This window comes from Bradyrhizobium sp. CCBAU 25338 (genome assembly GCF_028128965.1).
Lineage (GTDB): Bacteria > Pseudomonadota > Alphaproteobacteria > Rhizobiales > Xanthobacteraceae > Bradyrhizobium > Bradyrhizobium liaoningense.
Map to the genome: position 1 here is coordinate 1,721 of NZ_LFKY01000001.1, position 230,686 is coordinate 232,406.

Here is a 230,686-nt window from a genome sequence, read left to right on the forward strand (position 1 = left end):
TGTCCATAAGGACAGTTCTCAACAACACGCCTCACTCGGCAAGGCGGCCTTCACCGGACGGATACGAACGAGAGGCCGCGAGTTGAGGCGGTGGCCCAAAGGGAAGCGGGATTGTGTCAGCGACGATCTGGACGCGCCTGGAGGGGCACGACTTTATCCATGTCGCTGTGACCGGAGCGCCGGTTTTGCAGCTTCACCACCTGCTCGAGTTCGAGAGCCTCTATGGCGAGCTCATCTGCCAAGCGTTCGAAAAGTGCGCGCTTTTGCGAGTCGCTCGTTCGCCTGCTCATAAGGACCAAATCCGCGGCGTCGGCACGGAGTTTGTCCAATTTTTCCTTGAGGTCCGCCATGGTATCGGCTCCGTCCTGGACCCACCTCGTCAAGCGATGACGGGATGCAGGTCAACGGCGGAACATGCTATTAGTTCTTCCTTAACCGATTGTTAGGCCGGCATTGATTAGGGCCGAGATGTATGAACGAGCGCCCGCTAGCTTCACCGAGCGCGCGTCTGCGGCTATTCCGCTCAATGCTTCAGTGCGCACGTGGTCACGAGCAGCATGGTCCGGCTGCATTGCCAATCGGATCCCAACATTGGTTCATGGACTCCACGAGGAGTACCGATGGCCATAGTAGTACCAGCCGCCACTAGAACAGCGATGGTCAGCGCGAGCGTTCGATAGGTTGCCAAGTTCCCCTTCATTGCGCTTCCCTCCAGTGGAAGCACCCATGCTACGCGCAGAGATACCTCCCGCTTGTGAACCACTTCACACGGCGTTTATCAAGTCATCACAGTGGCGTGCAGCAAGCCCGCCGCGTGAACCGGCGGCACTTGAGAGGGCTCAGCAGTCCGCTCTCTTACTCACTTTGCCGTAGAGACAGCAAAATTGAACTTCACCCGTTTTGGCCAGGGAAGGGGCCCGCCCGCTNCGTATTCCGCCAGCTTCGAGCCCAACCAACCTTCTCAACTGTACACCACACACGCTTGGAGCTCCCTTGTCAGCGCATCGGCGACCCGCTCCTGATCTTGTTCGCTCATCTGCGCATAAATTGGCAGCAGGATCGAATTGTCCTGCGCGAGCTCGGACTGGTGCAGATCGTGCCGTGGCTTCTCGTTGGCGTACGGCGCTTCCCGATGCGCGCACATAATGCCGCGCCGAGTGGCTATGCCCTGATCAAGCAGGCTCTGCATGACTGCGCGTTGGTCAACGCGGCCCGGCAACCGCACGCAATAGCTCTGCCAGTTGGACTTTGCCCAGCCGGGCTCGGCGGGCAGTCTTAAACCTTCAAAGTTGCCAAGCAGCTCGCCATAGCGAGCCGCGATGGTGCGACGTTGGGACACCAATTGAGCCAGGCGTTCGAGCTGCTTGCGCCCGACCGCGGCCTGGATATCTGTCATCCGGTAGTTGAAGCCGACGACCAGGTAGTCCTCGAAGATCACCTGTGACGATCCGTGCCGCACGGTGTCCGGAACGCTCATGCCGTGCTGTCGCATCAGCCTAAACTTGCGGTCAAGCTCGGGATCGGCGGTAGTGAGCATCCCGCCCTCGCCGGTCGTGATCACCTTGCGGGGGTGAAAGGAGAAGCAGGCGATCTTCCCCCGCGGCTTGCCGATGCGCTCCCAGTCGCCGTTCATCCAGATCTGGCTGCCGGCCGCACAAGCCGCATCTTCGATTAGGACGATGTTATGGCGATCGGCCAGCGCAGCGAGAGCCGCCAGGTCGCAGGGCATGCCCATCTGATGAACGGCAATCACCGCGCGGGTGCGCGGAGTGATCGCTTCAGCCACCCGGTTGGGGTCGATGTTGTAGGTGGCGGGATCGATGTCGACAAAGACAGGCGTTGCGCCGCAATACCGGATGCAATTGGCCGTGGCGATAAAAGAGTGGCTGGCGGTGATGACCTCGTCGCCGGGGCCGATCTCCAGGGCCGCGAGCGCTAGATGCAGGGCGGTCGTGCAGCTGGAAACGGCACAAGCATAGGGCGCACCGACCAGCGCCGCAAAGTCGCGCTCGAAGGCGACCACCTGCGGACCTTGCGAGACCCAACCGGAGAGCACAATAGCGCGCGCCGCCTCGGCCTCTTCCTCAGAGAGCAGCGGTAATGCGATTGGAATCACGGCGTCGTACCTCTCTTACTTGCGAAATGGAAGCGATCCACGCCTGAACTTGGCATTGCATCGATCGCAGACTTGATCTTACGAGACTGAATTTTCAAATGCGGGAAGGATTTCAAGGATTTATTCCGATATTGGATGGCTGATCGCAATTCATGAAATCCACACTTCTTATCGGACCAATCAATCACAATGACATTAGCTCTAACTCATCGTCACATATCTATACGGCTCTGATCCGCGACTTGCCGACACATCAGCTCCGCCGTGCGTGCCGGCTCACTGGTCGGCAGTGCGGATCAGGACCGTGATGCTGTCCCAGCCCTCCGACATGTCGCGAAAAATCATAGCACCGCGCCTGTGTAGTGGGGTCCATCAGGTCGAGCTAGGTGAGGCCACTGGGTCAGCCAGAGGTCGGCACAATAACCAATTCGATCTCCCGACATCGAGAGATGCTCGACGTTCGCGATGCTGTCGAGCCAGATGGTGCGCGCACCCATCATACGTCCGAGCCGCAGCGCCAAATATCCAGGCGCGGCGCCCGTTGAAACCACAATTTCCGGCTTTTCGTTCCAGACTATCCAGGCGATTCTGCGCGCTGCCTTCAACAGTCCTATCTTGGTCCAGCGGTTGGCATCATTGACCAGGTAGAACTTGTGGCCAGGCACCTGCGCGCGATACGACTCATGAACGGTAACGAACGTCACTTCGCAATTCTCGAAGGCCGATCTGATGCGCAATAGCTGAACCCAGTGCCCTCCGCCCGACGAGACCGCGAGCACTTTGGGCCGAGTAGTGCGAGAATGCAGTGTTCTGTCATTCAGCAACGCCTTGCGGTGAAGGATCCTCCCAAGCATCGGTTCGCCTCCTTGAACGCTGCAACGATCGCAAGTCTCACGATGGATCAATTTTTTGGACTTCCACTTAATTAACTGAAATTAATTTGACACATATTTAAAATCAACATTTTTGTCTTTGAACCGATCTAATTTTCAATCTGATAGACGCCTCGGCAGCGAGAAGTGGACCTACCCTCAGAGGGGCGACCAGGCCACGAACGATGAAGATCGCGCCTGATACGAGCGCCGAGACTACAATCTCAACGGAGTGAACCAGCAGATAACGCGGCTCGAGAACTTTCGTCGCGGAGCCAGAAATGGGCTCCACCAGTGGCTGCTCTGCCACGGGCAATCATATTGACGCAGCAATAGATCACTAATCCGAGCCACGAACGGGGCTCTTTGAACAACGCAAGAAGCGTCCGATTATTCGTCTCTCCTTTGTTCACGCACAGCTCAGGATAGCGCTGAGCCAACTCGAACGTTCCCCTGTGGGCACGAGTTCTGACCGCGATCAACTGCCTCACGGTGCGCGGTGGAAACACCGTGGACAGCACATGCGATAATGTCCCCCGCTCTTCTGGTCTGAACTGAAGGCGAACATAGGTGTCGTCGGCAATGATCTCGGGAAATTGGCCGAATCGCCTGCGCCCCGGCTCGGACAACGCGTAGACGCCGGACCCGCCGATGCCCTCGCGCGAAGATGGCAGCCGCGAGCGAACTGCGTAGTATTTGCGGACCAGCCAGGAACAGCCAGTCAGATCGATAGCTGCCGTAGGAGCCACCGCCAAAACGTCTCCTTGCTCCAGGCGTCTTGCCAGCGCCTGGATGGCTTCAACGGTGATAACGATATCTGCGTCAACATAGACCCGCGGAAACACCCCTGAGATCTGATCGCCGAGGTTCAGGGCGTGGGTTTTCCCTGCGATATCGGATTCAACAACCTGGACGGTTGGACCGAAGCGCCGGGCCACGCTCGCCGTATCGTCCGTACACCCGTTACAAACGACAACCACGCGGATCTCGTCCGAAGCCGGGTGGCCGGCCCACTGACTCAACGTCCGTGCAATGACAGAACTCTCGTTATGGGCCGGCACGACGATCGAGATCATGGCTCCAGGTCCGCAGTGATCAGATTGACCTACGTTCTTAAGCTCTGGTCAGCCGGATGGCAGTGCCTCAGCCTCACAGGTGAGGATCTTGCGCAGGCGCGGCGCGGGCTTGGACGGCGCCGACTGCGACTACGCATTTTGCAAGGCCGAATCGGAAAACATGGCCCCGCGCGCCGAGATCCTCTTCGACAGAACAGGCATTGCGATCGGCATCAAGATGCCGCAGCTTCACTCTGACGGACGTTAAGACCACGTTCGGCACGCCACCATTTCACAAGATCTGCCAATCCCTGCTCAAGCGTCGTGGTCGCCCGGAAGCCCAAGAGCCGTTCCGCCTTCCCTATTGATGCCAGCCGGCGCGGCACCGGATTGACCGAACGCTCCGGCGCGAACTCAGGGAGCATACCCTGGCGATTCATAACCGATGCAAGGGCCGTTGCGAGCTGCACCAAGCTCGTCTCCGTGCCGGTGCCTACATTAAACACTTCGTCCGTCACCTTCGCCTTCGCTGCCAGAATATTGGCTCGGGCGATATCGCGCACGTGCACGAAATCCATCGTCTGCTGACCATCACCAAAGATGACGGGCGGTAGGCCAGCCTCCAAGCGCTCCATCCAGCGGATCAGCACCTCGGTGTAGCGTCCATGGATGTCCATGCGGGGGCCATAGACGTTGAAGTAGCGGAATGCCACATAATCGAGGCCGTACATGTCGTTGTACGCGCGCAGCAGGCCTTCATTGAACGCCTTTGCAGCCCCATAAAGTGTCCGGTTGTCGTATGGATTCTGTCGTTCGGTTGTCGGGAACTCCTCCGCCATTCCGTATACCGATGCCGATGACGCGGCGATCACCTTTTCGACGTCCTGCTTGACGCAGAGTTCAAGGAGGTCGAAAGTGGCGTCCACCATGACCTCTTTGGCGAGACGAGGCTCGGTCGCACAGTGTGTGATGCGCAGCGCAGCCTGATGAAACACGATATCGGTCGCTTTGACCAACGCGCCCGTCAGCTTGGCATCGCGTATGTCGCCATGGACTAGCCGCACAGGCCCGCGCCCCAGCGCTCGACGCAGATTCTCCGGCCTTCCTCTCACCATGTTATCGAGAGCGACGATTTCAATACAGCCTTCATCGCACAGCAACTCAACGATGTGCGAGCCGATGAACCCCGCTCCGCCTGTGACCAGAATGCGTTTCCCCTTGAGATCCATCAAGACGCTCTCCTGTTGCTGGGCCTTGCCAAAACGTCTTGCGACGTCAACTCTTCGTCCGTTAACTGCTGGGACGTCAGCAGCTTCTCCGCCTTCGTCAACGCGCAGACGACTTCGGCCACCTGCTCAGCCGATAGCTCCGGATAGATGGGAAGCGAGAGGAACTCCTTCGCGAGCCTTTCCGTGACTGGGAGATCGCCCGGCCCATAGCCAAGATCCGCATACGCTTTCTGCAGGTGCACCGGCACCGGGTAGTGGATCCCCGTGGCAATGCCGGCTTCGTTCAATGTTGCGAGCGCCTCGTCTCGGCGTCGCAGCCTTACCGAATAGACGTGATAGACATGTCGGCTGTACCAAGGCGGCTGAGGACGAGCGAGCGCAAGACTCGACAGCAGCCCATCGTATTGGGCGGCTACTGAACGGCGTGCTTCAGTCCAGGCTTCGATATGATCCATCTTCACGTTCAGCACGGCGCCTTGGATGCCGTCCATTCGGTAATTATATCCAGCGACAACGTGATTGTATTTGGACTCCTGCCCCCAGTCGCGCAGCAATGACACGCGACCCGCGAGTTCAGGTCGATCCGTTACAACTGCTCCGCCCTCGCCAAAGGCACCGAGATTCTTACCGGGATAGAAGCTAAAGCAGCCCATATCGCCAATCGAGCCTGCCCGGCGCCCCTTATATTCCGCGCCATGCGCCTGGGCAGCGTCCTCGATAACAAGAAGACCGTGACGTCGGGCGATCGACATGATTGGATCCATGTCAGCCGTTAATCCGTGAAGATGAACCGGCACAATCGCCTTCGTCCGCGAAGTGATCGCAGCTTCGATAGATGCCGGATTCATCGTCCATGTAACGGGATCAACATCGACGAAAACCGGCTGGGCTCGGGTGTAGAGAATGGCAGCAGTTGTCGCAACGAATGTGAGCGAAACAGTAATCACCTCGTCTCCCGGTCCAACACCGCACGCGAGCAGCGCAAGGTGTAGGGCCGAGGTACCACTGCTCACCGCACGGCAATGCGCAACCCTCGTGTATTCCGCAAAGCGTTTCTCGAACGCGGCCACATCCGGCCCGAGTACAAAGTGTGTACTCTCAACGGCTCGCGCCATCGCCGCATCGATTTCCGGCTTGATCTGCCGATACTGTGCCTTCAAATCCAGAAAAGGTACCAAGGCAAAACCTCTTTACGGAGATTCAATAAAACAGCGATTATTTATATATACTCTCTTTTAATCAGATAAATCATATAACGCAAGCTGATTGGTTTTGTAATTAATCGCAGCACGCACCTGAGAGAGTCGCATTCTCCGCGGCGGATATAGTTCGGGCCGGCACTCCGGCCACAATTGCCCCCGGAGGGACATCCCTCGTGACCACGGCTCCGGCGCCGACGATCGCTCCCGCACCAACCTTCACTCCACATAACAGAGTGGCGTTCGATCCGATCGACGCCCCCTTACCCACGTGAGTGTGTTGCAATGTCCAATCGGAAGCTCCCTGAGGACGACCTTCTGCGGTGGTCGCCCTCGGATACTTGTCGTTCGTAAACATGACGCCATGTCCTACGAAAACTTCGTCGTCGATGGTCACGCCCTCACAGATGAAGCTGTGCGACGAAATCTTGCACCGTGCCCCGACCTTCGCTCCGATCTGTATTTCGACGAAAGCGCCGATCCTCGTCTCGTCACCGATCGCGCAGCCATACAGATTCACCAACTCAGGATGGAAAATCTTCACGTCGCGGCCGAGCTGTACGTCCTTCGTCACAGGCATCGTTCGTCTCCCAGAGAGCACCGCACAAAACACTCTATAGCGCCGGACGCGAAGGCCGCAGCCCGGGCGCGATCCGGATCAGGTTCATCGCGGCATGACGCACCTGATGCAGCAACGGATGCCCGGTGAATACCAATCCGCACCACCAGCAGAATGCAGCGACGACGAGCGACAAGACCAGGCCGGTCAGAGACGCGAGCGCTGCTGCCTCGGTCAACCTGGCACAAGCCCAAACGCCCGATGCAGTTCCGACCGTCACAAGACCGCTCTTCAGCAAGGCGCCCACAAACTCGCTTGGCTTGAAAGCCAGATGTCGCCTAAGAAAATGAATGGCCACAGCCGCCTGGAACGGCAGCGTCACCAGAGCAGACGCCGCGACAGCCTCGACGCCGAAGAACGATGCGCCCAGAATCACCAAAAGCGATGGCGGCAGCGAGATAAAGGAAGACACCAGCGCATCGCGTACGCCGCCAACCGCGAGGAAAACCGGATAGGTCAGGCAAGCTGCGAAGAGCGCCAGATTTGCGATGCAAAGAAAGCGCACCAATGGAACCATATCCAACCAGGTTTCACCGAGCCAGATCAGGATGATCGGCCGCGCCATGATTGCGATAAATGTCAGGAAAGGCCACTGGACGGCCGACAGTAGCTCAACGGCCTCGAGATAAACCGCCTTCAGATCCGCTCCAGCCCTGCGCTGAGCGACAATCGCGGGCATGACGACGGGATTGAGCACTTGCGTCACGAGTCGCTCGAACGCCTGTGTCAGATTGGTGGCGCGGCTGTATAGACCGACTGATCCAAAATCCAGAATGCGGGCAAGAAATAGCTGAGGCGCAAGATTGTAGAAGACGTTGATGAGGCTGACCCCACTAGAGTAGAGGCCAAAGTTGACGATCTCGCTGTACGCAAACAAAGAGGGACGTAGCGCGCTGAGATCCCTGTGGCTCGCCAACAGTACCAGGGCAAGGACAATGCTGCCTGCCAAGCCCCCCCAGATCGGAGCCATGTAGCTAAATCCCGCCATAGCAAGCAAGACAGAGACGAAGGCGGTGACCACTCCAGCTGCGAGATTGGAGACAGTAAGCGCACCGAATTTCATGTCTCGTCGCAACAACGCGGATATCGTCCCGGAGATTGGCGTCACCAGAAAATTCAGTGCGGAGACCTCGATACCTCTCTGAAGGTCATTTTGGCCGAATATCTGCGACAGTGTGTGAGCCAGGACGAACAGAAGAAGCGCAATTGCCACAGAGATACCGAATGTGATCGTAAACGCCGAGCCCACGTCGCGAGGCGACAATTCGCGCTTCTGGATCAGGTAGTTCGGGCCTCCGAACTCCTGAAACGAGGCGGCTATCACTGCGGTCACGGCATTAACGACGGCAAAGACTCCGAATTCTTGCGGCGATAGCAGACGAGAGAGGACCGCAGTCGCCACTATGAACAGCAGCAAGCTGCCATACCGCTCAGTCGCCGAAAACAAGATCGAGCGCTGTACCACACTCATCGCGGAACCACCGCACTGTCGCAGACGGGACTTCCGATCAGCACCATGATTCAAGCCGTGGCCCGAGCTCGTTTCCAGATCTGTTGCGGTGCCTTGAGGACGATCGGCCTGCCCTGCTGTGCGATCGAGCGCGACGCGGCCTCCAGGACCTCGATCACCCGCAACGCAGAGATACCATTTGAGATCGGTTTCGTCCCGTTACACGCACAGTCGATGAAATGCTCGACCTCGGTCTGCAGCGCCTCCTTCGTGGAAATGTGAGGCGCCCACATGTCTCCGGCTCGATATCCGATGCGGAATTCTTTGGCATCTTCAGTTGTGCCGTTGAGGGTTATGCCCTTATCGTAGACCTTGATCTTCTCGGTAGGCTCGAGATCATCGTACACGATCATCTTGTTGCTGCCTCCGACAAACGTCTGGCGCACCTTGATTGGCGACAGCCAATTCACGCTCACATGTGCGACGCAGGGGCTGTCGAAGAACAACGTGATATGCGCCATGTTCTCAGGCGAACCTGCCACATGGCAGGAGCCGGTCGCCGAAACCGCCACGGGCTCTTCTTCCAAGATATAGTGAATGATTGAAATGTCGTGCACCGCCAAGTCCCAGATTACATTGACGTCCCTCTGGAACAGGCCGAGGCTCGAGCGCGTGCTGTCATAGTAGTAGATCTGGCCGAGTTCGTCCTTCAGCAACAACTCCCTGATCTTCTGAATCGCCGGGGTGTACAAGAACGTATGATCGACCATCAGCGTCAGGCCGCGCCGATCGGCCTCATCGATCAAGCGGCGCGCCATGTCGGCGCTCGATGCAAGTGGCTTCTCGACCAGAACGTGCTTTCCCGCCTTGAGCGCCGCGAGGGCCAGTTCATAGTGCGTATGCACGGGCGTTGCGATTACGACCGCATCAACTTCCGGATTCTTGATGATGTCTTCATAGGCGCACGTTGTCGTCAAGTTCGGATAAAGGCGCCTGCTGTCGGCGAGCCTCTGGGGATCCAGATCGCTGACGCAGACGACCCGCGCCGAAGGATTGCTGGCGAAGTTGCGGACAAGGTTCGGCCCCCAGTAACCGTACCCAACGACTCCAATTCCAAGCGAGTTGTTCGACATAATTGCCTCAGTGAGTGACAATCGGGTTGGGTTCGGTTGTATTTATCCGGCTGTCGGCCGGATGACTCAGGCGACAGCCGCGCGACTGGCCGATAGCCCCGCAAGAACTGGGCGTAAGCTCGACATCACGCAGGCATCTCCGCTCACGGTCACGATAGATCGAGCAAGACCTATACGGGCCTTCGAAGGGACTTCGTTGGTGCGCGCGTGAAATAGAAGCTCGACAGTCCAGTAGCTCCATGTCGACTGCCTAAGCCGAAACGTTGACGTTGGTACCTTCGGACCGAACGCCACCCCCTTCGATAAAGGCTCGAAGTGTCCGGATCAGTTGGGGCGACGCTTCACCACCGAGGCGTTCGCTTCCGTTGTGGACATCCAAATGATCCAACTTATCCGCTAATTCGTCTTCGTCGAAGGCGACCTCGATGCGGCCCTGTGCGGCGAACCGTTTTGCCGTTGCGACCTGATGATCGTTTCGGTGTTCGCCCAAGCTCGCACGACGTGGCATGACCAGGATCCTCTTTCCAAGCTCGAGGGCAGTGATAATGGAACCCATGCCGGCGTGCGCGACCACTAGGCTTGAGGCTTCAACGAAGTTTCTGAATTCCGTCGGATCAATGAAGCGCTCGGTACGGATGTGCCTGTACCGTTGGTTCGACGGTCCGATCTGAGCAAAAACATCGTCTCTTGCGCGTGCACCGGCCCAATCGTCGACCGTTCGGACCAGACGATCGAATTGGACCTGGGTACCAACTGTTACGAGAATCATGACACGGATCCTGCATAATGAAGCCGTTTTGGCCGCGTCCTACCCGATCGCTGAGTCTCACGCCGAGATCTCAAGCCGTGACGCATCGGACGCTTCCGTTCGAACGAAAATTATGGTTTTTATAATAACAATAGCCTACTTAATTACACAGACACTATTTAATGCAATCACTATTAAAAGCAAGGATTAATTATAACTTTTAATTGGCCGTTCGTGAATGTGCGGCGAGGGAGGAACGACTGGCAACCGTCTGGCTTCAACGGGTTGTCGGCACCGTCCTGTGGCTGCTCCGATCTGGTCTGAATGTTGCCACTAGCCAGGGATGACCGGTCGGCGACGAAGAGGAACTTGGCGCCAAATGCATATGGCGCCTCAGTACTCCCGAAAGCTTTCATCCAAGCCGCGAAGCAACGGATACAGAAAATAGGAGATCACGGTGCGACGCCCAACCTTCATTTCGGCCGTTACCGCCATGCCCGGAATCAACTGAATGCCCTCCGGCGGCAGCCGAAGGTGCACATCCTGCAAATCGACCAGCACGCGATAATAGAGAGCGGTCGTACGGCGTGCACCTTCGGCCCTCGGGTCCGGTGAGAACGAGTCCTCACTAACGACCCGAACCTCTCCTCTGCCGGTTCCGTACTTCTGGAACGGAAACGCTTCGAACTTGATCCGAGCCGGCTGCCCAACCGTCAACTGGCCGACATCCCTGCCCTCCACGTTGACCTCAGCCTGCAACTGCACGTCGCGGCGAACGAGCACGAACAGCGTTTCCGCTTCGCGGACCACCGACCCCACTGTCCGGTTGGCAATCTCAAGCACAACCGCGTCTGCTGGAGCTTGCAGCACGATCATTTTCCGGCGGAGCTCGGCCTTCTTGAGCTCCTCAGCGGCACCCTCGCGCTTGCTCAGGGTCTCGACGAGCTCCTGATAGGCGGTACGGCGAAACTCCTCGACAAACACTTGTTGATCTGCGCGGACTTTTTCCAAACGATGCGAATTGTCGGCGATGCTGCCCCTAACACGCGACAGATTGCTCTCGACCTCCAGCCGCGCGTCACGGGAGAGCAGGAAATTCAGCTTTGAACCCACTTCCTTGGCCATCAACGAGCTTCGCATAGTTTCGATCAGATGCATGTTGTCCAAGCGCTGTACCAGGACCGCCTCTTCGTTCTGCGCCGTCTTCAGATTAGCCCGCGCGGAAGCGATCTGGGCTTCATAGTTCTGAAACTGGGCGTCATAGGCGCTCTTCCGCTGCAAGAACACTTTCTGCTGCAGCACCTCATCGGCGTTTGCAGGACTCTTGACGATATACTCCGTCCTTTCCAATTCAGAGTGAAGACGCGCAATAGTGGCATCGAAGGCAGCGACGCGGATACGCAGTTGGTCGAGATCCGCTTGCGAAAAGGTCGGATCTAGCGTCGCCAGCAAGTCACCGCGTTTGACTCGATCGCCAGGCTTCACGTGAATCTCCCGAATGACCGACGTTTCCAGCGGCTGCACCACAAGATTGGGATGCATGGTAGTCAGCCTCCCCTGAGCGGTAACGATCATGTCGACCTGGGACACGGATGCCCATGCGATCGCGGCCGCAATCAGCGCAACCACAGCGTAGAGCGTGACATAGGCGACACGCGACGGTATCCGGTGCTCGACCTCGATCGCATCGGACTGGAATTCCGTAACGGCGCGCGGTCGCCGCGCAGCAGGCCCGAATACAGCCCGGCGCCTTCGCGCGATCGGTCTGGCACCTGATCCGTCGGACTTCGTACTTGCGCGATCGTTCTCAATCTTGCTCATGCGACGTGCTTTGTCTGCTGATTCCAGAGATGGCGGTAGATCGTGCACTTGGATAACAAGCGGTCGTGGCGATCCACGTCCGCGACACGGCCACGGTCTATCACCAGGATTTGGTCCGCCTCTGCGAGCATCGAAAGGCGGTGCGAGACGATCACAACGGTCCGCCCTTCAGCGAGACGGCGCAGATTACGCCTGATGATCATCTCGCTCTCGGAGTCGAGCGCACTGGTCGCCTCATCGAGAATCAAGACACGCGGATTGGTGATAAGAGCCCTCGCGATGGCAAGCCGCTGCTTCTGCCCACCGGAGAGGTTCGACGCCTCCTCCTCCAGCATGGTGTCGAATCCGCGCGGCAGCCGTTCGATGAACTCGTCGGCGCCCGCGAGTTGCGCTGCCTTCACGATCTCTTCGAAGGTCGCGTCGCGCTTGACGCAGGCGATATTCTCGCGCACCGTTCCACGAAACAGGAAGTTATCTTGCAAGACTACGCCGATACTCCGGCGCAGGAAAGAGAGATCAAGCTCCCGGGCATCAAATCCGTCAATGCGCAGCAAGCCCTGCTGTATAGGATACATTCCATATATCAGCCTCGTGAGCGTCGTCTTACCAGAGCCGCTCCGGCCGACGATACCGAAGATCGAGCCAGGGGCGATGGAGAAGGAGACCTGATCAAGGGCCGGAGCTCCTTCCGATCCATATTGGAACGTGACACTCTCAAATTCGATCTTGCCGGCGAAATCCGGGCGCAGACCGTCCTTCTTGCCGTCACGCTCGGGCTTCTGGTTCATCACCTCACCGAGCATTTTGACTGCGAGCGCCACTTCCTGATATTCGTGCACCATGGTTACGAGCTGGACGAGCGGTCCAGAGACCCGCCCCGCCAGCATGTTGAAGGCAACAAGCGCTCCGATCGTCATTTCTCCGCTGAAGACGTCGAGCGCACCCAAGGCAATGATCCCGAGCGTCATCATCTTCTCAAGAAATCCCGTGACCGACTGTGCGCCGGCCGAGATCTTTTCAACTCCGAACCGCATCGTTGCTGCCTGCGCGCAACGATCATCCCAAACCCTACCCTGCAAAGGCTCCATCGCCAACGACTTCACGGTGCGCATGCCGTGAACTGTCTCAACGAGGAGCGCCTGCCGTGCGCCTTCGGCTTGATAGAGATCATAGAGCCGTCGCCGAAATGGCCCCATCAGCAGGCAGACGACGATCGCGCTGACGCCGGTGAAAGCTAGAACCACGCATGTCAGCTTGGCGCTGTATAGCGCCAGCACAGGAAGGAAAACAAACAGCGACAGCGCATCCAGCGTGGTTAGGAACAGCCGGCCAGTAAGGAACTCCCGAATCCGCGAAGCCTGCTGCATGTGCTTCACCAGAACGCCGGCCGAAATGTGCTCGAAGAACGTCACGGGCAGCCCGAGAAGGTGCCCGAATGTCTTTGTCGCAACTCGGATATCGACTCTGTTTGTCGCATAGAGCAGAAGGTAACGCCGTATAAATCCGAATACTGCGTCAAATGCCAGCGCGACGATCGCGCCCGCCGTAAGCATGTAGAGCGTCACGAAGCTCTCGTGCACAAGGACCTTATCTATAACAAGCTGAAAGAAGATGGGGAGGGCTAAGCCTAGCGCATAAAGAACGGTGGCGGCGATCACAACGTTACCGAATAGCCGCGACTGACGAAGAAGTTCGGGTACGAACCAGCGCAACCCGAACGTTCGCTCGCTGGTCGAGGACGAACGCTCGCGTTTCGTCAGGATGACGTCCCCGGTCCAGCAAGCGCAAAGCCGGTCCAGATCAAGAATCAGCGGCTCGTTCTTGCGTTCGGCAAGCGGATCAAACACCGCAACCGTCTCGATATCGTCGGCGTCCTTCTCGGAGCCAAGGATAACGATCCAGTTCTCATTTGAGAGGCGGGCAATCGTCGGATATGCTTCTCCCATACGACATAGCGCACCCCGATCGAGACTCGTCGTCTGCGCGCGAAGCCCAGCCTCGCGGGCCATACGCAGCAGCAGGTCGGTCGAAACCGCCTTATGGTCGATGGCATAAGCGTGCTGCAGACGATCCGGAGGCAGGTTGATGCCGTGATGGGCAGCGACTTTAGCAAGACATTCCAGCGCAGTCCGTGCAGCCTGGTTCGGCTCTTCGACGGGCGTCGGAATTGGAGTGTCGACGCCGCCGATTTCAGCTGAAGTTAGTTGAGACATTCGGAGACCGTTGGCTGTTCTTGACCGAGGGACCGCGATCGACGGACACGATATTGCGCGCTGAGTCCGCCGATGCCGCCGGCTGGTTACGCCGAACCGCTCCCGCATCGATCAGTCCCTGAAGAGCTTTCTGCATCACCTCGACAGAGTTCGCGAACGACTCGACCGAGAAAATCAATCTCTGGCACAAGACCTTCTGAGGGGCATTGTTGGCGTCTCGCTCGGTTGGCGATAGACTAAACAAATCGACCCGCACGATCGACCCGCCGATCGTGATCTCGTCGACTCCATCGGTATAGATTTCGGCGTGCATTCTTTGCTCCTATGCTGCGAGTTGCGGCCTGAAGATGACATCCACAGCGTACGTAGATGAGTTGAAGGTGCTGGTCGGGAACAGGCTTCGGTGCCATGCGCGTATACGCCATTGCCGCGGCTGGAAGCGGCGACGGGCCATCAGCGCCCGGCTCGTAGTCAGCGTTGTCAGTCGTGACCACGATGAAGGCGTTCGCAGATCCGCCTGCACCACGAGAAGCCCTGTTGCCGGAGAGATCGTCGCCCTCCGGGTAGCGACTGAACCGAAAAGCCTCGTGCCGCTCAGGCACTGTTTGCGTCGAGCTGCTACCGAAATCGGCGTTCTGCAACGGCATCTCGGCCGACGCCCGGTCATCGGAATCGATTGGCTGCCTGCCCGCCCACCAGCCCGATGTTGTTCCCGGGTAACGACTCGCGTCGGACGCTATTTGAGGATCGTTTGGACCTGGATCGCGCAAATTTCTTGAGCCGGCGCTCAGTTGCACAGAACTGCCGATGCCGCCTCCCAGCCGCTCCCCACGAAGCTGCGGCGACAGCCAACAATTTGAGACACTTGTTTTCCGGCTCGACATGACAAGCCCTCACAATGTCATTCAATTTAAATTATTGTACCTTAAAATATCAAATGAAATCACTTCAAAGTATTATATTTTTCTCACTCTACGATATTTTATTGCAGGGCCACAATCTCCTTCAAATATTGTCCATAGCCGCTTTTCTCCAATGGCCCAGCCAGTCCGATGACTTGGTCGCGACTGATGAAGCCTTGCCTGAAGGCGATTTCCTCTAGACATGCGATCTTCATCCCCTGACGTCGCTCGAGGGTCTGAACGAAGCTCGCGGCATCGACCAGCGACTCGACCGTACCCGTATCGAGCCAAGCGAATCCCCGGCCCATGCGCTCTACGTGGAGAACGCCGGCCGACAGATAGCGCATCTGCAGATCGGTGATCTCGAGTTCTCCGCGCGATGATGGTTCAACGCGCCGGGCATATCGAGCAACACGATTATCAAAGAAATAGAGGCCCGTGATGGCCCAATTGGATGCCGGCTGCTTCGGCTTCTCCTCGATCCGCACCGGACGATCGGCTTCGTCAAAAGTGACGACGCCATATCGTTCCGGATCGCGCACGTGATAGGCGAAGACCGTGGCGCCCTCCTCACGTCCCGCGGCTCGGGCCAGAAGATCGCAAAGACCGTCTCCAAAGAAGATATTGTCCCCTAGCACCATCGCAACTCGATCACTTCCGATGAAATCGGCGCCAACGATAAACGCGTCCGCAAGTCCGGCGGGACGGCTCTGCTCTGCGTAGCTGAGCCGAATACCCCACTGGCTGCCATCCCCCAGCAAGCGCTCGAACTGGCTTCGATCCAAGGGCGTTGTGATGATCAGTATCTCGCGGATCCCCGCTAACATCAGCGTCGACAGAGGATAATAGATCATCGGCTTATCATAGACGGGCAGCAATTGCTTGCTGACCACGCGCGTGATCGGATACAGCCGTGTTCCGGAGCCGCCGGCCAACACTATTCCCTTCAGCATCGTTCTCTCCTTGTCCGGCGAGTTGATCGAGACACATTTCGAGCGAATGTCGCCATGAGCCTAGCTCGACACCGAACACACGTTCGGCCTTGGACGACTCAAGGCAGGAATTCCGCGGCCTGCGGGCGACCGTCGGAAACTCTTCGGATCCGATCGCTTCCAACACCGGGACTTGAACTCCACGACGCGAAAGGCCGTCGAATATCGCCTGCGCAAATTCGTGCCATGTCGTCTCACCGTTGCCGGCCAAATGAAAGATGCCCGCCGTAGCCCTCCGATCGTCTACTATTGACCTCTCCGCAATCTGGAGGATGGCCGCGGCGAGGTCGAAAGCGGACGTTGGATTTCCACGCTGATCCTGTACGACCCTTACAACCGGATTCGTTTCGCACAGCCGCCGCATCGTTCGAACGAAGTTCGTCCCATAAGGACTATAGAGCCATGAACATCTGATCACGGTGGCAAGCGGATGAGCCGCCAATACAGCCGCTTCGCCAGCGAGTTTCGACGCGCCGTATACGTTGATGGGCGCCGGAATGTCGGCTTCGTCGTAGGCCTCCAGCTTCGTGCCGTCGAAGACATAGTCGGTCGAGACGTGAACAAATGGAATGTTCATCTGCCATGCGACGTCTGCCAATGCGGCCGCACCATCTCTGTTGATGCTGAACGCTCTTCTTGCATCGGATTCAGCCTGCTCCACGGCGGTATAAGCGGCAGCGTTGATGATCAAGGACGGCGCGAGCGAGGCGATCGTTTGATCGATCCCCTCGCGCGCTTCCAGATCGAGTTCCTGCCGCCCGAGGGCAACTGCCGGAAGGCCGCGGGCCGCGGCCAGTTCTCGAAGACATCTGGCCAATTGACCGTCTCGACCCGCGATCAGAATGGATCTTTCCGTCATTGCGACCTCAGTGTTGAGTAGCGAGAAGACCTAACCGCGAGCCATCATAGATTCCGGTGCGGGCGCGCTCCCACCATGCCCGGCTATTGAGATACCAGTCGACGGTCTCGACGAGACCTTCCTCGAAGGTCCTTGTGGGCTGCCAGCCGAGCTCGCGGCGAGCTTTTGAGGCATCGATTGCGTACCGACCATCGTGTCCCGGGCGATCGGGGACGTAGCTGATCAGCGATCGTCTGGCAGCGGAAGCTGGACGCAGCCGATCGACCACATCACAAATCTGGGTGACCACATCCAAGTTTGTCCGTTCGCTATCGCCGCCGAAATTGTACTTCTCGCCAGGTTGGCCTTCAGAGAGCAGCTTTATTAATCCCGCTGCGTGATCTTCGACGTGAAGCCAATCGCGCACATTGCTGCCATCGCCGTAGATCGGTAACCGCTTGTGCTCGATCGCGTTGAGAATCGTCAACGGAATGAGCTTTTCAGGAAATTGGTACGGCCCGTAATTATTCGAACAGTTCGATATGATAACCGGAAGACCATAGGTCTTGAACCAGGCTAGTGCGAGGTGATCCGATGCAGCCTTGCTTGCCGAATAGGGCGAGCTCGGGCGATAAGGTGTTTCCTCTCGAAAAAGATCGGCGGGTCCCAGTGAACCGTAAACCTCGTCGGTCGAAACATGGATGAGCCGGAACTGCTTCCGTCGCAGACGTGGCAGCTGGTCATAATACCTCCGGGCCGCCTCCAGCAGAGTATGTGTACCCAACACGTTGGTGCTGATGAAGGCCGCTGAGCCCGTAATCGACCGGTCGACATGGCTCTCGGCCGCAAGATGAATAACTGCACTCGGCTCGTAAGCGCCAAATACGAAATCAACAGCCTCTCGATCGCAGATGTCGTGCCGTTCGAACGCATAGGAACTCAGTGCTTCGATAGGCGCCAACGAGGCCAGGTTGGCCGCGTATGTCAGCTTGTCGAAGTTGACAACCTGAGCGTGATTCCGCAGCACCAACTGCCGACACACCTCCGAACCTATAAAGCCCGCTCCGCCCGTTACCAACACACGCATCTTATGTCTCCCCGCTACTCGAAAACGGAAGAAAGCTGGTCGAGCGTCGGAAGCGTTTGGTCTTTTGTCGATACCAGAGCTTCCGATGTGGTCACCGGCCACGCGATCGCCAATGCAGGATCGGCCCAATAAAGGCCCGCGTCATGACTCGGAGCGTAGACCTGATCGACCTTGTAAAAGACGACGCTTCGGGGCTGAAGCGTGCAGAAGCCGTGAGCAAACCCCTTCGGCACGAACAACTGCTCGTCGCTTTCGCCATCCAGCGTGACGGCGACGTGTTTACCGAAACTGGGCGACGAGCGACGAAGATCAACCACAACATCCAGAATCGAGCCGCTTATCACCCGTATGAGCTTGGCCTGGGCGAAAGGTGGCCGCTGAAAGTGTAAGCCGCGAACCGTCCCCGTCCGATCCGAGCTTGACTGATTATCCTGGACGAAATCCTGGAGAATTCCCCTGTCGGCAAAAGCCGAGCGGCGAAACGTCTCGCAAAAGTAGCCGCGGGCGTCGGCAAACCGGCTAGTCCGAATCAACTTGACATCAGGGATCGCCAAAGATCGTACTTCCAGCATATCGGCCTTCTCCAAGGTAATAGCTTCTCAATCTTCGTAGCTAAAGGTTGCTGGGGTCATCGAAATGTCCTCAAATGTTCTTTCGTCCTCCTGCTGGCGCGACGCGTTTTCGTTCTGGTGCCCGGATCGACTTTCGACTTAGGCGAGGTGGGACACCCTCCGGCACCACGTTGCGCGACGCAGCATCCAGAGATAACCGGGGTCCGAACTACATCAATCGGTCCAAGTGGACCTGCTCAGCCAGTTGGCCCATAGATTGAATTTCTTTTTTTGGTCGCCGAGCACTAAGTCTTTGCCCACTGCATTGCTGGAAACCTTAATCCCTATATCGACTTAGGCTGCCCTACGACAACGATCGCAGCGGCTGCTGCGCTTAGATTTGCAATCAACTAATATCCGAATATTATTTAATTTGGCAATCGCAATTTGATGATGTATATCATTTTTTAAATGTAGCGAATACATTTAATTTGTGCTGTGGAGGCAAGCGACTGCTCCCACACACCCCACCGGTGCCGAGACAAGTACCCGATGCTTCAGAGCAATCCCCAACAAATCGACCGAACACGCCTGCCGTTCAGCCTGCAGGCTCGACCTGACCAGGCCGAAGGCCCGGGAATTGGCGAGCTGATCAAACTCGTTCTCGCGTTCCTGCGGCGTCAATACGTCGTCATCATCGTCACTGTCGCACTCGCGAGCGCGGCTACCCTGCTGTACCTGCGGATGGTTCGACCAACCTACGTTGCACAGGTCCAGATCCTGCTCGCAGGCCCAAGGCCCCAGTTCGTGCAGCAGCAATCTTTCCTCACTGAGCCTCAGATCGATGTTCCCTACATCGAAACCCAACTTCAGCTCGTTCGCTCGAGGGCGACAGCCGTTGCGGCCATCAACCAGTTGAAACTGACCGGCGATCCGGACTTCAAAGCATCCAGTTCATGGCTGCCTTCGGTTCTTCATCGCATTCGAACGAAGGAGGCGCACCCTCCGGAAGAACCGCAATCCGACCCGCCGAACCAACCGTCCGAAGCCGTAATCGCGGCGTTTCTAAATCGGCTCTCTGTAGGACGGATTGGCCTTAGCCACGTCATTGAGGCAAGCTTCACTTCGAGCAACGCGGTGCGAGCGGCCGAAATCGCGAATGCAGTCGCCAGCGCCTACATCAACGAACAGCTCAATGCGAAGTTTGAATCCGGGCGGGTCTCCACAAGTTGGTTGCAGGAACGTTTGCGGAAGTTGAGCGACGATGCGCTGACGGCTGAACGCGCAGTTAGCGCCTTCAAGTCCCAGAACAACATCGTTTCGCCAGGAGGGAGGCCAATCAATGAGCAGCAGATCAACGATCTCAACGCTCGCCAGGTAGCCGCGCGCGCGCAAACCTCGGATGCGGAGGTGAAGCTCAAGCGCTACGAGGACATTCTGCAGAGAACATCGCCTACCTCCGGTGCTCCTGAGGCCATAGGCCCCGAGGTCCTCCAGAGCCAGATAATCAACAATCTTCGACAGCAGTACCTCGAAATGACCCGACGCGAGGCAGACTGGTCGGTGCGTTATGGGCGTGACCATGTCGCGGTTGTCAACCTTCGGGGTCGGATACGGGACATCCGCACTTCCATTCTCGAGGAGGTCAAGAGACTTGCGGAAGTCAGTCGAAACGAATTCGAGGCCTCCCGGCAGCGACAACAGGAGCTCGAAAAACAGTTAGCGCAAGCCGTGTCGCAATCGGGTGTTACGAACTCGGCCGAATTGACTATACGAGATCTGGAAGGCCGAGCGAAAAGCCTCCGCACGCTATACGAGACCTTCCTGCAACACTACATGAGCTCAACGCAGCAGGAGACATTTCCCATTTCGGAAGCACGGGTTATTTTTCCCGCCGTGCCGGCCCAAACCAAGAGCAAGCCAAAAACGATTGTGGTTCTCGCCTTCGGCCTCCTGGGGGGACTTGCGCTTGGCATCGGCCTTGCCTTCATCAGAGACGCGATGGACCGCGTCTTTCGTACGTCTTCGCAGCTGGAAGCAGCATTGGACCTACCGTGCTTGTCGCTGGTGCCCTTGGTAACAGCGCGCAAGCAGCAGAAGCTCATTGCGCGGTCGCAGCAGGCTGATGAAGACTTGAACCAGCGGAAGATATCGACAGTCCCGGAAATTCACCGAGCTGTCGTCGGCATGCCACTGTCTCGATTTACCGAGGCCATTCGTTCGATCAAGCTTGCCATCGATCACAGCCCGACGAAGGCCTCCAATCAGGTGATCGGCATCACCTCGGCACTACCGAATGAGGGCAAGACCACGATTGCAGCATGTCTTGCGCAACTCATCGCGCACAGCGGCAAACGAGTTATCATTGTCGACTGCGATCTCAGGAATCCGTCGCTCTCCGCCAGCGTCGTACCCAAGGCTGCCCACGGCATCATCGAAGTTGCGAACGGCAGCCGCACGCTCGAGGAATCGACCTGGCGGGATCCGAGAACCAATCTCGCCGTTCTGCCAGCCGTACGCCGCGGGTCTCTGATCCACACGAGCGAACTCCTTTCCGCAGAGGCCATACACAGGCTGTTCGATAATCTGAGACAAACCTATGACTACGTTATCGTAGATCTTCCGCCGCTCAGCCCCTTGGTCGATGTACGAGTAACGGCTCCCCTGATCGACTGCTACGTTCTCGCTGTCGAATGGGGGCGCACCAATATCGATGTGGTTAAGCATGCTCTCCATACCGCTCCGACCATTTCCGACTCTCTGATCGGCGCAATTCTCAACAAGACGGATATCAAGGCGATGACCCGATACGACGCTGGCCGGAGGGACTATTATAATGATAGTCACTATGTCCGGTACGGCTTTTCAGACTCCTGAGGGCGGCGCCCGTGACGCGCGGTCCAACTTCGCTGAGCGGATGCGATCGCTTGTTCATGCTGACCATCTGCCGAGCAGTCAGATTCAGTGACGGTGTTGCATGATTGTCGGGCTGCTGATGCTGGCCGTGCCTGTGGTCATCGCCTTGGCATTCGCGATGTCAGGTAACTTGTACGTTCTGGGAATTTTGGCCTCCATCCTTGCGGTCTCAACGCTGGCCGGAGCAATCTTCACCTCCTCCTCCGCGCTTGCTCGCGTTGCGATGTTGCTGCGGCCGCTTCTCACCTTTGCGCTCGTCGCGCCTGCAATTTGGATGGCTGTGCAGGTCGTTCCAATCCCGGTTCGTGGCCTCGGCAACCCGATCTGGGCTACTGCATCGGCTGCTTTGCATGAATCGCTCGCCGACCGGCTTACAGTCGATATACACGGAACCATACAGGCACTCGCACAGTACAGCGCTGTCGTCGCCGCCGCTTTCGTTACCGCTGTCGTCGCCCTTGACAGGCAGCGTGCGCCGCAGGTCCTTTATTTCCTTGTGTCGATTACGACGCTCGTCTCCGCGCTCTCGATCTGGCGGCAAATAAGCGGCTTGGACAATTCTTTGCCCCGCGAAAACGGCTCGACCCCGGCAGTGTTGGGCATCCTTCTCTCCGCCGCCATAGCCATTCGTATGATCGATCGGTTGCGCCAAGGTACCAAGCCGCGACGCTTCGTCCTGGGCTCGAAGACCATCCTTTCGCTCGCACTTCTCTCGCTGTTCGTCTGCCTGATGGCGATCCTTATTCGCGGCAATCTCACCGTTATGGGTGCGGCCTTCCTTGGAGCCGGAACGTTGTTCGCCGTATTCGCGATCCGCAACTGGTTCCATGGACTTTGGGGCACGGCGGGTGTGCTAGCCACCGCGGCGATCCTCGCGACGGCGACAGTCAGCATTTTGCCCGTGAAAAAGGATGCCGACCCGACAGTCGCGCTGTCGACCCAGAACCAGGCGGCAACCGAGCGGATGCTGCTGGACGTCCGTCCGGCAGGATCTGGCGCTGGCGCATACAAGATGCTGTTGCCGATCCATCGAGATATCGGCTTGGACGCACAGCGAGAGCGACCGACGGCCGCCGCTGCAGTTGCTATCGAGATGGGAAGGGCATTCCTGTACGGCCTGCTGATCGCCGCTACGTTGGCTGCCGGCACCCTATTTAGACGCTCTCTTTTGCGGACCCGGGACTATGTATACGCAGCCGTGGGTGCTGGCGCAGCGACTGCGCTGCCAATCCTGGCCTTCGCTGAAGACGGCATTCTCGATCTCGCCGCATCGCTATTGGCCGCCGCTCTTCTTGGGTTGGCCTTTGGTCAAAGCCAATCCAGCACGGTTGGTGAATCCGCAACCTCGACGTCACAAGAGCTTCCAAACCATCGCAATGGCGAAGGCTCGACGGGGCGGGCCGCACGTTCGACCGTTTTCGACAGCATGCGGGTCCGTCTTGCGCTGACAGGTCTCTCATTAGCCCTGATCACCCAATCAATCTGGCTGCTCTCGCACCGGGGGCATTTGGGTGAAGGCTTCTTGACTGCAGCAGCGACTGCTAACGACGCGGGAAGAGAGAAAATCGACGAGACATCGATCGCGACCGGACGCGGAGACAGATGGACACAAGGCAAATTAGCCTACCATGAAGCCGGCAAGAATGCGGTCGCGATCCAGCACAACGAACCTCTCGCATCAGCCTCACAAGGGTTTGCTGCCCCGTTGCGCTACTCGCCGCTGCGCGGGGACCTTTGGCTCTTGCTTGCGGCCGCATCAAAGGAGTATCAATCGCCTACTTACGATGTCGCGGCCTTGCTGAAGTTGTCATACTATACGGCTCCGAATGATCTGGACCTTCTTCCGCTCCGGTTGTCGGTCGCCCTCGGGACGAATTCGGCGATAAGCGAGCCCGAACTGCGCGAGTTGATCAAGCGCGACGTCAAGATTGCCGTTACCAATCGACCTGCTCTCGAGCCGGCCATCGTCGCTGCTTATCAGGCTGCCTCGGTTGACGGGAAAACCTTTGTAGACAGTGTCATGTCCGAGCTCGATCCAAGTTATCTCCAGAATGTCCGGGTGCGGCGCCCCTGAGTCCGGCGCGCCCGGCAATTTCACCGACGGTCGGTGCATGCAACAGCACGTCAACCCGGTCTCGCACAGCGAAGCAAACACCGGCCGAGATCAGGCGACGGCCATCGGCAACAATGCAGAATTATTGACGCTTAAATGTCGCTTCTCGCTTGAAGGAATACAAATTAAATATTAAACTGCTTATTTTTCGGACGCCTCCGCAATGAATTTCGTGAACCGAAATATTGATAATCGTCTCGATGCGGCCCGCGTCAGTCTTGAGCCTGTGTCGCCCGTCGAGCAGAAATGGCCGATCCGCTATGATTCGATCGAATTGCTCGCGCTCTGCGCAGATATTGCGACCATATTGTTTGCCAGCGTCATTTCGGTTTTGTGGGCGCAGGATGGCGTCCTTGCAGGCGACTGGAGCAGCGTCTTTGGTTTGGCGATCGCCGTCTCAGCAGCTTTCGCTTCGTCGTTAAGGGCCCGCGGTCTCTATCGACCAATCGAACTCCTCGTGCTTCGAAGTCAGATCCGCGCCATTTGCGTTGCCTGGACGTCGTTATTCCTTGTGATCTGGGCCGTCGGTGCTTTCAAGGTCGAGTCAGGCTCCTCCAGACACTTCGGGCTTCTCTTTGCTGTGCTCGGCCTGAGCATGCTTCTTGCTCAGCGCAGTGCTATCAGAGCCGTTCTGATAAAGGGCCTGGGTGGCCGAAAATTCGCCAGCACCAACATTGTCCTGATCAGCGATCAACTCCCGTTGCAGCACGCTGGGCTGCCAGAAACCCTGGCAATGCATGGCTTTTGCATCAAGGGGCGCTTCAGCTTGCCGCCCGTTCGGTCGGGTCCCTCCTGTCGAAAGCGGCTCAGTACCCGAGTGATCGATTGCATTCGAAGCTCCCAAATTGACGAAATCGTAGTGGAGGCAAACCCGGAGCGATGGTCCGATCTGCGTGCTTTCGTCGCCGATTTGAGAGTGCTGCCGTTCCCGATCATGTTCGTCCCCGTCGGGGCGGCATCAGAGCTGCTTCGACATCCTGCGCGCAGCCTTGGGGGTGCGGCTTGCGTAGAACTACAGCGCGGCCCACTTACAACGATCGAACGCGCGAGCAAGCGAATGATTGATCTCATCGGCTCGGGACTAGCCCTGGTCGTGTTTGCGCCATTGCTCGCCGCGGTTGCGGTTGTCATCAAATTGGATTCTCCCGGACCCATTTTCTTCAGACAACAACGTTGCGGCTTCAACGGACGGATTATCTCTGTTCGCAAATTTCGAACAATGCATGTGCTCGAGGATGGGCCTGTGATTAATCAGGCTCGGCCCAGCGATCGGCGCGTCACCCGGGTCGGCAAATGGCTACGTCGGACAAGCCTCGATGAACTGCCACAACTGCTGAATGTTCTCGACGGCAGCATGTCGCTAGTGGGTCCACGCCCTCACGCTTTGGCCCACGACGGAGAATTTGATAAGCTCGTGCGCAACTACGCCCTTCGGCGCAGGGTCAGGCCAGGGTTAACCGGGTGGGCTCAAGTCCATGGCTGCCGCGGCCCGACACCCACGGCAGTCATGGTCGAAACACGTGTACAATACGATCTTTGGTACATTGACAATTGGAGCCTTCGGCTCGATCTCGCAATCCTACTGCGAACCCCGGTGGAGGTGCTGCGGGCACGCAACGCCTACTAGCAGCACGTATCGGGCTATGCCGTCGAGCCCATCTAAAACCTGATCAGGCCCGCTGACGAAGTTTCGCCCCACCCTCCCCTATGCGAAAGTCCTCAATCCGCTTGCCAGATTTCATCGCGGCAACCAGCCACCGCGGCCGCTTGCCACGCCCTGACCAGGTCTCTAAAGTCTGGGGATTCCGGTACTTCGGCAGCACTCGCGGATATTTACGTCTCGGCTTCCCGGTGGGAGACAGGTTTGCCGCACCTGAGTCCGCCAAAACAGCCCTCCCGCCCCCGAGAGCAGCCAAGCGCTTCTCCAACTCGTGCTTCTCTGCTTTGATACGGTCAGACAAGATCCCGCTAATTTCCTCGTGCAGCAGCCAGAGATCGTCAAGCGACATGGATTCCAGTTCGAGTTTCTTTGCTGCCATGCTCCACCGAATAGTTGTGACAAACTGATAATGTTCCAATCAACATTAATCAAGTCGAAGAGTTCAAGTTTGCACAAAAATATGGAACCGTGCTGAAATTCGCGCTCACATAACTGCGCCGCGCCTACTAATCAAGCCTAAAAAAAGACGATCCGCACACAATTAACGCGGAGGAGGCACACTTACACGCCCAGGATGTAATATCAACATCTTAAGCGGGTGGAGTGAATGGCCTGCCACGCCGCAGCCCTCGATGAGGATCCACCGCGTATGGAGCCGCCCTTCGCTCGTCGAGACACGCTCTTTGTCGTCCGGCCGCCCCATAAGCGCAAACGGAAATGAATAACTTCGATATCTCTTAGCGCACACCGTCGGAGTTCAATTTGTGCCCTCAGGACCTGGATGTCCGACAGTGCAGCGGAGGGAACGATAAAGCGGCTTACTGAATCTTGAAGACGTTCAAGAGGATACTCGATCAAAGACTATTCCTCCGCGATGCGCCTCTCAAGGCCCTCGAGCGTTTTGAGGCATATTGATAAAATAATCATCGTAATAATCATCAAATACCATATAATGATTTAATTGTTGCGTCAATTTCGATGCTGACTTCAGTCAATTGCGGAGGGTAATGAATGAATGTCCAGTCCGACGAACGGTGACGAGAATGCTATGCGGAGGCAGGATCTCGAAGCCATGGATTTTGAGGAACTTTGGCTTCTCCATGAGGAGCTTACGAAGATTCTTGCTGAAAGGATCACAGCCGAAAAGCGGGAATTAGAAAAGCGTCTTGCCCAACTCAACCGGCCAGATCAACTCACCGAGGTTGAAAGCGGAGCTGCCGAAACGGAGACAGGCCAGCCGCCGCGTCGCAAGTATCCCAAGGTCGTGCCGAAGTATTATAATCCGCTCCAACCGACAGAGACTTGGTCAGGGCGTGGTAAACAGCCACGCTGGTTGGTTACCGCTCTCCAATCGGGGCACACGTTGGAGGAGTTCAGAATCCGCGAGAACGGTGAACCGTCCGCGCGGAATGCTGGTGGTCGAGAGCATCCCTGACGCTGCGCAAATGCGCATATATCGGGTCGCCTTGGTTGTTCAGCTCTAGGGACTCCGAACAGCGCAACAACACTGATCTGGAGCGGGGATCCTATTGAAAAGCTCGTCCCTGGGATCCTGGCGCCCCCTCGAAGGCGATCATGTGACCGTCGCGGACCTTAGACCTTCCCCGCGCGAATCGCAGTCGTCGCCTTCGCAAGATATCCTAAGGTGCTCGCTCTTGGCACTGACCACAATCCACGTGGGGGCGCACTGCTAGTGGTCGCCTGCCTGCGGTAATTTCTGAGGTCCAGAATTGTCATGGCAAGGAAGGGTTTACGTGTAACCGGATAGCGTGCCTGCATCAATTGCCGCATCAACTGCAGACGCGGAATCAGTCGGGACCGCAGTGGGCGCGGGATATCGACGCCGAGCAACTCAGCGAGCGCTAGCAGCTGGGTTTCAAGTGCATTCCTAACTAATCCCCCTGAGATATGGGAGGTCAGTTCATTCCAATCGATACCCCCGGCAGTACAACTCAGATCTCGCAGTTCAAGAAGATGTCGCAAATCGAGGTCGCCGAGCCAGTAGCCCAAATCCTGAAACTGATCGTGGATGATCAACATGAGCGCTCGGCAGGTTGGCGTGGGAACATACGCTCTCGCCCGCCCCAACCTCACTGAGAGACAATCGCTCAGAACATCTTCGGGGTCTCGGTTGACGTATGCAAACTCTGGACCGGGGCGCTGCAGATCGATGTTACCGACGTCTCGCGACCGACTCAGTTCGACATACCATCTCTTGCTTTCGGGAGGCGTTCGCTCATTAATTTGATAGCCAATCGTGCAAAGAGCGGTCAGCGCTCTTTCAGTTTCGTCCGGCATGACCATAATGTCCAGATCACACATCAGCCGGACTCCGCGCCGGTGATCAGACGCGCCAATCAGCGTCGCCGCTCCCTTAAGCAACATTGGCGTCACGTCTTGGTCATTCATTGCAACGACGGCCTCTTCCAATTGGTCGAGCAACCGATCATTTCGCATCACGTTTCGCTGGTAGATTTCGCGGATATACGTGCAGACGTCCACTGGCAACATCGATGCAAATTGATCGACGAAATCAATGAGCGCGGGTGTCGTCAATGTCTGATTTGCGAGCCCGATTAACGACGTCCACTCTACATCGACAGGCGGCAAGCCTCGCAAACAGTTGCAGAGCTTCCTCAGTGCCGCACTATGCCTATCCATTGCACAGCTCCGCCAACAGCTCCCGAGCTTCTACTGCCTCGCAATAGGTCAGCTGATATGACCGTGCACGAGAAACAATCCCCTTCAACGCGAAGAATCCGGCCTGCGACAGCCTTCCGTCGGCGGCAAATGCGCCCGCAATGAGCCGCTTCATCGAATCGAGTTGATTCACGGAGGTCAGTTTCGGCGAGCCGCTCGCGACCCTGTTCAAAAAAATGATCCAGCTGACGGCAAGACTTCCGTTGTGCGCGTTCGAAACTGGAAAATACCGCACCTGGGCGCCATCGGCTCGGCGATGCGTGACGCCGTCCCAGCTATTATGCAATGACGACATCCACCCCCATGATCCTTCCTTGAGGGTGAGAGCAAATGGGAGTCCACAGGCCAAGCCATCCCCCTCGATCAGCGCAACATCATCGCCGGAATATTGAAATCCCGCCTCCACCAAGTGTAGTGTAAGTGTCGACTTGCCGGCTCCCGCTTCGCCACACAACAGCAAGCCAGCCCCATTCTTCTCAAGAGAGGCAGCATGGAGGGCGAAGACCCATCGATCACTTCGGATAAGTCGGTCGGTGAGGTGAGCTTTGATTGTAGGTGCAAGCGCCTCGACTCCGCACCTATGGATGCGCGCGTCAATTCCGCCGAAAATCACTTGATCTTCCAACATCATCGTCTCGATAACGATATCGCCTTTGCCATCCACGTTGTCCGAAGCACAAAATAGCGAAACCAACCGCTGCAAGAGCTCCCAGTTTTCAGCCCGGACACTGATACGCTGCCGCTCTAGCATCGCTGAGAAGGAGCAGTTGGTCGACATCCGCCCATCGACTTCCAGCAGCCCTCGGTCGATCCAGGCGCTTATGGCCTGCTGCACGAACTGGCGCCCAACGGGCTCAATAATGCCCAGCTCACCCAGTTCTTGATATACGGCTGCCAAAGACGCGCCTTGTGCTAATCTGCACCAGATAAAGCCACCTGCTTGGTCCAGCCGAAAGATATTCTGCCCCGACTCACTGAACAGCACCGGCCGTCCATCGAGCAGCGCGAAGACTGCATCGGCTGCCGGTTTAAGCACCGCTTCTGCAGAAGATTTTTCCTGCACGAATTCAGCCAAACGAGCGATCGACCTGGTTACCGTATCGAGTCAGCGGCGACGAGACGCTCGTCCCATTATTCACAGCGCTCGATGAAACAAACAGCCACCTTGGACGCATTTCGAAGGCGAGTGTAGGCCTAATGTTCAGTGCGGGCATACATCACTCCCGGCGCCTTGTTCGAACGAAAATGCCAACCCGATCAGACGGCCAGCTGATTGCCTTCACCTTCTTCGATTGGTGGAATATCCAACACCTCTTCGTGAGCATTTGCCCACGCAGCCACACGATGAGCATCGAGCAGATATCGGTAGACCTCCCGACTGGCGCTCCGCTCTCTTAGAACACGCTCTTTCTCAACGATACTTACGAGTTCCTCGCGCATTTTGGCCAATTGATGCGCAGTACCACCAGAGTTGCGCTTTCTGCAAATTGATTGAGACATCGTTCCCTCCCAACCGAACGCACGAGATGAAATAGCTTACATCATGCACCTAAATTAACAGCCGAATTTAACATTTGAAAGAACAAAAATTTTTCTTTTCGGCTGAACTCTTAGCATTCACCTCAAGACGAAGAAGATTCGGAAAGATGCCGGGGACTCATTGTTCCAGCAAGCACTCAGTCCAACGGCGTCATTTCCAACCAGACGGTCATAAAAATCGTCTATCGCGAATTCAGATCAAACATTGGATTTTGATCTGCAAATTTGCATTCTTAAAATGTGAAGAGCGGAATGCGTAGACGATGCGCTCCCGTGGCAGATGCTCCGGCATCGGCCGGCGGGCTCGCTTGCGGCGCTCGAACGATGGCACCGCAATCTTCTCCGTTGCCATCTGCACCGTGGTCTCAGCTTGCGCCGCGATCGCTCCAGGTCGGCGAGCTGTAGCTCGATCTGGTCTAGCATTACGCCTCGCTCAGAGGACTGTCGAACCGCTCGTGCCGGAGCTTCCTGATCGTGAGCTTGAGCTTCTCGATTAGCAAGGTCCCCGCCTCGACCTCCGCGGCCAAGCGCGCTTGCTCGCTCGGCGCGCACATCGCCTGTAGCTTAGTCACATCGTCGCGAAGAAAATCATCAGCCCCCCATCGCGGAACAGAGAATCACATGACGCGGTCTCTTTTTAATCCCAGCGATCAACCGACCGCCTGCGGTCGCCAGGTACGGCATCTGCCAGCCGATGCCCTCCAGCAGGTAGCCAAGCTGGGCGGGGGCATCACTATGCCATCAGTCGATGACGGCCACAGGAAACGGCCGCGCTCCAGCCCGTTGACGTAAAGCGACATGCCAAGTCCATTTGCCCCTCCTCTCTCGCAACGGCACTGACTGGGGAGGGGGGACGATGACTTGTCTCCTCCTCACCTGCGCGAGGCAATCTGGAGCATTAATTCGCCCCTCGGCGCGAGGCCAGAACCGCAGCACCATCAACTCGGCCAGATCGGTCACGGCCTGTTCAGAGCGGCTTGCCGAAAGGGGCTGAGGGCTTTGTTCGCAAGTAGCCTGACCGGCCTTACGGCGGAGCCGGAGCAATCCTGCGGTGGAGCGCGAGCTTTAATCTTCACGCATGGCGGCTTCACGGTCGCGTGCACGAAGCCATTTTCATCCTCAAAAGAAGCGATGCTGAAACAGCCCGATCCAATGCTGAGACGATAAAATAGGGTCAAATGCGTAGTTCGATTTTCGGCTTCTGCAGCTGTCCTTTTGCGTCGGAGAAGTAACGGCGTGTCGGGAACGCGAGTGAATTTCCGCCGGCTAGCGATCTATTCCTGAGTGTGTCAACTGTCTTACTTATCTCTGACCGCGAGGCGGCGCGTTCCTTGATTTAATTGCTGGATTTATTTAATATATATGTCATTATCGCGACTTCACGAATCTGAGAAGGGACCAACAGGTCCAAATAGTTTCGGTGCAACCTTCAGCACCGCCTGCCTCCGTCAACGCTGTTCAATCCGCGGGTCATCGGCCAAAGGGAAATATGAAAGAGGCAGCAAGCGCGGCCAATCGACTAACGGTCACCGTGCTCAGTGGATTTCTGGGTTCGGGGAAGACGACATTGCTCAACCACGTGCTGAGGAATCGCGAGGGTCTCCGAGTTGCCGTCATCGTCAACGACATGAGTGAGCTAAACATAGACGCGAATCTGGTTCGCAACGGTGGCGCGAACCTATCGCATACGACCGAAACACTCGTGCAACTCAGCAATGGTTGCATATGCTGCACGCTGCGCGACGATCTCCTGCTGGAGGTTAGGCGACTGGCTGAAGAGCGACGCTTCGACTATCTTCTGATTGAAGGGACCGGGATTGCTGAACCTCTTCCTGTCGCGGCAACTTTCTCCTTTCGCGACGAGGCCGGTGCCTCGCTCTCTGATCTTGCGAAGCTCGACACGATGGTTACCATCGTGGACGCCTTGAACCTGCTCGCCAGATACAACAGCCGCGATCTGCTACGCGACCACGGCGAGTTGCGCGATGCCTCCGATGGACGCACGCTCGTCGATCTCCTGGTTGAGCAGATCGAATTTGCTGATGTGGTCGTGATCAACAAGGTGTCAGAAGCCACAGAGGCGACGCGTGCTGAGGTTCGCAAGGTCATTGCCGCGCTTAATCCACGGGCGCGCCAAATTGAGACTGACTTCGGCGAAGTTCCTCTCAACACCATTCTCAACACCGGCCTTTTCAACGAAGCGAAGGCTGCTAGTCATCCTCTCTGGAACAAGGAGCTATACAGTCCCGCTTCCCATGTGCCGGAGACCGAGGAGTACGGCATATCCAGTTTCGTCTACTCGGAAAGACGTCCGTTCGATCCCGTCAGCCTCTTGTCCTTTCTCAATAAGCCCTGGCCGGGCGTCTTACGCGCCAAAGGACATTTCTGGCTTGCTACCCGTCCGGATTGGGTGGGCCTCCTCTCCGTTGCAGGGATGCAACGTCGGTGCGAACCCATGGGGTATTGGTGGGCAACAGTCCCAAGGTCGACGTGGCCAAGCCATCCTCATCTCCAACAACATCTCAATGATCAATGGGACAACACTTGGGGCGATCGTCGTCAGGACCTCGTGTTCATCGGTTCAGGCATGGACGAAATGTACATCCGAGCCTCGCTGGATGCTTGTCTTGCCAATTCGGAGAATGGGTTCGATCCTCAGAGTTGGCGCAATCTCAGCGACCCCTTTCCGCCTTGGCATTATCCTGATCACCCGAACTCGGCGGCGTAACGGCCGTGATGCCTCGCGTCTTTAGCGAGCTATTAATGCTCGACACGACCATGTGACGGGGAAAACTATTGTATTAATATTAAATGCAATTAATATCGCTGTTTTAATTCGACGCGATGACGTCTTGCCGGCGATGCCATGGTCACAGAAATCATTACGAAAAACGGCGCGATCGCAGCCGGGCGGCAGATCGAACAGTGCGGGTTCGCGCTCGTCTCCTGGTTCAGAGCCTCTCCTGTAAGTCCAAAATCGGCTCCACCCCGAACATTGGAGACATTGGAAATGTCGCTTCGACATCCACGCCGCCGTCAAGGTGACCGCCATCGGAATCTGTCACGCATATTCCCCCATCTCGCGAGGATGTCATGAGGTCCTTGTACGAAAATTTCGGCTTGCGCCACATCGCTCTCGGATTGCGGACCTGGCCACGGACTCTGACCCGGAGAGATAGTTGGGCGCCTGATTCAGAGGCCGGAGACGAGTGGCTGTCACCGCACGCTACGCGAAATCCGCTGGAACGTTCGGGCATGAGCGCCTCAGCTACGACTTCGAGCGACGGATTCGCAGGAGTGACCGCAGGACCCCGAGCGCCAACCTCTGCGGTCGCCGACCAGATGATCTCAAATCCCGTCGTCATCCTGGGTCGGATCCCCTCGGCGAGCCTGGCCCCGAGTATCGTCGGATCGTCGACAACCCCAGCGGTCGCGCAGGTTTGTGGTTGCGGCTACTTCATCGCTCCAACGCGATTGCTCGATCAAAATGCAGACCACAGCGGACAGTTGCAGGGCAGCCGGTTATCCGGCGGAGCAGATTTCGTGCTCACCGGTCAGGCCGCTACCATGGGAGCCTCCACCAGTGTTGACCTGTCATTGCAGTACGTTGCGCCGCTTGCCAACTGGAACGTCCTGCCAGGCGGAGGAGAGATCGGTGCCAGGACGTCGACCGGCCAAATCGGAATTCTGTCCGGATCGGTGACAACCGCAAAGGCTCCCCCAGACGGCCAGCAGGCCGCCGCGCCGGAGTCGACCAGTCTTCTCGCGGCCGCAGCGACTTCCACGAATCCGATCGTTCTCGAGAACCAGAAGCCGGGAAACCCGCAAAGCGAATGGGATATCGAAGGCGCCGGCAGTTCGAATATCGAAGGGTTTGCCACCGACATCAGCGTCAATCGGGGAAACCGGGTCGACTTCAAGATCAATACGGATTCATCAGACTACCGGATCGACATCTACCGCCTCGGCTATTATGGCGGCATGGGAGCACGAAAGGTCGGCACCATCCAGCACACGGGCGTGCAGAACCAGCCTGCGCCGATGCGCGACGAGACGACCGGCCTGGTCGATGCTGGCAATTGGTCCGTTTCAGCCTCCTGGGATATTCCGGCCGATGCGGTGTCCGGCGTCTATATCGCAAAGCTCGTGCGCCAGGATGGAACTGCCGGTGCCAACCACATCCCCTTCATCGTCAGAGACGACAGCAGCACCAGCGACGTGGTCTTCCAGACCTCAGACACAACCTGGCAGGCCTATAACGGCTGGGGCGGCGCCAATTTCTATGGCGGCGACGGTCCCGCGACCGGTCAAGGCGCGGGACGCGCCTACGCGGTGAGCTACAACCGGCCGATCGCCACCCGCGGCGACGTCGGGACCTATGCCGGTCCGCAGGACTATTTGTTCGGCGCCGAATATTCCGCGATCTACTGGCTGGAGCAGAATGGTTACGACGTCTCCTACATGGCGGGAGTCGATGTCGATCGTTACGGCAGTCTCCTCCTCAACCACAAGCTCTACCTCGATGTTGGTCACGACGAATATTGGTCGGGACAGCAGCGTGCCAATGTCCAGGCGGCCCGCGATGCCGGCGTGAACCTCGCGTTCTGGAGCGGCAACGAAATGTATTGGCGTACGCGCTGGGGCAACAGCATTAGCAGCGACGCCACCGCCTACCGCACCTTGATCTCCTATAAGGAAACCTGGTCACCTACAGCGTCGATTGATCCAAGCGACGAGTGGACCGGGACGTTCCGTGATCCACGCCTCAGCCCGCCGTCAGTCGGCGGCGGAATCCCGGAAAACGCGCTGATCGGGCAGATGTTCCAGGTCGATGATGTCGGCCAAGGCGACCTCCAGTCGATCACAATTCCCTATGACGACGCCAATCTGCGCTTCTGGCGCAACACAAGCGTTGCCAATCTTCAGCCCGGGCAAACAGCAACGCTGACCAAGAACTATCTCGGCTATGAGTGGGATGAAGCGCCCGACAACGGATTCGATCCAGCCGGCCTGGTCCGGCTCTCCTCGACAACAATTCCGGTCAATACCTATCTGCTTGACTACGGCAACACGACCGGACCTGGCGTCTCAACCCATAACCTGACGCTCTATCGCGCTCCGAGCGGCGCGTTGGTCTTCGGCGCCGGAACGGTCTACTGGTCGTGGGGCCTGAGCGACAATCACGATCTGGCGCCGACGCCAACCGATCCGCGTGTGCAACAGGCGATGATCAACCTGCTGGCCGACATGGGGATTCAACCGGGAACGCTTCAGCCGGGGATGATCGCGGGTACCGCCTCGGCGGACGCGACGGCTCCGACCTCCACCATTAACGCACTGGCAAGTTTCAGCGTCGGAACTGCGGTCACGATTTCCGGCACGGCAGCGGATGCCGGCGGCGGCGTGATCGCTGGCGTGGAGGTCTCGACTGATGGCGGCCTGAGTTGGCAGAACGCGATCGGCGACGAGACGTGGACTTATACCTGGTCGCCGCAGGTTGCTGGGACTTACACCATCAAATCACGCGCGGTGGACGACAGCATCAATCTGGAGACGCCTTCGGCGGGTCGCACAGTGACTGTTACCTCGCCGTCCTACGTCTCGCTATTTCCGGGATCGGCAACCCCCGCGACAGTCAACACCACCGATGCAAGCGCCGTCGAGCTCGGTGTGAAGTTTCAAACGTCGGTCGCCGGCACCGTAAGCGGGATCCGCTTCTACAAGAGCAGCCAGGATACAGGCACCCACACCGGTGAGCTCTGGACCAGCACCGGCACCTTGCTGGCAACCGCCACCTTTACAAATGAAACGGTGAGCGGTTGGCAGAGTGTGACCTTCTCCAGCCCGGTCCCGCTAACGGTAGGCGCCACCTATGTCGCGTCCTATCACACGAATGTGGGCTACTACTCCTCCAGCGTGAACTACTTCACGGGCGATGTAACCAGCGGTCCGCTGACCGCTCCCGCCAGTGGCAACGGCGTCTACACCTACAGCAACAGCACTGCGTTCCCTACCAGCACGTTCCAATCGACAAATTTCTGGGTTGACGTCATGTTCAACCCGTCCACCAGCAATACCGCGCCGGTGGCGGCGAACGATACCGCGACCGTGACGGAAAATACGCCCGCGACGATCACGGCGGCGTCGCTGATCGCCAACGACAGCGACCCCGATGGAGATCCGCTGGCCATAACCGGAGTGAGCGCAGCGACAAACGGCACCGTCGTCCTCAACACTCAGCCCAATCCGCAGAACAACACCATCACATTCACGCCCACCGCCGGCTACACCGGCCCGGCCAGCTTCAGCTACACGATCTCGGACGGGCGCGGTGGCACGGCCACGGCCAGTGCCAGCCTCACGGTGGCACCGCTCGGAACGGGTCCCTTCAGCCTGTTCAGCGCGTCAAATACACCCGCGCAGACCAATCTCAATGACGGATCCCCGCTTGAAGTCGGGATGAAGTTCACGTCCTCGGTGGCCGGCCAGATCACGGCTCTCAAATTCTACCGCAGCGCCAGCGACACTGGTCCCAACGTCCTTGATCTCTGGACGTCGACGGGCGTCCGCCTGGCCACGGCCACCTTCACCAATACGTCAGTCAGCGGCTGGCAGACCGTGGCCCTGCCATCCCCGGTTTCGATCACCGCCAACACGACCTATGTTGCGTCCTATCACACCACCGGCGCTTATGTGGTGACCAACAACTACTTCACCACGGCTGTCACAAGCGGCCCATTGACCGCGCCTTCGACCACGACCGCGGGCGGCAACGGCGTCTATTCCTATGGCGGCACCAGTTCGGCCGGCATCTTCCCGACCAACACCTATAACGCCTCGAACTACTGGGTCGATGTCGTGTTCACGCCGTCCGGCGGCAGCAACCAGTTGCCTGTTGCAAACAACGACAGCGGCTACACCACCACCCAGAACACCGCGCTGACGATTGCGGCAGCCGCATTGCTTGCCAACGATTCCGATCCCGATGGCGGTACTCTCACAGTCACGGGCGTGAGCGGCGCCGTCAATGGCTCGGTCAGCTTCAACAGCCAGACCAATACGGTCACCTTCATGCCGACCACCGGCTATGCCGGTGCGGCTTCCTTCAACTATGCCATCGCCGACGGACAGGGCGGCACCGCAACTGCAACGGTCAGTCTGACGGTAAATACCACGACCAACCAGCCGCCGGTTGCCAACAACGACAGCGGTTACAGCACCACGCAAGACACGGCTCTGACTATTGCCGCGTCTGCCCTGCTTGCGAACGACACCGATCCGAATAGCGATCCGCTGACGGTCACGGGCGTAAGCGGCGGCGTCAACGGCACCGTCAGCTTCAATGCCCAGACCAATCTCGTCACCTTCACACCGACCGCCGGCTACACCGGCGCCGCATCCTTCGGCTATGCCATCTCCGATGGTCGCGGCGGCACCGCGACCGCAACCGCTAACTTGACAGTGACGACGCCGATCGTGAGCCTGTTTTCAAGTTCGGACACGCCGGCCGTTCTGTCGGATCCCGATACGGCCCAGGTCAATCTCGGGGTGCGTTTCACGTCGTCTGCGGCCGGCACCATCAATGGCATCAAGTACTACAAGGGCGCCGGCGACACCGGCACCCATACGGGGTCATTATGGAGCAGCACCGGCACGCTGCTGGCGACCGCTACGTTCACGAACGAAACCAGCAGCGGGTGGCAGACCGTCTTCTTCAGCAATCCGGTTTCGATCACCGCCGGCACGACTTATGTGGCAAGCTACCACAGCAACGGCCACTACACCTCCACGGGCAACTACTTTACCGCCCCGCACGTCAATGGTCCGCTCACAGCGCCCGCCGGCGGCAATGGCGTCTACACTTACGGCGCCGGCAATCTGTTCCCAACCAGCACCTTCGGGGCCACCAACTACTGGGTGGACGTGGTGTACAGTCCCGCGACCGGCGGCGCCAACCAGACCCCCATCGCGGCGAATGATTCCGGGTTCAGCACGACTCAGAACACTCCGATCTCGATCCCAGCCTCGGCCTTGCTTGCCAACGACACCGATCCCGACGGCGATGCCCTGACGATCACGGGGGTGAGCAATGGTGTCGGCGGCGCTGCAAGCTTCGACGCGCAGACCAGCACCATCACTTTCACCCCCGACTCCGGATATACAGGACCGGCGTCGTTCGCCTATGCAATCTCCGACGGTCGCGGTGGGACGGCAAGCGCGTCCGCCTCTCTGAATGTCAACGCGGCATCTGGGAGCATCGTAAGCCTGTTCAGCAACAACCCGACGCCGAGCGTGGTGTCGGTCAATGATCCGAACCCGGTGGAGCTTGGGTTCAAATTCCAGGCGTCCAGCGCCGGCGATGTCACCGGACTGCGCTTCTACAAGGGCCCGTCGAACGTCGGCGCTCATACCGCGAATCTCTGGAGCAGCACCGGCACCCTGCTGGCCACCGCCACCTTCAGCAATGAGACGGCGAGCGGTTGGCAGCAAGTCAACTTCGCCACGCCGGTCGCGCTTACGCCAGGGACGACGTATGTTGCATCCTATCACACGTCAGGAAACTACTCCGCAGATCCCAACCTATTCAGCTCGGCGGTTAGCAACGGACCGCTGACTGCGCCATCCTCGGCTTCGAGCGGAGGCAATGGAGTATATGCATATGGATCAAACAGCCTCTTCCCATCCAACACTTACAACTCAACGAGTTACGGCGTGGATGTTCTATTCCGTCCGCAACTGATTGCGTAGGAGGAGCGGCTGACTGTGCCGCTGCTACCGCGAGAAAGGCATGTCGCAGTCGAGGATCCTGCCGTGGCTGGCTGATTCGGAACGTCGTTATCGACGGACGCTTCCAGGCAATGGCACGCGATCGGCACTTCCACGGCGATCTTAGCGGTCTCCTTGATGCGCTGCTGCTTCGTTTTCGGGAAGCGCCACTCGCCGGCGCGCCGTCCTGTCACCAATCGACCATTGTTGCCGCACGAGGTCTTTAGATGAGGAGCGGCCTTCTCAACGGGAAAATTCGCCGCTCGGCAACATCGGAGCCAATCGCCTAAGCGATCGAGGCATGCGGCGGGCATCAGGCTGGCGCGGTGCGCACTGATCCCGGCCAACGTGATGCTCTAACAGTGTGGGCGCGGATGTCTATGCGTGCGAACTGCCGCTTGTTGCTTGCTGCGCGGGCCCGTTTGCGCGAGGATCTGTGTATTCATCTGCGTGGCCCGGAGCAAGATCGCCGGCTCCAAACACACAAGGCGGATTGGTAGATTATACTAGGTTGATCTAATGGGCACACCAAGGTTCGAACCCGGCGGAATCCAGTTCGTGATGTCGAGTTCGTTCTCGCCGGAAGGGCGCCGAGCGGCTACTTAGGTGTGTGATTCAGCTCCGTTCCAGGAGTTCGAACTGAGCGAGGCCGGAATGCCTTGTCTTGCTCAACGTTGCTCCGCGCGCTCCCATGCCCCAAAGCTTTCAAACAATGAGCCCAAATGTCCGCACTCGGCTTTGGGGCACGAGCGTCGATGAGCCATGACGGCGCCAGGGCCCGGTATTCCCCAAATTGCCAACGCCAAGGCGAGGATTGCGGTTCGACGCTAAGGGCCAGTAAGTGACATCAGCCGAACACCTCATCAGCGCGAGCCAACGGCTAGCATAATTCAAAGCTGATGTGTGTTCGGATCCCTAGATTGATGTGGCCTTGATGGCAAACGGCGGGTTGTATAACGCTGATCTGCAGCGTAGGGTCGCAGATTATACGCTGGGCGAAAGCACTACGTCTAACAGTGCGGACAATTCGACAATCGTTATAGACGCAGGGAATTGCCAATGAATCTCCGAGGAATAGCGACAAGACTCTTCGAGGGTGACATCCGTTACGCGCTAGGCCGATTCAGGACCGTCCGCTTGGCCTACAGTGGCGCAAGACGACTTATGGACCGCCACATTCCGCTGCAACAGAATAGAACGTCAACATTGTTTACCCACCGGGATGTCGGTCAGATTGTTAAGACTATCTCCGAAGACGCGGTGTTCATCGGCCTGAACCTTCCCGCGCATATAGTCAGTGAAATCGACGCCTTTGCACGCACTGAGCCGCTTTACACCAATTTCGATCCTGATGGCCTCCCATTCCGGTATTCGGACGTCATTCGAGGCAAAGCTCCCGACGGGAGGTCCGTGCCAATCGCCGGTATTCGCGATCCGACCCGCTGTCCTGCTGTGCAGGCCGTCGTTGATGATCCCGTACTACGATCCATCGTGCGGACTTATCTGGGACACGAACCGCGTGAAGTGATGACGATCATGAATTGGAGCTTCGCGTCCGACTTCTCGGAGGATGAGCGTCGACGGCTGAGGCATCAAAACGTTCTCGATTACCACTATGATGTCGGCGGGTACAATTTCGTCTACGCAAGCTTCTATATAACCGACACAGATCGCAACTCGGGGGCGCATGTCATGATGAAGCGCTCACACAAACATAAACCCTTACGTATGCTCTTCGGCTCGGCATCTGCAGGCGAGGCGAGTGTACGGAAGCAGTTTGGCATAGAGAACGAAATCATGATCGAAGGCAAAGCCGGCACCGGCTTCGTCCAGGATACATCGTGCTACCACCGCGCCACTCCGCCGAGCCACCGCGACCGACTCATGCTAGCTGTTCGATTTATCAATTGAGCAGGAACGCATGTACGTAAATGCGTCCACAGTGATGATCCGAACCTCGAAAACCAACTGATCGAGCAACTTGCCAGTCAACTGGAGCTCAGCTTTGAGCGTAAGCGCTATAACCCGAGTCGGTTGCTTGGCACGTATCTCTCCGGCGGCGCCCGACTTGTGTGGTCTGCGAGGCTGCCTGAGGATTTGACCTTAAGTCAAGCTTTAAGGTCACGTCGGGAATGCAGATCAATGTCTTGTGCGCCGGGCGGCGGCGATGGACAAGCGACCCGCAGCGCTCACGACCTCCTCCGCTGAGCGAACTATCCCGATGATGGCACGGCGCAACCTATTCGCCTTGGAGCCCTTTTGACACACCGCTCGTCGGCCCCTCCTTCATGGATTGTCTCGCCGGGCACGGGTACGACGTCTTTGCACTCGACGTGCGCGGCTATGGCCCAATCGACCCGCCAGTCCGAAATGGAGGCTCCGCCGGCAGAGTCCGAACCGCTTGTGCGCACCGAGGCCGGCGTGCGTAATCTCGCCAGCGCAGTCGAACACATCCTGAAGCAACGCGACATCGAGCAACTCAATCTGGTTGCCATGTCCTGGGGCGGCTCGGTAGCCAATGCTTACACCGCTGGCAAACGACAAAGTCGTAAAGCTCGCGCTCGTCGCGCCCCTCTGGTGCTGAAGGGCCCGGTTCCGGTCGATGCAAGCGGGCGCCTCGGGAGCTGTCGCAAGGTGCCGTTTATGGACTTTAGAGCGGGCTTGCTTTCCGCGGCGCCACGAGCAGCACGATCAAGCTTGATCCCGGCGGGCGGCTTCCAACTCTGGGCGAACATCTCGCTCGCGACCGACCCGCAGGGCAACTAGCACCCCCCAGGTCATGCGTGCGGTCAACGGTCCGATCCTTAGAAATTTGCGAATACTGGGCCGCCGGCAAGGGCTCTATGATGCCAGTGACATTCGCGTGCCTGTGCTCCTGGTGCACATGGAATGGGGACCAGGACGTCCCAATCACCTCGGTGCAGGGTTTCTTCCTCTCGCTGAAACACGCGCCGTACCGGCGATGGTTCGAGATCGGCGAAGGCACGCACATGGCCGTCTGCAGGCGTTCGATGCGATCAACCTGCTTCTCGCCGAAGACTATAAGTCGCGTGCTCATCGCGTATCTCGTACGAGGACAGCACGACGCAGACATCCCCCTAGGACATCTTTTGCGGCGCGAGCGCCTCGCTGCACCGCGAAACGACTTGCGGCGCAACATTCAAAAATGAGACTGCCAGTCAAGCCGAACGAGACACCGATGCGTGCACCGCATTCGACTTCGGCTAGCTTCCCTCTAAAGCCGCGGCCTTCGAGAGCCGCGGGCGTCGCGCAGGTCGGCGCGGCAACAAAACGACGACACAGGGGAGGAGCACATGTCGAAATGCAGCATGGGACTGCTCGCGTTGAGCAGCCTGTTTCTTTCGGGCGCGGCGATCGCCCAGGAAAAGATCAAGGTGGGCGTCACCGCAACCCTCGAAGGCACTTACACGGTGCTTGGCGAAGATGGGATGCGCGGCCACCAGACGGCACTCAATGTGCTGGGCAAGAAGATCGGCGACAAGGAACTCGAATTCATCGTCGCCTCGACCGACGCAACGCCGGACTCGGCCGTGCGCGCTGTGCGCAAGCTGATCGAGCAGGACAAGGTCCAGATTCTGCTGTCGCCGCTCTCTGGCGACGAGGGGATCGCGGTGAAGAACTTTGCAAAGACCCATCCCGAGCTGACCTTCATCAATGCGGCCTCCGGCGCGCAGGAAACGACCTATGTCGACCCTGCCCCGAACTTCTTCCGCTACAATATGGACGGCGCCCAGTGGCAGGTCGGCCTCGGCAAATACGCCTATGAGGACAAGAAGTACCGCAAGATCGCAACCGTCGGCGAAGACTATTCCTTCATCTACACCCAGGTGTTCGGACTGGTGCTCGAGTTCTGCGGAATGGGCGGGCAAGTCACCAATCGGCAATGGGTGCCGCTGGGAACGAAGGACTTCGCCTCCGTCATCGCCGCCCTGCCCGACGACGTCGACGCCATCTATCTCGGGCTCGGCGGCGCGGATGCCGTCAACTTCCTCAACCAGTATCAGCAGGCCGGCGGCAAGGCGCATCTGATGGGCGGTTCCATCATGATCGACCAGACCATCCTGTCGTCCAAGGGCAACGCCAAGAACGCCCTCATCGGCACCATTGCGGCGAGCGGCCAGGCCGACACCTGGGAGGATCCGGGCTGGCAGAAGTTCGTGAAGGCCTATCAGGATGCCTTCCCGCCCAACAAGCGTTTCCCAAGCCCTTCGCTGCTGGCCACCAACTACTATGATTCAACCATGGCGCTGATCCTCGCGCTGCGCCAAGTCAATGGCGACCTCTCCAACAACCAGGCGAAATTCAAGGAAGCGCTGGCGAAGATCGAGCTCGATGCGCCGAACGGCAAAATCAAGCTCGACTCCAACCGCCAGGCGATTGGCACCAACTTCGTTACCGAGGTCGTCGACGACGGCAAGGGCGCGCTGTTCAGCAAGGTCGTGAAGGTGATTCCGAACGTGAACCAGACGCTCGGCTACGATCCGGCCGTCTTCTCCAAGATCGGACTGCCGAGCCGCACCGTTCCGGAATGTAAGAAGTACTGACGCATCACCTCGGCGGTCCGCAGACGGGGAGCGACTTGCTGACGCGGTCGCTCTCCGCTCTTGCAATCTCGTCGGCGTTGTTGAACGCTGACCGAAAAGAGAACATTCGGGAGGGGAAGGCATGAGCCGTGCGCTCGCCGTCTTCCATGGCCGGTTCGGCCGGGCGACGGTTTACCAGTTGAACCGCCCTTTCAATATCCACGCCCATCGTGAAGGTCATCTGATCTTTCATGTCGGCGGCATGCCCGCATGCATTGATGTCTCCAACGGGCATTTTGATCTCACCGAATCGTCCGTCGTCGCCGTCAATCCGTGGGAGCCGCACAACTTCCTGCCGGCCGATCTCGATGGCGGCGCCATCTTTTTCGTACTCTACGTCAACGCCGAATGGTTTGCGCCCGATGCTTCGGGCAGCGACCGGCTGCGCTTCGGCCGCACCCAGTTCAGGCGTACTCCTGCACTCGACAAGCATATCAGGCGGACCGCCGCGCTCGTGTGCGGCGCACCATCGCTCTCCAGTCTCGATTCCGAGCTGAGGAGGCTGATCGACATCTGCTATGACGAGAGCTGGCAGCAGGCCGAGATCGCGCGCGATCCGCGCGCAAGCGGCTCCGTCACCGACTTTCGCGTGCGCAAATGCATCAAGATGATGTCGGAAAGCCCCGGTGCCGAGATCGAGCTTGACACCATCGCGCGCGAATCCGGCCTATCGCGGCCCCACTTCTACCGATTGTTCCGCGTGCAGACCGGCCTCACGCCGAACCTCTATCTCAATACGCTGATCATGGAACAAGCGCTCGAAGCGCTGGTGGCGAGCGAAACGCCGATCGCCGATATCGGCTTCGATCTCGGCTTCTCCTCGCAAAGTGGATTCACCCGCTTCTTCGCCGCCAATGTGGGGATGGCCCCGACCGATTATCGTCGCGCAGCCAAGGTTTTGCGCGCCTGAGCGCGGGCCACGAAAAGATACTCACGATCAAACGCCGCCGTCGCCGCCCGGGTAGGATGTAGGCAACGCGATCCGAGATGATCGCGACCGACGGGAGCGCACGTCCATGGCAAGGCCTGCAGCCGCTGCAAGGCTGTTCGACCTGCATTCAGTGAACCTTCGGCCTGTGGCCCGGACAACCGGACGGCGCATATGAGCCGCTTTGTCGAACGCCATCCCGCTTGGGCGCTGATCGTGATCATTGCCATAGCCGTCGCGCTCTGGCTGATCTTCGCGATCTGGCCGCCGGGTCTCGAACAGGCCGTCGGCCGCAAGCGCGTCTTCCTCAACGCCGTCTTCAACGGCATCACGCTCGGGGGCCTCTACTTCCTCGTCGCCAGCGGCTTCACGCTGATCTTCGGCCTGATGCGCAATGTCAATCTCGCCCACGGCTCGCTCTATCTGTTCGGCGGCTATGTCGGCTACGCCGTCAGCGCCTCGACCGGGTCCTGGGTCCTCAGCTTCATCGCCGCCTTCATCCTGACCGCCCTCGTCGGTGTCCTGCTTCAGGTCATCGTATTCCGCCGAATGGAGGGACAGGATCTCAGGCAGACCATGGTGACGATCGGGCTTTCGATCGTGTTCGCCGACCTCATGCTGTGGGCCTGCGGCGGCGACTTCTACCAGATCCAGACCCCGAACTGGCTGATCGGGCCGGTGGAGCTGCCACTGATCACCGCGATCAAATCCTCCGGCGAGCCGGTCTATCTCAGATATCCCTCGGTGCGGCTCGTGATCTTCGCGGCGTCCGTGGTCATCGGCGTGGCGATGTGGCTCGCGCTCAACCGCACCCGGATCGGCATGATCATCCGCGCCGGCGTCGACGATCGCGATATTCTGGCTGCGACCGGCGTGCGCATCCAGCTCGTCTTCGTGCTGGTGTTCGCCTTCGGTGCGGGACTTGCCGGCATGGCCGGCGTCGTCGGCGGCACCTTCCAGTCATTGTCGCCGGGAGAAGACATCCGCTTCCTGCTCGCCTCGCTCGTGGTCGTGATCGTCGGCGGCATGGGCTCGATCCCCGGCGCCGCGCTCGGCGCGCTCATCATCGGCCTCGCCGAGCAGCTCGGCTCGGTCTACATCCCGACCTACGCCATCGTCGTGACCTTCCTGATCATGGTGCTGGTGCTGGCCATCCGGCCCCAAGGCCTATTGGCGGGGCGCTGAGATGTCGCTCGCTCACGATGCTCACGTTGCCGTTCGCCCCGCCGCCGTGGCGCAACGCCCGACGCGGACATGGCCGGAAGTCAACAATCCCGCCGCCTGGATCGTCGCGGTCATTCTCCTGATCATGCCGCTGATCGCCAGCGGCTTCTTCCTGATCGAGATCTTCGCCTCCACCTTGATCCTCGGAACGATCGCGCTGAGCCTGATGTTCCTCGCCGGGTACGCCGGCATGGTCAGCCTGATGCAGCTCACCATCGCCGGCTTCTCGGCCTATATGGTCGCGGTGTTCGGCGTCAGCGGCAACGCCAATATCAGCCTGGGCTGGCCCTGGTGGCTCGCGGTGCCGATGGCGCTGGCGCTGGCGACTGCCTTCGGTACCCTCGGCGGCGCGCTCGCGGTGCGCACCGAAGGCATCTACACCATCATGATCACGCTCGCGATCGGCGCGGCCTTCTACTATTTCACCAACCAGAACTGGGCGATCTTCAACGGCCATACCGGCATCAACACCGTCGCGACGCCGCACTTCTGGGGCGTGAACTGGCGCGCAGACATTCCCTTCTACTATATCGTGCTCGCGGTCGCGGCGCTCTGCTATTTCGCGGTCGAGTATCTCTCGCGCGCGCCCTTCGGCCTTGCCCTTCAGGGCGTACGCGACAATCCGCGGCGCATGGCCGCGCTCGGCTTCAACGTCAATGCCCACCGCGTTGCGGCCTATGCTTTCGCCTCCTTCGTGGCCGCGCTCGCCGGCGTCCTCCAGGTCTGGAACTATCGCCAGATCTCGCCGGGCTCGGTCAGCGTCGGCGCCTGCATCGACGTGCTGATCATCGCGGTCGTCGGAGGCATCACGCGCCCGGTCGGCCCCTTCATCGGCGCGCTGATCTTCGTGCTGCTCCGCACCTTCGCGCTCGACTTCCTGGTCCGGCTTGGGCTCGACGGCAACCGCTTCCGCCTGCTGATCGGGCTCGGCTTCCTCGCCATCGTGTTCTGGTCGTCGGATGGCGTCATCGGCCTTTGGCAGCGTTGGCGTCAGAGCCAGCGTCCACGAACGGACCGCCCAGGCGGAGGACGCGACCATGGATAGCGTCGCTCAACGCCTTTCCGCCGTTGGCGCCGGTGCGGCTCTCGAGCTGCGCGGAGTGACCCGGCTTTTCGGCGCCCTAGCGGCGCTGACCGACGTCACCATCACGGTGCGTCCGGGCGAGCGGCGCGCCGTGCTCGGCTCGAACGGCGCCGGCAAGACCACGTTGTTCAACTGCATCACCGGCGATTTCCCGCCCTCCTCCGGCACCATCCGCTTCTTCGGCGAGGACGTCACGCACTTCCCGCCCTATGAACGCATCCGCCGCGGGCTACGACGGACCTATCAGATCTCGGCGCTGTTCCCCGGCCTCACGGTCCAGGACAACGTCTATCTCGCCTGCCGAGGCGTCTCGCGCGGGCGCTTCTCGTTCCTGCGTCCGGGACAGAACGATGCCCTGATGCATGCGGCCGACAATCTCGTGCAGGCCGTGCATCTCTCCGCGGTGAAGGACCAGCGCGTGGCCGAGCTCGCGCACGGTCAGCAGCGTCAGCTCGAGATCGCGCTCGCGCTCGCCGGCGCCCCGCGCTTCGTCCTGTTCGATGAGCCTGCTGCTGGCCTGTCGCCGACCGAGCGGGCCGAGCTGATCGAGATCCTGACCTCGCTGCCGGCGCACATCGGCTACATCATCATCGAGCACGATATGGACGTCGCCCTGCGCGTCGTCGAGAGCGTCACGATGATGCACAACGGCCGCGTCTTCAAGGAGGGCCTGCCGGAGGAGATCCAGTCGGATCCCCAGGTGCAGGAGCTCTATCTCGGAGGCGGCCATGAATGAGGCCCGCCGCAGCAGTGCCGCACTCGAGGTCCGCGGCCTCGACGTCTACTACGGCCACTCGCACGCGCTGCAAGGGGTCGACCTCACGCTGGAAAGCGGCGTGTTCTCCGTCGTCGGCCGCAACGGTATGGGCAAGACCACCCTGTGCAAGGCGATCATGGGCTTAGTGGAGGTAAGCGGCGGCTCGATTCGCGTCCATGGCGAGGACGTCACGCGGAGGCCGCCGGCGCAGATCGCCCGGCTCGGCGTGGGCTATGTGCCGCAGGGCCGGCGGCTGTGGCGCTCGCTTAGCGTCGACGAGCATCTGCGGCTCGCCGGAGGCATGCGCTCCGGCGCCTGGACCGTCGAGCGCATCTACGACACCTTCCCGCGTCTCGGCGAGCGCAAGGATCACGGCGGCGGTCAGCTCTCCGGCGGCGAACAACAGATGCTGGCGATCTCACGCGCGCTGCTCACCAATCCTCATTTGCTGATCATGGACGAGCCGACCGAGGGCCTCGCGCCCGTCATCGTGACTCAAGTCGAGGAGATGCTGCTGCGGCTCGGTGAAGACGGCGACATGTCGGTGCTCGTGATCGAGCAGAATATTGGCGTCGCCACCGCAATCTCGCGCAACGTCGCGATCATGGTCAACGGCCGCATCAACCGCATCATCGACTCCGCGCGCCTTGCCGCGGACCGCGAGCTTCAGCAGCGCCTGCTCGGCGTCGGGCTTCACGCCGATCTCGAGCCCGATGTCGACGTCGCCGCATTGGCCGCCGAATCGAAGCCGACGCCGGCACCACGCCGCGACGGACCGGTTCGCATCTACGTCTCCAACCCGACGCTCCCGACGCGATGGTCGCAACCAGTGCCGATCGCGCGCATCGAAGCCGCGGCGCGTACGCTCTCGACGCAAGTCTCGCGGCTCGACGACACGGCGCGGCGCAAGCGCGAGCCGGTGACGGCCCAGGCCTCGGGCCCGCCTGTCGTGCTGGTCGTCGGCACGCTCGACACCAAGGGCCTCGAGCTGCGCTACATCCGCGACATCATCGCGGAAAGCGGACTGCGCACGCGGCTGGTCGATGTTTCGACCAGCGGCAAGCATTCGTCGTGCGACGTCTCCGCGCAGGAGATCGCGCTGAATCACGGCCGCGGCGGCTCAGCCGTGTTCGGCCCGGATCGCGGCACCGCCGTGACGGCGATGGCCGATGCATTCACCAGTTGGCTGCGGCGCCAGGGCAATGTCGCCGGTGTGATCTCGGCCGGCGGCTCGGGCGCGGCGTCGCTGGTGGCGCCGGCCATGCGCACCCTTCCCGTCGGCGTGCCTAAGCTGATCGTCTCCTCCGTCGCCTCCGGCGATGTCGGGCCCTATGTCGGACCAGCCGACATCACCATGATGTACTCGGTCACCGATGTGCAGGGGCTGAACTCGATCTCGCGGGCGGTGCTGGCCAACGGTGCCAATGCGCTTGCCGGCATGGTGAAGGCGCGGCTCGAGGCGCGCGCCGCAACGGCGCGCGAGCCACGCGGCCTGCCCTCGGTCGGCATCACCATGTTCGGCGTCACCACACCGGCCGTTCAGAAGATCGCGGCGGAGCTGCGCGATGATTTCGAATGTCTCGTGTTCCACGCCACCGGCGTCGGTGGCCGTTCCATGGAGAAGCTCGTCGAGTCCGGTCAACTCGCCGGCGTGATCGACCTCACCACGACCGAGATCTGCGACCTGCTGATGGGCGGCGTGTTTCCGGCGACGGAAGATCGTTTTGGCGCGATTATCCGCAGCCGCCTGCCCTATGTCGGCTCGGTTGGCGCGCTCGACATGGTCAATTTCGGTGCGCCGGACACCATTCCCGAACGATACCGCAGCCGCAAGTTCCACGTTCACAATCCGCAAGTGACGTTGATGCGGACGACCGCCGACGAGAACGAGCGCATGGGCCGCTGGATCGCCGATCGGCTCAACCAGATGGACGGCCCCGTGCGCTTCTTCCTGCCGGAGGGCGGCGTCTCCGCGCTCGATGCGCGAGGCCAGCCGTTCTGGGACCCGGAGGCCGACGCTGCCCTGTTCCGTGCGCTGGAGCGCAACGTGCGGCAGACCGGCAACCGGCAGATCATTCGCGTCCCCAAGAACATCAACGATCCCGACTTCGCCGCCGCCATCGTCGGCGCGTTCCGAACCCTGTTCGGCCGCGCTGGCGCGCGACGGAGACTAGCGAGGTGACCGATGGCCAGATTTGAACGCGCAGCCCTCCTGAAGAAGTTCCGCGACATGGCGAGGCGCGGCGTGCCGATCGTTGGTGGAGGTGCTGGCACCGGGCTGTCGGCTAAATGCGAGGAAGCTGGCGGTGTCGATCTCATCGTCATCTACAATTCCGGCCGCTATCGTATGGCTGGCCGTGGCTCGCTCGCGGGCCTGATGGCCTACGGCGACGCCAATGCCATCGTGCTGGAGATGGCCTGCGAGGTGCTCCCCGTGGTGGGCCAGACCCCGGTGCTCGCGGGCGTCAACGGCACCGATCCATTCCGCGATATGGATGTCTTCCTCGACCAGCTGAAGGCGCTTGGTTTTGCAGGCGTGCAGAACTTCCCGACTGTCGGCCTGATCGACGGCACCTTCCGGGCCAATCTCGAAGAAACCGGCATGTCCTATGCGCTCGAAATCGACATGATCGCGAAGGCACACGACAAGGACATGCTGACCACGCCCTACGTGTTCAGCGAGAAAGAGGCGACCGCCATGGCGATCGCCGGCGCCGACATCATCGTCTGTCACATGGGTCTGACGACCGGCGGCACGATCGGTGCGCAGACGGCACTGAAGCTAAAGGACTGCCCGGCGCAGATTGACACCTGGGCCTCCGCAGCGCTGAGCGTCAATCCGGACATCCTGGTGCTGGCCCATGGCGGTCCGATCGCGGATCCCGCCGACGCCGATTTCATCATGAAGAACACCCGCCATTGCCATGGCTTCTACGGCGCCTCCTCGATGGAGCGACTGCCGGTCGAGCGGGCGCTGACGGAGCAGGTCCGTCAGTTCAAGGCGATCGGCGCGCGGTAACGCCGGAAGGTTCGAGGGAGGGAAAGATGTCAGGGATGTTGGTCGGTGAATTGATCCTCTGGCTGATCGTCGCGATCGTCGTGATCGTGGTTGGCGTCTACATCGTGAACTGGCTCTACCATCGTTCCTCCAAGGAGACGTCGTTCGTCCGGACGGGTTTCCTCGGCGAACGCGTGGTGATCAATGGCGGCGCCTTCGTGCTGCCATTCATCCACGACTACACGCCGGTCAACATGAACGTGCTGCCGATGGGTGTCGTCCGCTCCAGACAGGATGCCGTGATTACCCGCGATCGCATGCGGGTCGACATCGAGGCCGACTTCTACGTCCGGGTGCAGCCGACCCGCGAAGCGGTCTCGATCGCCGCGGCGACGCTCGGCCGCCGCACCATGGCGCCGGAGCAACTTCATGCGCTGCTCGCCGGAAAATTCATCTCCGCGATCCGCTCGGTCGCCTCCGAGATGACCATGGAGGAGATGCACGAGCGGCGCGGCGACTATGTCGCGCGCGTCAAGACCGAAGCGGCGGAAGCCCTCGCCCAGAACGGCCTCGAGCTGGAATCGGTCGCCATCACCGATCTTGACCAGACCGATCTCGAATTCTTCAACCCCTCGAACCGGTTCGACGCCGAAGGTCTGACCCAGCTGATGCAGGACATCGAGGCCAAGCGGAAGCTGCGCAACGACATCGAGCAGGACTCGATGATCAAGATCCGCGCCTGCAATCTGGAGGCCGAGCGGCAGGCGCTGGAGATCGAGCGCGAGAGCGAGACCGCGCGCCTGGAGCAGGAACGCGACATCGAGATGCGCCGCGCGCTCCAGCGCACGGAAGTCGCCCGCGAACGGGCGCTCCGCGAGACCGAGGCCGAACAGGCGCAGATCTCTGCTCGCGAGGCCATCGAGCGCGCCCGCATCGCCAATGACCAGGCGATCGCCGAGGCCCGCATCGCCTCGGAGCGCGAGACCCGCCAGAAGGAGATCGAACGGACCCGCACCATCGAGGAGAAGGAACTGCTGGCGCGCGAGGAGATCGAGAAGACCCGGATCGCCAACCAGCGCGCGATCGACACCACCCGCATTGCCTCCGAGCGCGAGGTGCGCCAGCGCGAGATCGAGCGGATGCGCACGGTCGAGGAAGCCGAGATTGCGGCCCGCGAAGCCATCGAGAAGGCGCGGATTCAGCAGGACCGCGTCGTCACCGATGCGCGGATCGCCAACGAGGAAGAGACGAGGCGCCGCGAGATCGAGCGCACCCGCGCCGTCGACGAAGCCGAAATCGCCGCGCGCGAGGCGACCGAAAAGGCCCGCATTGCCCAGACGATGACCGTCAATGTCGAGCGCATCTCCTCCGACGAGCGTACCCGCGCGCTGGAGATCCAGCAGGTGCGCATCATCCAGGAGGCCGAGATCGAGGCGCAGCGCGCGGTCGAAGCCGCCCGCATCGCCCGAGAGCGAACGCTCGCCGCCGAGCGTATCGCCGCCGAGCAGAACACACGGCAACTGGAAATCGAGCGAAACCAGGCGCTCGACGTCGCCGGCATCGCCGCACGCGAGGCCACCGAGGCGACGCGCATCGCCCAGGAAGAACGTGTCCGTTCGCTGGAGATCGCCCGCAACCGCGCCGTCGAGGAGGCCGATATCGCCTCGCGCGAGGCGATCGAGGCGGCCCGCATTGCCCAGGAGAAGGCGGTTGCGGCCGAACGGATCCAGGCCGAGCGCGCAACCCGCGCACTGGAGATCGAACGGACCGGCGTATTGGAGGCGGCCGAGTTGAAGCGTCGCGACGCGATCGAGCGCCAGCGTATCACGGTCGACCTGGCGCTCGAGGCCGAGCGTATCAATTCCTCGAGGCAACGCGAGGTGCTCAACATCGAGCAGAAGAAGGCGATCGAGATTGCCGACGAGGATCGCGTCATCGCCCTCTCGACCAAGCGCTCGGAACGGATCGATGCCGACCGCCAGGTAAAGCAGGCCGAGATCGTCGCCCGCAAGGAGGTCGAGACCACCGATGTCTCCCGCGAGCAGGCTCTGGAGGCGGCGCGCATCGAGCGGCGACGCGCCATCGAACAGCTCGAGGTCGCCCGCGTCCAGTCGCTGCAGGAAGCCGAAATCGGCGCGCGCGAGGAGGTCGAGCGTGCCCGCATCGCCTCCGACCGCGGTCTCGACGAAGCCCGCATCGGCCGCGAGCGCGAGCTGCGCAAGCTCGAGGTCAATCGCGAGAAGGAGGTCGAGACCGTCCTGATGGAGAAGGCGATTGCGATCCATCTGAAGTCCCTGGAGGAATCTGCGGCCAAGGCGTCGGCCGAGGAAGCGCGCATGCGCGCGACGGAAGCTACCGAGCGCGTCGTCACGGCGCGGGAGAGCGAGATCGCCAAGCGGCGCAAGACCGTCGAAATCCTGCTCGCCGAGAAGCAGGCCGAGGAGACGCGCATCGCGGCCGAAGCCGAGCGCGTGCGCTCGGCGGTCGAGGCCGAGGCGCAGCGGATGCTCAACGAGGCCGAGAACGTGCTCACCGACCAGGCGCGATACTCGCTGTTCCGGCGCAAGCTGCTCGACCGCATCGAGGGCATCGTGCGCGAGAGCGTCAAGCCGATGGAGAAGATCGAGGGCATCCGCATTCTCCAGGTCGATGGCCTCAACGGCCACGGAAATGGCAATGGCGGCCGCAGCGCCACCGACGAGGTGATCGACTCCGCCCTGCGCTACCGGGTTCAGGCGCCGCTGATCGATTCCATCCTGTCGGACATCGGCGTCGAGGGCGGCAGCCTCTCGAAAATGCCGGGCCTGATCCGAGAGGCCCGCGACATGCAGGGCATCAAGGAGTCCGCACGCAAGAGCGGCGGTGCCGGCGACAAGCCGGTGGCCTCGCCGCCTGCGGTCGAAGGTGGCGAACCGCCGGCCGAGCGCGGGCCAAGGAAGAAGAGCTGAGGTCGCGCCATGGCCCGCGTCTACGTCTCCACCGTCGTCAACGCCCGCAACGACCGCGTCTGGGCACGGGTGCGCGATTTCAACGGCTTGCCGAACTGGCACCCGGCCATCGCCGAAAGCCGGATCGAGGGTGGCGAGCCTTCCGACAAGATCGGTTGCGTCAGGGATTTCCGCCTGCGCAACGGCGACCGTATCCGCGAGAAGCTCTTGGGGCTCTCCGACTACGACATGTTCTGCACCTATTCGATCCTGGAATCCCCGATGGGCGTCGAGAACTACGTTGCGACGCTGCGGCTGACGCCCGTCACCGACGGCGACCAGACCTTCATGGAATGGACGGCCGAGTTCGACTGCGCGCCGGAACGCGAGACGGAGCTCGTCAGCAATATCGGCGGCGGCGTGTTTCAGGGCGGCTTCGACGCGCTGAAACGCGTGTTTGGAGGTTAGCCGTGCCCCACATCGTCAAGAGCACGATCCTGAACGCGCCGACAGAGGCGGTGTGGAGCGTGCTGCGCGACTTCAACGGACACGACCGCTGGCATCCTGCGGTCGCGACCTCCGCCATCGAACGCGCGCAGTCGGCCGACAAGATCGGCTGCGTCAGGCGGTTCAAGCTCAAGGACGGCTCGGAGCTGCGCGAACAGTTGCTGGCGCTGTCCGACCTCGAACAGGCCTTCAGCTATTGTCTGCTCGATACGCCGATCCCGATGTTCAACTATGTCGCCCATGTCCGCCTGCTGCCAGTCACCGATGGTGACCGCACCTTCTGGCATTGGGAATCCCGCTTCACCACCAAGCCCGATGACAGGGACCGCATCACCCACATGGTCGCGGAAGACATCTACCAGGCGGGGTTCGAGGCGATCCGCCGCCATTTGAAGGAGGCCGCCTAGCCATGGCTGTGACCGTAAAGACCTTTGCCAGCGCCAGCGAAGCGGCCGGGGCGATATCCTCAGATCGCAGCGCCCGCTATCTCGGCGGCGGTACGCTGGTGATGCGGGCGCTGAACGAGGGCGACGTCTCGATCTCGACGGTCGTTCGCGCCACCGATCAGGGGCTCGCCCGTATCGATGCGTCCGGCCCGCGCATCATGCTGGGGGCCGGCGTCACCTTCGCGCGCATCCTCGCCGAACGCGACCTCGCCTTCCTGCACGCGCCGGCCCGCTCGATCGGAGGCCCTGCCGTGCGCAACATGGGCACGGTCGGCGGCAATCTCTTCGCGCCGAACCCTTACGGCGATTTCACCGTCGCGCTGCTGGCGCTCGACGCCACCGTCGCGGTGCAGGGCGGATTCGGCACCCGCGACATCCCGATTGAAGAGTTTCTGCAGGCGCGCGACCGGCAGGCCGGGACACTGGTGCTGTCGGTCTCCTGCACCCGGCCGGGGAGCACGGACGCCTTTCGTTATCGCAAGATCGCTCGCATCAAGCCCAAGGGCGGCTCGGTCATCACCCTTGCCGCGCATCTGCCGATCAGCGGCGGCCGGATTGCCGGCGCCCGCATCGCGCTGGGATCAATGGCCCCGACGCAGATCCGCGCTCGCGCCGCCGAACGCGCGCTCGAGGGCCGTTCGCTGGATGCCGCGACCATCGCGGCTGCCGCATCCGCAGCGAACGAAGGAACATCGCCATCCGACAATGCGCTCGGCAGCGCCTGGTATCGCCGCGAGATCGTCGGCGTGCATCTGCGCCGTTTGCTGTCGGGACAGGAATAGATCGCCATGTCCAAGATACCTCTGCAATTTCGTCACAACGGCCGCGACGTCGCAATCTTCGTCGATGGCGGCACCAATCTCCTGGTGGCGCTGCGCGAATTGATAGGCGACATGACCCCGAAATTCGGCTGCGGCCAGGGCGGCTGCGGCACTTGCAGCGTGCTGATCGACGGCGAGCTTCACCTCTCCTGCCTGACACTCGCCGAGACGGTCTCGGGTCGCTCGGTCGAGACTCTCGATGGCATGAAACAGGGCCCGAACCTGCATCCGCTCCAGCGCACCTTCGCCGACAATTTTGCCGCCCAGTGCGGCTATTGCACACCGGGCATGCTGATGGCCGCAAAGGCGCTGCTTGACCGCAATCCCTCCCCGAGCCGGGCCGACGTGATCGAGGCGATCTCCGGCAACATCTGCCGCTGCACGGGCTACGAGCCGATCATCAACGCCATCCTCGCCGCCGCCGGCGGCCGGGTCAGCGCCTAGAGGGACGCAACCATGCTGGAACTGCGCAAAGACATCTTCGCCGACGAGCGCGACGACAACCTGAATGAAATCGGCAAGGGCACCCAGCGCCAGGACATGCTCGGCCATGTCACGGGCACGTCCAGCTATTTTGGCGACCACAAGCTGCAAGGCATGCTGCATCTGAAGGTCGTTCGTTCGGCCCATGCGCATGCGAGACTGCGTCGCATCGACACCACGGAAGCGGAGCGCTCGGGGGGCGTACGGCGCATCATCCGCGGCGCCGACGTGCCACGCAATCTCAACACGCTGCTCAGCCTCATCAACTTCGGGAGGGACGACGAGCCGTCGCTTGCGGTCGACAAGGTGCGTTACAAGGGCGAGCCGATCCTTGCCGTCGTCGCCGACAGCGAGCGCGAGGCCTTCGAAGCCATCGCAAAGGTCAGGATCGACTACGAGCCGCTGCCAACCGTGTTCGACGTCGAGGACGCGCTCAAGCCGGGCGCGCCGGTGGTCAACGAGACCTATCCGAAGAACGCATTCATCTATCATGACGTCTATGATCACCAACGCCTGCGCTTTGGCGATGCGGATGCGGCGCTTGCAACCGCCGACCACGTGCTCGAGCAACGCTACCAGATGTCGCCGATCGAGCACGCGCCGACCGAGACCAATGGCGCGATCGCCGCGCCCGACACCAACGGCCGCTATGTCGTCTACACGTCGACCCAGGCGCTGTTCTTCTCGGTCGACACCTGCGCCAAGATCCTGGACGTACCTTCCAACACCTTCCACTTCATCGGCGGCACCGTCGGCGGCGGCTTTGGCGGCAAGGTGGATACGCTGACCGAACCGCTCGCGATCCTCGGCGCCATGCTGACCGGGCGCCCCGTCCGGTACGTGTTCGGCCGCGAGGAGGAGATGCAATACGGCCCGCCGCGCGGCGCCGAGCGCATCTACATCAAGGACGGTGTGATGCGCGACGGCCGCATCGTCGCGCGCGAGATCCGCGCCTATTTCGACAGCGGTGCCTATACGCGGCTCTCCAGCTATGCCGCGGTGAAATGCGCCGCACATCTGCCCGGTCCCTACACGATCCCAAACGTCTATGGAGACGTCTATTGCGTCTTTACCAACCGCACGCCGGCAACCGCCATGCGCGGCTTTGGCGTCACCGCGATGGACTTTGCGATCGAATGCCAGATGGACAAGCTGGCAAACCTCGTCGGCATGGACCCGATGGAGTTCCGCATCCTCAACGCCTATCGCGACGGCGACATGAAGGCGCACCGGCGCGAGGCCAAGAACACGGCGCTGATCGAATGCGTGCAGGTCGCCGCGGAAAAGGCCAAATGGCCGATCCGCGACGAGTTCAGGCGCGCGTCCTCACGCAAGGACGGCGGCGGCAGCCGCGCCGTGATCCCGCCAACGCCGACGGATTCGCGCAGCCGGCCCGCTGCGCCGGCGCAGCAGCGCACGACCTACGACCGCGCGCCGGTGACGGCGACGAGAGAGCCGCCGCGCGAGCCGCCACCACCGACTCCCCCGCCGCCCTCGCCGCGGCCGGCCGCGCCATCGCATGGCGCGACCCGTTTCTCCTCCGTATTCGGGACCAGGAGGCGCTAGATGACCAGGCATCGCGGACGCGGCATGGCGTCGATCAACTATCCCATCGGCATGAACCTCGGCGGCGATCCTAGCCAGGCGCTGGTGCATTCAAACCCGAGCGGAAAGTTCACTGTGGCACTGTCCTCGATCGACCTCGGTCAGGGCATGAAATCGGTGACGCGGCAGATCTGCGCGGAGACGCTTGGCGTGCCCGTCGAGGACGTCTACGTCGACACTGCCGATTCCGATACCGGTCCGCACTGCATGGGCTCGTTCGCCTCGCGCGGCACCCATCGCGTCGGCAATGCCGTGATGGCCGCCGCCCGCGAGGCGCGCGGCGTGATGATGGAGGCGGCGGCCGAGGAGCTCGAGGTCAACGCCGCCGATCTCGAAACCGACGGTCGCGGCAACATCCATGTCAAAGGCGCACCGCATCGCTCGATCTCGACGAAGGATGTTGCGATCGCGGCGCAGTTCAAGCAGGGCAAGACCATCTCCGGCCGCGGCATCTTCCTCGTGCCGCTGTCCGACGTTGACCCCGAAACCGGCGAGATGTCACCGGCGACCTGCTACGCCCATGCCTGCCTCGTTGCCGAGGTCGAGGTCGACGACGAGACCGGCGAGGTCGCGATGGTCCGGATGGACTCTGCCTATGAGCTCGGCCGCGCGCTCAACCCGAGGCTGGTCGAGCAGCAGCTGGTCGGCGGCGCCTGGATGGGCGTCAGCCACGCGCTCTACGAGACGCCGGAGCCGTACTATCCCGATCCCGCTCATGGCCCGCGCGACTTCGTCGAGTATCTGATGCCAGGCCCCGGCGATATCTGCCCGCACGACATCGCGGTGCTAGAACGTCCCGCGCCCGACGGGCCGTTCGGGGCCAAGGGCCCCGGCGAGATGTGCGCCAATCCGGTGCTGCCGGCCGTCGCAAATGCGATCTTCAACGCCGTCGGCGTTCGGATCGACGATCTGCCGATCACGCCCGAAAAGGTGCTGCGGGCGATCAAAGCCCAGGGCGGCGCGCGGCCGCAAGCAAGGCGCTGAGGCCGGCCCATGGCGGTTCGCAGCAACATCGTCGGCATCGATAGCCCCGAAGCGCTGGAGAAGGCGCTTCGGGCAGCCTATTACCTTGCCGACGAGGGGCTTGCGACGGCCGCCTATCTCGGACTCGCACTTGGCAAGCCGCTGCTGCTCGAGGGTGCACCCGGCGTCGGCAAGACCGAAGCAGCTAAGGCCATTGCCGCCGTGCTCGGCCGGCGCCTGATCCGCCTGCAATGTTACGAAGGCATCGACTCCTCCGCTGCGCTCTATGAATGGAACTACCCGCGCCAGATGCTCGCGATTCGGCAGGCCGGCGACGACAGCATCGACATCTACGGCGAGGCCTTCCTGATCGAGCGACCGATGTTGGCGGTGCTGCGCGCGCCGGACTCGACCGTGCTGCTGATCGACGAGATCGACCGTGCCGATCAGGAGTTCGAAGCCTTCCTGCTCGAATTCCTCTCGGACTTCCAGATCTCCATCCCCGAGCGCGGCACGATCCGCGCGGCCGAGCGTCCCGTGGTCGTGCTGACCTCGAACCGGACACGCGATTTGCACGAAGCTCTGCGCCGCCGCTGTGTCTATCACTGGATCGATTATCCTACCGCCGAACGGGAGGCACGGATCATCATGATGCGCGCTTCCAGCGTCGCCGAAACTACGGCCCGCGCCGTCGTCGCGGCCGTGGAGAAATTGCGGCGCGAACCGCTGAGCAAGGCGCCCGGCATCGCCGAGGCTGTCGATTGGGCCGAGGCCGCGACGCTCCTCAACAAGGGCGGCGCACGCTGGCCAGACGCCTTCAAGCGCTCAATCGGCGTGGCGCTCAAGGATGAGGAGGACCTGCACTTCATCGCGCCCCGGCTCGATGCCATGCTCGCGGAGGCGACCGCATGAGCACCGAGCTGCAGCTTCCGCGCGCTGCCCGCATCTTCATTTCCTTCGCCGCGCTGCTGCGCGTCAACGGCTTCGCCGTTGCGCCGGAGCAGACCACCGCATTCCTTACCGCAATCGCACTGCTGGGCCCGCGCGACCTCGCCGACATCAGGCAATCTGCGCTCGCCACCCTCGCCCCGCCGCCCGAGCGCCGCGCCACCTTCGACCGGCTGTTCGACCTCCATTTCCGCGGCCGCGAGCCGATCGAGCATGCCGACGACGGCGAGGACGACGAGACCGTCCGCCTCCAGGAGGAAGGTCGCGGCGACGAGGAGCCCCTGCTCTCCGACGATGCCAATGAGTCCGGCCTTGCCGCGACGCGCGCCGAGGCGCTGGTCGAGCGGCGCTTCGCCCAACTCTCCACGATCGATGCGCTTCGGCGCCTGGCACGAGAGGCCCCTCGCCGCCTGCCGCGGCGACGCGGGCACCGGCGCATGCGGGCGCGCCGCGGCCCCTTCGCCGATCTCCGCCGCACCTTGCGCGACAGCGTCCGCAGCGATGGCGAGATCCTGCGTCTCGGCCATATGAAGCGACGTCAGCGCCCGAGAAAAATCCTGCTGCTGATCGACGTTTCCGGCTCGATGAAGAGCCGCACCGAGGAAAACATGAGGCTCGCGCATGCACTGGTGCAGGCCGCTCCGAACGTCGAGGTCTTCACCTTCGGCACGCGGCTGACCCGTGTCACCCGCGCGCTGCGGCTGAAACGCCGCGAGCAGGCGCTGAATGCGGCAGCGCGTCTCGTCAGCGACTGGGACGGCGGCACCCGCATCGGCGACGCGCTGCAAGCCTTTCTCGCGGTCCCGCGGTTCGGCGGCTACGCCCGCGGCGCTGCCGTGGTCATCTTGTCGGACGGACTCGAGCGCGGCGAACCGGACGCCCTTCGCGACGCCGTCGCGAAACTGTCGCGGCGGGCTTGGCGCCTGAGCTGGCTGACGCCCCTCGCGACAGGCCCCGGCTTCCGCCCGCAGACCGAAGCGCTGGTCTCCATCGAACGCTTCGTCGACGATCTCGTGGACGGCGGATCGAGCGCCTCGATCGTCGCCCATGTACTGGCCCTGGGAAGGAGAGCGGCGTGAACGATATTGTCGACGGCCATCATCACATCTGGCGGCAGGTCGATCTGCCCTGGCTGACCGGCCCCATGCAGCCCCGCATCTTCGGCCCCTACGAGCCGATCCGGCGCGATTATCCGATCCGGGAATATCTCGACGACCTCAAGGGCACCGGCGTCACCCGCTCCGTCTACGTCCAGACCAACTGGGCCAATGACCGTTTCGAGGACGAGGCTGCCTGGGTGCAGCAGACGGCTGATGAGCACGGCTGGCCGCACGCCATCGTCGCCTACGCCAACTTCGCAGCCGACGACGTGCGCCCGCAGCTCGACCGCCTCAGACGCTATCCACTGCTGCGCGGGGTGCGCATGCAGCTGCATTGGCACGAGAACCCGCTCTACCGCTTTGCGGCTCGCTCGGATCTTTGCGCCGACCCCATGATCCGCCGCAACGTCGCGCGTCTCGCCGACTACGGCTGGAGCTTCGATCTGCAGGTGTTCACGCCACAGATGCCGGAGGCCGCGGAGCTGGCCGACGCTTGTCCAGAGGTGACCTTCATCCTCCAGCATGCCGGCATGCTGGAGGACCTCTCACCGTCTGGCCGCGGCGCCTGGCGCGCCGGCATGGCGCGACTTGCGGCCTGTCCGAACGTGGTCTCGAAGCTCTCAGGTCTCGGCACCTTCATCCATCGCAACGATCCCGCGCACATCGCCGCCGTGCTCGCCGACACCGTCGCGATCTTCGGCGCGGAGCGCTGCCTGTTCGGCTCCAATTTCCCGATCGAGAAATTGTGGACCAGCTATCGCGAGCTGGTTGGCGCGTTTCGCGCGGCTGCCGCGCCGCTGAGTCCCGCGCAACACGACGCGATCTTCAGCGCGACCGCGACGCGCGTGTATCGGCTTTGAAAGAAAAGAAGCAAGGCAGGAGGGAACCGAATGGCGCTGGAGATCAAGATCCTGGACTACGGCGATATCGAGCTGGAATCGAGCTTCCTGGTGCTCGGCCGCGACTGCGGCCGCACCCGCCGTGTCCTCACCCTCGGCTTCCTGATCCTCGGCGGCAAATATCCGGTCGTGGTCGACACCGGCTATCGCTCCAACCAGATCATGGAGACGCTGGGCATGCGGGGGCTTCAGTACCACGAGAACATGATCGAAAACCAGCTGGCGCGGCACGGCGTGCGCATGGGCGACGTCCGCTTCGTCTGCCACACACATCTGCACATCGACCATGCCGGCAAGGACGACCTGTTCCCGATGAACACGACCGTCGTGCTCAACCGCAAGGAGCTCGAATATTCCGTGTCCGGCCTGATGCATCCGCAATATCCGGCCCCTGACATCAAGCACCTGATCGACCGCCTGCACACCAAGAGCGCGCTGCGCTTCCTGGACCTCGAGATCACCGGCCCGATCGAGCTGATGCCCGGGGTCTATTGCGACGCCGCCAACGCGCACACCGAGGGCTCGATGAACATCATCGTCGAGACCGCCGACGGCATCGCCACCATCTGCGGCGACGTGATCTACGATTTCAACGACCAGATCGTCACCCCTTTCCATGAAATCCACGATTGGGAGCCGCGCACCACCGGCAACCACGGCACCAGCAAGCGCGCGGAAAAGGCGGCGATCAAGAAGCTGCTGAGCAGCTCGCGCTACCTGCTCCCGGTCCACGACCGCCCCGCCAAGATCGAAGGCGGCAATGTCGTGGGACGTCTGCACGATCAGGTCCCGGGCCCGATCGTGCAGTCACTGCCCGAGCGCAACTGGTTCCCGGCTTGAGGTGTCGAGGATCGATCCATGACGCATGTGACGTTGCGAAGCGAGTTCGAGACCCTGATCGACCCCTATGCGCCGGTCGCACAGATCGGCACCGGATTCGACTTTACGGAGGGACCGATCTGGCATCCGGTCGATCACTATCTGCTGTTCTCGGACATGCCGGGCGATGTGCGCCGGCGCTGGGATGCTCGACGGGGCGTCGTCGAGGTCAAACGCCCGTCGAACAAATGCAACGGCATGACCTATGACGCCGAGCTCAACCTGATCGTCTGCGAGCACGCGACGTCGTCGCTGGTCCGCGAACGCCCGGACGGACGGCGTGAGGTGCTGGCTTCGCATTTCGGCGGCCAGGAGCTCAACAGCCCCAACGACGTCTGCGTGCATTCGTCCGGCGCGATCTATTTCTCCGATCCCTGGTATGGCCGCATGCCGGTCTATGGCGTCGAGCGGCCGCGCCAGCTCGGCTTCCAGGGCGTCTATCGGGTCGTGCCCGGCGGCGAGCCGAAGCTGGTCGTCGATCGCAACCTGTTCTATCAGCCGAATGGATTGTGCTTCTCGCCGGACGAGAAGCTGCTCTATGTCAACGACACCGTGCAAGCCCTGATCCGCGTATTCGACGTCAAGAGCGACGGTTCGCTGTCGAATGCACGGGTGTTTGCGAGCGGCATCAAGTCCGAGCTCGAGCCCGGCCTGCCCGACGGCATGAAGTGCGATCAGCACGGCAATATCTGGGTCACCGCGCCCGGCGGCGTCTGGGTCTATTCGCCTCGCGGCGAACTGCTCGGCAAGGTCCGCGTGCCGGAGCTGGTCGCCAACCTCGCCTGGGGTGGGCCGGACTTCCGCACGCTTTATCTCACCTCGACGCATTCAGTGTACGCAATCCCGACCAGGGTCGGGCCCCGCCACGAGCCCTACATGAGCGGCAGGCGCGCCGGCGGCGGAGCAGGCCCGAGCTCATCGCCAACCTCGCCTGTTCTGACCGAAGGCGAGATGCGGCTCGATCCGCAGCGCTGCGCCATGATCATCCAGGATCTCCAGAACGACGTCATCATGGACGGCGGCGCTTTCGCCGAATCAGGCGCGCCGGGTCACGCAAGGCAACAGCATGTCGTGGAGAATGTGCGACGTCTGGCGGAGGCCGCACGTGCCCGCGGTGTCGCCATCATCCACGTCTGGTTCGTCGTCGAGCCCGGCGCCCCCGGCGTCACGCTGAATGCACCATTGTTCGAGGGCCTCGTCGACAGCAAGGCGATGGTGCGCGGAAGCTGGGGCGCCGCGCCCGTTTCCGGCCTCGAGCCGCGGCCCGGCGATTTCGTGGTCGAGAAGATGCGCATGAGCGCCTGGGAAGGTACGCGGCTTGAGACGATTCTCAAGGCCACCGGCCGCGACATGATCATCAATACCGGCGCGTGGACCAACATGTCGGTCGAGCACACCGCTCGCACCGGTGCTGACAAGGGCTATTTCATGATCGTGCCCGAGGATTGCTGCTCGACGATGAATTCCGACTGGCACAATGCCTCGATCAATTTTGCCATGCAGAACGTCGCGGTCGTGACCAGGGCCGATACCGTCATCAGAGCGCTGGGATAAACTGTGGCGAAGCTGCTGCACCTGACCTGCTCGCCCCGCGTCGAGTCCGAGTCGAGTGCCGGGGCGCGCATCTTTCTCGACGGATTTCGCCAGGCGCGCCCGGATTGGGACGTCGACGTGGTGGACATCTGGCGCGAGCGGATGCCGGAATTCACGGGCCCGATCGTCGAGGCCAAATATGCGCGCATGAAGGCTCAGGCCTTCAACGACACCCAACGCGACAGCTTCGCCGAGGCCGAGCGAATGGCGCTGCGTTTTTCGCTTGCCGATCGCGTGCTGATCTCGACCCCGATGTGGAACTTCGGCATCCCCTACAAGCTCAAGCAGTGGTTCGACATCATCGTCCAGCCCGGGCTCACCTTTCGGTTCGACCCGTCGCACGGATATTTCCCGCTGCTGCAGGATCGACCGACACTGGTGATTATCGCCAGCGGCAGCGATTTTGCCACAGGCATGAACCGCGGCCGCACCGATATGGCAACGCCTTACCTGCGGGAAATCCTGCGCTTCATCGGCATCAGCAATGTCCGCTTCGTTCTGATCGGTCCAACCACCGGACCTCAGCAGCCGATCGATGCTGCCCGTGAAAGAGCCCACCAACGCCTCGCTGCAATGGCCGTGACCTTCTAGAGCGTGATGAGATGAGGCTTGATCGCTGCAACGACGGAGGTGCACTCCCTCTCCCGCTCGCGGGAGAGGGCCGGGGAGAGGATATTTCCGCAATGGGACAATCCCCAAGAGGAGAAAGCCCTCACCCGGCGCTTCGCGCCGACCTCTCCCGCGAGCGGGAGAGCTGAAGGAGCCGCGGCAATCGATTCAACCTAAAGCCATTCCGCTTTAGAGGCCCGCTTTGACGGCGTGTCGAGGCGGATCAGATCAGGCTCGACTTGCCCCGGCTCAGCACATTGCCTGCCCCCTTGGCGCCGACGATCCGACCCTGGTGATAGACCACTTGGCCGCGAGCGATTGTCGTCACCGGCCATCCCGTGACCTCGAAGCCTTCCCATGGCGTGTAGTCTGAACCGTGGTGCAGATCGGCCTGCCGGATGGGCTTCTTCAATTTTGGATCCCAGAGAACGATGTCGGCATCAAAGCCGACGCCGATCGAGCCCTTGCGCGGATAGAGGCCGTAGATGCGGGCGTGGTTGGTCGCGGTCAGCTCGACGAACTTTTGCAGGGTGATGCGTCCCTTCGAGACGCCCTCGGAGAACAGGATCGGCAGCCGGGTCTCGACGCCGGGGATGCCGTTCGGTACCCAGCGGAACGAGGTGCGCGCATTCGGGGTCAGCTTGCCTTTGGGATCGTCGTAGCGGAACGGGCAGTGATCGGACGAGAAGGTCTGGAACACGCCAGTCGTGATGCCCTCCCAGATCGCGTGCTGGCTCTCGACGTCGCGCGGCGGCGGCGAGCAGACATATTTCGCGCCTGATATGTCCATGTTCAGGCCCTTCATGTCTTCGGCCGTCAGCGTGATGTATTGCGGGCAGGTTTCCGCATGCACCGGCAAGCCGCGCTGCTGGGCCCAGCGCACCTGCTCCATCGCCTCTCGGCCCGAGACGTGCACGATCATGATGGGAACGCCGATCACCTCGGCATGGCTGATGGCACGATGCGTCGCCTCGCGCTCGACGGCCTGGGGCCGCGAGGTGCCGTGATAATAGGGCGCGATATGGCCTTCGCGCTCCAGCTTGCTGGTGAGGAAGCGGATGGCGTCGTAGCCCTCGCAATGGACCATGACCAGCGCCTCCTCGCGGCGCGCCACTTCGAACACCTCGAGCAGCTGCTTGTCGCTGAGCACGAGGTCGTCATAGGTCATGAACACCTTGAACGAGGTGTAGCCGTCCTTGACGAGAGCCGGCAGCTCCTGGCCGAGCACCACCGCGGTCGGATCGGAAATGATGAGATGGAACGCCGTGTCGATATAGCACTCGCCTTCGGCAAGCTTGCGGTAGTTCTCGACGCAGGTCCGCAGGGAGGTGCCCTTCTCCTGGAGCGCGAAGGGCAGCACCATGGTGTTGCCGCCGGCAGCAGCCGCGCGCGTGGCCGAGGCAAAGTCGTCGGCCATCACCACATCGGGGCCCGACGGCTGGGAGATATGGACGTGGCTGTCGATGCCGCCCGGCAGCGCCAGCAATCCCGTCGCATCGATCTCGCGTGCCGCGCCCTCGATGCTGTCTGCAATGCTGACGATACGGCCGTCACGAATGCCGATATCGGCGCGAAACTCGTCGCTGGCCGTCACGATGGTGCCGCCGCGAATGGCGAGATCGAGCTGCGTCACTGAGGCCTCCGTCACTTGATGGCTGGCATTGTCTGGAAGATCCGGCCCCATTGCGCAAGGGCGCCGATGTCGCCGCCGGCGAGGCCGAGGGATCGCCAAAGCGTCACCGCGACCGAGTCGAGCACGGCGATGTCCAGCTCCCGCTCCAGCGTGGCCGCCAGCGCGGCGCCGTCGAGGTTGGTACAGAGGATGACGATCGCGTCGGCCCCCTCCGCCGCCACGGCCCGGATCATCTCGGCGATCGTCGCAGGCGCGACCTCGCCGAAGGAAAAATTGTCGCGCAGCCCGAGATTCCGCTCGGCATGCGGCGCGACTCCCTCCCCGGCCCAGACGTCCACGATGCGTTGCTGCACGTCATCGGTATAGGGCGAGACCAGTCCGACACGTCTGGCGCCGAGCGTGCGAGCGGCGTCAATGCAGGCAAGCGTGGACGTTGTCGCCGGGATACCCGTGCGCGCCGCGATCGCTTCGCACAGGCTTCTGTCGCGGCCGATCCCGAGCCAGCTCGCGGAGGTGCCGTTCCAGGCGATGGCGTCAACCTTGGCATCCGCCAGCAATTCCGCGGCCGGAAGCATCACGGATGCGTCGAACTGGTTCAGCGCGTCGGCGTCGAGCGCAATCTCCGTGACGCGGAAGCGCGAGAAATGCGCAGTGACGCCGGGAGCGCCGGCCAGCATGGCGCTGGTGACGGGCTCGAGCACCGAGTTGGAGGACGGCGTGATCATGCCGAGACGCTTGCGCATGTCGAACCTTACGACGCCTGCGCAAGGCGCGTCGACTCCTCGCGGATCAGGGACAAGATGTGGCGCTTTGCGTCGTTGAACTCGGGGCTGGTGATATCGCGCGGGCGCGGCAGGTCGAAATTGACGGCCTCCCGGATCCGGCCCGGCCGCCTGGTCATCACCACGATCTTGTTGCCGAGCACCAGCGCCTCGTCGACACTGTGGGTGACGAATACGATGGTGCAGCGGCGCTTCTGCCAGATCGCGACCAGTTCCTCCTGCATTTCGAGCTTGGTCTGGGCATCCAGCGCCGCAAACGGCTCGTCCATCAGGATGACGCTCGGGTTCATCAACAGCGCGCGGGCGATGCCGACGCGCTGATTCATGCCGCCCGACATTTCGGAGGGATGATGATGCTCGAAACCGCGCAGGCCGACGAGATCGATGAACTCCATGGCGCGCTGGTGCCGCTCGGCCTTGGCGACGCCCTTGAGCTTGAGATGAAAGGCGATGTTGTCGATGGCCGTCAGCCACGGCATCAGGGTCGGCTGCTGGAACACCACGCCGCGGTCCGAGCCGGGTCGCTCCACTTGCTTGCCATCCACCAGCGTGCGGCCGGAGGTCGCCTGCTCGAAGCCGGCGATGATGTTCAGGAGGGTCGACTTGCCGCAGCCCGACGGGCCGAGCAGGCAGACGAAATCATTGGCCTCGATGTCGAGATTGATGTTGTCCAGCGTCAGCAGGTCGCGGCCGCGCCGCTTGTCGGAGAACACCTTGACGATGTTGCGAAGCTCGATTGCCGCCATCAGCCCGCCCTGCCCTGCACGGTGGTTGTCTGCTGCCAGCGCAGCGTGCGCGCCATGATGGCCTTGAGGCCGAGGTCGGAGAGATAGCCGAGCAGCCCGATCGATATCATTGCCGCGAGCACGATGTCGTAGCGCAGGAAGTAGTAGGAATCCCAGAGCACGTAGCCGAGGCCGCTCTTCACCGCGACCATCTCGGCCGTGACCGTCAGCATCCAGGCCGAGCCGACCGCGATGCGCAGCCCAGCGAAGATCGAGGGCAGCGCCGCCGGCAGCACGATGTCTGTCAGCATCTGTCGGCCGTTGGCACCCATCATCGCGCCCGCCCGCACGAGATTGTGGTCCACGGTCTTGACGCCATGGATGCTGTTCATCAGCACCGGAAAGAATGCGCCGAGGAACACCAGGAAGATCGCCGGCTTGTCGGCAATCCCGAACCAGATGATCGCGAGCGGAATCCAGGACACCGGCGGGATCGGGCGCAACATCTGCAGCGTCGGCTCCAGCGTCTTCTCGAACAGCCGCGACCAGCCGATCGCGACCCCGGCGAGGATGCCGAGCAGGCTTGCCAATGCAAAGCCGCCAAAGACGCGAAGAGCGCTGGCGAGCGCATCACGCAGCCAGTGCCCGGAATAGGTCTGCGTGGTCTCGTCGAAGCCGAACACCCAGTCGCCGAGCGCATGCAGCACCGCACTCGGCGCCGGCAGCAGCGCGGGCGGAAGCATGCCACTGCGGGCAAAGGCCTCCCAGCCCGCAATCAGCAGCGCGGGTACGATGAGGCGTTCGAGCCCCTGGAACGCCCGCGTCAGCCGGAACGTCGGCCTCGCGGGCGAAACGTCAGTAACCGAGGTCATTCTTGGCCTTTCCCGTGGCCTTTTCCAAGAACGAATAGTCCATGTTCTTCTCCGCTTCCGCGGAGACGTCCTTGGAGATGTACTTGAGGTCGCGCATCATCGCCGCGATCGCCAGAGTCTGCGACCGATGGATCGCAGGATCGGGCGATGCATTTTTCAGCGCCTCGGTCGCGACCGTCTTGTCGAGGCCGGTGAGCTTGTTGATGACGTCGATCCACGGCCCCTTGTCGGCGATCAGCTTGTTGTCGAGCTCGACCACGGCGGCGACGACGCCCTGGACGCCGGCGCGCTGGCCCGTGATCACGTCGGAACGGGTGACGATCAAGTTGGTCAAATTGCCTGCGGCCTGTTCATACGGCAACACGAAGTGCTTGCCGGCACCGGCGAGCCGGATCTGCGATGCGAACGGCTCGACCGAACAGATCATGTCGACCTCGCCGCGCTGGAGTGCTGCGAGATGGTCGGACGGATTGGGAATGTTGATGAACTGGATGTCCTTGTTGGGATCAACGCCCTGCTTGAGGAACGCGCCGCGCATGTGAATGTCCTGCGCGTTGCCGCGGGAGGCCGCAACCTTCAGCGGCTGACCGTCGCTCTTCGCCTTCGCTACGGTCGCCTTGAACGTGGCCCAGTCCTCGGGCGGCAGGTTCAGCTTCGCGGAGGACAGGCATTCCGAGCCGCCATTGATCTGTCCGGACACGGCAACGACATCGAAGCCTTTGTCGAGCGCGGTGATGTAGTGGAGATAGGTGACCTGCGCGACGTCGATGCTCTTCGATATCAAGGCGGTGAGAACGTCATTCCCCGAGTTGAAGCCGGTGGCATCGACCTCGACGCCCTTGGCCATGCCTGGGATCAGCGACATCGGCAGGCAGTGCGCGCATTTGGCGTAGCCGAGCTTGATCTTCGCCGTCTCCGCCGAGGCGAAATCGCTTCCGCCAAGCATTGCCGCCATCGCCACCAGACCCAGTCGCAAACTCGTCCGCATCGCCTACTCCGCTTTCGAAGGCGCGATATCCGCGCGTTGCGCAGGATCATCCGTCGCCCTTCGCCGCAACGCAATCCATTTTCTGCATGCTGCATACAATTTGCGCGCTATGCCATTGTTTTCAGCGAGATACGTCGGTATTTTAGGCAAGCCAAAGAGCCGAAAACGGCTAAGATCAACGTGGGAAGTGAGGCACGCGTGCAGCCAAAACCGGAAGCGCCAAAGGGACGAAAGTCGCCCAAACTCAAGCGGATGGGCCTGCATGAGCGTGCCGCGGCGCGGATGCGGACGATGATCATTCGCGGCGAACTGCCGCCGGGTTCGCAGACCCAGGAGACCTGGCTGTCGAAGGAGCTCGGCGTGTCGCGCACCCCCTTGCGCGAGGCCATGAAGGTGCTTGCCGCGGAGGGGTTGATCGAGCTTCGTCCCAACCGCAGCCCGCGCATTGCCGATATCGCGGCGGACGGCATCTCGGAATTGTTCGAGGCGCTCGCCGGTATCGAGCGGCTCGCCGCCGAGCTCGCTGCGGAGCGCGCGACCGAGCGCGACCTCGCCCGCCTGCGCACGCTTCAGGCCCGCATGGAGGGTCATCACCGCAACGGCAAGCTGGATGACTATTTCGCCATCAACGGCGAGATCCACAACGCCATCGTCCGCATGGCGCGCAACACGCCGTTGCGGGAAGCTCACGAAACGCTGATCTCCAGGGCCGAGCGTGCGCGATATCTCGCCCTCGGCGCCGACCGGCGCTGGAGCAATTCGGTCGACGAGCACGCCGATATCCTGGCCGCGCTCGAAGCGCGCGACGGCGAAGCGGCCGGCCGCCTGCTCGGCGCGCATGTCGCGCGTACCGGCACGGCCCTGCTCGAAGTCCTCGCCGCCTCTCAAGCCAAGCGGACGGCGGCCTGAGCCATGAAGCTGCTGTTGCTCAACCCGAACACCAGCGCCGAGGTCACACACCTGATGATGGGTGTCGGGCAGCGGGCGGTCTCGCCCGGGACGGAGCTGATCCCCTGCACCGCGACCCGCGGCGTGCCCTATATCGCGACGCGCACCGAGGCGCAGATCGGCGGGGCCATCGCGCTGGAGATGCTGGCCGAGCAGCACGGGACGGTCGATGCCGCGATCATCGCGGCCTTCGGCGATCCCGGCCTGTTCGCCGCGCGCGAGACCTTCGACATTCCCGTGGTCGGCATGGCGGAAGCGGCGATGCTGACCGCCTGCATGGCCGGGCGCCGCTTCGCCATTGTCACCTTCGCCCAGGCGCTTGGTCCCTGGTACGAGGAGTGCGTCCGCGCCCACGGGCTGTGGGAGCGCTGCGCCGGCATCCGCATGCTCGATACGCCTTTTCAGGCCATCTCCGAGGTCGGCACCGAGAAGGAGGACGTGCTGGTTGATCTCGCCCAGCGCGCCATCGTCGAGGACAAGGCCGATGTGCTGATCTTTGCCGGGGCCCCGCTCTCCGGCCTCGCCCAGCGCGTCGCCCACCGGATTCCCGTTCCCGTGGTCGATCAGGTCGTCGCCTCGGTGAAGCAGGCCGAGGCGCTGGTGGCCCTGCGTCTGCGCAAGGCAACGGCGGGCACGTTCCGCCGGCCCGCCGCCAAACCGACCCTTGGCCTCGCCGCTGCGCTCGCCGCCCGGGTCGAGCATCGCGACAGCTGATCAGAAAGGCGGCCGGCGATGCGAAAAACCCAGTTCGTTCTCGAGAATGCGGCCGAAGGCAAACAAGCGGGATTCGCCGCCTGGCGGCGCGATGATCTGGATGCCGAAGGGCAGTTCGCCCGCGTCTCGTCGTACCGGCATGGTCAGGACCGGAAAGCCGACCAGCGACACGATGAAGGTGACCGCGAGATAGTCGATCGGCGTCTCCAATGCCGCCCCGTCAATTGCGGTGACATCGCTGATCTCGTTCGGCCAGGGGAAGACGGACGCGGCCGGCGCAATCAAGAAATCGGTACGGATGAACAGCTCGCGAAAGCTGCGATAGATGGCGGTGCGACGCCGTTCGGCGTTGAGGTAATCCTGCGCGGACAGTTTCGTGCCGGCCTCGATATTCCAGATCACCGTCGGAGTGAGTTCCGCACGCCGGGTCCACAGCAACTCGCCATAGCTGTTGGCGATGTGCGCAGCGCGCAGCATGCGGAAGGTTTCGACCGCGCCACTACAATCGGGCGAGGACGGCACGACGTCGGCAACCCGGGCCAGCGCCTCACACGCGGTGTTGAAGCGCGCGCGAACGTCGCGTGCGACCGGTGCAACACGGAAATCGGGTGTGACGGCGATCCGGGCACGTCCCGCGTTCGACCAATCGTCGCTGCCGAGGCCGATCGATACGGGGTCGCGCACATCGCTTCCCTCGCACACGGACAATGCAAGCGCGAGGTCATCGACACCGCGGGCCAGGAATCCGTGGGTGGCGAGCATGTCCCAGCCGAGCGGCCGGCGCGGCGACGGAATGCGGCCGGGCGTCGGCCGGATCGAGGCGACGTCGCAGAAGCTTGCGGGCGTGCGCACCGAGCCGCCGAAATCGGTGCCATGCGCCAGCGGCGCCATGCCGGCCGCGACCGCGACGGCAGAGCCGCCGGACGATCCGCCGGAGGTCAGCGCGAAATCGTAGGGATTGCGCGTCGGTCCGCACATTCTGTTGGTGCAGACCGCGCCGAAGCCGAACTCCGGCGTGTTGGTCTTTCCGAGAACAATCGCGCCGGCGCGACGCAGCCGCGCGACCACGAGATCGTCCTCGGCCGGAACGTAGTTGCGGAACAGGGCCGATCCATAGGTGGTCGTCAGCCCAGCGGTGTCCGTAAGGTCCTTGATCGCAATGGGCACGCCGTGCAACGGACCGGTCGGCGCAGGCGCTTCATCGCAGATTTGCGCGGCGCGACGGGCCCCCTCTGCGTCGATCGTGACGAATGCCGCCAATTGCACGTCACTGCGCGCAATCCGTTCGAGATGGGCATCGACCACCTCTCGCGAGGACAGTTCGCGCTTCGTGATGGCGCGAGCGATGGTTGTGGCGGAGAGGTCGCAAATCGATGTCATCGAGCCACCATGCCAAAACCCACGCCGAAAAGCGACAGGCGCGGGCACGAGACTTGCTTTCTCCTCTGGGGCAACGGGAGGCAACACCATGGCTGATGCGCCAAGCGGACGTTCGCTCGTCGTCGACGCGGTCACCCACCGCTATCCGAGCGGCGCGCTTGCGGTCGAGAACATCAATCTCGACATCAAGGGTGGCGAGATCATCGCCTTGCTCGGCCCGTCCGGCTGCGGCAAGACAACGCTCTTGCGCATCATCGCCGGCTTCATCGCGCAGACGCAAGGGCGGATCATCATCGGCGACGACATCGTAGACACGCTGCCGCCGAACCGCCGCGCGGTCGGGATCGTGTTCCAGAACTACGCGCTGTTTCCGCACCTGTCGATCAGCGAGAACGTCGCTTACGGCCTCGCCGCCCGCGGCATCGACAAGGCGACGCGCCAGCGCGAGGCGCAGCGCCTGCTGGAGCTGGTGCAGCTGCCTGCAATGGCCCAGCGGCTGCCGCGGCAGCTCTCCGGCGGCCAGCAGCAGCGCGTCGCGCTGGCCCGGGCGCTCGCGATCAAGCCGTCGGTCCTGCTACTCGACGAGCCCTTTGCCGCGCTCGACAAGAATCTGCGGCTCGACATGCAGATCGAGGTCAAGCGGCTGCAACGCGTTTCCGGCATCACCACGCTCATCGTCACTCACGACCAGGAAGAGGCGCTGTCGATGGCGGACCGCGTCGCCGTGCTGAGCCACGGCAAGCTCGAGCAGTTCGGCACACCATCCGACGTCTACGACCGGCCGCAGACATTGTTCGTCAACACCTTCGTCGGTTCGACCAACCGCATGCCCGGCGTGGTGGTCTCGGCGGACCGTACCGCCGCCAAGATACGCCTCGACGCCGGCACGGAGATCATCGCGCGGCCCGCCGGCGGGGCGCTTAGCGAAGGTGGCCGCGTCACCGTCTGCATCCGTCCCGAACATCTGCAATTCGTCGGCGACGAGACCGGCTTTGCCGGCGTCGTCGGCATGTCGCTACCGCTGGGAGCCACTGTCGTGCACGAAGTCACCACTGCCGACGGCTCCGGCGTCAAGGTCTCCCAGGCGCGCATCGGCGAGACGCGCGCGCTGGAGAACGGTGCCGCGGTGCGCCTCGCACCGCTCGCGCCGTCGCTCGCCAACGCCTTTCCCGCAACGCTTTGAAATGCAGTCATAGTCCAAACGGAGTTCGACATGATCCTCAACCGCCGAAGCCTGCTGACCACCGCCCTCACACTCGGCGCCATGAAAGCGTTTCCCGGACTGAGCCTCGCCCAGGCCCGCCCACTGGTGTTTGCGACCTTCACCGGAAGCTGGGAGGAAGCCCACAAGGCCGTGCTGGTGCCAGCCTTTCGCAAGGCGAACGCGGACGCCGCGATCGTGCTCGACCCGATGCTCTCGGTCGACCAGATCGCGAAGGTCAACGCCGCCAAGGCCAATCCGCCGATCGACGTCATGCTGCATGATCCCGGCCCTGCACTCGTCGCCATCGGCCAGGACCTGGTCGAGCCCTATCCGGTCGAGAAAAGCGCCTATTACAAGGACCTGATCGCCGAGGCGCAGGAGCCGATGGGCCCCGCCCCGTTCTTTCAGGTCGTCGGCCTCACCTACAATCCGGAAGCCGTCAAGACGCCGCCGACGTCATGGGCCGATCTCTGGAAGCCCGAGTTCAAGGGCCGCGTCGGCATCACCAACCTCAACTCGACGCTCGGCACCGGATGGCTGGTCGAGATCGCCAAGATGCGGGGCGGCTCGGAAGCCAATGTCGATCCCGCCTTCAAGGCGCTGGAGGAGCTCAAGCCCAATCTCGCCGCAGTCGCCGCCAATCCCGGCGCACTCGCGACACTGTTCCAGCAGGGCCAGATCGACATCTCGCCCGGCAATTTCAACGCCATCCAGATCCTGAAAGCGCGGGGCGTGCCGGTCGAGTTCGTGGCCCCCAAGGAAGGCGCCATCGCCTTCAAGACCACGATCCACATCGTCAAGAACTCGCCCAACCGCGAGCTTGCCTTCAAGCTGATCGAGGCCGCGCTGACGCCGGAGGTGCAGACCACGCTGATGAATCCGCCCTATCTGATCGTGCCGACCAATTCCAAGGTCACGATGGGCGGCGAGATCGCGCGCGTGCTGGCCAAGGACACGGCCGAGCTGAAGAAGAAGTTCGTGTTCCAGGACTGGAAGAAGATCAACGAGCAGCGCTCGGCCTGGATCGAGCGCTTCAACCGCGAAATCAAGATCTAAGCCATGGGTGCAGCACCGGCATCACGCGATGTGACATCCTACGGGATGGGATTGGCAGCGCCGCTGGCGCTGTTCTTCCTCCTCTTCTTCGTCGCGCCGCTGCTGCAATTGTTCTGGCTCTCGCTGCACAACGACACGGCCGGGCTCCACTGGGGGCTCGGCCAGTACCTGCACTTTCTCACCGATCCATTCAGCCTGGGCGTGCTCGGCTCGACGCTGCTGCTGGGCGCCGAGGTAACCGCCGTCTGTCTCGTGCTCGGCTTTCCCATCGCGTGGCTCTATCAACGAGTCGGACCAAAGCTTCAGACCATCATCATCCTGATCGTGCTGCTGCCGCTTTTGACCAGCGTAGTCGTCCGCACCTTCGCCTGGATCGTCATCCTGGGCCGCCAAGGCATCATCAATGCGACACTGCAATCGCTCGGGATCATCGATACCCCATTAAAACTGCTCTATACACAGTTCGGCGTGGTGATCGCGCTGGCGCAGGTGCAGATGCCGCTGATGACGCTGCCGCTGATCACCGCGCTCGGCCGCATCGACCCCAATCTCGACGATGCCTCCTGCTCGCTAGGCGCTGGAAGCTGGCGCACCTTCTTCCGTGTCGTGCTGCCATTGTCATTGCCCGGCGTAATCGCCGGCTGCACGCTGACCTATGCCGCCGCGATCACCGCCTTCATCACCCAGTCCCTGGTCGGCGGCGGGCAGATGCTGTTCATGCCGATGTATCTCTATCAGCAAGCCTCCACGCTCCAGAACTGGCCGTTTGCGGCGGCGATCTCGATCATCTTCCTGCTCGCCGTGCTCGCGGTCGTCTCGGTCTTCACCACGCTCGGCCGCCTGTCGCGCGGCTATGGAGGCGCGTGATGAGCGGCCGCAGGCGTACCCTGGAAGCCCTGAGCTTCGAGCTGGTCATGACCGTGACCGCGGTGATCGCGCTGATGATCATCATCGCGCCGTCGCTTGTCGTTCTGATTGTCTCCTTCACCAGCGGCTTCTCGCTGCGCTTCCCGCCGCCCGGCTATTCGCTGCGTTGGTACGCCGAATTGTGGAATGCCTGGCAGCTGCATTTCGCGGCGAAAAACAGCCTGATCGTGGCGTTATGGGCGACGGGCCTCTCCGTCGTGCTCGGCGGCGCGGCGGCGCTCGCAATCTCGCGGTCGCGGACGCTGTCCGCACGGCTGCTCGATTCCCTCTTCATGTCGCCGCTGGTCTTGCCGGCGCTCGCCTTCGGCCTTGCCGCCCTGATGCTGTTCTCGCTGGTCGGCCTGCCGGTGTCGCCGCTGACGCTGGTGATCGGACACACCGTGGTCTGCGTCCCCTATGTCGTGCGCAACACGGTCGCGGCCCTCGCCCAGCTCGAGCCGACCCTGCTCGAAAGCTCGGCCGTGCTGGGGGCAAGCCGTCTCTACACGTTCCGCCGCATCGTGCTGCCGCTGATCCGGCCCGGCATCATCGCCGGCGCCTTCATCGCCTTCATGTCGTCCTTCGACAACGTGCCGGTGTCGCTGTTCCTGCGCGATGCCGCGACCGACATGCTGCCGATCCGGATGTGGCAGGATCTCGAAGGCAAGCTGGATGTCACCATCGCGGCCCTCTCGGGCGTGCTGATCATCGCCACCATCGCGCTGGTTGCGATCATGGAGCGCGTCACCGGCCTGTCGCGGCGGCTGACGAACTGATCAGGCACCGCGAAACAGCGAGTAGCCCCAGCGCGTGAATTTCAGCGGCAGATGAAAATGCTCGTCAACGTTCTTGATGCGGAACCGGAACGGCGTCACGGTCAGGAAACCGTCGCTGTCGCCAAAGAACTCGCCGAGATGAAACAGCACCTCGTACTCGCCGGCCGTCACGCCAGCGCCTTGCGCGACGGGATGATCGAGCACGCCGTTGGCGCCGAGCCGCCCGTCGGCGATGCGCGCGGAGTCCGGATCGATCCGCCAGATCTCGACGCGCAACCCCTGCGCCGGCCGCCCGCTCGCCACATCGACCGCGTGAATGGAAATGCCGCCTGCCACGTTGTTCCTCCCATGAGCAAGCCGCGATGGTAGACGGAAACGCGGCCGTTCGGCCAGCACCCGCATTGCTGCCGGCCCTTGGCGCGATGACCTTGCTGCAGGCCCTCGTTGCGTTTGCCTTGTTCGCGCCTGGCGTGGTCGCGCCGCGCGCCCATATCGAGGTCTGGCAGCTCTCGATGTTCTCCTGCGCTGTGTTCGCCGTCGGCATCCCGGCCTCGTTCTGGGGCGGCGGCTTCATCGCGCGGGCCGGCTCGCTGCGGATCGCGAGCCTGTGCGCGGCGGCCATCGTCGTCGCCATGGCGCTGGCCACGCTCGGATCGACCGCCGCCCTGCTGGCCGCGGGCATCTGTCTTGGCCTTGCGATGGGGCCCGAGACACCGGCGAGCGCGGCGCTGCTGGCGCGGCTCGTGACCGCCGAGCGGCGCACCTTCGTGTTTTCGGTGCGCCAGACCGGCAACCAGATCGGCGCCGTCTGCGGCTCGCTGGCCCTGCCCGCGATCGCCATCGCGTTCGGGCCGGCCTGGTGCTATGCGGTGGTGGGCCTCTGCGCGCTGCTGGCGATCGTTCTGTTTGAATGGTTGCGGCCGGCCTACGCCGTCAAGCTCGTCCCGCCCTCAAAGCTCGATCTCCGCGCGCGGCTGGCGCTGATGACTGCGGACCGGCGCATCGCGATGCTGGCACTCGCCTCGATGCCGTTCAGCGCGATGCAGGTATCGCTCAACACGGTGTTCGTCACGCTTGGCACCCGTGAACTCGGCCTCAGCCATATCGAGGCCGGCATGGCGCTCGCCTGCGCGCAAGCCGGCGGCCTTGTCGGCAGGCTCGGCTGGGGATTTGTGGCGATGCGGCTCGATGCTCCGCGTATGGTGCTCATCGTCATCGGTCTCGGCATGGCCTTCTGCGCCGCGCTGCTCGGCCTCGACGGCGGATCGCTCAGTCGCACCTGGCAGTTCGCGATTGCGGCGCTGTTCGGCTTGACGGCGTCGGGCTGGAACGGCGTCTTCATTGCCGAGATCGCCCGCCTCGCCCCGCAAGACCGGATCGGCGAAACCACCGGCGCGGTGCTAACCGCATCCTATGCCGGCCTGCTGGCGGCGCCCGCGCTGGTTTCGATCCTGGATGGTGTCGCGAGCCTCGGCGTCGCTTTCTTCGCCTTGGCGTGCCTGGCCCTCTGCGGCACGGTGGCCCTGATCTGGGGAGGCCATGACAATGCCAGCACATAATGCCCGCGGGATCGCCGCCGATGTCGCGGCTGGACGGACGAGCGCCGTCGAGACTGCAAAGGCCGCGCTCGCGCGCATCGAGACAGCCAGGAAGTTGAACGCGGTCGTCACGATCGATCCCGAACGCACGCTGGCCGACGCTGCGACGGTCGACGAACGCCTGCGTGCCGGCGAGGCGATGCCGCTCGCCGGCGTCCCCGTCATCGTGAAAGACAACATCTGGGTCGGCGGCTGGCGTGTGACGCAGGGCTCGCGCCTGTTCTGCGATTTCATCGCACCGCACGATGCCATCGCGATCGAGCGCCTGCGCAGGGCCGGAGCGGTCGTCGTCGGCATCGGCGCAACGTCCGAGTTCGCCTGTAAGGGCGTCACCACCTCGCCGCTGTATGGGCCAACGCGGCATCCCCTCGATCCCGCGCTGACGCCCGGCGGCTCATCGGGCGGCCCGGCCGCGGCCGTCGCCGCCGGCCTCGTGCCGCTCGCGATCGGCACCGATGCGGGTGGCTCGAGCCGCAGGCCGCCAGCCCATGTCGGGGTCGCCGGCTTCAAGCCGTCCTATGGCGCGATCCCCTATGGGCCAGGTTTCGCCGAGCCCTTCTTTGGCCTCTCAGTCATCGCGCCGATCGCAGCTGATGCGGCCGATATCGCACTGGCGTTCGAAGCCATGGTCGGCGCCGATCCGCGCGATCCGGATTCTGCCGTCGTTGCGCTGCAGGCCGAAGACATCGGCGGTCGGCGCATCGCGTTCTCGCCGCGCCTTGGCCTCGATGTCGCGATTGATGACGTCGTCGCGAATGGGCTCGCCTCCGCCATCGACCGCCTTTCCGCGGCAGGTTTGTGCATCACGCAACGCGATCCCGTCTGGCCGGCAGGCGCCACGGAAGACGCCATCATGCCGCTTCAGCATGCGGGTCTCGCGGCACTCTATGGCGACTCCTTCCGCAAGGATCCCACCATCTTCGATCCCGACATCGCCAGGCAGATCGAGCGAGGTCTCTCCTGGTCGGGTGCTGAGGTTGCCGGAGCGCTGCTCGCGAGCGCTGCGATCGCCAATGCCTTCGCGGCTTTCTTCACCGAAGTTGACCTCTTGCTGACGCCGACGGTGCCATGCGTCGCGTGGCCGCTCACGCAGCTCGGCCCGGACATGATCGGCGGAAAAGCCGCGAGCCCGCGTGCCCACGCGGTGTTCACGCCGTTTATCAATCATGCCCACCTGCCCGCGATTTCGATTCCGTGCGGAACGGATCGGTGCGGACTTCCATTTGGCCTTCAGGTCATCTCCGCGCGCGGACAAGACCGCTCGCTGCTTAGAGCAGCGCAAGAGATTGAGGCCATCCTGCGAGTGTAAATCTTGCCGTCACTGAGCGGCACATCGACCTCGAACACCTGCTAGCCATGCGCATCTCGGAGCGCTCGGCCATAATTGGCCCGTCGAGCCGACTGCGGAACCGCTCGTATCAGTCCAATGCCTTCTGTTTCAAGGCTGCGGGATCGCCTCCTCGATCGACCGGTCCATCAATGCATAGTGCGCGATGCCTCCGACAATAGTCCTGCAGAAGTTCAGAGTGAAGCGACCGTAAAGAGCGCCTAACCCGGATCCCGAGGATGCAAAGCGATAGGAGGCACCGAGGACACGCGCGATCTCGAACAATCCCATAAGCTCGTGGTACACCAGCGCCGACTGAATGCCGAGCAGCGGCAGCAACAGGGCCTGCATACCGATGCCGTTCATGACGCCCTCGCTTCGGGGCGCGGCAGCGGCAGAAATTGCGCAAGATGAGCACTCCTCCATTGATATGGCGTATTGCCAGCGAAGCGCTTGAAGACTGTCGTGAAATGAGCCTGGGTCTGGAACCCGACGGTCAAGGCGATGTCGACGAGCGAGATGTCCGGCCGCTGCAGCAATTCCTGAGCACGCTCGATCCGCCGCTTCAGCAAATATTCGTGCGGCCGCATGCCGACGGCCGCCCGGAACTGCGCGGCGAAGTGCATCCGGCTGAGGCCGGCAACGGCGGCCAGATGCTGCAAGGTGACCTTCGCCTCCAGATTGTCGTCGATGTATTGCATGACGCGCTTGAGGCGCCATTTTTGCAGCGACCGCACCGCCCGGCAGGCGTGCCCTGCGCGGTCACTCTCGGCCGGCTCGGACTGGCCTCGTCCGACCGTCGTCCCCCCACTGGCCTTGCGGGTAAGAATGGCCAGGCGCAATGCGTCGACGAGAATGGCGGAATGGGGATTGTGCATGGCTTTGGTTGCCGCGAGGGCATCCGAGAGGCGCCGCATCACCGGGTCCGCGCTTCCCTCCCCACCCGTCTCCCGATCAGACTCCGCGGACGCGTGCGCAAGGCGTTTTGCCGACACCCTGAAGCTCGGCCCGCCACTGGCAGATCCCTGCACATCCGGTGCTGGTGGCTCAATGGCCAGCGCAACATCCAGATGCACGAGAGAGAGCATCACCGCCTCCTCGCCGGAGCGCGGCGAACGTTTCGATGACCGCAGCTGCGGGCCGTCGATGGGCAAGACGTCCATTGCGGCGGCGACATGATCCTTGGCATTTTGCGAGTATGATATCTGCAGCGACATCGTCGAGGCTCCTTGTCCCATTTCGCACCAGCAATGCCTGGCCGGCTTGTCCGAATGCTATGGGAGCAGAGTAGTTCGGCGATCCGCGCGCTCCATTCTACGCGCGGGTGCATGGATAAGGTCTCGGGTTAATCGCGTCATACGTAGGTATGACCCCGGGCGAGAGGGCGGGCGGAACACTCCGCCCCACGCTCGAGCCCTGAAGCTCCCCCTGCCTGCGGTAAGTTGACGCGTCCGCGATCGGCAAAATCGCCGATAAGCCTTGTTCCGCCGGGAAATCTCCGTGTCGCCGCCCGCGCCGGATCGACTATCCACGGGGTCTTCCAAGAGGGCACGAAAATCGGCTGGCGGGATATTGTGGGCGCGATCAAATCGCGGCATCAACGCGGCTGCAATGAGAAGAAACCCCGCCTGCGACGATGACGAACCTTGATCGGCCCACGGGTTCATCCATGAGCCGCACCGGCCTGCGGTTCTGGTCCGCCGTCCTCGCCTTCGCGGTCTTCATGGTCGACGTGCTGACGCCGCTCGAAGGTGCGGTCGCGGTTCTCTACGTCGTTGCGATCCTGCTCGCGGCGAGGACGAACCGGCGCAACGACATCATCGTCGCCGCGATCGGCTGTGCCGCCCTGACGATCACCGCGTATCTGTTATCGCATGATCACGAGCCCATCGGCTCACCGGCCCTTCGTGCCCTGGTGAGCCTAGCGGCCATCGCAATCACCACGCTGCTCGCGCTCCAGAATCATGCCGCAACCAATCGCCTGGCGGCGCAGGCTCGCCTGCTCAACCTCTCGCATGACATGATCTTCGTCCGGGATCGCGCCGGCGTGATCAATTTCTGGAACAAGGCTGCGGAACAGACCTACGGCTGGACCACCGACGAGGCACTCGGGCAGATCGCCGACAAGCTTCTGCGAACCAGCTATCCCGACCGGAGGGAAGTCATCGAGGCCACCCTGCTCGATACCGGGCGATGGGAAGGCAGGGTTGAGCAGCGCACGAAGGACGGTGCCATACTCGCGGTCGATGCCCGCTGGGCCCTGCAACACGACCATCTCGGCAAACCCGTTGGCGTGCTCGAAACGCACACCGACGTCACGGACCAGGTGGCGGCGCACAGCGCGCTCGTGCAGAGCGAGCAACGATACCGCCGAATGTTCGACGCAAGCCGTATCGGCGTCGTAGAGGAAGACTGGAGCGGACTACGGACCGCGCTGCATTCGCTACCGACCCGAGGGGCGGACCTGCGCGAATATCTGGCACGACATCCCGATTTGGTCCGCCATGCCCGTGGGCTTGCCAGAATTACCGACGTCAATCCTGCCCTGCAGAAGATGGCGGGGGCAAGCAGCTCTGCGGCCTTCATCCAGAACGTGGACAAGCTGCTGGGCGAGAACGATCGCAGTTTCCTCGACGCGCTGGTGGCATTCGCGGAAGGAGAGCAGTTCCACGAAGGGGAGAGCGAGCTCGTGCGCCTCGACGGACGCAAGGTCCCCGTGCTGTTCACGATCACCTTTCCGCCTCAATCCGACGAAGATCATAACGTCCTCATCTTCGTCGTCGACATTACCGAACGCCGGCAGGCGCAGGATGCGCTGCTCGCGGCGCAGGTCGAGCTCGCTCATGCTGCACGCGTTGCAACCCTCGGCGAGCTCAGCGCGTCAATTGCGCATGAGGTGAACCAGCCGCTGGCGGCGATCGTCACCAGCGGCGAGGCCGGCTTGCGGTGGCTGCGGCGCGACGTCCCCGATCTCAAGGAGGTTACGACGACGATCGGCCATGTCGTCGCTCAGGGCCGCCGCGCCAGCGAGATCGTGACCCGCATCCGCACCTTTCTGAAGAAGGCCCCGCCCCAGCGGGATATGCTGCAAATCGGCGAGATCATCGAGGAGGCGACTGCGCTGGTTGCGCGCGAACTCGCCAAGGACCAGGTCACCCTCACCGTCGAGTCGCAGCACGATCTGCCACCGATTCGCGGCGACCGGGTCCAGCTGCAACAGGTCCTGGTCAATCTTCTGATCAATGCCGGCCAGGCCATGGCAGGCCAGCCCGGTTCCCGCATCATCACGCTGCGCGCCGGCAGCGAGGACAGCGAAACCCTCGCCATCATGGTACAGGATAGCGGCCCGGGCATCCAACCTGAGGACCTGCCGCGCCTGTTTGATCCGTTCTTCACGACGAAGGATGGCGGAATGGGCATGGGGCTTGCGATCTGCCGAACCACGGTGGAAGCTCACGGCGGCCGGTTGTCGGTGGCGAGCACTCCGGGCTCGGGAACGACATTCCACCTGACATTGCCATTTAGCCAAGAACACGCCCTGCCATGACCCGACCCAACCAGGCGCAGCCGCCGGCCCAGCCCTCCAACGCAATCGTCATTGTCGTCGACGACGACGCCGGCATCCGCGCCTCGCTCGACAGCCTGTTCCGATCCGTTGGCCTCCAGACGCGCCTGTACGGCTCGCCCGCCGAATTGCTTGCCGGCTCGCTGCCCGACGGTCCCGGCTGCATCGTGCTGGACGTCCGCCTCCCGGGCGTGAGCGGGCTCGATCTGCAGAGCCAGTTCGTCCGGCAGGGCATCAGCTATCCGATCATCTTCATGACCGGCCACGGGGACATTCCGATGTCGGTGCGTGCCATGAAGGCCGGCGCCGTCGACTTTCTTTCCAAACCGTTTCGCGACCAGGACATGCTTGATGCCGTGACCGCGGCGCTCGAGCGCGATGCGCAGCACCGTGCCGAAGCCGCGGCCAAGGAGGACATCCGCGCCCAGTACGAGACCCTGACGGCGCGCGAACGCGAGGTGATGGGCCATGTCACCGCCGGCCTGATGAACAAGCAGGTGGCGGCCCTGATCGGCCTCAGCGAGATCACGGTCAAAATCCACCGCGGGAACGTCATGCGCAAGATGGGGGTTAGGTCATTGGCCGACCTCGTTCGCAAGGCCGAGGCGCTCGGAGTTTCCCAAACCCGCAGGACTACGGACCAAACCTGAGTATAATTTCGGCGGTCCGGCCCCCGGGTGCATAAGGCGTTATCGGCCGCGCAACGGGAGATATCCTCCTTGCCTTGCGGAACACCGCGGTCAGGATTGAGCGCAAATGGCCAAGACCCCTGTGATTGCAATTGTGGACGACGACGAAGGCGTTCGCGCTTCGCTTGCGAGCCTGGTGCGTTCGCTCGGCTACGAGGCCGATGCCTACGAGTCCGGGCTGGACTTCCTGCGGCATGCGCCGGGAGACGATCCCGCATGCATGATCGCCGACGTGCAGATGCCGGTCATCACGGGCGATGAGTTGCAGGCCCAGTTGATCGCCGCTGGCCGCCGTTTCCCGATCATCTTCATGACGGCTTTTCCAAGCGAATCCGTGCGCCAGCGCGTAATGGCCGCGGGCGCGCATTGCTTTCTCGGCAAGCCCTCCAGCGGCGATGAGATCATCCGCTGCCTCGAAGAGGCGCTGGCAGGCCACGCGCCGTAGCCTGTCTGTCCCTCCCTTGCGCAATGGCTCTCGTCCCCAACCAGACGTGCATTCCGGCAACTAGGTTGGTGGACCGGAAATACCGGCAGGAGCTGCAAACCTCATAGTCGTTTTCGACTTTCTCGACTTCGGCCGGGCGGCACGCTCTGCCGAAAAACGGATGAGGCGCGATGCCCGTGAACGCCACCAGTGCTGCCGCGCCGTCCCCGTTGGTCTTCGCCGGCTTCCCGGCAAGCTCCTGGACCTTTGCGCTGCGGATATGGCTGGCGATGCTGCTCGCACTCTATGCGAGCTTCTGGCTCGAGCTCGAATCCCCCTCGTCAGCGGCCTTGACCGTGGCGATCCTGGCTTTGCCGACACGCGGTCAGGGCATGGAAAAGGCCGGTTACCGGCTGCTCGCGACGGCGATTGGGGTCATGGCATCGATTGCGATCGCCGGCGTGTTTTCTCAGACCGACGGCCTCCTGCTCGCCGTGCTCGGCATCTGGGTCGGGCTCTGCGTCTATGTCGCCGCCATGCTGGACGGCAATCGTGCCTATGCGGCGGCGCTCTGCTGCATCACCGTCGCCCTGATCGCCATCCAGCAGATCGACACGCCGCTCCAGGTGTTTCCGACCGGCATCGCGCGCGGTGCCGCCATCGGCATCGGGGTGCTTGCGGTGGCGCTGGTCAACGAGGTGCTGGCCGCGCCGGACTATCATCCGGTACTGGCAGGTCGCATCGAGGCGCTGTACGACCGGGTCAAGGCCCTCACGCACGGTACCGACCGTGACTCCGCGGTGGCTGCGGCGAGCCTGTTGCACGACATCGCTGCGATACGTCCGGAGATCGCCAGCCTTACGACGGAATCGAGCATCGGCACGGCACGGACCGCGGCCGCGCGTTCCGCGCTGGTCGACCTCGTCAGCGTCCTCTCCCTTGGGCGGATGCTCGCGGCGCTCCCGGTCACGTCCGCCCCCGCGCAGAGTGCGGAGGACCCGGGCCAGAAGGCGGCCAGGCTGACGGCCATTTCCCGGTCCTGGCTCCGCAGCGAGATCAGCCATAAGTTTGCCCAGGTCCGCAGCAGCCTCGATGCGCTGCACGAAGGGATACGTCCATATCATGCATGGCGCGCGCCGCTCTACCGCTCGGGCCGCATCGCGGCGGAAACCGGCGCACGGGCCGCGATCTCGTTCGCGCTGATTGGGCTCTTCTTCGTGTTGACAGGCTGGCCGACCACCGAGGTCTGCCTCTCGCTCGTCGCGGTAATCCTCGGCCTCGGCTCGACGGCGCCCGCGCCACGCACCTTCACGATGGTGACGGTAATGGCGATGCCGATCGCCTGCGCGCTGGCCGGCATCCTGAAATATTTCGTCTTCAACGGCGTGTCCGAATTTCAACTGCTCGCGATCGGTCTCGCGCCTGTCGTCATCGGCTTCGCGCTGCTGATCTCGTTGCCGAACCCGCTGCTGTCTTCCCTCGGCCGGCTCACCCTGGTGTTCACGATCGCCGTACTCGCACCGACCAATCCGCAGAGCTACGACCCCGAGGTATTTCTCGTGACGAGCTTCTTTGCCTGCCTGTCTTCCCTGCTCGTGCTCGCAGCGCAGATGCTGCTGCCTCCATTGTCGGGCGACCAGCGAGTTCGTCTGCTGCTGCGAGAAGCCAGGGGCGAACTGGGCCACGTCCACCGCTGGCAAGTTCGAGACCTCGCGCCAGAGGAAGCCGCGTTTCGCGACGCGGCGCGAATCGAACAGATTCTGACCGCAAACGGCACCTTCGCTCTCAATGGCGATATTGCAGCAAAGGCGATGCGCTGTTTCGACCAGGCTGAGAGCTTGCGGCGCTGCCGCGCCGAACTGCAGCGGCTGACCCAGGGGCCGCTCGCCCGGGCGGTGCAGGACGCGCGAGAGGCCCTCGCCCAGCGTAACGGTGCCGCGATCCTCGCTGCTGCCGAGGCGATACGCCAAGTGGCATCGCGAAACAACCTGTCCGCCAATTCGGCCATCGCCGTGCTGGTTCCGGCAAGCGCCGTATTTGCACCGTCGCAGTCTCCAACCGCCCCCAGCCAAGGCAAACAGTCATGACGAACACATATCGGGAGCTTGTGATCGATGGCGTGCTCATTGCCCCCATCGTCTCCTATGCCGCAATCGCGCTGCTAGCGTTCCTGATGCTTCGTCCCCTGCTGCGCTTCGTCGGCTTCGCGAGAGTCTTCAGCAACCCGTCGCTGGCCGAACTTTGCCTCTACGTGGCGATGTTCGGCACGCTCGCGCTGTTCTTCTAGGGAGAAGTGCCATGGGAGCTACCCTGCCTCGGGACGTCACCCCGCTTCATGGCGAACCCCCAGCCGAAGCACCGGTCGTTACCGCAGACTCCATGGACGGTTCAAACGCGCCGGAGACCGTGGCGCGCGACACAAGCGATCGGACACCGGACAGCATCAGACCTTCGGCATGGGCGACGCCCGCCACGAGGCCACTGCGCCAAGCGGCCGGCCGATTCATGCGCAGTGCCGGCAGGCACCTTGCGACTCTCGGCATCGCACTGGTCGCAGTTCTGATAGCGGCTTCAACCTGGCAGCACTACGTCACCGCGCCCTGGACACGGAACGGCAGCGTCCGCGTCCAGGTCGCCAACGTGGCGCCGCAAGTGGCAGGCAAGATCGTGGAGCTTCGGGTGGCCGACAACCAGTTCGTCCACAAGGGCGACGTCCTCTACGTGATCGATCCGTTCGACTTCGAGGTGGCCGTTCGGGTCGGCAAGGCTCTGGTCGACCAGCGGGCGGCGGACCTCGTGGTGAAGCAGGCCGAGTTCGACCGCCGGCAGCACCTGTCCGATCTTGCGACGACGCCCGAAGAACAGCAAATCTATGCAGGCAACGCGGCGCAGGCGAAGGCTGCCTACGAGGCGGCGGCGCACCAGTTCGCACAGGCGGAGCTGAACCTGAAGCGCACGAGCGTGGTCAGTCCGGTCGATGGTTACGTCACCAACCTCCTGTTGCGCGCAGGAGACTATGCCGTCACCGGCGTCAGCAACGTTTCCGTGATCGATTCCAACAGTTTCTGGATCGACGGCTATTTCGAGGAAACCAAGATGGCGCGGGTTTGCGTCGGCGATCGCGCCGAAGCCCAACTGATCGGCTATCCCAAGCCGATATTGGGACATGTGAAGACCGTGACGCGCGGCGTCAGCGTGTCGAACGCCGCCGCGGGCACGCAGGGCCTGCCCAACGTGGACCCGATCTATACCTGGGTGCGGCTCGCGCAGCGCGTGCCGGTTCGCCTCGCCATCGACACCGTGCCACCCGATGTGCCGCTCGTCTCCGGCATGACAGCCACGGTGACGATCCGGCAGCCCTCCGCGGGCGGGGGCCAAACCTGGCTCGACCGGTTCCGCGCGAACTTCGTCGATCCCGTCTCCGATCTATTCGGCGCAGGCCGCCCGCCTCGTCCGGACTGCCTCCAGGCGACCGCGCAGCAGCGCCCCGAGGTGGAGGCGCTTCCCTATACGCGCGAGCCCGCGGTTCCTCCGGCAGAGAAGATCGCACCCGGCCTGACACCCGGCATCAACGCCTCGCCACACCTGCCCTGACACGCGCGTGCTGGCGTAGCGCCATCCGGAGCGCGTCGGGCGTCGTCCAAGCTCTCAGGCGGCGACCTGACCTCGACGCCGCAAAGGCCCGGCCTCACGCGTGCGTACGGGCCTCTCGTGGATCATGCGAAATGAGAAATGGCGGGGGTTCATGAAATACTTTGGCCGCGGGATCGGCGATGGTGTGCGTGTTGAGTGACTGAGACCCCCAAGTCACGGCTCGAGCCTCCCTCCTCCCTAGGCATACGAGCATTCTAGGGGCCGTCCTCCCCCAAGGGACGGCCCCCTTTTTTCGACAGCACAATGCGGGATCGAGGGCATCGTCCCGTTCGGGATTTGCCGACGCTAGAGGTTGACGTGACGCGTGAGCCAGGTGCGGACGCCCTGAAGGCTCCTGAAATCATCCAGCGAGTGCGCCGGAAGTCCGGGCGCGATTTCCGCAGCCATGCCGCTCAGCGCATGTCCCGGCCCGAGCTCGAGAAACCCTGTCGCGCCCGCTTCGACACAGGCTTGCAGGCAATCGGCCCATTGCACGGTTTGCGAGATCTGCTCGGCAAGCTTGTCGAGCCCCGTTTCGAGCGCGACGACCGGAGCGGCATCGATTCCGCTCAGAATGCGCGCACCGCTCCTTGGCGGGAATATCACCGATGCCTCGCGCAAGGTCTCGCGAAAGACGGCAGACGCCGCGGCGAGCCGTTCGGTATGAGAGGCGACCTCAACCGGCAACGCGACGATCCTTGCGTGCATCGCCCGCGCGTCTCGGGCAAACTCGCCTAGCGCCTCACGGCCGCCGCCGATGACGAAGGCATCGCCCGGATTGACGATGGCGACCGCCGTGCCGTGACGCTCGCAAAGGCGATCGACCTCGTCCCGGGAAGGACCGCGGACGAAGATCAGTCCGTCACCGGCGCGCGTGGCCGCATCCATGGCCTCTGCGCGGCGCGCCACCAGATCGAGCGTTGCGGTCGCATCGAACAAGCCGCCGACACCCCAGGCCGCGACCTCGCCGACACTATACCCGGCTATCACGATGTCACGAGAGATGACATCTGCGAACGCGGCCGCCGCGGCGAGCGCCTGCAAGGTGCAGAGAACCTGTCCGGCACGGTTGCGGTGCAAGGCCTCGTCAGATTCGGCGCGCACGAAATCGCGTGGATCCCTGCAATCGAGCAACGTCGACGCGTGCGCAAACAGGTGCGCGGCCTCCGGCGTATCACCCGTGAGGGCGAACATGTCGCGATGCTGCCTGCCTTGCCCCGAACAAAGGATCGCCAAGGTCATGGTCGCGTCCTAGTGTGGAAAGAGCAGCGCGATCACAATCGCGAGCGTCGGGACGCTGAATGCGGTGCTGGCGATAACCATGGATCCCACCCTTGCGGAATCCAGCCGGTAGTTGACCGCGAACAAAATCCCGAAAAAGCCCGAGGGCACGGCGGCGAGCAAAATGGCCGTCTTCGCTGCGTCATGCGCGATCGGAAGGACGAGAATGACCGCGACAGCCAACAACGGTCGGACGATGTCCGAGGCCACCGTTGCAGCGCCGATCTTCCAATCCAGCCGAAACGATTGCGCCGACAGAATGGCTCCGGTGAGGAACAGGGCGACGCCGGCAGCCGAACTTCCGATCAGCGTGAGGCTCGCATGAGCTAGCGCGTCGAGGCTCACATCCGACAACGAGAATACGATGCCGAGCGCGGGCGCGAGCACCACCGGCTTGGTGATCGCGCGCCGAATTGCCGTCAGGACCTGCCGCGCCGCCATTTCTTCGCCACGAGCCTTGGCGGCACCCATCTCCGCTACGATCAGGGTCAATGGGCTGATGAGGATCGAGCCCGCCGCCAATGCAACGGCAACCGGAACGGTGCCGGTTGGACCCACGACCGAGGTCATGATCGGAAGGCCCACCCCAGCGAGATTCGGGAAGCCAATCGTCAGCGCCTGCAGGGACGCCTCGGACTGGGAGAGCTTGGAGAGCCGACGTGCGGCAAGATACCAGGCAAGATAGAGCAGCAGCATCGTGACGCCGAGCACCAGGAAGAGCGGAACCTGGTCGATCATCTCACGGCGCGACGCTGAGGCGGTCGCGGCGAACAGTGAAGCGGGCAATGCAAAATCCATCACGAGCGCGTTGAGAGCGTCGACATGGAGATTGTCGACGACATGAAGTTTGCCGGCCGCGTATCCCAACAAGAGAACGAAGAAGACCGGCACGAGCGCCATCAGGATCGCATTGGACATCATCGGCATGGGCTCTCATGGGCATCGACAAAGAGTGTCATCGCGAGCAGATCGGCCGATCCACCCGGGCTGAGACGACAGGCGACGAAGCTGTCATGGATCGATTGCGCCCGCGTACGCCAACCGGGCACGCTGACGCCGCCGGCATCGATGAAGCATCGCGCCGCATCATACGCAAAGCGAAGGCCGTCGAACCCTCCGCGATGCAGGAGGTTGGTGTCCTCGACCGAGGCGATCAGGGCAAAGCATGCCTCGACCCGGGCGGCTTCGGTATCTTCCGGCACGGCATGCGCCACCCTGCGCAGCGCCGGCAATCCGATCCGGTAGACGCTGGGAAATCCGTTCGCGGCCTCGGTACGCGCACCGCCGGCGTGAAAACGGCGTCGGGCCGCGCTGCCGTGGCTGTGCAACAGCACCGGACCGTCGAGAATGCCGTCGCTCCACAGGCGCCTCACGACCTCGCCAAGCGAAAGCTCGGGATCGATCAACCCGCCGGCCCTCGCACCAGCCGCCGCACACAACAGGCCGAGCCCGAAGATCGCGCCGCGATGCGTGTTGACGCCGGAGGTCGCTGCAAACATCGCGTGCTCGGCCTCGAGGCCGATGATCCGCAGCCGCCCCATGCCGCAGCCGCGCGCGCCTGCTTCGGCCAGGCGCTGAAGATGGGGCTCGATCGCCGCGGCGCTGCGACGGAACGTGCCGGCATCCATATCATCGTGACTGCCATTGTCGATATGACTCACGAGCCCCGGCTTCGGCCAGGTTTCCAGCTCCTCGACGAGGCAGCGGGCGGCGATGGCGCCGATGGCGGAAACGTCGGGCGCGATGCGTGACCGACGCTGAACCGACCTTTCCAAACCTCGCATGGCCGCGGTGATCATGATCCCCTCGCTCCGGAAATGAATCGATCCCTGCCGAGCAGGATCACGCTCCCGATGCTTTTCACCAGAAGCTCGCTCCCGCCGCCGTGGAGCTCGCGCCAGTTCACTGCAGCACCATCCGCGCGCATCAGTTCGCCATCGATCCGCATCGGCGCTTCGTTCTCGATCGCAGCCACATCGGCAACGAAACGATCGACGTCGGTTTCGCCGCGAATCTCGAACAGCACATCGAGGTCCGATCGGTCTGTCACGTAGTCGAGCCCGGTCAGCGATTGCCAGGCCAGGCTGCCGAAGACGCGCGCGTCCACCGAGTGACGAAGCTCCAACCGGTCGAGCCGGTCGAGCGTCGGCCACCAGTTGCGCGGCGCGTAAGCGCGCGCCTGCCGCAGCGACGGCGGCCTCGCCACCGAGACGACGTGGTCGATATCAACCAGGAGCGAGATCCGCTTCTTGCCGGCCGAGGGCGGCAATGGCAGGCCCAGAGCAAGACCGGCTTCCTCGCATGGCAGAGCGCGCCGCCTGATCGCCGGCCAGCCCATTTTGGACCAACGTGCGACCAACGCATCGGTAGCGAGATCGCCGCGCGCTTCCAGCATCGCCCGCCACCCTGCCGGGCTGACGAAGACGAGGTCATGACGACCCGGTGAACGCTCACCGTGCTTGCAGGGCCAAGTCACGCACACGCTCCGCAATATCAGCGGCCTTCTGCCGGCCACCACGCGCCTTACCGAGCGCATCCCGCTGGTCTCGCGCGGCCGGCATGTCGGCCAGCAGCGCCTCCAGTTGATCGGCGAGCGAGGCATCTTTGCTCCATGTCATGTGAACCGCGCCCATCTGCACGAGATTGGACAGCCCCGGCGCGAACACCGGCGTCGACTTCGCCTTCTCCTCGAGCGCTTCCATCGACAGCTTGGTGACCTTCGCCATCGACGGCAGGTCCATCACTGCAGGCTGTGCACCGGGCAATCCGATCAGCACGCGGGTTGCAAGTCCCGTCGCGAGCAGAGCGCCCGCCGCCGAGTGACCGTAGAGAAGGCCGATGGTGGGGCGGCCGTTCATGTCCGCGTGGATCAACACTTTCGCCAGATGCGCGAGGAATTCGTTCAGCCCGAGCAACTCGTCGCGCTTGCTCATGCGCTGGCTGTCGCTATCGACGAGCACCAGGATCGGGCCAGAGTCCCGGCCGATCGACGCCAGGACATGGCCGGACAATCTGATCGCCTCGTCGACGCCCAGTGCGGTTCGATCCGCGACACCGAGGACGAGCATTTTGTCGCCGCGTCGCAGCGTCGCCGAGCCGAGAAGGACGCCTTTGTCGTTCCTGATCTCATGGCCCTTTGGAAAGAGCGAGGCGAGAATGTCATCGAGCGTCACGGCTGGTCCTCCCCATCCTGTCGGCGAGCGCAATGAACTGATCGGCCGGCAGCTCCGGAACCGTTTCGGCATGCGCGATGCCTTGCGCCGTCCAGATGTCGACGGCATCCAGGCAGGCGCCGTAGCGGCTTAGCCGGTCGGCAAGCCGCTCCTGCTCTGCCTTCAAGCTGTCGAGGCCGAACGGTCCGATCAGACCCAGCAGTTCCAGCGCGGCCTCGCGGAACTCCTGCACATTGTCATCGGCAAAGACGTCGGCGGCGCCGAGCAGGCGGCGATGCTTGCCGCCCATGGTGCGCCAGACCAGCGCGCGGTCGCGGGAGTCGAACTCCTCGACGCCGCGATTGGTCTCGATGACTTCGGGGCCGGACACCGCAATGCGCCCAGGTTCAGACACGGCGAGTGCCGAGCAGCAGCCCGCAATCAACCCACCGCCGCCGTAGCATCCGGACCGGCCGCCGATCAGGCCGACCACCTTCACGCCGGCGCTGCGCGCCTCCATCACCGCCCGCATGATCTCGGCAATGGCGAGCTCGCCGGCATTGGCTTCCTGCAACCGGACGCCGCCGGTGTCGAACAGGATCAGGACGGGGATCGATGCGATCTGGCGCGCCGCGCGGAGTAACCCGATCAGCTTGGCGCCATGCACCTCGCCGAAGGCGCCGCCCATGAAACGGCCCTCCTGTGCGGCGACGAACACCGGCGAGTCATCGAGGCGGCCATGGCCGACGACGATGCCGTCGTCGAACTGCTCGGGCAGATCAAAGATCTTCAGATGCGGACTGACCTCGCGCTGCTCCGGACCGATGAACTCGACGAAGCTGCCGGCGTCGAGCAGCAACTCCAGCCGCGTGCGGGCCGACGCCTCGTAGAAGCTGGTGCTGCGGGCGCGCTCGGCCGGTGTGACGTCCTTGAGTGGTGCGGTCATTGGCCGTTCTCCGTGATCAATCGCACTGCCTGCGCCAACCGAAGCGAGACCGTATCGGGGCGCGCGCCGCCGTCATTGATCGAGAATCTCAGCCCGCCGGGCGAATAGCGCTCGACGAAATCGCCGATTACGGCGGTCCAGACCTCGCCGAAGCCAACCGCCGCGGTCTTGATCTCGATGGCGCATTCCGCATCCGGCAGGACGCGTTCCACCAGCACCTCCAGATTGCCCGAGGCGACAACGCCGACGATCGCGCTCTGCCTGGTGCCGCCGGCCCTGGTGCGAACGCTGTGCTCAAACCTAAGATCTTCCATGACCTCTCCTCACCAGTTCCTGAATTTCGACGGCGGCGCGTAGAGCCCGCCTGACCAGCGCACGAGATCCTTGATCGAGCGCGCCGCGAGCAGGCTGCGATCCGCATCGAGCGGATTGATGCCGAGATCCTCCGGGCGCCGGATCACCCCGCGTTCGCGCAAGTGCGCGACCATGCCGTGATCCCGCCGACGGCCGACGTCGGTGTAGCCGGCAACGCCGCGAATGGCCTGCTCACGCTCCTCCGCGGTACGGCACAGCAGGAGGTTGGCGACGCCCTCCTCGGTGACGACATGCGTGACGTCATCGCCATAGATCATGATCGGCGCGAGCTCGAGCTCCAGCTTCTCCGCGAGCTCGATGGCATCGAGCTTCTCGACGAACAGCGGTACGTTCTTGTCGCCGAACGTCTCGCCGATCTGAACGACCAGCTTGCGGCCGCGGCGCATCAGGGGCGAGCCGTCGGGATCGGCCTCCGCTCCGGCTTTCAGCCAGGGCTCGCTCGGATGACGCCGGCCGCGGGCATCCGCTCCCATGTTCGGCGCGCCGCCGAACCCGGCGATGCGGGAGGTGGTGACGGTCGACGAATTTCCCTGCAGATCGATCTGCAACGTCGAGCCGATGAACATGTCGCAGGCATAGAGCCCGGCGGTCTGGCAAAAGGCGCGGTTCGAGCGCAGCGAGCCGTCGGGGCCGGTGAAGTAGACGTCGGACCGGGCGCGGATGTAGTCATCCATGCCGACCTCCGAACCGAACGAGTGAATCTGCCGGACCCAGCCGGATTCGATCGCGGGAATGAGTGCGGGATGCGGGTTCAGAGCAAAGTGGGTCGCGATTTTGCCCTTGAGGCCAAGCCGCTCGCCGAAGGTCGGCAACAGGAGCTCGATCGCCGCCGTGCTGAAGCCGATACCGTGATTGAGCCGCTGCACGCCATAGGGAGCATAGATACCCTTGATCGCGAGCATCGCGGTCAGGATTTGTCCCTCGGTGATCGCGGCCGGATCGCGCGTGAACAGCGGCTCGACGAAGAACGGCTTGTCGGACTTGACGACGAAGTGGACGCGATCCGCCGGGATGTCGACCCGCGGAACCTGCTCGACGATCTCGTTGACCTGGGCGATCACGATGCCGTCCTTGAAGGCCGTTGCCTCCACCACGGTCGGCGTATCCTCGGTGTTCGGACCGGTGTAGAGATTTCCGTCATGGTCGGCGCTGACGGCAGCGATCAGCGCGACGTGCGGCGTCAAGTCGATGAAGTAGCGTGCGAACAGTTCGAGATAGGTGTGGACCGCGCCCAGCTCGATCTTGCCGCCGAACAGCATGCGCGCGATGCGAGCCGACTGCGGCCCGGAATAGGCATAGTCCAGCCGCTTCGCGACGCCGCGGTCGAACAGATCCAGATGTTCCGGAAGAACGACGCCCGACTGCACCATGTGCAGGTCGTTGACCCTGGAGAGATCGACCGCGAGCAGCGCGCGACTGAGCAGATCGGCCTGCTTCTGGTTGTCGCCTTCCAGGCAGATCCGGTCGCCCGGCCGGATCACGGCCTCGAGCAGGCGCGTGGCATTGTCCGCTTCCACGACTTTGCCGCGAGCAAGCGCGGCACCTGCAGCGATGCGGGCATCACGCGTGGCGCGGTTGTTCTGCCAGCTCGTCATGGCCTTTGCTCCTTGACGCGCGTCAGGTCGCGAACCGGTCCTCGACTTGCGCTGGTCTTCTCGATCACGCTCATGGAATTCTCCGAGGGTGGGCAGTCAGGCCGGCGGGAGTGCTGCCTCTCCCGCCGGCCCTCCGTTCACCGGCCGTGCGTCAGGACCGGCAAAATGCGGCGTCAGCGGGTGACCGGTTGATCGATGCTGCGCGCTGCGCGCGTGATGACAGCCGCCACTTCCTTGGGATGCGACTCGTAGACCGAGTGGCTCGCGCCCGGGATCACCGTGGTGTGGCTCTTGGCACGCTCGTAGTACCAGCGCTCCAGATCGGGATTGATGATCTGGTCGTCGCCGGCAACGATGCCCCAGCTCGGCTTGGTCTTCCACGCAGCCGCCGTCAGTGGGGTGCTGAACACCTGTGCCGCGGCCAGGACCTGGGAGCGTGCTACGAACTCGGCGCGCTCACGCGGCAGATCGGGCGCGAACAGTTTCGGGAATTGCACGGGATCGAGATAGGTGAACTTGTCCGGCGTGACCTTGATGACGCCCTCGGTCTTTCCAAGCACACTCGGCGTCTTCTTGCCGAGCGCCGATTCATCCTCGCCGACGTCGGGGGCGTGCGCGGCGACGTAGACGAGGCCGGCGACTTTGGGATGGACGCCGGCCTCGGTGATGATCGAGCCGCCATAGCTGTGGCCGACGAGGAGTGTCGGGCCATCCTGGAGATCGAGAATCCGCTTCGCCGCCGTGACGTCGTCGGCGAACGACGTTTCCGGCTCCTGCACCATGGTCACGCGGAAGCCTTCCTTGCTCAGGATTTCGTAGACCGGCTTCCAGCCGGACGCATCCACCCAGGCGCCGTGGACCAGGACGATGTTCTTAACGGGTTCCGCACGCGCCGGGGCGACGCTCGCGAACAGGGAAAGGGCTGCAGCAAAGGCGAGACCTGCGTTGAGGTGTTTCATGTCGGGATCACTCCGGGTTGGAACGATGCGACAATACGTTGGCCGCTTGCCCGCGTATTTCGGCAAACACCGGCCCTTGCCACTTCGCACGCCGGGAATTATCGGCCCCAGCTCTGATCCAGCTCACATTCCGATTTCCCTGATGGCACGATCTCGTGCGCGTGCAAGCCAGCCGACGTTCACAAGCGAAAGACGGCGCGTATCGGTCCTGTCATTCGAGGCAGACGTTCGCTAGCGACACGAAGGATCGACAATGACATCGAATTCACTCATCCGGATTGCAGCTGCCACTATAATCCTCCTGCAGGCGGCATCCCCGGCTCGTGCTGCGTCCTGCGAAGATTCGATCGGGCGTGTCCAGGCACAGCTGGACGCCGCGATTGAGAAGAATGCCGGCGCACATGGCTGGAGCCCGGAGAGCCTCGATGCACTGCGCGGTCATCAGCCCACGCCACGATCGCTGGCGCAAGCGGAAGGCGCGAGCGGAGTTTACCTTCGACTCGCGCTCGATGCCCTCGACCGCGCACGCGCCGCGGACAGCTCCAGCGACATCGCCACGTGCCGCCGGGAGCTGTCCGAAGCAAAGCGACTGCTTCGGAAGGGGCCCCAATGATCCCCGGGGGTGGATAGCTTTCGATCGTGCGGCCAGACAGCGGGACGTGCATTCAGGGAATACCGGCACGCCGGCCGCTCCCTATCGTTCCGCACACATGAAAGAATCCGGAGCAGCCCATGCGAGAACAGCTCTCATTGAACAGGTTCGGATGCCGCCGATTTGCATCGATGCATCTGGGCGTGGCACTCGCAACCAGCCTGATTTGGCTGATCCCGGCCGCGGCGACTGCGCAGATGACGCTGCCGACGACCCTGCCCCCTGTCGGCATGTCTGCAACCTCGCCGCTCAATCTGAGCGCCACGCGGCCTGAAGGCATTCCGCTGGGCTCGACCGAAATCGCCACCCCTGGCGTATCCCCGATCAATCCTCCGCAAGCAATGACGAACTGCCCCCTTTCAGGGAATACCGGATCGTCGGGGGCCTTGTTTGACGGCGGCGGACTCTCCGGAAGCCCGTCACTCGGCTGCTCCGACGGCACGACAACCCAATCGGCCTTGCCTCCCTCGACATCGACGGTCGGACGCGTCGGGATTCCGCTCGGATCCACCGAACTCGGCGGCGCCGGAATCAGTCCGTCCCTGCCGGTGCCCGGCCCTGCCGCCATGGGCAACACGAATTCAATCAACGGTTCCGGCAATCCCTGAGATCAAGAAGGACCATCACCGTGAAACGGAACCTCACCCTTGCACTGGTTGCTCTCGCCGCGATCCTGATCGGCGCAGGCCTCTGGTTCTACGGCACCGACCACAGGCCGGCGGTGGCGGCCGCGCCAGTGCCCGCTGCCGTGCCGGTCGTCGCAGCCACCGTCACCGGCAAGGACGTTCCGATCTACCTGCGCGGCATCGGCACCGTGATCGCCTACAACACCGACGTCGTGCGCAGCCAGATTCAGGGGCAGATCGTCAAGATCGCCTTCACCGAGGGACAGACCGTCAAGGCCGGCGACCTGCTCGCCCAGATCGATCCGCGTCCCTACGAGGCGCAGATCGAGCAACTGACGGCCAACCGCGACAGGGACCAGGCGCAACTCGTGAACGCCGAGGCCAATCTCACACGCTACAATCAGCTCGGCGACAAGGGCTACGCGACTCCACAACTCATCGAGACGCAGACGGCGCAGGTGGCGCAGCTCAAGGCCGCCGTAAAGGCCGACCAGGCGTTGATCGATCAGGCCAACGTCCAGCTCAGCTACACGCGCCTGACCTCGGCCATTCCCGGCATCACGGGCGTCCGCCAGATCGATGTCGGCAACGTGATCCATCCGACCGATCCCAATGGCCTCGTCGTCGTCACCCAGATCGAACCGATCTCGCTGCTGTTCACCCTGCCGCAGACCGACCTGCCCGTAATCCAGGAGCACGCTTCAAAGGGATCGCTGAAGGTCATTGCCTACAGCCAGGACAACAAGATGAAGCTCGACGAAGGCACGCTGCTGCTGGTCAACAACGAGATCGCAGGGACGACCGGCACGGTCCAGCTCAAGGCCGTGTTCCCGAATCGTGAGCACCGGCTGTGGCCGGGCCAGCTTGTGAACGCGCGCCTGCTGCTCGAAACTCGGAAAGACGCGCTTACTGTCGCGGGCTCGGCCGTGCAGCAGGGACCGAACGGCAGCTATGTCTATGTCGTGACCGACGGCCAGACGGCGGCCTTGCGCCCTGTTCACGTCGCACAGATCAGTGATGGTCAGGCACTGATCGACCAGGGGCTGAAGTCGGGTGACGTGGTCGTGGTCGACGGCCAGTATCGGCTGACGGAAGGCAGCCGCGTCCGGGAACTGCATGGCAAAGCTGCGCGGGAAGCCGACCTGCAGAGCGCCGTGCAGGACGCGATCCCATGAACCTCTCGGCGCCCTTCATCCTGCGGCCGATTGCAACCGCCCTGCTGATGGCCGGCTTGCTGCTGTGCGGCCTTGCCGCTTATCCATTGCTGCCGGTCGGTGCGCTGCCGAACGTCAATTACCCGACGATCCAGATCTCGGCGCAATTGCCCGGCGCCGATCCGGGCACCATCGCCTCGTCGCTCGCCACACCGCTCGAGCAGCAGCTCAGCCAGATCCCCGGCGTCACCCAGCTCACCTCGTCCAGTGCGCTCGGCGTGGCCCAGCTCACGGTGCAATTCGAGCTGTCGCGGACGGTAGACAGCGCGGCCGTGGACGTGCTGGCCGCGATCAATGCCGCCAGCCCCTTCCTGCCGCCGAACATCCCCTACCCGCCGACGATCAGGAAGGTAAATCCAGCGGAGACGCCGATCATGCTGATCGCGCTGACGTCGGACTCGCTGCCGCTGACCACGGTCGATGCCTATGCGGAAAATATCCTGTTGCCGAAGATTTCGCAGGTGCCTGGTGTCGGGCTCGTCGGCATCGGCGGCCAGCAGAAGCCGGCGATCCGTGTTCGCGTCAACCCGCAGGCGCTTGCTGCCCGCGGCATCGGTCTCGAAGACGTCCGCAACGTGATCGCCGGCGCCAATGTCGATCTGCCCAAGGGCACGCTCAACAGCCCGCGCGTCACCTACACGCTGAACACCAACGACCAGCTGCTGAAGCCCTCCGCCTATGAAGACCTCATCATCGCGTATCGCAACGGCTCGCCGGTGCGGATCCGCGATATCGGCACTGCGATCGAAGCGCCGGAAAACGACCTCCTGGCCGGCTGGTACGGGAAAGAGCGCGCCATCATTCTGGCGGTCCAGCGTGTGCCCGGCGCCAACGTGATCGAGACCGTCGACCGGATCAAGAAGCTGCTGCCGCAGCTGCAGGCTTCCGTTCCACCGGCGATCAAGGTGACGATCGCCGCCGATCGCACTGCCACCATTCGCGCCGCGGTTTCCGACGTTCAATTCACGCTGCTGCTGACGGTCGCCCTGGTGGTGATGGTCATATTCCTGTTCCTGCGGAATTTCTGGGCCACCGTCATTCCGGCGATCACTGTTCCCCTGGCGCTGATCGGGACGTTCGCGGTGCTCTATGTGCTCGGCTACAGCCTCGACAACCTCTCGCTGATGGCACTGTCGATCGCGGTCGGCTTCGTGGTCGACGATGCCGTCGTGGTCATCGAGAATATCGTGCGCCATCTCGAACAGGGCATGACGCCGCTGGAGGCCGCACTCAAGGGCTCCGCCGAGATCGGCTTCACGATCGTCTCCATCACGCTTTCGCTGATCGCAGTGTTCATCCCGCTGTTCCTGATGGGCGGCTACGTCGGCAAGCTGTTCCAGGAATTCGCCGTCACCATCACCGCCGCGCTGCTGCTGTCGCTGGTCATCTCGCTCACCCTGACGCCCATGATGTGCGCGCGCCTTCTGAAGGACGATTCGCGAAGGAAGCACGGCCGGGTCTATCTCCTGTTCGAGCGCGGCTTCGATGCCCTGCTTGCGCTCTACGCGCGGGGCTTGCGCGTGGTGCTGCGGCATCGCTTCGCGACGCTGCTCGTCATGCTCTCGACTGTCGCGTTGACCGGTTACCTCTACGTGATCATTCCGAAGGGATTCTTCCCGCAGCAGGACACCGGACAGATCGTCGGCATCACCGAGGCTGCCCAGGACATCTCGTTCCCCGCGATGTCCGAACGCCAGCAGGCGATCGTGGACATCCTCTCAAAGGATCCCGCAATCCAGTCGGTGGCGAGCTATATCGGGCCAGGCGGACCGACCGCGACGCTCAACCAGGGGCGCATCTTCATCGTGCTGAAGCCGAAGCCGGAGCGCAAGGCGAGCGCCGACCAGGTGATCAACCGGCTGCGCCCGCGATTGGCCCACATCCAGGGCATCACGCTCTACATGCAGGCAGCGCAGGACATCACGATCGGCGCACGCTTGTCGAAGACACAATATCAGTACACCCTGACGGACGCCGATTCCAATGAGCTGACCCACTGGTCGGCGATCTTCCTGGAGAAGCTCCGCGCGCTCGACGTCATCAGCGACGTCGCAAGCGACCAGGCCAATGCCGGCCCACGGCTGGAGGTCACCGTCAACCGCGAGGTCGCCTCGAGCTTCGGCATCCTGCCGACGACGATCGACAATGCGCTTGACGACGCCTTCGGCCAGCGCATCGTCTCCACCATGTTCACCTCGCTGAACCAGTACCACGTCGTGATGGAAGTCGATCCGCGCTTCCAGTACGGGCCCGAGGCGCTCAAGGACATCTACCTGAACTCGGCCTCCGGCCAGCAGGTCCCGCTCAGCACGCTGGTCCATGCCGTCATCAAGCCTGCGCCCATCCTGATCAACCACCAGAGCCTGTTTCCCTCGGTGACGATCTCGTTCAACCTGCGGCCAGGCGTCGCGCTGGGCGATGCGGTGACGGCGATTCAGAAGATCGAGAAGGACACCGGAAAGCCCGCTTCGCTGTCGACCTCTTTCCAGGGCAACGCCCAGGCGTTTCAGTCCTCCCTGTCCGGCACGCCGCTGTTGATCGGGGCCGCGTTGATCGTGATCTACATCATTCTCGGCGTTCTCTATGAGAGCCTGATCCATCCGATCACGATCCTGTCGACGTTACCTTCGGCGGGTATCGGCGCGCTGCTGCTGCTGCTGGCTGTCCACATGGACCTCAGCGTCATCGCCATCATCGGCATCATCCTGCTGATCGGCATCGTCAAAAAGAACGGCATCATGCTGGTCGACTTCGCCCTCGAGGTGGAGCGCCGGCATGGGCTCAGCCCTGAAGAGGCGATCTACCAGGCCTGCACGCTGCGCTTCCGCCCGATCCTGATGACGACGATGGCTGCGCTGCTCGGCGGCGTGCCGCTGATGATCGGCTCCGGCACCGGTGCGGAGCTGCGCCAGCCGCTCGGCTACACGATCGTCGGCGGCCTGATGCTGTCGCAGATCCTGACGCTCTACACCACGCCCGTCGTCTATCTCTATCTCGATCGGCTCGGCAACTGGCTCACCGGGCGCAAGCCGCAGGCCGCCGAGACATCCACCCCATCCAAGACCGAGGCAGAGACGGAATTGAGTCATGAATCCGCTTGAGAAGGTGACGACCGGCATGACCGCCGAAAAACTGGTGACCGTCACGAGCGAGATGACCGTCGGCCATGTGGTGCCGGGCATGCCTGAAGTCTACGGCACGCCGATGATGATCCTGCACATGGAAATGGCTGCCGGATCGGCGGTTCAGCCGTTCCTTCCCGCAGGTCATGTCAGCGTCGGGATGATGGTCAATATCCGCCATCTGGCCGCGACGCCGGTCGGCCGCACGGTGCGCGCGACGGCCCGGGTCGTCGCGATCGACGCCAGAAGTGTCCTGTTCGAGGTCGAGGCTTGGGACGGCAGCCGCAAGATCGGCGACGGCACCCACCGCCGTGGCGTCGTCAATGTCGCCGAGTTCGAGCAGCGATTCGGCGTCACGAGGCCAACCGCCGAGATGGCCCAGGATCGCATCCAGCAAGCCCGGTCGCAGTTTCGTGCGTTTTGACAAGACGCCTGCGAAAACGCAAAAGACCTCTCGTCGGCGGCGCGCTAGACCTTCCGCATGATGCTCGAACGCCTGGATGGCTCAACCCCGGTACAGCCCCAGCGATGGTGGCGGCGTTTGCTGCCGATCCAGACAATACAGGATCGGATTCTGCTGTGGGCCTGGGGTAGCCTTGTTCTGACCCTGCTGTCCTTCGCCTGTTCACTGCTTGGAGACAATTTCACGGCGATCGCTTTCGCTGCTTTCCTAGCAGCTTCGCTGACGCTCGTCGGCGCGATCATGGATATCACGGCCCTGAAGAAGACCAATGCCGAGTTGGAGCGGAGCGAGCAGCGCTACCGCCAGCTGTTCAGCCGCATGCCGATCGCATTCCGGCAGCTCGACGCCAGCAGGCTCGTCGCGCTGTTCCGAAAACTGCGTGCCGAGGGCGTCAAGGATCTCGGCGCCTATTTCGACAGCCATCCCGAATTCCTCCGCACCTGCATGGATGCGCTCACGTTTCAGGAGGCCAACGAACGAGCTATCCAGATGTTCGGGGGAGGCGTCGAAGGCTTCGTCGGACGTTCCATGGCGGACACTTGGAGGGAACGGCCCGATACGTTCCGCCGGGCGATGGAGTCCCGCTATCGCGGCGAGACCAACTTCGAGGAAGAGACCAAGATGGTCACGTGGGACGGTCGCATCGTCGACGTTCTCTTCACGACCGCGCGCGTCGGCCCTATCAATGATCTCGAAATAAGCCTGGTCGGCACGATCGACATCTCACAGCGTCTTCGCGCCCAGCAGAAGCTCCAGCAGGTACGGGCCGAGTTCGCGCACGCCGCGCGGGTCTCGATGCTCGGCGAACTCACCGCATCCATCGCCCACGAGGTCAATCAGCCCCTCGCAGCCATCGCCACCAATGGCGCCGCCGGACTGCGATGGCTGAATAGGCCCACTCCCGATATCGTCGAGATCCGCAAGACCATCGAAAACATCGTCGTAGATGCGCAGCGGGCGGCGAACATCGTGGCGCGCGTTCACGGAATGGCTTCGCGGAGGGCCCCGGAACAGGCATCCCTGTCGTTTGACGAAGTCATTCGCGAAGCGCTTCTCTTCCTCCGGCATGAGCTCGAATCGCGCGCGGTGACGATCGTGCACCGGCCCGACCCGAGCGCGCCCCAGGTGCTCGGTGATCGCACCCAGCTCCAGCAGGTGATCGTCAATCTGGCCATCAACGCGGTGCAGGCGATGACCCAGGCCGGATATGACGATCGCCGGATCGTTATCAGCACGGTCATGCCCGACGCGTTGACACTGTGCTGCTCTGTTGAGGACAACGGGCCCGGCATCGCTGCCGAACACGTCGGTCGGCTCTTTGACAGCTTCTTTACGACCAAGGAGACCGGGATGGGCATGGGACTGCCCATCTGCCGGTCGATCGTCGAAGCGCATGGGGGCCGGATCGGCGCGGAAGGCAATGGCGCGCACGGCGGAGCCCGCTTCTGGTTCACGCTGCCGGTCTCCGTCCGGGCGGATGCGCCGCGCTGCGATGCGTGACCGCAACGTGCCGGCGCTGGCTCTATTCCCCGGTCGCAGCCGAGCGCACAAGGCGGATCGGAACGCCCTTGTATGACGGCGTGAAGCTGAGGGGATCCCGGGCATAGAGCGGGACCAGCGGATTGGTCTCCGGATAGTATGCGGCACAGCAGCCGGTCGGAAACGAATAGGCCACGACGCGGAAGTTGCGCACGATCCGCTCGGCGCCATCGGTCGATGCGGTTATCAGGTCGACGCGGTCGCCGTCGACCAGTCCCCGCTTCTTCAGCTCATACTCGTTGAGGAAGACCACGTCGCGCTGGCCGAACACACCGCGGTAGCGGTCGGACATCGAGTAGAGCGTGGTGTTGTACTGGTCGTGGCTGCGTATGGTGGTGAGCCAGAGGGAATCGGCATCGCTCTGCGGGTCTTCGCCACACCCCGGGAACACCAGGAAGTTCGCCTTGCCCGACGGCGTCGCCCAGATCCGCTCGCGCGCCGTCGACGTGAGGTGGAAGCCGCCGGGGACACGAATACGGGCATTGTAGCCCTGGAAGATCGGGAATACCGCCTCGATCGCATCGCGGATCCTGTCGTAGTCGGCAACGAAACCGTCCCAGTCGACCGCCGTGCGCTCGCCCAGCGTCGCCTTGGCGACGCCGGCAACGATCGCGACCTCGCTGCGCAGATGCTCCGACGCGGGCTTGTTGCGGCCGCCGGACGCATGCACCATCGACATCGAGTCCTCCACCGTGATCGACTGTGGCCCCGACGCCTGGACATCGATCTCGGTGCGTCCGAGGCATGGCAGGATCAGAGCCGCGCGGCCATGGATCAAGTGGCTACGGTTGAGCTTGGTCGAGACGTGGACGGTGAGATCGAGCCTGCCAAGTGCCGCCTGCGTCGCCTGCCAGTCCGGAATGGCCGCGGCGAAATTGCCGCCCATCGCGAAGAAGGCCTTCACCTCGCCGCGGATCATCGCCTCCAGCGCGGTCACGACGTTGTGTCCCGGCGCGGCCGGCGGCTTGAAGCCGAAGCGTTGCTCCAGGCGCTCGAGGAAGTCTGCCTTGGGAACCTCGGTGATCCCCACGGTGCGATCGCCCTGCACGTTGGAATGGCCTCGAACCGGGCAGACGCCGGCGCCTTCACGCCCGACATTGCCGCGCAGCAGCGCGAGATTGGCGATCTGCTGCACATTGTGCGCACCGCGCCAGTGCTGGGTGATGCCCATGCCGTAGACGATGATGGCGCGCTCCGCCTTCATGTACGCGCCGGCCGCATATTCCATGTCCTCGCGCGTCAGGCCGGACTGACGTTCGATGTCGGGCCATTGCGTGCGCTTGAGATCGTCGATCAGGGCTTCAACGCCGACGGTGTGACCGCGAATGAAATCCCAGTCCAGGATTTCCGGCTGCTCGGCGGCGCGGGCGGCCTCGTCCGCCTCGACCACGATCTTCATGATCCCTTTGAGAACAGCGACGTCGCCGCCGACCCGCACCTGGAAGAGCTTCGAGCTGATCGTCGTCGAGCTCAGCGTGATCATCTCGACCGGGCTCTGCGGCGCCTGGAATCGCTCCAGCGCACGTTCGCGGAACGGATTGAACGAGACGATCGACGCGCCCCGACGCGCGGCATTGCGCAGGCTGGTCATCATCCGCGGGCTGTTGGTGCCCGGATTCTGGCCGAAGATGAAGATGCAATCGGCCTTGTCGAAGTCCTCCAGCAGCACGGTGCCTTTGCCGACCCCGAGCGAGTGCGGCAGGCCGACGCTGGTCGCTTCATGGCACATGTTCGAGCAGTCGGGGAAATTGTTGGTACCGTATTCGCGCACGAAGAGCTGATAGAGGAAAGCTGCTTCGTTCGAGGTCCGCCCGGAAGTGTAGAACTCCGCCATGTTCGGATCCGGCAATGCCCTGAGCTCCCGTCCGATCATGTCAAACGCATCGCTCCATTCCACCGGGAGGTAGCGGTCGGATGCGGCATCATAGGCCATCGGATGCGTGAGCCGTCCGACCATTTCGAGATCATAATCGCTCCAGCTAGCGAGTTCGGTAACGGTATGCTCCGCGAAGAATTCCGGCGTGCAGCGCTTTGACGTTGCCTCCCAGGCGATCGCCTTGCCGCCGTTCTCGCAGAATTCGAACGACGAAGTGTGCTTCGGATCGGGCCATGCGCAGCCGGGACAATCAAACCCCTGCGGCTGATTCATCCGGCTCAGCGTCGCCGCGCCCTTCAGCGGCACCCGCTGCACCAGAAGCGCCTCGCTGAGCGCCTTGAGTGCACCCCAGCCGCCGGCAGGTTCACGGTAGGGACGAACCGATTTCGTGGTCATTTCGATGTCTCTCGATCTCGCGCTTCTGCGGGTCAGTTAAGGATCACGCGGGCGGAGCCGTCTTTTCAAAACGAAGCCGAATTTCTCAATTGCACACGTTCGAACCCGGCCGGCTTGCCGCAACAGCCCGTGCATTCCGGCAAGAAGAGCGCCCTTCGCGGAAGCTGAAACGGCAAGCGGAAACTAGGCTGGGCGATTGAAGCCCCGTCGTGACAGAGGGCTTTGGACAATCTTCAGGAGCGACCCAACATGTTTTCACGACGTGATCTGCTGGCTATGTCCGCGGCAGGCGCCGCCATGGTCGGCACAAGTGCGCAGGCCGCAAGCTTCGGCAATCCGGACGAGCCACCGCAAGGTGCCGTAAACGCCAAGAGTCCGGGAAGCCTGACCGATCCCGGTCCGCAAAATCCCGCGCTGGCCAAGCAATTCCCATCGGCACAGACCCCGCCCGCGACCGACGTCGGCGGCCTGCCGATGGATTGGGCCTCGTTCAACAACGCGCCGAGACGCATCCAGAATGGCGGCTGGGCCCGTCAGGTCACCGTCGAGGACTTCGCCATCTCCAAGGAGATCTCCGGCGTCAACATGCGGCTGTCCGCCGGCGGCATCCGCGAGCTGCATTGGCATCAGGCCGCCGAATGGGCGATCATGACCTACGGCACCTGCCGCATCACGGTGCTCGACACCCAGGGACGCCCCTACGTCGCCGACGTCAAAGCCGGCGACCTCTGGTATTTCCCATCGGGTGCGCCTCATTCGCTGCAGGGATTGGGTCCCGACGGCTGCGAGTTCGTGATCTGCTTCGATGATGGCCATGCCAATGAATTCAACACGCTGCTGGTGACGGATTGGCTCGCCCATACCCCGCCCGAGGTCCTGGCGAAGAATTTCGGCGTCCCAGCCGAGGCCTTCGCGAAGATCCCGCTGCACAATCTCTGGATCTTCCAGGGGACCGTGCCCGGCGATCTCGCCGCCGATCGCGCCGCAGTCGCCAGGCACGCCGAAGCGCCACCCTACCCCTTCGTCCACTCGCTCGGCAGCTCGACCCCGGTCAAGGAGAGCTCCGCCGGAAGCATCCGCGTCGCCGACAGCAACAACTTCAAGGTGTCCACGACCATCGCTGCGGCGCTGGTGACGATGCCGCCGGGCGCGGTCCGGGAAATGCACTGGCACCCGAACGCCGACGAGTGGCAGTACTACATCAAGGGCAAGGCGCGGATGACGGTGTTCGACACCGGTCCGAACGCGCTGACGACGGATTTCGCGGCCGGCGACATCGGCTATGTCCGGCGTAATCTCGGCCATTATGTCGAGAATGTCGGCGACACCGAGCTGCAGTTCATCGGCGTGTTCCGTGCGCCGCGCTACGAGGAGGTCTCGCTCTCCAACTGGCTGACGCACACGCCGCCCAAGCTCGTCGCCCAGCATTTCAACATCGACGAGAAGCTGATCGCGCAATGGCCGGACAACAGTCCTGGCGTCATGCCCAAATCCTGAAGCCGCTCAACGAGAGCGGTTTAGCGAAAAAGGCGCCGGAAACGGCGCCTTTCTTCTTGTCCGCCGTAATTCGCGGCAAGTTCGAGCCGTGCAGCCGTCAGTAGTGGTCGACGGCCGGGGCAGACTTGCCGCGGAAGACACGATAGCCGACCGCGAGATAGAGCAGCATCAGCGGAAAGACGAACAGGCCGGCGCCCCAGAACATGAATGCGAGACTTGCATGAGGCGCCGCGGCCTCGTCGATCGTCACGACGAACGGGATCATGTAGGGCCAGAACGACAGGGCGAGCGTGCCGAACGCCGCCGCGAAGATCAGCGCGACCATGTGAAATGGCCAGTAATCGTCGTGGCGCAGGACACTCGTGGCGAGCACGGCAGCGGCACAGGCGCCGACGAGCGGAAACAGGAACAGATAGGGCCGGTCGGTCCAGCGCTGCAGGATCGGCAGATGTTCGGCAAGCGCATAGGCGAAGACGACGATCAGGAAGATCAGGACGCCGATCGCCAGCGGCGGGATCTGGCGCCGCGCGGCGTCCCGAACGAGACCATCGCACTTCCTCACCAGCCAGCAGGCGCCGAGCAGCGAATATCCGAAGCAGAGTCCGATCCCGCACAGGGTAGAAAAGACGGTGAGCCAGCCGAACGTCCCGCCGGCGTAGTCGCCGTTGGAGAATTGAAGTCCTTCCACGAGCGCGCCCACCATCGCGCCCTGCATGAAGCTGGCGGCAAACGAGCCCGCGACGAAGCTGACGTCCCAAACCCAGCGCGAACGAAGCGCCTTGCCGCGAAACTCGAACGCCACGCCGCGCAGGATCAATCCGAGCAGCATCACGACGACAGGGATATAGAAGGCTGACATCACCGTGGCGTATGCCAGCGGAAACGCGCCCCACATGATCACGCCGGTGACGACCAGCCAGGTCTCGTTGCCATCCCAGACCGGAGCAACCGTGTGCAGCATCGTCTCCCGCTTCGCCTCGCTGTGTGCGAGGCCGCACAGCATCCCGACCCCGAGGTCGAAGCCGTCCAGAAGGAGATAGATCAGGATGCTGGTGGCAAGAAGCGCAACCCAGAACGTCACCATGGCTATTCTCCCGCCTCGACGATTGTCGGCATTTTGTCGGCGAGCGACATCGGCCGGTTGGGCACGGGAACGTGCAGCGGCTTGCCGCCGAGTCCCGCCGGTCCGGCGCGCAAGAGCCGATAGATGTAATAGGTTCCGAACGAGAAGATGAAGGCGTAGACCGCGACGAAGAGGATCAGCGAAGCCGTGGCGGCCGACGCGGTCAGGAACGGCGTCGCGGCATCTGCCGTGCGTAGCACCCCATAGACCGTCCATGGCTGGCGGCCGACTTCCGCGGTGTACCAGCCCGTGAGGATGGCGATCCAGGGCAATGGAAAGCTGAGGAAGATCCCCCACAGCAGCAAGCGGCTCCGCTCGAGCCGATGCTTGAGCCCGAGCCAGGTCCCGAGCCAGGCAAGCCCCAGCATCACGAAGCCGCAGCCGACCATGATGCGGAAGGCAAAGAACGGGATTGCCACCGGCGGGCGGTCCTGCGGCGCGAAGCTGCTCAGGCCGACCTCCTTCGAGTTCAGGCTCATGCTTGCGATGATGCTGCCGAGCACCGGGATCGAGATGGCATATCTGTTCGATTCGGTGCTCGAGTCCGGGATCGCGATCAGCACCTCCGAAGCCGGTTGCTCGTCATGCCAGCGCGCTTCGATCGCGGCGAACTTGGCCGGCTGGTAATCGTGAACGTAGTCGCCGACGAGATGCCCGATGAACAGCTGGACTGGAAGCAACACGGCCGCGAGCGCAAGGCCCATGCGCAACATGACATGTGCCTCGGGCCGATAGGTCCGCCGCAGCACGTACCACGCGCCGGTCGCCGCCACGCAGAACGCGCCCGTCAGATAAGAGGCGAGCAGCATGTGCGGAAACCTGACCCAGACCACCCGGTTGAAGATGATCTGCGCCCAATCGTCAGGCACGAACTGGCCGTTTTGCAGGACATAGCCGGTCGGCACCTGCATCCAGCTGTTGTTGACCATGATCCAGAACGCCGACAGCGTGGTTCCGAGCGCGACCATCGCGGTCGAGAACAGATAGAACCAGGGCGGCACCCGAGGCCGTCCGAAGATGAGGATACCGAAGAAACCCGCCTCCAGCATGAAGGCGGTGAAGGTCTCGTAGGCCAGCAGCGGGCCCTGGATCGGCCCCGACATCTTGGACAGCACGCTCCAGTTCGTTCCGAACTGGAACGCCATCACGACGCCGGATACGACGCCCATGCCGAAGGCGACGCCGAAGATCTTGAGCCAGAACTCGAACAGCGTCCGGTACACTGGCCTGCCACTGTACTGGTGCATCGCTTCGAGCACGGTCAGCCAGGCGGCGAGCCCGATCGTGAAGGCCGGGAAAATGATGTGGAACGAGATGGTGAAAGCAAACTGCAGCCGGGACAGGAGAAGCGCCGTTGGATCCATGGGTAAGCCCCCTCTTTTCTCACGCTCGCTACGCGAGCTTGTCCGCGGAAACGGACACTTCACCGAGGCTGACTGTCTCTTTGCGGAGGTCGTTCATCCCTGGCTCTCGCGGCGGTTGATCTCGGAAAGTGTCATCAAGGCACGTGCTGGAAATGATACGTTGCGCCCGGCAGGCCTGCTTTCGCGAACGAACGCCCCTTTGCCGAATGGCATGGCTCCGCAAGCACAGCAGCAGAGCGCACGCCGACAATGCGATCGGCACCGCAATACTGGCCGCCCCGAGCCGCGTCGTCGCATAGCCCCCGAAGGCCGCACCGCAGAGGAATATCAGGCAGAGCACGAGCATGGCCACGCCACCACGCAAGGCGTCACGATCGGAGGTCGACACGAACTGATCGATAGCGCGCAACATGTTGCCGGTCACGGTGACGGAGAGATAGCTCCAGCGACCGACGCGACTGAAGCTGGCCGACTCCAGCGCGATGCCAAAGGAGATTCCGAGAATGGCGATCGGATCAGGGATCCGATGCAGCAACAGCATCGCTGCCGCAAGGCAGACGATATGCGCAACGAGACAACGCAGCGGCGCCCGCACGCGGATCGCCACCCAGGCACCGAGAAGAAAGCCGACGATCGGCAGCAGATGGTGCGCCGCTTGCTGCCACCGCCCGGACATGGCATCGATGCCAAGGAAAACGACATTGCCGGTCTGCGAGCTCGCGAACACACCACCGAGCGAGAGCCAGGTGAAGGCATCGAGAAAGCCGCCCGAAAACGTCAGCAGAGCCGCAACGAGGAGCGATCGTTCCGGAGCATAAGCGACGGCGCGCAGCTCGGCCGCGGCGTCCGGAGATGCGGCTTGCATTGCCATGCTGATGGGCCCAGTGTCAGCCCTCCGCGCGCGGAGCAGCCTCGTCAGGCAGCAGAACGCGTCGCGGGTGTGTGAACACGCCGTATCCGTCATCGCGGGCAATCGCCACCAGCGTGATGCCCGCTTCCTTCGCAGTCTGGATGGCGAGCGCGGTCGGAGCGGATACGGCCACGACGACCGGAACGCCCATCATCGCCGCCTTCTGCACCATCTCGACCGAGACGCGGCTCGTCAGGAGCACGGCGCCCTCGCCGGCCGAACCGCCCTCGCGGAGGATCGCACCCGTGAGCTTGTCGAGAGCATTGTGCCGGCCGACGTCCTCCCTGACCGGACCGATGCCGGTGCGAGGCGTCCAGAAGGCCGCCGCATGAACGGATCGCGTCTGCCGATTCAAGGTCTGGAGCGGAGACAGGGCCTGCATCGCGTTCAGCAGATCCCCTGCGCGGAAGACAATGCTACGATCCCGCACCCGCGAGGGCGCGCGGCGCGCCTGTTCAAGGCTTTCGATGCCGCATAGCCCACAGCCGACCGGACCGCTGATGGCTCGGCGTCGGGCGGCCAGAGAGGCCGCGCGGTCACCATCGAGCCACATCCGCACCTCGACGCCGAGATCGTTTGGGATCAGATCGATGCTCCTGATCTCGCTCCTTCGTCTGACGATGGCTTCGGTGAGGCTGAACCCGATACCGAAATCCTCGAGATCAGCGGGCGTTCCCATCATCACGGCATGGGTCGAGCCGTTATAGGTGAGCGCGATGGCCGTCTCCTCGGCGATCAGCCGCGAGGTCGACCGCGTCTGGCCGCCGCGCCAGGCAATCTCCGAGTGCCGCGTGAAAGTCGATCCCGTCATCATGGCTCACACCGTCGCCGGCTGGGCCGAGTGGCGGGACGCCCTGCTTCTGAGCGCCAGCCCGAATGCAATGAAACCCCAGCCCTGGAAGATCAGGTCGACCACCAGCATCGCACCGAGCAGCCACAGGCCGATCGCGGGCCAAGCCGCCACCAGCATGACGCCGACGCAGAATGTCAAAATACCGGCGGCGACGATCCAGCGCCAACCCGCGGCCGGTCGCATATGAAAGCCTGCCCAGATCCGCATCCCACCGGCGACGACGAGGAAGGCACACACCGCGAGAGACAGCGTGAACGAGGCGAGCACCGGATCATAGAGGATGATGATCCCGGCCGCGCCGTAAACAACGCCCGCGAGCAGCCAGAACAGGAATCCCCGCATGGCGCGCACCGAGAAGGCATGCACAATCTGGAAGATGCCCGCGACAGCCATGGTGGCGCCAATGACCAGCACGGAGGCGAGACTGGCGGCCACCAGGTTTGCGGTCGCAATGCCACCGAGGACCAATTCGCCTGCGCCCAGCGCAACGAACCAGCCCCATTTTCCGCTGATCGCGTGGATGGCCCTTCCAAGCGACGCCTTCGAGTGCGACATATCTGCCATGGCTTGACCCTTGCACGTATGACCGCTCTCCCGGTCATGAATGGGAGCAAGGGTACAAGCGGGCCCGCGCTCCATCTTTCGCAAAAACGACGATATTGTTGATCTGCACGATGCGGAGCGTTGGCGCGGTGAGCTTGCGGGGCACGAACGGGAAGCTTCCCGTCGTCGCGCGTCGAGACCGCGCTAGGCCCGACGCGGGATCTCGACGACGGTCCTGGTCCCATCGGGTCCGAAGCGGATATCCATCGTTCCATTCAGACGCGCAACGAGCATATCGACGGTGGAACGGTCGAGCCCGGGCCGGCCTTCGGCGGTTGTCCCATTGTCGATGATACAGCACGTGACCGAATTTGCCGTTCCCCAGACTTCGAGCCGGATGGCGCCGGCCCCATCGAGGGAGAGGTGACGCGCCGAGGCGGTGATCAGTTCGAAGACGATCATGCCCAGCAGCCAGCAACGCTCGGAGCTTACCTTGAGCGGCTGGAGCAGGAGCGAAAGCGCGATGCCCTCATACTCGAGCCGCGAGCGGCTGATCGACCTGCACAGTTGCTGGAGATAGGAGGCCAGATCGATGGTCGTGGCGAACTGGGGCATCTGCAATGCGTGGTGGAGGCACACATGGCTTTCTAGTCGATCCTGCACGGAAGCGAGTATCGCTCTCGCCTCCGTGCCTTCGCAACGACCGGCAGCCTCCGAGAGCAACTCGATCACGGACTCGAGCTCGCCCTCGATCTGATGGGCCAGCTCGCGCAGCAACATGCGCTCCGCGTTGGTGCCGCTATCCGACGATAGCTCCGAGAGACTGCTCATCCTTCACCCGCCTCCCGGCCGAACAGCTTGCCTTCCTACGAATTCGCACCGCTCCGCCCGGTCTCGTACAGGAACCAGATCCGCCGTTCCGTCTCGTCGATCCAGTTCTCCAGCAGGCTTGCGGTGGCGACATCGCCATATTCGTCGCAGAGCTCGTGGACCCGGCGCATTTCCCGTGTCAGCTGTTGATTGTCGCTGCGCAGCTCGGCCAGCATATCCTGCGGATCAACATAATCCGCGTCGTTGTCGAGAAGGCGCTGCTCGCGGGCGATGTGACCGATCGATCGCAGCGTGGTGCCGCCGATCTTGCGCGCGCGCTCGGCGATATCGTCGGTCATGGCGAAGATCTGCTCGGCCTGCTCATCGAGCATGAGATGGTAGTCGCGAAAATGACTGCCAGATACGTGCCAATGGAAGTTCTTCGTCTTCATGTACAGCGCGAAAACGTCGGCCAGCAGCGCTCTCAACGCGGCGGGAACGTCACGGTTCGCATTGGCTCCCAGATCCGTTGGGCTTTGCAGGTCTGCTTTGGTCATGGTTGGCTCCTTGTTGGAAAGTGGACAATTTCTAGCCAGAGGTCGGGCAGCCGGTCTTTCCGTGCCGAAGCATCGTTCCCGGATTGCACGCCCACCGGCGCGCGATCGCTTATTCGGTAGGCTTCATCTGCTGACGCTGCGGCAGAGGCGACATCGTCCCGAACACGCCATCGCGACGGATCAAGGCGTGGAACAGCGCGGCTGCCAGATGCAGCAGCACGAGGGCGAAGAACGTGAGCCCCAGATAGACATGCGCATTCCAAAACAGCGTGTGCGCGTAGTCGCTCTGCGGCAGCAACGCCGGAATCTGAATCCCGCCGTACAGGACAACCGGATAGGCCGCGGCCCAGAGCATGCCGAGACCAAGCAAGGGCATGACGATCATGAAGCCATAGAGCAAAAGATGCGACAATCGCGCTCCCAGTTTCATCGCCGGCGGAAGGTCGGCCGGCAATGGCGGCGCGCCGAAATGAAGCCGCAACGCCAGCCTGACCAGGACGAGCACGAGGAGTGCAACGCCGAGCGTCTTGTGGATCAGGATGAGCGGCAGGTATTTCTGGGCCACGGTGGACACCATGCCTACACCGACGAAGAGCATGGCGATGATGCAGATAGCCATCAGCCAGTGCAGCAGCCGCTGGATCGGGGCGAAGCGTTGCGGGACACTGGTCATGGCTTGGCAACCTCGGTTCTCGGATAGTCGCCGGCTTCGGCTGCGCGAAGATCGTAGGATTTGCGGTAGACGGACGAGCGCGCCGCCGGGAACGGATCGTCCGACACCCGGACGCCCTGCGGCAGCACAGTCGGATCGAAGTTGATGTCGCGGCAGGGCCCATCCCGCTCAGGTTCAATTCGCTGCACGACCAGCGTTCCGACCTGGGCCTTGCGCCGGTTGTCCGGCCAGGCTTTGCTCGGATCAGCGGTCGGATCGCCCGGCTCGGCCACAGTGGTGACCATGGTCCACCGTTGCGGCGCGGACTTCACCCTGTTCGTGATCTCCTGCTCGAGAAAATCCGGGCCGCGTTTCTCAAGCTCCGCCTGGGCGATGGAAGCAGGCTCTGCCGTGGGCACCAGCGACCACCGCACGGTGTGCTCATCGCCCTTCGCGTTCGTGAAGACGAAGCTGTTGAGACTGTTATACGAGTCCTCCGCGTAGCTTCCGGTCCAGGGCGCCGCCTTGGCCCAGGCTGCGAAAGCGGCGAACTCCGGATTTGCGCTGATGAACGTCTTCATCGCCTCCGGATCCTTCTTGCCGGCCGCAACCAGCAGGTCGTGAAACGCGTCAGGCGTGGACACCGCAAAGAATGGCGGGTTGATCATCGCCATTCGCCACTCCTCTCCGTCCGCCGCCGATATCTGGAGCCCCATGCCGCGCACGCGCACGGTCGCGTCCACCGCGTTCGGATCGGCCGTACCGAGATTGAAACGGCCCAGAACCGGATAGCGGCCCTGCACGAACACCTTGGCGCGGGACAGCTCGACACCATTTCCGTTCGCTTCGAACATGCCGGTGAAGCAGATTCCCTTGGCATGATTCCGCCGGTGCCCCAGCGGCGGGCCGCTCGGAGGCGTCAACGCTGCAATCATGCGATCCGGCGTAAGACGCCCCGGCGTGAGCCACCCCGCGGTGTACGCAAAGGCGGCGGCGCTGCCGCCGACCACGGCGGCAATCAGAACGAGCCATCCAAGGCTCGAACGCTCTACTCTACCTGGCTGATTCATCAAGTCCTCTCGCAACGCGGCGGCCGCCCGGCGCTCGAAAGCGCGCAGCTCTCCGCTTGATGACATGAGCGGAACTTAGCGGACCGCCGCTATGCCGATCTTCCCAAACGCACCGTCAATTTCGTGAAGGCACGCACTTTCTGAATGCCGTGAGGCCCTGCCCCGCCCAATCACGAGGGCTGCGCGGTCGCGTGCAATCCCGCTACAAGCGCGCGGAATGGCAAGATCGCCTCAATTCGTCATGGCATCCTGATCCGGCAATGAGGCGTCGAAACCATCCGCGCACTTCTCCGTGACGGAGTGCTGAGCGGCGAGCGCATTGCGGAACGTTCCGGAGCACGGGGGATGCGGTGCTTGCCAAGGCCGCAATGTATCCGATCGGTGGATCGGATGACGCCCCCGGGGCATCCACTGCTGCTTGAACAGAGCCCACCACTCTCTGACGATGGAAGCGCCGTACCGAGTGAATTCTTCGGATACGGCCCCGAGAGCACAATCCAGGCAACGACGCAGAAACGAGATTGACCTCATGGCTCGCAGTCCCAGCTGCTGCGTCTAGAACCGGGCACCGCGCGCGATCTGACCATCGCACGATGGCGCGATCAATTCTGACATCGCTGACGGAATTCTGTTCGACGACGTATGAGGTATTCGTCGAAAGCCTGGGCTCCATGTCTTGCACTCGGCCATCTTCTCGCAACAGTGATGCACAATCACGGGCCTTGCGGACGAGGCTGCCTATATATCTCGACATAGAATACAATTCTGGAAACGCCGTCAGCCGAGCAGCGATCCCCACAAAGCGACTCTCCGCACGAGAAAGCAATGGAGACTCGCTATGAATGCATTCAAGATCCTGATCGCCTCGGTGCTGATCTCAACTGCGACAGTATCGTCGGCCTCCGCCGCCTGGTCCTTCGCCGACCAGGAGCCCGCAACCTTTGCCTCGATGTATCCCGACCGCGACGTGCTGAATGGTGGTGCGTTGACCCCGGCAGGACGAATGGGGCTTGAGCGCCCCGGTGGCGCGGCTCCCGTGTTTGGCGCGGTTCAGGTTCGCAACCACCACTGGCGCCGATGACAAGCCGAACGAGCAAACAAGTACAACTACCAGATTCAGGTGACCATCGTTCACGCCTCAAACGGAGTACGACCGCGCGATGCGGCGTACCCGCGGCGTGGATGTGCATGCATCCCTTCGTGCAACGACGAAAATGATCGTTCAATTGATACTGCCGATCCGGTGCACGCATGCACATGTCTGATGCGCGAGCCGAGGCGTTCCCGGCGTCGCTTTGTCAAGGAGATGTACGATGACTACACTGAAGCTGTTCTCGGCCGGGTTGATCGCTGCGGCCATGGTTGCTTCCCCGGCGATGGCGCGTGAAGGCAATACGAACGCGCGGCGGACGAATGTCGATGCCTACGCGTCGGCTCAACGTGTTCCGGTTACCTCCAAGCGCGGTTGCACGCGGGCTCCGGACGTCGGCGCCTATGCATCTGCCCCGTGGCGTCGCCCGCCCTGCGAGCCCAAGTCCGGCTATTGAGCGCACCGGCCGGACAACGCTGCCTCGGCAGAACGCAATTGCGCGTGCTGAACTGAAGCGGGTCGTTGCGCGTCTCGGGGCCTTTTGGCTTACGCGGAAAAGAGGAATGGCAGCTCCTCATGCTGTCATTCCTCCAATTCGATCGACAACTCTCGAGTCGTCCGCTCTGTCACCGCCGCTGCACGGGCGATGGAGGTGCCGACATCAGGAACGTTTGCCGCCGCCCGGCAGAGCGGCGACGACCGTTTCGGGTGACGCATCCATCCTTCTGTCGTGATGGTCGCGACATGGCGATAAGGCGGTTGCGCTGCACGGCTGCCCCTTCAGCACCCCGGCGGCAAGATCGGCGAGACTCCCGGCGTCGGCGCCGCACCTGACGCGTTGGCCGGCAGCACTGTCGCAGGAGATGCCAGATTCATCGTCATGCTTTCCGCACAGGTCGAGGTGTTGGGGCTGGGCGCGACGACAGCACTCGGATCAATGCCCGTTCCGACGTCGCCGCTGATCGCGACCGGGATCGTACCCGGCGGCGGCCCGGCCTGCACTTGCGGGATCGAGAGCGGCAAACTGGCCGCGCTCGCCACCGTCCCGCCCGGCGTTGAGCTGCACGCCACCGTCACTCCTGTCCCTGACGGCGCGGCCGCGGAAATTGTCCCGATCGAGCTCCCGTTCTGTCCCATGACCGGTACGATTGGAGCCACATTCCCCGCCGTCGGCGATCCCGTGCTCGATGTGGTCGGCATTGTGGGCATCGACGTCGGAGACATCGGAGACGTCGATGGTGGCGCACAGACGACGACCGTACCCGGGGTCGTCGGATCCGAGGCGAGCGGAACGGGTGCCAGCGTGGTGTCGGGCGCGCCCTGCACGGTCGTTGCGGAGAACGGACCCGGGCTATTGAGCGGTGAGGTGACGATCGCGCCCGGTACGGTCGGCAGGCTCATCGCCGTGCTGCCGGTCGTCGCGACCTGGGCTTCGCCCGCAGAGCAGCCGAGCAGCAGGATGGCGAGCGCGGCGCAACCGATCCGGATCATGTCTGTCCCCCCTGGCTGGCCTCATTCTTGCGAATGGTGACCTGGCTGCCCTCCGCCAGATTGACCGCCGGATTGAGCACGACTTGCTCACCGGGCCGCACGCCCTCGCGCACTTCCACCGACGTGCCGAAATCCCGCGCGATCGAGACCTTCTGCAAATGAACGGTGCCGTTGCGCACGACCGCGACATGAAGGCCGTTCTGGTCGAAGACCAGCGCATCGGCCGGAATCGACATCGACGGCGTCTTGCGCGGGATCGACAGTTCGACCGTGCAGTAGATGCCGGGGTTCAAGGCGCCATCGGGATTGGGCACGTCGATCTCGGTCAGCAGCGTTCGGCTTCCCGGCTGCAACGCGGTCGCGATGCGCGTGACCTTCCCTGGAAATGCCCGGTCCGGGATCTCGGGAACGTGAATCTCGGCCTCGACGCCCGGCGCGACGCCGAAGGCCTCGTCCTGCGGCACGAAAACTTGCGTTCGGATCACGTTCGAATGCATCAGCGTGAACATGAAGGTCGATCCCGCCTGAACGAGGCTGCCATTGTCCACGTTGCGTTGCGTGATCACACCGTCGAACGGTGCCACCACGCGCTGGTAGGCCTTTTCCTGTTGAAGCACGCGAATCTGCGCCTCTTGTGCCGTGATGTTCGATTGGGCGACGCTCACGGCCGCCTGCTGGGCGCGCAGGGTAAGACGGTCGTTGTCGCCCTGCTGGGCCGTCAACCAGCCCTGCTTGACCAGATTGCTGTCCCGCGTATTGGTGACGTCGGCAAGCTCCCGACTCGCCTGTGCCTGCTGCAACGCCGCCTGGTTCTGCGCCAGCGTCGCCTGTGCCTGCGCGATCTGCTGGTCGAGTTCCGGCGCGGTGATCTCCGCCAGGAGATCGCCCTTCTTCACATGATCGCCGATATCGACGTAGCGCTTCTCGATGTAGCCGCTGGCCCGTGCGAAAATGTTCGCCGCCTCAAATGCCGTCGTCGTCGCCGGCAGGGTGACCTTCATGAACTCGCCGCTGGCGCGGACCGTGGCCACCCGAACCTCCGGAACGGCAGTCCTGATCTGCTCTGCCGATACAGCCAGATCGCGTGCGGCCTGATAATGCCGCCAGCCGCCCACGCCGAGACCGCCGGCAAGGAGCAGGAACATGGCGCCGCCGAGCCATGCGCCGCCGTACCGGCGGCGCGGTCGCGCGTTCTTGCCTGGGAGCTCCACGATGCGGCCGCTTTCCGCATCCGGCGGCTCGCTCAGGTCGTGGCTGTTGGTCCGCACGCGAACATCGCTCATTCCGGTAACTCCTCGAACACGCCCTGGTGAGGCTTGCCGTCGTTGCGCTTGCGCAGCCAGGCGAAAAGATAGGGCACGATCAGCAATGTCGTCGGCGTTGCGAACAGCAGCCCGCCGATGACGGCACGGGCGAGCGCCGCGTTCTGCTCCTCGCCCGGCCCTCCGATCGCCATCGGGATCATGCCCACGATCATCGCGGCAGCCGTCATCAGCACGGGGCGGATTCGCGTGCGGCCCGCGCTCAGCGCAGCCTCGAACGCGGTGTGCCCATTCAGTTGCGCGTCACGCGCGAACGTCACGAGCAGGATGGAATTGGCCGATGCGACGCCCACGGCCATGATCGCACCCATCAGCGAAGGCACGTTCAGCGTCGTCCCCGTGATGAACAGCATCGTCATGATACCGCAGAAGGTCGCGGGCAACGCCATGATGACGACAAGGGGGTCGCCGAAGTTCTGGTAATTCACGACCATCAACAGATAGACCAGGATGGCGGCAAACAGCAGCCCGATCCCGAGATCGCGGAACGATTGATGCATGCTCTGGATCTGCCCCAGGACCTCAATCGAATTTCCCGGCTGGAGCTGCTTTTGAAGCGTCGACGTGACCTTGCCGATATCGGCCGAGACGCCGCCGAGATCACGCCCCTGCACGCTCGCATAGACGTCATACACCGGCTGAACGTTTGCCTGGTTCAAATTGGTGGGTACAGTCCCGCGCTTGAAGGTCGCAACATTGCTGAGCAGCCCAGGCACCGTCTGTCCGCTTGCAGCCGACGAGGCCGACACCGGCGTGTTCCCCAGTGCGTTGAGCGAGTTGGCCCGGTACTCCGGCGTCTGAACGGCAAGATAATAGGGGATGCCCGACGTCGGGTCGGTCCAGAAATTCGGCGAGACCTGGGCGGACGAACTGAGGCTGACATTGATGTTGGTCGCCACCGTGCTGGCGTTGAGCCCCAGCTGTGCGGCCCTTGTGCGGTCGATGTCGGCGTAGAATGCGGGAGCGTCGACCTCCTGTTGAAGATGCGCGTCGACGACTCCCGGAATGGCCGCCAGGCGCTTTTGCAGCTCCTTCGCCACGGACAGATTGTTGGCGCCGTAGCCGACGGTACGGACGTCGATTTGCGCCGGCAGGCCGAAATTCAGGATCTGGGTGACGATGTCCGCCGCCTGGAAATAGAAGACGTCCTCGGGGAATGCCGCTGGCAGGACCTGGCGCAGCTTCTTGACGTAATCCGCAGTCGGCCTGTGGCCGTCCTTGAGCGATACCAGGATCGTGCCGTCGTTCACTCCTATCGTCGATCCGTCGGTGAAGGCCAGATTGTAGGGACGCGCCGGCAAGCCGATATTGTCGACGATCAGCCCGCGATCCCGATCCGGAATGACTTCGCGGATCTTGTCCTCGACCGCCTGGAAGATGGCCTCGGTGCGCTCGATCCGGGTCCCGGCGGGCGCACGAACATGGAGCTGGATCTGACCGCCGTCGATCAGGGGATAGAAGTCCCTGCCCACGTAGACGAACATGACGGCCCCAAGCGCCAGCACGAGCACGGCAGCGATCGGCACGATGCTGCGGCTCCGGAGCAGGGTCGTCAGGAGTTCGGAATATCCGTCGCGCAGGCGCTCGAAGCTGCGCTCAAACGCGGCGGATGCGCGCGAAAACATGCCGGACGAACTCTCGCCCTCGCCATGGCGCCGCTCGCCCTTCAGCAGCAGACCGATCGTGATCGGCGTGAGAGTCCGCGACAGCGCGTACGACGCCAGCATGGCAAACACCACCGCAAGGCCGAGCGGCGTGAAGAGGTATTGCGCCGGTCCTTCGAGGAATATGACCGAGGTGAAGACGCAGCTGATGGCGAGCGTGGAGACGAGCGTCGGTACGGCGATCTCGGCCGCACCGTGCAGTGTCGCTTCCGACAGCGGCATCCCCTCCTCGGTCCAGAGCCGATGCGTGTTCTCGATCGTCACCGTCGAATCGTCGACCAGAATGCCCACTGCGAGCGCCAGCCCACCCAGCGTCATCGTGTTGAGGGTCTCGCCGAGAAAATGGAGCACGATGAGCGAGGACAGCATCGCGAGCGGGATGGAGATCAGGACGACGAGCGTCGACCGCCACGATCCCAGAAATACCAGGATCATCAGCGCCGTGAGACCGGCCGCGATCGCTCCTTCGCGCAGCACGCCGTCGACGGAGTGGGTGACGAAGACCGATTGGTCGAACAATTCGCTGATCTTCAGCCCGGCCGGCGCCGACGCCCGAATCGACTTCAAGGCCTGCTTGACCCCGTTGACGACGGCAAGCGTCGAGGCGTTGCCATTCTTGATCACGCTGAGCAGAACCGCACGGTGACCATCCTCGCGCACGATATTCTGCTGGACCTGCGATCCGTCCCGAACCTGGGCGACATCCTTCAGCAAGATCGTCGCGCCGTTCGCGAACTTGACCGGGATCATGTTGAGATCCTTGATCGAGGCCGGCGTCGCGTTGGTTCGCACGGTGTACTGGGTATCGCCGATCTTCGCCGTTCCGGTCGGCAGCGTCAGGTTCTGGGTGTTCACCGCATTGACGATGTCGAGCGGCGTCAATCCGCGCGACGAGAGTTTGTTCGGGTCGATGTCGACCATGATCTGGCGATATTTGCCACCGGCAGGCGTCGGCAGCGTCACCCCCGGAACGGGAGCCAGTTGCTGCCGGATCCGATAGATGCCGAAATCGTATAATTGCTGCTCGTTCAATTTGTCGGACTCGAGGCTGAGCTGCAGTACCGGCACGCTCGACGCATTGAACTGCACGATCACGGGCGGCTGAATGCCCGGCGGCATCAGGGCGCGGATGGCGTTCGTTGCCGATACGATCTGCGAGATCGCGAGATCGAGATTGACGTCCGGCTGGAAGTAGATCTTTTGAACCGACAGACCATTGAGCGTCTGCGCTTCGATGTTCTTGATGCCGCTGACATTGGCGCTGATCGAATACTGGCTGTACGTGGAGACGCGCTGCTCCATCTCCGGCGTCGAGAGGCCGGTATAGCTCCAGATGACGGTGACGACGGGGATGCGGATCTCGGGAAAGATATCCGTCGGCATCGACCAGACCGAGATGCCGCCGAGAAACAGGATCAGCGCCGCGAGCACATAGAATGTGTGCGGAAACCGGAGCGCAAAGCGGACAATTCCCATGGAGACGACTACTTCGAGCAGGTTGCGGGAAATTTTCAGATGGCGACGATGCTTGACCGTTCAAATGAAATCGAGTTCAGCATCGCGACCTCTCGATCGCTCACGTCGATGCGAACGCCTCGCGCTCGAGATAGTGTCGGGACAGGTGGGTGGCGACAGAGACGACGCCACGCGCCGCCCCTGTCCGCAGGCGGCCGCTGCGGGCTCCAGGGTGGCACGGATGGCGGCACGCCTGACCTTTGCAAAGGCGCGAATCTCGATCTGCCGAACGCGCTCGCTGGAGATCGAAAGCTCGCGGGCGAGCTGATCGAGCGTCGGGGGATGCTCCGCCAGCCGCCTTGCCTCCAGCACGCGCCGCTCGCGTCCCGTGAGGCCATTCAACGCAATGCGCAGGGCATCGGTCCGATGTTCCATCTGATCCTGATCAGCAAGGACGGTCTCGGCGTCGCTCGCCTCGTCCACAAGCAAGGCCTCCCACTCGGTACCTTGTTCGTCGCCGCCAACCCGTGCATTCAGCGATAGGTCGCCGTGCAGGCGGCAATCCATCTCCATCACATCGCGCGCCGAAACTTCGAGCTTGGTGGCGATCGCCTCGGCGACATCGGGGGTAAGCCGTGCCATCCCGCCCTGGCCGGCCTTTCTCATCTCGCCGCGAAGCCGGAAGAACAGCTTCTTTTGCGCGGCCGTTGTTCCGATCTTGACCAGCGACCAGGAGCGCAGGATGTATTCGTGGATGGCGGCCTTGATCCACCACGTCGCATAGGTGGAAAATCGCGAGTTTCGGTCGGGCTCGAACCGCGACGCGGCAATCACCAGCCCGAGATTGGCCTCGGCCATGAGATCTGCGAATGGAAGGCCGTATCCCCTGTAGCTCCGCGCGACCTTGGCGGCGAGCCGGAGGTGGCTCGTGACGAGCGCGTTCGCGGCGTCGCCGTCCCTCGTCTGCTGCCAGCGACGCGCAAGCTGCTGCTCCTGCTCGCGTTCGAGCAGGTCGTACCGGCCGATGACGGAGGAATACGCATTGAACACAGCAGCCGCCGTACGCCTGCCCGGCTCAGCCGTCTCGATCCTGCTCAAACCCGCATGTCGCATTGGCATCTTTTGCTCCCACATTCGAACCGGCAAGTCGAACGTAAGAAGCCTCCGACTGACGGCGCCAGTAAACTGCACTTAACAAGCCTGAATTCGCTTTCAGAGATCCCGCCGCTCTTTCCGCTTCGCACGGGTCGCACGTGGCATCGGCGGTCACATCGGCGCGAGGCTCGCGTGAAGCGAACGATCCGGCGCCGATGCCGCGGGTTCGCGTGATGTCGCGCCCGTCGTGGCGAGGATCTCCACCCGTCCGCCGGGTGCCGGGCAAATGGTCAGGCAGAAGCCGTGCAGCTTCAGAATCGCAGCGACGAGGCTCAGTCCCAGTCCCACTCCCGGCGTGTTGCGCATCTTGTCGGAGCGATAGAACCGACGCAGCACCGCCTCGCGCTCCGACTCGCCGATGCCGGGGCCGGTATCGCTCACGCGCACGAGCACGGCCCTGTCGTCCGACACCAGCTCGAGCGTCACTCTTCCGCCCGCGGGGGTGAACTTGACGGCATTGTCCACGAGATTGGCAACCGCCTCGAACAGCAGGTCCCGATCACCCCGCACCTGCACTTTGCGGTCGATCTCGACATCGATGTCGATATCCTTGTCTTCGGCAATGGGTTCGTACACGTCGCACACCTGTCGCAGGATCTCGTCGAGCGCGACATCGCCGAAGCCGGCCGTACGGCTGCTGCTCTCGATTTCGGCCAGGCGCAGCAGCGCGGTGACGATTGCGAGCGATTGGTCGATTCCGGCCATTGCCTTGTCCACGATGTCCTGAAGGTCCTCCAGCGTGGCCGCATGCGTGCGCCCGCGCTCCAGAGCCAGGCGGACTCGCGTGAGCGGTGTCCTGAGATCGTGAGCGATATCGTTGCCGACACCCGCCAACGCGTTGATCGTGGTCTCCATTTCATCGAGCATGCCGTTGACGATCCTGGCCAGCCGCGCGAACGGATCGTCCGCGTTGGTCTCCGGGAGTCGCTCGCGGAGATCGCCGGCCACGATGCGCTGGACCCTCTGGTTCACCTGCTCGACTCGCCTCTGGGCGCGGACGCTCAGCCAGGCCCCGGCCAGTAGGCAGAGGCAGAATGCCGGCAGCAGACCGAGCAGCAGCGCCTGCCCGACGACGATCGATATCTCGCGCGTCTCGTCGACGTTCCTTCCAATCACAAGGATATGGCCGTTGCCCAGCCGCCTGCCGGCGGCCTTGACAACGGCATCGCGAACCGCCGACGGCCCGGCCCGTGCGAGCCGCACGCTCCGGACCGGCCCGCCGAGATCGAGCTGTGATGGCAATCGCCCGATGTTGCCGGCAAGCGGAGTCCCTACGGCATCAAACAGGCCGGCATATTGCACGCCCCTGGAATCCTGCTTGAGATGATCGGAGATCGCGTCGATGAGACGGCCGGGCGGCAGCTCGGCCATGAAGTTGAGCTGCGTTGCAATCATGCGGTCGGATCGCATGATCAGGTAGTCGTCGATCTTCCAGTAGATGAAGGCGAACAGGGCGGCGACGAACAACGCCAGCGTGGCTGCTATCGCCGCGGCCCACAGGAACGTGTTCGAACGAATGAACTGAATCTGGCGCATCGATCCGCCGAACCTGTTAACGAGTGCGCAGCACGAAGCCGGAGCCGCGAACGTTGTGGATCAACTGCGTCTCGCCGGGGCCGTCGACCTTGTGACGAAGGCGGCCCATGTGCACATCGATGAGATTGGTGGTTGCCGGGACGAATTTGTAGTTCCAGACCTCCTCGAGCAGCATCGCACGGGTCAGCAGCTGATCGCTCCGGCGCATCATGTATTCGAGCAGACGGAATTCGCGCGGCAGCAGATCGATCTCGCGCTCGCCTCGCCGCACGGTCCGCTCGATCAGGTCGAGCTCCAGCGGTCCGGCATGCAACGTGGTCTCTCGGCTGTCGATCGGACGCCGCAGCAACGCCTCCACCCGGGCGACGAGCTCGATCAGCGCGAACGGCTTGGTGAGATAGTCGTCTCCGCCGACGCGCAACCCGCGCACCCTGTCGTCGACCGCGCCGAGCGCACTCAGCACCAGGACGGGCGTCCTGACCTGGTCCTTGCGCAAGGCCTCAATGACGGTCAGCCCGTCCATTCCGGGCAGCATGCGATCGACGATCAGGGCATCGGGAGACGATTCGCGCGCCCGATCGAGACCGTCGATCCCGTCGGGCGCCCATCGCACCTCGAACCCGCGCTCGGTAAGTTCGGCCACGATCGCGTCGGCGGTCTCGGCATCATCCTCGATCAGGAGTATCCGCGTCATTGTGCTGGTCCCACGTCCTGCGAGGCCTCGAGGCCGGCGGCGAAGCATGGGCTCGGTGATCCGCGACGACATGTTCAATGCCCGCCCGGGCCGAACACGCGAGGCAAGACCCGCATGCGACGCACCGCTGTCTCGCAACAGAAGTAATCCTGCGTGGAATGAAGCACCATTAAATTGCATTTCAGAGCGCCCGGGAACACGGCCACTGCTAACGTCGGCGCGAAGGCGATCGAATGTGCTGTCGCAGTGATCATCTCTCATCTCCATGCAGCAGGACGTTCCAGCAGATATGTCCTCAGCGAGGCTGCTGTTACGCGCCAAGATCGAAAGCGTTGCGGGTTTGCACGATCGTGCTTGCCGGCAAGGCCGGGATCACGGTCCATTGAACGCGGGTGAGCAATTCGTGCGTTTTGTCGACGCGCGTTCGTCCGCACCTCCTGCGCAGGCCGGCTTGGACTGCCAGCTGTCATCAAAGGAGAAGCCAAATGACCACTCTCAAGCTCTTGTCGACCGGACTGATCGCAGTCGCCATGCTCGGGGGACCCGTCATGGCGCGGGAGCACCATGACGGCGCCCGGCCATCCGTCATGCAAGCCGATCCGGTTGCATCGTACGGGCCGGTCTATCAGGTCGGCCGCGCCTGCGTTCCAGCGCCGCGTGTCGGCGCGTTTGCGACGGCGCCGTGGACCGGCAACAACGTCCCCTGTGAGCCGGGCACCGGCAGCTTCTGATCCGACGACGTCGCGGCCGGCCGGGCACCTCGCTCGGCCGCCGCCTTTCGACGATGGGGACGAGCCTGACGTTAACCCGCCCACGCTGGGTCGTCGCGCCAGCGGATCACCTCGCCGATACGCAGCGCCCCGTCCCTGAAATCGAATTCAGTGGGATTGCCGCACGAGCTTCCTATCTTCCCTTCAAGACGGGAATTTGCTGGCGGCACGAGGCTGAAGCGACGGCATCGGCCGCCGGGCATCCCCACACGAAAGGAGTCCCTCATGAAACGAGCATTGATGATCATGGCGGCAGCGGCGCTTGCCTCAGCGCTGGCGGTCGGAACGGCCGAGGCACATGGCGGCGGTGGTGGTGGCCACGGCGGCGGTGGCTTCGGTGGCGGACATATGGGCTTTGGCGGCGGCCACATGGGCTTCGGCGGCGGCGCGCATTTCGGCGGCATGGGACATGCCGGCGGATTCGGCGGCGGAGCCCGATTGGGCGGCGAGCACCTCGGCTTCGGCGATCACGTCGCAACCCGCGGCCTCCGGCAGCACGCGTTTCACCGTTTTGACCGCTTCCGGTCCGGATATGGATTCTACGGCTATCCGGATTGCTACGACTGGTATGAGCTGCATCCGGGCCAACCCTTGCCGCTGAGCTGCAGCTAGACTAGCTCCGCGCGCACCGCGCCGACCGCTCCGGACCACGCAAGCTCGCGGCCCGGATCGTTCGAACTGTGCGCGCGAAGACCACACAGCAGCCTACGGGTGGAGCCACTCCTCGATATGCCTGCGCAGTGGTCGGACGGCAGATGCCGTGCCCATCGCGGTCAAACCGCTCCTGCGACCTTCTTCAGGTGCATCGCTGCGAAATCGAGATACCAATCCAGACAGCCGGGATTGGCCATCGCCTCCCTGTTGATGACCTTCTCCACGGACTGGCCGAGCAGCAGCTTCTTGATCGGCAGCTCCTGCTTCTTGCCGGACAGCGTCCGCGGAATCTCGGCGACGGCGAAAATCTCGTTCGGCAGAAAGCGCCGTGACAGGCCGGACTCGATTGCCTTGTTGATCTTCGCCTCCATCGCCGCATCGAGCGCAATGCCGTCGCGCAACACGACGAACAGCGGCATGTAACTGTCGCGGCCGAGATATTCGAGATCCACGACGAGGGAGTCGAGCACCTCGGGCAGCGACTCGATTGCAGAATAAAGCTCGCTCGTACCCATGCGCAGGCCGTGCCGGTTGATGGTGGCATCACTGCGGCCATAGATGATACAGGAGCCATCCGGATTGACCTTGAGCCAGTCGCCGTGCCGCCACGCCGGACCGCGCCCGCTGCCGTCGAAATCGTCCGGATAGGTTTCGAAATAGCTCGCGCTATAGCGCACCCCACCCTCGTCGTTCCAAAAATAGAGCGGCATCGACGGCATCGGCTCAGTACAGACGAGCTCGCCGACCTCGTCGATGACGGCGTGCCCCTGTTCGTTGAAAGCTTCCACGGCCGCGCCCAGCAGCCGGCACTGCATGGCGCCCGGCGTCTGCGGCAGCTCGCGGTTGCCGCCGATGAAGGCGCCGGCGAAATCGGTCCCGCCGGAAATGTTCGCCCACCAGATGTCGGCCTGCGCCTTGCTGCCGTTCGTCTTCGACAACGCAGCGAAGCGCGCGTTGAACCAGGCTTGCGTGTCGGCGCTGAGGGGCGAGCCGGTCGAGCCGAGGCAACGCAGCTGCGAAAGATCGCCAGCGGCAGCAAGGTCGATCTCGGCCTTGGCGCAGTTCGCGAAGAACGCCGCGCCTGCCCCGAAGAAGGTCGACTTCGATTGCGCGACGAAGCGCCACAGCGTGGTCCAGTCCGGCTTCTCCTTCGCGCCGGCCGGGCTGCCGTCGAAGATGCAGCAGGTGGTCCCGCTGAGCAGGCCGCCGACCTGGCTGTTCCACATGATCCAGCCGGTCGAGCTGTACCAGTGATAGCGCTCGCCGAAGGAATTCTGGTGGTAGGAACAGCCGATGTCGTTGTGCAGCCCCAGAAGCGCGAGCGCCACGATGATGATGCCGCCATGGCCGTGTACGATCGGCTTCGGCAGGCCGGTCGTGCCGCTGGAATAGACGATCCAGAGCGGATGATCGAACGGCAGCCAGATCGGCTCGAAGGCATCGATTGCCGCGCCCGTTCTGGCGAGAATGTCGGAGAGCAGCGCGTCCGGTGCCGCAGCTGCGCCGGCTTCGCTGTGCAGGATGACGTGCTCGACGGTCGGCAGGGACCGCCTGAGCTCGCCGACGACGTCACGACGGTCATGCCGCCGGCCGGCATAAGTGACGGCGTCGCAGGCGATCAGCACCTTCGGTTCGATCTGCTTGAAGCGGTCGACCACCGCAGGCGCCGCCATGTCGGGCGCACAGACGCTCCAGATTGCACCGATGCTGGCTGTCGCCAAGAACGCAACGATGGTCTCGGGGATGTTCGGCAGATAGGCTGCGACGCGGTCACCGGCGCGCACGCCCTTGTCCTTCAGATCCAGCGCGAGCGCCGCTGCCTTGTGCCGCAGCTCCGGCCAGCTCGTCTCCGTGAGACTGCCGTCCTCACCGCCGCTAACGATGGCGGGCAGCCCGGCTGCGTCTGCCGCCGCGACATGCCGGAACACCTGCCTGGCGTAATTCACCTGCGCGCCGGGAAACCACACCGCATTCGGCATTTTGCGCTCAGCAATCACGGCGGCAAACGGCGTCGGCGATTGCAGATCGTAATAGTCACAAATGCTGCGCCAGAACCCGTCGAGATCGCGCACCGACCATTGCCGCATCTCTTCGTAGCTCGAGAAGACAAGGCCGCGCGTATCCCCGAGCCATTGACGATACAGGGCCATTTGAGGAACGTAGGGAGCTGCCATCATCAAATTCCGAAGGTCTATGGATTGCGAGAGCTGCAGCCGAACTCGGGACGTGTGCGCTGTTGCACCCGTTGAAAGGTCCGTCTCACAATAAGTTCAAACCTCGAGCCACTCCTGGCGAACCGCCGCGTTCGCCCTGAGTTGGTCTGGCGTGCCTTCAAAAACCACACGACCGTGTCCCATGATATAGACGCGCTTCGAGATGCGCATCGCGATCGATAATTTCTGCTCGACGAGCAAGATCGCGACCCCGGCTTGCGCGATGCGGACGATGAGATCTCCCACCTGTTGCACGATCAGCGGCGCAAGACCCTCAGTCGGCTCGTCGATCATGATGAGATCGGGATCGCCCATCAACGTGCGGCACGTCGTTAACATCTGTTTCTCGCCGCCGGAGAGGACTCCAGCAGGCGCGTCGGCGCGCGCGGCGAGGTTGGGAAACATGTCGAGCATGTCCTGCAGCCGCCATTTGCCCGGTCGTCGCGTGTCCTTGATGCCGAGCAGAAGGTTCTGTCGCACCGTCAAGCTCGGAAAGATATCGCGGTGCTCAGGAACGTAGCCGAGTCCGAGGCGCGCGATCTTGTAGCTCGGCAGGCCGGCAATGTCCTTGCCCTTGAAGCGGATCGTGCCCTGCGGAACGACCTCGCCCATGATCGCCTTGACCGTGGTCGAACGCCCGACACCGTTGCGACCGAGCAGGCTCACCACTTCGCCGGCGGCGACATCGAGGTCAACGCCCTGGAGAATGTGGCTCTTGCCGTAATAGGCGTGGAGATTCCTGACTTCGAGCATCAGTGTGCCTCCTCGCCGAGATAGGCTTCCCTGACCTTCGGATCGCGCCGGATCTCCTCGGGAGTGCCCGAGGCGATGATATGACCGTAAACCAGCACCGAGATGCGGTCGGCAAGGCCAAACACGACGCTCATGTCGTGTTCGACGATGACCAGCGTTCGTCCTTCGGTCAGGCGCCGGATCAGCGACACCGCGCGCTCTGTCTCGGCGTGGCTCATTCCAGCGGTCGGCTCGTCGAGCATGACGACGGTAGCGCCCCCTGCGATCGTGATGCCGATCTCCAGCTCGCGCTGCTCGGCATATGTCAACAGGCCGGCCGGGACGTCGCGGCGGTGCGTGAGGTGAATGTCTTCGAGAATCCGGGCGGTCCGCTCGCGCACCTCAGGCAGATTGTCCACGTTCTTCCAGAACGCGTAGCGATGCCCCGTGGCCCACAGCACCGCGCAACGGACATTTTCCCAGACCGTCATGCGGGCGAACACGTTGGTGACCTGGAACGAGCGCGATAGCCCCCGCCGGTTGATCTCGAACGGCTGCAGGCCGGAGATCACGTCGCCATTGAGCCGGACCTCGCCCGAAGTCGGCTTGATATGCCCACTGATCAGATTGAACGTCGTCGACTTCCCCGCGCCGTTCGGACCGATGATGGCGTGCCGTTCGCCCTGCGCGATGCTGAGGTTCAGGTCGCGAATGATGCCAACGTTGCCGAAGCGCTTCTCGACGGCGCGGACTTCGATGGCTGCAGTCATGCCAGATACCCCCGATCACGCGCGACCGTGGCCGCCCGATCCCATGCTTCGCCAACCCGCCGCCACGTCAATCGCGCGATGACGAAACCACCGGCCACCAGAACCGCTGCGGCAATCCAGGTGGCCGGCGACTTAGGATTGAAGGCAATGCCGAACAGGTTGATCGCATTGGCCTCCCCGCCGGAATGACGCGCAATCGTCTCGATCACCAGAATGACGCCGCAACCGAGCGCCACGGTCGGCACGATCGCGACGAGATAAGACGGAATCACCGTCCATAACGCTCCGGCGCGAAGGAGCGGCCGGTGCATCATCACGAGGCCGGCGATGCCGCCGGGCGAGAACATCACGATGCCGATGAAGATGATGCCAAAATAGAGCTGCCAGACGCTGGTGACGCTGGTCAGCCCGAGCTGCAGATAGGTCACCAGGATCGCGCCGAGAATGGGTCCGAAGAAATAGGCGGTACCGCCGATGAAGGTTGCGAACAGCACCAGGCCGGACTGGATCGCGCCGAGATAGGCCGAATTCGCGATCTCGAAGCTGATCGCGGCAAGCCCCCCGGCGATGCCGGCGAAGAACCCAGCAAAGCAGAAGGCGAGATAGCGGACCACGTGAGGATCGTAGCCGATGAACTGGACGCGCTCGGGATTGTCACGGACGGCATTGCTGATCCGCCCCAACGGGGTTCGGGTCAGTGCGTACATCGCGATCGCCGATACCACCAGCCAGAACGCGATCAGATAATAGACCTGGATCTGCGGCCCGAAGGTCCAGCCGAACATGCGCGGCAGCGCCGTGCGGTCCGTCGTGATGCCGGCTTCGCCGCCGAAGACCGACCGGAGGATCAGAGACGAAGACGCCACCAGTTCGCCGATTCCCAGCGAGATCATGGCGAACACGGTGCCGGCACGCTTGGTCATGAGCCAGCCGACGAGGATGGCGAACCCGAGGCCACCGAGGCCGCCGAACAATGGGATGAACGGAAGCGGGATCGGCCAGCCGTGGGCGACGACGGCGTTCATCACATGGCAGGCCGTGAAGCCGCCGAGGCCGTAGTGCACGGCATGGCCGAAAGACAACAATCCGGTCTGTCCAAGCAGGATGTTGTAAGAGAGCGCGAACACGATCGCGATCCCGATCAGGCTGAAGGACGTGAGGGAGCCGCCGGACGAGAACACCAGCGGCAGCACGATGAGGACCACTACGCCGGCCAGCCAAACACCGTAGAAGCGCATGTTCTCGCGGGCCGCGTTCGCCGCGGGTTCCGATACCGATGTCGTTGCCGTAGTCATGATTCGCGCGTCCCCATCAGGCCCATGGGGCGAACGATCAGGATGATGACCAGCAGAAGATAAGGAATGATCGGCGCGACCTGTGCGATTGTGACGTTCCAGATGTCGGAAAGAGCGGAAGGTCCCCCCGATGAATCGAGCGGACCGAAGACGCTGGCCAACGAGCCATTCAACGCCACTGCAAAAGTCTGCACCAGGCCAATGACGAGCGAGGCGACGAAGGCGCCGGGCAAGGAGCCGAGGCCGCCGAACACGATGACCACGAACAGGATCGGCCCGAGCGCGGCCGCCATGTCGGACTGCGTCACCAGCGCCGGTCCCGCAATGACACCGGCAAGGCCGGCCAGCGCGCTGCCCACGCCAAACACCACCATGAACACGCGCCCCACATTGTGGCCAAGGTGTCCGACCATGTGAGGATGCGTCAGCGCCGCCTGCACGATCAGGCCGACCCTGGTACGCCGCAGCACCAGCAGGAGCGCGACGAAGATGACCACCGATACCGCGAGCATGAAGATCTTGTAGGCGGGATAATTGGTGGAGAAGATCGTGAAGGCTGGAAAGTCAAGCAGCGCCGGCACGCGATAGTCGACCGGGCTCCTGCCCCAGATCATTGCGACGATCTCTTCGATCGCGAATGCGAGGCCAAAGGTCAGCAGCAATTCCGCGACATGGCCATGCTTGTGGGTGTTGCGTAGGCCATAGCGCTCGACCGCCATCCCGATCGCGCCGACCAGGAGCGGGGCGAGCACGAAGGCCGGCCAGAACCCGATCCATTTCGTCAGTTGAAAGCCGAAGAAGGCGCCAAGCATGTAGAAGCTGGCGTGGGCGAAGTTGAGCACGCCCATCATGCTGAAGATGACCGTCAGCCCGCTCGACAGCAGAAACAGCAGCATGCCGAACAGCACACCGTTCAGGGTCGAAATGACAATGAGTTCAAGCACAGCGCACTCGTGAACCATCCGAGGCAAGGCCCCGGTTTCCATCCAGGAAATACTTCAGCCGCCACCTGCCCGCAGCGAGAATGCCGCGGGCCGGCGGCGTGTATGGCCCTTACGGCCGTGTCATCTTGCAGGTCGTCGAGACCATGGCCTGTGGGGTATCGACCTTGGTGACCAGATGCCAGCCCCAGCCGGTGTTCTCCTCGTCGAACGGCTCGTTCGCGGCAAGCTTACCGAAGGAGGAGATGTAGATTGGCTGGAAGAACTGATGGTCGTCCTTGCGCATGAAGCCGGTACCGCCATCCAGGACCTCGAACTTCAGGTCCTCGAGCGCCGCCGCCACCTTCACGGGCTCAACCGAGTTGGCCTTCTCGGCCGCGGCCTTGAACATGCGCATCTCGTTGACCGCACGCGGATACCAAAGCGACATGTTGACCTTGGCACGGAAGGCCTTCTCGTAATCCATCGCGGGCTGGTGGCCCGAATTGGCAAAACCTTCCGTCAGCTGGAATACCTGATGGTCGAGACCCGTCTGCTTGATCGCGGTCGGCCCACCGGCGCCACCGGCATAGTAAGTGTACCAATTGACCTTCAGACCAGCATCAGCGGCGGCCTTGAGCAGCAGCGCGATGTCCTGACCCCAGTTGCCCGTAATGACGCTGTCGGCACCGGAAGCCTTGATCTTGGCGATGTACGGTGAGAAATCCGTGACCTTCAGCAGCGGATGCAGTTCGTCGCCGACAATCTGGACATCAGGCCGCTTCGCCGTCAACATCTTGCGCGCATCGCTGCGTACCGACTGACCAAACGAATAGTCCTGGTTGATCAGGTACACCTTCTTGATCGAAGCGACGTCCTTGATGTAGTTGGTCAGCGCCTCCATCTTGATGTCGGAGCTGGCATCCCAGCGGAAATGCCAGTAGCTGCACTTTTCGTTGGTCATGGCCGGATCGACGGCCGCATAGTTGAAGTAGAGCACTTCCTTGCCGGGATTGCGCGTGTTGTACTTCGTGACGAAATCCTCGAGCGCCAGGCCGACGGACGAGCCATTGCCCTGTGTGATGTAGCGAACCCCGGCGTCGATCGCCTTCTGGGCCTGCACCAGGGCCTCCTGCGGATTGGTCTTGTTGTCGAAGGGCACGATCTCGACCTTGCGGCCCAGGATGCCGCCCTTGGCGTTGAGCTCGTCAGCCAGGTACTGGAATGTCTTCAGGCCCCCCTCACCCACGCTGGCGCCGCCACCGGAGAGTGGATCGATGTAGCCGATCTTGACGGTATCCTCCGCCCGTGCCGCATGGCCGAGCATCGGGGCAATCACGGCGGCGGCCAAAATCAGTCTACGCATAATGTTTCCTCACTGATTGTCGACTTTAGTCGGTGCATGCGTGGATCGCATGCACGGTTTGGACGGACACTGAGCAGAATAAACTCGAGCTGACAAGCTCGCTCCGACATAGCTGCGGCCGCAGGTACGGCAAAATGTAAAAGCACGGGGTAACCCCATGACCAAATGTTCCCGGGCGTTGCGCGCCCAAGCTGCGCCTCAACGACGACGCGGCGGGAGGAGGGACGGCGCAATGGGCTGCGCCTGCGCCTTCGCTCAATCTCGTGACGCTCACGGCTGACGCTTGATCCTCGTGCCCACATACTACGCATGAGCGCGCCGGACGCGGCCGGCTGGCCGAGCCGTCTTGTCCAAGGCTGGACACGGTTGATCCAACAGCTCAATAGAGGGGGACTGGCCGGTCCAAATCGAGAAGGTGTCGTCCAGGGCGGCAACGGAGAGTTTTATGGCTGAGAACGCTCGTTCGACAATTCGGTCGCTCGACCCCCGTGGCAAATGGTCCGAGCTGTCGCAGACAGAACGCGACGCCGCCTATGACAACAACGCGGCGGTCAAGAACAGCGCGGCCCTGATCGCCGAGCGCAACGAGGCCTCCAGCCGGCTGCGGGGCACTCTGAAGTCCCACCTCGACCTGCCCTACGGCGAGCGGGCCAACAACAAGATCGACCTCTACCCCGCCGCCAGGCCGGATGCGCCCTGCCTGGTGTTCCTGCACGGCGGCTATTGGCAGCGCAATTCGCGCGAATTGTTCGCCATGCTGGTCGAAGGCGTTGCCGCGCATGGCTGGTCGGTTGCCATACCCGGCTATTCGCTGGCGCCCGAGGTGTCCCTGACCGACATCGTCGGCGAAATCCCGCGCGCACTCGACTGGCTCGCCGCGCATGGCGCTTCCCATGGCATCGCCGGGCCGGTCGTGCTGTCGGGCTGGTCCGCCGGTGCCCACCTCGTTGCGATGGCGCTCGATCATCCGCGTGTCCAGGCGGGGCTGGCGATATCAGGCGTCTATGATCTCGCGCCGATCCGCGATACCGGGCTGAACAACGCGCTGAATCTGACGGACGAGGAAATCGCCACGCTGTCGCCGCTTCGCCTGCCCGTGACGCGGAAGCGGCTCGACATTGCCTATGGCAGCAGCGAGTTGCCGGCTCTCGTGAACGATTCAATCGATTTCCACGAGAAGCGCGCGGCGGCCGGAGCGCCGGGCAAGCTCATCTCGGTCGAAGGCGCCGACCATTTCACCATTCTCGAGGCGCTGCGCCGGCCGGACGGCATGCTGGTCGACGCCGCTCGGCGGTTGCTGGACTAAAAAGTGCGAAAACAACCCCATGCACAGTAGAGATGCCGTTGTTTTCAAATGCAAATTTTTGAAGGCAGAACGACGCCGCCATCGCTTTGACTTGTCGGGCAAAACAGGGGCATGATGCCATCATCGCCCCGGCTGCCGCTCCTGCATCTCAATCCAGACTTGCCCGCCCGTGATCCGCACCGGATAGAGCCGCAGTGGCGGGCTCGGCCATCCCGCGGTGATTGCGCCGTCGCGCAAATCGAATGATGCCGCATGGCGGGGGCAACGGAGCCGCCCCGCCGCCACCTGTCCCAGAGCCAAATCCGCCTGTTCGTGCGGGCACGCACGTTCGCAGGCGACAACGTTGCCCTCGTTCCAGATCACGATCAGGTCGCGCGCGGCGACGCGGACGATCGCTTCTGCCTTCAGCCGGTCGAGATCGCAGACCGGAGTCCACCCGGCCCCATCACCCACCGAGATAGGCCTTGCGCACATGCTCGTTCGCGATCAGCTCGGAGCCGGCTCCGGACAGCACGATACGGCCGTTCTCGAGCAGATAGGCGTGGTCGCACATCTCGAGCGCGGCGAAGGCGTTCTGCTCGACCAGCAGCACCGTGGTGCCGGCATCGCGGATGCCGCGGATGATGGCAAAGGTGCGCTCGACGATGTTGGGCGCGAGCCCGAGCGATGGCTCGTCGAACATGATCAGCCGCGGTCGCGACATCAGCGCGCGCCCGATCGCAAGCATCTGCTGCTCGCCACCGGACAATGTCCCCGCCGCCTGCCGGCGCCGCTCGGCGAGTCGCGGGAATTCCGCGTAGATGCGGTCGCGGTCGGCCGCAATCTCGCCCGATCCACGACGTAGGTAAGCCCCCATGTCGAGATTCTCCTCGACGCTCATGTGCGGAAATACGCGCCGCCCTTCCGGACAATGCGCGATTCCGCTCGCCAGCACGCGCGGGGGCCTCGCCCCGGTGATGTCGATGCCCTCGAACCGCATCTGGCCCGAGCGTGGCGGCACGAGGCCGGAGATCGCGCGCAGCGTCGTGCTCTTGCCGGCGCCGTTGGCCCCGATCAGCGCAACCAGCTGGCCGGCCTTCACGTCCAGCGAGATGCCGCGCAGCGCGGTGACGCCGCCATAGCCGCAAACCATCTCGCGGATCTCAAGCATGTCCCGCTCCATGTCCGAGATAGGCCTCGAATCGTTGCGGATCACGTCGGGGGTCCCTTCCGCGATGATGCGGCCGTAATTGAGCACCACGATGCGATCAGAGACGGTCATCACCATCGGCATGTCGTGCTCGACCAGGAGGATCGTGATGCCGCGGTCGCGGATGCTGCGGATCAGCTCGACGAAGCGGTGCGTTTCCGAGGCGTTCATGCCGGACACCGGCTCGTCGAGCAGCAGCATCGATGGTTCGGCCGCGAGCGCCAGCGCGACACCGACGAGACGTTGCTCGCCGTAGGACAGTGAGCCCGCGGCATCGTGCGCGCGGCGTTCGAGCCCAACCCATTCCAGCAGCTCACCCGCCCGCTGCCGGAGTCGGCGCTCCGAGGCGCGCGCGCCTGGCAGGCCGAGAATGGCGTCGATCAGCCGGACGCGGCCCTGTCGATGCAGGCCGATCAGGAGATTGTCGTAGACCGTGTCGTTCGGGAATACGCTGGTGCGCTGGAAGGTGCGGATCAGGCCGAGATCGGCGATCTGATGCGGCTTCAAGCCGGCGAGCGCAGTGTTGCGATAGGTCACGCGGCCGGCGCTCGGCGTCAGGAAGCCGGTCATGACGTTGAAGGCGGTGGTCTTGCCGGCGCCGTTCGGCCCGATGAGGCTGACGATCTCGCCCTCCCCGACCGTAAAACTCATGTCGGAGATTGCGACCAGGCCGCCGAAGCGGACCGCCACCTGATCGATCGTCATGGCGATGCTGCGCGCCGTCATCACGCCGGCTCCTTGGCAGCGGTCTCGGCCAGAGCGACGGGCGGCAGCGCCGTCCTCCCGCTCCGTCGCCGGCCAAATCGCTGCGCGAGCGACGGCACGATGCCACGCGGGAGCACGAACAGGATGGCGATCAGCACGCCACCATAAGCGATCCATTGCGCTTCCGGCGCCATGACCGGCCGCAGCGCGACCGGAAGCAGCCCGAAAATCAAGCCGCCGAGGACAGGCCCGGCCAGCGAGCCCTTGCCGCCGCTGATCACCATGATCACCATGGTAACGGTGTTGATGAAGGCGAACACTTCGGGATCGATGATCCGGATGTAGTGCGCATAGAGGCTGCCGGCCGCTCCCGCGATTGCCGCGGAGATCACCGCCGCGATCGTCAGCGTCCTGGTCACGTCGATGCCGACGGAGACCGCCAGCGTCTCGTTCTCCATCAGCCCGCGCATCGCGCGGCCGAAATGCGAATGAACGAGGCGCGCGATCAGGAGATAGGCGATGAGCGCGACGACCAGCACGAGATAGTAGTTCTGCATCTTCGTGCGCAGCGTCAGCTCGCCGAAGCCTGGCAAAGGCAGCGCGATAGAGGGAATGTTGGTCAGCGCCAACGGCCCCTGCGTCAGCTCGACCCAGTTCAGCGCGACCAGCCGGACAACCTCGGCGAAGGAGATCGTCACGATGACGAAATAGGCACCGCGAACGCGGAACGAGAGCAGCCCGACGAAATAGCCGCACAATCCGGCGACCAGGATTGCAAGCACGAAGCCGGCGATCGGCGGCCAGGGCGCGTGGACCAGGCGGACGTCTCCGGGCAGACCGACGTCGAAACCGAGCGACGTCAGCGCGCTGACATAGGCGCCGATGCCGAAGAAGGCGATGTGACCGAGGCTCAGCTGGCCGGTGAAGCCAAGCAGCAGGTTGAGGCTCATTGCGCCGATGACGAAGATCCCGGTCGTGATCAGCGCATTCAGGAGGTAGGGATCGCGCAGCCAGAGCGGGACCGAGGCAAGTGCCGCGACGGCGAGAATGGTGATGGCGGTCCTCATCCGACGCGCTCCGCGCGCGCGAACAGGCCGGTCGGCCGAAAAATCAGCACCGCGATGATGATGATGAAGCCCATGGCATCGCGGTAGCCGGACGAGACGTAGCCGGCGCCGAGCTCCTCGGCAAGCGCCAGGATGAAGCCGCCGATCACGGCGCCCGTGATGTTGCCGAGGCCGCCGAGGATGACGATGGCGAAGGCCTTCACCGCGGCGAGATCGCCCATTTGCGGGAAGATCACGTAGACCGGCCCGAGCAACGCGCCCGCGGCGGCGGCCAGGCTGGAGCCGATCGCGAAGGTCGAGGTGTAGATCATGTCGACATTGACGCCCATCAGCGAGGCCGTGTCGTGGTCCTGGAACGTCGCCCGCATGGCGCGGCCGAGGCTGGTCTTGTTGATCAGGAGATACGTCACGAGGATCAACAGGGCCGCGGCGGCGAGAACGAACAGCCGCAGCCAGGAGACCGACACCGGACCGAGCACCAGCGGCGCTTCCGGAAACGGCGTTGCCACTGATTTGGCGACGCCGCCCCAGATCCACAGCGCTCCGGACTGCATTGCGATCCAGGCACCGATCATGACCAGCATCGTGGTGTCGATGTCGGAGCCGCGCAGCGGTCGCAGCAATGTCAGCTCGATGGCCGCCCCGAGCAGCCATCCGGCCAGCACGGCCACCGGCAGCGCGAGAAAGAAGTTCAGCCCGAGCTGCTGCACCACGATGAACATGATGTAGGCCCCGAACGTGTAGAGCACACCATGCGTGAAGTTGACCACGTTCATGATGCCGAAGATCAAGGTGAGCCCGATGCCCAGCAGCGCATAGGTGCCGCCGAGCACGAGCATGTTGATCAGATGCTGGAGGAATTCGCTCAAGACCGTTCCCGTCTGTTCTGGATGGCGGCGAGGGCCGCAACGTGCCGCCCTCGCCCGGGATTGACTGATGCTAAAGCGGAATGGCTTTAGGTTGGATCGATGACCGTGGCGGCTCGTTCACCTCTCCCGCTTGCGGGAGAGGCGTAGGCCGCCTTCGGCGGCCGTCTTGGGAACGCCGAGGCGACGCCTCGGCTGTGGCGGAGCGCCGGGTGAGGGCTTTTCTCCTCTTGGCGACTATCCCATTGCGGAGACACCCTCTCCCCACCCTCTCCCGCAAGCGGGCGAGGGAGCGCACCTCCTTCGTTGCTGCATCGAACCCAATCTCATCGCGCCTTAAAGCGTCTTCATCTCGACCTTGCCGTTGTTGATCTCGATGAGATAGACGTTCGGCTGGCTCTGCCCGCTCTCCTTGCCCTCGGGGCCGGACTTGCGGAACACGATGTCGCCGTTGAGACCCTTGATGTTGATCTGCCAGAGCGCGGCCTTGATCGCTGCGGGCTCGGCCTTGCCGGCCTTCTCGATCGCGGCCGCCGCGGTGCGGATGCCGTCATAGCCGCGAAAACTCTCGGTGCAGCCGGCGAAGTCGAATCCGCGCTTCTTCCATTCCGTGATGAAGTAATTGGTCGCTTCCGGATTCGGCGTCTTGTCCGGGAACCAGGGCAGGAAGGTCGTCAGATGCATGGTGCCGTTGGCTGCAGCACCAGCCTGGGCGATGATCTGGTCCGGATTTTGCGAGCCGCCGGTGGTGATGATCCGCTTCTTCAGGCCCAGCGCCGCGGCCTGCTTGAAGATCAGCGTGAGCTGGTCGACCGCGGTGGTCACGATGACCGTCTCGGAATCCGAGCTCTTGATCTTGGAGAGCTGCGCACTCATGTCCTGCGCGCCCTGGTCCATGGTCTCGACCAGGCCGATGCTGATCCCCTTGTCCTTCATCATCTTGCTGAAATCCTCGGCGGTGCCGCGACCCCAGTCGTTGTTGATGACGAGGAAATCGACCTTCTTCAGCGCGAGCTTGTCGACGATGCCCTTGAACGCCGCGGCCTCCACCGCCGAGGGCGGCGAGATGCGGAAGATGAAGGGATTGCCCGTCGTCGTGATCTTGCCCGAGGACGAGGTCTCGACCACCATCGGGGTCTCGTATTCCATCAGCTTCGGCATCACCGCGAGCGTCAGGCTCGAGCCCCAGGCGCCCATCAGCACGGGTACCTTGTCGCTGGTGATCAGCTTTTCGGCGACGGCGGCAGCTTCCGTCGGGTTGCTCTTGTTGTCCTCGATCACGAGCTCGATCTTCTTGCCCAGTATGCCGCCCTTGGCGTTGATCTCGTCGGCGGCGATCTTGGCGCCGTTGACGACGTAAGTGCCCGAGGCCGCGAACGCGCCGGTGAGTGGCTCGTTGACGCCGATCTTGATCGTCTGCGCCCCCGCGGCGCCGCCGAACAAGGCCGTCGCCAGCGCGATGGCAGGAACCAGTCCGAGTGCTCGTGTCATATTGTCTCTCCAAATCCCACGCTGTTGATGTCTAGTCTGTCCAGGCTTCGTCACTTCCGGTGTGCGAGCACACCGTCACCCCGCCTCGCTCCGGCGGCCAAAGATGCGGGCGATCCGCACGCGCAAGACGTCCGACGCAATCGACCAGAAGCTCAGCTCCGCCGGGGCTATCTGCTCCGATGATGCACCGGACATCTGGCGATCGAGATTTCCCGCAAACTCCGCGATCAGGCGCCGGGCGAGATCCCGCACCAGGCCGGGCCGACCGATTTGGGCCAGCATTCCCGTGAGCGTGTAGCCGATCGACAGTTCGACCGCGGTCGCCGCACCGCCTTCGAGCGGAAGCAGGCGATAACGGATCTCGCCTTGCGTCGCCGAATGGCTGCGGTGGTCGGTGCCGATGCCGACGATGCGCCCGGAGAGCGTCGCGGGGTCGCGCTCGACGCGCGTGGCACCCTCGAAGGCCGCGGCGATCGGCCCGAGCTTCACGCGGATCGAGCCTTCCACGCGCTCCGGCCTTGCCGGCGATGTCAGCGACACGCCGGGAAGGCAGGCGGCAATGCCCGCGATATCATCGAACATCGCGAACACCTTCGCCGGCGCATGCGGCAGCGTGAAGCGCTGGTCGAGAACGGTCGCCGGGGTGAAATCGGGAATGGTGCCAGGCGCGACGCTCTCGGACGCCGGAGCCGCCACCGTGCGCGCAGGCTGCGGGTCGTATCGGCCGGATTCAGCTCGCCCCGAGCCGGCCGGACCAAGGACGGTCCTGCCGCCATCGGCCAGCGGCGCGATCTTGCGCGCACGCCTCGCCTCGATCACGGACTGCACCGCGCGCACGATGCCGACATAGCCGGTGCAGCGGCAGAGATTGCCGCTGAGACCGACGCGAATGCGCAGCTCGTCGGCATCGGGCAGACGCAGCACGAGGTCCCGCGCCGAGACCAGCATGCCGGGCGTGCAATAGCCGCATTGCAGCGCATGCTCGCGGGTGAAGGCGGCGCGCAGCTCGGTCGTGACCTCGTCCTCGTCGAGGCCCTCGATCGTGGTGACGTCGGCGCCCGCGCAGGCCGCCGCATAGGTGATGCAGGAGCGCGCCGGCACACCGTCGAGCAGCACGGTGCAGGCGCCGCAGACACCGTGCTCGCAGCCGAGATGCGTGCCGGTCAGATCGAGCTTGTCGCGAATGAAATCGGCAAGGCTGGTGCGCGGCTCGGCCGACAGCTCCACCGCGCGGCGATTGACGTGAAGCGCGATCGTGCTCATGCCGCGGCCTCCTGGACGGCGCGTTTCAACACGCTGGCATGGATATGGCGCTGCGCGGCATCGTCGATGCCGGCCTTTGCCAGGAGAGCGTCTGCAACGCGGGAGTCGAAGCGCTGCTTGTAGTCGGCTGCAATCCGGCCGCCGAACAGCTCCGCGGCGTCGGTGACGACGATGGGAGTCGTGTCGATCGCGCCGATCACGATGCGCGCCGAGGCCGCGGCGGCATCGATCAGGACCGCGCCGATGGCGTGGGCGAACTCGCCGGTCTTGCGGCAGCTCTTGGCATAGCCCCAATGCGCCGAGGCCGATCGCACCGGCACATGGACCGCCTCGACGATCTCGCCCGTGTGCAGCGCAGATTCCAGGGCACCCACCACGAACGTTTCGACGGGCATCGTGCGCGCACCGGCAAGACTGCGCAACGTCACCCGCGCACCCAAGGCGGCAAGTGCCGAGATCCAGTCCGCGGCGGGATCGGCATGGCTGAGCGAACCGCCGATCGTGCCGCGGTTGCGCACGGCGCGATAGGCGATGTTGGCCGCCACGCCGCGCATGGCGCCGCGGGTCGCGTCGGCCGCGCGCCCGTCTTCGATATCGGCATGGGTGACCAGGGCCCCGAGCACGAGCTCGCCGCCGGAAATCTCCGCGCGCTTGAGTTCGGCCAGGCCGGAAATATCCACGATCAGCTCCGGCTGCACCAGCCGCAGATTGAGCATCGGCCCGAGCGACTGGCCGCCGGCGATGATTTTCGCCGAGCCGCTGCCGGCTTCCAGCATCGAGAGCGCTGCCGTGAGATCGCGTGGGCGTTCATAGGCGAAGGGAGCGGGCTTCATGCCGCACTCCTTTCGGCCGCGCGCGCGGCCAGCACGGCCGCGACGATCCGGTGCGGCGTGATCGGCGACTGCATCAGCTCGACGCCGAGCGGGCGCAGCGCGTCGTTGACGGAGTTGGCGATCGCGGCAGGCGGCGCGATCGCACCGCCCTCGCCGATGCCCTTGACGCCGAACTGCGTATAAGGGGATGGCGTCTCCATGTGGTCGAGGCGCGCGGCGGGAACCTCGGTCGGCCCGGGCAGCAGATAGTCGGCGAGCGTCGTCGCCAGCGGCTGGCCGGAGGCGTCGAACGGCATCTCCTCGTAGAGTGCGGTGCCGATGCCTTGCGCGAGGCCGCCATAGATCTGGCCGTCGACGACGAGCGGATTGACCAGCACGCCGCCGTCCTCGACGATCACGTAATCGAGGATCTCGACCTCACCGAGATCAGGATCGACCGCGACCACCGCCGCATGCGCGGCGTAGCTGAAGGTGCCGCTGTCGCGCACCGGCTTGTAGCCTTGCGTCACTTCCAGCCCGCCGGGATCGACGTCGGTCGGCAGATCCTGCGGGCGGCGGTACCAGGTGTGGGCGATCGCCTTCAGGCTGACGCTGCCATTGACGCCGCGCACCTCGCCGTTCTGCAAGACCACCGAAGCAGGATCATGCTGCAACAGTTTGGCGCCGATGCGCCGGGTGCGTTCGCCGAGCTCGCGGCACGCGGTCGCGACCGCACCGCCCGCCATCACCATCGAGCGCGAGCCCCAGGTGCCGGTCGAATAGGGCGTCATCGCAGTGTCGCCGAGGATGATGCGGATCTTCGCGACATCCACGCCGAGGATCTCATGCGCGACCTGGGCGAGCGTGGTCTCCATGCCTTGGCCGTGCGAATGCACGCCGACTCGCAATTCGAGGCCGCCGTCCGGCGTCAATCGTGCGGATGCCTGCTCATGGCCCGGCACCATCGGGATGCCCCAGCCGGAATAGACGGATGTGCCGTGGGCGGCCTGCTCGCAATAGATCGAGACGCCGACGCCGATCCGGCGGCCGTCGGCCTCGCCCTTGCGCTGGCGGCCGCGAATGGCATCGATATCGATCTGTGCCAGCGCGCGGCGCATCGCCTCCGGATAGTCGCCGCTATCGAAATGCTTCCTGGTGATATTGTCGAACGGCATCTGCTCCGGCCGTACCAGATTGCGCAGCCGGACCTCGCCGGGCTCGAGCCCGGCCTCCGCCGCCACGAGATCGAGCATCAATTCCAGCGCGAAGCAGACGCCGGTGCGCGCCACGCCGCGATAGGGCAGGATCGGACATTTGTTGGTGGCGACCGAGAAGGTGCGGCAGCGATAGGCCGGCATCTTGTAAGGACCTGGCAGGATGCTCGCGACCTGCGCGGCTTCGAGGCAGGCCGAGAACGGATAGGACGAGTAGGCGCCGGAATCCACGGTCGCTTCGCAGTCGATGCCGCGCAAGGTGCCGTCGCTGTCAGCATAGACCGTGATCCTGTAATGGTGCTCGCGGCAATTGGAGCTGGCGACCAGATGCTCGCGGCGATCCTCGATCCAGCGCACCGGGTGGCCGCAGCGCATCGTCAGCCAGGACAGGCAGACCTCTTCGGGCAGCAGAATGCCCTTGTGACCGAAACCGCCGCCGACGTCGGGCGAGATGACGCGGATCTGGCCCTCCTCCATGCCGAGACATTCGGCAAGGCCGCTGCGCGTGATGTGCGGCATCTGCGCTGCGGAATGCAGCGTGAGCTGGTCTAGCCGCCGGTCGAACGTCGCGACCACGCCGCGGCCTTCGAGCGGCGACATGCACTGCCGCGCGGTCGAGATCTCGCGCGTCACCTTGATCGGCGCGTCCAGCGCGGCTGAGATGTCGACCTCGTAATTGGTCTCCAGGAAGACATTGTCGCCCCAATGCTCGTGCACCAGCGCCGAGCCGGGCTCGCGCGCCTTCAGCATGTCGTAGACCGCCGGCAGCTCTTCGAGATCCAACGTCACGGAGGCCGCGATGTCCTCCGCTTCGGCGCGTGTCGGCGCAAGGCACATCGCGACGAGCTCGCCGACCTGCCGGATCTTGCCGGAGGCGAGCACCGGCTGCTCGGAAATCTTGAAGCCGGGAAGCCCCGAGACCGCACGGATGGGCTTGATGCCGTCGAGATCGGCCGCCGTGAACACGCTGCCGCGATGGCGTTCAGGCACATGAATCCCGCGAATGCGGGCATGCGCCAGCGGGCTGCGCACGAAGGCGACATCCTGGAGGCCCGCGAGCCTGATGTCGCCGACATACTGGCCGCGGCCGCGCATCAGGCGATCGTCCTCCTTCCGAGGCAGCCGCGCACCCACGCCCTGCCCGGACTTCCCAGAAGGAAATTCTCGCTCGTTGCGCACGCCGGCGTTCTCCTTCACCGCCCGCCCTTATGCCGCGACAGCTTGCGGCAGGATCGGCGCGACCGCCTCGAAGCGCGTGCCGGCGCGCAGGCAGAAGGCCGGCTGCAGCAGGCGCTCGGCGATCACCTCGTTCTTCTCATTGTCCTTGAGGACGAAGCGGCCGTTCTGCTCCGAGAGCACAGAGACGTCGGCATCCATGCCGACCCTGAGCGCGCCGATCTCCCCGCTGCGGCCGAGCATCTTGGCGGGATTGGAGGTGACCATCGGCACCACCTGCTCTAGCGACAGGCCGAGCGCCATCATCGAGCTCATCGCCTGGACCAGGCTGAACTTGGCCTGGCCTGCGAACGGATGATTCTCCTCGTCCTCATGCTGGTCGGGCGTCCCGGCCGGCGCGGGCACGTGGGTGTTGTAGCCATGGATGTCGGCGCCGAGCGTCGTCGGAATGATGCCGGCCGCGATCGCCTTCTTCGCCAAACGGTACGAGAAATGGCTGCCGTGACCGACGTCGACCTTCAGGCCGCGGTCGAGCGCGGCCTGGATCACCGGGTGCACCTCGCCTTCGCGATTGACGAAACCGCCGGGATGGCGCGTGAAGGGATGGGCGAGAATGTCGCCCTCGCGCAAGAGCGGAATGACACGCGTCAGGATCGTGTCGGCATCCTCGCCATTAGCGCCGCTCTCGGGCAGGCCCCAGAGCTGGCCGAAATGCACGTAGACCGGCAGATCGGCGCGCTTGCCGATCTCCGCCGCCATCTCGATGACGCGGATGCCCCAGCGCGCGAAGCCGCCGATCTCCGCGTGAGCCTTGATGCCGCGCACGATGTCGAGATTGGCGGTCGCCGCCTTGACGGTCGCGTCGACGTCGACGCCGTCGGGGCTGTAGAGCTGCGGATAGAAATGCCCCTCGAGTCCGCCGACGAGATAGGCGGACAGGAACGCGTAGACGCGCGAGGCGGCGGGCTCCGCGATGAAGTGACGGAAGCCGGGCAGCGTCATGCAGGACGGACCGCCCTGGTCGACCAGCGTCGTCACACCCGACTGCACGCCGACCATGTCGGGATTCATGCCGAAGCGTCCGGAGACGTATTGATAGACATGGGCGTGCGTGTCGATCAGCCCGGGCAGCACCAGCTTGCCCCCGACGTCGACGACCTCCCTGGCACTGGTCGGCAGAATGTCGGACGCGACCGCTGCAATCTTGCCGTTGCGGATCGCGACATCCTTGATGCCATCGACGCCGGAGGCCGGACAGATCACGCGACCGCCTCGCAGCAGAAGGTCGAAGCTGGCAGTGACGGACATGGTGCTCTCCTCTTCTTGGACGGCGACGGCTTCGCCCGAATTACGAAGCATGCTTCGTATTTCGACATTACGAAGCATGCTTCGTATTTTGACAAAAGCAAGCATCGTGCCATGATCCTGATGTGGCAGGCGCACTCGAATCGAGCTAAGCGCGGCAGGGTTTCGGCTTGGGAGAGTGTGCATTGCGGCAGGCGAAGACACGTCGCGGCGGGACGAGGCATCGTCCCTGGCCCTTGTCGGAACGGCCCGGATATCTGATCCGCCGGCTGCATCAGATTCACGTCGCGCTGTTTCAGGAAGCCTGCGGCGAATTCGAGGTCACGCCGCTGCAATACAGCCTGCTCTCGGCGCTGGCGGTGCGTGAAACCGCCGATCAGACCACTTTGGCGGCCGATATCGCCCTCGATCGCACCACGACGACCGGCGCCTTGAAGCGGCTCGCCGCCCGAAATCTGGTCGAGCGCGCGGTGAACAAGGACGATCGCCGGGCCCGGCTATGCCGACTGACACCGGCCGGAGCCGCGCTGCTGGTCAAGATCGAGGGCGCGGCGCGGCGGGCGCATCGTGCGACGCTCGGCGATTTGAGCCAGCGGGAACAGGCGCTTTTCATCGAGATGATGCAGCGCATCGTGGCCGGCAACCCCAGTCGCGACAGCGCCGCTGCCCTATTCGATTAGGGGCCACTGCTGCGCTTTTGAGTTGGGCTGCTCAATTTATCATCGTACCGCTGCCCGGCCGAGCAACATCGCCCGCCTCTCGCCGGCGCGCCAGACGTACCGAAGCGTACTCACGCGCAAGATCGGCCTGCGCTTGAAAACGCAGTCGCATCCGGCGCGACGCGCATGACCTCCGGCATCGACGCCCGCCCGCTCGGCCGCTCCGCAATTCCATGGCACGATTTATGCTGCGATGATGCGAAGCGTGCTTCGTATTGGGGGATGTCATGACGGATTCCGAACTTCGCGCTGATATTCACAGCATCGAGCCGATTCCCGACGCGGACCGGGACTCCACCGGGCCGCAGCAGATGTGGATCTGGGCCGGCGCCAACATCGCGCCGGTCAACTGGGCGCTCGGCGCGCTCGGCATCATTCTCAAGCTCGGCCTGATGGAGACCATCGCGGTCATCGTGCTCGGCAACATCGTCGGCTGCGCGATCTTCGCGACCTTCACGGTGATGGGGCACAAGACCGGCGTCAACCAGATGGTGCTGAGCCGGTCCGCGTTCGGCGTGCGCGGCGCCTACCTGCCGAGCATCTTGATGTTCCTGATGACGCTGGGGTGGATCGGCGTGAACACCTACTTCCCGGTGAAGGTCTCGATGGGCATCCTCGGCCAGTTCGGTATTCCCGACACATGGCTGGTCCAGCTCGTCGTCATCACGCTGGTGATGGCGGTGCAGGTGCTGATCGGCGTCTACGGCTTCTACGCGATCCGCACCTTCGAGAAATACACGGTGCCGCCGACCATCGCCATCATGGTGCTGATGAGCGTGCTGGCCTGGACGCAGCCCGGCGTCGTCAACTGGAACCTCACGACCTCGCTGCCGCCCGGCGCGCATCTCGCGATGCTGACGATGCTCATGACCGCAATCGGCGTCGGCTGGGGCATCTCCTGGGTCACCTGGGCCTCCGACTATTCGCGCTTCGTGCCGCGCTCCACGCCATCGAAGGCCGTGTTCTGGTACAGCTATGTCGGCATGTTCGTGCCGACGGTCTGGCTCGGCATTCTCGGCGCGACGATCGCCTCGACGACGCTGGACACGGACCCCGCCAAGATGGTCAGCGCGGTGTTCGGCGGTCCCGTCAGCATCCTGGTCCTGCTGATGGTGCTGCACGGCCCGATCGCCACCAACATCCTCAACGTCTATTCGGCGGCGCTGGCGGCGCTGAGCGCGGGGCTGAAACTCTCGCGCTTCTGGCTCACCGTCATCGTCGGCGTCGCCGGCTATCTGGTTACCCTCTACTTCATCTTCGCGCCGTCGTTCGCGAAGGCGTTCGACCATTGGATGATCAGCCTGCTGTTGTGGATGAGCCCGTGGGCCGGCGTGGTGCTCGCCGACTTCTTCATCAAGCGCAAGGGCAGGATCGAGGTGGCCGAGCTCTATCGCTCGCCGGAGAGCAGCGCCTATGGCGACATCAACTGGGCCGGCATGATTGCGTTCGTCGCCGGCCTCGTCGCCGGCTGGCTGGTGCAGGACGGCCTCGTCAGTGCGCTGCAGGGGCCGATCTCGATCAATCTTCTCGGCGGTGCCGATCTGAGCTGGCTGTTCGGAATTGGAGTAGCAGGCCTCGTCTATCTTGCGCTCGGCAAGTTCGCGACCTCACCCTCATCGGTCGTCGCGAGCCGTGCCGGCGGCTAACCCCGCGGACCTCGTCTGAGTCAGCGCTTCCGGCCAAGCCTCACCATCATGTCGCCGGGCCCGAGGGCTTCGGCGACATGAGGGCGCAATCGCCACAAGCTCTCGCCATCGACCAGCGAGGGCATCGGGAGTTCGTGGTCGGCGAAATTTGCGACGATCTGCAGAACGTCGCCCCTCTCCGTCTGCCAGCGCACATCCGCGCCGCCCGTGCGGGGATCGGCGCCCAGTAATTGCCGCTGCGCCGAAACGAAACCCCGTTTGATGAGCGGCACGATCTTCTCACGCCGTATCGTCAACAACTGCGCTGTCAGCGCTCGAAACCTCGCGCCGGCGGGAGATTGGTCGATGCTCGTCCAGTCCAGCCTGGAGGCCAGAAAGGTTCTTTCGTCGCACGGGTCCGGAATTCTGGCGCGCGTTTCGGGAGTTGCGAAAGCCTTGAAGTGCGAAAACTCCCTGCGGCGGCCGTCCCGTGTCAGCTCGGCCGCTTCGCCGGTCCAGTCTGCAAAGAAAAGGAACGGTGTGTCGGCGGCGGCTTCCTCACCCATGAACAGCATCGGAATATGCGGGCTCAGCAGAACCAGCGCCAGGGCGAGCTCCAGCTTTTCCGGGCCGACCAATCGGGAAAGCCGCTCCCCGAATGCGCGGTTGCCGACCTGGTCGTGGTTCTGGGCGAAGAAGATGGTCGCTTCGGGCGGCAGATGAGCACTCGGCTCGCCGCGCGGCTCCTGGTGCAGAGGAAAGACTTCGCCCTGATAGGCAAAGCCCTCAGTCAGGGATCGCGCGAGATGTTCGAGCGGCTTGTCTGCGAAGGCCCGGTAATAGCCTTCGCCCTCGCCCGTGAGCAGCACGTGGAGCGCGTTGTGAAAATCGTCGCCCCACTGCGCGTCGTAATACCTCGCGCGTCCCTGCGAACGCGCGAGCAGGTGCGCCTGATTGGCCTCGTTCTCCAACATCAGATGGACATGCCGGCCCACCAGCTGACTGCGCACGGTCTCGGCAAGCTCGATCAGGAAATGACGCTCGGAATCGTCCTTCAGCGCGTGGACCGCATCGAAGCGCAGTCCGTCGAACCCATAGTCGCGCAGCCACATCAGGGCATTCTCGATCAGGAACCCGCGCACGAACGCGCCGTCGTGACCTTCGAGGTTGACGGCAGGCCCCCAGCCCGTGGTGTGGCGCGCGGTGAAGAAATTTTCCGCATAGAGGTGCAGATAGTTCAGCTGCGGCCCGAAATGATTGTAGACGACATCGAGATAGACCATGATGTCGAGAGCGTGCGCGGCCTTGAGCAGCCGCTTGAGATCCTCCGGCCGGCCATAGCGGGCATTCGGCGCGTTCAGGAGCACGCCGTCATAGCCCCAATTGTGCCGGCCGGGGACGTCGTTGAGCGGCATCAGCTCGATGGCGGTGATGCCGAGATCGCGCAGATAAGGCAGCCTCTTCTCGACGCCGGCATAGGTGCCCTCCTCGCTGAAGGTGCCGACATGCAGCTCGTAGATCACGGCCTCCGCCCAGGGACGGCCCGGATAGAGAACCGAGTCCCTCAGCGCGGCCGTATCGATCACCTCGCTGGGCGCACCGACGTCGTCCGGCTGGAAGAACGAGGCGGGATCGGGAACGACGAGATCTTCGTTGATCCTGAACTGATAGCGCGTGCCGGCGCGCGCGGTCGGGCTCAGCAGCTGATACCAGCCGTCGTCGTCGCGCGGCATCCTGCGGGGCGGCTGGCCGACTTCGAGCAATTCGACCGATCGGGCCGTGGGCGCCCATAGGTTGAACGAGACCCCATGATCGACGATCTGAGGACCATGGCGCCGACTTTGCTCGGCCGTTCCCAGTCTGTGCCTCAAACCCGTCCCCTTTCACCCGCATGCCCCGTGCTCGGCATACTTCGAGATCGCTTGCACCCGTCCGGACCACAAAGCGGAGCTGAGTGCGTTCGTTCCTCCACGGCGTCGACGCCGGACATTTGCAGCACGTGGAGGAACGGAATCAGCGGCGCGACGGTTACCCTCGTACACAGGAGCTGTTCGCCATGCGCCGCCCGAAGCCGCAAGCCATCCGTAACAAGCTGGACCTGACCGACCGCAGCCAGGTGCGTCTCCTCAGGAAGCGCCTCGGACTGTCGGACGCGGAGCTGACCGTGATCGTCGGGCGGATGGGCAACTCGATTCCGGCCATCAGCAAGGAAGCAGCTCAGCAAAGAGCCAACGCGCTGCCCAAGCCGGCGGACGTGGCGCCCGCCGCCGTGATCGCTTCGGCGACCGCCGGCGAGCAGACTACGGCCGAGGTCGCAGCGACTGCGCCGTCATCCTGACGGACTATTCGGGGGGAAGGATGGACCAAACAGTACATTCGGACGACGCCCTGACGCGGGCGGCCTCGAGCCTGCGCCGCACCCGGATCACCGAGGGCAGACCGTTTCCGCTCGGCGCCACCTGGGATGGACTCGGCGTCAACTTCGCGCTGTTTTCGGCCCATGCCACCAAGGTTGAGCTGTGCCTGTTCGATGATACCGGCGAAACCGAGCTCGAGCGCATCGAGCTTCCCGAATACACCGACGAAGTCTGGCACGGCTATCTGCCCTCCGCCCGCCCGGGTACCGTCTACGGCTACCGCGTCCATGGCCCTTACGAACCCGACGCCGGCCACCGCTTCAATCCCAAGAAGCTCGTGCTCGATCCCTACGCCAGGCAGCTGGTCGGCCAGCTCCGCTGGGGACCGGAGCTGTTCGGCTACCGGCTCGACCATGCCGACAAGGATCTCTCCTACGACGAACGCGACAGCGCGCCCTTGATGCAGAAATGCCGCGTGATCGATCCCGCCTTCACCTGGGGCGCGGCACGCAAGCCGGAAGTGCCTTGGGAGCGAACGATCGTCTACGAGATGCACGTCAAGGGTTTTACCCAGCTGCATCCGCTGGTGCCGGAAGCCGACCGCGGCACGTTCTCGGGCCTGGCACATTCGGAAGTCCCGGCCTATTTACGCTCGCTCGGCATCACCAGCGCCGAGTTGCTGCCGATCCATGCCTTCGTCGACGACAGCTATCTGGTCGAGAAGGGCCTGCGCAACTACTGGGGCTACAATTCCATCGCCTTCTTCGCGCCTGATCCGCGTTACCTCAAGACGCCGTCCGCGAACGAGTTCAAGGCCATGGTCAACCAGTTTCACGCCCATGGCATCGAGATCATTCTCGACGTCGTCTACAATCACACCGCGGAAGGCAACGAGCTCGGCCCGACCCTGTCGTTCAAGGGCATCGACAATGCCAGCTATTACCGCCTGCTGCCGGACAAGAAACGCTACTACATCAACGACACCGGCACGGGGAACACCGTCAATCTTTCGCATCAGCGCGTGCTGCAACTCGTCGCCGATTCCTTGCGCTACTGGGCGACCGAGATGCGGGTCGACGGCTTCCGTTTCGACCTCGCCACCATTCTGGCGCGCGAACCATACGGCTTCGATGAGGGCGGCGGCTTCCTCGACGCCTGCCGCCAGGATCCCGTGCTCTCAAGCGTCAAGCTGATCGCAGAGCCCTGGGATATCGGACCCGGTGGCTACCAGGTCGGTCGGTTTCCGCCCGGTTGGGCCGAGTGGAACGACAAGTTCAGGGACACGGTGCGCGCCTTCTGGAAGGGCGACCCGGGCACGCTGGCCGACTTTGCCAAGCGCGTATCGGGATCCGGCGACCTCTTCAACAAGCGCGGACGGCGGCCCTGGGCCAGCGTCAACTTCGTCACGGCCCATGACGGCTTCAACCTGAACGATCTCGTCTCCTACAACGACAAGCACAACGAGGCGAATGGCGAGGACAATCGCGACGGTCACAGCAACAACCATTCCTGGAACTGTGGCGCCGAGGGGCCGACCGACGACCCCGAGATCACCGCGCTGCGCGAGCGCCAGAAGCGGAATCTGCTGGCGACGATGCTGCTCTCCCACGGCACGCCGATGCTGCTCGCCGGCGACGAGTTCGGGCACACCCAGAATGGCAACAACAACGCCTACGCCCAGGACAACGAGACCACCTGGCTCGACTGGATGGGTATCACCGCGAACGGCCGCAGCCTTCGCGAATTCGCCCGCAAGCTGATTGCGACCCGCAAGGCGTTTCCGATCCTCTACCGCAGCCGCTTCCTGGTCGGCTCGCACAACGAGGAACTCGACGTCAAGGACGTGACCTGGCTGTCGCCATCCGGCGAGGAGATGACGACCGAGCAATGGCAGGATGGCAATGCCAAATGCTTCGGGATGCTGCTCGACGGCCGCGCGCAGGAGACCGGGATCAAGCGTCGGGGCTCGGATGCGACCATGCTGCTGGTCTACAACGCGCATCATGATGTCGTGAACTTTACCCTGCCGGAGGTCACCGACGGGCGCAGCTGGCTGAGCCTGATCGACACCAATCGGCCTGACGCGCCCATGGCCGAGTTCGAGTTCGGGCACGCCTACGCAGTGACCGCCCGCTCGCTCGTGATGTTTGGCCTCGCGAATGATACCATCGGGACGCGACGCCTTCGCCACGGGCTCGGCGCACTGCTGGACGTCGCCGATACCCCTCTACCGGGCTAGCTAGACCATGATCCGGAAAAGTGGGCAGCGGTTTTCCGAAAAGATCATGCTCGAACAATAACCTGAAACGCGATGACGATTGATCCTGATCTCATCGCGCTTTAGGCTATCCGCCGCCTACTCGCGATCGGCGATCATCTCGCCGAACACGATGCCCGGCGAGGGCACCTTAGCCGCGATGCGCACCGAGCGACGTTACATGGGTTGACGTTACATAGGTTGATGGCTCGCCTCAAATGACGAGCATGCGCGCCGCGCGCGCCATTGGAACCCCGCATCACGAGCCGCGTTCAATGTCGGAATTGGAGACCCAAGATGAAATATCTATTGCTCACGGCGACCGCCGCTCTCGCGATCATGGGCAGCTTCGCCTCCTCGACCGCCGCGGTGGCGCAAGATCGCTACTGCCTCCAGGGCCGGATCTGGGGCTATCCAGGCAATTGCCAGTTCGCCAGTTACGCTCAATGCATGGCAACCGCATCGGGAACGAACGCCTATTGCGGCATCAATCCCCGTTACGCCTATGCGCGCCGTTACAGAGGATACCGGTGATCAGCCTGACTTCCAGGCTGGCAAGCGGCGGAGCCGGCTTTGCCTGATCGCGCTGAGCCGAGCGGCGCGATAGCAGCTGAGCTCCCGCTCACCGCTGTCGTCTTCTCCGGCGGTCTCGGCCTCGGTGCATATCATGCCGGTGTGTTTGAAGCGCTCAGCTCTCTTCGCTCACCGATCGACTGGGTGACCGGTTCATCGGCAGGCGCCATCACGGCCGCACTGATCGCGGGGAGCCGGGTCGCGTGCCTGCGATATCAGACGCCTGCCGCCATCTCTGCGCCTGGCTCAGCTCGGTCAATACCCGCCTGCTCGGTCTCCTTCGCATTGCTGATCATCGTGTAGGGTTTTTTCAGGACATCGAAGGCGGTTTCGAGGGCCGGCAGGGGATCACGGACATGCCCGCCGCACGACGTCATCCAATCTGAGGATGGATTGCATGTTGATGCCGCAAGTGCTGGCCATTTCCAGAACAGGCTCCGTTTCAACGGTCTTGGAACCGATCGCTGTGAAGTGGCTCACATGCGGCCGGACAATCTGGATGTATTCGTCATGCCGGGTGGAGATGGCAAACGGAGATGCGCATGAAACCCCTCATGCTCTCGCTCATTGCAGCCATGCTTCTCGCTGGTGTAGCCAGCAACGTGTTCAGGTCGCATACAGTGTTCCATTTCGGTGAGCACGGCATGGCGTCAATTCAAGACATGCAGACAGGCCAGGCGAACAAGCTCCCCGAGCAGGAGCTGCAGGATCGCTCCGTCCTGTTTGCGAAAGAGCCGGCTCACTAAAGCGCGGTGCGATTGGGATGAATCGTCATCGCGCTTTAGGTTGTTGCTTAAGCATGATCTCCGCGCAAACGCGTTCCGCGTTTGTCGCGAGGGAAAACCGCTGCGCACCTTTCCGGATCATGCTTTAGGCCGGAGCGCCCGCGTCGGGCTCCGCTTATTCGGCCGCGGCCGTTGCGGGTCGCGGTTGTCCGTCGTTCGGTCCTGTTCGCGCCTTCTGCTCGTCGAGCCAGAGGCTATGGTGCTCGCGAGCCCAGTTGACGTCGACTTCGCCCGAGCCCATGGCCTCGAACGCACCTTCCATCCCGATGGTGCCGATATAGATGTGCGCGATCATCGCCGCGACGAACAGGACCGCCACGATCGAGTGGACGATCTGGGCCATTTGCATGCCCTCGATCCCGGTGCCGTAGAACGGGAACATCAGCGCATAGCCGGACGCTGCGACGAGTCCGCCGCCAATCACGACGATCCAGTAGATCATCTTCTGGCCACCATTGAAGCGGTAGGCCGGCGGATGGTCATGTCCGATCAGGCCGCCGCCGCGCTTCGCCCATTCGATATCCACCTTGCTCGGGATATTGCCGCCGATCCACATCAGGAAGATCAGGACGACGCCGATGGTGAACGGGAAGCTCAGATAGTTGTGAGCGTACTTGGCCCATTGCGACCATTCCGAGAAAGCCTCGAAGCCGATCAGCGGCAACAGCAACGGCCGGCCAAACGTGATGTTCAGCCCGGAAATGGCCAGGACGATGAAGCAGCTTGCCGTCATCCAGTGCACGAACCGCTCGAACCCGTTGAAGCGCACGATGGTGCGGCCCGACCGTCCGGCTTCGAGGCGCACCATCCCGACGGTAAGATAGAAGATCACGATGGCCGCGGTCATGCCGAGGATCGCAATGCCGCCGATCCAGGGCAGCGTCACATTGCGGAATTCCCGCCATTCCCGTCCCTGCGGCTGCTCGAGAACGCCGGAGCGCTGATCGGGAATGCTGACGCGGCCCTGAATCCGGTTGAGCTCCTGCAGAAGCTGCTGCTCCTTGACCGCGCTCGCGGTCGGGTTGACCTGCTGAGCACTCGCGGGCACCACCGTCATCAAGAGAAGCAGCGCCCAGGCGCCCAACGCCAGACGAATGAACCTTCCAAACGACGCCATCACGTCCTCCCCGGTCTTGCGCGCCCTTCGGCTGCCCACGTCAGGACTCAATTGTCTCGCGATATGCAGTCTTCCAGCCCCATGCGCCCGAGCCATAGCCGCGCTTCATGACGCGCTCCTTGTAGATCTGCGCAATGATCTCGCCGTCGCCTGCAAGCAACGACTTGGTCGAGCACATTTCGGCACATAGCGGCAGCTTGCCTTCGGCCAGCCGGTTCGCACCGTATTTCTCGTACTCCTCCTTGCTGCCGTCGGCCTCCGGACCGCCGGCGCAATAGGTGCATTTGTCCATCTTGCCGCGTGAGCCGAAGTTCCCGACCTTCGGGTATTGCGGCGCGCCGAACGGGCAGGCGTAGAAGCAATAGCCGCAACCGATGCAGAGGTCCTTGGAATGCAGCACCACGGCATCGGCGGTGGTGTAGAAGCAGTTTACCGGGCACACGGCCGCACAGGGCGCGTCCGTGCAATGCATGCAGGCCATCGAGATCGATCGCTCGCCCGGCTTGCCGTCGTTGATGGTGACGACGCGGCGCCGGTTGATGCCCCAGGGCACCTCATGCTCGTTCTTGCAGGCGGTGACGCAAGCGTTGCACTCGATGCAGCGATCAGCGTCGCAGAGAAATTTCATCCGAGCCATGTGCGTGCTCCTCTCAGGCTGCGACGATCTGACAAAGCGTAACCTTCGGCTCCTGCATGCCGGTTGCAGGATCGTAGCCGTAGCTCGTGATCGTGTTGGCGCTCTCGCCCAGCACGATCGGGTCGGTGCCGGCGGGATAGTTCTTGCGCAGGTCGGCACCGCCCAACCAGCCGCCGAAATGGAATGGCATCCAGGCGACCCCCTTGCCGACGCGTTCGGTCACCAGCGCCTTCATCCTGGCACGTGAATTGTTCTCGGCACCGCTCACCCAGACCCAGCCGCCGTCCTTGATGCCGCGATCGGCGGCATCAGCCGGGCTGATCTCGATGAACATGTCCTGCTGCAATTCGGCGAGCCATGGATTGGTGCGGGTTTCCTCGCCGCCGCCTTCGTATTCGACGAGACGTCCCGAGGAAAGGATCAGCGGAAACTGCTTGGCGATCCCCTTTTCCACCGCCGCCTTCTGCACCGAGAAGCCGATATTGGGCAGGCGGAACTGCTTGGCGTCGGGCAAGGTCGGGTATTTCTCGACGAGATCGACGCGCGGCGTGTAGATCGGTTCGCGGTGCACCGGGATCGGGTCCGGCAGGCCGAACGCATTCATGCGCGCCTTGCCGTTGCCGAAGGGCACGCAACCGTGCTTCAGCGCAACGCGCTGGATGCCGCCGGAAAGGTCCACCGCCCAGGACACCGCATCCGGATTGGCCGGGTTGACCCTCTGGATCGTCGCCATCTCAGCCTCGGTGAGATCCTTGTCCCAGCCGAGCTTCTTCAGGCTTGCCAGCGTGAATTCGGGATAGCCGTCCTCGATCTCCGATCCCTTGGAGAAGGATTTGTCGGCGAGCAAGCTCACCTTCCGCGTCGTGCCGTCCGGCAGCTTCTCCTCGCGTTCGATGCCGAAGCGTGGGCGGAACGCGCCGCCGCCGTCCATCACGTGCAGATTGTTGTTGTAGAGCAGCGGCGAGCCGGGATGCCTCACCTCGGGCGAGCCCCAGCACGGCCAGGGCAGGCCGTAATAGTCGCCGCCGACCTCCGGATCGTCCTTGGGCGCGCGCAACGTCACCAGGTCGAACTTGTGCTGGTTCTTCATGTGCGCCTTGATGCGCTCCGGCGACTGCCCGCAGTAGCCGGTCGACCAGCTTCCGCGGTTGATCTCGCGCAGCACGTCCTCGGCGACCGGAAGATTGTTCTCGACCTTGATGTTCTTGAACATCTTGTCGGCGAAGCCGAACTTCTTCGCCAGCAAATAGATGATCTCGAGGTCGTCCTTGGACTCGAAGATCGGCTTGACGATCTGCTCGCCCCACTGCAGCGAGCGATTGGAGGCGACGCGCGATCCCGTGCATTCGAACTGCGTGGCCACGGGCAGGATGTAGACGCCATCCTTGCGTCCCGCCTCGACCGCCAGGGATGCCCAGGTGGTCGGGTGCGGGTCGGCGATCACCAACAGCTCCAGCGCCTTCAGCCCCTTCAGCGACTCCGGAATGCGGGTGATGCTGTTGCTGGCGTGGCCCTGCACGAATACGGCCTTGACGTTGTCCTTCTGTGCGACATCGGCCTTCGGCAGCAGCGCGGCATCGAACCACCGCGTCAGCGGGATGCCTGGCGTCTCCATCTGCTTCTTCTCGTCGAAGCGGGAGACGAGATAGTCGTACTCGACCTCCCAGACCCGAGACCAGTGCTTCCAGGCGCCTTCCGCAAGGCCGTAGTAGAACGGCAGCGTCACGATATCGAGGCCGACGTCGGTCGCGCCCTGCACGTTGTCATGGCCGCGCAGGATGTTGGCGCCGGCTCCGGCCTTGCCGACGTTGCCGGTCATCAGCAGCGCGATGCAGCTCGCCCGCACGTTGGCGGTGCCGACCGTGTGCTGGGTCTGGCCCATGCACCAGATGATGGTCGCGGGCTTGACCGTCGCGAACATCTTGGCGACGCGCTCGAGCTGCGCGGCGGGCACACCGGTGACGCGCTCGACCTCTTGCGGGTTCCACTTCTCGACCTCCTTGCGCAGGTCGTCGAAACCGTAGACGCGCTGGGCGATGAATTCCTTGTCCTCCCAACCGTTCTTCAGGATGTGCCACATCATGCCGTAGAGCACGGGAATGTCGGTGCCGGGACGGATCCGGACATATTCGGTGGCATGCGCCGCGGTGCGGGTCAGGCGCGGATCGAAAACGACGAAGTTCGCCTTGTTGAGCTCCTTGGATTCCAGCAGGTGCTGCATGCTGACGGGATGCGCTTCCGCGGCGTTGCTGCCGATGAACAGCATCGTCTTGGAGTTGCGCATGTCGTTGATGCTGTTCGTCATCGCGCCATAGCCCCAGGTGTTGGCGACGCCGGTGACGGTGGTGGAGTGGCAGATCCGCGCCTGGTGATCGGTGTTGTTGGTGCCCCAGAATGCACCGAGCTTACGGAACAGGTAGGCTCCCTCGTTGGTCATCTTGGCCGAGCCGAGCCAGTAGACGGAATCGCTGCCCGACTTCTCGCGAACCTGGAGCAGCTTGTCGCCGATCTCGTTCACTGCCGTGTCCCACGACACACGCGTCCACTGCCCGTTCACCAGCTTCATCGGATAGCGCAGGCGACGATCGCTGTGCACGAGCTCGCGCACCGAAGCGCCCTTGGCGCAATGCGAGCCGCGGTTGATCGGCGAATCCCAGCTCGGCTCCTGCCCGATCCAGACTCCATTGAGCACTTCCGCCGTCACGGTGCAGCCCACGGCGCAATGCGTGCAGACGCTCTTCTTCACGGTGGCGCCGGCCGCGAGCGGGCCGGCAGCGGCCGCTTCCGCCCTGCGCACGTTGACGACGGGCATGGCCCCCAACGCTGCGAGAGCGCCACCGGCCAGGCCGGACTTGCGCAGGAATGTGCGGCGATCAAGTCCCCCGCCCTGGCCCGCAAGGGATTCGGCGACGGAACCTCGGCGATCGGAACGCTGGTGTGTTCGCTTGATAAGCACGGGCAGCCTCCCTCTCAGGCCGGATAACGATTGACGCGGTAGAACGTCTTTACGTGATCGGATTCCTTGTAGCGCGCCTTGCGCTTCTCATCGTTGCTTTCGCTGTCCGCCTGCGCGGACCCGACCAACGGTGTCGCAAGCGTCGCGCCGACACCGGCCGTGCCCAAGCCGACCCTGCGAAGGAAATCGCGGCGTCCGACCTTTGCTTTCGTCTCGTCACTCATCGCATCTCTCCCGGACCAAGGCGCCTCGGTCAGTTGGCGAATGTGAATGCTTCCGTCTCGATCTCGATGAAGGTGCGGCCGAGCGCGCCGACCGCCCGATAGAAACGGGCGTCCCCGGCGCTCTCGATGTCGGCGAACAGCCGCCCCATCCAGGGCGACACATGTTTTTCGAAGAAGGCGCGCTGCGCCTCGGGCGAGGCATCGAAACGGCCGTCGGCAAGGCCGGACATGATCTCGCACAGGATGGCGGCGTGATCTTCGGGTTCCGAATTGTTGGCGACCCGCACGATGCCGAGCGCCGTCAGGTCGCCGCGCAGGCGCGACAACGGCCGTTCGTTGAGAAAGCCGGTGAGATAATAGGAGGCATAGGGCAGCAGTTCGCCGCGGCCGAGCCCAACGAACAGATCGAAATACTCCCGCTCGACTTTCGCTGCGACGGCGCTCGAGGCGGCATCGGCCAGCGCCGCATGCGCGCGCCCGAGGGGCGTCGCGTCACCGCTCAACGCGGCGAGCTGATCGAGCAGGTGTTTCGACGGAGGCGCCGACAGCAGCGTTGCCAGCAGCGCGTATTCCTGTGCGCGCGCCGCATCGATGGGATCGACGAACTCGGCGGAGCCGGCTTGTTCGCCGTAGAGATCGGGCCGCAGATCGTTCCGGGAAACGCCGGTGGCGGTTTCGACTGCAATCACCCGTTGTACGGGCACGCGAGTCCAATTCGACACGGAGGGCTGGCTGATGCCTATTTTGCGCGCAAGCTGAGCGATGCCGCCCGCGGCATCGATCGCGCGATCAAGCCCGTCATCACGCACGTGGACCTCCCATCCAAGTCCCGTCTGCTGATTATTGCCTTTTCTTACAAGGCACTAAGGGGAGCGTAATCCCGGCTCCAAGGACCGTCAATCATTGCCATAGCCTCGGACTATAGCCTTTGGTCGTGCCTCTCAGCGCGGCAGTGCACCGCCGTGCGTACGACGCCCGATGGGCTCGGCATCATCCGCAGATATGTCGGACGCCATCGGTTGCACTGCAACAGGAATTGCCAGGTGCTCCGTCTCATCCGGCGGCTCAACGACATTGGAAATGACTGTCACATCTGCTTGATGCAATTCGACCGAAGGATCCGCTGTCTCGATCGCCGCCTCGGCGAGAGATTGGGCTGCCTCGCGCACTCCGCCGACGATGCGATCGACCAGTGCGGCCAGTTCCTCCGACGAGTAATCCAATGGTCCAAAACCCGGCATCGCGGTCGGGTCGTTGAAGTCCCATGCATTCTCCGCAAGTCCGACGAAGTCGCGAATGGCGGGATCGGTCGCCCAGGCGCGGCGAAGAGCCGCACGGCTCAACTCCCGAGGAATACCCTTGCTGAGGAAGGCCGTGATGTCGGTCGCAGCACTGATCTCGTCGATCGACGGCAGACTAGAGAGGTCGAACTCGCCCTCGTCGTCCTTGACCTCGGACGGCGGCGCGGGCTGCGCCGCAGCAGGCTTCGCCGGCTCCGCTTGCGATTCGCGCTTGCGGCGCGACCAACGCGCAAGGAACTCCTCCTCACTCATTCCTGTCCGCCTTCATGCTCGCGCCGTGCCAGCGCCTCCGGGTCGGCGCGGCGCCGCTTGCGCTTGACGAATTCCCGCTCGACATGGTGCTCGGCCACGAAGCTTTCAATCGCTTCGCGCAGCACCTCCGGCATCGGCACGGCCTCGACGAGATTGTCGGCGGCTTCGGTAAAGCCTTCGCCCTCGGCGGGGTCGGCGGTCACCGCGGTGACGGCATAGGGCCAGGCGCCGTCCGAGGGCGACAGCACAGTCCAGATGCTCGGATTGCCGGAGGCGAGATTGTCGCGATAGCGCGCCGTCTCGGACGGATAGAGATCGACGGTCGCGCTTCCGGCATAGAACAGGGTCGTGCCGTCCTGTTCGCGAAGCACGGTCCACGGCTGGGTCACCGGCTCGTCTGGCAGGACGGCAATTCCGCGCCAGATGAAATCGGCCCACGGCGAGTCAGCCTTGCGCCGCTCGACCACGACGCCGACGGCAATCGAGAGGGTGGGCAACGCCGCAGGGCTCATGTCGCCATCTCCAGGTGCTTCACCGGCAGCCCGGTCAGCAGATTCTGTGGCTTCATCCGGAGCTTCTGATCCGCCGTCATCGACAGGATCAGGTAGACCGGTTCACCCCCGACATCGTCAAGAGCGCGGTCTGAATCCGCAAACGTCAGGCGGAACAGCGCGAGCACACGGTCGCCGTCGCGCTCGCCGAGTTCTTCGCCGTGCCACAGCCGGTCGCCTAGCCTCGTGGCGTCGGCATCGAGCCCGACATACCAGGTGAGCCGTGCCTCATGCAGCGCGCGCAGCGGCTCGATCATGACGTCGATGCCGAGCAGATGGGAGAGCCAGCGCGTCATCGCCTGCGCCAGGGCAACCGGCCCGCGGCCGCCGGCCGTAAGGTCGAGGGCCATGTCGAACTGGTCGCTGCGCTGCCAATAGGCCTCGACATTCTCCTCGCTTAGCACCTCAACCACGGCATCGGTGGTGGCGCCCAGCATCGACATCAGAGAGAGCACCGGGGTCGGGCTCCGGCCGCCGACGATCTCCTCGTCGCCGAGCAACAGGGCGTGCTCATGCGGCAGGATGCGCTGGGTCCGGAAGAACAATTCGGCCGCCCGCAGCACGAACGGGTCGTCGCAGCCATCGAGCGCATTCCGCAGGATGACGTGCACGAGCTGGTTGACGAACAGCGGCGGCAAATCGTTCGCGCCCGATCTCACCGATGCAAGATAGGCGGCTTCGAGCGTCGGATGCCGCAACAGAAGATCGCGGAACGCCAGCACCAACTGCCAATTCTCCCGGGCATCGGCATCGACGATCCCGGCGATTTCGCCGGCGCTGACCGCCTGGCGCGGGTCGGCGAGCAATTCGCGGTGCAGCCGGCGTTCGACCGGGCATGCGTCATCCGGCGGCATCAGCTCGGGGCGGGCAAGATAGGCCTTGAGGAATTCGTCCGTGACACGGAGCCCACCGCCTTCGTCGCGATCGAGCAGGTGATGACCACAGGCGATCCAGAAATCGTTCATCGGACGGGCGGCTCCCGGCCCAGATCCGCAAGCCTGAGATCGCCGTCAGGCTGGACCTCGTCCTCGATTTCCATGAACGAGAACGCCTTGCTGTGCCCCTGCCCTTGCCGGAGTTGCAGCCGGCGGAACGACTCGCGGACTTCGCCGTCGCTCGAGGTGCGGTGCACTGCAATGAGAGAGCTGATCGGATGGCTGCAGAGCGACTGCGCGAAAGCGACCTCCTCTTCCGCGGCCGTTTTCGCTGTCGTCATGTCCGGCGCGCCGAAACGATCGACGAGTTGCCTCGCCAGGAGATCGACCACGCTGCGACAATCGTCTTCGGTTGCCGGAACGATCTGCGCCAGCGTCGACCAGCCCCAGGACTGCACCCCGAGGAAACCGCCGCGAAACGCCGCGCGCGCCTTGCCCTCAAGCCTGGCAGCGTCGTGATCCCAGAAGCGGAAAGCGCCTGAGACGGCCCATTCGCCCGGTTCCGCCGCCACGTCGAACACGAAGGTGTCGGAGGGATCGAGCGCGATGGTGCGCAGGAGCTTCACAGGCGCGGTCCTCCGAGGGCCGGATCGAGCCAGGACGGCGTCGCGAGCGCCTGCACGAGGTCGCTTCGTTGGACCCGATCCGTCCCGATGCGGCGCGTCAGGACATCGCCGCGATCGTCAATGCGCTGAACTGTCTGCCTTTCACGCGGCATCCGAGCGAGATAGTCGCGCGCGACGCTGTCAAAGCCGTCGACCCGCCAGCCATCCAGCGCCAACATCAGGTGCCGGGCAAAGCTTTCCGTGATCTGCGCCGCGCCAGCCTCGCCAAAACCTTCCTGGTCGAGTGCCGAGGCCAGCGGGTGGACGCCCGGATCGTCATCGTTCATGGCAACCGTCCGGATCATGGCCCCGAAGACCAGCCAGGGCGGCGGCGCATCCTCGTCAGCTGCGAATGGCCAGCCCATTCGTCCGCCGCCGACCAGCCCCCCGTCGATCCTGACAGCGTCCGGCCAATTGATCGTGATCGGCTTGCTCGGCGGCGCATAGGCGCTGAGGGCATCGGCAAGCGCGACCATGCCGGCGTAAAAGGCGCGGCGCGCGCTCCGCAACGGCTCGGCCGGCTCCAGCACCACGGCGAACTCTGCGAGGTCGAAGCGGCCGACATAGACCAGCGTGCCGGCACCGGCCTCCGGTGCGATGCGGCATGCATGGGCAAAGGCATCTCCGCTCTCGCGCAATCGCACCAATGTGAACGGCGGCGGCAAGTGAATAGGTTCCGCCAGGGAAACATGGTTGACTGGGGTCGACGACAGGCCGTCCTCCGCTTTCCTTTTCTTCCCGATGGATAATGTCTATACGAGGCGAAGGGCCGGCGCGAGTCCGTCGTCGGCGTCCGAATGGCGGAGGGGTTAACCTGGAGCAGCCGTCGAAGACCGTCCTGATCTGCTCGTGCGAAGACACGATGCCCCTCGACGTGGCTGCGATCCGGCGCGGATGCCCGAACAGCGAGGTCAAGAGCTTTCGCCACCTCTGCGGTGCGGAGCTCGATCACTTCCGCAAGATCTCCGCGGCAGACGGCGTGTTGACGGTGGCCTGCACACAGCAGGCTGCGCAGTTCTCGGACGAGGCCGGCGAACGGGCCGATGCGATCAGCTTCGTCAACATCCGCGAAACGGCCGGCTGGTCCCGCGACGGCGCGCGCGCCGGCGCGAAAATGGCCGCCCTGCTCGCATCCGCCTCCATCCCTGCCCCGGACTATCCGCTCGTCACCTTGTCGAGCGAGGGCGTGATCCTGATCTACGGGCGCGATGAGGCCGCGATCGAAGCCGGCCGCCTGCTTGCCGATCACCTCGACGTCACGGTGATGCTGAAGCAGCTCGATGACACGGTGCCGCCAGCTGCAACGGTCTTTCCGATCGTGAAGGGCACGATCCGCTCCGCAAAGGGACATTTCGGCGCGTTCGAGCTTGCGATCGACGACTATGCGCGTCCCCGCCCCTCCTCGCGCGATCGTTTCGTGCTGGACCCGCCGCGAAGCGGAGTCACCTCGCGCTGCGATATCATCCTCGATCTTTCCGGCGATGTGCCGCTGTTTCCGGCTCACGACCTGCGCGACGGCTATCTGCGCGCCGACACGAAGGATCCCGCTGCAGTGCTCCGTGCCGTGCTGACCGCGCGCGATCTCGTCGGCAGCTTCGACAAGCCGAAATATGTCGACGTTGCCCCCGCGCTCTGCGCCCATTCGCGCTCGAAGCGCACCGGCTGCCATCGCTGCCTCGATCTCTGCCCGACCGGGGCGATCACGCCCGTCGGCGATCATGTCGCAATCGATCCGAACATCTGCGCGGGCTGCGGCCAATGCGCAGCTGCCTGCCCCACCAGTGCGGTATCCTACACGCTGCCGCCCGCCGATGCGCAGCTCCAGAGAATCCGCGCCATGCTGCTCGCCTACCGCGAGGCCGGCGGCGCGAATGCGGTGCTGCTCTTTCACGACAGCCCGCACGGCACGCCTCTGATCGATGCCCTCGCGCGGCATGGCGACGGCCTGCCGGCGAACGTGCTTCCCTTTGCCGTCAACGAGCTCACACAGCTGGGGCTGGAAGCGATTGTCGGCGCCTTCGCCCACGGCGTATCCGCTGTGCGCTTCCTGCTGCGTGCCAAGCCGCGCCACGATGTGACCGGACTGTCGCAGACGATCGCGATGGCCGAAGCGATCCTCGGCGGCCTTGGATTTGCGGGCCGTCGCCTCGCCACCATCGAAACCGACGACCCCGATGCGTTGGGCGAGCATTTGACCGACATCGGCACGCTCTCTGCGGTCGCGACGCCCGCGACCTTCAGGACCGTCGGCAAGCGGCGCGACCTCTTGCGGTTCACCCTGAGCGAGCTGCATCGACTGGCGCCGCAGCCGGTCGACGTAATCGCCTTGCCGCAGGGTGCGCCGATCGGCGCAATCACCGTCGACACCAATGGCTGCACGCTGTGCCTCTCCTGCGTCTCGGCCTGCCCGACCGGCGCGCTGCGGGACGATCCCGAGCGGCCCGTGCTGAAATTCATCGAGGATGCCTGCGTGCAATGCGGCCTGTGCGAGAGCACCTGTCCGGAAAAAGTCATCAGCCTCAAGCCGCAGATCGATTTCCGCGCGGCGCGCGCTCCCGCGACGATCATCAAGGAAGAGGAGCCCGCACTCTGCGTCCGCTGCGGCACGGCCTTCGGCGTCAAGAGCACGATCGACCGCATCGCAGCCAAGCTCGAGGGCCGGCACTGGATGTATCCGGCCGGCGACCGGCGGATCGAGGCACTGAGGATGTGCGCGGACTGCCGCGTCATCGTCATGAGCGAGCAGCAATTCGATCCGTTCAAAGGCGTCCCGGAACGAACGCCGCCGCGGACGACGGATGACTATCTGCGCCAGCGCGAGGGCAAGGACTAAAGCGGAATGGCTTTAGGTAGAATCGATTGCCGCGGCTCCCTTCACCTCGCCCGCTTGCGGGAGAGGTCGACGCGAAGCGCCGGGTGAGGGCTTTCTCCTCTTGGGGATTGTCCCATTGCGGAATTACCCTCTCCCCGACCCTCTCCCGCGAGCGGGAGAGGGAGAGCACCTCCGTCGTTGCAGCGATCAAGCCTCATCTCATCACGCTGTAGACGAAGCAAACATCCTTCGCAGGAGCAGAAGAGGTCGCTATCGCGACGTGGCGCGGCCCAGAAACTCGGTGAGCGCGCGCCGGTCCTCGGGCGAGCCGATGCGCTGCTCCGGCATCTTGGTGCCGGGCGTGTAGGCATTCGGCCCGATTTCGAACAATCTTGCGACCGTTTCCGGTGTCCAGACGATGTCCATCGTCTTCAGCGCATCGGAGAAGCGATATCCCGGGAGCGAAGCGATCCTGCGGCCGTATAGTCCCGCAAGTGTCGGACCCGCACGCTGCACCTCCTTGTCCGACAGCGTGTGACAGGCAACACACGCCCGAAAGACATCGGCGCCATGATCGCCGGCATAGGCGGCGAGCGGATCGGCGGGTGTGCCGATCAGACCCGAGCCGATGGGATCGCCGGTGCGCGCATTCCAGCGCCTGATCCTGCCGTCCGCACCACCCGTCATCAATGTCTCGCGATCTGGAAGGAAGACGGCCGACCACACCGGCAGCCCGGGCCCGACCAGCGTGCGCAGCAGGTTGCGCGACTTGCGATCGATGATCGCGACTGTTCCGCCGGTGCCGGCGGCAGCGATCAACGCGCCGTCCGCCGACATCGTCAAGGCCACCACCGGTGTCGGGCTGGCCGCGACCTCGCCGCTGACCTTGCCGTCCGTCGTCAGCATGCGCAGCCTGCCATCGACCGCGCCCGTGACGATTTCACCATCCGGCGCCACGGCCACCGCGTTCAGCGGCGCCGGCAACGTCACGATCTCAGGCTGGCCATCCGGCAAACGCCAGATGCGCAGCGCGAGATCGTAGCCGACACTGACGAGCCTGCCGTCCGGCAGGAAAGCGACGCCGTTGACGTTCTGCGTATGCCCTTCGAGCACGCGGGACGTGCCGTCCGACAGCGACCAGAGCCGCACCGTCCGGTCCCATGACGCCGATGCGAGCAGCGCCCCATCGGGCGACACAGCAAGCGCCGAAATCGGAGCGATATGTCCCTCCAGCACCCGGTCTGGCTCCAGCCGGCCCGCCGTCCACACCGCAATTCGTGCGTCGGCGCCGGCCGTGATCATGCGGCGGTCCTGCAGAAAGGCAACGGCATTGACGCCACCGGCATGATACCGCAGCACTTGCTCTGCGGTATCCGTCTTGAGCGACCAGCGAATGACCGCCGTGTCGAAGCTGCCGGACAGAAGGTCCTCCCCGTCCGGAGAAACGGCAAGAGCCCGAATCGGGCCACCGTGTCCGACCATGTCGGCGTGCACGGAAGATCCGGCAAGGATGGCCCACAGCGCTACGGCCACCTTCGTGCACAAAGGCGATCTGTTCATTTCCGGACGGCCCCGCTTGACGTTCGCATTGTCAAGATTGCCAGAACGGGCGGCCGAAATGAACATTCGGGACCGGTCTACTTGGCCGGTGCCGTGGTGGTCTTGGAGGATCCCTCCGGCGCGGCCTGCATTCCAGGCGGACTCTGGCCTTGGGGACTTTCGGCCGGCGCACCACCCGAACCTGTATTGATTGGGCCCGTCCAACCCTGCGGCTGAGCCTGCCCCTTCTCTTCGGGAGGGGTTTGCGTCGCCGACGGGTTGGTTTGCGCGGGCTGGGCCAAGGCACTCTCAACAAAGCAGAATGCTGCGAAGCACAAGATGGTTCTCGGTAATTTCACGCAAGGCCTCCGATGCGCTCACTGGGCTTGCAAGAAACCTGCGAGGCCTGCTTCCGTTCCGAATCGTGCAGCGCAACAGCCTGCCTCGCGCATCCGCCGCTTGAATGCCGATAGCCCGGACACTAGATTCTGCCTGCTCACGTCGAGGAAACCGCATGCAGGGTCGAACGGGGCCGATTATGCGGATGATTGCGCGGCTACGGGTTCTTGGCGCCATTGATGGCCTGCAAGATCCCGCCGCGCGAGAAGCCTCGCCTTTCCTCTTCCTCGTTGCCGTCGTGCTCGCGCTGCTGCTCGCAATCCTGGAAGTCGATTTGAACAGCGCCGGGCTTCAGTCCCTTGGCTTGATGGGCAATGCGTTTTCCGCCGATCCCGTGTTCAAGAGCCCATAGGACCGCGGATGCCGTGACGGGATCGACGAGCTTGCTCGCGATACGTCGTGTCGTATAGATGGCTTGATGTTCCAATCGGGGGAGGCTGAGGATGAAGGCTTTTTTACTTGGCTGCGTCGCGGCCCTGGTCATCGCGATTGCGGGAATGGTGATCCTGAATCGAGTCCAGGAGCCGGTCGCTCAAGCGTTTGCTACGTCCGCGGTACGACTCTGAGAAGCGCTCAGTCGCGCTTGAGCCCGATCGACTTGACGATGGGAGCCAGGCGGACGAGCTCGTCCTCGACGAGGCGCTGGAATTTATCGGGGCCTGAATCGATGTCCGGCTCCAGACCCTGCGAACGATAGCTTTCCTGCAACTGAGGATCAGCCATCGCCGTGCGGGTCGCCGCAGCGATCCGCACCACGATCGCATCCGGGGTTGCTTTTGGAGCAAACAGGCCAAACCAGCCGGCGTATCTGAGGCCGGGCATGCCGGATTCGATGACCGTCGGAATCTCCGGCGCGCCGCTCAGCCGCCGGTCGCTCGTCACGGCGATCAGCCGCAGCTTGCCGGCAAAGTGCAATTGCAGGAGCTGGCTCGAGACCACCGCAATAACCGCGTTGATCTCGCCATTGACGAGGTCGTTGGTAGCGGCCGCCATGCCCCGGTAAGGGACGTGGATCAAATCTGCCGCAAGACCCGATTGCTGCCTGAACATCTCTCCGACGAGATGATTGCCGGTGCCGACCCCCGGAGTGCCATAGGAAAGCCCGCCCGGATTCGCCTTCGCAAAGGCTGCCAGCTCCCGCAGGTCCTTCACCGGCAGGGACGGATGAACAGCGAATGCAAGCGTGCTTGTTATCAGCCGATAAATGGCGCGGAAATCGCGAATCGTGTCGTAGGCGGGCTGCGCCGAGGACAACGGAATCGTCACCTTCGTGCTGCCATTGCCGAGCAGAAGCGAGTAGCCGTCGGGAGCACTCTGCGCCACCGCTGCGGAGCCGATCGCACCGCCGGCGCCCCCGATATTCTCGACATGGACCGGGCCGAGCAGCGGCGCGACCTTGTCGGCCCAGGGACGGCCGATCAGATCACCCGCGGCGCCAGCCGTATAGGGAATGACCAGCTTGATGGAGCGGGAGGGGTAATCGTCGGCGGTCGCACCGCCGGGCCAGGCAGCCAGCGCCGTGAGACGCGCCGCCGCATCGAGCAGTTCTCGCCGTGAGAGAAGGGACATCTTCTGCGTATTCGGGACCGGGCTCGCCATTTTGCACGAATGAGGGCGCCCGAAAATCCGCGCGGGGAGATCGCTGCCCTGCACAATGCGGGCAGCAGTGGCCGCGCCGGCCCTGCGATCACACGGTCAATCATGACGCGGGTGACAGATTTGCGTTTCAGCGTTCGCGCCTCAGAATTGCACACCGCGCGTCAGGGCACCGTCGACGACGAGGTTCGTTCCTGTGATGAAGCTGGCGGCGCCACTTGCGAGAAATACGACTGCGTTCGCCATCTCCTGCGGCGTCCCCATCCGGCCGGTGGGATTGAGCGCAAGCGCCGCCTTGTAGAGCTCGGGATTGTTGTCCTTGATGGTGTTCCAGACACCGCCTTCGAAATAGGTGTTGCCCGGCGAAACCGTGTTGGCGCGGATGCCCTTGTGTGCGAGCTGATTGGCGAGACCCTGCGTGTAGTGGATGATGGCGGCCTTGAAGGTGCCGTAGGGGCCGGCCGCGAAATCGACCTCGCGCCCGGAGACGCTGGAGATGGCGACGATCGCACCGGCGCGGCTCTTCTCCAGATAAGGCATGGCCGCATTCACCAGCCGGACCGTGCCCATCATGTCGGTCGAGAATTCCTTGGCCCAGCTTTCATCGTCCTGCCCGATGGCGAGCGCGCTCACATTGGCCACGACGACGTCGATTCCGTCCAGCTTGGTCGCCATGTCGACCACCCAGGCCTTGAGTGCCGCACCATCGGACACGTCGACCGCAGCGCCGAAGGCCGCGACGCCTTTGCTCTTGAGCGCTGCAACGGTGCTGTCGACGTCCGCCTGGCTGCGCGCGCAGATGCCGAGATTTGCGCCCTCGGCGGCAAAGGTCTCCGCGATCGCACGGCCTATCCCCTTGGTGCTGCCGGTGACGAGAACCTTGGCGCCCGCAAGTCCTAGATCCATGATCGGCTCCTTTTCTTCCCTGTAGATTTACACGTTCAGTGGTTATTTGCCATTGCCCTGACCAACCCTCGATAGCTGTGTGGCATTCGCATCGAAACGAGGTCCTTTCGTCGCACGACGTTGGTCGGGTACACGCTGTCCAGATTGGTGGTGTCGACGACAGCTGTAGCAAGGCTCGTGCCGTCCGCTGCAATCGCTTCGCGGCGGGGGAATTCGAACGTATCGGGGCCGAACACACCGCTCAGGCCGGGATAGCCGTGTTCAGGATCGAAGACGTTGGCAAACGCCAGGAATACGTTGTTCTCGCCGGCGCGGACGCGGAAGTGATGCCAATGATGCGGATCGGCGCCGGTCGGGATCGGGGCCGGCTGCACAACGGATGTCCCCGGATGCGGCGAACCGAAGGGGCCCTTGACCGCCGCGCAGCACGCGATGATGTCGCAGCCGCGAAGTGCGAGCACCCTCCCCGCCTCCGGAAACGCCGCATCGTGGCCGATCAACAGGCCTACTCGCCCGATCGGCGTGTCGACGACGGCCCAGTCGTCGCCCGCCGTGGCCCAGCTCCGCTCCTCTTCGATCAAATGCGTCTTGCGATAGGGCGTGATCTTTCCATCCGGAGCGATCAGGCAGGCGCTGTTATAGACGGCATCGCCCGCGCGCTCGGCCATCCCACAGACGACGTGGATCTGGAGCTGCGCAGCGAGCGCGTGCAGGCTCTCCGTGGCGGGGCCCGGTATCGGCTGCGCCGATCTCGCCGGATCGGCGAAGCCGGTGACCGCGAGTTCCGGGAATACGACGAGCATCGCACCATCGGCCTTGGCCTGCCGCGCAAGATTCGCGATCGCCTCGAGATTTCGCGCAACATCGGCACTGGGTGCGAATTGGGCCGCGGCAATGCGCGAGCGGACTCCTTCCGGCCAGGGCTCGTGGCCGTAAAGGCCGAAGAAATCGCGCGGATTCCAGCTGAAGGTGTCGGTGAGCAGCTCCGGATAAAGCTCGGGCCGGCGTTGACGGAAGACAGGCTCGCCCAGCACGCGGCGCGCACGCGCAATATCGAGATCGATCTCGGCCAGCGCGACCCCGTCGCCCTTGTCGAGGACCGTGATCACCTGGCCATCCGGCGCGATCACACAGCTCCCGCCGCTGAACTGGACGGTGCGCTCGAGACCCCAGCGGTTGCTCTCGATCACGTAGCAGCCGTTCTCGAAGGCACGGCTGATCCAGTAAGGCGCCGGCGTTCGCTCCGCGAGCCAGTTGGAGATATGGCAGATGACGTCCGCGCCCCCCAGCGCCATCAGCCGCGCAGTCTCCACAAAATGGATGTCCATGCATATGAGGAGCGCGATCCGTCCGATCGGCGTGTCGAAAACCTGGTTGTGCAGGTCGCCCGCCGCCGCCCATTTCGGTTCGGAGATATAGGGATGCGTCTTGCGATGGCGGCCGACGATGCCATCGGGCCCGACGAGCACGGCCGAGTTGAAATAGATGTCGTCCTCGTCGACTTCAGGCATGCCGACCACGATGTAGCAGTCATGCTTGCGTGCCAGCGCCGCAAACCGGTCGGTGGTCGGCCCCGGAATCCGCTCGACATAGGGCCGAACCTCGGCGCGGTCGAACCAGCAATAGCCCGTGGTTCCCATTTCCGGCGTGACGATGAGCTTCGCGCCGGCCGCCGCCGCCTGCTCACAGAGTTCGAGCAGGCGCGCGATGTTGCGCTCCTTCTCGAACATGATCGGCTCGAACTGGACGGTGGCGACCTTGTGCACGGTGGACATGAGCTGGCTGGCCTCAACCGAGATAGGACTTCTTGATGGAAGCGCCGAGCGTGTACTTCGGATCGACCATGTTGCCGAGACGCACCCGACCGGCCTGGGTCAGCAGCATGTAGGCATCGATCTCGTCGAAGCCGTAGTCCGCCGCCATCCAGCGGCAGAGCTCGCGATAGGCGATGCGGGCTGCATCCTCCATCGGACGGGCCGAGCCGATCGTCATGATGAAGTCCTTGGTCTCCAGCCGCGGCCAGGCGATGGTCCAGCCCTTGATGAGATCGACCTGCACCGTGGTCACGGTCGGATGCTCGATGGCGACGCCGCAGAGCTCGCCGTCGCCCTGCGCCGCATGGCAGTCGCCGAGATACAGCAGCGCGCCCTTGGTGTTGACGGGCAGGTAGATGATGGCGCCGACGCCGACGTCGGGCAGATCCATGTTGCCGCCATAGTAATCCGGGACCAGCGACGAGATCGCCTCGATCTCCGGTGAGGTGCCGATGGTGCCGATGAAGGGCTCATAGGGCAACGTGATCTTGTCGTTCCATTTGGTGCCGGTCTTGGCGTCGATCTCCAGCTTCTTGACGCGCTCGGGCAGCGCCGGATTGAGCAGTGCCGTGTTGCCCGTACTGACCAGGCCACCGAATTCCGGCATGATCACCGTGGTGCCACGCGGCTGCGGCCCGCGCGGCACGATGCTCTCGATATAGACCGCCAGCGTATCGCCCTTCTCGGCACCGTTGACATGGATCGGCCCGTTCTGCGGATTGAGAAACGGGAAGTTGAGAATCTTCGACGGGCTGTCGGTCTCGTTCTTGATGGCGCCCTCGAACGCGTCATGTGTTTCGGCGGCCACCACCGCGCCCGGATCGACCGTCAGCACCGGCTTCACATAGGGGCCGTAGACATAGTGGTACTTGCCCTGCTCGCTTTCCGTGATCGTGTAGCTGGTGCCGCGCTCGCCCTTGGCGACGCCCTTGCGGGCCATGATGGAGTCTTGCTGCCAGGACATTTGCTTTTCTCCTTCTGTCGTTGGCGTAGGTCTTCAAACCGCGAGATGACGGCGCATCTCGGCCGCGTCGTCGAGCGCCGCGCGATCGAGGTTTGCGACGATGCGTCCCTTGTCCATGACGTAGCAGCGCTGCGCCATGGCGCGGATCATGTCGAGATTCTGCTCGACCAGGATGATGGTCACCCCGGTCCTGTGGTTGAGCTCGACCATGTTGCGCGCGATGTCCTGGACGATGTTGGGCTGGATGCCCTCGGAGGGCTCGTCGAGCAGGATGAGGCTCGGGTCCGCGATCAGGACCCGTCCGATCGCGAGTTGTTGCTGTTGGCCGCCGGACATGGTGCCGGCGCGTTGATGCCAACGCTCTTCGAGGATCGGAAAGGCTTCGACGATCTTGCGCCGGCCCGCTTCGGGAATGCCGCCGCCCTTGATCGCTGCGCCGACCGCGACGTTCTCGCCGACGGTCAGCCGCGGAAACACGTCGCGCCCCTGCGGCACATAGCCCATGCCGAGGCGCGCCCGCTTGTGCGCGGGAAGAAGCTCCACCGCCTCGCCGCGATAGACGATCGAGCCGCTCATCGCCGGCACCAGTCCGATCAGGCTCTTCATCAGCGTGGATTTGCCGACGCCGTTGCGACCGATGACGGCGACGATCTCCCCTTCCCGCACCTCGATCTCGAGGCCCTGGAGCACCGGCTTGCCGCCATAGCCGGCGCGCAAGCCCAGGGTCGACAGGATCACTTCCTTGCGCGGCTGATCAAGCATGGGCCTGCCCCAGATAGATCGCCGCCACGCGTTCGTCGGCCACGATCTCGTCGATCGAGCCTTGCGCGAAGACCTGCCCGAGATGCAGCACGGTGACGCGGTGCGCGACCTGCCGCACGAAGGCCATGTCGTGCTCGATCGCCAGCACCGTCATGCCGTCGGCATTGAGCCGCTGCACCATCTCGCCGGTCATGTGGGTTTCCTCGGGCGACATGCCGGCGGTGGGCTCGTCCAGCAGCAGAAGGCGCGGCTTCAGGCTGACCGCCATGCCGATCTCGAGCCATTGCTTCTGGCCATGGCTGAGATTGCCGGCGATCTGCGCCTGCTCCGATTCCAGCCCGAGGAAGGCCAGCAGCCGGCCGATCTCCGCTTCGAGCTCCGCTCCGCGATGCCGGCTCTGCAGGGCGATCTCGAGATTCTGGCGGACCGACAGGCCCTTGAAGACGCCGGGCACCTGGAACTTGACCGAAAGGCCGCGGTGAATCCGCGCAAAGGATTTCAGCGCCGTGATGTTCTCGCCGGCGAAGAGAATGTCACCGCTGCCGGGATGATGCTCGCCGAGGATCAGGCGGAACAGCGTACTCTTGCCGGCGCCGTTCGGGCCGATCAGGCAATGGATCTCGCCGGCTTGCAGCGTGAGATCCACGGAATTGGTGACGTGCAGACCACCGAAATGCTTGTTCAGCTGACGCAGTTCGAGCAGCGACATCAGCCGGCCCTCCGCGTGAGACGGGCGGCGATACGGCCGAGCCAGTTCATCACCCCCAGCACGAGACCGTTCGGGGCGATCAGGACCGTGAGCACCAGCAGCACACCCATGAAGACCAGCGCGTACTGGCTGCCATAGATCGTGAGCGCCTGGAACGCGGCGAGCACCACCAGCGTGCCGATCACGGTCGACGTCAGGTCGCTGCGACCGCCGACTGCGACCCAGATCAGCGGCAGCGCCGCGGCCGTCATGCCCATGCTCGACGGCGTGATGTACTGGCCCCACACCGTGTAGAGCACGCCGGAGAGCCCTGCGAGCGCGGCGCCGATGACGAAGGTGATGAGCTGGTACTTGCGGATGTCGTAACCAAGCATCTCCGCCCTCTCCGGGTTCTCACGGATCGCGACGATGACGTTGCCGAAAGACGAGTTCATCAGGATCCGCAAGGCCAGATAGACGAAGACGAGAAGGCCGAGCACGAGGTAGTAGAGTCCGACATCGGCAAACAGCACGATCGGCTCGCCCGGCCAGGGGATGGTCAGCGGCGGCATCGCGCTCATGCCGTTGAAGCCGTTGAGCCGCGCGCTGCCGATGTGCCATTCCGGCCCCGCAGTCTGTGCCATGAAGCGTTCCAGCATCAGGGTCACTGCGAGCGTGACGATGCCGAGGAACACGCCGGCGATGCGGCCGAAGAACATGAAGTAGCCGAGCAGAACCGCGAACAGTGCCGCGATCCCAACCGCCATCACCAGCGCCAGCAGCGTGAAGCCGTAGGCCGAGCCGAAATTGATGGTGAGGATGCCGTAGCCATAGCCTGCGATCCCGAAGAAGGCGGTCTGGCCGAAGGAGAGCGAGCCGCCATAGCCCCAGATCACGCACAGGCTGAGCGCGATGAAGACCCAGACGAAGAAGTAGACGGTATTGCCGACCGTGTAGCCGTCGCTGAACAGCGGATAGGCGAGCGCGGCAGCGAGCACGAGTGCGAACAGGCCCCAGAAGGCCGGACCGCGACCGACGGTCTGCGGGCCTTCGAGGCGGCGAAACATTGCAAGGAGACCGGTCACGACGCCATCACTCCGTCAGGTGCGCTCGCGCAGCACGAAGCCGGAAATGCCTTTCGGCAACACCCGGACGACGATGATGACAGCGACCAGCAGACCGATCTGGCCGAACAGCTGTCCCTGCCAGGACGTCATCACCGACTTCACCACCGCAAGCACGCCGCCGGCCGGTGCCGTGCCGAGGAAGACGTCGGCGCCGCCGATCACCACGGTGACGAAGGCCTCCATGATGAAGGTCGCGCCCATGGTCGGCACCAGCGTCATGGTCGGCGCATAGAGACCACCGGCAAGACCGGCGAGCCCTGCCCCGCAGGCGAAAGTGAGGCTGTAGATCAGGCGCGTGTCGACGCCGAGCGCAGCCGCCATGTGCGGCACCTGGATTGTGGCGCGTGCCAGCACGCCGAACCGCGTCCAGTTGAACAGCGCGTAGAGCGCGGCGAGCACGCCGAGTGCGGCGCAGAACAGCACGATGCGATAGATCGAATAGGAATAGTCGCCGACCTGGAAACTGCCGAACGGCGTGCCGACGCCTGCCATGGTCGAGCCGACCATGATCAGCGTGCCCTGCGTGGCGATCAGGCTGAGCCCCCAGGTGGCGACGATGGTGTCGAGCGGCCGGTCGTAGAGATGACGGATGACCGCGAGCTCCACCACGACGCCGACCAGCGCCGACACGAGCGTGCCGGCCAGTATTCCCAGCGGCAGCGGGAGGCCGGCATGCACGGTCGCGGCGGTGACGTAGGCGCCGCACATGATGAACTCGCCATGGGCGAGATTGATCACGCCCATCATGCCGAAGATCACCGCGAGCCCGCAGGCCGAGAGCACCAGGAATGCGAAGGCGTCGCCGAATTGATAGAGCGCCGAGAATACGTGGGTCGCGATGTCCATGAATCAACCAGGATGTGGGAGGATGCGGCGTCGCCGCCGCAGATGTCCGTGACCGCCCCGGCGCGCCGCAAGCGCCGGGGCGATCAGCCGCCGGTCAGGGCTTCGGCGGCGGATTCGACGGCGTGTACTGGGCCATCGGATCCTTCTTGGTGAGATCGCAGCCGGCTTCACCCAGCCAGTACGGCTTGATGTCCTCCCAGACCTTCGGGAAGGAGATCGAGTGATCGGCGCCGACCTTGGCGAGATAGATCGTGTGCGACATGTGCTGGCTCTTGGGGTCGATGCAGACCTTGCCCTCCGGCGCGTCCATGCAGACGTCGCCCAGCGCGATCACCTTGCGGATCTCCTCGCGCTTGGTCGACTTCGCGCGCTCCACCATCTGCTTGTAGAGATAGACCGCGAGATAGGAGTTCTCCGCCTCCTGGTTCACATAAGGCTCGCTCGGGAACTTGGCCTTGAACTTGGCGTAGAACGCCTTGCTCTTGGGCGAGTCGATCTCCTCGATGTAATTGGTGGTGACGTACATGTCCTTGAGGCTCGGCGGCTTGAAGCGCTTGTGCTCGTAGCCCTGGCCGACATTGACCGAGGAGGCCATCGGCAGGTTGACGTTGGCGGAGGCCGCCTGTTCATAGTAGGAGGCCTGCGCGGTGCCGACCAGCAGCGTGACCACGAAGTCCGGCTTGGCCTTCTGGATGTTCTGGATGCTCTGCGAGAATTGCGATACGCCGAGCGGGATGAATTCCTCGCCGGCCATCTTGCCGCCGTTCTCCTTGACGATCTTGCGGACCCACTCCGCCGAGATCTGGCCGAAATTGTAGTCGGCTGCGAGCGTGTAGACGTTCTTGCCGTACTTCTCCATCATGTAGGGGATGAGCGTCGAGAATTGCTGCTCGGGCACGGCGCCAGTGACGATCATGTGGCCGTCGCAGACGCCGCCTTCATACTGGTTGTTGTAGAAGGCAAAACCGTTGAACTGGTCGACGATCGGACGGTACGCCTCGCGCGAGGCCGAGGAGAAGCCTGCGAACACGACATCGACCTTGTCGCGCTGGAGCACGCGCCGCATGAACTCCTGGTAGCGGGTGTTGTCGGACTGCGTGTCGTAAGTGACGAGCTCCAGCGGCCTGCCCATGATGCCGCCGGCCTTGTTGATCTCGTCGGCGGCGAGCTGGATGGCGTGAACCTTGCCGATCGTGGCCGCCGCGAAATCCCCGGACTGATCCTCCAGCACGCCGAGCTTGATCGGGTTTTCCGCCGCGAGCGCCAAGTGTGATCCAAGGGGTGATCCGAGGACAAGCGTCCCCGTGAGGGCTGCGGCGCGCAGCCCCCGCAATACAGACTTGCTCATTTTGCTTCTCCTAGATGGCCTGCTTGTTGCCGCCTTGCAGCGTGATGCCGATCGTGCGGCTGGACGTGTCGGGCGGCTTAGCCCGCTTGCTCAGAAACTCCTCGCAATAGAGTTCCATGTTCTGCCGCGCGCGCATGCTCTCGCGGCGGAGCTGGGAATAGGCACCTTCCTCGTCGAGGCCCTCCTGCCGCATCAGCAGGATGACGGCCCGGATCACCGCGCGGCGGCCGCGGCGGCGCTCCTCGAGACCCTGCAGGCGCTCATACATCTCGGCGCGCAGCAGGAACTGGTTGATGCCCATGAACAGGGACGTGTAGACCGCGCCGCCATGCACCGGCTTGCGCAGGAATGAGGTCGCGCCCAGATTGACCAGCGCCTTGAGCCGGCTCGGCGCTTCGACGCCAACGAGACCGATCACCGGCGCCGGCGGCAATCGCGAGGCAGGATTGACCTCGATGGCGACTGCGCCTTCGAGATCGCCGTCGATGAACAGGATGTCACGCTCGGCCTGCAGACTCGCAACATCGATCTGGGCGCGACCGTCGATGATCTCCGGGTACTCCGTGGAAACGCCGAGCTTGGCCAGCGTCGTTTCGAGCGCGCTCTCCCACCCTCCTCGCCTGGTGACGACGATCGCACGGCCGCCCTTGAAGTTCTGCAGCAGTCGGGAGCTCATGATTGCACCACCTTCAGATGTGGAGAGCGCATTGCGCTGGCAAAGCGCGGCGACGACTGAACGAGATAGGGATCCGGCGCGATCGGCTCGCGCGATTCCAGCAGCACTTCGAACTGCCCGTTGGCGGTCGACCGGCCGATCCGAGGCGTAAGCCAGGCGTGGAAGGTCTGGCGGTCGATGCGGACCTCGCCTTGCGGCGCGTGCAGCCGCTGGTCTGCCACGGCGGCGCGGACCGTCCGGGCGTCGTCGGTGCCGGCCTGCGACAAGGCCGCTCCGAGCAGCTTGACGGCGATGTAGGACGCTTCGGCATCCGCCGACGAGACCGGTCCGTCCGGAAAGGACGCCGTATAGGAGCGAATGAAGGTGCCGTTTTCCGCCGAGTTCAGCGAAGAAAAATAGACACTCGAGGATAGATGTCCATCGATCGCATCCGGGCCGATCTCCGGCAATTCCGGCTCCGACAGCGTGCAGCTCGCAACCGGGATTTCCGCGGCCTGATCGATGCCGCGCGCGCGGCAGGCGGCCCGGAACGCCCGGAAGAACGCGTAGGCGCTGGTGCCGATCAGATTGTTGAAGACGAAGTCGGGGCGTTGGTCGATGATTGCCGCGATCACCTGATCGACCTCGGTGTCGCCGACGGAGAGATACCGCTCGGCGAGCACGGTGCCACCGCGCGCAGTCAGTGCCTCCCGGAAGATGCGGTTGTTTTCCCAAGCCCAGATGTAATTAGAGCCGACGCAAAAGGCCCGCGAACCGAGGCGGGATGCCAGGTAGTCGACGAGTGGCAGCACGTGCTGGTTCGGCGCGGCGCCGGTGTAGATGACGTTATCGGAGCTCTCGAATCCCTCGTAGTGAGAGGGATACCACAGCAGTCCGTCGAGCTTCTCGAAGCACGGGATCACCTCCTTGCGGCTCGACGAGGTGTAGCAGCCGACCACATGCCGGACGCCGGAACCGAGCAGCTCGAGGCTGAGCGAGCGATAGCTCGCGAGGTCGCCGGACGGATTCACGACCACCGGCTCGAGCGCAATATCACCACCGCTCGCATTGATCTCGCGAAAGGCGAGCAGCGCCCCATTCAGCATTGATCGCGCGACGACGCTATAGGACCCCGTCGTCGAGAGCATTACGCCGATCCGGTATGTCGTCCGCGCCATCACTCGTCCCGAAATGAAAAAGGCGCCCATCGGCTCGTTAAGCCGAGGGCGCCCTCGCCGCCAACCGAGCACGCGAAATCCGCGCGATGTTGGAAATGGTTGAAACTCGCTGCGTTGACGGGCTGAACTGCCCAACGCTTGCCCAGCACGGTCGTTGAGATCAGTTACGAAGTCAAGCGCGTTATTGCAGCGAAAGCTGCCACGATTCGTATCGTGGTGCAGCAAAACTGTGCAGCCGATCCGAGCCACTGCGTCGATGCGCCGTAGACATGACGGCACGCCCGAAGTCCTGCTTTCGGGCCTGTCGTGCGCTATCGAAGGTTGCGCGGTCGAACCTGCCGATGGATCCGTGCCAAGCCAAGTCGTCGGCACTTCCCGCCACGAGCGACAGGCATCTCTGCCGGCGCCCGAATTCGCCGGGTGTGAATTCCGGCCGGCTGAGCATCATCTGGCATCGAGCCGGCCGCGCACGATCTCATCCTCAGCCCTGGGTCCATGCACCTCCGGCATTTTAAGAATTTGGTAACGATACGAACGTCGCTGAACGCATTAATGCAAATCGCACGCTGCCGGTGTCTGCCCCGTAACGACCTTGCTATAAGCCCGGCCAGGCGCGATCGACGCTCGCGAAATCGACCTGGTTTCATTGATTGCTCATGAACAAGCTTAGCAATACGTTCGACATCGTCATCGAGCAGTCGTTCGACTTTCTGTCTCCGGAATATGCAGAGCTGTTTGATCGCTCGGCCGCCACTGCGTTCCAGCATCCGGTCTGGCTGCATAGCCTCTACACCAGGCTCGCGCCGGAAACGGGCGCAACTCCTCTGGTCGTCGTGGTCCGCCACCGCGCGACGGGGGCCCTCGCGATGGTGCTGCCCCTGCTCCGGATCCGGCGCGGTCCGATACGAACCGTCGAGTTCGCCGACCTCCGCGTTTCCGACTACCTGGCGCCGGTTTGCAGCCCGAATGTGTTCTCGCAATTGCTCGACGACGCGGCTGCGTGCGCGCAGATTCGGCGCCTTGTCCGTCCTTTCGATCTGCTCCGAATGGTCAAGCTGCCCGACGGACGGCTTCCGATCGAAGACCTCCTGGCTGCGTCCCGCCGCGTAGCGATGGACACCAATGCCTACGCGACGGTTCTCGTCGCGCCGTTCGAGCAATGGCGGGCCAGCACGCTCGATCGCTCCTATCAGAAGGAGCTCGCAAAGAAACGTCGTCAGCTCGAGAAGAAGGGCGCGCTGAGCTTCTCGTGCTGCGGCGACAGCGCGTCCGTGCTCGAGGCGCTGGACGTCATGAGGAAGTTCCGGGGGCCGCGCTTTCACGCACAGGGCGACGGAGACCTGCTGCAGCGCCCCGAATATTACGGCTTCTATTCCGCCGTCGCGCTTCGCGGCCTGGACTCCTTTGTCCGCCTCTATGCCATGAAGATGGACGGCGAGGTGATCGCCGCCGTGCTCGGACTGTGCCACCAGGGCAGCTTCCTCATCATCATGAGCGCCTTCGACATCGCCGGTTACAAGAGCCAGTCCCTTGGCGCGCTGATGTTCGAGCAGGTGGCGCGGGACTGTATCGAGCGCGGAGATCGGACGCTCGATTTCACCATTGGCGACGAGCCATACAAGAAATTGTTCGGCGGGCAGCCTTCGCCGATGTGGGCGGTCACGCAGGCCGGCAGCACCGCAGGCGCCATCGCCCTCTTCGCGCTGAAGCAGGCTCCCTGGCTCAAGCTGGCGGCCAAGCGGCTATCGGATTTGAGACTCCAGCCCGCGCGCACCCCAACTCCCACGCGCTGACCGACGGCACGCGAAGGAGGAGCAAAACTCAGGCGCGCAACGCGCCGCGGACACGCCCGAGCCAACCCGGGTGCATCTGATCGACGCGATGTGTCAGACTGCGCCGCAGGAAGTGCAACCGTCGTCGTACATCCCAGCCGATGTCGTTGCGGGACGTCAGGGCCTCGCGGAAGCGCGCCATCTTCAGCGACTGCTGGTCCGCCGCGATCTTGTCGCGATCGGAATAGAACTGCGAGATCTTCTCTCGGCCCATGCCTGGGGTCATGAGCCACCGCGGCGCGTATTCGGTGCAAAGACGGTCGACGTCCACCAGCAGGCGGGCGACGCCCGTGCCGGCAGCGGGGCAGTTGGTCTGGAACGCATCGCCGATGAGCACCACGCCGGGCTGGAGATGCCCCTCGACGACAGTCAGATCCATCACCCAGTTCCGGACCCGGTCAATCACGCGGAAATCGCCGAGGTAGTCCCGCAATCCCGGCAGCAGGCGCAAGACCGTCGCCTCCGGCTCGCGACGCAACTCGCGCATGATCGGGTCGGTCGGATCGCGGAACATGAAGAGATTGGCCCGCATGCCGGCACGGACGGGAAACAGGCTGAGATAGTCGATGCCATCCGCCGTGCGTTCGCCATAGCAGGTCAGCGCCTCGAAATCGAACGGGGTACCGTCCTGGCGGGCGATCGTGAATCCGAATGAAACCGAATGGCGCTCGGCCAGCACGCGCCGTCTGATGCCGAGCTTGTAACCCAGGACTCCCGCCATGCCCGTAGCCAGAACAACGAGGCGCGCGGTGACGCGCCGTCCGGAGGCCAGTTCGAGATGCTGGACATCGTCGTTGTTGCTGATCGCCGTGACCTCGTCGACGATCAGGTGGGATCGATCGGGGATCTGGCGACGCGCCATGGCGACAAGATCGGCATAGGGGAATCCGTAAGCCTGGCCGACGCTGACATCGACCACTTTGCCCTCCCGGATGTTGAGCACCTGGTCATATCGGCAAGCGACGTCCTCGAGCGCGTTGAGAAAGCCCAGCTTGCGAAACAACTCCAGCTGATGGCCGCCGATCTTTTCGACCCGGAATTCGTCCGGATAGATCGCGCGCTTGTCGACGAGAGCAACGCGATGCCCCGCCCGCGCCAGCACGGCCGCCGCCAGCGATCCCGCAAGGCCGCCGCCGACAACGGCGATGTCGGAGACGATCGTTGCCGTCTCGCCCTCATCAATCGGCTCGGTCACGGCTCCATCCGTCGTCATGGCTTCGGCTCCAGGTTCACGGAGGTTCCAGTGCAACTCTCCCGCCTGATGTCGCATCGCAGAGCCAAGTGCGATCATTTCCGAAGATTGAGGTTAATGACCGGAAGCGGCGGGCGCGCTGCCGCCGTTCCGGCACGCGTCTTGCTCGAGATGCTCCGTAGATTCCGGGTTCCGACATCCCGGCGACCGATCCCGCGCCATTCCGCACTCGAACCGCCGATCTCGCCTTCTTCGGTCGTCGATGCGGCGCTAGGCCGTCAGTCGGTCGAGCTGAACTTTGCACCAACCGGGACAATGAGGACGCCGATGTTCCAGAGTGAAGCAGCCGACGTAGCCGCGATATCGTCGCGGCCGGCGAGATCCTGCATCTCGTCCATTAACACTCGCGCCGTTGCAGCATGCTAGGTTGTCGCCGGTATCGGAACACGTCTCTTCAGGGGAACGCAGCCCCTTAACCCTCCATGATCGAAGTCATCCTCCAGTTCATGCGGCGCGATGTCACGCGCGGTGTTGCCGGGACCATCCTCCTCAAGGTTGGCAGCGGCGTGCTCGCGTTTGCATTGTTCTCGCTGGCGGCACGAACGATGTCGCCCGATGGCTTCGGCATCTTTGCGACCTGGCTCTCCGTCGCCCAGATCGCAGCCGTCCTGGGACTGGTCGGCCAGGAATCCCTGCTGGTGCGATTCCTCAACGAGTATCAGGTCAGTGAGAGGCCGGACCTCACCAAAGGCGTCCTCCTGTCGAGCTTCAAGATCGCTTCGGTCGCAATGCTGATCGTGATCGCCGGGATCGCCATCGTGGCAAGCATGAGAGGCGACTGGTGGCTGCTGATCCTCGTGGTGTCGGCCTACACGGCCGTCAACGCCGCAGTGATGCTGGGGAGCCAGATCGCTCGCTCGCTGGTCAGCATTCTCATGGGCGAAGGAAATCGCGAGTTCTTCTGGCGAGTCATCGTCGTCCTGTTCCTGCTCGCCATGCTGCTCAGCCATCGGCAACTCGATCCCACCGAGTTGATCGCGGTGATGACGATGGCCATGTCGGTGGGCCTGATTGCGCAGATCATTTCGATCGCGCGAGTGCTGCCGGATTTGCGCGGTACGCCGGCACGCACCGAGACGTCCCGCTGGCGATCGAGCGCCCTTCACTTCTGGCTCGCATCCATCCTTGAAGCCGCCAACCAGTATTTCGACGTCATTCTGGTCTACTGGATGCTGGACCCGACGACCGCCGGAATCTACTTTGCCGCCTCGCGCCTTGCCAACATCTTCGCCATGCTGTCCGCAGCGCTGTACACTTTCGGCGCGCGCCGGCTTCCGTCGCTGTATTTCAGCAAAAACCACCGGGAGTTCGAGCGGACGTTGCGGTTGATGGCGGAAGTGACCGCACTTTGCGTGATCGCCGGACTCGTCACCATCTGGATCGGCGGTCCCTATCTCCTCAACCTGTTCGGACCTCATTTCACCGCACAGCACTCGGTCTTGATCGTGCTCGCGATCGGAACCGCCATCCAGGCGGCAGGCGGCCCGTCTGCCGCGATCCTGCAGCTGACCGGCCATGAACGAATCTATGTGCCGGTCGTTGCGGCCAACGTCGCGCTGCGGCTCGTGGGGTTTATCGTCCTCATTCCCTGGCTCGGCGTGCTTGGCGCGGCGATTTCGGCGACGGTGTCGCTCGCGCTCGCGACCATTGCCCTGAATATCCTCTGCCGCCGGCGATCCGGGGTGGATCCTTCGGTCCTCGTGCTCTTGCGCTTCTCTGCTTCGAGGCGCGGCAACTTTGCAGTTCGCGGCGCGGACTCGAGCGACTAGATGTCATCAGGCCGCTGCTCGAGGAATCCGCAGTCACGCGCCGGCAGCGTGCAAGACGGATTGGTTAACGCACTCGCCGCGCACCGTCGGGGAAACAGCGGAAATACCGCGCGAATGATGTCGTTGCAAAGGCCTCGCATTAACTCCGTTTGTTGCTAGCCGATGTCCGGGCGATACCCGCATGATAGGTACGGAGTTAAGAAGGTGAAGATTTCGTTTCTTTAGCGGGTCGGGGTCCGTGCTCCACTATCAGCCGAACAAGGAATTGGGCGAGACGAGCGCGATGGCTTTGGCGCGGCCGGACAACGGCGGGCCGAAACTGCACGTGCTTCTCGCGCAAACCCAGGCCGAGAACGCCGGTGCGCAGGAAATCTCGCGGCTTCTCGGCGCCGGGCTCACCGCTCGCGGCTACCGGGTCACCAATCTATTCTTCTTCCGCAAATCGGACTCTTTCGATGAGCCGCCGGATACGCTCTACTGCGCGCCGAGCCGGCCGGGCAATCCGGTAGCGCTGCTGCGGATGCTGCGGACGCTCGGCCGCCATATAAGGGCCACGAGGCCCGACGCCGTCCTGACTTTCCAACATTTCGGCAATGTCATCGGCGGTGGCGTGACGCGCCTCGTCAGCCGTGCACCGGTTGTCGCAAATCAGGTTTCATCCGCAATGTCGATGAGTTGGCCGGTCCGAACCGCCGACATCGTCATGGGCAGCCTCGGCTTCTTCGACTGCATCACGCTCAATTCGAAGGACATGCAGCGCGAATATTCGCGCTACCCCGCGGCCTACCGCTCGCGCATGGTGCATGTGCCTCACGGCTTCGACGACAAGGCCCTAACGCTGTCGAAGGAGGCTGCACGACATAGGTTCAACCTGCCGCCGGACTGCGTCCTGCTTGGCTGCGCAGCAAGGCTGCATCCGCACAAGCGGCTCGATTTGGCGATACGTCTGTTGCCGGATCAGCCATCCTGGCGCCTCGCCCTCGCCGGCCAGGGCGCCGACGAGGCCCGACTGAGACAGCTCGCGAACGACTTGAACGTCTCGGACCGACTGCATTGGCTCGGGGAGATTCCTCCCAGCCGGATGGCGGACTTCCTGGCCTGCCTGGACGTGTTCGTCTTTCCGACACAGGCCGAAACCTTCGGTCTGGCCGCTGTCGAGGCTGCGAACGCCGGTGTTCCCTCGGTCGTGACGGATCTTCCCGTCCTGCGCGAAGTGTTGTCCTACGAAGGAAGACCGACTGCGCTTTTCGTCGATGCCTCCGATCATGCGAAGCTCTCCGCAGCCGTCTCCACGCTGTTGACGGACAAGCACCTGAGCGACGAACTGCGACAAAACGCCAAAGGCCTGAGATTGCGCTATTCGGTAGATGCGATGGTTGACGAATACGTTCGTATTCTCGAGCAGGTCATTTGACATGATCCGTTGAAACAGATTGGCTCGACATGATCATCGAGTTTCGCTGTGAACGCGACTACGCGCGGCAGTGGATGGCGCGCGAGACGCTGTCGATCGACGGCCGGGACGTGCCAGTGCGAATCGTATGGGCGCCAACGGCGGAGCCGCGGCCCGCAGGTCTCGACGCCCTGTTCGAGCTCGAACGCGTGGTGCTGCGCAAAGGCAAACATGGCGGCGCAGACAGGCTGAAGATCGTTCCGGAAGGGGCGCAGGCCTGCGGCGGCACCGCCGATATGATCGTCGATTTTACGGGCGCCGCGCGGGATCCGGACTGCTCTGCCCGGCTGTATCTGCGTCCGCTGTTCAACGGAGCTGCGGGCGAAAATGCCGCCCTCGCCGCCATTCTCGCCGGCGACCTGCCCGTGATCGACATCGTCAACGAGGTCGACGGTTCGGTCCTCGACCGCGGCCATCCATCCGGAGAAATTGCCGCGGGCCTCAGCGGCGCGCTCGAAACCGTCATGGCGCGAACCCTGACCATGGTGGCGGCGGTCCTGTCGGGAAGGCCGCGAATTGTGCCGCAACTGGCGCGCCCCGCCGGGAATGGCTTGCGCCGCGAACCCGTCGGCTATGTCGCTCGCGGCCTTGCCGTTTCGATCGCCAAGGAGATCTATCGCCTCTGCTGCTATGCCCCGCATTGGCATATCGGATGGCGCTTCAATGACGGCGGGGGCGTCTGGCAGACCGGAGATCTATCCGGCCCCAGCTGGAACGTTCTGGGAGATCCTGGAAACCACTTCTACGCCGATCCCTTTCCGATCACGTGGCAGGGACGCACATTCGTCTTCTTTGAGGATCTCGATCACCGCGTCGGAAAAGGCATCATTTCGGCGATCGAGTTCAGTGACGCGGGGCCGGTCGGCGAGGTGATGCCGGTGCTGGAGGAGCCCTGGCACCTCTCCTATCCGTTTCTGATCGAAGACGATGGCGAGCTGTGGATGATCCCGGAGAGCTCGACGCGCGGGGACGTCGCCCTCTACAAATGCGTTCGGTTTCCGGACAAATGGGCGCGATATGCGACGCTCCTTTCCGGCTTCGAGCTGGCCGACGCCACGATCACGCGGCACAACGGCCTGCACTATCTATTTGGCGCCTGGCGCGACGGCACGGGTGGCTATTCGGATTCGCTGGCGATCTACTACGCCGACCGCCTCTTGGGACCCTGGTTGCCCCACGCCAGCAATCCGGTCTTGATCGACCGCGCAAGCACGCGGCCGGCGGGGAATTTCGTCACCCTCAATGACAAATTGTGGCGACCGGTCCAGGATTGTGCCGACGGATACGGCGCGGCGCTCGCCCTGGCGGAGGTGGTCGAACTGTCGCCGACGGCGTTCAAGCAGATCGTCCGCCACTCTCTGAAGCCCGGACCGCTATGGCCCGGCAGGAAATTGCATACCTTGAACCGCTGCGGCCGGCTCGAGCTGATCGACGGATCGCGCGTCCAACCCAAGACGCCTGCATTCGCGAGTCAATTTCCGTCGACCGTCTCGTCTGCACGAACCAACCCGAGTTCCGCTGCTTGATCTGCGTTTCGCGCGCCGACCCGCTCACGGCGATCGGAATTCTCAGGCGGGCGTTCATTTCGCCGCTTCGATCCAGATGCCGGGCTGGGAATGCTCGCGGATGTGGCTGACCAGGAAGTCCGAGAACACCCTGATCTTCGCGGGCAGCCTGACGCGGTTCTGATAGGCGATGTTCATGGTGAGCAGAGGCAGCTCCCAGCCCATCAGGACCGGCACCAGCCGGCCGGCCGCGATATCACCCTGCACGATATAGAGCGGCTGGATCAGGATGCCCAGCCCTGCACGCGCTGCGCCACAGATGATCTGGCCGTCATTGCTGTCGAGCGTCGGCGCGATGCGGATGGTCTGCGTCGTGCTGCCCTGGCTCAGCCGCAGCGAATAGGGATCGTTGGCGAGGTTGTAGATCAGCATATTGTGGCGGGCGAGATCGGCGGGATGCTCCGGCCAGCCGTGCTTCTCCAGGTAGGAGGGCGCCGCAGCCAGCACGCGGTGCATCTGGCCGATCCGGCGGACGATGATGTTGGAGTCCGGTTCGTGCTCCCGCGTGCGGATCGCGACGTCAATGCCAGCTTCGATGAAGTCGGGATACCGGTTTGCGCTGATGATCTGCACGCTGAGATTGGGATAGAGCGCGCGGAAGGCGGGCAGCATCGGCGCGAGATAGATCATCGCGAACGACAACGAGCTCGTCACGCGCAGCATGCCCTTGGGCGACAGCGCGCGGTCGGAGACGGCATCCTCAGCCTCAGCCAATTCGTTCAAGAGCGTGCCGCAGCGCTGCAGCAGCTCCTGTCCTGCCTCGGTCAGCCATTGCCGGCGCGTGTTGCGCTCGATCAGCCGGACCGCAAGCCGCTCCTCCAGCGCGCTGAGATGACGGCTGACAGCCGCGTTCGACATCCGCAGCGCTTCGGCAGCTTTGGACAGGCTGCCGAGTTCAGCGGTTTTGGAGAAGACCTCGAGTTGGAGAAGCCGGTCCATTTTTTCACAAACAGGAAAAGAGACTTACAAATTTTGACCTTTATTTCCGATTTCTGCAAGGCAAAATGGCGCCAACAAAGCACTATCGCAGGCGAGGAAACTGGGAAATGTCGGGCCCGATCAGGCACATCGTGATGTGGCGGCTGCGCGGGGACACCCCCGAGGAGCGCTCCGCCGCGCGGGTCAAGGTCAAGACGCTGTTCGAGGGCCTCAAGGGCCGGATCGACGGCCTCACCCATATCGAGGTCGGCCTCGACGTCAGCGCTGTCGACTACGCCTGCGACGTCGTCCTGTTCTCCGAATTCACCGATCAGGCGGCGCTTGCCGCCTACGCCAACCATCCGGAACATCTGCGCGTCCGCGAGGCGCTGGGCGACTTGCGGATCGGACGCTTCCAGGTCGATTATCCCATCAAAGAGACCGGCGCATGATCGGCTCGTTCACCTACGAAAACCTGCCCTGCCGCGTCGTGTTCGGCAGCGGAACGCTGGCTTCCGCCAAGGCCGAGGTCGAGCGGTTCGGCGGCAAACGCGCGCTGGTGCTGACGACGCCGCAGCAGGAGGCGCAAGGCAAGAGCTTGGGCGCCGCGCTCGGCCCGCTCTACGCCGGCCTGTTTTCCGGCGCCACCATGCACACGCCGGTCGAAGTCACGGAACGCGCGCTCGCGGCGCTGAAAGCGTGCGAGGCCGACTGCGTCGTTTCGCTCGGCGGCGGCTCGACCACCGGTCTCGGCAAGGCGCTGGCCTTGCGCACCGGCGTCAACCAGCTCTGCATCCCCACTACCTATGCCGGCTCCGAGATGACACCGATCGTCGGGCAGACCGAAAATGGCCTGAAAACCACGGTCCGCGATGCGGCCGTGCTGCCGGAGACGGTGATCTACGATGTCGATCTGACCCTGACGCTGCCGGCGAGCCTCGCCGCAACCTCCGGCATCAATGCGATCGCCCATGCGGTCGAGGCGCTCTATGCCCGCGACGCCAACCCCGTGACATCGCTGATGGCGGAAGAAGGCATCCGCGCGCTGGCACGCGCCCTGCCCGCGATCGCCACCAAGGCCAACGACCGCGAGGCACGCACCGAAGCTCTTTACGGCGCGTGGCTGTGCGGCGTCTGCCTTGGCACGGTCGGCATGGCGCTGCATCACAAGCTCTGCCACACGCTCGGCGGCACCTTCGACCTGCCGCACGCCGAGACCCACACCATCGTGCTGCCGCATGCGCTGGCTTACAACGCACCGGCGGTGCCCGACGCGATGGCGCGCATCTCGCGCGCGATCGGCGCTGCCGACGCGTCGCAGGGGCTTTTCGAGCTTGCGAAGCGGCTGGATGCGAAGGTCGGGCTGCGTGATATCGGCATGCCTGAAAGCGGCATCGACAAGGCGGCCGACCTCGCCGTCACCAATGCCTACTGGAATCCGCGTCCGCTCGAGCGAAACGCCATCCGCGACCTGATTGCACGCGCCTGGGCCGGCGAGCGGCCGGGCACCGTCAAAGCGGCGGCGTGAACGCGATGCGGCGTACGTTGATCAAATCGGCCACCGTCATCAGCATGGATGACGCGATCGGCGACCTTTCGAGCGGCGATGTGCTGGTCGAAGGCAGCCGGATCGTCGACGTGCGCCCATCGATCGACCTCGGCAGCGGTGCCGGCGAGACCGAAATTGTCGACGGTGCCGGGCGCATCGTCATCCCCGGCCTGATCAACGCGCACATGCACACCTGGCAGACGGGCTTGCGCGGCTATGCCGCGAACTGGACGCTGCTCGAATATTTCCGCCGCATGCATGCCGGGCTCGCGACCGTGTTCCGGCCCGAGGACATCCATATCGCGACGCTGGTCGGTGCGCTGAACCAGATCAACCACGGCGTCACCACGCTGGTCGACTGGTGCCACAACAATCCGACGCCTGATCACACCGATGCCGCCGTGCGCGGCCTGATCGAGAGCGGCATCCGCGCCGCCTTCTTCCACGGCTCCCCAAAGCCCGAGCCGAAGCCGGGCGAGCCGCATTTCTCGGAGATCCCGCATCCGCGCCGTGAGGTCGAGCGGCTGCTCGCAGGTCCCCTCGCCGGCCGCGACGGCCTCGTCACGCTCGGTCTTGCGATCCTTGGTCCGCATTATTCGACGCTCGAAGTCGCCATGCACGATTTCCGCCTGGCGCGAGAATTCGAGCTGATTGCATCGATGCATCAGGGCGGCGGTCCGGCCAAGACGCCCGGCGGCTGGGACAAGCTGATCGAGGCCGGCCTCGTCGGCGCGGGCGTCAACATCGTCCATGGCAACGATCTGCCGGATGAACTCCTGGACCGGATGGTCGATCTCGGCGTGTCCTTCTCGGTGACGCCTGAGAACGAGATGATCCAGGGCCACGGCTTCCCGATCACCGGGCGCCTCCTGAAGCGCGGCGGGCGGCCGACGATCGGCATCGATCTCGAATCGGTGCTGGCAGGCGATCTCTTCTCCGCCGCCCGCGTTGCACTCTCGATGCAGCGGGCGCTCGACAATGCGGAGTCTCGCAAAGTGAGCGGCACCATTCCGCCAACCACGACGATCCCCGCGCGCGAGGCGCTCCGCTGGATCACGACGGAGGGCGCGCGCATGCTCGGCCGCGAGAGGCAGATCGGCTCGCTGACGCCGGGCAAGCTCGCCGACCTCGTCATCATCAACGCCTCCGATCTCAATCTAGTCCCGGTGCACGATCCCGTCGCCACCGTCGTGATGCAGACGAGTCTCGCCAACATCGAGGCCGTGATGATCGGCGGCGCCTGGAAGAAACGTAACGGCCGGTTGCTGGCCGAGGGACTGGAGACGAAGAAGGAGCTGCTGGCGCAATCCGGCCGGCGGCTGGTGCAGGACATCGAACGACAGGGACGCGCTGCCTAGCAGCGCCATTGGACAGGAACAATGACTGACGCTTCCAGGAATGTTGCTTTCATCGGAATCGGCAAGATGGGTCTGCCGATGTCGGCGCTCGTCATCAAGGCCGGGTATGCCGTGACTGCTTTCGATCGGAGTGCTGCACGGCTCGACGAGGCGCGCACACTCGGCGTTTCGGTTGCCGCTTCGCCGGCCGCCGCCGTGAGCGGCAAGCCGGCCGTTGTCACGTCCCTGCCCGATGACGCAGCGTTACGCGGCGCGTTGCTGGGCCCCTCCGGCCTCATCGCCGCGATGGCGCCCGAAGCCAGCTTGATCGAGACCAGCACCGTCAGCGTCGAGGCCTCGACCGAAGTTGCGGCCGCAGCGCAGGCGCGCGGCATTTCCTATCTCCGTTCGCCGGTCTCCGGCAATGCCAGCATCGTCCACACCGGCGCGCTGACCTGCTTCGTCTCGGGGCCGAAGCAAGCCTTCGAGAACGCAAAGCCGCTGTTCGCAGCCTTTACCCGCGCGCAGACCTATCTGGGGCCGGCCGAGGAAGCCCGCTACGCAAAACTGTCCGTCAACCTGATGATCGCGGTGTCGGCCGCGATGATGGCGGAGAGCCTGGCGCTGGCGCGCAAGGGCGGCATCGCCTGGCAGGACATCCTGAAGGTGCTCGACGACAGCGCGATTGCCTCGCCGATGGTGAAGTACAAGACAGCGCCGCTGCGGACTCGCGACTTCGAGTCCACCTTCTCCTGCAGGCAGATGGCCAAGGATCTCGATCTCATCCTCGGCGCCGGGCACGCCGTCGGCGTGCCGCTTCAGCTCGCGGCGCAAGTGCGCGAGACCTATGGCTCGCTGGTGGCGCAGGGCGACGGCGACACCGACTTCATCGCAACCGTCAAGCATCTCGAACGGCTGTCCGGCCTCGGCGAACCGAAGCTGTGATCAACGGAGGCACGCATGCGTAACTTCAACGAGAACACGATCACCGACGCGGCGCTGGAGCGGATCGCGGGGGCGACCGATCCGCGCATCAAGCAAATCAGCGAGGCCCTGGTGCGTCACCTTCATGCCTTTGTCCGCGAGGTGCGGCCGACCCAGAAGGAATGGGAGTACGGCATCGACTTCCTGACCCGCACCGGGCACATGTGCGACGACAAGCGCCAGGAGTTCATCCTGCTGTCGGACACGCTCGGCGTTTCCATGCTGGTCGACGCCATCAACCATCCGGTGCCGGAGGGCGCGACCGAGACCACGGTACTCGGCCCGTTCTTCGTTCAGGCCGCACCGGAGAAGGACAGCGGCGCTGACATCTCCGGCCCGATGGAAGGCGATCCGATGCTGGTGACCGGCTCGGTCTCGACCGTCGACGGAAAACCGCTTGCGGGCGCCGTGGTCGACGTCTGGCACTCCGATGACGACGGCTATTACGACGTGCAGCAGCTCGAGGCCATCGGCGATCTCGCGATGCGCGCCCGCTTCCACACGGACGCGAGCGGCCGCTTCCATTTCTGGTCGATCAAGCCCGCGGCCTACCCGATCCCGCATGACGGTCCGGTCGGCGAGATGCTGGAGGCTCAGGGCCGCCATCCCTGGCGCCCGGCGCATGTGCACTTCATGATCTCGGCACCGGGGTTCGAAAAGCTCGTGACTCATGTGTTCGTCGCGGGCGACCAGTATCTCGACAGCGACGTGGTGTTCGGCGTCAAGGACAGCCTGATCCGGGAATTCGTCCGCCGCCCCGCCGGCCGTGCGCCGGATGGTCGCATGGTGGACACCGAGTATTTTCATCTCAACTACGATTTCGGCCTAAAGCAGGTCGCGAGCAACGCGAGAGCCGCTTAAGCTGGGCTACGGACCAACAAGAGTCCGGCAGCAGGGAGCAGACGGGAGCTGAGGATGGGACCGCGGGTCAGCACGGACATATTGGCCGAGCGCCTCACCGGCATGATCGGCCCGCGCGCGAGCGTTGCGCGCGGCGTGCTCGATCAGCATGGGCAGAGCGAATCGCATTATCGGAGCCTGCCGCCCGATATCGTCGTCTTCCCCGAGACCACGCAGGAGGTCGCGGACATCGTCAAGCTCTGCGCCGGCGCGGGCATGCCGATCGTTCCGTTCGGCGCCGGCACCTCGCTCGAAGGCAACGCGGCCGCGGTCGCCGGTGGCGTCTGCTTCGACTTCGCGCGCATGAACAAGGTGCTGGCCGTGCACGACAGCGACATGGATGTCGTGGTGCAGCCCGGCATCACGCGCAAGCAGCTCAATGCCGAGCTGCGCAATACCGGCCTGTTCTTCCCGATCGACCCCGGCGCCGACGCCTCGATCGGCGGCATGACCTCGACGCGCGCCTCCGGAACCATGGCGGTGCGCTACGGCACCATGAAGGACAATGTCATGGCGCTGGAGGTGGTGCTGGCCGATGGCCGCGTGATCCGGACCGCCCGGCGCGCGCGCAAGTCGGCCGCCGGTTATGACCTGACGCGCATGTTCGTCGGCGCCGAAGGCACGCTCGGGATCATCACCGAGATCACGCTGAAGGTGCATCCGGTGCCGCAGGCTATCTCGGCCGCAGTATGCAGCTTCGACACCCTGCACGACGCCGTCGATACCGCCATCTCCGTGATCCAGTCCGCGATCCCCGTGGCGCGCATCGAGCTACTCGACGACGTCATGATGCGGGGCATCAATGCCTACGCCAAGCTTGGCTATCGCGAGGCCCCCACCCTGTTCTTCGAATTCCACGGCTCGGAGACCTCCGTCGCCGAGCAGGCCGAAGCCGCCCAGGCCATCGCCGCCGACCATGGCGGCCACGGCTTTGCCTGGGCGAAGGCGCCGGAAGACCGCAGCCGGCTCTGGCACGCCCGCGACAACACCCTCTATGCCGGCCTCGGCCTGCGCCCCGGCGCACGCGCGGTGATCACGGATGTCTGCGTGCCGATCTCGCGGCTGGCGGAATGCCTGACCGAGACGCGGCGCGACGCGGACGTGCACGGCTTTGTCGCACCGATCGTCGGTCACGTCGGCGACGGCAATTTCCACATGCTGATCCTGATCGATCCGGCAAAGCCGGAGGAGGCCGAAGGCGCCAAGGCGCTGCAGGCCCGCATGGTCGCCCGCGCCATTGCCATGGACGGCACCTGCACCGGCGAGCACGGCATCGGGCTCGGCAAGATCGACTACCTCACTGACGAGCTCGGCGAAGCCGTCGACGTGATGCGGTCGATCAAGACCGCGCTTGACCCTGATGGACTGATGAACCCCGGAAAGATCTTTGCGAGCGGAGCCAAGGCATGAGCGACGCGCTCCCGATCGAGGTCACCTCGCCCACGCCGCTGCTGGAGCTGCGCGGCATCAGCAAGGAATTTCCCGGCGTCAAGGCGCTGGATGACGTGTCCTTTGCCGTCCATCCCGGCGAAGTCCACATGCTGCTGGGCGAGAACGGCGCCGGCAAATCGAGCTTGATGAAGGTGCTGTGCGGCGCCTACCGCGCCGACGCCGGCGAGTTCTATTACAAGGGCGAGACGGTCGCGATCAATTCCACCGCGGATGCGCAGAAGCTCGGCATTGCCGTGATCTTCCAGGAATTCTCGCTGGTCCCCCATCTCGATATCGCCCAGAACATCTTCCTTGGTCGCGAGCCGAGGGGCCGGATTCCCGGGACCATCGACCGCCGGAAGATTTTGGCTGATGCGAGGCGCGTGCTCGACACGATCGGCTTCGACATCGATCCCTCCACCACCGTCGACAAGCTCGGCGTGGCGCAGCAGCAGATGGTCGAGATCGCGAAAGCGATCAGCCAGAACGCCCGCATCCTGGTCATGGACGAGCCGACCGCGGCGCTGTCGGACCGAGAGACCGAGCTGCTGTTTGCGCTGATCGCGCGGCTGAAGGCCGACGGCGTGTCCATCGTCTACATCTCGCACCGCATGGCCGAGGTGTTCGCGCTCGGCGATCGCATCACTGTGCTGCGCGACGGCCGCCGCATCGACGGCGTCCGTCCCGCTGACGTCACGCCGGACCAGCTCGTCCGCATGATGGTCGGCCGCAACGTCGACATGACCTATCCGCGCCATTTTGCCGACAAGCCCGGCGAGCTGCTGCTCGAGGTCAAGGGCCTGACCGCGCCAACCGGCATCTCGGACATCAATATCGAGGTGCGCCGAGGCGAGATCGTCGGCCTGTGCGGCCTCGTCGGCTCCGGTCGCAGCGAGGTCGCGCGCGCTATTTTCGGCGCCGACCCCGTCACATCAGGGGAGATCATCTTCGATGGCAAGACCATCTCCGGCGAGCCGGATCTCGCCGCCCGCCGCGGCATCGCGCTGATCCCGGAGAGCCGCAAAAGTGAAGGCCTCGCGCTGCTGCGTTCGGTGAGCGACAATCTGGTGGTGTCGGCGCTGCGAAAACTGTTTCCGAGCGGCCTGTTCGACCAGCGCAGTGCGCAGCGCACAGCCGACGGCCTGATCCGCCAATTGAGGATCGCGACACCGAGTGCGCGGCAAACCGTCGGCCTGCTCTCGGGCGGCAACCAGCAGAAGGTCGTGATCGGCAAGTGGCTGGCTGCCGGCTCAAAGCTGTTCATTTTCGACGAGCCGACGCGGGGCATCGACATCGGCGCCAAGTCCGAGATCTTTGCGTTGATCGACCGCCTCGTCGCGGAAGGCGCGGCGGCCCTAATGATCTCGTCCGAGCAGGTCGAGATCTGCCATGTCTGCGACCGCGCCTATGTGATGCGCGAGGGGCGCATTGCCGGGCACCTGATGCGCAGCGAACTGACGGAGGAGAACATCGTGCGACTGGGGATGCATCATGCGTGAAGCCGCGATCGTCTCGGAGCCCAATCCGCTGCAACGCATTCCCGGCGTTGCCATGGTGCTGGTGCTGCTGATCGCGCTGTTCAGCGTGATCGCGCCCGGCTTCCTGTCGGTCGCCAATCTCTCCAACGTGCTGGTGCAGTCAACCATCCTGACCATGCTCGCGCTGCCGATGACTTTGATCATCATGACCGAGGGGCTGGATCTGTCGATGGGTGCGGTGCTGACGCTGACCTCGCTCTGCGTCGCCATCGTGTCGCTCGCGACCAAGTCGATGCTGCTCGGCTTGGGTGCCGGCCTGCTGGTCGGCACGGCCTTCGGCCTCGCCAATGGCTGGCTGGTCGCGATCCTGGGCATTCCGCCCTTCGTCGCGACGCTGGGCACGCTCGGCATGGCGCAGGGACTGTCGCTGATCGTCAGCGACGGCCAGAGCGTGGTCGGCATTCCCCACAGCGTGCGCGACATCTACTCGGCGACGCTTCTCGGAGTCCCCGTTCCGATCGTGATGGCGCTCGTGACCTACGCGGTCTTCCACGTGCTGCTCTATCATACAAGGTTCGGCACCTACATCTTCGCTCTCGGCGGCAACCGCGAGGCGCTGCGCTATGCCGGTCTCTCGCCGAACCGGCTCCTGATCGCGGTGTACGCGATCGGCGGCGCCATGGCCGGCATCGCCGGCCTGCTGATGACCGCGCGGATGAATTCCGGTCACCCCACCGCCGGCCTCGGTCTCGAATTCGATGCCATCGCCGCGGTCGCCGTCGGCGGCACCTCGTTCGAGCGCGGCAATGGCTGGCTGCTCGGCACGCTGCTCGGCGTCCTCTCGGTCGGCGTGTTGCGCAACGGGCTGAACCTGATCTCCCTGCCGTCCTCTGTGCAGGTCGCAAGCGTCGGCATCCTCGTCATCGTTGCCCTGTTCCTCGACGGCCTCAGGAGCCGCGCATGACCGACATCACCAAGGACGCCATCGCGCCGCCCCGCTCGTTTCTCTCGCAGGACGCGATCCAGGTGTTTTACCGCCTGCTCGCGGCGCTCTTGATCTGCGCGGTGCTCGCCGTGCTCAGCGACTCCTTCCTGAGCCTCGGCAACATCCTCAACGTGCTCAGGCAGGCGAGCCTGACCTTCTTCATCGCCTCCGGCCTGACGCTGGTGGTGCTGACCGCCGGCCTCGATCTGTCCGTCGGCGCCAATGTCGCGCTGTCCGCCTGTATCGCCGGGACCGTGATCCACACGACCGGCTCGCCGGCGCTCGGCATCCTCACCGGGCTTGCCTGCGGCGGCATCGTCGGCCTGCTCAACGGCATCATGGTCACTGCGCTCCGCATCCCCTCCTTCATCGCCACCTACGGCATGCTCTGGGTGCTGAACGGCCTCACCTACTGGTACATGGCGGGCGAGACCCTGCACGGCTTCCCGGCCGGCTTCCGCCAGATCGGCAGCGGCTACCTGTTCGGCCTGCCCATCCCGGTCTATCTGCTGCTGGTTTTCCTCGGGATCGGGACGTTCTTCGCGCAGCGCACGATCTGGGGCCAGGAGATCTATGCGATCGGCGCCAATCCGGTCGCGGCGCGGCTCTCAGGCATCCCGGTCGCGCGGCGCCTGCTGCTGGTCTATGCCGTCTCCGGCACCATGGCCGGGCTCGCCTCGATCATCTTCCTGTCGCGGCTCAATTCGGCCGAGGCCGACATCGGCGAGAGCCTGACGCTGCCCGCGATCGCGGCCGTGCTGATCGGCGGCACCTCGCTGTTCGGCGGCGTCGGCACCGTGTTCGGCACCTTCATCGGCGCGCTGATCCTCACCCTGGTGCTGAATGGCATGAACCTGCTCTCGGTCAGCGCCAACTGGCAGCCGCTCGTCACCGGCGTCATCGTCATTCTCGCGGTCTGGCTCGACATGAAGACCCGCCGCCGCGCGCAATGAGTTCTTGAAGTTCCAACAAGCAAAACGAGGGATGGAGGCAACATGAAACAGAAACTTGGCTATCTGACGCTGCCGCTGCTGATGGCGGCCGCGTTCACCACGCACGCACGCGCCGACGGCGAGACCATCGCTGTCTTCACCAAGAACCAGACCAATCCGTTCTTCCAGACGGTGCGGGTCGGCGCCGACAACATGGCGAAGACGCTGAACGCGAAGACGCTTCAGTACATCCCGACCAAGCCGGACTCGATCCCCGAGCAGCTCAGCCAGATCGAGGACGTCGTGGTCAAAAAGCCGAGCGCGATCGTCTTCACGCCGGTCGACTACAAGGCGATGGTGCCCGGCGTCGAGAAGATCAACGAGGCCAAGATCCCGGTCGTCAACATCACCGACCGCTCAGCCGGCGGCAAGTTCCTGTCCTTCGTCGGCGCCGACGATTACAGTCTCGGGCTGGAGACCGCGCGCTTCCTCCTGAAGACGCTGGGAGGCAAGGGCAATATCGTCATCATCGAGGGCGTCAAGGGCTCGCTGACCAATGTCGACCGCGTCCGCGGCTTCAACGACGCGCTGAAGGAGAATCCGGGCGCCAAGCTCCTGGCCTCCCAGCCCGGCAACTACCAGCGGCTCCAGGCGCTCCAGGTGATGGAGAACCTGATGCAGTCGAACTCGCAGATCGACGGCGTGCTCGCCGCCAACGACGCGATGGCGGTCGGCGCGATCGAGGCGCTCGACGGCGCCAACCGCAAGGCCCAGGTGATCGGCATCAACGGCACCAAGGAGGCGATCGACGCGATCAAGTCCGGCAAGCTGCTGGCGAGCGGCGACTACAACGGCTTTGCGCAAGGTTGCCTCGGCACCATGATGGCGATCCGCTCCTTGCGCAATCAGCCTGTCATCAGCGAGATCGTGCTGAAGCCGACCGTCATCACCAAGGACAATTACCAGCCGTTCGACGTCCCGCTGGAGCAGCGGACCTGTCCGACCTTCGAGGACGCCGGCAAGCTCGGCGCGAAGTAGACCACCCGATCACGTCGCGTCCGGACGGCCGCCCCCGCGGCCGTCCCAAGAACTGAAGCAAGAAACGGAGACCACCATGCTGTTCGCCATTCACGCTCTCGACCGCACCGGTGCGCTGCCCACGCGGCTTGCCAATTACGACGCGCACAAGGCTTTCCTGAGCGATACCTCACGCTTCGGCGTCAAGATCGTGATGTCGGGACCGCTGGTCTCCGACGACGGCCAGGCGATGATCGGCAGCCTGTTCCTAATCGAGGCGCCGGGCCGGGCCGAGGTCGAAGCCTTCAACCGCGCAGATCCCTTTGCCGCGGCCGGCATCTGGGAAAAGGTCACGATCACGGGCTTCCTGCGCCGGCAGGGTTAAACCCTACGGCAGCTCTTCGAGGTGGCACGCCACCCACTGCTCGCCTCCCGCCGCGCGCAGCACCGGCTCCTCTGTCCGGCAGCGGTCGAAGACGTACGGGCAACGGGTGTGAAAGCGGCATCCGTTCGGCGGGTTGATCGGGCTCGGCACGTCGCCCTTGAGAATGATCGGATTGCGCTGTGCTCCGGGCTCCGGCAACGGCACCGCCGAGAGCAGCGCCTTGGTGTAGGGATGCCTTGGCGCGGCAAAGATCTCCCGGCGCGGCGCCACTTCCACGATCTTGCCGAGATACATGACCGCCACGCGATGGGTCATGTGCTCGACGATCGCGAGATCGTGGCTGATGAACAGCAGCGCGAGGCCGAACTCGCTTTGGAGATCCTGCAGCAGATTGACGATCTGCGCCTTGACCGAAACGTCGAGCGCGGAAACCGCCTCGTCGCACACGATCAGCTCGGGTTCTGCCGCGAGCGCGCGCGCAATGCCGATGCGCTGACGCTGGCCGCCGGAAAATTCGTGCGGCCTGCGGTTCAGCGCCTCGCGCGGCAGGCGCACGGTATCCATCAGCGATGTGACGCGAACCTCGAGATCTTCCGCAGACTTGGCGAGGCCGAAATTGCGGATCGGCTCGGCGAGAATGTCGCGCACGCGCATGCGCGGATTGAGGCTCGAGAACGGATCCTGGAACACAACCTGCACGCGCCGGCGCATCTGGCGCATCGTGCTCGGCGCAGCATCGTCGATCCTCTGGCCGTCGAGGATGACCTGCCCCGAGGTGATCTCGAACAGCCGCAGGATGGCGCGGCCGACCGTCGATTTGCCGCAGCCGGACTCCCCGACCAGCGACAGGGTCTCGCCCCGCGCGATCTCGAACGACACGCCGTCGACCGCATAGACGAATTCGGACTTGCGCCCGAACAGGCCGGTCTTGACCGGAAAGTGCTTCTTGAGGTCGTTGACCTGGAGCAGCGGAGGACTCATGCCGCGATGGCTCCCTTGGCGGCGTAATGACAGGCGGCGACGTGGTGGGGGCCCTTCTCCTCCAGCCCTGGCGCATATTGGCGGCAGAGATCGGTCGCGAGCGCACAGCGTCCGGCAAAGACGCAGCCGGTGATCGGCTTGCGGAGATCCGGCACCTGCCCGGGAATCTCGGCGAGCCGCCTCGCAGTGCCGGACAGCGACGAGCCGAGCCGCGGCACCGCGCCAAGCAAACCTTGCGTATAGGGATGACGCGGCGAACGGAACAGCTCGGCCACCGGCGCCTCCTCGACCTTGCGGCCCGCATACATCACCATGACACGCTCGGCGATCTCGGCGACGACGCCGAGATCGTGGGTGATGAGGATGATCGCAGCGCCGACCCGGCTCTTCAGGTCCAGCATCAGCTTCAGGATCTGCGCCTGGATCGTGACGTCGAGCGCGGTTGTCGGCTCGTCCGCAATGAGAAGCTTCGGATTACAGGCGAGCGCGATGGCGATCATGACGCGCTGACGCATGCCGCCGGACAGCTGATGCGGGTATTCGCGCACGCGGCGTTTCGGCTCGGGAATGCCCACCAGCGTCAGCATCTCGATCGCGTGCGCCTCTGCCGCCTGCTTGTCGAGGCCCTGATGGATCATCAAGGTCTCGCGGATCTGGCGGCCGACGGTCAGGACCGGATTGAGGCTGGTCATCGGCTCCTGGAAGATCATCGAGATGTCGTTGCCGCGGATCGCACGCATCTCGCGATCGGACAGCTTCAGCAGGTCCCTGCCCGCAAAGCGGATGCTACCTGCGATCCTGCCCGGCGGCTCCGGGATCAGTCGCATCAGCGACATCGACGTCACCGACTTGCCGCAGCCGGACTCGCCGACGATGGCGAGCGTCTCGCCCTCGTTGACATGGAAGGACACCCCGTCAACGGCGCGATTTATGCCGCTGGGGGTGCGGAAATGGGTCTGGAGGTTCTCGACTTCGAGCAAAGCCATCGCGATCAGCCTAGATCCATCAGAGGCTCTTGGCCATGCGCGGGTCGAGCGCATCGCGAAGGCCGTCGCCGAGCAAATTCACGGCCAGAACGGTAACGGACAGGAACGCCGCCGGGAAGAACACGATGTAGGGCTTCACCTGCCACAGTGCGCGGCCCTCGGCCATGATGTTGCCCCAGGACGGGATGGTCGGCGGCGTTCCGGCGCCGATGAAGGACAGGATCGCCTCGGTGATCATGGCGCTGGCGCAGATATAGGTCGCCTGCACCAGCATCGGCGCGACCGTGTTGGGCAGGATATGGCGGAGGATGATCATTGGAGAGCGCGTGCCGCAGGCCACGGCCGCATCCACATAGGGTTGCTCGCGGAGCGACAGCACCACACTGCGGACGAGGCGCGAGACACGCGGGATTTCGGCAACGGTGATCGCCAGGATGACGTTGCCGACGCTGCCGCGCGTCAGCGCCATCAGCGCGATCGCGAGCAGGATCGGCGGGATCGACATCAAGCCGTCCATGAACCGCATCAGGATGCCGTCGGCCCAGCGGATGAATCCGGAGATCATGCCGATGGCGAGACCCGCCGCAGATGCGAAGATCGCGACCGACAAGCCGACCGTGAGCGAGACGCGCGCGCCAAACAACACGCGGGAATAGATGTCGCGGCCGAGCACGTCGGTGCCGAACCAGAAATCGGCCGACGGCGCCCGGGTCCGCTTGGCGGGTGCGAGCGCGGTCGGGTCGACCGTGCCGAGATAAGGCGCGAAGACCGCGATCAGCACGAGCGCCAGCAACAGCGCGCCGCCGATCGCGACCGTCGGATGGCCGCGCAGGAGGCCGACAAAGCCGCGCCGGATCGTGACCGGGCGCAGGATTTCAGGCAGCTGCGGCGCGACGACAAGACCGGCCGGCAGCGATTGCGGATTGACGGTCGTATCGGTCAATAGCGGATCCTCGGGTCAACGAGCGTGTAGACGACGTCGATCATCAGATTGACGAGGACGTAGACGAAGCTGAACAGCAGCACGATGCCCTGGATCACCGGATAGTCACGGCGCAGGATCGCATCGATCGTGAGGCGGCCGAGGCCGGGGATCGCGAACACGCTCTCGGTCACAACCGCGCCGCCGATCAGGAGCGCGATGCCGATCCCGATCACGGTCACGATCGGCACCGCCGCGTTCTTCAGCGCGTGAATGAACAGGATGCCGCCCTGCCCGAGGCCCTTGGCCTTGGCGGTGCGGATGTAGTCCTGCTGCAGCACTTCGAGCATGGCCGCCCGGGTGATACGTGCGACCAGCGCGATGTAGACGCAGCCGAGCGCGACCGCCGGCAGGATGAGGTTCTCGAGCCACGGCCAGAAGCCCTGCGTGAGCGGCGTATAGCCCTGCACCGGCAGCCATTCCAGCTCGAGCGCGAAGATGTAGGCGAGTATGTAACCAACCACGAACACGGGCAGCGAGAATCCGAACACGGCAAAGCCCATGATGACGCGGTCGATCAGGCTGCCGGCCTTCCACGCCGCCACCACGCCGAGCGGCACCGCCACCACGATCGTGAGCAGCAGCGTGACCATCATCAGCGACAGCGTCGGACCGAGACGTTGCCCAATCATCGCCGAGACCGGGAGATTGGTGAAGATCGAGGTGCCGAGATCGCCGTGCAGGATGCGCCAGACCCAGCTTCCGAACTGGACCAGGAACGGACGGTTGAGGCCGAGGCTTTGCCGGATGCGCTCCACATCCTCCGGACTCGCCTGGTCGCCCGCGATCACCACGGCCGGATCGCCCGGCGCGATGTAGAGCAGGCTGAACACGAACAGCGCGACGATCGCCATGACTGGCAGGGTCGCGACGATGCGACGGAGGATGTAGGAGAGCATCTGGCCTCAGCGCACGATCATGCAGACTTGGACACGCCCCAGAAGAACGGCAGCGGCCCCTTGGTGATGCCGGAGACGTTCTTGCGCCACGCGGTGTAGCTCAGGAAGAAGCCCGTCGGCGCGTAGACGACGTCATCGAGCGCCGCCTTGTTGAGGCGACCGATGGCGGCCTTCTCCTCGTCGAGGTTCTTGGCCTCAAACCAGGACGCGACCTCCTTCTCCGTGCCGGGGCTGTTCGGCCAGCCGAACCAGGCCTTGTCGCCGTTGGCGCGAATGGCGGTGTAGGGAGCGGGATTGATGCAGTCCGCGCCCGCGTGCCAGGTGTGGAACATGTTCCAGCCGCCCTGTCCGGGCGGCGTCTTCTGCGCGCGGCGCGAGCCGACCGTGCCCCAATCGGTGGCGACGAAGTCGACATTCATGCCGAGCTTCTTCAGCAGATCCGCGGTGACGTCGCCCTGTGCCTTGGTGATCGGCTGATCCTGCGCCACCAGGCACGTCACCGGCTGGCCGGAATAGCCGCTCTCGGCCAGCAACTTCTTGGCGGCATCGAGATCGCGCTTGCCCTTCAGGATCTCGCCGCCGGCTTCGCTGTAAAGCGGCGTATCCGGGGTGAAGAAGCCGGGCAGCGGCTTCCAGAGTGCCGTGTCGTCTCCGACGATCGCGCGCATGTAGTCTTCCTGGCTGAGCGCCATCAGCACCGCACGCCGCGCCCGCACGTCGTTGAACGGCGCAAAGAGATGGTTCATGCGGAACGAGCCGATGTTGCCGAGGGGATCGCCGATATCGACGCTGATGTTCTTGTTCTTCTTCAGGACTGGAACGAGGTCTGCAATCGGGCTCTCCCACCAGTCGACCTCGCCGTTCTGCAAGGCGGCGGCTGCCGTGGCGGGATCCGGCATCACGATCCATTCGACGCGATCGACCAGGATCTGCTTGCCGCCCGCGAGCCAGGATGCCTTCTCCTGCCGCGGCACGTAATCGGTGAACTTCTCGAACACCGCCTTCGCGCCGGGCACCCACTCGCCCTTGGCGAACTTCATCGGCCCGGAGCCGACATAGTCGGTGATCTGCTTGAACGGATCGGTCTGCGCGATGCGCTCCGGCATGATGAAGCCGCACGGCGAGTTGTTCTTGGCCAGCGCGTAGAGCATCTTCGGGAAGGGTTGCTTGAGCACCCATTTGAAGGTGCGGTCGTCGACGGCCGTCAGTTCCTGCTGCAGCGCCTTGATCATCAGTCCCATCGGATCGCGCGCCGACCAGCGCGTCAGGCTTGCAACGACGTCCTTGCTCAGCACCGGCTCGCCGTCATGGAACTTGAGGCCCGGCCGCAATTTGAACGTCCAGGTCGTGCCGTCGTCGGTCACTTCCTCGGACTCGACCATCTGACGCTGCGGCTGCAACGAGGAATCGATGCCGTAAAGCGTGTCCCAGACCATCGCGGCCGCATTGCGCACGACATATTGGGTACCCCAGATCGGGTCGAAATTGGCGAGATTGGCCTGGGGCACGAAGCGCAGGGTCCGGGCGGATGCGCCTTGCGCGATCGCCGGCGCCGAGAGGCCGGTCAATGCCAGACCGCCCGCGCCGGCCAGTCCCTTCAATACGGTCCTGCGATCCATGAAGTCCTCCCAGTAATGCCGTGATGCTGGCCATCGTCGGCCAAGGGCAAGTGAAACCGAACCCATTTGCAAGCAAATGGTATGCCACTAAATGGGCCTTCGCCAGCGGGATCTCATCTCTCTTTATTGGCCGCGCCAGGCTTCAAAGAGCGGCCGCCAGCGCCGGTCCTGTCTCGATATGCGGGATCGCCTCGACCAGTTTGCGCGTGTAGTCGGTCTTCGGATTGTCGAACAGCGCCCGGCTTTCGCCCTGCTCGACGATGCCGCCATTGCGCAGCACGATGGTGCGGTCGCAGAGCATGCGCACCACGTTGAGATCGTGGCTGACGAACAGCAGCGCGATGTCGTTCTCGCGCCGCAGCCGGTCGAGCAGTTGCAACACCACCGCCTGAACGGAGACGTCGAGCGCGGCGGTCGGCTCGTCCAGCACCAGGAGCCGCGGCCGGCAGGCGATGGCGCGGGCGATGCCGACACGGGCCTTCTGCCCGCCGGAGAGCTGATGCGGAAACCGCGGCAACAGATCCAGCGGCAGCCCCACCCGTTCCGCGCATTCTTCCACCCGCTTGCGCAGCGCCTCACCCGCACGCATGCCGTCGAGCCGCATCAACGGATGGGCAATACAATCGAACGCGGTAAAGCGCGGGTTGAGGCTCTCGTTCGGATCCTGAAAGACCATCTGGATGTCTTTGCGCAATGGCGAGCGGTGGAAGTCCCGCGCCGCCACGTGCCCGATCGACTGCCCGTCGAACACGATGTCGCCCTCGCTGGGGTCGATGAGACGGCAGATCATGCGCGACGTCGTGCTCTTGCCGGAGCCGGACTCGCCGACCAGACCGACGCTCTCGCCGCCGGCCATGGTCATCGAAAAGTCGGCAACCGCCGCGGAGCCCTGGTCGAAACGCTTTGCGAGCTTCCGCACTTCCAGGAGCGGCGGCGTGCCATGTGGCAGCACCGACCGTGGCTTGTCGAGAACGGCGTTGTAACGCTCTCTCTCCTCGTCAGTCACGAGGTCTTCGATCCGCGACGTCGCCGTCGGCGATGCCGCGACCAGACGCCTCGTATAGGCGTGCTGCGGCGCGCTGAAGAGCTTGCCGGGGCTCGCCTCCTCGACGATGCGGCCACGCTCCATCACGGCGATGCGGCGGCAATAGCGCGCCGCGAGACCGAGGTCATGCGTGATCAAAATCGTCGCCATGCCTCGCGCGGCGGCAATGTCTGCCAGGAGATCCATCACCACCTTTTGCGTGGTGACGTCGAGCCCGGTCGTCGGCTCGTCGGCGATCAGCAGCGCGGGATTGCAGGAGATCGCAATCGCGATCATGACGCGTTGGCACATGCCGCCGGAGAGCTCGTGCGGATAAGCATTCATCCGCTGCTCGGGATCCCGGATCTGAACGGCGCGCAGCAGCTCCAGCGCCTCGGCGCGCGCGGCCTCCTTCGAGATGCGCTTGTGCGTGAGGATCGCGTCCGCAATCTGCAGTCCGATGGCCCGGATCGGATTGAGCGCCGCCCGCGGGTTCTGGAAGATCATCGACATCGCGGCCCCCTGGAGCTGACGGAGGTCATCGCCCCTGAGCTTCGTCACGTCCTGCCCGCGAAATAGGATCTTGCCGCCGGTGACGCGCCCTGCGGCATCGAGCAGCCGCGTCGTCGCAAAGCCCGTGACCGACTTGCCCGAGCCGCTCTCGCCGACGAGGCCGAGCATCTCACCGGCCTTGACGGTCAGCGTCACGCCGCGCACGGCCTCGACCATCCCGCGCCGCGTCGAGAACGCGACGTGGAGGTCGTCGATCCTGAGCAGGTCCTCGCTCATGTGCGCATCCGGGGATCGAGAATGTCCCGCATCCCGTCGCCGAGGAGATTGAAGCATAGCACCGCCATCATCAGCGCAAGGCCTGGAAAGGCCACCAGCCACCACCGTCCGGTCGAGATGAAGCGCGCGCCCTCGGCGACCATGATGCCCCATTCCGGCGTCGGCGGCTTGACGCCGAGGCCGATGAAGGACAGGCCGGCGGCATTCAGGATGGCCCAGCCGAGATTGAGCGAGATCTGCACCGCCATCGCCGGCAGGATGTTCGGCAGCAGGAAGCGCAGCACCACGGAAAAATGGCTCTCGCCGCAGGCGCGTGCGGCCTCGACCCAGCCGACATTGCGCCTGACGTTGACCTCGGCCCGCGCGAAGCGGATGTAGAAGGGAAGATTGATGATTGCGGTCGCGATCACGATGTTCTCGATCCGGTTGCCCAGCGCGGCGACCATCGCCATCGCCAGCACGAACAGCGGGAACGCCATCATCACGTCGACGAAACGGCCGACGGCGCGATCGAGCCGGCCGCCGGCATAGCCGCAGAACGCGCCGACAACGGCCCCGATCAGGAAGGAGATCCCGACCGCGGAGACCGCGATGGCGAGGTCGAGCCGCGCGGCGATGATGAGACGGCTGAACACATCGCGTCCGAGCTGATCCGTACCGGCAATGTGCGTCGCACTCGGCGGCTGCAACGCCTCCGAGACGTTCGAGGCCACGGGATCGTAAGGCACGATCCAGGGCCCGAAGATCGCGACCAGGAGGAAGACGAGCACACCGGTCGCCGCAACCGCGGTGAGCGGATTGCCGCGCAGGATCCAGACCGAATGGCGGAGGGTTGCACTGGTCATTCGATCGACACCCTGGGATCGGCGATGCCGTAGCAGATATCGACCACGAGATTGACCAGCACGAACAGGCTGGCCATCAGCAGCACGAAGCCCTGCACCGGCGCATAGTCGGAGGACAGAAGCGCATCGAGCGCATAGGAGGCAACGCCCGGCCAGGAGAACACCTTCTCCACCAGCACATTGGCGCCCAGCATGGTCGAGAACACGATGCCGGCAATGGTGATGACCGGAAGGATCGCATTACGCAGCGCGTAGGTCACGACCACCTTGCGCCAGGACAAGCCGACCGAGCGCGCGGTGCGCACGAAATCGCTGCCGAGCGAAACCAGCATCGAGGCGCGCGTGATCCGCGCCAGCGGCGCGATCACGAACAGCGCCATGCTGACGGCCGGCAGGATCAGCTGCTTGCAGGCCGCCCACCAGCCCTCGAGATCGCCGGCGAGCAGGAAATCGATGGAGAGAAAGCCGGTGCGTTGCGGCGGCAGCGAGGTGAAGACGTCGATCCGCCCGGTCGGATCAGGCGAGAGCCCGAGCAGATAGTAGAAGACGTAGATCAGCAGCAGGCCCGAGACGAAGGTCGGCACGCAGACGCCGAGCGCGCAGAACAGCCGCACGCCGTGATCGACGATCGATCCCGGCCGCAGCGCCGCGACGACGCCGAGGGGCACCGCCGCAACCATCGCGATCAGGAGCGCCGTGAAGGTGAGCTCCAGCGAGGCCGGCAGCCGTTCGCGCAGATCCTTGAGCACCGGCTGTCCCGTCATCATGGAGCGGCCGAGATTGCCGTGGCCGATGTCGGAGAGATAGAACACGAGCTGCTCCGGCACCGACTTGTTGAGCCCCATCTGCTTGCGGATCTGCTCGATCTCCTCCTTGCCGGCGTTCGGCCCCGAGGCGAAGAACACCGCGGGGTCGCCCGGCAGGACGCGCATCAGCAGGAAGGTGAAGACCAGCACCCCGAACAGCGCCGGCAGCGACGACAGAAGCCGCCTGCCCGCCCGTATTATCGTTGCACCAAGACCGGTCTTCACTTTTCGGCACCTCTCCTGCTTTCGGAAGCTACTTGCGGCTCAGGTTGCGATAGTCGACCTGGCGGTGGAACTCGTAGGTGTAGCCTTCGACGGTGGCCGCCATCACCGCATCCTGGTTTGGCTGCCACAGCATGATCTGCGGCATCAGGTCGAAATGCATCGCATTGAGCTTGCGGCCGGCCTCCTCATACTTGGCCTTGTCCGGCTCGAAGCGGGCTCCCTGCGCAATCGCGGCCAGGTCGGGATTGTTGATCGACGAGTAGTTCCAGCGCTGACTGCCGGTATAGAAGTTGCGGTAGAAGTAGTCCGTCGACGGCAGCCAGGCGACGATGCCTTCGGTGAAGAAGGGCAGTTTCTTCTCGTTGATCAGCGTTGACATCTGCGCGTCCGGCAGCTTCTGGATGTCGACCTTGATCCCGATCTTGCCGAGCGACTCCTTGATCAGCGCCGCCATCGGCTCCGCCTGGGAGGCCCACCCGACATTGAAGCTGAAAGTGGTCGAGAAGCCCTCCGGGAATCCGGCGGCCTTGAGATATTCCTTTGCCTTGTCGAGGTCGAGCTTGACCGGCTGCTGGAACGGATAGATTCCGTTCAGCGGTTTGCCGTCCGGCCAGCTGGCGCCGTACAGCGGCGCGCCGCGGCCGAACAAGGCTGCCTTGAACATGTCCTCGTAAGGCAGCGCGAACGCGATGGCGCGGCGGACGTTGACGTTGTCGAAGGGCGGGATCTGGTTGTTCATCGAGACGAACGTGATCGCGTTGTATTGCGGCGTCGAGACCACCTTCAACTTGCCCTTGGCTTCGAGCGACTGGACGTCGCTCGCCTGGAGATCGAGTACGATATCGGCATCGCCGCGTTCGACCAGATTGGCGCGGGTCGCCGGCTCCGGCACCGATTGCACGATGATGCGCTTGAAGAAGGCGGGCCGGTCGGGAGAACCGCGGTTCCAGGCCTCGTTGCGCTTGAGGGTCACCTGCTCGCCGGGCTTGAAACTCTCGACCACATAGGCGCCGCTGCCGGCGGTGTGCTCCTTCAACCAGGCCATCGCCCACGGATCGTCCGCGGTCGCATGCTCCTTGGCCAGCTTCGAGTTGATGATCATCGGATAGACGGTGGCGAGATTCGGCAGCGCCAGCTTGTCGGGCTTCGGCAGCGTCACCTCGATCGTCAGGGGATCAATCACCTTGAACTGGTCGGCCGAGGTGAGCGATCCCGTCAGCAGCTGCGCCTTGCCGAGGATCGGCGCGGTGACGCAGCGATCGAGCGACCATTTCACGTCCTCGGCGGTGACGGGCGAGCCGTCCTGGAACTTGGCGTCCTTTCGCAGACGGAAGGTGATCTTCAGGCCATCGGGGCTGACGTCGTAGGATTCGGCGAGCTCGCCGTTGATGGTGTCGAGATCGAACACCCATTTGCCGTTGAGCTGCTTGCGACCGAACGATACCAGCCGATCGTAGGTGCTCATGCTGAGCCCGAAGGATTCGCGGGTCGCGCCGGGGATGTTTGGATCGAGCGTGTTGACCGATGCGCCGGTCACATAGCGCAGCGTTTCCGCCCTGGATTGCGCATGCGACGGCGCGGTCGCGATCAGCAACAGCGCGGTGGTGGCGAGGATCGTGGTCGCGGATCTGAAAGACACAAAACGCATTCGTTTTCCCTTGAATTGTCGAACAGGAAGGTCGCCAAGGCTGGTCAAGAAAGAAGCAAGTTGCGCGCCAATCTTCGCTGCGGCGGGGGTGGATGATCATCGCTGCTCCTCCGTCTTTCGCGCCGGCCGCGCAACCACCGCCTGCGGCACGTCGTAGGCGCTGAGCGAAGCCCAGTGCCGCTCGACATCGGCGCGGAACAGGCCGCGCGTCAGCCCATTCACGAGCTTGGGCACTGCGGTGGTCATCGCGTTGATCGACGATCCCGATGGACCAAAACTCATGGTCGAGGCGATGGCGAAGAGATGGATGTCCGAGATCCACGGTGTCTTGCCCGGCACGCGCTCGGTGAAGGCGTAGTCATCGGCGAGATAGGGAAAGCGGCCGAGCCGCTCGTTGCGTTCGTCTTCCGGCGGCTCGTACCGATCGGCCCAGCTGGCGACGTTGCCGGCGAATCCGGCGAGCTCGCGGCGACCGGCAAAGTCCATGTCGATGCCGGTGCCGCAGATGACGAAATCGGCCGTGACGACACCACGCGGCGTTTGGAGTTCAACGCCTTTGCCGGTCACGCACGCGGCCTTCACCGGCGCCCCCTCGTGCAATGAGAAATTGGCGTGCCGCGCGCAGCGGTCGTAGGTGGGTTGCGGAAATCCTTCCCGCATCTCGAGGACCTTGCGCATGAAGCGCCAGCGCCAGGCATCATCGAGATCGCTGAGATGGCGCAGGAAGCCGCGAAAGGTCAGCCAGCGATAGGGCTGGATCACCTGGATCTGCGCGCGGCGGCAGAGCAGGTGCACTTCGGAGGCACCCGCCTCCAACGCGGTGGCCGCATTGTCGAAGGCGGACGCGCCGGCGCCGATCACGACGACGCGCTTGCCGCGAAGGCCTCCGAAATCGATGTCGTCGGCGACGGTCGCGACCGAAGTCGCCGGCAGATCGCGCAGCGGCTCCGGGATCATCCAGCCGCCCATGCCCTCCTGACCGGTGGCCAGCACGATCTTGCGCGCATAAAGCGTCTCCGCCCCTTCGGCATGCTTCACGTGCGCGGCGAGCAGGCCGTCGGCCGCTGGCGCAATCTCCAGGAGCTCACGGCCGTTGCATACCGGCAAGTCGAGCGTGCGCCGCAGCCAGAGCAGGTACTCGGCCCAGTGCGCGCGCGGAATCAGACCGAGCGTCTGCCAGCTCTCCTTGCCGAACCGGGCTTCGTGCCAGGACTGGTAGGTAAGGCTCGGGATGTCGAGATCGGGACCGGTGTAATCCTTCGGGCTGCGCAGCGTCGGCATCCGGGCATAGGTGAGCCACGGGCCCTCCATCCCCTCCTCGGCCTTGTCGATCAGGAGGATGTTGCTGACGCGGGAGCGCATCAGGCCGAAGCCGATGGCGACGCCGGATTGGCCGGCGCCGATGATGAGCACATCCAGCGCTGGATTGCCGTCCGGCCCGGTCTTCGGTTCGAGCCACGCGGCACCGGGATGCGCGATCTTGTCGAGATCGGCGCGAACGCCCGCTTCGAGTTTTGCCAACGCGTCACTCATGCCGCGAGCCAGCCTCCGTCGACCACCATCACGGTACCAGTGGTGAACGAGGACGCATCGCTGGCAAGATGCAGCGCGGTCTGGGCGATCTCCTCCGCCTGACCGAACCGCTTCATGGCATGGCGGTTGCGCGAGGCCTCGCGCACCTCGTCCGAATTGGCGTGACGGGCGAAGCTGCGGCGAAGCATCGGCGTGTCGATCGCGCCCGGCGCGATGGCGTTGACCCGAATGCCGTCCGTTGCGAAATCCACAGCCATCGTCCGCGTCAGGCTGACGATCGCCCCCTTGGCGGCGATATAGGCGCTGTTGCCCTTGCCGCCGGCCAACGCGAGCTGCGATGCGAGCGTGATGATCGAGCCGCTCTTTTGCCGCTGCATCTGCGGCACCGCGGCCCGCGCCCACAGCCATGTGCCGCCGACATTGGCGCGGAACACCGCGTCCCAGTCTTCCGGGCTCGTGGTCAACACGGTGCCACCGCAGGAAAAGCCTGCTGCCGTCATCAGGATGTCGAGCCTACCGTGCCGCGCGATGGCCTCGCCGACAACAGTTTCGGCGAATGCGGCATCGCCGACGTCGCCGACATGCGTCGTTGCTTCACCTACGAGACCTAGCGTTTCTTGGAGCCCCGCGCCATCGCGATCGACCAGAGCGAGACGCGCTCCTTCTTCTGCAAACAACCTTGCGCTGGCGCGGCCAATGCCCGAGCCGGCCCCCGTAATGATGGCGGTGCGCCCTTCCAGCCGCATGTCAGATCCCCTCCTTGTGCTGCACCCACCAGGCGCTCATCGCAGCGGCGGACTCGGCGCAGCCGAACCGCGCACGCCAGCTGAACTCATCGGTCATCCGTGCAACCGAGAGCGGTGCACGATCGCCGCCATGCAGCTTGATGACGGTTGTCTCGCCCGGATTCGCAAGCCGGCAGTGCAGGCCGGGATGAAGTGCCGCAAAGGCCTCGCCCCATTGCAGCGCCGACCAGGCCGCGCCGCTGGAGATGTTGTAGAGACGACGGCGCGGCCGCTCGGCCTCGATCAGCACAGCCACGGCCTCGGCGGCGTCGACGGCGTAGATCCAATCTTTGAAGCCTGGTCCCGGCATGATCGCCGGCTCGCCGCGGGCGAACGCGGCCAGGATCTGGAATTGGAGGCTGGGCGTATCGCGCACCGCGCCGGCCCGCTCCCATGGGCCAAACACGGCGCTCAGCCGCACGCTCAGGAAATCGCCGCCGAAGAGCTCGGCATGGCGCGCTACGGAGCGTTCCGAGGTGAACTTGCTGATGGCGTAGAACGAGACGGGATCGCAGGCCGTTTCCTCGTCCAGGACTTCATGACGCTGGCCGGCGGTGCCATAGGCCGACGCCGAGGACAGATTGACGAAGCGGCGAACGCCGTGACGGATCGCCGCTTGCAGGATCGGGATCTGCGCCATCACGTTGATCTCGAGAACACGCGCGGGCGATGCGCGTTCGAGGTCATCGCCTGCGGTGACCGCGGCGCCCAGCACGATTGCGTCCCAGCCTTCAGCGATGAGGGCATCGATACCGGCCCCGTCGGTGATATCGCCTTGAACGATTCGGAGCCGCTCCCGAAAATCCAGCAGGGATCGCTGCGCAGCCGGCGGCAGCGGCGAACGATCATACAGCGTCACGTCGTGGCCGCGCGCGAGCAGCACCTCGGCAAGATTGAGGCCGACAAAGCCGGTGCCGCCGAAGATGACGATCTTCATCGCGCGCGATCCGCCGTCACAGCAGCTTCGCTCCGAAATTCCGTTCCGGATCCATGTCGGCGACGAGCCGGCCGGTCGGCTTCGCCGCCTCGCCGCCGCTGCGCGCCAGGAACTTTCCGCTGCCGGCGCTCGCGAGGCACTTGTTGCCCTCGACGACCACGCGGCCGCGCGAGAGCACGGATACCGGCCAGCCCTTCAGCTTGCGGCCCGCAAACGGCGTGTAGCCGGTGAGATCGTGCATCATCTCATCCGTGATCGTCACCTCACGGTTCGGATCCCAGATCGCGATATCGGCATCCGCGCCGACGGCGATCGAGCCCTTGCGCGGATGCAGATTGTAGATCTTTGCCGGCGCCGTCGCGGTCAGCTCGACGAATTTCTCCAGGCCTAGCCGTCCCTTCGACACCATCGCGTCGAACAGCAGCGGCAGCCGCAGCTCAAGTCCCGGCAGGCCGTTCGCGACCTGCTTGAAGTTCGGATTGGGGCCGGCGCGCAGCTTGCCGGTCTCGTCATAACGATACGGCGCGTGGTCGGACGAGATGGTCTGGAGATCGCCGAGCGAGAGTGCCTGCCATAGCGCCTCCTGGTCCGAATGCGTGCGCGGCGGCGGGCTGCACATCCATTTGGCGCCTTCCGCGCCGGGCTTGTCGAGATCGCCCGCCGTGAGGAAGAGATATTGCGGACAGGTCTCGGCGAAGACCTTGAGCCCCTGCCCGCGCGCATCGCGGATCACCTTGGCGCCTTCGGCGGTCGAGACGTGGAAGATCATGACCGGCTGGTCGATCAGCGCCGCCATGCCGATCAGCCGCGTGAACGCTTCCGCCTCCGACACGCGCGCGTGGCTGACGGCGTGGTATTTCGGCATGGTGTAGCCGCGTGAAAGCAGGCGCTTCACCATCCAGGCGATGATGCCGTGATTCTCGGCATGCGCGCACAGCATCGCGCCGGACTGGCGCGCAGCGAGCAGAATGTCGAGCAGCGGCTCGTCGTCCACCTTGAGCCGGTCATAGGTCATGAAGATCTTGATCGAGGCATGGCCCTGCTTCACCAGCGCCGGGATGTGCTCCTCGACCGTCTCCCTGGTCGCGTCCGCAATGATCATGTGAAAGGCGTAGTCGATCACTGCGCCCTTCCTGGCGAGCGCGTGATAGTCGTCCACCACCTGCGGCAGCTTCATCCCGACATGCTGGGCGGCGAACGGGATCACCGTGGTGGTGCCACCGAAGGCGGCAGAGACCGTCGCGCTTTCGAACGTATCTGCATTCATGATGCCGGCAGCGGAGAGCTGCTCGATATGAGCATGGCTGTCGACGCCGCCGGGCAGCACCAGCTTGCCGCGCGCGTCGATCTCGCGATTGGCCGCCGGAAGGCCGTTCCCGATGGCCGCGATCGTCTCGCCGGAAATCGCGACATCGGCCTCGAAGACGTCGGTGGTGGTGGCGACGCGGCCACCGCGGATGATCAGGTCGTAAACTGGTTCAGTCATGAGGCACTCCATGATATGCCTGAAACAAGTGATCTCCATTTTGCAGAAAGACCATCATGTCCCGGCCGCGCATTCTCGTCATCAATCCGAACTCCAACCACAAGGTCACGCAAGGGCTGGAGGATGCGTTGAAGCCGCTCGACTTCGAGAGCGGGCCGGAAGTGGTCTGCCAGACGCTGGCCGAGGGTCCCTTTGGCATCGAGAGCCAGGCGGACGTCGATAGCGTTGCCATGCCGCTGCGCCGGCTGGTCGAGAGCGACAACAGCTCGGCCGCCTTCGTCATCGCCTGCTACAGCGATCCCGGACTGCAAGTCTGCCGTGAAGGCACCGACCGCCCCGTGTTCGGCATTGCCGAGTGCGGCGTGCTCACGGCGCTTGCTCGCGCGGAGACCTTCGGCGTCATCGCGATTGCCCAGCGATCGATCCCGCGTCATATGCGCTATCTCAGGCAGATGGGATTGACCGACCGCCTCGCCGGCGAGCGGCCGCTGAACATGAGCGTTGCGGAAACCGCTTCGGGCGAGGGCACGCTGGCGAAAATGATCGAGGTCGGCCGCGCGCTGCGCGACGAGGACGGCGCCCGCGCCATCGTGATGGGCTGCGCCGGCATGGCGCGCCATCGCCGTCCGCTCGAAGACGCGCTGCAAATCCCCGTGATCGACCCGACACAGGCGGCCGTCACCATGGCGCTGGGTACGGTGCAGTTCTCGGCTCACTAGGCGTCCTTCAGCTCTCTGGCGTCCTGCCGCGCGAGCCATTGCGCATGGCTCTCGCGGACAAGCGCAAACGTATCCCGCTGCGTCGTGTAGAGATTTCCGAACATGCGGCCGATCGGCCGGTAGGCATCGAGATCGACATACATGTTGGCGGTATCGACGAGGCCCTCGCGGGCGTGCACCCTGAGCACCTCGCCAACCAGCAACTCGCGATCCGCCGAGAAGGTCAGCACCACATGGCGCCGGCATTCCAGCGCGAACGGCGCTGCGGCTAGGCGCGGCACCTTCACGTCCACCGACGGAAGCGTCGCCAGGCCCGTCGCGGCGACCTCGCTGTCGCCGGAGGGGAAATCGACCGCGCAGTCGTTCATCGCCACCGACAGCGCTTCATCCACCATGTGCACGACGAACTCGCCGTCGCGATGGATGTTGCGGGTCGTGTCCTTCGGGCTGTGATCCGGCTTGTGCTGGAGCCCAAGCACGATCAGCGCAGGACTTTCCGAGAAGACGTTGAAGAAGCTGAACGGTGCGGCATTGACAGCTCCGTTCTCGTCCAGCGTCGTCACCAGCGCGATCGGCCGCGGCACCACAACGCCGCAGAGCAGCTTGTAGCGGTCACGCGCGTCAAGCTCGCGCAGGGAGATGCCCTTGTCAGCCATCGGCGTCACGTCTCCGGCGGCGGCACCGCGCCGGTCTGGCTGGTGATCAGGCCATAATGCTCGATGCGGCGATGCCGGGCGAAATCGAAGATCGTGGTCTTGCCGAAGACCGTCGCATCGAGGTCGCAAGCATGGACCAGGACCTCGTCGTCATCCGTCTTGGCTTCTGCAACGATCTCGCCATTGGGATCGACGATCAGGCTACCGCCGAACAGCGGGTGGCCGTCCTCGACGCCAGCCTTGGCCACCGCGACCACCCAGGTTGCGTTCTGGTAGGCGCCGGCCTGCACCGAGAGCCGATTGTGGAACAGGCGCTTCTCGACGCCCTCCTCGCTCTTCTCGGCATTCACGGATGGCGTGTTGTAGCCGATCAGCACCATCTCGACGCCCTGCAAGCCCATGACGCGATAGGTCTCGGGCCAGCGGCGGTCGTTGCAGATCGCCATGCCGATGATGCCGCCCAGCGCACGCCAGACCTTGAAGCCGAGATCGCCCGGCTCGAAATAGCGCTTCTCCAGATGCTGGTGCGAGCGCTTGGTGTCGTATTCCACATGGCCCGGCAGATGGACCTTGCGGTATTTGCCGACGATCTTGCCGGACTTGTCGGTGAGAATAGCTGTGTTGAAATGATGGCCGTCGGGCGTCAACTCCGCGTAACCGAAGTTCATCGCCATTCCGTGCTGAGCCGCACGTTCGAACAGCGGCTTCGTCGCCGCGTTCGGCATCTCCCGCTCGAACCAGACGTCGAACTCGGCCCGGTCCTCGACATACCAGCGCGGGAAGAACGTCGTCAGCGCCAACTCGGGATAGACGATCAAGTCGGCGCCCTTGCTCTTGGCCTCGTCCATCAGCGCGATCATGCGCTTGACCACGGCCTCGCGGCTGTCGGCTTTCTGGATCGGGCCCATCTGGGCGGCGGCGACATTGACGATTCGCATCAGCGACTTCCTGATCTCTTCACGAATTTCCTGGCGAGGCTGGGGATCGCAGCTTCAAGGGCGTAGCGACAGCATAACGCCGCCTTGCGTCCGTTTTCCAGCCAAGCAGATTTCATGCCGTTCGCCCCCATTCGGCGTCCTGCAACAGCCGCCAGTTGATCTTGTTGCTCGCGGTGCGCGGCAGCTGGTCGACGAAGACGACCGCGCGAGGCGCCTTGTAGCTCGCCATCACGCCGCGCGCCCAGCCAACGATGTCATCGGGCGATGTTGTTGCCCGCGCCGCCTCGGCCAGCACGACAAGCGCCTTGACGGTCTCGCCGCGGTAATCGTCCGGCGCTGAAATGATGCAGCACTCCCGGATAGCGCGGTTCTGGTACATCGCGGCCTCGACCTCGGCCGGCCACACCTTGAAGCCGCTGACATTGATCATCCGCTTCAGGCGATCGACGGCGAAGAAGTAGCCCTCGGCATCGCGATAGCCGAGATCGCCCGTACGCAGGAACCGCTTGCCGTCGAGTTCGATGAAGGCCTCGGCATTCGCCTGCGGCCTGTTCCAGTACCCCTGCAGCACCTGCGGTCCGTGCACGACGATTTCGCCGACCACGTTGTCGCCGAGCTCGATCAAGCTCTCGGGATCGACCACCCTTGCGTCGGTCTCCTGCACGGCGATGCCAAGGCATTGCCGTTTCGGCGCCGCCATCGGGTTGAGATGGGTCGGCGACATCGTCTCGGTCATGCCGTAGCCCTCGACGAAGTCAAGCCCGAAGCGTCCTTTGAGCCGTTCAGCGACCGCGGTCGGCATCGCCGCGCCGCCGCCGGTCAGAACCTTGAGCTTCGCAAAGCATTTGTCGCGAAACCGGGCGCTGGCGAGCACGTCGACGATCATGGTCGGCGCGGCGTTCCAGAACGTCACGCCATAGGTTTCGAACAGATCCGGCAACAGATCCTTGTCCCAGCGCGCCATCAGGAGCAGCGTGGCCCCAGTGACGATGGCGGCATTCATCGAGCCCTGCATGCCCGCGACATGGAACAACGGCATGAAGCCGGTCATCACGTCGTCGCCGCCGAGCCGATACCAACGCGCCTGCAACACGGCGGTGAACAGCGCGCTGCGATGGGTATGCATGCACGCCTTGGGCTTGCCTGTGGTGCCCGACGTGTAGGGCAGGATCATGAGATCGTCCGGCCCCGCAGTCACCACACCCGGCTTCAAGCCTTGTGCGATCGCGGACGACCAGGAATGCCAGCCCGGCGATGACGGCACCTCGGCCGGCGCTTCCGTGACGCATGATGGCAGCGTATAGGGCGTCGCGGCCGGAACCTCGTCGCGATACTGCGCGACAATCGCATGCCTGATGGCCTCGCCCAGCAGCGGGGCAAACACATCGCTCAGTTCGCTACCGATGATCGCGACCTTGGCCCCGCTGTCCACGGCGAGATACGCGATCTCGGCGGTCTTGTTCATGGGATTGACGGGGACGATCACGGCGTCCGCCCGCATCACCGCGTAATAGGCGATGACATATTGCGGCGAGTTCTGAAGCGCGATCATGACGCGGTCGCCGCGCTTGACGCCGCAGGCACCCTGCAGGAAGCCGGCCATGGCATCGACACGGTCGCACAGCTCGGCGTAGCTCAGGCTTGCGCCGTAGAACACCGTCGCCGGATGCGACGGTCGTTCACGTGCTGCACGCGCCAGTGCGTCGTATAGCGTTCCCTCCGGCATCGCGAGATGCCAGGGCTCATTCGCCGGCCAGGCCGGCGACCGGCGTGGCGTTGCGTGATCCGCGCTCACCCGTGCGCCTCGTCGGCAATATCGAGGCCGTGATCGAGCGCGTCCAGAAGCTGGTCAGCCTCGCGCTCGGAGATCACCAGCGGCGGCGCCAGGAACAGCGAGGTCTGCTCGCCGCTGGTACCGATCACCGCACCGGCTTCCAGCGCCCGCTCCGCGACGCGCGAGGCGATCGGCACCTCGGTCGTGTCGGCATGCCAGGTCCGCCAGTCCGGCCCGTGCAGCTCCACCGTCCAGTGCAGCCCCTGCCCCGCGACGCGCTGCACGCTCGGATGCTTCTGCGCGATCGCGAGCAGGCGGCGGATGAATAGCTTCTCGAGCTGCTGCACACGCTCCAGAATCTTGTCGCCCGTGACAACCTTCAGGTAGGCGCTGACGGCCGCCATGCTGATGGGATGGCCGCGCAGCGTGCCATAGTTTTGCCAGCTCGTCCCCTTGAGCCGCTCGACGATGTCCTTGGACACCACGACCGCCGCCACCGCCGCCGCGCCACCGCCGAGCGACTTGCCAAGCGTGACGATGTCCGGGCGGCTTTGCGCCCCCTGGAACGCGAACCAGCGGCCCGCGCGCCCGGCGCCGGTGACGACCTCGTCGGCGATCCAGTAGGAGCCCGCCTGCCGCGCGCAGCGCGCCACTTCGTCCTGATAGGCGCCGTCGTAGTAGATGCCGCCCTGGGTATAGTCGATGATGGTTGCCGCCGTGTCCGAGAGCAGCCGCGTGGCATCCGCGAGATACTCGCTCGGCGGCGTATTGTTGGCCGGTGCACCGTAGATCGCGCCATCCGGCGCCGGCAGGATCCGCACCGGCGCCATCGGCGCCGGCAGCTTCGAACCACCGGCATGCACCGCAAGCCCACCATGCCATTGCGGCTGCACCGTCATGCTGCGCGACAGACCGGTGATGCCATGATAGGCGCGCTCGCGCGTCGCGAGTGCCGAGCGCTGCGTCAGCGCCTGGCAGAGCGACAACGCCATGTCGTTGGCCTCGCTGCCGCTGATGCAGAAGCGCACCGCGCCGACCCAATCCTCTTCACCCTTGAAGGCGGTGGCCATCAGGTCGTCGGCGGCCTGCTCGCGGCCGACCCAGGTCCAGCCCTCGTTGACGACAGGCGTATCCGCCGCGCGGCGGATCGCCTCCACCATTGCGGGATGGCGATGGCCGAGACCGCCGCCGGTGTTGCTGCCGTCGATGAGCTTGCGGCCATCGGACAGGTGGAAGTAGACGCCCTCGCCGCCGACCACGGCCATCGGCGCACTGTCGCCTGCATTCAGCCCGGTTCGCAACAATCTGCTCATCGCAGTCCCCTCACTCTGCGGCCGCGGCGCCATAGCCGCCGCCACCGCACATCTCGATCGTGACGAGATCGCCTTGCTGCAGCACCAGGTTGGACTTGCCGTCGATCGCGACGTTCGCGCCATGCCTGACCAGCGAGATACGGCACGCCTTGCCGGATTCGCCGCCCTGCATGCCCCAGGGCGCAATCACCATCCGTTCGATGCAAGTGGTCAGGTGCATCGAAGGTGCGAGGATGCGGTAGGTGCGGACCGAGCCGTCACCGCCGCGGAGCGCCCCCGCGCCGCCAGATCGTCGGCGGATGGCCTGCTGCTCGAGCCGGATGGCGTAATTCGCTTCGATCACCTCGACCGGCGTGTTCGAGGTGTTGGACAGATGCACCCGGGTGGCCGACATGCCGGCCCGATCGTGCCGTGCGCCTTCGCCGCCGCCATGAACCTCGTAGAGCATCTTCCACGATCCGTTCGGCCGCGGTTCGGCGAAGAACAGCACGCCCGCGGTGGTCGCCCCGCCGGCCGACAGGCGTTCGGGAATGGTGTCCTGCATGGCGCGGAAGATCGCATCGACGATGCGCATGGAGGTCTCGTGGTTGCCGGCCGCGACGGATGCCGACCAACCCGGCTCCAGGATCGAGCCCGGGCGCGTGATGATGGTCAGTGGCCTGAGCGCGCCGGCGTTCTGGTGCATGTCGCGCCCGCTCATGATGCGCGCGGCATAGGCGACAGCCGAGCGCGCCATGAACGGCGTCGTGTTGCAGAAATTGGAGACGCGGTCGCAGCTCCCCGAGAGGTCGAAGGTCGCCTCGTCGCCGCGAATGGTGATCTTCACATGGATGCGCGCCGGCCCGTTGTTGTCGCTGCCGTCGTCGAGGTAGTCCTCGCCCTCATAGACGCCGTCCGGAAGGTCGCGCAGCGCCTCGCGCATCTCGATTTCGGAGAGATCGTGCAGACGCGACTGCGTCGCCATGAACACCGCCTTGCCGTGCTCACGGCAGAGCTCGACGATGCGCTTCTCGCCGGCCTTGGTGGCCGCGATCTGCGCCAGAAGATCGCCCTCGCAGGATTCGGAGTCGCGGACATTGGCCTTGAGCAGCTCCACGATCGCCGCATTGACGCCGGCCGCGGTCGCGATCAGCACCGGCGGAATCCGCATCGCCTCCTGGAAGGTGTCGATCGCCTTGGCAAAATAGCTGCCAGGCCAGGTGCCGCCGATGTCGGGCCAGTGCGCGAGGCTGACCGCGAACGCTACGATGTCGCCGTCGACGAAGACGGGCCGCACGACCTTGACGTCGTTGAGATGATTGCCGCCGAGCGCGCCGACATTGTAGATCAGCACGTCGCCGTCGTTCAGGCTGTCGCGCGGCACCACCTTCAGCAATTCGGGGATGGTGTAGGCCATCGCGCCGAGGTGGATCGGGATGTCGCGCCCCTGCCCGACCAGACCGCCGTGGCCGTCGGTGATCGCCGACGACAGGTCGCCCGCCTCGCGGAGCAGCGGCGAGCGCGCCGAGCGCGTCATCACCAGGCTCATCTCCTCGGCCGCGGCGGAAAGCCCGTGCCTGATCACCTCGACAACGAATGGATCGAGCTTCATGCCCTCCTCCGCGTCAGGAACAGATTGCCAGATACATCGGGCTTTGCCTGCCAGCCCGGCGGCACGACCACGGTGGACCATGCGTCTTCGATGATCGCGGGTCCGCTCACCATCTCTGTTAGCGAAGCGCGGTCGATGATCGCAGTCGGCGTCTGGTGGAGGCCATCAAACGAGCAGGTACGCTTGCCGGTGGACACGGCCCTCGCCGCCGTCGTCGGCCGGCTCACGACGGTCGTCGACGGGCGGCGCGCCTGCACCCGCACGGATTCGATGACGCAGCTTTCGCTCGTGGCATAGCCGAACAACTCGTGATGCCGCGCCAGGAAATCCTGCTTGAGCCTGGCGACGTCCAGCGGCAAGGCGAAAGGTACCGGAATGGCATCGTTCTGCGCCGCGTAGCGCATCAACGCGACCAGCTCGACCTGGATCTCCGCCTTGGCAACGCCATTGGCGAGCAGCGGCGCGGATGCATCGGCAATCAGGGCCTCGATCCGCTCCGATACGCGCGCGAGGTCGATGCCGTCGAGGGCGGCGCGAAGCGTCTGCTGCTGCAGGAAGCTGAAATCGGCGGTGAGACAGCCCAGCGCCGAGAAGGCGCTGGATGCACTGGGCACGACGACCTCTGCGATCCCGTAGAGATCGGCGAGACCCGCGGCATGCATCGGGCCGCCGCCGCCGAAGGCGAGCAGCGTGCAATCGCGCCCGTCGATGCCGCGCTCGACCGTGACGCGGCGAAGCGCGCGGGCCATCGTCGCGTTCGCCACCTTGATGATGCCGAGCGCCGTTTCCGTCAGGCCCAGTCCGAGCGCGCCCGCGATCGGCGCGATGACGCGCCTGGCTGCCTCGATGTCGATGCCAATGCGGTCACCAAGCTTGGTCTCGGGATTGAGATAGCCGAGCACGGCGTTGGCGTCCGTGATGGTCGGCTCCGTGCCGCCGCGGCCGTAGCAGGCCGGCCCCGGCTCGGAGCCGGCGCTCTCCGGCCCGACCGTCAGGCCGCCGGGACCGTTGCGCACGATCGATCCGCCGCCCGCGCCGATCGAATGCACCGCGAGCATCGGCTGGCGCAGCGGCTTGTCGCCGAGCATGCGGCCGTCGGTCATCTCGGCCTGGCCGTCGACGATCAGGCACACGTCGGTCGTGGTGCCGCCCATGTCGAACGTCAGCATCCGCGAGGTGCCGAGCTGGCGCGCGATGCTGACGGACGCCGAGACGCCGGCGGCCGGTCCCGACATCGCCATCACCAGCGGCCGACGTTTCACCGCCGAGATGGGGATCATGGCGCCGGCGGAATGAAACACCTGCAATCCCGGCCCGATCGGCAGCCGCTGCTCCAGCTCGCTCAGATACTCGACCGCGATCGGCATCGCGGCCGCGTTGAACACGGTCGCCGAAGTCCGCTCATACTCGCGCGCCTCGGGGTTGACCTCGTGCGACAGCGAAACATGGGCGACGACGCCCTTGAGGCGCTCGCCGAGCATCTTCTCATGGACCGGATTGGCGTAGGCATGAAGCAAGGCCACCGCGACACTCTGCACGCCGGTCTCCTTCAGCCAGGCCAGCAGACGCTCGATCTCCGCTTGCTCCAGCGCCTTCAGCACCCGGCCCTCGTGATCGAGGCGCTCGGCAAGCCCGAAGCAGCGTTCGGGCGGCACCAGCGGCGGCGATTTCGGGGGAATGTCGAGCCGATAGAGATCGCGGCGGCGATAGCGCGCGATCTCGAGCACGTCGGCAAAGCCTTCGGTCGCGACCAGCGCGACCTTCGGCAGCCGGTTCTCGACGATCGCGTTGGTGACGCGCGTGGTGCCATGGACGAAGCGCTTGACCTCGTTCTTGCTTAGGCCCACCGCCTCGATCGCCTCCAGCATGGCCTGAACCGGCGCCTGCGGTCGCGACGGCACTTTCGCGATCCGGGCCTCAGCGGAATCGCGCCTGATGGCGATGATATCGGTGAAGGTGCCCCCGATATCGGTGCCGACCTCCCAATGACTTTCGAAAAAGCTCATGTGGCGTCAGCTACGCCTGGCGTCCGAACCGGACGCCGGGCCCATCCCGTCCATCGCAAACTCGAATGCCGAACCGAGAGCGCTCATCTTGCATCCCCTGTCATGCCACCGTCCGCGAGCGTGCGACAGAGCGGTGGCCTTCCGACAGGGCCAGAGTTGTCGCAATTCACTGGGCCAGCAGGCCGCGGACGCAGCGCGCCGCAGAACGGGGTGCACGTTTTGGTGCAGCAGTGCCTGCACAGACAGCACGCGAGCGCGCGCTGTTCCACCCCGGAAACATGCAACGCACCACGGATTTCTCTGAGCAAATCGCGACGGCTGTTGCCACCGCAATCCGAGCGACCGAAATCAGCTGTCTAATTTGCAGGCGATCAATCGGCAGAGCGGGAGTTCCGGCTGCCTATGAGCTATGCATGGTCGTCGGCTCAGCCTCTCTTTATTGTACGATCAGTAAGAGAGCGTGTCGGGCGGGTCGGACGGTGCGTTGCGAGAACCACCACCGATGCAAGCTGCGATTCTCGCAAGCAGCGGAGCGGCATCCTCGACGCGCAACCGACCGTAGCCGAACACCAGGCCTTGCCGCGTCGGCCGTTCCAGGAAATTCTGCGACAGTGGTTGCACGTGGATACCGGCCTGCTTGAGGACCGCGGCGGCCTCGCGATCGCTCATCCGCGCCTGCATCGCATCGGTGAACAGCGCCACCAGGTGGAGGCCGGTGACGGCGGAGGAGACGGTCAGATCATCCGGCATTAGCGCTCCGATCGCCTCGATCAGCGCCTTTCGCCGCGCAGCATAGACCCGCCGCATTGCGCGCAGGTGCCGCAGCAGATGCCCTTCCCGCATGAATTCCGCCAAGGCGAGCTGTCCGATGCCGGAGGTGTGCACGTCGATGCGCGCACGGCCCTTGGCGAATCCTTCGATGAAATGCCTGTTCGCGACGAGGTATCCGAGCCGCAGGTTCGGCATCATGATCTTCGAGAAGGTGCCGAAGTAGATCACCCGGCCCTCGCGATCGAGCGAGCGCAGCGAGGCGATCATGCTGTCCTGATGCCTGAACTCCGAATTATAGTCATCCTCGATCACCCAGACGTCGTTCTTGTTCGCCCAGTCGAGAAGCTCGAGCCGCCGCTCCAGGCCCATGCTGATCCCGAGCGGGTATTGATGCGATGGTGTGACCACGATCAGGCGCGCGCGTGGTGCGCGCCGAATTCCTTCCGAGACGACCAGTCCCTTGTCGTCGACCGGGATCGGAACGATGTTTGCGCCGGCCGCCGTGAGCGCCCATCGCGCCTCGACGAAGCCTGGCTCCTCGACCCAGACCTCGTCGCCGGGATCGAGGATCATCCGGCTGCAGAAATCCAGTGCTCCCGACGTGCCGGAGGTGACGACGACCTCGTCCGGCGAGCAAACGAGACCGCGCACGGAGCTGAGGAAGTTCGCGATCTCGCTCCGCAATCGCGGATGGCCTTCGGGCGGAAGATCGAGGCACTCCTGCTCTCTTGGATTCTGCCAGGCCTGGCGCAGCAGGCGCGACCAATCCTTGAAGGGAAAGGTCGAGATGTCAGGCGCGCCCGGACTGAACTCCGACGGCCAGTTGGTCTCGTAGTCGAAGGCGAGCAGCGATCGCCAGCGCTCCGACATGTGGGCTGGCCTGGCCGCAGACGAGGCGGACGATGGTTCGGCATGAGGCGCCGCCACCGACGCCACCATGACGCTGCCGCGCGGCGTCGATTCCAGATAGCCCTCGGCGTAGAGCAGATCCCATGCCGTCAGCACGACGGTCCGCGAGCAACCCAGTTCGCGCGCGATCTCGCGCGAACCGAGAAATTGCGTTCCTGAGGGAAAGGCGCCGCACAGAATGCCGTCCCGGATATGCTTCACGATCTGCAAGTGCAGCGGCACCGCGGAGGTCCGGTCGATATGTATCCCGGCAAGGGATACACGCTTGCTCGGATGACGGCTGTTGTTCATGTCTCGCCTGCCAGGCAACGCAGGTCCTGTCCGCTGTCATTCCGGGGGCGCGCCCCGGAATGACAGCGCGACTTTTCCTTACGCGCTCGCCTGGGTCACGAACTTCGTGTTGAGATAGCCCTCGATCGCCTCGAGGCCGCCTTCGGAGCCGTAGCCGGAATCCTTGATGCCGCCGAACGGCACTTCGGGCAGCGCGAGGCCGTGATGGTTGATCGAGACCATGCCGCTCTCGATGTCGGCACCGATGGCCTGCATCGTCTTGGTCGAGGTGGTGTAGGCATAGGCCGCCAGGCCGTAAGGCAGACGGTTGGCCTCGGCCACCACCTCGTCATAGCTGCGGAACGAGGTAATCGGCGCCAGCGGGCCGAACGGCTCCTCGTTCATGATGCGCGCGTCGCGCGGCACGTCGGTGAGCACCGTCGGTTCGAAGAAGAAGCCTTCATTGCCGATGCGCTTGCCGCCGGCCTTGACCTTGGCGCCGCGCTGGACCGCGTCGGAGACGAGGCCCTCCATGGCGTCGACGCGGCGCGGGTTCGCCAGCGGTCCCATGCGCGTGTCCTTGTCGAGGCCATTGCCGACCTTGAGGCTCTTGGCCGCCGCCACGAATTTGTCGACGAAGGGCTCGTAGACGCTCTCATGCACCAGGAAGCGCGTCGGCGAGACGCAGACCTGGCCGGCGTTGCGGAACTTGTTGGCCGACAGGATCTTTGCGGCGTTGTCGAGGTCCGCGTCCGCGAACACGATCGCCGGCGCATGGCCGCCCAGCTCCATGGTGACGCGCTTCATGTGCAAGCCCGCGAGCGCAGCCAGATGCTTGCCGACGGCGGTCGAGCCGGTGAAGCTGATCTTGCGGATGATCGGGTGCGGAATGAGATACTCCGACACTTCCGCCGGCACGCCGAACACCAGTTGCACGACGCCGGCCGGAATGCCCGCATCCACATAGGCCCGCACCAGCTCCATGCAGCTTGCAGGCGTCTCTTCGGGTCCCTTGACGATGATCGAGCAGCCCGCGGCCAGCGCGGCCGAGATCTTGCGCACCGCCTGGTTGATCGGGAAGTTCCAGGGCGTGAAAGCCGCGACCGGGCCGACCGGCTCCTTGGTCACGAGCTGGGTGACGTTGCCCATCCGCGGCGGCACGATGCGGCCATAGGCGCGGCGCGCCTCTTCCGCGAACCAGTCGATGAGGTCGCCGGCCAGCATGGTCTCGCCCTGCGCTTCCACCACCGGCTTGCCCTGCTCCATGGTCATCACGGGCGCGATCTCGGCGGCGCGCGAGCGGATGATGTCGGCGGCCTTGCGCATCAGCTTGTAGCGGTCGAACGGTGAGGTCTTGCGCCAGATCTCGAAGCCGGCCTTGGCCGCCTCCAGCGCGCGGTCGAGATCCCCACGCGAGGCATGCGGGGTCTTGCCGATCGGCTGGCCGGTGGCGGGATTGAGGATGTCCTCCGACTTGCCGGACGAACCATCGGTCCACTCGCCGGCGATGAACATCTGAACTTTCGGGTACATCCGTGCTGCCTCCTGCATGATTCTCGGTCTCCGACGGGTCTGGCGCCGCCATCTGAAGCCGGCGCAGAGCTACACCGAAAGACAGGCGACGAAAAGGGATCCGTGATGCCGCCGCGGCGCATCACTGACCTTCCCGGGCACCAGTTCGTGGAGGCAAATCCACGGTTAGAACCGATCGAGATCGGGGCGGCGCGCATTGCAAGTCGCACCCGCGGGCCAGATATTGCCGGGAGCCAGTCAATCGCATCCAAATCGGTCATCCGCCCACCATGCCCTTCTTCCGGCTCGACAACGGCGACCTTCGTCCCGATGAATCCATAGATTTCAACCCGGAGGACGTGCCGCGCGCCATCGCAGCCTTCGGCGGCGAGATGGTCACGAAGGGCGCGGAGGTGGCCATGCACGCCCATAGCAAGGACGAGCTCGTCCTGGCCCGGCGCGGCATCGTCAGGCTGGAAGCCGGGCGAAACATGTGGATCGTGCCGCCGCGCTGCGCGGTCTGGATTCCCGGCCATGTTGCGCATGGCGTGAGCGTCGCTGGAAATGTCGAGGTCTATTGCCTGTTCCTGGAGCCGAATGCGGCACCGGCGCTGCCTCGCCAATGCTGCACGCTGACGGTCTCCCCTTTGCTGGAACGTCTGCTGGTCCATGCCACGCACATGCCGGCCCTCTACGACCTCGACGGACCAGACGGGCGGATCGCGGCGGTGCTGCTGGATCAGCTCTCGCTGGCGCCTGTCGACGAGCTGCGTTTTCCCATGCCGGCCGATCCCAGGCTGCGCAGGATTGCGAGCGCGATGATGGCCAACCCTTCCGACCGCGCGACGATCGAGGACTGGGGCCGGCGCATGGCCGTTGCTCCCAGAACCCTCACCCGTATCCTGCAACGCGAGACCGGCATGAGCTTCGGCCGATGGCGCCAGCAGCTCCACATCCTCATCGCGCTTCAGCGCCTCGATCAGGGGGCATCGGTGCAGGCTGTGGCGCTCGATCTCGGCTATGAAAGCGCGAGCGCCTTCGTCACCATGTTCCGCAAAGCCCTGGGCAAGCCGCCCGCGCGATACCTCGCCGAGCGCCGCGTCCTCGCGCACTGACCGGAAATCGCAATCGATTGTCAGGTTCACGGAATGCGGCCGGCAGACCGATTCCGTATTCAGGCTCCAAGGCCCGTCCGCGGGCGCATTTTCCGGAGCCGAGAAACATGGATTCCCTCAGCCAAGGCCTTGTCGCCGACGTTCTCCTTCGTCTTCATAGGGAAGCGGATGCGGCCGATGCGCCGCTGATGCAAGCCATGGGCGAAGCAACCGATCAGCAGGGTGCCATCAGCCACTTCATCGAATCCGAGACCAGGGATCTCGCGGGGGTCTATCGCGGGCTCGCGGACAATTTTCTGAATGTCTCCCCCGAATTCGGACGTTTTCTCTACCTCTGCGCTCGCGCCTGCAGGGCGACGCGCATCGTGGAGTTCGGCTCTTCGATGGGGATTTCCGCCATTTACATGGCCGCTGCCTTGCGCGACATGAGCGGCGGCCGCCTGATCGGGACCGATCTCGAGCCCGCCAAGATCGCGCGTGCACGCGCCAACCTCGCTGCCGCAGGGCTCGACGACCTGGTCGAATTTCGCGTCGGTGATGCTCGCGAGACCCTCAAAGCCGGCGTCGGCGGCGATATCGACATGGTGATGCTCGACGGCGCGTTCACGCTCTATCTTCCCATCCTGAAGCTGCTCGAGCCCCACCTGAAGTGCGGCGCAGTGATCATTGGCGAGAACGCGTTTGCGGAAGGCGCGGGCTATCTCGACTACGTCCGCGATCCCCAGAACGGCTATCTCTCGCTGCCGCTGCCGTTCAATCCGGGGCGCGGCAACGAACTGACCGTCAGGACCAAGTAGTCCCGGCCGCTGAGAAATGATTGGAGCCAGGGTTTGAACGAGCCCGACCAACCCCGGATGTCCGAGCCATCGAAGCCGCCGCAGGGACGGGTCACGCGCATGTTGCTGCAATGGCTGATGCGCCCTGCGCGCATCGCCGGGATCGAGGTGCTCTCGCCCCGCTTTCGCTCGATCGCGCTTGAGGGCGACGCACTCAAGGGCCTCGCGTGGACCGTGGGTCAGAAGATCCAGGTCGCGATGGGACCCGGCTTGAGCGCGCGAACCTACACGCCGATGTCGTGGGACGCGGAGAACGGACGTACGACATTGCTGGCTTTCGCGCACGGCAGCGGTCCTGGCAGCCGGTGGGCAAGCAGCTTGCAGGAAGGCGACATGTGCTGGCTCTTCGGCCCACGCCGCTCACTCGAACCTTCCGCGGGAGAACCGCCCACAGTCTTGTTCGGCGATGAAACCTCATTCGGCCTTGCTTCGGCACTCCAGGAGAGCCGACAGGCGGGCGGTACAATCCACGTGTTCGAAGTTTCGGATGCCGCAGAAGCAGGTCCCGTTCTGCCGACGATCGGTCTCGGCAGTGCGACACTGATCGCGCGCAGCGCCGAGGATGCCCATCTCGCAGCCGTCGAGGCCGAACTGCTGCGCTTTTCCGCAAGCGCACATTTCGTCCTGACCGGCAAGGCGTCGTCGATCCAGCGCATCAGCCGGGCCCTGAAAGCAGCCGGCGTCGCAACATCGCGGATGAGGACCAAGGCCTATTGGGCGCCGGGCAAGACCGGTTTGGATTGACGCAAACGCCGCCAGCCGATGACGATGCCCGTGATCGAGAATGCCAGCCCGAGTGCGCAGAGCCCAACGATCAAGACGTCACGCAGACGCGGGTGTGCCATGAGAGCGGGGAAGTCCAGCGTGTGCAACGCGCTGTAGACCCAGCGATAAGCGCGCCGCGAAGCATCCAACCGTTGCAGCACGCGGCCTTCCGCGCCATCGATGTCGAACCAGAGCTCGCCACAGCGCAATCGATAGACAGGTGAACCCGGAAGAGTTGATCGCACGTTGTAAAAATCGTCATCGGCGACGACGGACGGTGCACCGCAGCGGGGGGCGAGGCGCGCCGTCAATGCCGATAACTCGCGCGCGCTGAGAAACCCCGTCTGCTCATCGTGCGGCAGATCCCCTGCCCTGATCAATCTCTGACCGCCAAGCGCGACCCGGTCGCGCCGATAGACAGTGCCGTTGAAGCCGAACCAT

Annotated in this window: 199 protein-coding genes and 1 pseudogene (1 of these 200 only partly in view); 80 read left to right on the forward strand and 120 right to left on the reverse strand. The window is 63.7% G+C overall.

Translation table 11 applies throughout. The annotated features are described in order from the left end of the window. Nucleotides 1-116 precede the first annotated feature (116 nt). The 17 genes from ACM42_RS00020 to rfbC all read right to left on the reverse strand — a co-directional run bounded on the left by ACM42_RS00020 (nucleotide 117) and on the right by rfbC (nucleotide 18,846). Nucleotides 117-350, reverse strand: coding sequence for a hypothetical protein (locus tag ACM42_RS00020; protein WP_271526093.1), 234 nt, complete (start codon nucleotides 348-350; stop codon nucleotides 117-119). Nucleotides 351-961: 611 nt separating this feature from the next. Beyond that, nucleotides 962-2,116, reverse strand: a complete 1,155-nt coding sequence (locus ACM42_RS00025; RefSeq protein WP_271526094.1) for a DegT/DnrJ/EryC1/StrS family aminotransferase — start codon at nucleotides 2,114-2,116, stop codon at nucleotides 962-964. 341 nt (nucleotides 2,117-2,457) lie between these two features. Then, a complete protein-coding gene (locus ACM42_RS00030; RefSeq protein WP_271526095.1) occupies nucleotides 2,458-2,970 on the reverse strand; it encodes a UDP-N-acetylglucosamine--LPS N-acetylglucosamine transferase in 513 nt (170 codons plus the stop codon). A gap of 242 nt (nucleotides 2,971-3,212) precedes the next feature. After that, on the reverse strand, nucleotides 3,213-4,064 hold the full coding sequence (locus ACM42_RS00035; protein ID WP_271526096.1) for a glycosyltransferase: 852 nt from the start codon (nucleotides 4,062-4,064) through the stop codon (nucleotides 3,213-3,215). Between the two features lie 212 nt (nucleotides 4,065-4,276). Continuing rightward, nucleotides 4,277-5,272: an NAD-dependent epimerase/dehydratase family protein gene (locus tag ACM42_RS00040; protein ID WP_271526379.1), complete on the reverse strand. Its 996-nt coding sequence runs from the start codon at nucleotides 5,270-5,272 to the stop codon at nucleotides 4,277-4,279. Continuing rightward, the gene (locus ACM42_RS00045; RefSeq protein WP_271526097.1) at nucleotides 5,272-6,450 is read right to left on the reverse strand and encodes a DegT/DnrJ/EryC1/StrS family aminotransferase; all 1,179 of its coding nucleotides are present in this window, start codon (nucleotides 6,448-6,450) and stop codon (nucleotides 5,272-5,274) included. The genes ACM42_RS00040 and ACM42_RS00045 overlap by 1 nt, the downstream gene beginning before the upstream one ends. Before the next feature lie 100 nt (nucleotides 6,451-6,550). Then, nucleotides 6,551-7,051, reverse strand: coding sequence for an acyltransferase (locus tag ACM42_RS00050; protein WP_271526098.1), 501 nt, complete (start codon nucleotides 7,049-7,051; stop codon nucleotides 6,551-6,553). 34 nt (nucleotides 7,052-7,085) lie between these two features. Next, nucleotides 7,086-8,561, reverse strand: coding sequence for an oligosaccharide flippase family protein (locus ACM42_RS00055; protein WP_271526099.1), 1,476 nt, complete (start codon nucleotides 8,559-8,561; stop codon nucleotides 7,086-7,088). Nucleotides 8,562-8,611: 50 nt separating this feature from the next. Further along, the gene (locus tag ACM42_RS00060; protein ID WP_271526100.1) at nucleotides 8,612-9,673 is read right to left on the reverse strand and encodes a Gfo/Idh/MocA family protein; all 1,062 of its coding nucleotides are present in this window, start codon (nucleotides 9,671-9,673) and stop codon (nucleotides 8,612-8,614) included. Nucleotides 9,674-9,923: 250 nt separating this feature from the next. Next, a complete protein-coding gene (locus tag ACM42_RS00065) occupies nucleotides 9,924-10,442 on the reverse strand; it encodes a glycosyltransferase (protein ID WP_271526101.1) in 519 nt (172 codons plus the stop codon). A gap of 372 nt (nucleotides 10,443-10,814) precedes the next feature. Further along, nucleotides 10,815-12,242 (reverse strand): HlyD family type I secretion periplasmic adaptor subunit, encoded by a 1,428-nt coding sequence (locus tag ACM42_RS00070; protein ID WP_271526102.1) that lies wholly within the window; start codon nucleotides 12,240-12,242, stop codon nucleotides 10,815-10,817. After that, on the reverse strand, nucleotides 12,239-14,455 hold the full coding sequence (locus ACM42_RS00075) for a peptidase domain-containing ABC transporter (protein WP_271526103.1): 2,217 nt from the start codon (nucleotides 14,453-14,455) through the stop codon (nucleotides 12,239-12,241). The genes ACM42_RS00070 and ACM42_RS00075 overlap by 4 nt, the downstream gene beginning before the upstream one ends. Continuing rightward, the gene (locus tag ACM42_RS00080; RefSeq protein ID WP_271526104.1) at nucleotides 14,433-14,768 is read right to left on the reverse strand and encodes a hypothetical protein; all 336 of its coding nucleotides are present in this window, start codon (nucleotides 14,766-14,768) and stop codon (nucleotides 14,433-14,435) included. Before ACM42_RS00080 ends, ACM42_RS00075 begins: the two co-directional genes overlap by 23 nt. Before the next feature lie 669 nt (nucleotides 14,769-15,437). Further along, nucleotides 15,438-16,310, reverse strand: a complete 873-nt coding sequence (gene rfbA, locus ACM42_RS00085; protein WP_271526105.1) for a glucose-1-phosphate thymidylyltransferase RfbA — start codon at nucleotides 16,308-16,310, stop codon at nucleotides 15,438-15,440. Next, complete coding sequence (rfbD, locus tag ACM42_RS00090) at nucleotides 16,219-17,208, reverse strand: dTDP-4-dehydrorhamnose reductase (RefSeq protein ID WP_271526106.1); 990 nt, start codon at nucleotides 17,206-17,208, stop codon at nucleotides 16,219-16,221. The genes rfbA and rfbD overlap by 92 nt, the downstream gene beginning before the upstream one ends. 7 nt (nucleotides 17,209-17,215) lie before the next feature. Continuing rightward, a complete protein-coding gene (gene rfbB / locus ACM42_RS00095) occupies nucleotides 17,216-18,274 on the reverse strand; it encodes a dTDP-glucose 4,6-dehydratase (RefSeq protein ID WP_271526107.1) in 1,059 nt (352 codons plus the stop codon). Nucleotides 18,275-18,288: 14 nt separating this feature from the next. After that, entirely contained in the window at nucleotides 18,289-18,846 is a 558-nt protein-coding gene (gene rfbC / locus ACM42_RS00100; protein ID WP_271526380.1) for a dTDP-4-dehydrorhamnose 3,5-epimerase, read from the reverse strand. 531 nt (nucleotides 18,847-19,377) lie between these two features. Between rfbC and ACM42_RS00105 the strand changes: the two genes are divergently transcribed. From ACM42_RS00105 to ACM42_RS00115, 3 genes are all read left to right on the forward strand, one after another. Then, entirely contained in the window at nucleotides 19,378-21,702 is a 2,325-nt protein-coding gene (locus ACM42_RS00105) for an AAA family ATPase (protein ID WP_271526108.1), read from the forward strand. A gap of 100 nt (nucleotides 21,703-21,802) precedes the next feature. Then, nucleotides 21,803-23,815 carry a hypothetical protein gene (locus ACM42_RS00110; RefSeq protein ID WP_271526109.1) on the forward strand — a complete coding sequence of 671 codons (2,013 nt, stop codon included), beginning with the start codon at nucleotides 21,803-21,805 and terminating at the stop codon, nucleotides 23,813-23,815. A gap of 202 nt (nucleotides 23,816-24,017) precedes the next feature. After that, nucleotides 24,018-25,481, forward strand: a complete 1,464-nt coding sequence (locus ACM42_RS00115) for an exopolysaccharide biosynthesis polyprenyl glycosylphosphotransferase (RefSeq protein ID WP_271526110.1) — start codon at nucleotides 24,018-24,020, stop codon at nucleotides 25,479-25,481. A 43-nt stretch (nucleotides 25,482-25,524) separates the two neighbouring features. Here the strand turns inward: ACM42_RS00115 and ACM42_RS00120 are convergent, their stop codons facing one another. Further along, nucleotides 25,525-25,893: an H-NS histone family protein gene (locus ACM42_RS00120; RefSeq protein ID WP_271526111.1), complete on the reverse strand. Its 369-nt coding sequence runs from the start codon at nucleotides 25,891-25,893 to the stop codon at nucleotides 25,525-25,527. A gap of 669 nt (nucleotides 25,894-26,562) precedes the next feature. On the opposite strand from ACM42_RS00120, the gene ACM42_RS00125 reads away from it, so the two are divergent. Next, nucleotides 26,563-26,949: an H-NS histone family protein gene (locus ACM42_RS00125; RefSeq protein WP_271526112.1), complete on the forward strand. Its 387-nt coding sequence runs from the start codon at nucleotides 26,563-26,565 to the stop codon at nucleotides 26,947-26,949. A gap of 158 nt (nucleotides 26,950-27,107) precedes the next feature. On the opposite strand, the gene ACM42_RS00130 is transcribed toward ACM42_RS00125, so the two are convergent. The 4 genes from ACM42_RS00130 to ACM42_RS00145 form a co-directional block, all read right to left on the reverse strand. Beyond that, nucleotides 27,108-28,175, reverse strand: a complete 1,068-nt coding sequence (locus ACM42_RS00130; protein WP_271526113.1) for a nucleotidyltransferase family protein — start codon at nucleotides 28,173-28,175, stop codon at nucleotides 27,108-27,110. Beyond that, nucleotides 28,168-29,289, reverse strand: a complete 1,122-nt coding sequence (locus tag ACM42_RS00135) for a serine/threonine protein kinase (RefSeq protein ID WP_271526114.1) — start codon at nucleotides 29,287-29,289, stop codon at nucleotides 28,168-28,170. The genes ACM42_RS00130 and ACM42_RS00135 overlap by 8 nt, the downstream gene beginning before the upstream one ends. 182 nt (nucleotides 29,290-29,471) lie before the next feature. Further along, nucleotides 29,472-29,714, reverse strand: a complete 243-nt coding sequence (locus ACM42_RS00140) for a hypothetical protein (RefSeq protein ID WP_271526115.1) — start codon at nucleotides 29,712-29,714, stop codon at nucleotides 29,472-29,474. A 232-nt stretch (nucleotides 29,715-29,946) separates the two neighbouring features. Beyond that, nucleotides 29,947-30,105 carry a transposase gene (locus tag ACM42_RS00145; RefSeq protein WP_271526381.1) on the reverse strand — a complete coding sequence of 53 codons (159 nt, stop codon included), beginning with the start codon at nucleotides 30,103-30,105 and terminating at the stop codon, nucleotides 29,947-29,949. Between the two features lie 1,137 nt (nucleotides 30,106-31,242). Here ACM42_RS00145 and ACM42_RS00150 point away from each other — a divergent pair. From ACM42_RS00150 to ACM42_RS00265, 24 genes are all read left to right on the forward strand, one after another. Next, entirely contained in the window at nucleotides 31,243-32,481 is a 1,239-nt protein-coding gene (locus ACM42_RS00150) for a GTP-binding protein (protein WP_271526116.1), read from the forward strand. Nucleotides 32,482-33,050: 569 nt separating this feature from the next. Beyond that, nucleotides 33,051-38,501 (forward strand): DUF4082 domain-containing protein, encoded by a 5,451-nt coding sequence (locus tag ACM42_RS00155; RefSeq protein WP_333920990.1) that lies wholly within the window; start codon nucleotides 33,051-33,053, stop codon nucleotides 38,499-38,501. A 1,182-nt stretch (nucleotides 38,502-39,683) separates the two neighbouring features. Further along, on the forward strand, nucleotides 39,684-40,430 hold the full coding sequence (locus ACM42_RS00160; RefSeq protein WP_271526118.1) for a hypothetical protein: 747 nt from the start codon (nucleotides 39,684-39,686) through the stop codon (nucleotides 40,428-40,430). A 432-nt stretch (nucleotides 40,431-40,862) separates the two neighbouring features. Then, the gene (locus ACM42_RS00165) at nucleotides 40,863-41,285 is read left to right on the forward strand and encodes a hypothetical protein (RefSeq protein WP_271526119.1); all 423 of its coding nucleotides are present in this window, start codon (nucleotides 40,863-40,865) and stop codon (nucleotides 41,283-41,285) included. Between the two features lie 548 nt (nucleotides 41,286-41,833). After that, nucleotides 41,834-43,084: an ABC transporter substrate-binding protein gene (locus ACM42_RS00170; RefSeq protein WP_061882139.1), complete on the forward strand. Its 1,251-nt coding sequence runs from the start codon at nucleotides 41,834-41,836 to the stop codon at nucleotides 43,082-43,084. A gap of 121 nt (nucleotides 43,085-43,205) precedes the next feature. Continuing rightward, entirely contained in the window at nucleotides 43,206-44,033 is an 828-nt protein-coding gene (locus tag ACM42_RS00175) for a helix-turn-helix transcriptional regulator (protein WP_271526120.1), read from the forward strand. 192 nt (nucleotides 44,034-44,225) lie between these two features. Further along, nucleotides 44,226-45,236, forward strand: coding sequence for a branched-chain amino acid ABC transporter permease (locus ACM42_RS00180; RefSeq protein WP_271526121.1), 1,011 nt, complete (start codon nucleotides 44,226-44,228; stop codon nucleotides 45,234-45,236). Between the two features lies 1 nt (nucleotide 45,237). After that, entirely contained in the window at nucleotides 45,238-46,320 is a 1,083-nt protein-coding gene (locus ACM42_RS00185) for a branched-chain amino acid ABC transporter permease (protein ID WP_271526122.1), read from the forward strand. Further along, the gene (locus tag ACM42_RS00190; RefSeq protein WP_194388096.1) at nucleotides 46,313-47,095 is read left to right on the forward strand and encodes an ABC transporter ATP-binding protein; all 783 of its coding nucleotides are present in this window, start codon (nucleotides 46,313-46,315) and stop codon (nucleotides 47,093-47,095) included. Before ACM42_RS00185 ends, ACM42_RS00190 begins: the two co-directional genes overlap by 8 nt. Beyond that, entirely contained in the window at nucleotides 47,088-49,298 is a 2,211-nt protein-coding gene (locus ACM42_RS00195) for an ABC transporter permease (RefSeq protein WP_271526123.1), read from the forward strand. Before ACM42_RS00190 ends, ACM42_RS00195 begins: the two co-directional genes overlap by 8 nt. Before the next feature lie 3 nt (nucleotides 49,299-49,301). After that, the gene (locus ACM42_RS00200) at nucleotides 49,302-50,135 is read left to right on the forward strand and encodes a phosphoenolpyruvate hydrolase family protein (protein WP_271526124.1); all 834 of its coding nucleotides are present in this window, start codon (nucleotides 49,302-49,304) and stop codon (nucleotides 50,133-50,135) included. A 26-nt stretch (nucleotides 50,136-50,161) separates the two neighbouring features. Beyond that, a complete protein-coding gene (locus tag ACM42_RS00205) occupies nucleotides 50,162-53,062 on the forward strand; it encodes a flotillin family protein (RefSeq protein WP_271526125.1) in 2,901 nt (966 codons plus the stop codon). Between the two features lie 9 nt (nucleotides 53,063-53,071). Further along, nucleotides 53,072-53,509 carry an SRPBCC family protein gene (locus ACM42_RS00210; protein ID WP_018643039.1) on the forward strand — a complete coding sequence of 146 codons (438 nt, stop codon included), beginning with the start codon at nucleotides 53,072-53,074 and terminating at the stop codon, nucleotides 53,507-53,509. Nucleotides 53,510-53,511: 2 nt separating this feature from the next. Beyond that, nucleotides 53,512-53,955 carry an SRPBCC family protein gene (locus tag ACM42_RS00215; protein ID WP_271526126.1) on the forward strand — a complete coding sequence of 148 codons (444 nt, stop codon included), beginning with the start codon at nucleotides 53,512-53,514 and terminating at the stop codon, nucleotides 53,953-53,955. 2 nt (nucleotides 53,956-53,957) lie between these two features. Continuing rightward, nucleotides 53,958-54,776: an FAD binding domain-containing protein gene (locus ACM42_RS00220; RefSeq protein ID WP_271526127.1), complete on the forward strand. Its 819-nt coding sequence runs from the start codon at nucleotides 53,958-53,960 to the stop codon at nucleotides 54,774-54,776. A 6-nt stretch (nucleotides 54,777-54,782) separates the two neighbouring features. Beyond that, nucleotides 54,783-55,259, forward strand: a complete 477-nt coding sequence (locus ACM42_RS00225; protein ID WP_271526128.1) for a (2Fe-2S)-binding protein — start codon at nucleotides 54,783-54,785, stop codon at nucleotides 55,257-55,259. A gap of 12 nt (nucleotides 55,260-55,271) precedes the next feature. Beyond that, entirely contained in the window at nucleotides 55,272-56,864 is a 1,593-nt protein-coding gene (locus ACM42_RS00230; RefSeq protein WP_271526129.1) for a xanthine dehydrogenase family protein molybdopterin-binding subunit, read from the forward strand. After that, nucleotides 56,865-57,887 carry a xanthine dehydrogenase family protein molybdopterin-binding subunit gene (locus ACM42_RS00235; protein WP_091887626.1) on the forward strand — a complete coding sequence of 341 codons (1,023 nt, stop codon included), beginning with the start codon at nucleotides 56,865-56,867 and terminating at the stop codon, nucleotides 57,885-57,887. It abuts the gene before it with no gap. Between the two features lie 9 nt (nucleotides 57,888-57,896). After that, nucleotides 57,897-58,778 (forward strand): AAA family ATPase, encoded by an 882-nt coding sequence (locus ACM42_RS00240; RefSeq protein WP_271526130.1) that lies wholly within the window; start codon nucleotides 57,897-57,899, stop codon nucleotides 58,776-58,778. Further along, nucleotides 58,775-59,893 (forward strand): vWA domain-containing protein, encoded by a 1,119-nt coding sequence (locus ACM42_RS00245; protein WP_271526131.1) that lies wholly within the window; start codon nucleotides 58,775-58,777, stop codon nucleotides 59,891-59,893. The genes ACM42_RS00240 and ACM42_RS00245 overlap by 4 nt, the downstream gene beginning before the upstream one ends. Then, complete coding sequence (locus tag ACM42_RS00250) at nucleotides 59,890-60,774, forward strand: amidohydrolase family protein (protein WP_271526132.1); 885 nt, start codon at nucleotides 59,890-59,892, stop codon at nucleotides 60,772-60,774. The genes ACM42_RS00245 and ACM42_RS00250 overlap by 4 nt, the downstream gene beginning before the upstream one ends. Before the next feature lie 30 nt (nucleotides 60,775-60,804). Beyond that, nucleotides 60,805-61,653 carry an MBL fold metallo-hydrolase gene (locus tag ACM42_RS00255; RefSeq protein WP_061882122.1) on the forward strand — a complete coding sequence of 283 codons (849 nt, stop codon included), beginning with the start codon at nucleotides 60,805-60,807 and terminating at the stop codon, nucleotides 61,651-61,653. An 18-nt stretch (nucleotides 61,654-61,671) separates the two neighbouring features. After that, the gene (locus ACM42_RS00260; protein WP_271526133.1) at nucleotides 61,672-63,246 is read left to right on the forward strand and encodes an isochorismatase family protein; all 1,575 of its coding nucleotides are present in this window, start codon (nucleotides 61,672-61,674) and stop codon (nucleotides 63,244-63,246) included. Between the two features lie 3 nt (nucleotides 63,247-63,249). Then, complete coding sequence (locus tag ACM42_RS00265; protein WP_271526134.1) at nucleotides 63,250-63,876, forward strand: FMN-dependent NADH-azoreductase; 627 nt, start codon at nucleotides 63,250-63,252, stop codon at nucleotides 63,874-63,876. A 241-nt stretch (nucleotides 63,877-64,117) separates the two neighbouring features. On the opposite strand, the gene hydA (ACM42_RS00270) is transcribed toward ACM42_RS00265, so the two are convergent. From hydA (ACM42_RS00270) to ACM42_RS00290, 5 genes are read right to left on the reverse strand one after another with little or no spacing between them, the layout of a single operon-like run. Continuing rightward, nucleotides 64,118-65,578, reverse strand: coding sequence for a dihydropyrimidinase (gene hydA / locus ACM42_RS00270; RefSeq protein ID WP_271526135.1), 1,461 nt, complete (start codon nucleotides 65,576-65,578; stop codon nucleotides 64,118-64,120). After that, nucleotides 65,539-66,270, reverse strand: coding sequence for a maleate cis-trans isomerase family protein (locus ACM42_RS00275; RefSeq protein ID WP_271526136.1), 732 nt, complete (start codon nucleotides 66,268-66,270; stop codon nucleotides 65,539-65,541). Before ACM42_RS00275 ends, hydA (ACM42_RS00270) begins: the two co-directional genes overlap by 40 nt. 8 nt (nucleotides 66,271-66,278) lie before the next feature. Beyond that, nucleotides 66,279-67,055, reverse strand: coding sequence for an ABC transporter ATP-binding protein (locus tag ACM42_RS00280; RefSeq protein WP_271526137.1), 777 nt, complete (start codon nucleotides 67,053-67,055; stop codon nucleotides 66,279-66,281). Next, nucleotides 67,055-67,906: an ABC transporter permease gene (locus ACM42_RS00285; RefSeq protein ID WP_271526138.1), complete on the reverse strand. Its 852-nt coding sequence runs from the start codon at nucleotides 67,904-67,906 to the stop codon at nucleotides 67,055-67,057. The genes ACM42_RS00280 and ACM42_RS00285 overlap by 1 nt, the downstream gene beginning before the upstream one ends. After that, on the reverse strand, nucleotides 67,890-68,894 hold the full coding sequence (locus tag ACM42_RS00290; protein WP_271526139.1) for an ABC transporter substrate-binding protein: 1,005 nt from the start codon (nucleotides 68,892-68,894) through the stop codon (nucleotides 67,890-67,892). Before ACM42_RS00290 ends, ACM42_RS00285 begins: the two co-directional genes overlap by 17 nt. A 129-nt stretch (nucleotides 68,895-69,023) precedes the next feature. On the opposite strand from ACM42_RS00290, the gene ACM42_RS00295 reads away from it, so the two are divergent. Continuing rightward, on the forward strand, nucleotides 69,024-69,803 hold the full coding sequence (locus ACM42_RS00295; RefSeq protein ID WP_271526382.1) for a GntR family transcriptional regulator: 780 nt from the start codon (nucleotides 69,024-69,026) through the stop codon (nucleotides 69,801-69,803). A 3-nt stretch (nucleotides 69,804-69,806) separates the two neighbouring features. Further along, complete coding sequence (locus ACM42_RS00300) at nucleotides 69,807-70,556, forward strand: aspartate/glutamate racemase family protein (protein ID WP_271526140.1); 750 nt, start codon at nucleotides 69,807-69,809, stop codon at nucleotides 70,554-70,556. Here ACM42_RS00300 and ACM42_RS00305 read toward each other — a convergent pair whose 3' ends face one another. After that, a complete protein-coding gene (locus tag ACM42_RS00305) occupies nucleotides 70,557-71,936 on the reverse strand; it encodes an amidase (protein WP_271526141.1) in 1,380 nt (459 codons plus the stop codon). It lies immediately after the preceding gene. Between the two features lie 88 nt (nucleotides 71,937-72,024). Between ACM42_RS00305 and ACM42_RS00310 the strand changes: the two genes are divergently transcribed. The 4 genes from ACM42_RS00310 to ACM42_RS00325 are packed head-to-tail and all read left to right on the forward strand — an operon-like array spanning nucleotide 72,025 to nucleotide 75,878. Continuing rightward, nucleotides 72,025-73,119 (forward strand): ABC transporter ATP-binding protein, encoded by a 1,095-nt coding sequence (locus ACM42_RS00310; protein ID WP_271526142.1) that lies wholly within the window; start codon nucleotides 72,025-72,027, stop codon nucleotides 73,117-73,119. 30 nt (nucleotides 73,120-73,149) lie between these two features. Next, nucleotides 73,150-74,196 carry an ABC transporter substrate-binding protein gene (locus ACM42_RS00315; RefSeq protein WP_271526143.1) on the forward strand — a complete coding sequence of 349 codons (1,047 nt, stop codon included), beginning with the start codon at nucleotides 73,150-73,152 and terminating at the stop codon, nucleotides 74,194-74,196. A 3-nt stretch (nucleotides 74,197-74,199) separates the two neighbouring features. Then, complete coding sequence (locus ACM42_RS00320) at nucleotides 74,200-75,063, forward strand: ABC transporter permease (RefSeq protein WP_271526144.1); 864 nt, start codon at nucleotides 74,200-74,202, stop codon at nucleotides 75,061-75,063. After that, a complete protein-coding gene (locus tag ACM42_RS00325) occupies nucleotides 75,063-75,878 on the forward strand; it encodes an ABC transporter permease (RefSeq protein WP_271526145.1) in 816 nt (271 codons plus the stop codon). Before ACM42_RS00320 ends, ACM42_RS00325 begins: the two co-directional genes overlap by 1 nt. Here the strand turns inward: ACM42_RS00325 and ACM42_RS00330 are convergent, their stop codons facing one another. Next, nucleotides 75,879-76,214, reverse strand: a complete 336-nt coding sequence (locus ACM42_RS00330) for a hydroxyisourate hydrolase (RefSeq protein WP_271526146.1) — start codon at nucleotides 76,212-76,214, stop codon at nucleotides 75,879-75,881. A 26-nt stretch (nucleotides 76,215-76,240) separates the two neighbouring features. Here ACM42_RS00330 and ACM42_RS00335 point away from each other — a divergent pair, with 26 nt between their 5' ends. Then, nucleotides 76,241-77,437 (forward strand): MFS transporter, encoded by a 1,197-nt coding sequence (locus ACM42_RS00335; protein WP_271526147.1) that lies wholly within the window; start codon nucleotides 76,241-76,243, stop codon nucleotides 77,435-77,437. Continuing rightward, nucleotides 77,418-78,785, forward strand: coding sequence for an amidase (locus ACM42_RS00340; protein ID WP_271526148.1), 1,368 nt, complete (start codon nucleotides 77,418-77,420; stop codon nucleotides 78,783-78,785). Before ACM42_RS00335 ends, ACM42_RS00340 begins: the two co-directional genes overlap by 20 nt. A 129-nt stretch (nucleotides 78,786-78,914) precedes the next feature. On the opposite strand, the gene ACM42_RS00345 is transcribed toward ACM42_RS00340, so the two are convergent. Both ACM42_RS00345 and ACM42_RS00350 read right to left on the reverse strand, forming a co-directional pair. Beyond that, nucleotides 78,915-79,169 carry a hypothetical protein gene (locus ACM42_RS00345; RefSeq protein WP_271526149.1) on the reverse strand — a complete coding sequence of 85 codons (255 nt, stop codon included), beginning with the start codon at nucleotides 79,167-79,169 and terminating at the stop codon, nucleotides 78,915-78,917. After that, nucleotides 79,166-80,020 (reverse strand): helix-turn-helix domain-containing protein, encoded by an 855-nt coding sequence (locus tag ACM42_RS00350; RefSeq protein ID WP_271526150.1) that lies wholly within the window; start codon nucleotides 80,018-80,020, stop codon nucleotides 79,166-79,168. The genes ACM42_RS00345 and ACM42_RS00350 overlap by 4 nt, the downstream gene beginning before the upstream one ends. A 419-nt stretch (nucleotides 80,021-80,439) precedes the next feature. On the opposite strand from ACM42_RS00350, the gene ACM42_RS00355 reads away from it, so the two are divergent. The 6 genes from ACM42_RS00355 (at nucleotide 80,440) to ACM42_RS00380 (ending at nucleotide 87,075) form a co-directional block, all read left to right on the forward strand. After that, complete coding sequence (locus ACM42_RS00355) at nucleotides 80,440-82,350, forward strand: PAS domain-containing sensor histidine kinase (RefSeq protein ID WP_442868878.1); 1,911 nt, start codon at nucleotides 80,440-80,442, stop codon at nucleotides 82,348-82,350. Next, complete coding sequence (locus ACM42_RS00360; protein WP_271526152.1) at nucleotides 82,347-83,018, forward strand: response regulator transcription factor; 672 nt, start codon at nucleotides 82,347-82,349, stop codon at nucleotides 83,016-83,018. Before ACM42_RS00355 ends, ACM42_RS00360 begins: the two co-directional genes overlap by 4 nt. Before the next feature lie 106 nt (nucleotides 83,019-83,124). Continuing rightward, complete coding sequence (locus ACM42_RS00365; protein ID WP_194388129.1) at nucleotides 83,125-83,502, forward strand: response regulator transcription factor; 378 nt, start codon at nucleotides 83,125-83,127, stop codon at nucleotides 83,500-83,502. A gap of 170 nt (nucleotides 83,503-83,672) precedes the next feature. Further along, nucleotides 83,673-85,568, forward strand: coding sequence for an FUSC family protein (locus ACM42_RS00370; RefSeq protein ID WP_271526153.1), 1,896 nt, complete (start codon nucleotides 83,673-83,675; stop codon nucleotides 85,566-85,568). Next, nucleotides 85,565-85,768: a DUF1656 domain-containing protein gene (locus ACM42_RS00375; RefSeq protein WP_271526154.1), complete on the forward strand. Its 204-nt coding sequence runs from the start codon at nucleotides 85,565-85,567 to the stop codon at nucleotides 85,766-85,768. Before ACM42_RS00370 ends, ACM42_RS00375 begins: the two co-directional genes overlap by 4 nt. An 11-nt stretch (nucleotides 85,769-85,779) precedes the next feature. Further along, complete coding sequence (locus tag ACM42_RS00380) at nucleotides 85,780-87,075, forward strand: biotin/lipoyl-binding protein (protein ID WP_271526155.1); 1,296 nt, start codon at nucleotides 85,780-85,782, stop codon at nucleotides 87,073-87,075. Between the two features lie 345 nt (nucleotides 87,076-87,420). Here the strand turns inward: ACM42_RS00380 and ACM42_RS00385 are convergent, their stop codons facing one another. The 9 genes from ACM42_RS00385 to ACM42_RS00425 all read right to left on the reverse strand — a co-directional run bounded on the left by ACM42_RS00385 (nucleotide 87,421) and on the right by ACM42_RS00425 (nucleotide 95,422). Further along, nucleotides 87,421-88,356 carry an acyltransferase domain-containing protein gene (locus ACM42_RS00385; RefSeq protein ID WP_271526156.1) on the reverse strand — a complete coding sequence of 312 codons (936 nt, stop codon included), beginning with the start codon at nucleotides 88,354-88,356 and terminating at the stop codon, nucleotides 87,421-87,423. Between the two features lie 9 nt (nucleotides 88,357-88,365). Further along, the gene (locus ACM42_RS00390) at nucleotides 88,366-89,316 is read right to left on the reverse strand and encodes an AEC family transporter (RefSeq protein ID WP_271526383.1); all 951 of its coding nucleotides are present in this window, start codon (nucleotides 89,314-89,316) and stop codon (nucleotides 88,366-88,368) included. Next, on the reverse strand, nucleotides 89,313-90,194 hold the full coding sequence (gene mdcB / locus ACM42_RS00395) for a triphosphoribosyl-dephospho-CoA synthase MdcB (protein WP_271526157.1): 882 nt from the start codon (nucleotides 90,192-90,194) through the stop codon (nucleotides 89,313-89,315). The genes ACM42_RS00390 and mdcB overlap by 4 nt, the downstream gene beginning before the upstream one ends. Then, nucleotides 90,191-90,871 (reverse strand): malonate decarboxylase holo-[acyl-carrier-protein] synthase, encoded by a 681-nt coding sequence (gene mdcG / locus ACM42_RS00400; protein ID WP_271526158.1) that lies wholly within the window; start codon nucleotides 90,869-90,871, stop codon nucleotides 90,191-90,193. The genes mdcB and mdcG overlap by 4 nt, the downstream gene beginning before the upstream one ends. Continuing rightward, nucleotides 90,846-91,568, reverse strand: coding sequence for a biotin-independent malonate decarboxylase subunit gamma (gene mdcE / locus ACM42_RS00405; RefSeq protein ID WP_271526159.1), 723 nt, complete (start codon nucleotides 91,566-91,568; stop codon nucleotides 90,846-90,848). Before mdcE ends, mdcG begins: the two co-directional genes overlap by 26 nt. Next, a complete protein-coding gene (locus ACM42_RS00410; RefSeq protein ID WP_271526160.1) occupies nucleotides 91,555-92,493 on the reverse strand; it encodes a biotin-independent malonate decarboxylase subunit beta in 939 nt (312 codons plus the stop codon). The genes mdcE and ACM42_RS00410 overlap by 14 nt, the downstream gene beginning before the upstream one ends. Beyond that, nucleotides 92,490-92,807 (reverse strand): malonate decarboxylase acyl carrier protein, encoded by a 318-nt coding sequence (gene mdcC / locus ACM42_RS00415; protein ID WP_271526161.1) that lies wholly within the window; start codon nucleotides 92,805-92,807, stop codon nucleotides 92,490-92,492. The genes ACM42_RS00410 and mdcC overlap by 4 nt, the downstream gene beginning before the upstream one ends. A 9-nt stretch (nucleotides 92,808-92,816) precedes the next feature. Then, complete coding sequence (mdcA, locus tag ACM42_RS00420) at nucleotides 92,817-94,463, reverse strand: malonate decarboxylase subunit alpha (RefSeq protein ID WP_271526162.1); 1,647 nt, start codon at nucleotides 94,461-94,463, stop codon at nucleotides 92,817-92,819. Nucleotides 94,464-94,636: 173 nt separating this feature from the next. Continuing rightward, nucleotides 94,637-95,422, reverse strand: a complete 786-nt coding sequence (locus tag ACM42_RS00425) for an alpha/beta hydrolase (protein ID WP_028179439.1) — start codon at nucleotides 95,420-95,422, stop codon at nucleotides 94,637-94,639. A 732-nt stretch (nucleotides 95,423-96,154) separates the two neighbouring features. Here ACM42_RS00425 and ACM42_RS00430 point away from each other — a divergent pair. Genes ACM42_RS00430 through ACM42_RS00450 form a run of 5 tightly spaced genes read left to right on the forward strand, consistent with a single transcriptional unit; the run spans nucleotide 96,155 to nucleotide 102,999 of the window. Beyond that, a complete protein-coding gene (locus ACM42_RS00430; RefSeq protein WP_271526163.1) occupies nucleotides 96,155-96,682 on the forward strand; it encodes a hypothetical protein in 528 nt (175 codons plus the stop codon). A gap of 20 nt (nucleotides 96,683-96,702) precedes the next feature. After that, the gene (locus ACM42_RS00435) at nucleotides 96,703-97,875 is read left to right on the forward strand and encodes an efflux RND transporter periplasmic adaptor subunit (RefSeq protein WP_271526164.1); all 1,173 of its coding nucleotides are present in this window, start codon (nucleotides 96,703-96,705) and stop codon (nucleotides 97,873-97,875) included. Further along, nucleotides 97,872-101,015, forward strand: coding sequence for an efflux RND transporter permease subunit (locus ACM42_RS00440; protein WP_271526165.1), 3,144 nt, complete (start codon nucleotides 97,872-97,874; stop codon nucleotides 101,013-101,015). Before ACM42_RS00435 ends, ACM42_RS00440 begins: the two co-directional genes overlap by 4 nt. Then, on the forward strand, nucleotides 101,002-101,460 hold the full coding sequence (locus tag ACM42_RS00445; protein WP_271526166.1) for a thioesterase family protein: 459 nt from the start codon (nucleotides 101,002-101,004) through the stop codon (nucleotides 101,458-101,460). The genes ACM42_RS00440 and ACM42_RS00445 overlap by 14 nt, the downstream gene beginning before the upstream one ends. Nucleotides 101,461-101,517: 57 nt before the next feature. Continuing rightward, nucleotides 101,518-102,999: a sensor histidine kinase gene (locus ACM42_RS00450; protein ID WP_271526167.1), complete on the forward strand. Its 1,482-nt coding sequence runs from the start codon at nucleotides 101,518-101,520 to the stop codon at nucleotides 102,997-102,999. A gap of 22 nt (nucleotides 103,000-103,021) precedes the next feature. Here ACM42_RS00450 and ACM42_RS00455 read toward each other — a convergent pair whose 3' ends face one another. Beyond that, on the reverse strand, nucleotides 103,022-105,310 hold the full coding sequence (locus tag ACM42_RS00455) for an FdhF/YdeP family oxidoreductase (RefSeq protein WP_271526168.1): 2,289 nt from the start codon (nucleotides 105,308-105,310) through the stop codon (nucleotides 103,022-103,024). A gap of 249 nt (nucleotides 105,311-105,559) precedes the next feature. Between ACM42_RS00455 and ACM42_RS00460 the strand changes: the two genes are divergently transcribed. Next, the gene (locus tag ACM42_RS00460) at nucleotides 105,560-106,807 is read left to right on the forward strand and encodes an oxalate decarboxylase family bicupin (protein ID WP_271526169.1); all 1,248 of its coding nucleotides are present in this window, start codon (nucleotides 105,560-105,562) and stop codon (nucleotides 106,805-106,807) included. A gap of 97 nt (nucleotides 106,808-106,904) precedes the next feature. Here the strand turns inward: ACM42_RS00460 and cydB are convergent, their stop codons facing one another. The 9 genes from cydB to ACM42_RS00505 form a co-directional block, all read right to left on the reverse strand. Continuing rightward, entirely contained in the window at nucleotides 106,905-107,891 is a 987-nt protein-coding gene (gene cydB / locus ACM42_RS00465) for a cytochrome d ubiquinol oxidase subunit II (RefSeq protein ID WP_271526170.1), read from the reverse strand. A 2-nt stretch (nucleotides 107,892-107,893) separates the two neighbouring features. Then, nucleotides 107,894-109,294 (reverse strand): cytochrome ubiquinol oxidase subunit I, encoded by a 1,401-nt coding sequence (locus ACM42_RS00470; protein ID WP_271526171.1) that lies wholly within the window; start codon nucleotides 109,292-109,294, stop codon nucleotides 107,894-107,896. A 28-nt stretch (nucleotides 109,295-109,322) separates the two neighbouring features. Then, nucleotides 109,323-110,258, reverse strand: a complete 936-nt coding sequence (locus ACM42_RS00475) for a YoaK family protein (protein WP_271526172.1) — start codon at nucleotides 110,256-110,258, stop codon at nucleotides 109,323-109,325. Further along, a complete protein-coding gene (gene fdhD / locus ACM42_RS00480) occupies nucleotides 110,182-111,018 on the reverse strand; it encodes a formate dehydrogenase accessory sulfurtransferase FdhD (protein WP_271526173.1) in 837 nt (278 codons plus the stop codon). The genes ACM42_RS00475 and fdhD overlap by 77 nt, the downstream gene beginning before the upstream one ends. 3 nt (nucleotides 111,019-111,021) lie before the next feature. Further along, the gene (locus ACM42_RS00485) at nucleotides 111,022-111,621 is read right to left on the reverse strand and encodes an HdeD family acid-resistance protein (protein WP_271526174.1); all 600 of its coding nucleotides are present in this window, start codon (nucleotides 111,619-111,621) and stop codon (nucleotides 111,022-111,024) included. 183 nt (nucleotides 111,622-111,804) lie between these two features. Continuing rightward, entirely contained in the window at nucleotides 111,805-112,380 is a 576-nt protein-coding gene (locus ACM42_RS00490; RefSeq protein ID WP_271526175.1) for a histidine kinase dimerization/phosphoacceptor domain -containing protein, read from the reverse strand. Nucleotides 112,381-112,466: 86 nt separating this feature from the next. Beyond that, nucleotides 112,467-112,967 (reverse strand): Dps family protein, encoded by a 501-nt coding sequence (locus tag ACM42_RS00495; RefSeq protein WP_271526176.1) that lies wholly within the window; start codon nucleotides 112,965-112,967, stop codon nucleotides 112,467-112,469. Nucleotides 112,968-113,076: 109 nt separating this feature from the next. Continuing rightward, entirely contained in the window at nucleotides 113,077-113,640 is a 564-nt protein-coding gene (locus ACM42_RS00500) for a cytochrome b (protein ID WP_271526177.1), read from the reverse strand. Then, the gene (locus ACM42_RS00505) at nucleotides 113,637-114,689 is read right to left on the reverse strand and encodes a catalase family peroxidase (RefSeq protein WP_271526178.1); all 1,053 of its coding nucleotides are present in this window, start codon (nucleotides 114,687-114,689) and stop codon (nucleotides 113,637-113,639) included. Before ACM42_RS00505 ends, ACM42_RS00500 begins: the two co-directional genes overlap by 4 nt. Nucleotides 114,690-115,527: 838 nt before the next feature. Here ACM42_RS00505 and ACM42_RS00510 point away from each other — a divergent pair. Together ACM42_RS00510 and ACM42_RS00515 are read left to right on the forward strand one after the other, a co-directional pair. Beyond that, nucleotides 115,528-115,770 (forward strand): hypothetical protein, encoded by a 243-nt coding sequence (locus ACM42_RS00510; RefSeq protein ID WP_271526179.1) that lies wholly within the window; start codon nucleotides 115,528-115,530, stop codon nucleotides 115,768-115,770. 232 nt (nucleotides 115,771-116,002) lie between these two features. Then, nucleotides 116,003-116,236 (forward strand): hypothetical protein, encoded by a 234-nt coding sequence (locus ACM42_RS00515; RefSeq protein WP_239622747.1) that lies wholly within the window; start codon nucleotides 116,003-116,005, stop codon nucleotides 116,234-116,236. Between the two features lie 323 nt (nucleotides 116,237-116,559). Here ACM42_RS00515 and ACM42_RS00520 read toward each other — a convergent pair whose 3' ends face one another. The 6 genes from ACM42_RS00520 to ACM42_RS00545 all read right to left on the reverse strand — a co-directional run bounded on the left by ACM42_RS00520 (nucleotide 116,560) and on the right by ACM42_RS00545 (nucleotide 125,096). Then, on the reverse strand, nucleotides 116,560-117,270 hold the full coding sequence (locus ACM42_RS00520; protein WP_271526180.1) for a hypothetical protein: 711 nt from the start codon (nucleotides 117,268-117,270) through the stop codon (nucleotides 116,560-116,562). Further along, nucleotides 117,267-118,553 (reverse strand): efflux RND transporter periplasmic adaptor subunit, encoded by a 1,287-nt coding sequence (locus ACM42_RS00525; protein ID WP_271526181.1) that lies wholly within the window; start codon nucleotides 118,551-118,553, stop codon nucleotides 117,267-117,269. The genes ACM42_RS00520 and ACM42_RS00525 overlap by 4 nt, the downstream gene beginning before the upstream one ends. Beyond that, the gene (locus tag ACM42_RS00530; RefSeq protein WP_271526182.1) at nucleotides 118,550-121,732 is read right to left on the reverse strand and encodes an efflux RND transporter permease subunit; all 3,183 of its coding nucleotides are present in this window, start codon (nucleotides 121,730-121,732) and stop codon (nucleotides 118,550-118,552) included. The genes ACM42_RS00525 and ACM42_RS00530 overlap by 4 nt, the downstream gene beginning before the upstream one ends. 60 nt (nucleotides 121,733-121,792) lie before the next feature. Then, nucleotides 121,793-122,830: an RNA polymerase sigma factor RpoH gene (gene rpoH / locus ACM42_RS00535; RefSeq protein ID WP_442868882.1), complete on the reverse strand. Its 1,038-nt coding sequence runs from the start codon at nucleotides 122,828-122,830 to the stop codon at nucleotides 121,793-121,795. 147 nt (nucleotides 122,831-122,977) lie between these two features. Then, complete coding sequence (locus ACM42_RS00540) at nucleotides 122,978-124,402, reverse strand: sensor histidine kinase (protein WP_271526183.1); 1,425 nt, start codon at nucleotides 124,400-124,402, stop codon at nucleotides 122,978-122,980. Nucleotides 124,403-124,418: 16 nt separating this feature from the next. Beyond that, nucleotides 124,419-125,096 carry a response regulator transcription factor gene (locus ACM42_RS00545; RefSeq protein ID WP_271526184.1) on the reverse strand — a complete coding sequence of 226 codons (678 nt, stop codon included), beginning with the start codon at nucleotides 125,094-125,096 and terminating at the stop codon, nucleotides 124,419-124,421. 485 nt (nucleotides 125,097-125,581) lie between these two features. Between ACM42_RS00545 and ACM42_RS00550 the strand changes: the two genes are divergently transcribed. Both ACM42_RS00550 and ACM42_RS00555 read left to right on the forward strand, forming a co-directional pair. Continuing rightward, entirely contained in the window at nucleotides 125,582-125,827 is a 246-nt protein-coding gene (locus ACM42_RS00550) for a hypothetical protein (RefSeq protein ID WP_271526185.1), read from the forward strand. A gap of 264 nt (nucleotides 125,828-126,091) precedes the next feature. Then, nucleotides 126,092-126,478: a hypothetical protein gene (locus ACM42_RS00555; protein ID WP_271526186.1), complete on the forward strand. Its 387-nt coding sequence runs from the start codon at nucleotides 126,092-126,094 to the stop codon at nucleotides 126,476-126,478. Between the two features lie 161 nt (nucleotides 126,479-126,639). Here ACM42_RS00555 and ACM42_RS00560 read toward each other — a convergent pair whose 3' ends face one another. From ACM42_RS00560 to ACM42_RS00585, 6 genes are all read right to left on the reverse strand, one after another. Beyond that, nucleotides 126,640-128,694 (reverse strand): acetoacetate--CoA ligase, encoded by a 2,055-nt coding sequence (locus ACM42_RS00560; protein WP_271526187.1) that lies wholly within the window; start codon nucleotides 128,692-128,694, stop codon nucleotides 126,640-126,642. A gap of 96 nt (nucleotides 128,695-128,790) precedes the next feature. Continuing rightward, nucleotides 128,791-129,486 (reverse strand): ABC transporter ATP-binding protein, encoded by a 696-nt coding sequence (locus ACM42_RS00565; RefSeq protein ID WP_061882067.1) that lies wholly within the window; start codon nucleotides 129,484-129,486, stop codon nucleotides 128,791-128,793. Continuing rightward, nucleotides 129,486-130,235 carry an ABC transporter ATP-binding protein gene (locus tag ACM42_RS00570; protein ID WP_271526188.1) on the reverse strand — a complete coding sequence of 250 codons (750 nt, stop codon included), beginning with the start codon at nucleotides 130,233-130,235 and terminating at the stop codon, nucleotides 129,486-129,488. The genes ACM42_RS00565 and ACM42_RS00570 overlap by 1 nt, the downstream gene beginning before the upstream one ends. After that, nucleotides 130,232-131,530 (reverse strand): branched-chain amino acid ABC transporter permease, encoded by a 1,299-nt coding sequence (locus tag ACM42_RS00575; RefSeq protein WP_271526189.1) that lies wholly within the window; start codon nucleotides 131,528-131,530, stop codon nucleotides 130,232-130,234. Before ACM42_RS00575 ends, ACM42_RS00570 begins: the two co-directional genes overlap by 4 nt. Further along, nucleotides 131,527-132,474, reverse strand: a complete 948-nt coding sequence (locus ACM42_RS00580) for a branched-chain amino acid ABC transporter permease (protein ID WP_271526190.1) — start codon at nucleotides 132,472-132,474, stop codon at nucleotides 131,527-131,529. The genes ACM42_RS00575 and ACM42_RS00580 overlap by 4 nt, the downstream gene beginning before the upstream one ends. A 109-nt stretch (nucleotides 132,475-132,583) precedes the next feature. Beyond that, entirely contained in the window at nucleotides 132,584-133,816 is a 1,233-nt protein-coding gene (locus ACM42_RS00585) for a branched-chain amino acid ABC transporter substrate-binding protein (protein ID WP_271526191.1), read from the reverse strand. Between the two features lie 445 nt (nucleotides 133,817-134,261). On the opposite strand from ACM42_RS00585, the gene ACM42_RS00590 reads away from it, so the two are divergent. After that, nucleotides 134,262-135,122 carry an alpha/beta hydrolase gene (locus ACM42_RS00590; protein WP_271526192.1) on the forward strand — a complete coding sequence of 287 codons (861 nt, stop codon included), beginning with the start codon at nucleotides 134,262-134,264 and terminating at the stop codon, nucleotides 135,120-135,122. Nucleotides 135,123-135,242: 120 nt separating this feature from the next. On the opposite strand, the gene ACM42_RS00595 is transcribed toward ACM42_RS00590, so the two are convergent. The 10 genes and pseudogenes from ACM42_RS00595 to ACM42_RS00635 all read right to left on the reverse strand — a co-directional run bounded on the left by ACM42_RS00595 (nucleotide 135,243) and on the right by ACM42_RS00635 (nucleotide 146,213). Then, nucleotides 135,243-135,575, reverse strand: coding sequence for a Rieske (2Fe-2S) protein (locus tag ACM42_RS00595; RefSeq protein WP_271526193.1), 333 nt, complete (start codon nucleotides 135,573-135,575; stop codon nucleotides 135,243-135,245). Beyond that, nucleotides 135,568-136,272 (reverse strand): ABC transporter ATP-binding protein, encoded by a 705-nt coding sequence (locus ACM42_RS38430; protein WP_165936011.1) that lies wholly within the window; start codon nucleotides 136,270-136,272, stop codon nucleotides 135,568-135,570. Before ACM42_RS38430 ends, ACM42_RS00595 begins: the two co-directional genes overlap by 8 nt. 186 nt (nucleotides 136,273-136,458) lie before the next feature. Continuing rightward, nucleotides 136,459-137,037, reverse strand: a pseudogene (locus tag ACM42_RS38435) (ABC transporter ATP-binding protein); the annotation flags it as partial. Continuing rightward, on the reverse strand, nucleotides 137,037-138,083 hold the full coding sequence (locus ACM42_RS00605; protein WP_271526195.1) for a branched-chain amino acid ABC transporter permease: 1,047 nt from the start codon (nucleotides 138,081-138,083) through the stop codon (nucleotides 137,037-137,039). The pseudogene ACM42_RS38435 and the gene ACM42_RS00605, both read right to left, overlap by 1 nt. Then, nucleotides 138,080-138,952, reverse strand: coding sequence for a branched-chain amino acid ABC transporter permease (locus tag ACM42_RS00610; protein ID WP_271526196.1), 873 nt, complete (start codon nucleotides 138,950-138,952; stop codon nucleotides 138,080-138,082). The genes ACM42_RS00605 and ACM42_RS00610 overlap by 4 nt, the downstream gene beginning before the upstream one ends. Nucleotides 138,953-139,285: 333 nt before the next feature. Next, complete coding sequence (locus ACM42_RS00615) at nucleotides 139,286-140,440, reverse strand: ABC transporter substrate-binding protein (protein WP_271526197.1); 1,155 nt, start codon at nucleotides 140,438-140,440, stop codon at nucleotides 139,286-139,288. Nucleotides 140,441-140,515: 75 nt separating this feature from the next. Beyond that, on the reverse strand, nucleotides 140,516-141,703 hold the full coding sequence (locus ACM42_RS00620; RefSeq protein WP_271526198.1) for a xanthine dehydrogenase family Fe-S subunit: 1,188 nt from the start codon (nucleotides 141,701-141,703) through the stop codon (nucleotides 140,516-140,518). Next, on the reverse strand, nucleotides 141,700-142,536 hold the full coding sequence (locus ACM42_RS00625; protein ID WP_271526199.1) for an FAD binding domain-containing protein: 837 nt from the start codon (nucleotides 142,534-142,536) through the stop codon (nucleotides 141,700-141,702). The genes ACM42_RS00620 and ACM42_RS00625 overlap by 4 nt, the downstream gene beginning before the upstream one ends. Continuing rightward, complete coding sequence (locus tag ACM42_RS00630; protein WP_271526200.1) at nucleotides 142,533-144,926, reverse strand: xanthine dehydrogenase family protein molybdopterin-binding subunit; 2,394 nt, start codon at nucleotides 144,924-144,926, stop codon at nucleotides 142,533-142,535. The genes ACM42_RS00625 and ACM42_RS00630 overlap by 4 nt, the downstream gene beginning before the upstream one ends. Nucleotides 144,927-144,935: 9 nt before the next feature. Next, nucleotides 144,936-146,213, reverse strand: coding sequence for an amidohydrolase/deacetylase family metallohydrolase (locus tag ACM42_RS00635; protein WP_271526201.1), 1,278 nt, complete (start codon nucleotides 146,211-146,213; stop codon nucleotides 144,936-144,938). A gap of 182 nt (nucleotides 146,214-146,395) precedes the next feature. Between ACM42_RS00635 and ACM42_RS00640 the strand changes: the two genes are divergently transcribed. Both ACM42_RS00640 and ACM42_RS00645 read left to right on the forward strand, forming a co-directional pair. Continuing rightward, nucleotides 146,396-146,890 carry a MarR family winged helix-turn-helix transcriptional regulator gene (locus ACM42_RS00640; protein ID WP_240538115.1) on the forward strand — a complete coding sequence of 165 codons (495 nt, stop codon included), beginning with the start codon at nucleotides 146,396-146,398 and terminating at the stop codon, nucleotides 146,888-146,890. 266 nt (nucleotides 146,891-147,156) lie between these two features. After that, nucleotides 147,157-148,575 carry a cytosine permease gene (locus ACM42_RS00645; RefSeq protein ID WP_271526202.1) on the forward strand — a complete coding sequence of 473 codons (1,419 nt, stop codon included), beginning with the start codon at nucleotides 147,157-147,159 and terminating at the stop codon, nucleotides 148,573-148,575. Nucleotides 148,576-148,595: 20 nt separating this feature from the next. Here ACM42_RS00645 and treZ read toward each other — a convergent pair whose 3' ends face one another. After that, complete coding sequence (gene treZ / locus ACM42_RS00650) at nucleotides 148,596-150,425, reverse strand: malto-oligosyltrehalose trehalohydrolase (RefSeq protein WP_271526203.1); 1,830 nt, start codon at nucleotides 150,423-150,425, stop codon at nucleotides 148,596-148,598. Between the two features lie 185 nt (nucleotides 150,426-150,610). Here treZ and ACM42_RS00655 point away from each other — a divergent pair, with 185 nt between their 5' ends. The 5 genes from ACM42_RS00655 (at nucleotide 150,611) to ACM42_RS00675 (ending at nucleotide 154,487) form a co-directional block, all read left to right on the forward strand. Next, nucleotides 150,611-150,892: a DUF3606 domain-containing protein gene (locus ACM42_RS00655; RefSeq protein WP_028176789.1), complete on the forward strand. Its 282-nt coding sequence runs from the start codon at nucleotides 150,611-150,613 to the stop codon at nucleotides 150,890-150,892. 20 nt (nucleotides 150,893-150,912) lie between these two features. Continuing rightward, on the forward strand, nucleotides 150,913-153,150 hold the full coding sequence (gene glgX, locus ACM42_RS00660; RefSeq protein ID WP_271526204.1) for a glycogen debranching protein GlgX: 2,238 nt from the start codon (nucleotides 150,913-150,915) through the stop codon (nucleotides 153,148-153,150). Between the two features lie 315 nt (nucleotides 153,151-153,465). Continuing rightward, on the forward strand, nucleotides 153,466-153,702 hold the full coding sequence (locus tag ACM42_RS00665) for a DUF3551 domain-containing protein (RefSeq protein WP_271526205.1): 237 nt from the start codon (nucleotides 153,466-153,468) through the stop codon (nucleotides 153,700-153,702). 141 nt (nucleotides 153,703-153,843) lie between these two features. Then, nucleotides 153,844-154,044: a hypothetical protein gene (locus ACM42_RS00670; protein WP_271526385.1), complete on the forward strand. Its 201-nt coding sequence runs from the start codon at nucleotides 153,844-153,846 to the stop codon at nucleotides 154,042-154,044. Nucleotides 154,045-154,283: 239 nt separating this feature from the next. Continuing rightward, on the forward strand, nucleotides 154,284-154,487 hold the full coding sequence (locus tag ACM42_RS00675; RefSeq protein WP_271526206.1) for a hypothetical protein: 204 nt from the start codon (nucleotides 154,284-154,286) through the stop codon (nucleotides 154,485-154,487). Between the two features lie 154 nt (nucleotides 154,488-154,641). Here the strand turns inward: ACM42_RS00675 and ACM42_RS00680 are convergent, their stop codons facing one another. The 10 genes from ACM42_RS00680 to ACM42_RS00725 all read right to left on the reverse strand — a co-directional run bounded on the left by ACM42_RS00680 (nucleotide 154,642) and on the right by ACM42_RS00725 (nucleotide 163,769). Continuing rightward, on the reverse strand, nucleotides 154,642-155,643 hold the full coding sequence (locus ACM42_RS00680) for a formate dehydrogenase subunit gamma (protein WP_271526207.1): 1,002 nt from the start codon (nucleotides 155,641-155,643) through the stop codon (nucleotides 154,642-154,644). A 40-nt stretch (nucleotides 155,644-155,683) separates the two neighbouring features. Further along, on the reverse strand, nucleotides 155,684-156,280 hold the full coding sequence (gene fdh3B / locus ACM42_RS00685) for a formate dehydrogenase FDH3 subunit beta (RefSeq protein WP_027571966.1): 597 nt from the start codon (nucleotides 156,278-156,280) through the stop codon (nucleotides 155,684-155,686). A 13-nt stretch (nucleotides 156,281-156,293) separates the two neighbouring features. Next, entirely contained in the window at nucleotides 156,294-159,236 is a 2,943-nt protein-coding gene (locus ACM42_RS00690) for a formate dehydrogenase subunit alpha (RefSeq protein WP_271526208.1), read from the reverse strand. A gap of 14 nt (nucleotides 159,237-159,250) precedes the next feature. Then, the gene (locus ACM42_RS00695) at nucleotides 159,251-159,460 is read right to left on the reverse strand and encodes a twin-arginine translocation signal domain-containing protein (protein ID WP_271526209.1); all 210 of its coding nucleotides are present in this window, start codon (nucleotides 159,458-159,460) and stop codon (nucleotides 159,251-159,253) included. Nucleotides 159,461-159,489: 29 nt separating this feature from the next. Next, the gene (locus tag ACM42_RS00700) at nucleotides 159,490-160,269 is read right to left on the reverse strand and encodes a molecular chaperone TorD family protein (protein ID WP_271526210.1); all 780 of its coding nucleotides are present in this window, start codon (nucleotides 160,267-160,269) and stop codon (nucleotides 159,490-159,492) included. 132 nt (nucleotides 160,270-160,401) lie between these two features. Then, complete coding sequence (locus ACM42_RS00705) at nucleotides 160,402-161,013, reverse strand: DUF3306 domain-containing protein (protein ID WP_271526211.1); 612 nt, start codon at nucleotides 161,011-161,013, stop codon at nucleotides 160,402-160,404. Then, nucleotides 161,010-161,525, reverse strand: coding sequence for a DUF3305 domain-containing protein (locus ACM42_RS00710; protein WP_271526212.1), 516 nt, complete (start codon nucleotides 161,523-161,525; stop codon nucleotides 161,010-161,012). The genes ACM42_RS00705 and ACM42_RS00710 overlap by 4 nt, the downstream gene beginning before the upstream one ends. After that, complete coding sequence (locus ACM42_RS00715; RefSeq protein ID WP_271526213.1) at nucleotides 161,522-162,529, reverse strand: DUF6352 family protein; 1,008 nt, start codon at nucleotides 162,527-162,529, stop codon at nucleotides 161,522-161,524. The genes ACM42_RS00710 and ACM42_RS00715 overlap by 4 nt, the downstream gene beginning before the upstream one ends. Then, on the reverse strand, nucleotides 162,526-163,065 hold the full coding sequence (locus tag ACM42_RS00720; protein WP_271526214.1) for a DUF6505 family protein: 540 nt from the start codon (nucleotides 163,063-163,065) through the stop codon (nucleotides 162,526-162,528). Before ACM42_RS00720 ends, ACM42_RS00715 begins: the two co-directional genes overlap by 4 nt. Further along, on the reverse strand, nucleotides 163,062-163,769 hold the full coding sequence (locus ACM42_RS00725) for a biotin/lipoate--protein ligase family protein (protein ID WP_271526215.1): 708 nt from the start codon (nucleotides 163,767-163,769) through the stop codon (nucleotides 163,062-163,064). Before ACM42_RS00725 ends, ACM42_RS00720 begins: the two co-directional genes overlap by 4 nt. A 197-nt stretch (nucleotides 163,770-163,966) precedes the next feature. Here ACM42_RS00725 and ACM42_RS00730 point away from each other — a divergent pair, with 197 nt between their 5' ends. After that, the gene (locus tag ACM42_RS00730) at nucleotides 163,967-165,937 is read left to right on the forward strand and encodes a 4Fe-4S binding protein (RefSeq protein WP_271526216.1); all 1,971 of its coding nucleotides are present in this window, start codon (nucleotides 163,967-163,969) and stop codon (nucleotides 165,935-165,937) included. Between the two features lie 249 nt (nucleotides 165,938-166,186). On the opposite strand, the gene ACM42_RS00735 is transcribed toward ACM42_RS00730, so the two are convergent. The 13 genes from ACM42_RS00735 to ACM42_RS00795 form a co-directional block, all read right to left on the reverse strand. After that, on the reverse strand, nucleotides 166,187-167,398 hold the full coding sequence (locus ACM42_RS00735) for a c-type cytochrome (RefSeq protein WP_271526386.1): 1,212 nt from the start codon (nucleotides 167,396-167,398) through the stop codon (nucleotides 166,187-166,189). A 613-nt stretch (nucleotides 167,399-168,011) separates the two neighbouring features. Continuing rightward, entirely contained in the window at nucleotides 168,012-168,338 is a 327-nt protein-coding gene (locus tag ACM42_RS00740; RefSeq protein ID WP_271526217.1) for a hypothetical protein, read from the reverse strand. A gap of 89 nt (nucleotides 168,339-168,427) precedes the next feature. Continuing rightward, nucleotides 168,428-169,423, reverse strand: coding sequence for a Bug family tripartite tricarboxylate transporter substrate binding protein (locus ACM42_RS00745; protein WP_271526218.1), 996 nt, complete (start codon nucleotides 169,421-169,423; stop codon nucleotides 168,428-168,430). A gap of 171 nt (nucleotides 169,424-169,594) precedes the next feature. Then, the gene (locus tag ACM42_RS00750; protein ID WP_028176770.1) at nucleotides 169,595-170,356 is read right to left on the reverse strand and encodes an SDR family NAD(P)-dependent oxidoreductase; all 762 of its coding nucleotides are present in this window, start codon (nucleotides 170,354-170,356) and stop codon (nucleotides 169,595-169,597) included. A 35-nt stretch (nucleotides 170,357-170,391) separates the two neighbouring features. Then, nucleotides 170,392-172,131 (reverse strand): nitrilase-related carbon-nitrogen hydrolase, encoded by a 1,740-nt coding sequence (locus tag ACM42_RS00755; RefSeq protein WP_271526219.1) that lies wholly within the window; start codon nucleotides 172,129-172,131, stop codon nucleotides 170,392-170,394. A gap of 13 nt (nucleotides 172,132-172,144) precedes the next feature. Continuing rightward, complete coding sequence (locus tag ACM42_RS00760; protein WP_271526220.1) at nucleotides 172,145-173,134, reverse strand: acetamidase/formamidase family protein; 990 nt, start codon at nucleotides 173,132-173,134, stop codon at nucleotides 172,145-172,147. Between the two features lie 33 nt (nucleotides 173,135-173,167). Then, nucleotides 173,168-173,896, reverse strand: coding sequence for an ABC transporter ATP-binding protein (locus tag ACM42_RS00765; protein ID WP_271526221.1), 729 nt, complete (start codon nucleotides 173,894-173,896; stop codon nucleotides 173,168-173,170). Continuing rightward, nucleotides 173,889-174,605, reverse strand: a complete 717-nt coding sequence (locus tag ACM42_RS00770; protein WP_271526222.1) for an ABC transporter ATP-binding protein — start codon at nucleotides 174,603-174,605, stop codon at nucleotides 173,889-173,891. Before ACM42_RS00770 ends, ACM42_RS00765 begins: the two co-directional genes overlap by 8 nt. After that, on the reverse strand, nucleotides 174,605-175,651 hold the full coding sequence (locus tag ACM42_RS00775) for a branched-chain amino acid ABC transporter permease (RefSeq protein ID WP_442868883.1): 1,047 nt from the start codon (nucleotides 175,649-175,651) through the stop codon (nucleotides 174,605-174,607). Before ACM42_RS00775 ends, ACM42_RS00770 begins: the two co-directional genes overlap by 1 nt. A gap of 33 nt (nucleotides 175,652-175,684) precedes the next feature. After that, nucleotides 175,685-176,557 (reverse strand): ABC transporter permease subunit, encoded by an 873-nt coding sequence (locus tag ACM42_RS00780; RefSeq protein WP_025035503.1) that lies wholly within the window; start codon nucleotides 176,555-176,557, stop codon nucleotides 175,685-175,687. A gap of 94 nt (nucleotides 176,558-176,651) precedes the next feature. Continuing rightward, nucleotides 176,652-177,905: an urea ABC transporter substrate-binding protein gene (locus ACM42_RS00785; protein ID WP_271526224.1), complete on the reverse strand. Its 1,254-nt coding sequence runs from the start codon at nucleotides 177,903-177,905 to the stop codon at nucleotides 176,652-176,654. A gap of 10 nt (nucleotides 177,906-177,915) precedes the next feature. Then, nucleotides 177,916-178,581 (reverse strand): ANTAR domain-containing response regulator, encoded by a 666-nt coding sequence (locus ACM42_RS00790; RefSeq protein ID WP_271526225.1) that lies wholly within the window; start codon nucleotides 178,579-178,581, stop codon nucleotides 177,916-177,918. Continuing rightward, on the reverse strand, nucleotides 178,578-179,738 hold the full coding sequence (locus ACM42_RS00795) for a transporter substrate-binding domain-containing protein (protein WP_271526226.1): 1,161 nt from the start codon (nucleotides 179,736-179,738) through the stop codon (nucleotides 178,578-178,580). Before ACM42_RS00795 ends, ACM42_RS00790 begins: the two co-directional genes overlap by 4 nt. Nucleotides 179,739-180,394: 656 nt before the next feature. On the opposite strand from ACM42_RS00795, the gene ACM42_RS00800 reads away from it, so the two are divergent. Next, the gene (locus tag ACM42_RS00800) at nucleotides 180,395-181,531 is read left to right on the forward strand and encodes a GNAT family N-acetyltransferase (protein ID WP_271526227.1); all 1,137 of its coding nucleotides are present in this window, start codon (nucleotides 180,395-180,397) and stop codon (nucleotides 181,529-181,531) included. Between the two features lie 28 nt (nucleotides 181,532-181,559). Here the strand turns inward: ACM42_RS00800 and ACM42_RS00805 are convergent, their stop codons facing one another. Further along, nucleotides 181,560-182,783, reverse strand: a complete 1,224-nt coding sequence (locus tag ACM42_RS00805) for an FAD-dependent oxidoreductase (RefSeq protein ID WP_271526228.1) — start codon at nucleotides 182,781-182,783, stop codon at nucleotides 181,560-181,562. Between the two features lie 461 nt (nucleotides 182,784-183,244). Here ACM42_RS00805 and ACM42_RS00810 point away from each other — a divergent pair, with 461 nt between their 5' ends. The 3 genes from ACM42_RS00810 (at nucleotide 183,245) to ACM42_RS00820 (ending at nucleotide 187,570) form a co-directional block, all read left to right on the forward strand. Then, nucleotides 183,245-184,591: a lipopolysaccharide biosynthesis protein gene (locus tag ACM42_RS00810; protein ID WP_271526229.1), complete on the forward strand. Its 1,347-nt coding sequence runs from the start codon at nucleotides 183,245-183,247 to the stop codon at nucleotides 184,589-184,591. 238 nt (nucleotides 184,592-184,829) lie between these two features. Further along, a complete protein-coding gene (locus tag ACM42_RS00815; RefSeq protein ID WP_271526230.1) occupies nucleotides 184,830-186,005 on the forward strand; it encodes a glycosyltransferase family 4 protein in 1,176 nt (391 codons plus the stop codon). 29 nt (nucleotides 186,006-186,034) lie between these two features. Continuing rightward, the gene (locus tag ACM42_RS00820) at nucleotides 186,035-187,570 is read left to right on the forward strand and encodes a glucosamine inositolphosphorylceramide transferase family protein (RefSeq protein ID WP_271526231.1); all 1,536 of its coding nucleotides are present in this window, start codon (nucleotides 186,035-186,037) and stop codon (nucleotides 187,568-187,570) included. A gap of 54 nt (nucleotides 187,571-187,624) precedes the next feature. Here the strand turns inward: ACM42_RS00820 and ACM42_RS00825 are convergent, their stop codons facing one another. Further along, complete coding sequence (locus tag ACM42_RS00825) at nucleotides 187,625-188,548, reverse strand: LysR family transcriptional regulator (protein ID WP_271526232.1); 924 nt, start codon at nucleotides 188,546-188,548, stop codon at nucleotides 187,625-187,627. A gap of 107 nt (nucleotides 188,549-188,655) precedes the next feature. Here ACM42_RS00825 and ACM42_RS00830 point away from each other — a divergent pair, with 107 nt between their 5' ends. The 11 genes from ACM42_RS00830 (at nucleotide 188,656) to ACM42_RS00880 (ending at nucleotide 199,525) form a co-directional block, all read left to right on the forward strand. Then, nucleotides 188,656-188,979, forward strand: coding sequence for a Dabb family protein (locus ACM42_RS00830; protein ID WP_028176754.1), 324 nt, complete (start codon nucleotides 188,656-188,658; stop codon nucleotides 188,977-188,979). Further along, nucleotides 188,976-190,055 carry a maleylacetate reductase gene (locus ACM42_RS00835; RefSeq protein ID WP_271526233.1) on the forward strand — a complete coding sequence of 360 codons (1,080 nt, stop codon included), beginning with the start codon at nucleotides 188,976-188,978 and terminating at the stop codon, nucleotides 190,053-190,055. Before ACM42_RS00830 ends, ACM42_RS00835 begins: the two co-directional genes overlap by 4 nt. Nucleotides 190,056-190,060: 5 nt before the next feature. Continuing rightward, a complete protein-coding gene (locus tag ACM42_RS00840; RefSeq protein ID WP_271526234.1) occupies nucleotides 190,061-191,434 on the forward strand; it encodes an amidohydrolase family protein in 1,374 nt (457 codons plus the stop codon). Between the two features lie 21 nt (nucleotides 191,435-191,455). After that, entirely contained in the window at nucleotides 191,456-192,358 is a 903-nt protein-coding gene (locus ACM42_RS00845; RefSeq protein WP_271526235.1) for an NAD(P)-dependent oxidoreductase, read from the forward strand. A 15-nt stretch (nucleotides 192,359-192,373) separates the two neighbouring features. After that, nucleotides 192,374-193,258, forward strand: a complete 885-nt coding sequence (locus ACM42_RS00850; protein WP_271526236.1) for an intradiol ring-cleavage dioxygenase — start codon at nucleotides 192,374-192,376, stop codon at nucleotides 193,256-193,258. A gap of 54 nt (nucleotides 193,259-193,312) precedes the next feature. Continuing rightward, nucleotides 193,313-194,707 (forward strand): FAD-linked oxidase C-terminal domain-containing protein, encoded by a 1,395-nt coding sequence (locus ACM42_RS00855; protein WP_271526237.1) that lies wholly within the window; start codon nucleotides 193,313-193,315, stop codon nucleotides 194,705-194,707. Beyond that, nucleotides 194,704-196,227, forward strand: a complete 1,524-nt coding sequence (locus ACM42_RS00860; RefSeq protein WP_271526238.1) for a sugar ABC transporter ATP-binding protein — start codon at nucleotides 194,704-194,706, stop codon at nucleotides 196,225-196,227. Before ACM42_RS00855 ends, ACM42_RS00860 begins: the two co-directional genes overlap by 4 nt. Beyond that, the gene (locus ACM42_RS00865) at nucleotides 196,220-197,170 is read left to right on the forward strand and encodes an ABC transporter permease (RefSeq protein ID WP_271526239.1); all 951 of its coding nucleotides are present in this window, start codon (nucleotides 196,220-196,222) and stop codon (nucleotides 197,168-197,170) included. Before ACM42_RS00860 ends, ACM42_RS00865 begins: the two co-directional genes overlap by 8 nt. Further along, a complete protein-coding gene (locus ACM42_RS00870; RefSeq protein ID WP_197968247.1) occupies nucleotides 197,167-198,144 on the forward strand; it encodes an ABC transporter permease in 978 nt (325 codons plus the stop codon). The genes ACM42_RS00865 and ACM42_RS00870 overlap by 4 nt, the downstream gene beginning before the upstream one ends. Before the next feature lie 42 nt (nucleotides 198,145-198,186). Continuing rightward, nucleotides 198,187-199,161 carry a sugar ABC transporter substrate-binding protein gene (locus tag ACM42_RS00875; protein WP_271526240.1) on the forward strand — a complete coding sequence of 325 codons (975 nt, stop codon included), beginning with the start codon at nucleotides 198,187-198,189 and terminating at the stop codon, nucleotides 199,159-199,161. 76 nt (nucleotides 199,162-199,237) lie between these two features. Continuing rightward, complete coding sequence (locus tag ACM42_RS00880) at nucleotides 199,238-199,525, forward strand: YciI family protein (RefSeq protein WP_271526241.1); 288 nt, start codon at nucleotides 199,238-199,240, stop codon at nucleotides 199,523-199,525. A gap of 3 nt (nucleotides 199,526-199,528) precedes the next feature. On the opposite strand, the gene ACM42_RS00885 is transcribed toward ACM42_RS00880, so the two are convergent. From ACM42_RS00885 to hydA (ACM42_RS00945), 13 genes are all read right to left on the reverse strand, one after another. Then, nucleotides 199,529-200,506, reverse strand: coding sequence for an ABC transporter ATP-binding protein (locus tag ACM42_RS00885; protein ID WP_028176743.1), 978 nt, complete (start codon nucleotides 200,504-200,506; stop codon nucleotides 199,529-199,531). Next, nucleotides 200,503-201,492 (reverse strand): ABC transporter ATP-binding protein, encoded by a 990-nt coding sequence (locus ACM42_RS00890; RefSeq protein WP_271526242.1) that lies wholly within the window; start codon nucleotides 201,490-201,492, stop codon nucleotides 200,503-200,505. Before ACM42_RS00890 ends, ACM42_RS00885 begins: the two co-directional genes overlap by 4 nt. Before the next feature lie 19 nt (nucleotides 201,493-201,511). Further along, entirely contained in the window at nucleotides 201,512-202,435 is a 924-nt protein-coding gene (locus ACM42_RS00895) for an ABC transporter permease (RefSeq protein ID WP_271526243.1), read from the reverse strand. Continuing rightward, a complete protein-coding gene (locus ACM42_RS00900) occupies nucleotides 202,432-203,373 on the reverse strand; it encodes an ABC transporter permease (RefSeq protein ID WP_271526244.1) in 942 nt (313 codons plus the stop codon). Before ACM42_RS00900 ends, ACM42_RS00895 begins: the two co-directional genes overlap by 4 nt. 17 nt (nucleotides 203,374-203,390) lie before the next feature. After that, on the reverse strand, nucleotides 203,391-204,992 hold the full coding sequence (locus ACM42_RS00905; protein WP_271526245.1) for an ABC transporter substrate-binding protein: 1,602 nt from the start codon (nucleotides 204,990-204,992) through the stop codon (nucleotides 203,391-203,393). Nucleotides 204,993-205,134: 142 nt separating this feature from the next. Continuing rightward, nucleotides 205,135-206,805 carry a nickel ABC transporter ATP-binding protein NikE gene (gene nikE, locus ACM42_RS00910; RefSeq protein ID WP_271526246.1) on the reverse strand — a complete coding sequence of 557 codons (1,671 nt, stop codon included), beginning with the start codon at nucleotides 206,803-206,805 and terminating at the stop codon, nucleotides 205,135-205,137. Beyond that, on the reverse strand, nucleotides 206,802-207,650 hold the full coding sequence (locus ACM42_RS00915) for an ABC transporter permease (protein WP_271526247.1): 849 nt from the start codon (nucleotides 207,648-207,650) through the stop codon (nucleotides 206,802-206,804). Before ACM42_RS00915 ends, nikE begins: the two co-directional genes overlap by 4 nt. Further along, entirely contained in the window at nucleotides 207,647-208,681 is a 1,035-nt protein-coding gene (locus ACM42_RS00920) for an ABC transporter permease (RefSeq protein ID WP_271526248.1), read from the reverse strand. Before ACM42_RS00920 ends, ACM42_RS00915 begins: the two co-directional genes overlap by 4 nt. Before the next feature lie 28 nt (nucleotides 208,682-208,709). After that, nucleotides 208,710-210,329: an ABC transporter substrate-binding protein gene (locus ACM42_RS00925; protein ID WP_271526249.1), complete on the reverse strand. Its 1,620-nt coding sequence runs from the start codon at nucleotides 210,327-210,329 to the stop codon at nucleotides 208,710-208,712. 96 nt (nucleotides 210,330-210,425) lie between these two features. Continuing rightward, nucleotides 210,426-211,862, reverse strand: a complete 1,437-nt coding sequence (locus ACM42_RS00930) for an NAD(P)-binding domain-containing protein (RefSeq protein ID WP_271526250.1) — start codon at nucleotides 211,860-211,862, stop codon at nucleotides 210,426-210,428. After that, nucleotides 211,859-212,608 carry an SDR family oxidoreductase gene (locus ACM42_RS00935; protein WP_271526251.1) on the reverse strand — a complete coding sequence of 250 codons (750 nt, stop codon included), beginning with the start codon at nucleotides 212,606-212,608 and terminating at the stop codon, nucleotides 211,859-211,861. The genes ACM42_RS00930 and ACM42_RS00935 overlap by 4 nt, the downstream gene beginning before the upstream one ends. Nucleotide 212,609: 1 nt before the next feature. Continuing rightward, nucleotides 212,610-213,584 (reverse strand): NAD-dependent epimerase/dehydratase family protein, encoded by a 975-nt coding sequence (locus ACM42_RS00940; protein ID WP_271526252.1) that lies wholly within the window; start codon nucleotides 213,582-213,584, stop codon nucleotides 212,610-212,612. Between the two features lie 16 nt (nucleotides 213,585-213,600). After that, nucleotides 213,601-215,070 carry a dihydropyrimidinase gene (hydA, locus tag ACM42_RS00945; RefSeq protein ID WP_271526253.1) on the reverse strand — a complete coding sequence of 490 codons (1,470 nt, stop codon included), beginning with the start codon at nucleotides 215,068-215,070 and terminating at the stop codon, nucleotides 213,601-213,603. A gap of 56 nt (nucleotides 215,071-215,126) precedes the next feature. Here hydA (ACM42_RS00945) and ACM42_RS00950 point away from each other — a divergent pair, with 56 nt between their 5' ends. Further along, nucleotides 215,127-215,789 carry an aspartate/glutamate racemase family protein gene (locus ACM42_RS00950; RefSeq protein WP_271526254.1) on the forward strand — a complete coding sequence of 221 codons (663 nt, stop codon included), beginning with the start codon at nucleotides 215,127-215,129 and terminating at the stop codon, nucleotides 215,787-215,789. Here the strand turns inward: ACM42_RS00950 and ACM42_RS00955 are convergent. The 8 genes from ACM42_RS00955 to ACM42_RS00990 all read right to left on the reverse strand — a co-directional run bounded on the left by ACM42_RS00955 (nucleotide 215,786) and on the right by ACM42_RS00990 (nucleotide 227,550). Next, nucleotides 215,786-216,445, reverse strand: a complete 660-nt coding sequence (locus tag ACM42_RS00955) for a flavin reductase family protein (protein ID WP_271526255.1) — start codon at nucleotides 216,443-216,445, stop codon at nucleotides 215,786-215,788. The two genes, ACM42_RS00950 and ACM42_RS00955, sit on opposite strands and share 4 nt — an antisense overlap. 5 nt (nucleotides 216,446-216,450) lie before the next feature. After that, nucleotides 216,451-217,383, reverse strand: a complete 933-nt coding sequence (locus tag ACM42_RS00960) for an N-carbamoyl-D-amino-acid hydrolase (protein ID WP_271526256.1) — start codon at nucleotides 217,381-217,383, stop codon at nucleotides 216,451-216,453. 112 nt (nucleotides 217,384-217,495) lie between these two features. Further along, nucleotides 217,496-219,178, reverse strand: coding sequence for a long-chain fatty acid--CoA ligase (locus ACM42_RS00965; protein ID WP_271526257.1), 1,683 nt, complete (start codon nucleotides 219,176-219,178; stop codon nucleotides 217,496-217,498). Then, nucleotides 219,175-220,470 (reverse strand): class-III pyridoxal-phosphate-dependent aminotransferase, encoded by a 1,296-nt coding sequence (locus ACM42_RS00970; protein WP_271526258.1) that lies wholly within the window; start codon nucleotides 220,468-220,470, stop codon nucleotides 219,175-219,177. Before ACM42_RS00970 ends, ACM42_RS00965 begins: the two co-directional genes overlap by 4 nt. 10 nt (nucleotides 220,471-220,480) lie before the next feature. Then, nucleotides 220,481-222,061: a hydantoinase B/oxoprolinase family protein gene (locus ACM42_RS00975; RefSeq protein WP_271526259.1), complete on the reverse strand. Its 1,581-nt coding sequence runs from the start codon at nucleotides 222,059-222,061 to the stop codon at nucleotides 220,481-220,483. Then, a complete protein-coding gene (locus tag ACM42_RS00980; protein ID WP_271526260.1) occupies nucleotides 222,058-224,067 on the reverse strand; it encodes a hydantoinase/oxoprolinase family protein in 2,010 nt (669 codons plus the stop codon). Before ACM42_RS00980 ends, ACM42_RS00975 begins: the two co-directional genes overlap by 4 nt. A gap of 447 nt (nucleotides 224,068-224,514) precedes the next feature. Next, complete coding sequence (gene pdxR / locus ACM42_RS00985) at nucleotides 224,515-226,038, reverse strand: MocR-like pyridoxine biosynthesis transcription factor PdxR (RefSeq protein WP_271526261.1); 1,524 nt, start codon at nucleotides 226,036-226,038, stop codon at nucleotides 224,515-224,517. Nucleotides 226,039-226,116: 78 nt separating this feature from the next. Continuing rightward, nucleotides 226,117-227,550 (reverse strand): NAD-dependent succinate-semialdehyde dehydrogenase, encoded by a 1,434-nt coding sequence (locus ACM42_RS00990; RefSeq protein WP_028177772.1) that lies wholly within the window; start codon nucleotides 227,548-227,550, stop codon nucleotides 226,117-226,119. 269 nt (nucleotides 227,551-227,819) lie between these two features. Between ACM42_RS00990 and ACM42_RS00995 the strand changes: the two genes are divergently transcribed. The 3 genes from ACM42_RS00995 (at nucleotide 227,820) to ACM42_RS01005 (ending at nucleotide 230,224) form a co-directional block, all read left to right on the forward strand. Further along, complete coding sequence (locus ACM42_RS00995; protein WP_271526262.1) at nucleotides 227,820-228,644, forward strand: AraC family transcriptional regulator; 825 nt, start codon at nucleotides 227,820-227,822, stop codon at nucleotides 228,642-228,644. Between the two features lie 107 nt (nucleotides 228,645-228,751). Continuing rightward, a complete protein-coding gene (locus ACM42_RS01000) occupies nucleotides 228,752-229,441 on the forward strand; it encodes an O-methyltransferase (RefSeq protein ID WP_271526263.1) in 690 nt (229 codons plus the stop codon). A 57-nt stretch (nucleotides 229,442-229,498) separates the two neighbouring features. Continuing rightward, nucleotides 229,499-230,224, forward strand: coding sequence for a siderophore-interacting protein (locus tag ACM42_RS01005; RefSeq protein ID WP_271526264.1), 726 nt, complete (start codon nucleotides 229,499-229,501; stop codon nucleotides 230,222-230,224). Here the strand turns inward: ACM42_RS01005 and ACM42_RS01010 are convergent. Continuing rightward, on the reverse strand, nucleotides 230,191-230,686 hold the end of the coding sequence (locus tag ACM42_RS01010; RefSeq protein ID WP_271526265.1) for a PepSY domain-containing protein. Its footprint extends 953 nt past the window's final position; the window shows 496 of its 1,449 coding nt (coding positions 954-1,449); the start codon falls outside the window, past its right edge; it ends in the stop codon at nucleotides 230,191-230,193. The genes ACM42_RS01005 and ACM42_RS01010 overlap by 34 nt on opposite strands.

Excerpts from the sequence above, each read along its gene's own strand:
- ACM42_RS00225 (WP_271526128.1), top strand. The coding sequence starts at position 54,783 with ATGTCCAAGATACCTCTGCAATTTCGTCACAACGGCCGCGACGTCGCA.
- ACM42_RS00705 (WP_271526211.1), bottom strand. The coding sequence starts at position 161,013 with ATGAGTGAGGAGGAGTTCCTTGCGCGTTGGTCGCGCCGCAAGCGCGAA.
- ACM42_RS00275 (WP_271526136.1), bottom strand. The coding sequence starts at position 66,270 with ATGCGCAAGCGTCTCGGCATGATCACGCCGTCCTCCAACTCGGTGCTC.
- ACM42_RS00380 (WP_271526155.1), top strand. The coding sequence starts at position 85,780 with ATGGGAGCTACCCTGCCTCGGGACGTCACCCCGCTTCATGGCGAACCC.
- ACM42_RS00185 (WP_271526122.1), top strand. The coding sequence starts at position 45,238 with ATGTCGCTCGCTCACGATGCTCACGTTGCCGTTCGCCCCGCCGCCGTG.
- ACM42_RS00845 (WP_271526235.1), top strand. The coding sequence starts at position 191,456 with ATGACTGACGCTTCCAGGAATGTTGCTTTCATCGGAATCGGCAAGATG.
- ACM42_RS00370 (WP_271526153.1), top strand. The coding sequence starts at position 83,673 with ATGCCCGTGAACGCCACCAGTGCTGCCGCGCCGTCCCCGTTGGTCTTC.
- ACM42_RS00105 (WP_271526108.1), top strand. The coding sequence starts at position 19,378 with ATGCTTCAGAGCAATCCCCAACAAATCGACCGAACACGCCTGCCGTTC.
- ACM42_RS00205 (WP_271526125.1), top strand. The coding sequence starts at position 50,162 with ATGTCAGGGATGTTGGTCGGTGAATTGATCCTCTGGCTGATCGTCGCG.
- ACM42_RS00825 (WP_271526232.1), bottom strand. The coding sequence starts at position 188,548 with ATGGACCGGCTTCTCCAACTCGAGGTCTTCTCCAAAACCGCTGAACTC.
- ACM42_RS00905 (WP_271526245.1), bottom strand. The coding sequence starts at position 204,992 with ATGGATCGCAGGACCGTATTGAAGGGACTGGCCGGCGCGGGCGGTCTG.
- ACM42_RS00795 (WP_271526226.1), bottom strand. The coding sequence starts at position 179,738 with ATGGCGCGGACGACATACCGGATCGGCGTAATGCTCTCGACGACGGGG.
- ACM42_RS38430 (WP_165936011.1), bottom strand. The coding sequence starts at position 136,272 with ATGCTTGAGATCCGCGAGATGGTTTGCGGCTATGGCGGCGTCACCGCG.
- ACM42_RS00860 (WP_271526238.1), top strand. The coding sequence starts at position 194,704 with ATGAGCGACGCGCTCCCGATCGAGGTCACCTCGCCCACGCCGCTGCTG.
- ACM42_RS00855 (WP_271526237.1), top strand. The coding sequence starts at position 193,313 with ATGGGACCGCGGGTCAGCACGGACATATTGGCCGAGCGCCTCACCGGC.
- ACM42_RS00075 (WP_271526103.1), bottom strand. The coding sequence starts at position 14,455 with ATGTCTCAACTAACTTCAGCTGAAATCGGCGGCGTCGACACTCCAATT.
- ACM42_RS00125 (WP_271526112.1), top strand. The coding sequence starts at position 26,563 with ATGCGGAGGCAGGATCTCGAAGCCATGGATTTTGAGGAACTTTGGCTT.
- ACM42_RS00805 (WP_271526228.1), bottom strand. The coding sequence starts at position 182,783 with ATGACGACGGATGGAGCCGTGACCGAGCCGATTGATGAGGGCGAGACG.
- ACM42_RS00980 (WP_271526260.1), bottom strand. The coding sequence starts at position 224,067 with ATGAGCTTTTTCGAAAGTCATTGGGAGGTCGGCACCGATATCGGGGGC.
- ACM42_RS00425 (WP_028179439.1), bottom strand. The coding sequence starts at position 95,422 with ATGAAACACCTCAACGCAGGTCTCGCCTTTGCTGCAGCCCTTTCCCTG.
- hydA (WP_271526135.1), bottom strand. The coding sequence starts at position 65,578 with ATGGGGCCGGATCTTCCAGACAATGCCAGCCATCAAGTGACGGAGGCC.
- ACM42_RS00180 (WP_271526121.1), top strand. The coding sequence starts at position 44,226 with ATGAGCCGCTTTGTCGAACGCCATCCCGCTTGGGCGCTGATCGTGATC.
- ACM42_RS00365 (WP_194388129.1), top strand. The coding sequence starts at position 83,125 with ATGGCCAAGACCCCTGTGATTGCAATTGTGGACGACGACGAAGGCGTT.
- ACM42_RS00570 (WP_271526188.1), bottom strand. The coding sequence starts at position 130,235 with ATGACTGCAGCCATCGAAGTCCGCGCCGTCGAGAAGCGCTTCGGCAAC.
- ACM42_RS00545 (WP_271526184.1), bottom strand. The coding sequence starts at position 125,096 with ATGACGCGGATACTCCTGATCGAGGATGATGCCGAGACCGCCGACGCG.
- ACM42_RS00235 (WP_091887626.1), top strand. The coding sequence starts at position 56,865 with ATGACCAGGCATCGCGGACGCGGCATGGCGTCGATCAACTATCCCATC.
- rfbD (WP_271526106.1), bottom strand. The coding sequence starts at position 17,208 with ATGACGGAAAGATCCATTCTGATCGCGGGTCGAGACGGTCAATTGGCC.
- ACM42_RS00390 (WP_271526383.1), bottom strand. The coding sequence starts at position 89,316 with ATGATGTCCAATGCGATCCTGATGGCGCTCGTGCCGGTCTTCTTCGTT.
- ACM42_RS00495 (WP_271526176.1), bottom strand. The coding sequence starts at position 112,967 with ATGACCAAAGCAGACCTGCAAAGCCCAACGGATCTGGGAGCCAATGCG.
- ACM42_RS00170 (WP_061882139.1), top strand. The coding sequence starts at position 41,834 with ATGTCGAAATGCAGCATGGGACTGCTCGCGTTGAGCAGCCTGTTTCTT.
- ACM42_RS00695 (WP_271526209.1), bottom strand. The coding sequence starts at position 159,460 with ATGAGTGACGAGACGAAAGCAAAGGTCGGACGCCGCGATTTCCTTCGC.
- ACM42_RS00030 (WP_271526095.1), bottom strand. The coding sequence starts at position 2,970 with ATGCTTGGGAGGATCCTTCACCGCAAGGCGTTGCTGAATGACAGAACA.
- ACM42_RS00590 (WP_271526192.1), top strand. The coding sequence starts at position 134,262 with ATGGCTGAGAACGCTCGTTCGACAATTCGGTCGCTCGACCCCCGTGGC.
- ACM42_RS00975 (WP_271526259.1), bottom strand. The coding sequence starts at position 222,061 with ATGAAGCTCGATCCATTCGTTGTCGAGGTGATCAGGCACGGGCTTTCC.
- ACM42_RS00150 (WP_271526116.1), top strand. The coding sequence starts at position 31,243 with ATGAAAGAGGCAGCAAGCGCGGCCAATCGACTAACGGTCACCGTGCTC.
- ACM42_RS00335 (WP_271526147.1), top strand. The coding sequence starts at position 76,241 with ATGGTAGACGGAAACGCGGCCGTTCGGCCAGCACCCGCATTGCTGCCG.
- ACM42_RS00765 (WP_271526221.1), bottom strand. The coding sequence starts at position 173,896 with ATGCTTGATCAGCCGCGCAAGGAAGTGATCCTGTCGACCCTGGGCTTG.
- ACM42_RS00190 (WP_194388096.1), top strand. The coding sequence starts at position 46,313 with ATGGATAGCGTCGCTCAACGCCTTTCCGCCGTTGGCGCCGGTGCGGCT.
- ACM42_RS00430 (WP_271526163.1), top strand. The coding sequence starts at position 96,155 with ATGCGAGAACAGCTCTCATTGAACAGGTTCGGATGCCGCCGATTTGCA.
- ACM42_RS00050 (WP_271526098.1), bottom strand. The coding sequence starts at position 7,051 with ATGCCTGTGACGAAGGACGTACAGCTCGGCCGCGACGTGAAGATTTTC.
- ACM42_RS00305 (WP_271526141.1), bottom strand. The coding sequence starts at position 71,936 with ATGACATCGATTTGCGACCTCTCCGCCACAACCATCGCTCGCGCCATC.
- ACM42_RS00040 (WP_271526379.1), bottom strand. The coding sequence starts at position 5,272 with ATGGATCTCAAGGGGAAACGCATTCTGGTCACAGGCGGAGCGGGGTTC.
- ACM42_RS00450 (WP_271526167.1), top strand. The coding sequence starts at position 101,518 with ATGATGCTCGAACGCCTGGATGGCTCAACCCCGGTACAGCCCCAGCGA.
- ACM42_RS00530 (WP_271526182.1), bottom strand. The coding sequence starts at position 121,732 with ATGGGAATTGTCCGCTTTGCGCTCCGGTTTCCGCACACATTCTATGTG.
- hydA (WP_271526253.1), bottom strand. The coding sequence starts at position 215,070 with ATGACTGAACCAGTTTACGACCTGATCATCCGCGGTGGCCGCGTCGCC.
- ACM42_RS00675 (WP_271526206.1), top strand. The coding sequence starts at position 154,284 with ATGAAACCCCTCATGCTCTCGCTCATTGCAGCCATGCTTCTCGCTGGT.
- ACM42_RS00870 (WP_197968247.1), top strand. The coding sequence starts at position 197,167 with ATGACCGACATCACCAAGGACGCCATCGCGCCGCCCCGCTCGTTTCTC.
- fdhD (WP_271526173.1), bottom strand. The coding sequence starts at position 111,018 with ATGATGACGGGATCGACTTTCACGCGGCACTCGGAGATTGCCTGGCGC.
- ACM42_RS00875 (WP_271526240.1), top strand. The coding sequence starts at position 198,187 with ATGAAACAGAAACTTGGCTATCTGACGCTGCCGCTGCTGATGGCGGCC.
- glgX (WP_271526204.1), top strand. The coding sequence starts at position 150,913 with ATGGACCAAACAGTACATTCGGACGACGCCCTGACGCGGGCGGCCTCG.
- ACM42_RS00060 (WP_271526100.1), bottom strand. The coding sequence starts at position 9,673 with ATGTCGAACAACTCGCTTGGAATTGGAGTCGTTGGGTACGGTTACTGG.
- ACM42_RS00285 (WP_271526138.1), bottom strand. The coding sequence starts at position 67,906 with ATGACCTCGGTTACTGACGTTTCGCCCGCGAGGCCGACGTTCCGGCTG.
- ACM42_RS00455 (WP_271526168.1), bottom strand. The coding sequence starts at position 105,310 with ATGACCACGAAATCGGTTCGTCCCTACCGTGAACCTGCCGGCGGCTGG.
- ACM42_RS00925 (WP_271526249.1), bottom strand. The coding sequence starts at position 210,329 with ATGCGTTTTGTGTCTTTCAGATCCGCGACCACGATCCTCGCCACCACC.
- ACM42_RS00195 (WP_271526123.1), top strand. The coding sequence starts at position 47,088 with ATGAATGAGGCCCGCCGCAGCAGTGCCGCACTCGAGGTCCGCGGCCTC.
- ACM42_RS00540 (WP_271526183.1), bottom strand. The coding sequence starts at position 124,402 with ATGCGCCAGATTCAGTTCATTCGTTCGAACACGTTCCTGTGGGCCGCG.
- ACM42_RS00785 (WP_271526224.1), bottom strand. The coding sequence starts at position 177,905 with ATGAGCAAGTCTGTATTGCGGGGGCTGCGCGCCGCAGCCCTCACGGGG.
- ACM42_RS00995 (WP_271526262.1), top strand. The coding sequence starts at position 227,820 with ATGCCCTTCTTCCGGCTCGACAACGGCGACCTTCGTCCCGATGAATCC.
- ACM42_RS00555 (WP_271526186.1), top strand. The coding sequence starts at position 126,092 with ATGAAACGAGCATTGATGATCATGGCGGCAGCGGCGCTTGCCTCAGCG.
- ACM42_RS00315 (WP_271526143.1), top strand. The coding sequence starts at position 73,150 with ATGATCCTCAACCGCCGAAGCCTGCTGACCACCGCCCTCACACTCGGC.
- ACM42_RS00820 (WP_271526231.1), top strand. The coding sequence starts at position 186,035 with ATGATCATCGAGTTTCGCTGTGAACGCGACTACGCGCGGCAGTGGATG.
- ACM42_RS00505 (WP_271526178.1), bottom strand. The coding sequence starts at position 114,689 with ATGAATCAGCCAGGTAGAGTAGAGCGTTCGAGCCTTGGATGGCTCGTT.
- ACM42_RS01000 (WP_271526263.1), top strand. The coding sequence starts at position 228,752 with ATGGATTCCCTCAGCCAAGGCCTTGTCGCCGACGTTCTCCTTCGTCTT.
- ACM42_RS00575 (WP_271526189.1), bottom strand. The coding sequence starts at position 131,530 with ATGACTACGGCAACGACATCGGTATCGGAACCCGCGGCGAACGCGGCC.
- ACM42_RS00140 (WP_271526115.1), bottom strand. The coding sequence starts at position 29,714 with ATGTCTCAATCAATTTGCAGAAAGCGCAACTCTGGTGGTACTGCGCAT.
- ACM42_RS00550 (WP_271526185.1), top strand. The coding sequence starts at position 125,582 with ATGACCACTCTCAAGCTCTTGTCGACCGGACTGATCGCAGTCGCCATG.
- ACM42_RS00645 (WP_271526202.1), top strand. The coding sequence starts at position 147,157 with ATGACGGATTCCGAACTTCGCGCTGATATTCACAGCATCGAGCCGATT.
- ACM42_RS00840 (WP_271526234.1), top strand. The coding sequence starts at position 190,061 with ATGCGGCGTACGTTGATCAAATCGGCCACCGTCATCAGCATGGATGAC.
- ACM42_RS00865 (WP_271526239.1), top strand. The coding sequence starts at position 196,220 with ATGCGTGAAGCCGCGATCGTCTCGGAGCCCAATCCGCTGCAACGCATT.
- ACM42_RS00350 (WP_271526150.1), bottom strand. The coding sequence starts at position 80,020 with ATGTCGCTGCAGATATCATACTCGCAAAATGCCAAGGATCATGTCGCC.
- ACM42_RS00055 (WP_271526099.1), bottom strand. The coding sequence starts at position 8,561 with ATGAGTGTGGTACAGCGCTCGATCTTGTTTTCGGCGACTGAGCGGTAT.
- ACM42_RS00715 (WP_271526213.1), bottom strand. The coding sequence starts at position 162,529 with ATGAACGATTTCTGGATCGCCTGTGGTCATCACCTGCTCGATCGCGAC.
- ACM42_RS00915 (WP_271526247.1), bottom strand. The coding sequence starts at position 207,650 with ATGACCAGTGCAACCCTCCGCCATTCGGTCTGGATCCTGCGCGGCAAT.
- ACM42_RS00445 (WP_271526166.1), top strand. The coding sequence starts at position 101,002 with ATGAATCCGCTTGAGAAGGTGACGACCGGCATGACCGCCGAAAAACTG.
- ACM42_RS01005 (WP_271526264.1), top strand. The coding sequence starts at position 229,499 with ATGTCCGAGCCATCGAAGCCGCCGCAGGGACGGGTCACGCGCATGTTG.
- ACM42_RS00320 (WP_271526144.1), top strand. The coding sequence starts at position 74,200 with ATGGGTGCAGCACCGGCATCACGCGATGTGACATCCTACGGGATGGGA.
- ACM42_RS00310 (WP_271526142.1), top strand. The coding sequence starts at position 72,025 with ATGGCTGATGCGCCAAGCGGACGTTCGCTCGTCGTCGACGCGGTCACC.
- ACM42_RS00385 (WP_271526156.1), bottom strand. The coding sequence starts at position 88,356 with ATGACCTTGGCGATCCTTTGTTCGGGGCAAGGCAGGCAGCATCGCGAC.
- ACM42_RS00930 (WP_271526250.1), bottom strand. The coding sequence starts at position 211,862 with ATGAGTGACGCGTTGGCAAAACTCGAAGCGGGCGTTCGCGCCGATCTC.
- ACM42_RS00080 (WP_271526104.1), bottom strand. The coding sequence starts at position 14,768 with ATGCACGCCGAAATCTATACCGATGGAGTCGACGAGATCACGATCGGC.
- ACM42_RS00345 (WP_271526149.1), bottom strand. The coding sequence starts at position 79,169 with ATGAACGGCATCGGTATGCAGGCCCTGTTGCTGCCGCTGCTCGGCATT.
- rfbA (WP_271526105.1), bottom strand. The coding sequence starts at position 16,310 with ATGCTGAAGGGAATAGTGTTGGCCGGCGGCTCCGGAACACGGCTGTAT.
- ACM42_RS00230 (WP_271526129.1), top strand. The coding sequence starts at position 55,272 with ATGCTGGAACTGCGCAAAGACATCTTCGCCGACGAGCGCGACGACAAC.
- ACM42_RS00585 (WP_271526191.1), bottom strand. The coding sequence starts at position 133,816 with ATGCGTAGACTGATTTTGGCCGCCGCCGTGATTGCCCCGATGCTCGGC.
- ACM42_RS00940 (WP_271526252.1), bottom strand. The coding sequence starts at position 213,584 with ATGAAGATCGTCATCTTCGGCGGCACCGGCTTTGTCGGCCTCAATCTT.
- ACM42_RS00500 (WP_271526177.1), bottom strand. The coding sequence starts at position 113,640 with ATGACCAGTGTCCCGCAACGCTTCGCCCCGATCCAGCGGCTGCTGCAC.
- ACM42_RS00525 (WP_271526181.1), bottom strand. The coding sequence starts at position 118,553 with ATGAGCGATGTTCGCGTGCGGACCAACAGCCACGACCTGAGCGAGCCG.
- ACM42_RS00325 (WP_271526145.1), top strand. The coding sequence starts at position 75,063 with ATGAGCGGCCGCAGGCGTACCCTGGAAGCCCTGAGCTTCGAGCTGGTC.
- fdh3B (WP_027571966.1), bottom strand. The coding sequence starts at position 156,280 with ATGGCTCGGATGAAATTTCTCTGCGACGCTGATCGCTGCATCGAGTGC.
- ACM42_RS00120 (WP_271526111.1), bottom strand. The coding sequence starts at position 25,893 with ATGGCAGCAAAGAAACTCGAACTGGAATCCATGTCGCTTGACGATCTC.
- ACM42_RS00115 (WP_271526110.1), top strand. The coding sequence starts at position 24,018 with ATGAATTTCGTGAACCGAAATATTGATAATCGTCTCGATGCGGCCCGC.
- pdxR (WP_271526261.1), bottom strand. The coding sequence starts at position 226,038 with ATGAACAACAGCCGTCATCCGAGCAAGCGTGTATCCCTTGCCGGGATA.
- mdcB (WP_271526157.1), bottom strand. The coding sequence starts at position 90,194 with ATGATCACCGCGGCCATGCGAGGTTTGGAAAGGTCGGTTCAGCGTCGG.
- ACM42_RS00510 (WP_271526179.1), top strand. The coding sequence starts at position 115,528 with ATGAATGCATTCAAGATCCTGATCGCCTCGGTGCTGATCTCAACTGCG.
- ACM42_RS00605 (WP_271526195.1), bottom strand. The coding sequence starts at position 138,083 with ATGAGGACCGCCATCACCATTCTCGCCGTCGCGGCACTTGCCTCGGTC.
- ACM42_RS00020 (WP_271526093.1), bottom strand. The coding sequence starts at position 350 with ATGGCGGACCTCAAGGAAAAATTGGACAAACTCCGTGCCGACGCCGCG.
- ACM42_RS00755 (WP_271526219.1), bottom strand. The coding sequence starts at position 172,131 with ATGTCCACCGTGCACAAGGTCGCCACCGTCCAGTTCGAGCCGATCATG.
- ACM42_RS00780 (WP_025035503.1), bottom strand. The coding sequence starts at position 176,557 with ATGGACATCGCGACCCACGTATTCTCGGCGCTCTATCAATTCGGCGAC.
- ACM42_RS00260 (WP_271526133.1), top strand. The coding sequence starts at position 61,672 with ATGACGCATGTGACGTTGCGAAGCGAGTTCGAGACCCTGATCGACCCC.
- ACM42_RS00680 (WP_271526207.1), bottom strand. The coding sequence starts at position 155,643 with ATGGCGTCGTTTGGAAGGTTCATTCGTCTGGCGTTGGGCGCCTGGGCG.
- ACM42_RS00900 (WP_271526244.1), bottom strand. The coding sequence starts at position 203,373 with ATGCTCTCCTACATCCTCCGTCGCATCGTCGCGACCCTGCCAGTCATG.
- ACM42_RS00565 (WP_061882067.1), bottom strand. The coding sequence starts at position 129,486 with ATGCTCGAAGTCAGGAATCTCCACGCCTATTACGGCAAGAGCCACATT.
- ACM42_RS00665 (WP_271526205.1), top strand. The coding sequence starts at position 153,466 with ATGAAATATCTATTGCTCACGGCGACCGCCGCTCTCGCGATCATGGGC.
- ACM42_RS00035 (WP_271526096.1), bottom strand. The coding sequence starts at position 4,064 with ATGATCTCGATCGTCGTGCCGGCCCATAACGAGAGTTCTGTCATTGCA.
- ACM42_RS00835 (WP_271526233.1), top strand. The coding sequence starts at position 188,976 with ATGATCGGCTCGTTCACCTACGAAAACCTGCCCTGCCGCGTCGTGTTC.
- ACM42_RS00790 (WP_271526225.1), bottom strand. The coding sequence starts at position 178,581 with ATGAGCTCCCGACTGCTGCAGAACTTCAAGGGCGGCCGTGCGATCGTC.
- ACM42_RS00070 (WP_271526102.1), bottom strand. The coding sequence starts at position 12,242 with ATGAGCAAGATTGAGAACGATCGCGCAAGTACGAAGTCCGACGGATCA.
- ACM42_RS00800 (WP_271526227.1), top strand. The coding sequence starts at position 180,395 with ATGAACAAGCTTAGCAATACGTTCGACATCGTCATCGAGCAGTCGTTC.
- ACM42_RS00850 (WP_271526236.1), top strand. The coding sequence starts at position 192,374 with ATGCGTAACTTCAACGAGAACACGATCACCGACGCGGCGCTGGAGCGG.
- ACM42_RS00210 (WP_018643039.1), top strand. The coding sequence starts at position 53,072 with ATGGCCCGCGTCTACGTCTCCACCGTCGTCAACGCCCGCAACGACCGC.
- ACM42_RS00460 (WP_271526169.1), top strand. The coding sequence starts at position 105,560 with ATGTTTTCACGACGTGATCTGCTGGCTATGTCCGCGGCAGGCGCCGCC.
- ACM42_RS00520 (WP_271526180.1), bottom strand. The coding sequence starts at position 117,270 with ATGATCCGGATCGGTTGCGCCGCGCTCGCCATCCTGCTGCTCGGCTGC.
- ACM42_RS00880 (WP_271526241.1), top strand. The coding sequence starts at position 199,238 with ATGCTGTTCGCCATTCACGCTCTCGACCGCACCGGTGCGCTGCCCACG.
- rfbB (WP_271526107.1), bottom strand. The coding sequence starts at position 18,274 with ATGCGTGTGTTGGTAACGGGCGGAGCGGGCTTTATAGGTTCGGAGGTG.
- ACM42_RS00130 (WP_271526113.1), bottom strand. The coding sequence starts at position 28,175 with ATGGATAGGCATAGTGCGGCACTGAGGAAGCTCTGCAACTGTTTGCGA.
- ACM42_RS00160 (WP_271526118.1), top strand. The coding sequence starts at position 39,684 with ATGGACCGCCACATTCCGCTGCAACAGAATAGAACGTCAACATTGTTT.
- ACM42_RS00175 (WP_271526120.1), top strand. The coding sequence starts at position 43,206 with ATGAGCCGTGCGCTCGCCGTCTTCCATGGCCGGTTCGGCCGGGCGACG.
- ACM42_RS00735 (WP_271526386.1), bottom strand. The coding sequence starts at position 167,398 with ATGGTCGGACACGGTGGCCCGATTCGGGCTCTTGCCGTTTCTCCGGAC.
- mdcC (WP_271526161.1), bottom strand. The coding sequence starts at position 92,807 with ATGGAAGATCTTAGGTTTGAGCACAGCGTTCGCACCAGGGCCGGCGGC.
- ACM42_RS00290 (WP_271526139.1), bottom strand. The coding sequence starts at position 68,894 with ATGCGGACGAGTTTGCGACTGGGTCTGGTGGCGATGGCGGCAATGCTT.
- ACM42_RS00950 (WP_271526254.1), top strand. The coding sequence starts at position 215,127 with ATGTCCCGGCCGCGCATTCTCGTCATCAATCCGAACTCCAACCACAAG.
- rpoH (WP_442868882.1), bottom strand. The coding sequence starts at position 122,830 with ATGCCAATGCGACATGCGGGTTTGAGCAGGATCGAGACGGCTGAGCCG.
- ACM42_RS00740 (WP_271526217.1), bottom strand. The coding sequence starts at position 168,338 with ATGACCAGGGCCGCGACGCAGCCAAGTAAAAAAGCCTTCATCCTCAGC.
- ACM42_RS00935 (WP_271526251.1), bottom strand. The coding sequence starts at position 212,608 with ATGCGGCTGGAAGGGCGCACCGCCATCATTACGGGGGCCGGCTCGGGC.
- ACM42_RS00620 (WP_271526198.1), bottom strand. The coding sequence starts at position 141,703 with ATGAGCACGATCGCGCTTCACGTCAATCGCCGCGCGGTGGAGCTGTCG.
- ACM42_RS00360 (WP_271526152.1), top strand. The coding sequence starts at position 82,347 with ATGACCCGACCCAACCAGGCGCAGCCGCCGGCCCAGCCCTCCAACGCA.
- ACM42_RS00245 (WP_271526131.1), top strand. The coding sequence starts at position 58,775 with ATGAGCACCGAGCTGCAGCTTCCGCGCGCTGCCCGCATCTTCATTTCC.
- ACM42_RS00750 (WP_028176770.1), bottom strand. The coding sequence starts at position 170,356 with ATGGATCTAGGACTTGCGGGCGCCAAGGTTCTCGTCACCGGCAGCACC.
- ACM42_RS00955 (WP_271526255.1), bottom strand. The coding sequence starts at position 216,445 with ATGGCTGACAAGGGCATCTCCCTGCGCGAGCTTGACGCGCGTGACCGC.
- ACM42_RS00475 (WP_271526172.1), bottom strand. The coding sequence starts at position 110,258 with ATGACGGATACGGCGTGTTCACACACCCGCGACGCGTTCTGCTGCCTG.
- ACM42_RS00375 (WP_271526154.1), top strand. The coding sequence starts at position 85,565 with ATGACGAACACATATCGGGAGCTTGTGATCGATGGCGTGCTCATTGCC.
- ACM42_RS00625 (WP_271526199.1), bottom strand. The coding sequence starts at position 142,536 with ATGAAGCCCGCTCCCTTCGCCTATGAACGCCCACGCGATCTCACGGCA.
- ACM42_RS00490 (WP_271526175.1), bottom strand. The coding sequence starts at position 112,380 with ATGTTGCTGCGCGAGCTGGCCCATCAGATCGAGGGCGAGCTCGAGTCC.
- ACM42_RS00960 (WP_271526256.1), bottom strand. The coding sequence starts at position 217,383 with ATGCGAATCGTCAATGTCGCCGCCGCCCAGATGGGCCCGATCCAGAAA.
- ACM42_RS00240 (WP_271526130.1), top strand. The coding sequence starts at position 57,897 with ATGGCGGTTCGCAGCAACATCGTCGGCATCGATAGCCCCGAAGCGCTG.
- ACM42_RS00220 (WP_271526127.1), top strand. The coding sequence starts at position 53,958 with ATGGCTGTGACCGTAAAGACCTTTGCCAGCGCCAGCGAAGCGGCCGGG.
- ACM42_RS00065 (WP_271526101.1), bottom strand. The coding sequence starts at position 10,442 with ATGATTCTCGTAACAGTTGGTACCCAGGTCCAATTCGATCGTCTGGTC.
- ACM42_RS00355 (WP_442868878.1), top strand. The coding sequence starts at position 80,440 with ATGACGAACCTTGATCGGCCCACGGGTTCATCCATGAGCCGCACCGGC.
- ACM42_RS00710 (WP_271526212.1), bottom strand. The coding sequence starts at position 161,525 with ATGAGCCCTGCGGCGTTGCCCACCCTCTCGATTGCCGTCGGCGTCGTG.
- ACM42_RS00810 (WP_271526229.1), top strand. The coding sequence starts at position 183,245 with ATGATCGAAGTCATCCTCCAGTTCATGCGGCGCGATGTCACGCGCGGT.
- ACM42_RS00775 (WP_442868883.1), bottom strand. The coding sequence starts at position 175,651 with ATGTTTCGCCGCCTCGAAGGCCCGCAGACCGTCGGTCGCGGTCCGGCC.
- ACM42_RS00410 (WP_271526160.1), bottom strand. The coding sequence starts at position 92,493 with ATGACCGCACCACTCAAGGACGTCACACCGGCCGAGCGCGCCCGCAGC.
- ACM42_RS00560 (WP_271526187.1), bottom strand. The coding sequence starts at position 128,694 with ATGGCAGCTCCCTACGTTCCTCAAATGGCCCTGTATCGTCAATGGCTC.
- ACM42_RS00255 (WP_061882122.1), top strand. The coding sequence starts at position 60,805 with ATGGCGCTGGAGATCAAGATCCTGGACTACGGCGATATCGAGCTGGAA.
- ACM42_RS00515 (WP_239622747.1), top strand. The coding sequence starts at position 116,003 with ATGACTACACTGAAGCTGTTCTCGGCCGGGTTGATCGCTGCGGCCATG.
- nikE (WP_271526246.1), bottom strand. The coding sequence starts at position 206,805 with ATGAGCGAGGACCTGCTCAGGATCGACGACCTCCACGTCGCGTTCTCG.
- ACM42_RS00770 (WP_271526222.1), bottom strand. The coding sequence starts at position 174,605 with ATGTCGCTGCTCGAACTGCGTCAGCTGAACAAGCATTTCGGTGGTCTG.
- ACM42_RS00760 (WP_271526220.1), bottom strand. The coding sequence starts at position 173,134 with ATGTCCTGGCAGCAAGACTCCATCATGGCCCGCAAGGGCGTCGCCAAG.
- ACM42_RS00655 (WP_028176789.1), top strand. The coding sequence starts at position 150,611 with ATGCGCCGCCCGAAGCCGCAAGCCATCCGTAACAAGCTGGACCTGACC.
- mdcA (WP_271526162.1), bottom strand. The coding sequence starts at position 94,463 with ATGACGAGCTGGCAGAACAACCGCGCCACGCGTGATGCCCGCATCGCT.
- ACM42_RS00730 (WP_271526216.1), top strand. The coding sequence starts at position 163,967 with ATGCCCCTCGACGTGGCTGCGATCCGGCGCGGATGCCCGAACAGCGAG.
- ACM42_RS00280 (WP_271526137.1), bottom strand. The coding sequence starts at position 67,055 with ATGGCGGCAATCGAGCTTCGCAACATCGTCAAGGTGTTCTCCGACAAG.
- ACM42_RS00485 (WP_271526174.1), bottom strand. The coding sequence starts at position 111,621 with ATGGCAGATATGTCGCACTCGAAGGCGTCGCTTGGAAGGGCCATCCAC.
- ACM42_RS00635 (WP_271526201.1), bottom strand. The coding sequence starts at position 146,213 with ATGTCCGTCACTGCCAGCTTCGACCTTCTGCTGCGAGGCGGTCGCGTG.
- ACM42_RS00745 (WP_271526218.1), bottom strand. The coding sequence starts at position 169,423 with ATGTCCCTTCTCTCACGGCGAGAACTGCTCGATGCGGCGGCGCGTCTC.
- ACM42_RS00890 (WP_271526242.1), bottom strand. The coding sequence starts at position 201,492 with ATGGCTTTGCTCGAAGTCGAGAACCTCCAGACCCATTTCCGCACCCCC.
- ACM42_RS00470 (WP_271526171.1), bottom strand. The coding sequence starts at position 109,294 with ATGGATCCAACGGCGCTTCTCCTGTCCCGGCTGCAGTTTGCTTTCACC.
- ACM42_RS00340 (WP_271526148.1), top strand. The coding sequence starts at position 77,418 with ATGACAATGCCAGCACATAATGCCCGCGGGATCGCCGCCGATGTCGCG.
- ACM42_RS00145 (WP_271526381.1), bottom strand. The coding sequence starts at position 30,105 with ATGGCAACGGAGAAGATTGCGGTGCCATCGTTCGAGCGCCGCAAGCGA.
- ACM42_RS00110 (WP_271526109.1), top strand. The coding sequence starts at position 21,803 with ATGATTGTCGGGCTGCTGATGCTGGCCGTGCCTGTGGTCATCGCCTTG.
- ACM42_RS00200 (WP_271526124.1), top strand. The coding sequence starts at position 49,302 with ATGGCCAGATTTGAACGCGCAGCCCTCCTGAAGAAGTTCCGCGACATG.
- ACM42_RS00885 (WP_028176743.1), bottom strand. The coding sequence starts at position 200,506 with ATGAGTCCTCCGCTGCTCCAGGTCAACGACCTCAAGAAGCACTTTCCG.
- ACM42_RS00440 (WP_271526165.1), top strand. The coding sequence starts at position 97,872 with ATGAACCTCTCGGCGCCCTTCATCCTGCGGCCGATTGCAACCGCCCTG.
- ACM42_RS00165 (WP_271526119.1), top strand. The coding sequence starts at position 40,863 with ATGGCCCAATCGACCCGCCAGTCCGAAATGGAGGCTCCGCCGGCAGAG.
- ACM42_RS00830 (WP_028176754.1), top strand. The coding sequence starts at position 188,656 with ATGTCGGGCCCGATCAGGCACATCGTGATGTGGCGGCTGCGCGGGGAC.
- ACM42_RS00970 (WP_271526258.1), bottom strand. The coding sequence starts at position 220,470 with ATGAGCAGATTGTTGCGAACCGGGCTGAATGCAGGCGACAGTGCGCCG.
- ACM42_RS00300 (WP_271526140.1), top strand. The coding sequence starts at position 69,807 with ATGAAGCTGCTGTTGCTCAACCCGAACACCAGCGCCGAGGTCACACAC.
- rfbC (WP_271526380.1), bottom strand. The coding sequence starts at position 18,846 with ATGCTGGAAGTACGATCTTTGGCGATCCCTGATGTCAAGTTGATTCGG.
- cydB (WP_271526170.1), bottom strand. The coding sequence starts at position 107,891 with ATGGTGACGTTCTGGGTTGCGCTTCTTGCCACCAGCATCCTGATCTAT.
- ACM42_RS00990 (WP_028177772.1), bottom strand. The coding sequence starts at position 227,550 with ATGTACCCGAAAGTTCAGATGTTCATCGCCGGCGAGTGGACCGATGGT.
- ACM42_RS00615 (WP_271526197.1), bottom strand. The coding sequence starts at position 140,440 with ATGACACGAGCACTCGGACTGGTTCCTGCCATCGCGCTGGCGACGGCC.